At 64.4% G+C, this 227,681-nt stretch carries 208 protein-coding genes, 3 tRNA genes, 1 pseudogene and 1 other annotated feature (2 of these 213 only partly in view); of the genes and pseudogenes, 110 read left to right on the top strand and 102 right to left on the bottom strand.

Annotation, left to right across the window (positions count from 1 at the left end; translation table 11 throughout):
• From C1A13_RS13070 to C1A13_RS13055, 4 genes are all read left to right on the top strand, one after another.
• Positions 1 to 387 carry the end of an aminotransferase class I/II-fold pyridoxal phosphate-dependent enzyme gene (locus tag C1A13_RS13070; protein WP_101552709.1) on the top strand. It extends 780 nt beyond the left edge of the window, so 387 of the gene's 1,167 nt are visible here — the last part of the coding sequence; its start codon lies beyond the left edge, outside the window; it ends in the stop codon at positions 385 to 387.
• Between the two features lie 401 nt (positions 388 to 788).
• The gene (gene trkA / locus C1A13_RS13065; RefSeq protein ID WP_101552707.1) at positions 789 to 2,174 is read left to right on the top strand and encodes a Trk system potassium transporter TrkA; all 1,386 of its coding nucleotides are present in this window, start codon (positions 789 to 791) and stop codon (positions 2,172 to 2,174) included.
• A gap of 26 nt (positions 2,175 to 2,200) precedes the next feature.
• The gene (locus C1A13_RS13060; protein WP_101552705.1) at positions 2,201 to 3,649 is read left to right on the top strand and encodes a TrkH family potassium uptake protein; all 1,449 of its coding nucleotides are present in this window, start codon (positions 2,201 to 2,203) and stop codon (positions 3,647 to 3,649) included.
• Between the two features lie 202 nt (positions 3,650 to 3,851).
• Positions 3,852 to 5,033 carry an iron-containing alcohol dehydrogenase gene (locus C1A13_RS13055; protein WP_101552703.1) on the top strand — a complete coding sequence of 394 codons (1,182 nt, stop codon included), beginning with the start codon at positions 3,852 to 3,854 and terminating at the stop codon, positions 5,031 to 5,033.
• Between the two features lie 301 nt (positions 5,034 to 5,334).
• Here the strand turns inward: C1A13_RS13055 and C1A13_RS13050 are convergent, their stop codons facing one another.
• The 5 genes from C1A13_RS13050 to C1A13_RS13030 form a co-directional block, all read right to left on the bottom strand.
• Positions 5,335 to 5,985 carry a site-2 protease family protein gene (locus tag C1A13_RS13050; RefSeq protein ID WP_242970877.1) on the bottom strand — a complete coding sequence of 217 codons (651 nt, stop codon included), beginning with the start codon at positions 5,983 to 5,985 and terminating at the stop codon, positions 5,335 to 5,337.
• Between the two features lie 29 nt (positions 5,986 to 6,014).
• Positions 6,015 to 7,847 (bottom strand): ATP-dependent zinc metalloprotease FtsH, encoded by a 1,833-nt coding sequence (gene ftsH / locus C1A13_RS13045; protein WP_417007823.1) that lies wholly within the window; start codon positions 7,845 to 7,847, stop codon positions 6,015 to 6,017.
• 18 nt (positions 7,848 to 7,865) lie between these two features.
• Positions 7,866 to 8,309, bottom strand: coding sequence for a MarR family winged helix-turn-helix transcriptional regulator (locus C1A13_RS13040; RefSeq protein WP_101552699.1), 444 nt, complete (start codon positions 8,307 to 8,309; stop codon positions 7,866 to 7,868).
• 1,130 nt (positions 8,310 to 9,439) lie between these two features.
• Positions 9,440 to 10,552, bottom strand: a complete 1,113-nt coding sequence (locus C1A13_RS13035; protein ID WP_101552697.1) for a dihydroorotate dehydrogenase — start codon at positions 10,550 to 10,552, stop codon at positions 9,440 to 9,442.
• A gap of 15 nt (positions 10,553 to 10,567) precedes the next feature.
• Positions 10,568 to 11,590, bottom strand: a complete 1,023-nt coding sequence (locus C1A13_RS13030; protein WP_101552695.1) for a LacI family DNA-binding transcriptional regulator — start codon at positions 11,588 to 11,590, stop codon at positions 10,568 to 10,570.
• 298 nt (positions 11,591 to 11,888) lie between these two features.
• Here C1A13_RS13030 and codB point away from each other — a divergent pair, with 298 nt between their 5' ends.
• Positions 11,889 to 13,145 carry a cytosine permease gene (codB, locus tag C1A13_RS13025; RefSeq protein WP_101552693.1) on the top strand — a complete coding sequence of 419 codons (1,257 nt, stop codon included), beginning with the start codon at positions 11,889 to 11,891 and terminating at the stop codon, positions 13,143 to 13,145.
• Between the two features lie 42 nt (positions 13,146 to 13,187).
• On the top strand, positions 13,188 to 14,423 hold the full coding sequence (gene codA, locus C1A13_RS13020) for a cytosine deaminase (protein WP_101552691.1): 1,236 nt from the start codon (positions 13,188 to 13,190) through the stop codon (positions 14,421 to 14,423).
• Between the two features lie 168 nt (positions 14,424 to 14,591).
• Here the strand turns inward: codA and C1A13_RS13015 are convergent, their stop codons facing one another.
• Positions 14,592 to 15,506 carry a spore surface glycoprotein BclB gene (locus C1A13_RS13015; protein ID WP_101553285.1) on the bottom strand — a complete coding sequence of 305 codons (915 nt, stop codon included), beginning with the start codon at positions 15,504 to 15,506 and terminating at the stop codon, positions 14,592 to 14,594.
• 313 nt (positions 15,507 to 15,819) lie between these two features.
• On the opposite strand from C1A13_RS13015, the gene C1A13_RS13010 reads away from it, so the two are divergent.
• The 14 genes from C1A13_RS13010 (at position 15,820) to C1A13_RS12945 (ending at position 30,170) form a co-directional block, all read left to right on the top strand.
• On the top strand, positions 15,820 to 17,097 hold the full coding sequence (locus C1A13_RS13010) for an ABC transporter substrate-binding protein (RefSeq protein WP_172439286.1): 1,278 nt from the start codon (positions 15,820 to 15,822) through the stop codon (positions 17,095 to 17,097).
• A gap of 157 nt (positions 17,098 to 17,254) precedes the next feature.
• Entirely contained in the window at positions 17,255 to 18,130 is an 876-nt protein-coding gene (locus C1A13_RS13005) for a branched-chain amino acid ABC transporter permease (RefSeq protein ID WP_158595723.1), read from the top strand.
• A gap of 15 nt (positions 18,131 to 18,145) precedes the next feature.
• Positions 18,146 to 19,114, top strand: coding sequence for a branched-chain amino acid ABC transporter permease (locus C1A13_RS13000; RefSeq protein WP_101552684.1), 969 nt, complete (start codon positions 18,146 to 18,148; stop codon positions 19,112 to 19,114).
• 21 nt (positions 19,115 to 19,135) lie between these two features.
• Positions 19,136 to 19,870 carry an ABC transporter ATP-binding protein gene (locus tag C1A13_RS12995; protein ID WP_101553284.1) on the top strand — a complete coding sequence of 245 codons (735 nt, stop codon included), beginning with the start codon at positions 19,136 to 19,138 and terminating at the stop codon, positions 19,868 to 19,870.
• Positions 19,851 to 20,561 carry an ABC transporter ATP-binding protein gene (locus C1A13_RS12990; protein ID WP_306575962.1) on the top strand — a complete coding sequence of 237 codons (711 nt, stop codon included), beginning with the start codon at positions 19,851 to 19,853 and terminating at the stop codon, positions 20,559 to 20,561. The genes C1A13_RS12995 and C1A13_RS12990 overlap by 20 nt, the downstream gene beginning before the upstream one ends.
• A gap of 29 nt (positions 20,562 to 20,590) precedes the next feature.
• Complete coding sequence (locus C1A13_RS12985; RefSeq protein ID WP_101552682.1) at positions 20,591 to 21,616, top strand: DUF2804 domain-containing protein; 1,026 nt, start codon at positions 20,591 to 20,593, stop codon at positions 21,614 to 21,616.
• 13 nt (positions 21,617 to 21,629) lie between these two features.
• Positions 21,630 to 22,688, top strand: a complete 1,059-nt coding sequence (locus tag C1A13_RS12980) for a DUF2804 domain-containing protein (protein ID WP_101552680.1) — start codon at positions 21,630 to 21,632, stop codon at positions 22,686 to 22,688.
• A 37-nt stretch (positions 22,689 to 22,725) separates the two neighbouring features.
• The gene (locus tag C1A13_RS12975) at positions 22,726 to 23,298 is read left to right on the top strand and encodes a glycerol-3-phosphate responsive antiterminator (protein ID WP_101552679.1); all 573 of its coding nucleotides are present in this window, start codon (positions 22,726 to 22,728) and stop codon (positions 23,296 to 23,298) included.
• Between the two features lie 163 nt (positions 23,299 to 23,461).
• Complete coding sequence (locus tag C1A13_RS12970; protein WP_101552677.1) at positions 23,462 to 24,913, top strand: NAD(P)/FAD-dependent oxidoreductase; 1,452 nt, start codon at positions 23,462 to 23,464, stop codon at positions 24,911 to 24,913.
• Positions 24,906 to 26,165, top strand: coding sequence for an NAD(P)/FAD-dependent oxidoreductase (locus C1A13_RS12965; protein WP_101552675.1), 1,260 nt, complete (start codon positions 24,906 to 24,908; stop codon positions 26,163 to 26,165). Before C1A13_RS12970 ends, C1A13_RS12965 begins: the two co-directional genes overlap by 8 nt.
• Entirely contained in the window at positions 26,162 to 26,563 is a 402-nt protein-coding gene (locus C1A13_RS12960) for a DUF1667 domain-containing protein (RefSeq protein WP_101552673.1), read from the top strand. Before C1A13_RS12965 ends, C1A13_RS12960 begins: the two co-directional genes overlap by 4 nt.
• Complete coding sequence (gene glpK, locus C1A13_RS12955) at positions 26,560 to 28,050, top strand: glycerol kinase GlpK (protein ID WP_101552670.1); 1,491 nt, start codon at positions 26,560 to 26,562, stop codon at positions 28,048 to 28,050. Before C1A13_RS12960 ends, glpK begins: the two co-directional genes overlap by 4 nt.
• Before the next feature lie 177 nt (positions 28,051 to 28,227).
• A complete protein-coding gene (locus tag C1A13_RS12950; RefSeq protein ID WP_146021730.1) occupies positions 28,228 to 28,482 on the top strand; it encodes a DUF6870 family protein in 255 nt (84 codons plus the stop codon).
• Positions 28,483 to 28,535: 53 nt separating this feature from the next.
• On the top strand, positions 28,536 to 30,170 hold the full coding sequence (locus C1A13_RS12945; protein ID WP_101552666.1) for a recombinase family protein: 1,635 nt from the start codon (positions 28,536 to 28,538) through the stop codon (positions 30,168 to 30,170).
• 142 nt (positions 30,171 to 30,312) lie between these two features.
• Here C1A13_RS12945 and C1A13_RS15310 read toward each other — a convergent pair.
• Both C1A13_RS15310 and C1A13_RS12935 read right to left on the bottom strand, forming a co-directional pair.
• Positions 30,313 to 30,948, bottom strand: a pseudogene (locus C1A13_RS15310) (collagen-like protein); the annotation flags it as partial.
• Positions 30,949 to 31,294: 346 nt separating this feature from the next.
• The gene (locus C1A13_RS12935; protein ID WP_207654195.1) at positions 31,295 to 31,990 is read right to left on the bottom strand and encodes an isocitrate/isopropylmalate family dehydrogenase; all 696 of its coding nucleotides are present in this window, start codon (positions 31,988 to 31,990) and stop codon (positions 31,295 to 31,297) included.
• 212 nt (positions 31,991 to 32,202) lie between these two features.
• Between C1A13_RS12935 and C1A13_RS12930 the strand changes: the two genes are divergently transcribed.
• The 5 genes from C1A13_RS12930 to C1A13_RS12910 all read left to right on the top strand — a co-directional run bounded on the left by C1A13_RS12930 (position 32,203) and on the right by C1A13_RS12910 (position 35,078).
• On the top strand, positions 32,203 to 32,451 hold the full coding sequence (locus tag C1A13_RS12930; RefSeq protein WP_101552662.1) for an aconitase family protein: 249 nt from the start codon (positions 32,203 to 32,205) through the stop codon (positions 32,449 to 32,451).
• Complete coding sequence (gene leuD / locus C1A13_RS12925; protein WP_101552660.1) at positions 32,448 to 32,933, top strand: 3-isopropylmalate dehydratase small subunit; 486 nt, start codon at positions 32,448 to 32,450, stop codon at positions 32,931 to 32,933. The genes C1A13_RS12930 and leuD overlap by 4 nt, the downstream gene beginning before the upstream one ends.
• A gap of 89 nt (positions 32,934 to 33,022) precedes the next feature.
• On the top strand, positions 33,023 to 33,577 hold the full coding sequence (locus tag C1A13_RS12920; RefSeq protein WP_172439285.1) for a chromate transporter: 555 nt from the start codon (positions 33,023 to 33,025) through the stop codon (positions 33,575 to 33,577).
• Positions 33,574 to 34,101 carry a chromate transporter gene (locus C1A13_RS12915; protein ID WP_101552658.1) on the top strand — a complete coding sequence of 176 codons (528 nt, stop codon included), beginning with the start codon at positions 33,574 to 33,576 and terminating at the stop codon, positions 34,099 to 34,101. Before C1A13_RS12920 ends, C1A13_RS12915 begins: the two co-directional genes overlap by 4 nt.
• 17 nt (positions 34,102 to 34,118) lie before the next feature.
• Entirely contained in the window at positions 34,119 to 35,078 is a 960-nt protein-coding gene (locus C1A13_RS12910; RefSeq protein WP_101552656.1) for a D-2-hydroxyacid dehydrogenase, read from the top strand.
• Positions 35,079 to 35,141: 63 nt separating this feature from the next.
• Here C1A13_RS12910 and C1A13_RS15205 read toward each other — a convergent pair whose 3' ends face one another.
• Genes C1A13_RS15205 through C1A13_RS14940 form a run of 3 tightly spaced genes read right to left on the bottom strand, consistent with a single transcriptional unit; the run spans position 35,142 to position 35,634 of the window.
• The gene (locus C1A13_RS15205) at positions 35,142 to 35,264 is read right to left on the bottom strand and encodes a hypothetical protein (protein WP_278277675.1); all 123 of its coding nucleotides are present in this window, start codon (positions 35,262 to 35,264) and stop codon (positions 35,142 to 35,144) included.
• An 11-nt stretch (positions 35,265 to 35,275) separates the two neighbouring features.
• Positions 35,276 to 35,446: a hypothetical protein gene (locus tag C1A13_RS14945; RefSeq protein WP_158595612.1), complete on the bottom strand. Its 171-nt coding sequence runs from the start codon at positions 35,444 to 35,446 to the stop codon at positions 35,276 to 35,278.
• A 14-nt stretch (positions 35,447 to 35,460) separates the two neighbouring features.
• A complete protein-coding gene (locus tag C1A13_RS14940; protein ID WP_172439284.1) occupies positions 35,461 to 35,634 on the bottom strand; it encodes a hypothetical protein in 174 nt (57 codons plus the stop codon).
• Positions 35,635 to 35,883: 249 nt separating this feature from the next.
• Here C1A13_RS14940 and C1A13_RS12905 point away from each other — a divergent pair, with 249 nt between their 5' ends.
• Positions 35,884 to 36,138, top strand: a complete 255-nt coding sequence (locus C1A13_RS12905) for a hypothetical protein (RefSeq protein WP_101552654.1) — start codon at positions 35,884 to 35,886, stop codon at positions 36,136 to 36,138.
• A gap of 54 nt (positions 36,139 to 36,192) precedes the next feature.
• Here the strand turns inward: C1A13_RS12905 and C1A13_RS12900 are convergent, their stop codons facing one another.
• The 3 genes from C1A13_RS12900 to C1A13_RS12890 form a co-directional block, all read right to left on the bottom strand.
• Positions 36,193 to 37,224, bottom strand: coding sequence for a 3-deoxy-7-phosphoheptulonate synthase (locus C1A13_RS12900; RefSeq protein ID WP_101552652.1), 1,032 nt, complete (start codon positions 37,222 to 37,224; stop codon positions 36,193 to 36,195).
• A gap of 229 nt (positions 37,225 to 37,453) precedes the next feature.
• Positions 37,454 to 38,278: a DeoR/GlpR family DNA-binding transcription regulator gene (locus C1A13_RS12895; RefSeq protein WP_101552649.1), complete on the bottom strand. Its 825-nt coding sequence runs from the start codon at positions 38,276 to 38,278 to the stop codon at positions 37,454 to 37,456.
• Between the two features lie 43 nt (positions 38,279 to 38,321).
• Positions 38,322 to 39,122 carry a sugar phosphate isomerase/epimerase family protein gene (locus C1A13_RS12890; protein WP_101552647.1) on the bottom strand — a complete coding sequence of 267 codons (801 nt, stop codon included), beginning with the start codon at positions 39,120 to 39,122 and terminating at the stop codon, positions 38,322 to 38,324.
• 245 nt (positions 39,123 to 39,367) lie between these two features.
• On the opposite strand from C1A13_RS12890, the gene C1A13_RS12885 reads away from it, so the two are divergent.
• The 10 genes from C1A13_RS12885 to C1A13_RS12840 all read left to right on the top strand — a co-directional run bounded on the left by C1A13_RS12885 (position 39,368) and on the right by C1A13_RS12840 (position 48,723).
• On the top strand, positions 39,368 to 40,879 hold the full coding sequence (locus C1A13_RS12885; RefSeq protein WP_101552645.1) for a xylulokinase: 1,512 nt from the start codon (positions 39,368 to 39,370) through the stop codon (positions 40,877 to 40,879).
• A 101-nt stretch (positions 40,880 to 40,980) separates the two neighbouring features.
• Positions 40,981 to 42,039, top strand: coding sequence for a sugar ABC transporter substrate-binding protein (locus C1A13_RS12880; protein ID WP_101552643.1), 1,059 nt, complete (start codon positions 40,981 to 40,983; stop codon positions 42,037 to 42,039).
• A 103-nt stretch (positions 42,040 to 42,142) separates the two neighbouring features.
• The gene (locus C1A13_RS12875) at positions 42,143 to 43,630 is read left to right on the top strand and encodes a sugar ABC transporter ATP-binding protein (protein ID WP_101552641.1); all 1,488 of its coding nucleotides are present in this window, start codon (positions 42,143 to 42,145) and stop codon (positions 43,628 to 43,630) included.
• 1 nt (position 43,631) lies between these two features.
• Positions 43,632 to 44,600 (top strand): ABC transporter permease, encoded by a 969-nt coding sequence (locus tag C1A13_RS12870; protein WP_101552638.1) that lies wholly within the window; start codon positions 43,632 to 43,634, stop codon positions 44,598 to 44,600.
• Positions 44,601 to 44,634: 34 nt separating this feature from the next.
• Positions 44,635 to 45,132 carry a secondary thiamine-phosphate synthase enzyme YjbQ gene (locus tag C1A13_RS12865; protein ID WP_101552636.1) on the top strand — a complete coding sequence of 166 codons (498 nt, stop codon included), beginning with the start codon at positions 44,635 to 44,637 and terminating at the stop codon, positions 45,130 to 45,132.
• A 36-nt stretch (positions 45,133 to 45,168) separates the two neighbouring features.
• The gene (locus C1A13_RS12860) at positions 45,169 to 45,888 is read left to right on the top strand and encodes a triose-phosphate isomerase (protein ID WP_101552634.1); all 720 of its coding nucleotides are present in this window, start codon (positions 45,169 to 45,171) and stop codon (positions 45,886 to 45,888) included.
• Positions 45,888 to 46,385 (top strand): secondary thiamine-phosphate synthase enzyme YjbQ, encoded by a 498-nt coding sequence (locus C1A13_RS12855; protein ID WP_101552632.1) that lies wholly within the window; start codon positions 45,888 to 45,890, stop codon positions 46,383 to 46,385. Before C1A13_RS12860 ends, C1A13_RS12855 begins: the two co-directional genes overlap by 1 nt.
• A gap of 24 nt (positions 46,386 to 46,409) precedes the next feature.
• Positions 46,410 to 47,477: an alcohol dehydrogenase catalytic domain-containing protein gene (locus C1A13_RS12850; protein ID WP_101552631.1), complete on the top strand. Its 1,068-nt coding sequence runs from the start codon at positions 46,410 to 46,412 to the stop codon at positions 47,475 to 47,477.
• Between the two features lie 160 nt (positions 47,478 to 47,637).
• Positions 47,638 to 48,081, top strand: a complete 444-nt coding sequence (locus tag C1A13_RS12845; RefSeq protein ID WP_101552629.1) for a hypothetical protein — start codon at positions 47,638 to 47,640, stop codon at positions 48,079 to 48,081.
• 48 nt (positions 48,082 to 48,129) lie between these two features.
• Entirely contained in the window at positions 48,130 to 48,723 is a 594-nt protein-coding gene (locus tag C1A13_RS12840; RefSeq protein WP_101552627.1) for a DNA-3-methyladenine glycosylase I, read from the top strand.
• A gap of 126 nt (positions 48,724 to 48,849) precedes the next feature.
• On the opposite strand, the gene C1A13_RS12835 is transcribed toward C1A13_RS12840, so the two are convergent.
• The 3 genes from C1A13_RS12835 to C1A13_RS12825 all read right to left on the bottom strand — a co-directional run bounded on the left by C1A13_RS12835 (position 48,850) and on the right by C1A13_RS12825 (position 49,741).
• A tRNA-Ser gene (locus C1A13_RS12835) sits at positions 48,850 to 48,940 on the bottom strand.
• Positions 48,941 to 48,983: 43 nt separating this feature from the next.
• Positions 48,984 to 49,070: transfer RNA gene (locus C1A13_RS12830), tRNA-Ser, on the bottom strand.
• A 41-nt stretch (positions 49,071 to 49,111) separates the two neighbouring features.
• Positions 49,112 to 49,741, bottom strand: coding sequence for a flavin reductase family protein (locus C1A13_RS12825; protein ID WP_101552626.1), 630 nt, complete (start codon positions 49,739 to 49,741; stop codon positions 49,112 to 49,114).
• Between the two features lie 238 nt (positions 49,742 to 49,979).
• Between C1A13_RS12825 and C1A13_RS12820 the strand changes: the two genes are divergently transcribed.
• From C1A13_RS12820 to C1A13_RS12785, 8 genes are all read left to right on the top strand, one after another.
• Positions 49,980 to 51,896 (top strand): NAD(+) synthase, encoded by a 1,917-nt coding sequence (locus C1A13_RS12820; protein ID WP_101552624.1) that lies wholly within the window; start codon positions 49,980 to 49,982, stop codon positions 51,894 to 51,896.
• 205 nt (positions 51,897 to 52,101) lie between these two features.
• Positions 52,102 to 53,142, top strand: coding sequence for an ABC transporter substrate-binding protein (locus C1A13_RS12815; protein WP_101552622.1), 1,041 nt, complete (start codon positions 52,102 to 52,104; stop codon positions 53,140 to 53,142).
• Between the two features lie 116 nt (positions 53,143 to 53,258).
• On the top strand, positions 53,259 to 54,782 hold the full coding sequence (locus C1A13_RS12810; RefSeq protein WP_101552620.1) for a sugar ABC transporter ATP-binding protein: 1,524 nt from the start codon (positions 53,259 to 53,261) through the stop codon (positions 54,780 to 54,782).
• Positions 54,766 to 55,800: an ABC transporter permease gene (locus C1A13_RS12805; protein WP_101552618.1), complete on the top strand. Its 1,035-nt coding sequence runs from the start codon at positions 54,766 to 54,768 to the stop codon at positions 55,798 to 55,800. Before C1A13_RS12810 ends, C1A13_RS12805 begins: the two co-directional genes overlap by 17 nt.
• Positions 55,797 to 56,786 (top strand): galactofuranose ABC transporter, permease protein YjfF, encoded by a 990-nt coding sequence (yjfF, locus tag C1A13_RS12800; protein WP_306574532.1) that lies wholly within the window; start codon positions 55,797 to 55,799, stop codon positions 56,784 to 56,786. Before C1A13_RS12805 ends, yjfF begins: the two co-directional genes overlap by 4 nt.
• A gap of 137 nt (positions 56,787 to 56,923) precedes the next feature.
• Positions 56,924 to 58,714 carry a cache domain-containing sensor histidine kinase gene (locus C1A13_RS12795; RefSeq protein ID WP_101552616.1) on the top strand — a complete coding sequence of 597 codons (1,791 nt, stop codon included), beginning with the start codon at positions 56,924 to 56,926 and terminating at the stop codon, positions 58,712 to 58,714.
• Complete coding sequence (locus C1A13_RS12790; protein WP_101552614.1) at positions 58,707 to 59,912, top strand: response regulator transcription factor; 1,206 nt, start codon at positions 58,707 to 58,709, stop codon at positions 59,910 to 59,912. Before C1A13_RS12795 ends, C1A13_RS12790 begins: the two co-directional genes overlap by 8 nt.
• A gap of 22 nt (positions 59,913 to 59,934) precedes the next feature.
• The gene (locus C1A13_RS12785; RefSeq protein WP_101552612.1) at positions 59,935 to 61,791 is read left to right on the top strand and encodes a substrate-binding domain-containing protein; all 1,857 of its coding nucleotides are present in this window, start codon (positions 59,935 to 59,937) and stop codon (positions 61,789 to 61,791) included.
• A 52-nt stretch (positions 61,792 to 61,843) separates the two neighbouring features.
• Here C1A13_RS12785 and C1A13_RS12780 read toward each other — a convergent pair whose 3' ends face one another.
• Positions 61,844 to 62,851, bottom strand: a complete 1,008-nt coding sequence (locus C1A13_RS12780; protein WP_101552611.1) for a hypothetical protein — start codon at positions 62,849 to 62,851, stop codon at positions 61,844 to 61,846.
• 200 nt (positions 62,852 to 63,051) lie between these two features.
• Between C1A13_RS12780 and C1A13_RS12775 the strand changes: the two genes are divergently transcribed.
• The 6 genes from C1A13_RS12775 (at position 63,052) to C1A13_RS12750 (ending at position 70,256) form a co-directional block, all read left to right on the top strand.
• A complete protein-coding gene (locus C1A13_RS12775; protein ID WP_172439283.1) occupies positions 63,052 to 63,831 on the top strand; it encodes an HAD-IIB family hydrolase in 780 nt (259 codons plus the stop codon).
• A gap of 142 nt (positions 63,832 to 63,973) precedes the next feature.
• Positions 63,974 to 64,441, top strand: coding sequence for a hypothetical protein (locus C1A13_RS12770; RefSeq protein ID WP_101552606.1), 468 nt, complete (start codon positions 63,974 to 63,976; stop codon positions 64,439 to 64,441).
• A gap of 171 nt (positions 64,442 to 64,612) precedes the next feature.
• Entirely contained in the window at positions 64,613 to 65,773 is a 1,161-nt protein-coding gene (locus C1A13_RS12765; protein WP_242970876.1) for an MFS transporter, read from the top strand.
• A gap of 117 nt (positions 65,774 to 65,890) precedes the next feature.
• Positions 65,891 to 66,565 (top strand): response regulator transcription factor, encoded by a 675-nt coding sequence (locus C1A13_RS12760; RefSeq protein ID WP_101552604.1) that lies wholly within the window; start codon positions 65,891 to 65,893, stop codon positions 66,563 to 66,565.
• On the top strand, positions 66,549 to 68,111 hold the full coding sequence (locus C1A13_RS12755) for a sensor histidine kinase (protein ID WP_101552602.1): 1,563 nt from the start codon (positions 66,549 to 66,551) through the stop codon (positions 68,109 to 68,111). Before C1A13_RS12760 ends, C1A13_RS12755 begins: the two co-directional genes overlap by 17 nt.
• 204 nt (positions 68,112 to 68,315) lie before the next feature.
• On the top strand, positions 68,316 to 70,256 hold the full coding sequence (locus C1A13_RS12750) for a sensor domain-containing diguanylate cyclase (protein ID WP_101552599.1): 1,941 nt from the start codon (positions 68,316 to 68,318) through the stop codon (positions 70,254 to 70,256).
• A gap of 76 nt (positions 70,257 to 70,332) precedes the next feature.
• Here the strand turns inward: C1A13_RS12750 and C1A13_RS12745 are convergent, their stop codons facing one another.
• Together C1A13_RS12745 and C1A13_RS12740 are read right to left on the bottom strand one after the other, a co-directional pair.
• Complete coding sequence (locus C1A13_RS12745) at positions 70,333 to 73,416, bottom strand: efflux RND transporter permease subunit (protein ID WP_101552596.1); 3,084 nt, start codon at positions 73,414 to 73,416, stop codon at positions 70,333 to 70,335.
• 6 nt (positions 73,417 to 73,422) lie between these two features.
• Entirely contained in the window at positions 73,423 to 74,973 is a 1,551-nt protein-coding gene (locus tag C1A13_RS12740; protein ID WP_101552595.1) for an efflux RND transporter periplasmic adaptor subunit, read from the bottom strand.
• Positions 74,974 to 75,342: 369 nt separating this feature from the next.
• Between C1A13_RS12740 and C1A13_RS12735 the strand changes: the two genes are divergently transcribed.
• A complete protein-coding gene (locus C1A13_RS12735; RefSeq protein ID WP_101552593.1) occupies positions 75,343 to 76,281 on the top strand; it encodes a transporter substrate-binding domain-containing protein in 939 nt (312 codons plus the stop codon).
• Positions 76,238 to 77,881, top strand: a complete 1,644-nt coding sequence (locus tag C1A13_RS12730) for a transporter substrate-binding domain-containing diguanylate cyclase (protein WP_101552591.1) — start codon at positions 76,238 to 76,240, stop codon at positions 77,879 to 77,881. The genes C1A13_RS12735 and C1A13_RS12730 overlap by 44 nt, the downstream gene beginning before the upstream one ends.
• A 121-nt stretch (positions 77,882 to 78,002) precedes the next feature.
• Here C1A13_RS12730 and C1A13_RS12725 read toward each other — a convergent pair whose 3' ends face one another.
• The 5 genes from C1A13_RS12725 to C1A13_RS12710 all read right to left on the bottom strand — a co-directional run bounded on the left by C1A13_RS12725 (position 78,003) and on the right by C1A13_RS12710 (position 81,871).
• Positions 78,003 to 78,821: a hypothetical protein gene (locus C1A13_RS12725; protein ID WP_101552589.1), complete on the bottom strand. Its 819-nt coding sequence runs from the start codon at positions 78,819 to 78,821 to the stop codon at positions 78,003 to 78,005.
• 147 nt (positions 78,822 to 78,968) lie between these two features.
• Positions 78,969 to 80,510, bottom strand: coding sequence for a recombinase family protein (locus C1A13_RS12720; protein WP_101552587.1), 1,542 nt, complete (start codon positions 80,508 to 80,510; stop codon positions 78,969 to 78,971).
• A complete protein-coding gene (locus C1A13_RS14935; RefSeq protein ID WP_158595736.1) occupies positions 80,507 to 80,677 on the bottom strand; it encodes a hypothetical protein in 171 nt (56 codons plus the stop codon). Before C1A13_RS14935 ends, C1A13_RS12720 begins: the two co-directional genes overlap by 4 nt.
• A gap of 116 nt (positions 80,678 to 80,793) precedes the next feature.
• Positions 80,794 to 81,177 carry a metal-dependent transcriptional regulator gene (locus tag C1A13_RS12715; protein WP_101552585.1) on the bottom strand — a complete coding sequence of 128 codons (384 nt, stop codon included), beginning with the start codon at positions 81,175 to 81,177 and terminating at the stop codon, positions 80,794 to 80,796.
• A gap of 319 nt (positions 81,178 to 81,496) precedes the next feature.
• Positions 81,497 to 81,871 carry a metal-dependent transcriptional regulator gene (locus C1A13_RS12710; protein WP_101552583.1) on the bottom strand — a complete coding sequence of 125 codons (375 nt, stop codon included), beginning with the start codon at positions 81,869 to 81,871 and terminating at the stop codon, positions 81,497 to 81,499.
• Positions 81,872 to 82,121: 250 nt separating this feature from the next.
• Between C1A13_RS12710 and C1A13_RS12705 the strand changes: the two genes are divergently transcribed.
• The 4 genes from C1A13_RS12705 (at position 82,122) to C1A13_RS12690 (ending at position 85,078) form a co-directional block, all read left to right on the top strand.
• Positions 82,122 to 82,331: a FeoA family protein gene (locus tag C1A13_RS12705; RefSeq protein ID WP_101552581.1), complete on the top strand. Its 210-nt coding sequence runs from the start codon at positions 82,122 to 82,124 to the stop codon at positions 82,329 to 82,331.
• An 11-nt stretch (positions 82,332 to 82,342) separates the two neighbouring features.
• Positions 82,343 to 82,564: a FeoA family protein gene (locus tag C1A13_RS12700; protein ID WP_101552579.1), complete on the top strand. Its 222-nt coding sequence runs from the start codon at positions 82,343 to 82,345 to the stop codon at positions 82,562 to 82,564.
• Positions 82,565 to 82,670: 106 nt separating this feature from the next.
• A complete protein-coding gene (feoB, locus tag C1A13_RS12695) occupies positions 82,671 to 84,830 on the top strand; it encodes a ferrous iron transport protein B (protein WP_101552577.1) in 2,160 nt (719 codons plus the stop codon).
• An 80-nt stretch (positions 84,831 to 84,910) separates the two neighbouring features.
• Entirely contained in the window at positions 84,911 to 85,078 is a 168-nt protein-coding gene (locus C1A13_RS12690) for a FeoB-associated Cys-rich membrane protein (protein ID WP_101552575.1), read from the top strand.
• Between the two features lie 91 nt (positions 85,079 to 85,169).
• Here the strand turns inward: C1A13_RS12690 and C1A13_RS12685 are convergent, their stop codons facing one another.
• Positions 85,170 to 85,736: a DUF3795 domain-containing protein gene (locus C1A13_RS12685; protein ID WP_101552573.1), complete on the bottom strand. Its 567-nt coding sequence runs from the start codon at positions 85,734 to 85,736 to the stop codon at positions 85,170 to 85,172.
• Between the two features lie 175 nt (positions 85,737 to 85,911).
• On the opposite strand from C1A13_RS12685, the gene C1A13_RS14685 reads away from it, so the two are divergent.
• The gene (locus tag C1A13_RS14685; protein ID WP_146021728.1) at positions 85,912 to 86,097 is read left to right on the top strand and encodes a hypothetical protein; all 186 of its coding nucleotides are present in this window, start codon (positions 85,912 to 85,914) and stop codon (positions 86,095 to 86,097) included.
• Positions 86,098 to 86,256: 159 nt separating this feature from the next.
• Here the strand turns inward: C1A13_RS14685 and C1A13_RS12680 are convergent, their stop codons facing one another.
• The 10 genes from C1A13_RS12680 to C1A13_RS12635 form a co-directional block, all read right to left on the bottom strand.
• Positions 86,257 to 88,107, bottom strand: a complete 1,851-nt coding sequence (locus C1A13_RS12680) for a heavy metal translocating P-type ATPase (protein WP_101552571.1) — start codon at positions 88,105 to 88,107, stop codon at positions 86,257 to 86,259.
• Positions 88,108 to 88,151: 44 nt separating this feature from the next.
• A complete protein-coding gene (locus C1A13_RS12675; RefSeq protein WP_101552568.1) occupies positions 88,152 to 88,370 on the bottom strand; it encodes a cation transporter in 219 nt (72 codons plus the stop codon).
• Positions 88,371 to 88,394: 24 nt separating this feature from the next.
• Positions 88,395 to 88,757, bottom strand: coding sequence for an ArsR/SmtB family transcription factor (locus C1A13_RS12670; protein WP_207726213.1), 363 nt, complete (start codon positions 88,755 to 88,757; stop codon positions 88,395 to 88,397).
• A gap of 282 nt (positions 88,758 to 89,039) precedes the next feature.
• Complete coding sequence (locus tag C1A13_RS12665; RefSeq protein ID WP_101552566.1) at positions 89,040 to 90,107, bottom strand: type IV pilus twitching motility protein PilT; 1,068 nt, start codon at positions 90,105 to 90,107, stop codon at positions 89,040 to 89,042.
• A 24-nt stretch (positions 90,108 to 90,131) separates the two neighbouring features.
• Positions 90,132 to 90,575 carry a hypothetical protein gene (locus C1A13_RS12660; protein ID WP_101552564.1) on the bottom strand — a complete coding sequence of 148 codons (444 nt, stop codon included), beginning with the start codon at positions 90,573 to 90,575 and terminating at the stop codon, positions 90,132 to 90,134.
• Between the two features lie 30 nt (positions 90,576 to 90,605).
• Entirely contained in the window at positions 90,606 to 91,076 is a 471-nt protein-coding gene (locus C1A13_RS12655; RefSeq protein WP_101552562.1) for a hypothetical protein, read from the bottom strand.
• Entirely contained in the window at positions 91,073 to 91,570 is a 498-nt protein-coding gene (locus C1A13_RS12650) for a DUF4860 domain-containing protein (protein ID WP_101552559.1), read from the bottom strand. Before C1A13_RS12650 ends, C1A13_RS12655 begins: the two co-directional genes overlap by 4 nt.
• Before the next feature lie 29 nt (positions 91,571 to 91,599).
• Positions 91,600 to 91,926 (bottom strand): hypothetical protein, encoded by a 327-nt coding sequence (locus C1A13_RS12645; protein ID WP_101552557.1) that lies wholly within the window; start codon positions 91,924 to 91,926, stop codon positions 91,600 to 91,602.
• Positions 91,927 to 91,939: 13 nt separating this feature from the next.
• Positions 91,940 to 93,007 (bottom strand): type II secretion system F family protein, encoded by a 1,068-nt coding sequence (locus tag C1A13_RS12640; protein ID WP_101552556.1) that lies wholly within the window; start codon positions 93,005 to 93,007, stop codon positions 91,940 to 91,942.
• Positions 93,008 to 93,026: 19 nt separating this feature from the next.
• Positions 93,027 to 93,953, bottom strand: coding sequence for a transglutaminase-like domain-containing protein (locus tag C1A13_RS12635; protein ID WP_242970875.1), 927 nt, complete (start codon positions 93,951 to 93,953; stop codon positions 93,027 to 93,029).
• 270 nt (positions 93,954 to 94,223) lie between these two features.
• Between C1A13_RS12635 and C1A13_RS12630 the strand changes: the two genes are divergently transcribed.
• Positions 94,224 to 95,444 carry a BTAD domain-containing putative transcriptional regulator gene (locus C1A13_RS12630; protein ID WP_158595602.1) on the top strand — a complete coding sequence of 407 codons (1,221 nt, stop codon included), beginning with the start codon at positions 94,224 to 94,226 and terminating at the stop codon, positions 95,442 to 95,444.
• Between the two features lie 320 nt (positions 95,445 to 95,764).
• Here the strand turns inward: C1A13_RS12630 and C1A13_RS12625 are convergent, their stop codons facing one another.
• Positions 95,765 to 96,325 (bottom strand): uracil-DNA glycosylase, encoded by a 561-nt coding sequence (locus C1A13_RS12625; RefSeq protein WP_101552552.1) that lies wholly within the window; start codon positions 96,323 to 96,325, stop codon positions 95,765 to 95,767.
• Positions 96,326 to 96,475: 150 nt separating this feature from the next.
• On the opposite strand from C1A13_RS12625, the gene C1A13_RS12620 reads away from it, so the two are divergent.
• The 10 genes from C1A13_RS12620 to C1A13_RS12570 all read left to right on the top strand — a co-directional run bounded on the left by C1A13_RS12620 (position 96,476) and on the right by C1A13_RS12570 (position 112,760).
• The gene (locus C1A13_RS12620; RefSeq protein WP_101552550.1) at positions 96,476 to 97,048 is read left to right on the top strand and encodes a PduL/EutD family phosphate acyltransferase; all 573 of its coding nucleotides are present in this window, start codon (positions 96,476 to 96,478) and stop codon (positions 97,046 to 97,048) included.
• An 88-nt stretch (positions 97,049 to 97,136) separates the two neighbouring features.
• Positions 97,137 to 98,462 carry a sodium-dependent transporter gene (locus C1A13_RS12615; RefSeq protein ID WP_242970874.1) on the top strand — a complete coding sequence of 442 codons (1,326 nt, stop codon included), beginning with the start codon at positions 97,137 to 97,139 and terminating at the stop codon, positions 98,460 to 98,462.
• The gene (locus C1A13_RS12610) at positions 98,459 to 99,193 is read left to right on the top strand and encodes a DUF1638 domain-containing protein (protein WP_101552546.1); all 735 of its coding nucleotides are present in this window, start codon (positions 98,459 to 98,461) and stop codon (positions 99,191 to 99,193) included. The genes C1A13_RS12615 and C1A13_RS12610 overlap by 4 nt, the downstream gene beginning before the upstream one ends.
• A 168-nt stretch (positions 99,194 to 99,361) precedes the next feature.
• Entirely contained in the window at positions 99,362 to 100,426 is a 1,065-nt protein-coding gene (locus C1A13_RS12605) for a GntR family transcriptional regulator (protein WP_101552544.1), read from the top strand.
• Between the two features lie 28 nt (positions 100,427 to 100,454).
• A complete protein-coding gene (locus C1A13_RS12600; RefSeq protein ID WP_101552542.1) occupies positions 100,455 to 102,779 on the top strand; it encodes a helix-turn-helix domain-containing protein in 2,325 nt (774 codons plus the stop codon).
• Between the two features lie 242 nt (positions 102,780 to 103,021).
• Positions 103,022 to 104,593 carry an extracellular solute-binding protein gene (locus C1A13_RS12595; RefSeq protein WP_101552540.1) on the top strand — a complete coding sequence of 524 codons (1,572 nt, stop codon included), beginning with the start codon at positions 103,022 to 103,024 and terminating at the stop codon, positions 104,591 to 104,593.
• Between the two features lie 78 nt (positions 104,594 to 104,671).
• A complete protein-coding gene (locus C1A13_RS12590; RefSeq protein WP_101552537.1) occupies positions 104,672 to 105,652 on the top strand; it encodes an ABC transporter permease in 981 nt (326 codons plus the stop codon).
• Positions 105,653 to 105,664: 12 nt separating this feature from the next.
• Positions 105,665 to 106,537 (top strand): carbohydrate ABC transporter permease, encoded by an 873-nt coding sequence (locus tag C1A13_RS12585; RefSeq protein WP_101552535.1) that lies wholly within the window; start codon positions 105,665 to 105,667, stop codon positions 106,535 to 106,537.
• 51 nt (positions 106,538 to 106,588) lie between these two features.
• Positions 106,589 to 111,823, top strand: coding sequence for an exo-alpha-sialidase (locus tag C1A13_RS14930; protein ID WP_172439282.1), 5,235 nt, complete (start codon positions 106,589 to 106,591; stop codon positions 111,821 to 111,823).
• A 55-nt stretch (positions 111,824 to 111,878) separates the two neighbouring features.
• Positions 111,879 to 112,760: an N-acetylneuraminate lyase gene (locus C1A13_RS12570; RefSeq protein WP_172439281.1), complete on the top strand. Its 882-nt coding sequence runs from the start codon at positions 111,879 to 111,881 to the stop codon at positions 112,758 to 112,760.
• Positions 112,761 to 112,823: 63 nt separating this feature from the next.
• Here the strand turns inward: C1A13_RS12570 and C1A13_RS12565 are convergent, their stop codons facing one another.
• Both C1A13_RS12565 and pyk read right to left on the bottom strand, forming a co-directional pair.
• The gene (locus C1A13_RS12565) at positions 112,824 to 113,738 is read right to left on the bottom strand and encodes a class B sortase (protein ID WP_101552527.1); all 915 of its coding nucleotides are present in this window, start codon (positions 113,736 to 113,738) and stop codon (positions 112,824 to 112,826) included.
• 63 nt (positions 113,739 to 113,801) lie between these two features.
• Positions 113,802 to 115,553 (bottom strand): pyruvate kinase, encoded by a 1,752-nt coding sequence (gene pyk / locus C1A13_RS12560; protein WP_172439280.1) that lies wholly within the window; start codon positions 115,551 to 115,553, stop codon positions 113,802 to 113,804.
• A 313-nt stretch (positions 115,554 to 115,866) separates the two neighbouring features.
• Between pyk and C1A13_RS12555 the strand changes: the two genes are divergently transcribed.
• Genes C1A13_RS12555 through C1A13_RS12545 form a run of 3 tightly spaced genes read left to right on the top strand, consistent with a single transcriptional unit; the run spans position 115,867 to position 119,507 of the window.
• The gene (locus C1A13_RS12555; RefSeq protein ID WP_101552524.1) at positions 115,867 to 116,244 is read left to right on the top strand and encodes a GntR family transcriptional regulator; all 378 of its coding nucleotides are present in this window, start codon (positions 115,867 to 115,869) and stop codon (positions 116,242 to 116,244) included.
• Entirely contained in the window at positions 116,237 to 117,136 is a 900-nt protein-coding gene (locus C1A13_RS12550) for an ABC transporter ATP-binding protein (RefSeq protein WP_101552521.1), read from the top strand. Before C1A13_RS12555 ends, C1A13_RS12550 begins: the two co-directional genes overlap by 8 nt.
• Positions 117,111 to 119,507: a hypothetical protein gene (locus C1A13_RS12545; RefSeq protein ID WP_101552519.1), complete on the top strand. Its 2,397-nt coding sequence runs from the start codon at positions 117,111 to 117,113 to the stop codon at positions 119,505 to 119,507. The genes C1A13_RS12550 and C1A13_RS12545 overlap by 26 nt, the downstream gene beginning before the upstream one ends.
• Before the next feature lie 72 nt (positions 119,508 to 119,579).
• Here C1A13_RS12545 and cls read toward each other — a convergent pair whose 3' ends face one another.
• From cls to C1A13_RS12485, 12 genes are all read right to left on the bottom strand, one after another.
• Positions 119,580 to 121,130, bottom strand: a complete 1,551-nt coding sequence (cls, locus tag C1A13_RS12540) for a cardiolipin synthase (protein WP_101553277.1) — start codon at positions 121,128 to 121,130, stop codon at positions 119,580 to 119,582.
• A gap of 140 nt (positions 121,131 to 121,270) precedes the next feature.
• The gene (gene galE / locus C1A13_RS12535; protein ID WP_101552517.1) at positions 121,271 to 122,284 is read right to left on the bottom strand and encodes a UDP-glucose 4-epimerase GalE; all 1,014 of its coding nucleotides are present in this window, start codon (positions 122,282 to 122,284) and stop codon (positions 121,271 to 121,273) included.
• 1,441 nt (positions 122,285 to 123,725) lie between these two features.
• Positions 123,726 to 124,718, bottom strand: a complete 993-nt coding sequence (locus C1A13_RS12530; protein WP_101552515.1) for a ComEC/Rec2 family competence protein — start codon at positions 124,716 to 124,718, stop codon at positions 123,726 to 123,728.
• Complete coding sequence (locus C1A13_RS12525; RefSeq protein ID WP_101552513.1) at positions 124,715 to 124,936, bottom strand: helix-turn-helix domain-containing protein; 222 nt, start codon at positions 124,934 to 124,936, stop codon at positions 124,715 to 124,717. Before C1A13_RS12525 ends, C1A13_RS12530 begins: the two co-directional genes overlap by 4 nt.
• A 167-nt stretch (positions 124,937 to 125,103) precedes the next feature.
• A complete protein-coding gene (locus tag C1A13_RS12520) occupies positions 125,104 to 126,078 on the bottom strand; it encodes a carbohydrate kinase family protein (RefSeq protein ID WP_101552511.1) in 975 nt (324 codons plus the stop codon).
• Positions 126,079 to 126,142: 64 nt separating this feature from the next.
• Complete coding sequence (locus tag C1A13_RS12515) at positions 126,143 to 127,075, bottom strand: pseudouridine-5'-phosphate glycosidase (RefSeq protein ID WP_101552509.1); 933 nt, start codon at positions 127,073 to 127,075, stop codon at positions 126,143 to 126,145.
• A 31-nt stretch (positions 127,076 to 127,106) separates the two neighbouring features.
• A complete protein-coding gene (locus C1A13_RS12510; protein WP_101552507.1) occupies positions 127,107 to 128,165 on the bottom strand; it encodes an ABC transporter permease in 1,059 nt (352 codons plus the stop codon).
• On the bottom strand, positions 128,162 to 129,694 hold the full coding sequence (locus tag C1A13_RS12505; RefSeq protein ID WP_101552505.1) for an ABC transporter ATP-binding protein: 1,533 nt from the start codon (positions 129,692 to 129,694) through the stop codon (positions 128,162 to 128,164). The genes C1A13_RS12510 and C1A13_RS12505 overlap by 4 nt, the downstream gene beginning before the upstream one ends.
• A 73-nt stretch (positions 129,695 to 129,767) precedes the next feature.
• Positions 129,768 to 130,844, bottom strand: coding sequence for a BMP family lipoprotein (locus C1A13_RS12500; protein ID WP_101552503.1), 1,077 nt, complete (start codon positions 130,842 to 130,844; stop codon positions 129,768 to 129,770).
• A 22-nt stretch (positions 130,845 to 130,866) separates the two neighbouring features.
• Positions 130,867 to 131,661, bottom strand: coding sequence for an SDR family NAD(P)-dependent oxidoreductase (locus C1A13_RS12495; RefSeq protein WP_172439279.1), 795 nt, complete (start codon positions 131,659 to 131,661; stop codon positions 130,867 to 130,869).
• Between the two features lie 14 nt (positions 131,662 to 131,675).
• A complete protein-coding gene (locus tag C1A13_RS12490) occupies positions 131,676 to 132,464 on the bottom strand; it encodes an SDR family NAD(P)-dependent oxidoreductase (RefSeq protein ID WP_101552501.1) in 789 nt (262 codons plus the stop codon).
• 20 nt (positions 132,465 to 132,484) lie between these two features.
• Positions 132,485 to 133,399, bottom strand: coding sequence for an ABC transporter permease (locus C1A13_RS12485; protein ID WP_101552500.1), 915 nt, complete (start codon positions 133,397 to 133,399; stop codon positions 132,485 to 132,487).
• A gap of 373 nt (positions 133,400 to 133,772) precedes the next feature.
• Here C1A13_RS12485 and C1A13_RS12480 point away from each other — a divergent pair, with 373 nt between their 5' ends.
• Positions 133,773 to 134,522, top strand: a complete 750-nt coding sequence (locus C1A13_RS12480) for a DeoR/GlpR family DNA-binding transcription regulator (RefSeq protein WP_172439278.1) — start codon at positions 133,773 to 133,775, stop codon at positions 134,520 to 134,522.
• Positions 134,523 to 134,607: 85 nt separating this feature from the next.
• Here C1A13_RS12480 and C1A13_RS12475 read toward each other — a convergent pair whose 3' ends face one another.
• From C1A13_RS12475 to C1A13_RS12400, 16 genes are all read right to left on the bottom strand, one after another.
• A complete protein-coding gene (locus C1A13_RS12475) occupies positions 134,608 to 136,527 on the bottom strand; it encodes a YgiQ family radical SAM protein (protein WP_101552496.1) in 1,920 nt (639 codons plus the stop codon).
• Between the two features lie 77 nt (positions 136,528 to 136,604).
• The gene (locus C1A13_RS12470) at positions 136,605 to 139,148 is read right to left on the bottom strand and encodes an FtsK/SpoIIIE family DNA translocase (RefSeq protein ID WP_101552494.1); all 2,544 of its coding nucleotides are present in this window, start codon (positions 139,146 to 139,148) and stop codon (positions 136,605 to 136,607) included.
• A gap of 24 nt (positions 139,149 to 139,172) precedes the next feature.
• Positions 139,173 to 140,048, bottom strand: coding sequence for an undecaprenyl-diphosphate phosphatase (locus C1A13_RS12465; RefSeq protein ID WP_101552492.1), 876 nt, complete (start codon positions 140,046 to 140,048; stop codon positions 139,173 to 139,175).
• 39 nt (positions 140,049 to 140,087) lie between these two features.
• Complete coding sequence (locus C1A13_RS12460; RefSeq protein ID WP_101552490.1) at positions 140,088 to 140,288, bottom strand: YlzJ-like family protein; 201 nt, start codon at positions 140,286 to 140,288, stop codon at positions 140,088 to 140,090.
• A complete protein-coding gene (locus C1A13_RS12455) occupies positions 140,285 to 141,040 on the bottom strand; it encodes a ClpP family protease (RefSeq protein ID WP_101552488.1) in 756 nt (251 codons plus the stop codon). Before C1A13_RS12455 ends, C1A13_RS12460 begins: the two co-directional genes overlap by 4 nt.
• Positions 141,041 to 141,238: 198 nt before the next feature.
• Positions 141,239 to 142,066 (bottom strand): TIM barrel protein, encoded by an 828-nt coding sequence (locus C1A13_RS12450; protein WP_101552486.1) that lies wholly within the window; start codon positions 142,064 to 142,066, stop codon positions 141,239 to 141,241.
• A 33-nt stretch (positions 142,067 to 142,099) separates the two neighbouring features.
• Complete coding sequence (locus C1A13_RS12445; protein ID WP_101552484.1) at positions 142,100 to 142,759, bottom strand: hypothetical protein; 660 nt, start codon at positions 142,757 to 142,759, stop codon at positions 142,100 to 142,102.
• A 25-nt stretch (positions 142,760 to 142,784) separates the two neighbouring features.
• A complete protein-coding gene (locus C1A13_RS12440) occupies positions 142,785 to 144,302 on the bottom strand; it encodes a xylulokinase (RefSeq protein WP_101552482.1) in 1,518 nt (505 codons plus the stop codon).
• A gap of 45 nt (positions 144,303 to 144,347) precedes the next feature.
• Positions 144,348 to 145,748, bottom strand: coding sequence for a class II aldolase/adducin family protein (locus tag C1A13_RS12435; RefSeq protein WP_101552480.1), 1,401 nt, complete (start codon positions 145,746 to 145,748; stop codon positions 144,348 to 144,350).
• 18 nt (positions 145,749 to 145,766) lie between these two features.
• On the bottom strand, positions 145,767 to 146,771 hold the full coding sequence (locus C1A13_RS12430; protein ID WP_101552478.1) for a dihydroxyacetone kinase subunit DhaK: 1,005 nt from the start codon (positions 146,769 to 146,771) through the stop codon (positions 145,767 to 145,769).
• Complete coding sequence (locus tag C1A13_RS12425; RefSeq protein ID WP_101552476.1) at positions 146,755 to 147,576, bottom strand: ABC transporter permease; 822 nt, start codon at positions 147,574 to 147,576, stop codon at positions 146,755 to 146,757. Before C1A13_RS12425 ends, C1A13_RS12430 begins: the two co-directional genes overlap by 17 nt.
• Positions 147,577 to 147,586: 10 nt before the next feature.
• Positions 147,587 to 148,486: an ABC transporter permease gene (locus C1A13_RS12420; protein ID WP_172439277.1), complete on the bottom strand. Its 900-nt coding sequence runs from the start codon at positions 148,484 to 148,486 to the stop codon at positions 147,587 to 147,589.
• A gap of 84 nt (positions 148,487 to 148,570) precedes the next feature.
• On the bottom strand, positions 148,571 to 149,710 hold the full coding sequence (locus tag C1A13_RS12415; protein WP_101552472.1) for an extracellular solute-binding protein: 1,140 nt from the start codon (positions 149,708 to 149,710) through the stop codon (positions 148,571 to 148,573).
• Between the two features lie 78 nt (positions 149,711 to 149,788).
• The gene (locus C1A13_RS12410; RefSeq protein ID WP_101552469.1) at positions 149,789 to 150,874 is read right to left on the bottom strand and encodes an ABC transporter ATP-binding protein; all 1,086 of its coding nucleotides are present in this window, start codon (positions 150,872 to 150,874) and stop codon (positions 149,789 to 149,791) included.
• An 18-nt stretch (positions 150,875 to 150,892) separates the two neighbouring features.
• Positions 150,893 to 152,080 carry a hypothetical protein gene (locus tag C1A13_RS12405; protein ID WP_101552467.1) on the bottom strand — a complete coding sequence of 396 codons (1,188 nt, stop codon included), beginning with the start codon at positions 152,078 to 152,080 and terminating at the stop codon, positions 150,893 to 150,895.
• 105 nt (positions 152,081 to 152,185) lie between these two features.
• On the bottom strand, positions 152,186 to 153,577 hold the full coding sequence (locus tag C1A13_RS12400; protein WP_101552465.1) for an APC family permease: 1,392 nt from the start codon (positions 153,575 to 153,577) through the stop codon (positions 152,186 to 152,188).
• 299 nt (positions 153,578 to 153,876) lie between these two features.
• Between C1A13_RS12400 and C1A13_RS12395 the strand changes: the two genes are divergently transcribed.
• Entirely contained in the window at positions 153,877 to 155,148 is a 1,272-nt protein-coding gene (locus C1A13_RS12395) for a PucR family transcriptional regulator (protein WP_101552462.1), read from the top strand.
• Positions 155,149 to 155,194: 46 nt separating this feature from the next.
• Here C1A13_RS12395 and C1A13_RS12390 read toward each other — a convergent pair whose 3' ends face one another.
• Genes C1A13_RS12390 through C1A13_RS12380 form a run of 3 tightly spaced genes read right to left on the bottom strand, consistent with a single transcriptional unit; the run spans position 155,195 to position 156,639 of the window.
• Entirely contained in the window at positions 155,195 to 155,677 is a 483-nt protein-coding gene (locus tag C1A13_RS12390) for a gamma carbonic anhydrase family protein (RefSeq protein ID WP_101552461.1), read from the bottom strand.
• A gap of 11 nt (positions 155,678 to 155,688) precedes the next feature.
• Positions 155,689 to 156,129, bottom strand: a complete 441-nt coding sequence (locus C1A13_RS12385) for a hypothetical protein (RefSeq protein ID WP_101552460.1) — start codon at positions 156,127 to 156,129, stop codon at positions 155,689 to 155,691.
• A gap of 18 nt (positions 156,130 to 156,147) precedes the next feature.
• Positions 156,148 to 156,639 carry a deoxycytidylate deaminase gene (locus tag C1A13_RS12380; RefSeq protein ID WP_101552458.1) on the bottom strand — a complete coding sequence of 164 codons (492 nt, stop codon included), beginning with the start codon at positions 156,637 to 156,639 and terminating at the stop codon, positions 156,148 to 156,150.
• A 154-nt stretch (positions 156,640 to 156,793) separates the two neighbouring features.
• Between C1A13_RS12380 and rsmA the strand changes: the two genes are divergently transcribed.
• On the top strand, positions 156,794 to 157,654 hold the full coding sequence (rsmA, locus tag C1A13_RS12375; protein ID WP_101552456.1) for a 16S rRNA (adenine(1518)-N(6)/adenine(1519)-N(6))-dimethyltransferase RsmA: 861 nt from the start codon (positions 156,794 to 156,796) through the stop codon (positions 157,652 to 157,654).
• Positions 157,655 to 157,693: 39 nt separating this feature from the next.
• Here the strand turns inward: rsmA and C1A13_RS12370 are convergent, their stop codons facing one another.
• Both C1A13_RS12370 and C1A13_RS12365 read right to left on the bottom strand, forming a co-directional pair.
• The gene (locus C1A13_RS12370; RefSeq protein ID WP_101552453.1) at positions 157,694 to 158,131 is read right to left on the bottom strand and encodes an ImmA/IrrE family metallo-endopeptidase; all 438 of its coding nucleotides are present in this window, start codon (positions 158,129 to 158,131) and stop codon (positions 157,694 to 157,696) included.
• Between the two features lie 10 nt (positions 158,132 to 158,141).
• The gene (locus C1A13_RS12365) at positions 158,142 to 158,534 is read right to left on the bottom strand and encodes a helix-turn-helix domain-containing protein (RefSeq protein ID WP_158595686.1); all 393 of its coding nucleotides are present in this window, start codon (positions 158,532 to 158,534) and stop codon (positions 158,142 to 158,144) included.
• A 143-nt stretch (positions 158,535 to 158,677) separates the two neighbouring features.
• On the opposite strand from C1A13_RS12365, the gene C1A13_RS12360 reads away from it, so the two are divergent.
• The 5 genes from C1A13_RS12360 (at position 158,678) to C1A13_RS12340 (ending at position 161,990) form a co-directional block, all read left to right on the top strand.
• Positions 158,678 to 158,875 (top strand): hypothetical protein, encoded by a 198-nt coding sequence (locus tag C1A13_RS12360; protein ID WP_101552449.1) that lies wholly within the window; start codon positions 158,678 to 158,680, stop codon positions 158,873 to 158,875.
• A gap of 14 nt (positions 158,876 to 158,889) precedes the next feature.
• Entirely contained in the window at positions 158,890 to 159,195 is a 306-nt protein-coding gene (locus C1A13_RS12355; RefSeq protein WP_101552447.1) for a sigma factor-like helix-turn-helix DNA-binding protein, read from the top strand.
• A 136-nt stretch (positions 159,196 to 159,331) separates the two neighbouring features.
• Positions 159,332 to 160,492 carry an isocitrate/isopropylmalate family dehydrogenase gene (locus C1A13_RS12350; RefSeq protein WP_101552445.1) on the top strand — a complete coding sequence of 387 codons (1,161 nt, stop codon included), beginning with the start codon at positions 159,332 to 159,334 and terminating at the stop codon, positions 160,490 to 160,492.
• Between the two features lie 30 nt (positions 160,493 to 160,522).
• Positions 160,523 to 161,170: a redox-sensing transcriptional repressor Rex gene (locus C1A13_RS12345; protein ID WP_101552443.1), complete on the top strand. Its 648-nt coding sequence runs from the start codon at positions 160,523 to 160,525 to the stop codon at positions 161,168 to 161,170.
• Between the two features lie 304 nt (positions 161,171 to 161,474).
• The gene (locus tag C1A13_RS12340; RefSeq protein ID WP_146021727.1) at positions 161,475 to 161,990 is read left to right on the top strand and encodes an SF0329 family protein; all 516 of its coding nucleotides are present in this window, start codon (positions 161,475 to 161,477) and stop codon (positions 161,988 to 161,990) included.
• A gap of 92 nt (positions 161,991 to 162,082) precedes the next feature.
• Here the strand turns inward: C1A13_RS12340 and C1A13_RS12335 are convergent, their stop codons facing one another.
• Together C1A13_RS12335 and ychF are read right to left on the bottom strand one after the other, a co-directional pair.
• A complete protein-coding gene (locus C1A13_RS12335) occupies positions 162,083 to 162,766 on the bottom strand; it encodes a hypothetical protein (RefSeq protein WP_101552440.1) in 684 nt (227 codons plus the stop codon).
• The gene (ychF, locus tag C1A13_RS12330; RefSeq protein WP_101552438.1) at positions 162,766 to 163,863 is read right to left on the bottom strand and encodes a redox-regulated ATPase YchF; all 1,098 of its coding nucleotides are present in this window, start codon (positions 163,861 to 163,863) and stop codon (positions 162,766 to 162,768) included. The genes C1A13_RS12335 and ychF overlap by 1 nt, the downstream gene beginning before the upstream one ends.
• A 292-nt stretch (positions 163,864 to 164,155) precedes the next feature.
• Between ychF and C1A13_RS15030 the strand changes: the two genes are divergently transcribed.
• From C1A13_RS15030 to C1A13_RS12300, 6 genes are all read left to right on the top strand, one after another.
• Complete coding sequence (locus C1A13_RS15030) at positions 164,156 to 165,370, top strand: hypothetical protein (RefSeq protein WP_207654194.1); 1,215 nt, start codon at positions 164,156 to 164,158, stop codon at positions 165,368 to 165,370.
• A gap of 202 nt (positions 165,371 to 165,572) precedes the next feature.
• Positions 165,573 to 166,265, top strand: a complete 693-nt coding sequence (locus C1A13_RS12320; protein WP_101552436.1) for a response regulator transcription factor — start codon at positions 165,573 to 165,575, stop codon at positions 166,263 to 166,265.
• A 72-nt stretch (positions 166,266 to 166,337) separates the two neighbouring features.
• On the top strand, positions 166,338 to 167,777 hold the full coding sequence (locus C1A13_RS12315; RefSeq protein ID WP_101552434.1) for a sensor histidine kinase: 1,440 nt from the start codon (positions 166,338 to 166,340) through the stop codon (positions 167,775 to 167,777).
• Positions 167,778 to 168,205: 428 nt separating this feature from the next.
• Positions 168,206 to 169,858: a S1C family serine protease gene (locus C1A13_RS12310; protein WP_101552432.1), complete on the top strand. Its 1,653-nt coding sequence runs from the start codon at positions 168,206 to 168,208 to the stop codon at positions 169,856 to 169,858.
• 204 nt (positions 169,859 to 170,062) lie between these two features.
• Positions 170,063 to 170,497: a universal stress protein UspA gene (locus C1A13_RS12305; RefSeq protein ID WP_101552430.1), complete on the top strand. Its 435-nt coding sequence runs from the start codon at positions 170,063 to 170,065 to the stop codon at positions 170,495 to 170,497.
• Positions 170,498 to 170,537: 40 nt separating this feature from the next.
• Positions 170,538 to 171,512 (top strand): alpha/beta hydrolase, encoded by a 975-nt coding sequence (locus C1A13_RS12300; protein ID WP_101552428.1) that lies wholly within the window; start codon positions 170,538 to 170,540, stop codon positions 171,510 to 171,512.
• 59 nt (positions 171,513 to 171,571) lie between these two features.
• On the opposite strand, the gene C1A13_RS12295 is transcribed toward C1A13_RS12300, so the two are convergent.
• Positions 171,572 to 172,012 (bottom strand): hypothetical protein, encoded by a 441-nt coding sequence (locus tag C1A13_RS12295; RefSeq protein WP_101552426.1) that lies wholly within the window; start codon positions 172,010 to 172,012, stop codon positions 171,572 to 171,574.
• A 37-nt stretch (positions 172,013 to 172,049) separates the two neighbouring features.
• Positions 172,050 to 172,979 carry a cysteine synthase A gene (gene cysK, locus C1A13_RS12290; protein ID WP_101552424.1) on the bottom strand — a complete coding sequence of 310 codons (930 nt, stop codon included), beginning with the start codon at positions 172,977 to 172,979 and terminating at the stop codon, positions 172,050 to 172,052.
• A gap of 216 nt (positions 172,980 to 173,195) precedes the next feature.
• Here cysK and ylxM point away from each other — a divergent pair, with 216 nt between their 5' ends.
• From ylxM to C1A13_RS12230, 12 genes are all read left to right on the top strand, one after another.
• Positions 173,196 to 173,561 (top strand): YlxM family DNA-binding protein, encoded by a 366-nt coding sequence (gene ylxM / locus C1A13_RS12285; protein WP_172439274.1) that lies wholly within the window; start codon positions 173,196 to 173,198, stop codon positions 173,559 to 173,561.
• A gap of 36 nt (positions 173,562 to 173,597) precedes the next feature.
• On the top strand, positions 173,598 to 174,974 hold the full coding sequence (ffh, locus tag C1A13_RS12280) for a signal recognition particle protein (protein WP_101552422.1): 1,377 nt from the start codon (positions 173,598 to 173,600) through the stop codon (positions 174,972 to 174,974).
• Positions 174,975 to 175,044: 70 nt separating this feature from the next.
• On the top strand, positions 175,045 to 175,287 hold the full coding sequence (rpsP, locus tag C1A13_RS12275) for a 30S ribosomal protein S16 (protein WP_006873857.1): 243 nt from the start codon (positions 175,045 to 175,047) through the stop codon (positions 175,285 to 175,287).
• Between the two features lie 23 nt (positions 175,288 to 175,310).
• Positions 175,311 to 175,544 carry a KH domain-containing protein gene (locus C1A13_RS12270; protein WP_101552420.1) on the top strand — a complete coding sequence of 78 codons (234 nt, stop codon included), beginning with the start codon at positions 175,311 to 175,313 and terminating at the stop codon, positions 175,542 to 175,544.
• Between the two features lie 68 nt (positions 175,545 to 175,612).
• Positions 175,613 to 176,122 (top strand): ribosome maturation factor RimM, encoded by a 510-nt coding sequence (gene rimM, locus C1A13_RS12265; protein WP_101552418.1) that lies wholly within the window; start codon positions 175,613 to 175,615, stop codon positions 176,120 to 176,122.
• Positions 176,118 to 176,855 (top strand): tRNA (guanosine(37)-N1)-methyltransferase TrmD, encoded by a 738-nt coding sequence (gene trmD, locus C1A13_RS12260; RefSeq protein WP_172439320.1) that lies wholly within the window; start codon positions 176,118 to 176,120, stop codon positions 176,853 to 176,855. The genes rimM and trmD overlap by 5 nt, the downstream gene beginning before the upstream one ends.
• A 1,042-nt stretch (positions 176,856 to 177,897) precedes the next feature.
• A complete protein-coding gene (locus C1A13_RS12255) occupies positions 177,898 to 178,641 on the top strand; it encodes a DUF554 domain-containing protein (protein WP_101552414.1) in 744 nt (247 codons plus the stop codon).
• A gap of 223 nt (positions 178,642 to 178,864) precedes the next feature.
• Positions 178,865 to 179,128: an HPr family phosphocarrier protein gene (locus tag C1A13_RS12250; protein ID WP_101552412.1), complete on the top strand. Its 264-nt coding sequence runs from the start codon at positions 178,865 to 178,867 to the stop codon at positions 179,126 to 179,128.
• A gap of 97 nt (positions 179,129 to 179,225) precedes the next feature.
• Positions 179,226 to 181,061: an excinuclease ABC subunit UvrC gene (gene uvrC / locus C1A13_RS12245; protein ID WP_101552410.1), complete on the top strand. Its 1,836-nt coding sequence runs from the start codon at positions 179,226 to 179,228 to the stop codon at positions 181,059 to 181,061.
• A gap of 486 nt (positions 181,062 to 181,547) precedes the next feature.
• Entirely contained in the window at positions 181,548 to 182,096 is a 549-nt protein-coding gene (gene rsmD / locus C1A13_RS12240; RefSeq protein ID WP_101552408.1) for a 16S rRNA (guanine(966)-N(2))-methyltransferase RsmD, read from the top strand.
• A gap of 3 nt (positions 182,097 to 182,099) precedes the next feature.
• Positions 182,100 to 182,612 (top strand): pantetheine-phosphate adenylyltransferase, encoded by a 513-nt coding sequence (coaD, locus tag C1A13_RS12235; protein ID WP_101552405.1) that lies wholly within the window; start codon positions 182,100 to 182,102, stop codon positions 182,610 to 182,612.
• A gap of 22 nt (positions 182,613 to 182,634) precedes the next feature.
• On the top strand, positions 182,635 to 183,090 hold the full coding sequence (locus tag C1A13_RS12230; protein WP_101552404.1) for an ATPase: 456 nt from the start codon (positions 182,635 to 182,637) through the stop codon (positions 183,088 to 183,090).
• Between the two features lie 54 nt (positions 183,091 to 183,144).
• Here C1A13_RS12230 and C1A13_RS12225 read toward each other — a convergent pair whose 3' ends face one another.
• The 3 genes from C1A13_RS12225 to C1A13_RS12215 form a co-directional block, all read right to left on the bottom strand.
• Positions 183,145 to 183,624: a VOC family protein gene (locus C1A13_RS12225; protein ID WP_101552401.1), complete on the bottom strand. Its 480-nt coding sequence runs from the start codon at positions 183,622 to 183,624 to the stop codon at positions 183,145 to 183,147.
• Positions 183,621 to 183,899: a DUF3795 domain-containing protein gene (locus C1A13_RS12220; protein ID WP_101552399.1), complete on the bottom strand. Its 279-nt coding sequence runs from the start codon at positions 183,897 to 183,899 to the stop codon at positions 183,621 to 183,623. The genes C1A13_RS12225 and C1A13_RS12220 overlap by 4 nt, the downstream gene beginning before the upstream one ends.
• Positions 183,900 to 184,083: 184 nt before the next feature.
• Positions 184,084 to 184,905: a helix-turn-helix transcriptional regulator gene (locus C1A13_RS12215; protein WP_101552397.1), complete on the bottom strand. Its 822-nt coding sequence runs from the start codon at positions 184,903 to 184,905 to the stop codon at positions 184,084 to 184,086.
• Positions 184,906 to 185,090: 185 nt separating this feature from the next.
• Here C1A13_RS12215 and recA point away from each other — a divergent pair, with 185 nt between their 5' ends.
• From recA to C1A13_RS12150, 13 genes are all read left to right on the top strand, one after another.
• Positions 185,091 to 186,245, top strand: coding sequence for a recombinase RecA (gene recA / locus C1A13_RS12210; protein WP_101552395.1), 1,155 nt, complete (start codon positions 185,091 to 185,093; stop codon positions 186,243 to 186,245).
• A complete protein-coding gene (locus tag C1A13_RS12205) occupies positions 186,242 to 186,859 on the top strand; it encodes a regulatory protein RecX (protein WP_101552393.1) in 618 nt (205 codons plus the stop codon). Before recA ends, C1A13_RS12205 begins: the two co-directional genes overlap by 4 nt.
• Positions 186,860 to 187,600: 741 nt before the next feature.
• Positions 187,601 to 188,923 carry a 30S ribosomal protein S12 methylthiotransferase RimO gene (gene rimO, locus C1A13_RS12200; protein WP_101552391.1) on the top strand — a complete coding sequence of 441 codons (1,323 nt, stop codon included), beginning with the start codon at positions 187,601 to 187,603 and terminating at the stop codon, positions 188,921 to 188,923.
• A 1-nt stretch (position 188,924) separates the two neighbouring features.
• Positions 188,925 to 189,503 carry a CDP-diacylglycerol--glycerol-3-phosphate 3-phosphatidyltransferase gene (pgsA, locus tag C1A13_RS12195; RefSeq protein WP_101552389.1) on the top strand — a complete coding sequence of 193 codons (579 nt, stop codon included), beginning with the start codon at positions 188,925 to 188,927 and terminating at the stop codon, positions 189,501 to 189,503.
• Between the two features lie 49 nt (positions 189,504 to 189,552).
• Positions 189,553 to 189,777 (top strand) — a binding site (T-box leader).
• A gap of 77 nt (positions 189,778 to 189,854) precedes the next feature.
• On the top strand, positions 189,855 to 190,535 hold the full coding sequence (gene epsC, locus C1A13_RS12190; RefSeq protein WP_101552387.1) for a serine O-acetyltransferase EpsC: 681 nt from the start codon (positions 189,855 to 189,857) through the stop codon (positions 190,533 to 190,535).
• A 187-nt stretch (positions 190,536 to 190,722) separates the two neighbouring features.
• On the top strand, positions 190,723 to 192,120 hold the full coding sequence (cysS, locus tag C1A13_RS12185; RefSeq protein WP_101552385.1) for a cysteine--tRNA ligase: 1,398 nt from the start codon (positions 190,723 to 190,725) through the stop codon (positions 192,118 to 192,120).
• 1,181 nt (positions 192,121 to 193,301) lie between these two features.
• A complete protein-coding gene (locus C1A13_RS12180) occupies positions 193,302 to 193,523 on the top strand; it encodes a helix-turn-helix domain-containing protein (RefSeq protein ID WP_101552383.1) in 222 nt (73 codons plus the stop codon).
• Positions 193,520 to 195,547 carry a ComEC/Rec2 family competence protein gene (locus C1A13_RS12175; RefSeq protein ID WP_101552381.1) on the top strand — a complete coding sequence of 676 codons (2,028 nt, stop codon included), beginning with the start codon at positions 193,520 to 193,522 and terminating at the stop codon, positions 195,545 to 195,547. Before C1A13_RS12180 ends, C1A13_RS12175 begins: the two co-directional genes overlap by 4 nt.
• A gap of 18 nt (positions 195,548 to 195,565) precedes the next feature.
• Complete coding sequence (gene holA, locus C1A13_RS12170; protein ID WP_101552379.1) at positions 195,566 to 196,606, top strand: DNA polymerase III subunit delta; 1,041 nt, start codon at positions 195,566 to 195,568, stop codon at positions 196,604 to 196,606.
• The gene (locus C1A13_RS12165) at positions 196,603 to 197,199 is read left to right on the top strand and encodes a toprim domain-containing protein (protein ID WP_101552377.1); all 597 of its coding nucleotides are present in this window, start codon (positions 196,603 to 196,605) and stop codon (positions 197,197 to 197,199) included. Before holA ends, C1A13_RS12165 begins: the two co-directional genes overlap by 4 nt.
• A 34-nt stretch (positions 197,200 to 197,233) precedes the next feature.
• Complete coding sequence (locus C1A13_RS12160) at positions 197,234 to 198,568, top strand: MBOAT family O-acyltransferase (RefSeq protein WP_101552375.1); 1,335 nt, start codon at positions 197,234 to 197,236, stop codon at positions 198,566 to 198,568.
• Between the two features lie 36 nt (positions 198,569 to 198,604).
• A complete protein-coding gene (locus C1A13_RS12155; protein ID WP_101552373.1) occupies positions 198,605 to 199,732 on the top strand; it encodes a DHHW family protein in 1,128 nt (375 codons plus the stop codon).
• A gap of 40 nt (positions 199,733 to 199,772) precedes the next feature.
• Positions 199,773 to 199,859: transfer RNA gene (locus C1A13_RS12150), tRNA-Leu, on the top strand.
• Positions 199,860 to 200,038: 179 nt separating this feature from the next.
• On the opposite strand, the gene C1A13_RS15150 is transcribed toward C1A13_RS12150, so the two are convergent.
• From C1A13_RS15150 to C1A13_RS12035, 23 genes are all read right to left on the bottom strand, one after another.
• The gene (locus C1A13_RS15150) at positions 200,039 to 202,048 is read right to left on the bottom strand and encodes an ATP-binding protein (protein ID WP_101552372.1); all 2,010 of its coding nucleotides are present in this window, start codon (positions 202,046 to 202,048) and stop codon (positions 200,039 to 200,041) included.
• 42 nt (positions 202,049 to 202,090) lie between these two features.
• Positions 202,091 to 203,551: an eCIS core domain-containing protein gene (locus tag C1A13_RS12140; RefSeq protein ID WP_101552370.1), complete on the bottom strand. Its 1,461-nt coding sequence runs from the start codon at positions 203,549 to 203,551 to the stop codon at positions 202,091 to 202,093.
• 26 nt (positions 203,552 to 203,577) lie between these two features.
• The gene (locus C1A13_RS12135) at positions 203,578 to 205,032 is read right to left on the bottom strand and encodes an eCIS core domain-containing protein (protein WP_172439273.1); all 1,455 of its coding nucleotides are present in this window, start codon (positions 205,030 to 205,032) and stop codon (positions 203,578 to 203,580) included.
• A 36-nt stretch (positions 205,033 to 205,068) separates the two neighbouring features.
• Positions 205,069 to 206,172, bottom strand: a complete 1,104-nt coding sequence (locus tag C1A13_RS12130; protein WP_101552366.1) for a hypothetical protein — start codon at positions 206,170 to 206,172, stop codon at positions 205,069 to 205,071.
• A gap of 46 nt (positions 206,173 to 206,218) precedes the next feature.
• Entirely contained in the window at positions 206,219 to 208,303 is a 2,085-nt protein-coding gene (locus tag C1A13_RS12125) for a hypothetical protein (RefSeq protein ID WP_101552364.1), read from the bottom strand.
• 12 nt (positions 208,304 to 208,315) lie between these two features.
• Complete coding sequence (locus tag C1A13_RS12120; protein WP_101552362.1) at positions 208,316 to 211,177, bottom strand: hypothetical protein; 2,862 nt, start codon at positions 211,175 to 211,177, stop codon at positions 208,316 to 208,318.
• Between the two features lie 26 nt (positions 211,178 to 211,203).
• Positions 211,204 to 211,617 carry a GPW/gp25 family protein gene (locus C1A13_RS12115; RefSeq protein ID WP_101552360.1) on the bottom strand — a complete coding sequence of 138 codons (414 nt, stop codon included), beginning with the start codon at positions 211,615 to 211,617 and terminating at the stop codon, positions 211,204 to 211,206.
• Positions 211,618 to 211,641: 24 nt separating this feature from the next.
• Positions 211,642 to 212,421 (bottom strand): phage baseplate assembly protein V, encoded by a 780-nt coding sequence (locus C1A13_RS12110; RefSeq protein WP_101552358.1) that lies wholly within the window; start codon positions 212,419 to 212,421, stop codon positions 211,642 to 211,644.
• The gene (locus C1A13_RS12105) at positions 212,418 to 213,530 is read right to left on the bottom strand and encodes a phage late control D family protein (protein WP_101552356.1); all 1,113 of its coding nucleotides are present in this window, start codon (positions 213,528 to 213,530) and stop codon (positions 212,418 to 212,420) included. The genes C1A13_RS12110 and C1A13_RS12105 overlap by 4 nt, the downstream gene beginning before the upstream one ends.
• A gap of 22 nt (positions 213,531 to 213,552) precedes the next feature.
• Positions 213,553 to 214,302 carry a CIS tube protein gene (locus C1A13_RS12100; protein ID WP_101552354.1) on the bottom strand — a complete coding sequence of 250 codons (750 nt, stop codon included), beginning with the start codon at positions 214,300 to 214,302 and terminating at the stop codon, positions 213,553 to 213,555.
• A 1-nt stretch (position 214,303) separates the two neighbouring features.
• Positions 214,304 to 214,681: a hypothetical protein gene (locus tag C1A13_RS14665; protein WP_146021725.1), complete on the bottom strand. Its 378-nt coding sequence runs from the start codon at positions 214,679 to 214,681 to the stop codon at positions 214,304 to 214,306.
• Positions 214,682 to 216,267: 1,586 nt separating this feature from the next.
• Entirely contained in the window at positions 216,268 to 216,780 is a 513-nt protein-coding gene (locus C1A13_RS12090; RefSeq protein ID WP_101552350.1) for a phage tail protein, read from the bottom strand.
• 3 nt (positions 216,781 to 216,783) lie between these two features.
• Positions 216,784 to 217,008 (bottom strand): DUF6760 family protein, encoded by a 225-nt coding sequence (locus C1A13_RS15270; protein WP_288234397.1) that lies wholly within the window; start codon positions 217,006 to 217,008, stop codon positions 216,784 to 216,786.
• Entirely contained in the window at positions 216,960 to 217,334 is a 375-nt protein-coding gene (locus C1A13_RS12085) for a hypothetical protein (RefSeq protein WP_101552348.1), read from the bottom strand. Before C1A13_RS12085 ends, C1A13_RS15270 begins: the two co-directional genes overlap by 49 nt.
• Before the next feature lie 61 nt (positions 217,335 to 217,395).
• On the bottom strand, positions 217,396 to 217,845 hold the full coding sequence (locus tag C1A13_RS12080) for a phage tail protein (RefSeq protein ID WP_242970871.1): 450 nt from the start codon (positions 217,843 to 217,845) through the stop codon (positions 217,396 to 217,398).
• A gap of 47 nt (positions 217,846 to 217,892) precedes the next feature.
• Positions 217,893 to 219,611, bottom strand: coding sequence for a phage tail sheath family protein (locus C1A13_RS12075; RefSeq protein ID WP_101552346.1), 1,719 nt, complete (start codon positions 219,609 to 219,611; stop codon positions 217,893 to 217,895).
• 61 nt (positions 219,612 to 219,672) lie between these two features.
• The gene (locus tag C1A13_RS12070) at positions 219,673 to 220,047 is read right to left on the bottom strand and encodes a DUF4280 domain-containing protein (RefSeq protein WP_101552344.1); all 375 of its coding nucleotides are present in this window, start codon (positions 220,045 to 220,047) and stop codon (positions 219,673 to 219,675) included.
• A complete protein-coding gene (locus C1A13_RS12065) occupies positions 220,014 to 220,700 on the bottom strand; it encodes a hypothetical protein (protein WP_101552343.1) in 687 nt (228 codons plus the stop codon). The genes C1A13_RS12070 and C1A13_RS12065 overlap by 34 nt, the downstream gene beginning before the upstream one ends.
• Positions 220,697 to 221,302, bottom strand: coding sequence for a DUF4255 domain-containing protein (locus C1A13_RS12060; RefSeq protein ID WP_101552341.1), 606 nt, complete (start codon positions 221,300 to 221,302; stop codon positions 220,697 to 220,699). Before C1A13_RS12060 ends, C1A13_RS12065 begins: the two co-directional genes overlap by 4 nt.
• Before the next feature lie 15 nt (positions 221,303 to 221,317).
• Complete coding sequence (locus C1A13_RS12055) at positions 221,318 to 223,285, bottom strand: MORN repeat-containing protein (RefSeq protein WP_101552339.1); 1,968 nt, start codon at positions 223,283 to 223,285, stop codon at positions 221,318 to 221,320.
• Positions 223,286 to 223,522: 237 nt separating this feature from the next.
• Positions 223,523 to 226,195, bottom strand: a complete 2,673-nt coding sequence (locus C1A13_RS12045) for a HAMP domain-containing protein (RefSeq protein WP_101552335.1) — start codon at positions 226,193 to 226,195, stop codon at positions 223,523 to 223,525.
• A gap of 18 nt (positions 226,196 to 226,213) precedes the next feature.
• Positions 226,214 to 227,107: a hypothetical protein gene (locus tag C1A13_RS12040; RefSeq protein ID WP_146021724.1), complete on the bottom strand. Its 894-nt coding sequence runs from the start codon at positions 227,105 to 227,107 to the stop codon at positions 226,214 to 226,216.
• 38 nt (positions 227,108 to 227,145) lie between these two features.
• Positions 227,146 to 227,681, bottom strand: partial view of a hypothetical protein gene (locus tag C1A13_RS12035; RefSeq protein WP_101552330.1) — the 3' portion only. Its footprint extends 1,264 nt past the window's final position; 536 of the gene's 1,800 nt are visible here — the last part of the coding sequence; its start codon lies off the right edge, out of view; it ends in the stop codon at positions 227,146 to 227,148.

Below are 227,681 nucleotides of genomic sequence, written 5' to 3'. Positions count from 1 at the left end.
ACCCTCAAGTCGAACATGGATTACGGTATGTTTCTGCCCGTCCAGAAGGCCGCCATCGCCGCGGTCACCGGCGACCAGTCGTGCGTCGCCGCGACCCGCCGCGCCTACCAGGACCGGCGCGACATCCTCTGCGACGGCCTCACCGCGATCGGCTGGCCGGTCGAGCGGTCCCGCGCCACGATGTTCGTCTGGGCCAAGCTCCCCGGGGGCCGGACCGACGACCAGGCGTTCGCCCAGGAGCTGCTCGCCAAAACCGGCGTGCTCATGACCCCCGGCAGCGCCTTCGGCCCCTCCGGCCGCGGGTATCTGCGCATCGCGCTCGTCCAGGACGAGCCCGAGATGCGCCGGGCGATCGAGGCGATAAAGAGCAGCGGGTTGTTGAAGTAACGGCTTTTTTGAAAGGAAGCCTGTCGCGGCGCTTTGCTGCGGCCGTGTCTGATAAAACAAAAGTTTTCGGGGCCGGGGGGCGCTTTTTCAAAAGCGCCCCCGTCGCGTTTCGCAAAGCGCGGAACACTTTTTTCCTTCAGGCGTATTTTTCGGTTCCTTTTTACAAGAAAAAAAGGAACATCCGCAGGGGCGGTTTTCCGGAGGGAAAACCGCCCCTGCGTCCCACTTATTGGCAGGAGGCAAATTTTCACCGGAAAAAGCCGCGCAAAACTTGCCGAACGCTGTCATTTGTGTTAAGATCGCATTAAAGCGACGTTAAGAAAAGCTAAAGATACTATAAAGATGGGGTGCCCGCGGCCGTGACGGCCGCGGGAATCTCTGCGTAGGGGCGAAACGGAAAGATGAAGATTGTCATAGTAGGCGACGGAAAAGTCGGATGCACGCTGACGGAACGCCTGTCCAAGGAAGGGCATGACATCGTGGTGATCGACAACAACCGCCAGGTGCTGCGCGAGTCGGCGGAGATCTTCGACGTCATGGCGGTGCACGGCAACGGCGCGAGCCTGCGGGTGCAGAAGGCGGCGGACGTGCAGAACAGCGACCTGCTGATCGCGGCGGCGTCGGGGGACGAGCTGAACCTGCTCTGCTGCATCATCGCGCGCAAGCTCGGCTGCAAGCACACGATCGCGCGGATGCGCAACCCGGAATATGTTGAGCAGCTCTTTTTCCTGCGGGAGGAGCTGGGGCTGAGCATGATGATCAACCCCGAGCGCGCCTCCGCAAAGGAGATCTTCCGCCTGCTGCAGTTCCCGACCTTTTTGAAGCGCGATTCCTTCGCGAAGGGGCGCGCGGAGATCGTCGAGATCGTGCTGCGGGAGGGGAGCATCCTCAGCGGCAAGCGGCTGAACGAGCTGTATAAGATCGCGAAGGTCAAGGTGCTCGTCTGCGCCGTGGAGCGGGAGGACCGCGTCTATATCCCCGACGGCTCCTTCCGGCTCCAGCGGGGGGACAAGCTCTATGTCACGGCGCCCACCCAGGATTTGACGGCGCTCATCAAGCACCTTGGACTGGAGAAGATCAAGGTGCGCAACGCCATCCTCGTGGGGGGCAGCCGGATCGCCTACTACCTCGCGCGGGAACTGGAGGAGGCGGGCATCGGCGTCAAGATCATCGAGACGTCGGAGGACCGCTGCAACCAGCTCGCCGAGCTGCTGCCCCGCGCCCAGATCGTCCACGCGGACGGCTCGAGCCAGGCGGTGCTGCGCGCCGAGGGGATTGAGCAGACCGACGCGGTCGTGACGCTCACCAACATCGACGAGGAGAACCTGCTCATCTCGATGTTCGCCAACTACCTGCACGTCCCCAAGGTGGTCACCAAGATCAACCGCACCGAATATACCGAGGTCATCCGCGACAAGGGGATCGACAGCGTCATCAGCCCGAAGCTGCTCTGCGCCAACGACATCGTGCGCTATGTGCGCGCGATGCAGAACACCACCGGCTCGGTGCTGGCGCTCCACCGCATCGTGGACGAGCGGGTGGAGGCGCTGGAATTCCTCGCAAGCCCCTCGACCCGGCACCTCGGGGAGACCCTCCAGCAGATCACCCTCAAGCCGGACATCCTCATCGCCTGCATCAACCGGAAAGGCCGCATCATCATCCCCAAGGGCGACGATACGATCGAGCCGGGGGATACGCTGATCGTCGTGACGACCGCCGACCGGATGATCGTCGACCTCAACGACATCTTCGCCGACGCGCCCGAGCGGCTGGCGGCGGTGCAGTAAACGGCGGCGCGGGAGGAAATGGCGGAATGAATTACCGGATTATTGCATATTTCATCGGGCGGATTCTGCGGCTCGAGGCGGTCTTCATGGCGCCCGCGCTCGCGATCTCGCTCTACCAGGGGGAACACGCCGCGGCGGCCGGCTTTTTGATCGCGATGGGCGCCCTGCTCCTCGTGGGCGTGCCCTGGTCGTGGAAGCGCCCCGAAAACCGCTCGTTCGGCGCGCGGGAGGGGTTCGTCACGGTGGGCCTCGTGTGGGTGGTCGTCTCCCTCTTCGGGGCGCTGCCCTTCTTTTTCGGCGGGGGCATCCCAAGCTATGTCGACGCCGTCTTCGAGACGGTGTCGGGCTTCACCACCACGGGCGCGAGCATCCTGACCGAGGTGGAATCGATGGCGATGGGGCTGCTCTACTGGCGCAGCTTCACCCACTGGCTGGGCGGCATGGGCGTGCTCGTCTTCCTGCTGGCGATCGTGCCGATGACGCGCGGCTCGGGCGCGTCGCTGCATCTGCTGCGCGCCGAGAGCCCCGGCCCGCAGGTGGGCAAGCTGGTGCCCAAGATGCACCAGACGGCGAAGATCCTCTACGGCATCTATGTCGCGCTCACCCTGCTCCAGATCGTCCTGCTGCTCGCGGGGGGCATGCCCCTCTTCGACGCGGTGACCACCGCGTTCGGCACCGCCGGCACGGGCGGCTTCGCGGTCAAGAACGACAGCATGGCGGGATACAGCTTCTACCTGCAGACGGTCGTCACCGTCTTTATGGCGGTCTTCGGCATCAACTTCAACATCTTTTACCTGCTGCTCATCCGGGAGTTCGCCAAGGCGTTCTTCAATGAGGAGCTGCGGGTCTACCTCGGCATCATGCTCGGGTCGATCGCGCTTGTGACGGTCAACATCTCCCACCTCTACCCGTCCGTGCGGGAGGCGCTCCACCACGCGGCCTTCCAGGTGTCGTCGATCATGACGACCACCGGCTTTGCCACGGCGGATTTCAACCTCTGGCCGGAGTTTTCCCGCTCGCTGCTCGTGCTGCTCATGGTGCTGGGCGCCTGCGCCGGGTCGACGGGCGGCGGCATCAAGACCGCGCGTCTCATCATCCTCTTCAAGTCGGTGCGCAACGAGGTGTGGAAGATGCTGCACCCCCGCTCGGTCAAGCTCGCGCGGATGGACGGCTCGATCCTCGACGAGGGCACCCTTTACGGGGTCAACGCCTATATGGCGGTCTACTGCATCATCGTCGCGGTTTCCGCCCTGCTCGTGTCGTTCGACAACTTTTCCTTTGAAACCAACGTGACCGCCGTCTTCGCCTGCCTGAACAACATCGGGCCGGGGCTGGGACTGGTCGGCCCGATGGGCAACTATTCGGCTTTCTCCGATTTCAGCAAGCTGGTGCTCACCGCCAACATGCTGATCGGAAGGCTGGAAATTTTCCCGATCCTCGCGCTGCTGATGCCGACCACCTGGCGGCGCGGCTGATCCGGGGTGGGCGGCGGCGCCTGCGTGCCGCGCGCCCGCCTTTTTGCTTTCGGGAAACCGGCCGCGAACGGGGCGCGCCGCGCGGCCCCGCCGCCGCCCGGGCCGCTTCCGGCGCCTTTGGCGCCCCCGCGGCCCGCTTGACATCCCGTTTTCACGCGGCTACAATGACAGGGACGGCATATCTGATTGAGGAGGTTTGGCAATGCAGAGCTTTTCCTACTACTCCCCGACGCGCGTGGTGTTCGGGAAAGAGACGGAGACGCAGGTGGGCTCCCTTGTAAAGGAGCTGGGCGGCAGCCGGGTGCTGGTGCTCTACGGGGGCGGCAGCGCGGTCAAAAGCGGGCTGATCGGCCGGGTGACCGGCAGCCTCGCGGCGGCGGGGCTCGCCCATGAGGCGCTCGGCGGGGTCAAGCCCAATCCGCGGCTCGCCTTTGCGCGCGAGGCGCTGGAACGGGCGCGGGCGTTCGGGGCGGATTTCGTGCTCGCTGCGGGCGGCGGAAGCGTCATCGACACGGCCAAGGCGGTCGCGCTGGGGCTGGGCAATCCCGGCGTGGACATCTGGAAGTTCTGGACGCGGGAGGCGGTCCCCGTGGGCTGCGCGCCGGTGGGGGTCGTGCTGACGATTTCCGCGGCGGGCAGCGAAACGAGCAGCTCGTCGGTGCTGACCGACGAGGAGACGGGGGAGAAGCGCGGGCTCGGCAGCGATCTGGTGCGGCCCCGCTTTGCGGTGATGAATCCGGAGATCACCTTCACGCTGCCCGTCTACCAGGTGGCGTGCGGCGTGGTGGATATCATGATGCACACCCTCGACCGGTATTTCTGCCCGATCCTGGGCAACGAGCTGACCGACCAGATCGCCGAATCGGTGCTGCGGGTGGCGATCGAAAAGGGCCGCGCGGCGGTCCGGGACCCGCACGACTACGACGCGATGAGCGAGCTCATGTGGGCGGGGAGCCTCTCCCACAACGACCTGACGGGGCTGGGCGGCGTCAAGGATTTCGCGCCCCACCAGCTCGGGCACGAGCTGTCCGCGATGTTCGATGTGGCGCACGGCGCGAGCCTTTCAACGGTGTGGGGCTCGTGGGCGGACTACTGCTGGGAGACGAACCCGGCGCGGTTCGCGCGCTACGCGAAAAACGTCTGGGGCATTGAAAACGCCGACGAGCGGACGGCGGCGCGCGCGGGCATCGACGCGACGGTGGACTATTTCCGCTCGCTCGGGATGCCGACCTGCTTTGGCGAGCTCGGCATCGGGACGCAGCCGGACGAAGTGCTGCACCGGCTCGCGGTCAACTGCATGTACGGCGGGACCCGCAAGGTGGGCACCTTCCGGGTACTTGACGCGCCCGACGCCTACGAGATCTACCGCCGCGCCAACCACTGAAGGGCTTCGGGATTTGAAATTTTCGCCGCCACTTGCCCTGCGGGCAAATGGTGACCCCATTCGGGCTGTCGCTTCGCGACACCTTTTTTAAAAGGCGGCGGGGCCGCGGGGCAGCGCCCCGCGCCGCGCTTCCCGGGAAAAGACGCGAAGGGCTCCGCCCTCGAAAATGCCCGGCGTTCCATTCGGAACGCCGGGCATTTTCTCACCCGCGGCCTTATCTACGGCCTAAGAGCCGCCCTTTGGGCGGTTGGCCTCCGACACGCCTCGCTGCGGCTCGGTGCGAGAAGGCCGGCGAAGCTTTTCAGAGGCGGAAGACCGCCTCCGTGATCAGCCAGAAGAAATCGCTCAGGCCGTCGCTCAAAAAGGCGAGCGGCCGGTCGAGGACGCCGGTGAAGAGCAGCACCATCATGATGAGCGCGCCGTACCGCTCGTAGCGCATGTAGCCGAAGTATTTGTCCTCGGGCAGCACTGCGCCGAGCACCTTGGAGCCGTCGAGCGGCGGCACCGGGATGAGGTTGAAGAGCCCCAGGCCGGTGCTGATCGCGGAGGTGTAGAAGAGCAGGTAGTAGATGTAGCGCACGACCGCTCCCACATAGCCGCCCGTGAGCCTGAGGATGAGCCCCATGCCCAGCGTGCAGACGAGAGAGATCAAAAAATTCATGCCCGGACCGGCCAGCGCGGTGAGCACCATGCCCCTTTTGCGGTTTTTATAGTAGCGCGGGTCGACCATCACCGGCTTTGCCCAGCCGAAGTGGAAGACCAGCAGGCAGAGGGTGCCGATCGGGTCGAGGTGGCGTAGCGGGTTGAGGGAGAGCCTCCCGGTCGCCCGGGGGGTGGGGTCGCCCAGCTTCCACGACGCCCAGCCGTGCGCGAACTCGTGCAGCGAGATCGCGATGAGCACGGCGGGCACTGTGTAGACGAGGGTCGGGATCAGGTTGGAAATCCATCGCATCGGTCTGGTTCCTCACAGTCGGGCGGGGGTCACGCGTTTAGAATCCGCATGAATTCCTCGCCGGTAATCGTCTCCTTTTCGAGCAGGTATTTTGCCAGCTCGTGGAGCTTGGGCTCGTTGTCGCGGAGAATTTTGACGGCCTTGTCGTGCGCCTCCCGGATGATGCCCATGACCTCCTGGTCGACGCGGGCGGCCGTCTCGGCGGAACACTCGAGCGACGCGTCGCCGCCGAGATAGGGGTTCTGGACCGTCTCGAGCGCGACCATGCCGAAGGCGTCGCTCATGCCGTAGCGGGTGACCATTGAGCGGGCGAGCCTGGTGGCCTGCTCGATGTCGTTGGAGGCGCCGCTCGTGACCGACTGGAAGACGACCTCCTCCGCCACGCGCCCGCCCGTGAGGGTGGCGATCTTGTTTAAGGCCTCCTCCCGGGACATGAGCACCCGTTCGCTCTCGTCCACCTGCATCGTGTAGCCGAGCGCGCCCGAGGTGCGCGGCACGATGGTGATCTTGTGGACCGGCGCGGAGTCGGTCTGCCTGGCGGCGACGAGCGCGTGCCCGATCTCATGGTAGGCGACGATCTCCCGCTCGCGCGGGGAGATGACCGCGTTTTTGCGCTGGTAGCCCGCGATGACCACTTCGACCGATTCCTCAAGGTCGCTCTGGTTCACGAGGGTGCGGCCATATTTGACGGCGCGCAGCGCGGCTTCGTTGACGATGTTGGCAAGCTCCGCGCCCGAGGCGCCCGCGGTCGCGCGGGCGATCACGCCCCAGTCGATGTCCGACTCGGTCCGCACGTCCTGTGCGTGGACCCGCAGGATCGCCTCGCGGCCCGCGAGGTCGGGCAGCTCGACGGGGATGCGCCGGTCGAAGCGGCCGGGGCGCAGCAGCGCCGGGTCGAGCGATTCGGGGCGGTTGGTGGCGGCGAGGATGACGACACCCTTGCGCCCGTCGAAGCCGTCCATCTCGGTGAGCAGCTGGTTGAGGGTCTGCTCCCGCTCGTCGTTGCCGCCCATCACACCGCTTTCGCGCTTTTTGCCGATCGTGTCGATCTCGTCGATGAAGACGATGCAGGGGGCTTTTTCATTGGCCTGCTTAAAGAGGTCGCGGACCTTGGCCGCGCCCATGCCCACGAACATCTCGACGAACTCGGAACCCGAGATCGAGAAGAAGGGGACGTCCGCCTCGCCGGCGACCGCCTTGGCGAGCAGCGTCTTGCCCGTTCCGGGAGGGCCTACAAGCAGCGCGCCCTTGGGCAGGTTTGCGCCGATCTCCGCGTATTTGCGGGGGTTGTGGAGGAAGTCGACGATCTCGGTGAGGGCCTCCTTGGCCTCGTCCTCGCCCGCCACGTCCTTAAAGGTCTTGCCCGTCTGGGCCTGCACATAGATTTTGGCGTTGGACTTGCCGAAGGTCATCGCGTTGCCTCCGCCGCCCATCCGCTTCTGCATCGAGCGCATGAAGAACTGCCCGATCAGCGCGAAAATGGCCAGCGGCAGGATCCAGGTAAGCAGAAAGCTCATCAGGGGAGAGGCCTTTTCCGGCACGATGTTGGAGAATTTGACCCCCTTCTCATAGAGGCGGTCAACCAGCCCGGTGTCGTTCGGCATCTGCCCGGTCATGTAGAGATCCGCCTGCTTGGGATTTTTCTCATTGGGGATCGCATAGTAGACGTACCCGTCATCGAGATTTGCCTCGGTGACCTTACCCGCCTCCACGTCGCTCATGAAGGTGCCGTAATCAACCTCGGTGACCCGCGGCTGCAGCAGCAACGGGAAGACGAAGATGTTGAGCAACATCATGACCAGCATGACCATGACGACATAATATAACAGCGGTTTTTTCGGGATTTTCGGTTGTTCCTGCATATGAATCATCCTTTCCGGTCAGGGGTTCTCTTGAATGGAATCGCGCTTCTGGAGCAGGAGGCTGAGCCTCTGCATGCCGTCGAGGATCACCTCGGCGTCCTCCTCGTTCAGCAGCGGGAAGGCGCGGGTGACAAGCGCGTCGACCTCGTCGACCGTCCGGCGGCCCTCCCCGGTCAGCGTGATGTGCACCACCCGCTCGTCCCGCGGGTCGCGGGAGCGTTCAAGCAGGCCCTCGCGTTCGAGCCGCTTGCAGAGCGCGGAGACGTTGGTCCCCGCCGCGCACACCCTCCGGCTCAGCCCGCTGACCGTGCATCCGTCCTCCCGGCGGATTTCAAAAAGGACCCGCATCTGCATGATCGTCAGCCCGTAGCGGTCGATGATCGGATGGAACACGCCGTTCATCCGGTCGGTGATGTCCCGCATGAGCGCCCAGACCTGGTTTTTAAACTCCGCAGGTTCCATTGCGCCGTTCGCCTCCCGTCTCTTATTTAGCTATGAATTATCTATAATATAAATTGTAGTTATGTAGAATCATAGATAATTTTGTAAAGAAGCTGTGAATTTGGGTTTGCCGCGCTGCGCCCGGCGGGGCTTTTTTCGCGCCCCTTCGGGGCGCTTTAGGGGAGCCGCCTTCGGCGGCGGGGATTTCCGGGTCCCGCCCTGGCGGCGGTTTTGGATGTACCGCGCTGCGCCCGGCGGGACTTAGACGGGAATTGCCGCTTAAAAAGCGGCAAGAAATACGAGCGCGTTCCGCCGCGCACCACGGGTTCCTTTTCGGACGGACGAAAAGGAACCAAAAGTCCGCCTAAGAACCCTCCGCCGGGTTCTTAGGGATCTCCGGGAGTACCTTGCCAGAACCCGCGAACTACCGCTGCTCCCCACGGGTACACCAGCTGTGGGCACAATTCAGGTTGCGGGCGCTCCCAACAACGCACACCGGATGGCTCGCCGGGGACACCCGGCGGAAAACAACGTCCGTTCCGGGCGTTCGCGCGCCCTGCGCGCGTGCGCGGCGAAGCCGCGCAGTTTTCCGCTTCCTTGTGGGCGCTGCGCGCCACGCAAAGGCGGACGTGCCCCCCCAAACGCGCTCCCGGTACGGTTCCGGAGACTCTCCGGCAGAGGCATTGCGCCCGCGGCGCGGCGGCGGGCGGGATGCTGTCGGCTTGTCCGCTGATCCGTGGACGGGGCGCCGCCGACTTTGGCCGCAGGCCAACCGGAGGCGGCGTGGGGGTCAAGGGGATTTGGCCGCAGGCCATCCTTATAGAGAATCCGGCCCACAGGGCCGGGTCCGCGAAGCGGACTCAAGCCGGGGACGCGGGGCGGAGCGCCCGCGAGCGGCCGTCGCGCGTAGCGCGCTCCGGGCGCAGCCCGGGCAGGCCGCCCAAGCCCCCTGCGGCTTCTTTCCCCCATTTCTTGTCCGTACAAGAAATGGGGCCGCCTGCCGGGGCGGGACCCGGCAACTCCGCCGTTCCCCGAGCGGCAAATCGAAAACCGCCGCCGGTCGACCACCGGCAAACGATACCGCTCGATGAGCGGCAAGTCCTCGCCAAAAGGAAAGGCCGCCCTCGCGGGCGGCCTTTCCTTTTGTAATGCTACTTCCAGACAAGGCGGAGCTTTTTATCGGGGCAGCGCGCGACGCACAGCCCGCAGCCGGTGCAGCGGGCGGGGTCGGTAACGATGCCGTCCGCCTCGCGGCGCACGCCCCCGTAGAGGCAGCCGCCGGCGCAGAGAGAGCAGTCCTCCCGCGCGCAGGGGGAGAGCAGCTCGCTCACAAGCGGCTGCTCGGGAATCTCCTCGAAGGGGATGAGGGAGCCGAGCGCGGCGCCCCGCAGACGTTCGATGCTCCCGCCGTGCCCGTCGGCCCACGCCGCGAGCCCCTGGACGATTTCGGCGATGCGGCCGTAGCCGTGCAGCATGACCGCGGAGGCGAGCTGGACGGTGTTGGCACCGAGCATGATGAATTCCAGCACGTTTTCAAAGCTCTCGATCCCGCCGATGCCGCAGATCTGGCAGCGGGTGAGCTGGGAGAGGGTGGCGGTGACCGCCAGCGACACGGGCCGGATGTTGGGGCCGGTATAGCCGCCGTAGGTGGGCATGACGGCCTGCTGGCGTTCAATGTCGACGCCCGACAGCCCCTTGAGGCTGTCGATCGCGCTGACGGCGGAGGCGCCCGCCTCCTCGATCGCGCGGACAAAGCCCGTGTTGATGCTCGCGTCGTAGGAGAGCTTGACCATCACCGGGATCTCCACCGCCGCCACAATCGTGCGGACAAACTCGCCGATGTGTTCCGGATGGCTCGAAAGCCGCTCGTTTTTGGTGCCGATGGGGGCGCTGATGCTCAGCTCCACCGCATCGGCGCCCATCCGCTCCACCTTGGAGGCGATGTAGGCGGCCTCCGAGGGGGTCGCCCCCCAGATCGAACAGATCAGCATACAGTCCCGCTTGTCGATCCGGTCCATCTCCTGCTCCCACTGCTCGAGGTCGAGGGTGGAATAGAGCATCGTGTTGAAAAGCCGCCCGTCGTCGAGGTAGAGCCGGGGCCGGATGACCGTGCCCGCCTCCAGGGTGATCGTTTCGGTGACGACCGCGGCGGCGCCCGCGTCGATCGACCGCTGAATGGCGGCCGCGCTGCGCGACCAGGGACCGGCGGCCACGATGACCGGGTTTTTCAGCTGCCTGCCCAGAAAAGGCACTGCTAACGACATGGAACCCAACCCCTCTCATTCAAACAGCTCATAGATATATTTCTCGTTGCCGCAGGAGCGGCGGATTTTCAGCTTGGGCTGGAGCACGACCTGCTGCGGCACGCGGTCGGCAAGCTGCTCGTCCTCGATCAGGTCGAAAAGCAGGCGCGCGGCGACCATACCCAGCCGGTGGGCGGGCTGCTCGACGCTCGTGAGCTCGGGAGTGACCAGCTCGCACATGGGGGAATCGCTGAACCCCGCCACCGCGAGCCGCCCGGGGATATCGACCCCCTCGGCGCGCGCCGCCTTCATAACGCCGAAGGCGAGCTCGTCGCTCGAGGCGAAGATCGCGTCGGGCAGGCTGCCCGTCGCAAAGAGCCGCCGCGCCGCCAGATAACCGCCCCGCAGGCTGTCCTCGGCGGTGTGGACCTGCCCGGCGGGAAGCCCCGCCTGGGCGCACGCCGCGCGGTAGCCCTGGAGGATCGCGCCGCTCTTCGAGTGGGAATCCTCGTCGAGCAGCAGGTCGACCCGGCGGCGGCCCAGCTCAAAGAGGTGCTGGGTCATCCGGGCGGCGCTGCCCTCGAAGTTGATGTAGCAGGCGGTCACGTCGCCCAATCCGTCCCCGCGCCCGATGATCACGAAGGGACGCTCCCGCAGGCCGGTGGCGTCGAGCTGAGCGGCGCTCAGGCGGGCGGCCCCGAGGATGACGCCGTCCACCTTGCGGTCGAGCACCATGCGCAGCGAGTCGACCTCCCCCTCGGCGGTGCCGTGGGTGTTGCAGAGCAGGACGCCCGCGCCCTTTTTGGCGGCGACCGTCTCGACGCCGGTGATGACCCGGTGGTAGATGCCGTGCTCAAAGGTGGGGACGAGCAGGGCGACCGTGTTGGTGCGGCCGAGGTTGAGCCCGCGCGCGAACCAGTTGGGGGTGTAGTGGAACTGCTCCATGACCGCGAGCACATGCTCGCGGGTCTCCGGCTGGACCTGTTCGGGGTGGTTGAGCACCCGCGAGACGGTCGCGACCGACACCTGCGCCTGTCGCGCAATCTCCTTGATATTCAAGCCCCCGCCCCCTGTCCACTCGTCTACCTATAGCTTACCAACCCGTCCGGGAAAATGCAAGGCCCCGGGAAGGCCTCCGGCAAAAAAAGACGCGCTTTGTAATCGGTTTCATGATTTGCTTGCATTTGGACAGTTTTCACATGGCTTGTCAACAACTTGCCAAAGAAAAAGACAATAATTTGTACAAAAATCAGGTGGCAAAATGCGGATTCATATGATATAGTGTGGATAGCGGCTAATGAAACTACTTACATCAATGCGCGCCCAGCGCGTGTCACAGACAGAAAGGGAGGTAACGATGAGCGAACTGAAAGAGAAAAAAGTCCAGGCGGAGGATTCCGAGTATTCCCTCAGCGCGGTACCGAAGGACAAAAAGGTACAGGGCATGTGGGCGGCGATGGTGGTGCTGGTGGGCTTCACCTTCTTTACCCCGAGCATGACCGCGGGCGGCAACCTGGGCATCGGGCTGACGCTGAGCGGCTTTCTCATCTCCATGATCGTCGGCAACGCGTTTTTGGGCATCTATTGCGGCACCCTCGGCTACATCGGCCAGAAGACCGGTCTTTCGCTCGACCTGCTGGCGCACCGCTCGTTCGGTGAAAAGGGCTCGTTTTTGCCCTCCGCCATCATCAGCATCACCCAGATCGGCTGGTTCGGCGTGGGCGTCGCGATGTTCGCGCTCCCCGTCACCGAGCTGACCAAGGGCAAGCTGCCCGTGTGGGCGCTCGTCATCGTCACCGGCGCGGTCATGACGATTACCGCCTACCTCGGCATCAAGGCGCTGGCGGTCCTCGGCTCGATCGCCGTGCCCCTCATCGCCATCCTCGGCGTCTATTCGGTGACCTGGGGCATCCAGAAGGCGGGCGGCATCATGAACGTCTTCGGCGTGGAGAACAAGATGACGCTCGCCGCGGGCATCGCGATCGTCGTCGGCTCGTTCATTTCGGGCGGCACCGCGACGCCAAACTTCACCCGCTTCTCCAAGACCCCGAAGGTAGCCGTCACCGCGACGGTCGTCGCCTTCTTCGTGGGCAACTCGGTCATGATGATCTTCGGCGCGGTCGGCGGCGCGGTCACCGGCGTGGCGGACATCTTCAACATCCTCATCCTCCAGGGCCTCGCGATCCCGGCGGTCATCACCCTCGGGCTCAACATCTGGACGACCAACAACAACGCCCTCTATACCGCGGGCCTCGGCGTCTCGAACATCACCAAGATCCCGATGAAGCCGATGGTCCTGCTCGGCGGACTGGTGGGCACCGTCTTCTCGGTGTGGCTCAACAACAACTTCGTCAGCTACCTGAACCTGCTCTCCGGCATGATCCCGCCGGTCGGCGCGGTCATCATCCTGCACTACATCCTGCACCGCGGCGACTATTCCAGGGAGGACGTCAAGAACCCGGTGGTCAACCCCGGCGCGATCCTCGCGGTCATCGGCGGCGCGCTCATCGGCATCTTTGTGAGCTGGGGCATCAAGCCGGTCAACTCGCTCGTTGTCGCGGCCGTGATCTTCCTCATCTGGGAGATGGCCGTCCGTCCGAAGCAGAAGGCATAGGCCTGTTGGAAGAGAACACACGTGACGAAAGGAGATCATCGCATGCTGATCAAAAATATCTTTGTGGAAAACGGGACCGAGGCGGTCGACATCCGCGTCGCCGACGGGAAGTTTGAAAAGATCGCCGCGAACCTCGCCCCCAACCCGGGCGAAGAGGTCGTCGACTGCACCGGATGCCTGGCGATCCCGCCCTTTATCGAGCCACACGTCCACCTCGACACCTGCCTGACGGCGGGCGACCCGGTGTGGAACATGTCGGGCACCCTCTTCGAGGGGATCGAGTGCTGGGCCAAGCGCAAGGAGAAGCTCTCCAAGCAGGACGTCAAGGACCGCGCCCGCCGCGCGGTGCAGATGCAGGCGTCCAACGGCGTCCAGTTCGTGCGCACCCACGTCGACGTGACCGACCCGACGCTGATCGCGATGGAGGGGATGCTCGAGCTCAAGGAGGAGCTCAAGGGGATCGTCGACATCCAGATCGTCGCCTTCCCGCAGGAGGGCATCATGAGCTATCCGAACGGCGAGCAGCTCATGGAGAACGCCGTCAGGATGGGCGCGGACTGCGTCGGCGCGATCCCGCACTTTGAATTCACCCGTGAATACGCGGTCGATTCGGTCAACTTCTGCGTCAAGCTCGCGGAAAAGTACGGCAAGCTGGTCGACGTCCACTGCGACGAGATCGACGACGAGCAGTCCAAGGGCCTCGAGGTGCTCGCCTGCCGCGCGCTCGAAAGCGGCATGAAGGACATGGTCACCGCCAGCCATACCACCGCGATGCACAGCTACAACAACGCCTACTGCGGCAAGCTCTTCCGCCTGCTGCGGATGAGCGACATCAACTTCATCTGCAACCCGCTGGTCAACACCCATTTGCAGGGCCGCTTCGACACCTACCCTAAGCGCCGGGGCGTCACCCGCGTCAAGGAGCTGCTGGAGAACGGCAACAACGTCGCCTTCGGCCACGACGACATCTTCGACCCGTGGTATCCGCTCGGCGACGGCAACATGCGGGACGTCATCCACATGGGCCTGCACGTCTGCCAGCTGATGGGCTACCAGCAGATCATGGACTCCTACAGGTTCTGCACCTACAACGCCGCCCGGGCGCTGCACCTCGGGGACAGCTACGGCATCCGGGAGGGCAACCCCGCGAGCTTCATCGTGCTCAACAACGACAACTTCTACAACGCCCTCAACAAGAAGAGCGAGGTCCTCTACTCCTACAACCGCGGCAAGCTGATCGCCAAGGCGACCCCCGCGCGCAAAGAGGTCCTCTTCTGACAGCCGCCCTTCGTCCGGGAGACCGGATCCGGCGCGCCGCCCGCAGCCACGGGCGGCGCGCCTCTGTATGTCCGGAAAAGACCAAAAAGCCCGCGCCGCCCCAAAGGGCGGCGCGGGCCGCGTCTGCGCCCTGCGGGGGCGGAGACGGAAAGCGGGAGAGAGGGCCGGTCAGTCGCCGAGGCGGATGACCGTGAGGGTCAGGTCCCTGCCGGTGAAGCCGGCCCCGCTGGCGACGACGTTGAGGTTTACCGGAGTGGCCGTCACCTGGAAGGGGACGCTGAAGGTCAGCTCCGCGGTCTCCCCGGTGGCGGTAAAGGTGTGCCGGGCCGTTCCCCCGGTGACGGCCGCGCCGTTCTGGTTGAGGGTCGTCAGCAGGGTCGTGGGGATCGTGGTGCCGGCGTCGGCCGTAAAGGAGCCGCTGAAGGACGCCTGGTAGATGCCGGGCTGGCTGATCACCACGTCGGTGCTGCCCGCGGTATGGGAGATCGCGGTGCCCGAGACGAGCGGGTTGTCGGTGAAGGCGAGCGCGCCGCCCGCGGCGGTCGGCTGGGCGGTGGGGTCCACCGTGGCCAGCACCTCGGGGGTCCCGCCGCCGCCCGGCTCCCCGCGCGGGATGACAAAGTCGAAGACGGCGTCCTCGTCGGAGCCCGAGTTGGTGACCTGGGCTTCGGTGCCGGGGTCGCCGGTGGTCACGGTGCCGATCCGGATGGTCGCGGCCGCGCCCGTGGGCCCGGTCTCTCCGGTGGCTCCGGTCTCTCCGGTCTCTCCGGTGGCGCCGGTTTCACCGGTCGCGCCCGTCGCGCCGACAGCGCCCGCTTCGCCGGCGGGGCCGGTCGCTCCGGTGGGTCCGGTCGCTCCGGTGGGGCCCGTCGGTCCTGTCGGCCCGGTGGGCCCGGTCGCGCCGTTGCCGCCCGGCTGTCCCTGCGGGCCCTGCGGTCCGGCGGGGCCTTCCGGCCCCTGGTCGCCCCGGGGTCCCTGGTCGCCCCGTTCGCCGGCGGCTCCGGTTGCACCGGTTGCGCCGGTGGGTGCGGGCCGGTCTGCACAACCGGCCGTTTTCCGGGAAAGGCCGGTCATAAATTCCATTTTCGGCCCTGCGGCCGCGAAGAGCGTATTACGGAGATCGGCGTCAGCGGCGTCCAACCGGGATTTGTATAAACATGGAAATTTTCCTATCAAAATCTGACGAATTATTCTTTCGCAATTTGTGGGATTGAATAAACATCACAAAATATGATTGACGCAGGCGGAAAAACCGGATAGTATGATAAAGACAAGAGAATACTAGTAAATTTCACGTAGAGAGTTAAGAGAACGAGAAATTTGCCTTACCTTTGGTATTGCAAATTTTTCGTTTTTTTTATTGCTGAAAATGCTGCAATACAAAGGAGGAAAAGAAATGTCAAAGGCGAAAAGAATCCTGGCCGTACTGCTGAGCGCCTGCTTGGCGACAGGGCTGTTCTATGGGTGCGGCGACGAGGGAGCGACGCAGCCCGACGCTGCGAATCCCCCGGCCGCGGGCGGCTCCGCGGAGGACGGGGAGCTCCCGCCGCTCAAAATCGGCATGGTCACCCAGCTGACCGGACCGAACGCGTTCGGAGGGCACGAGTACCAGTACGGCGCGGAGATGGCGCTTGAGCACGTCGGGGGCGAGATCAACGGCCGCAAAATCGAAATGGTCTTTGCCGACGGCCCCACCCAGGACGCCACCCTCTCCGAATTTGAACGCCTTTACAACGACGGCGTGCGCGTCTTCATCAGCGGCTACGGCTGCATCGCGGACCGCACCTTCGCCACGATGGCGGACGACATGCAGGCGCTCTACCTGTCGCTTGCGTGGGACGCCGACCTGCTCCAGGGCCCCAGCACCTATTTCTTCCGCGGCGGCGCGAACGTCGACGATTTCTCCAGGGGCGCGATGATGCAGGCCATCGACATCGGCAAGACCTTCCTCGGGAAGGACGCTAAGGACCTGAAGGTCGCGCTGCTCTACACCACGAGGCTTCAGCACGTCGCGAACCCGATGCTTGAGACGGCGGAGGCCAACGGCGTCCAGGTGGTCATCAACGAGGGCTATCCGGACACCAACAAGGACTTCATGCCGATCATCACCAAGCTGCAGAACACCGATTACGACATCCTGATCCCGATCCAGGGGACCCCGGACGGGACGCTCTTCCTCAAGAAGATCCACGAGCTCAACTACCGGCCGAAGGTCATCCTCGCCGGCGGCATCTTCTACGACACCCCCAACTTCTCCGACCTCGGCAACGAGATCACCAACGGCATCCTGACCCAGTCGTACACCAACCCGTCGATCTCCGAGGACGCGGCCCCCGGCATCACCAAGTTCAAGGAGGACTTTGAGGCGGAGTACGGGCACAAGCCCCTCGCGCACGCCCTGCAGGCCTACGGCGGCATGAACGTCTATTTCGAGTGCCTCAAGAAGGTCGATCCAAAGGACTGGGACGACACCGCCAAGCTCGCCGCGGCGATGAAGAGCCTGGACTTCGAGGAGGGCAAGCTCCCCTGGTACTGGGGCATCAAATGGGATGAGTTCAACAGCAACACCCGTGCCGGACAGATGGTCATCAGCGAATGGATGGACGGGGACATGTATGCGGTGTATCCCGATTTCCTGCGGACGAAAGACCCTGTGATCCCCTGGGAGCAGTAATCCCGGGAACCCTCCGGAAAGCCCTTGTCCATACCTTCGTGCGGCAGGGGCTTTCCCTTTGGCCCTTCATAACCGGCCCCTGTCATTCCTTCGCGCGGACGGGGGCCGGCCCAAATCCCGAACATCAGCCGGCGCGCGCGGCGGAATGGAGTACCACATGGGCGTATCGGCTTATATCAATATCATTCTCAATGGAATCTGCGTCGGCGGCATGTACGGGCTGATGTCCAGCGCCTTCACATTCCAGGTTGGCTCCCTGCGCATGGTCAACTTTACCTACGGCGCATGTATCATGCTTTCGATGTACCTGACCTTCTTCTTCATCCGGATGGTCAACGCGCCGGTCATCCTGGCGGCCCTCGGGGTCATCGTCATCAACTTTGCGATCGGCTGGCTGATGCGGAAGACCCTTTTAAAACGAATCGACGAGGGCATGAACATCCTGACGACGATGGGCCTTCAGCTCGTCATCATGAATCTCGTGCTCTTTTTCTTCACCTCCTATCCGAGGGACCTGGCCGTCTTTGAAAAGCGCATCTACTTCACCCCGAAAATCAGCGTGGGCATCATCCAGCTCGCCTGCTTCGTCATGGCCGGGGTGATTCTCGTGAGCTTCCAGCTCTTCCTCAACAAGACCTGGACCGGGCGGGCGATCCGCGCCGTCGTCCAGAACCGGGACGTCGCCGGGCTGATGGGAATCAACAGCGAGCGCACCCTCGACCTGGCCTTCTCGCTGAGCTTCATCCTGATCGGTGTCGCGGGTATGATGCTGATGACCATGTTCACCGTCGAGCCGAACTTCGGCGACTACATCACGCTGATCGGCTTCGTCATCTGCATCACCGCCGGGCTGAACAACCTGACCGGCGCCTTCATCACCGGCGTGCTGGTCGGCGTCCTCTCGGCGCTCATCTCCGGCGTGCTCGGCACTGCCTACCACGATCCGATGCTCTTCGGCCTCTTTGTGGTCGTGCTGCTCGTGCGGCCCTACGGGCTTTTCAACAAACGTAAAAACGCCGTGCGCAACATTTAGAAAGGAGGAGTCACAATGAGACAGTCCAAATATAAAATCGACAAAAGAGTCATCCTGTACCTCCTCCTTTTGGCCGCGGCGCTCCTGTTCCCGATGGCGGCCAACCGGCGGGTGCTCAACATCGCTATCATCACGCTGATGTACGTCACCCTCGGGGAGTCCTGGAACCTGCTCTCCGGCATGTCCGGCCTCTTCTCGATCGCGCACGCGCTCTTTTTCGGGCTCGGCGTCTACGGCATGACGATCACCACCAACCGCCTGGGGATGGGCCTGTTCGCGGGGGTCGTCATGGGGCTGGTCGTCAACACCCTGATGGCCCTGCTGGTGGGCGTGATCGCCTCCAAGCTGTCCGGGCTCTACTTCACCATGGCCCTCATCGGGCTGCACCAGACGGTCTATTCCCTCTCGATCCAGCTCATCGACCTCACGGGCGGCAGCATGGGCATCTCGATGCCCCGGGAATACCTCTTCAGCAAGACCCAGCAGTACTACATGGTCCTCACCCTCGCGGTCGCCTCGATGCTCTTCTATGTGTTTATCCGGAGAAGCCGCATCGGCACCAACTTCGTGGCGCTCAAGGAAAACCCCGACCTGGCGCGCGCGCTCGGTTCCAACATCGGGAACTGGCGGATCCTGGCGACCGTGTTCAGCGCCCTGATGGCATCGCTCGCCGGCTCCTTCTACGCGCTCTACCTGATGTCCAACAACACCGAGGTCTTCAACGCGTCGATCTCGCTCAAGATCATCATGGTGGTCATCGTCGGCGGCATGGGATATGTGTGGGGCCCGGTTTTGGGCTCGTCGATGATCGTGCTCGACGAACTGGTCCGCGGAATGATGCCGAGCAGGTTCGCGCCTTTCTCGGTGGTGATCTACGCCGGCGTCCTGATTATCATGGCGCTCCTCAAGCCGGCGGGCATCATCAGCTTCTTCCAGAGAGATGAAAAGAAAACGCCGGCCAAAAAAGAGCGCGCGACGACCTGAGCCGGAAAGGAGCTGCTGCAAATGTTTTTCAAACTCGAAAATTCGACGATCGCTTTCGGCGGGCTGGTCGCGAACAAAAATGTCACCGCCGAGGTGGAAAAGGGCCAGATCGTCGGGCTGATCGGCCCGAACGGCGCGGGCAAATCCACCATGTTCAAGTCGATTTCCGGCTTCAACAAGATCGACAGCGGAACGATCCGCTTCAAGGACCGGGACATCACCAAACTCGGGCCGGTCGAGGTCTGCCGCGCGGGGATCGCCTGCACCTTCCAGAAGGCGCAGTCGTTTGCCGGGATGACGCTGGAGGAGTCGGTGCTGGTGGGCGCCTACCTGCGCCGCAAGCGCAAGAAGGACGCGCTGCCGTTTGCCCATGAGATGATCCGCTTCGTCGGGCTCGAGGGCAAGGAGCAGGTCAAGATCCCCCGGCTCAACATGTTCGAGCGCAAAAAGGCGGAGCTCGCGGCGGCGCTGGCCACCGAGCCCGAGATGCTGCTGCTCGACGAGCTGTTCGCGGGGCTGGTCCCCACCGAGGTCGAGATGATGCTCGAGCTGGTGAAAAAGGTCAACGGGGAGCTCGGCATCGCGCTGTTCATCGTGGAGCATGTGCTGCGGGTCATCATGAGCCTGTGCGAAAAGGTGTATGTGCTGGAATACGGCGAGATCATCGCCTCCGGCTCCCCGCAGGTGATTTCCTCGGACGAACGCGTCATAAAAGCTTATTTGGGAGAGGATTACGATGTTGCTGACGATCAATAACCTGGACGTAACGTTGGGCGGCCTGCAAATCTTGCAGGACGTCAGCCTGCATGTCGACGAGGGCGAGCTGGTCGTCGTCGTGGGGGCGAACGGGACCGGCAAATCGACCCTGCTGCGCAGCATCTCCGGCATGAACCCGATCGCGGGCGGGGAGATCCTTTTCTGCGGCGAAAAAATCACCGGGCTGCCCTCCAGCCTGATCGCGCGCAAGGGCCTCTGCATGGTCCCCGAAGGGCGGCAGCTCTTCCCCGAGCTCTCCGCGCGGGACAATCTGCTGATCGGGGCCTACCCCTACCGCAAGGACAAGGCGCGCGTGCAGAAGAATCTGGATTTCGCCTACCAGATGTTCCCCGCGATCCGGAAATACGAGGACCGGATGGCCAACACCTTTTCCGGCGGCGAGCAGCAGATGATCAGCATCGCGCGCGGGCTGATGAGCGAACCGAAGCTCATGATGATCGACGAGATGTCCCTCGGGCTCGCGCCGATGATCATCGCCGACCTCTTCAAGGTCATCAAGCGGCTCAACGCCCAGGGGATCAGCATCCTGCTCGTCGAGCAGAACGCCCGCCAGGCCCTGCGGATCGCCGACCGCGCCTACGTCATGGAAAACGGCCGGATGGTGATGGAGGGCTCCGGGAAGGAGCTGCTCGAAAACGAGCACGTCAAGGTCGCCTACCTCGGGATGTAGGGAAAGCGGCGGAATGAAGGAGGTTCTTCATGCAGCATGAGATTACGAAACCCCATCCCCTCCTGGACGGGGACGGAAACCTGATCGAAGCGGGCTGGTGCCGCGCGCCGATTCTCGCCTACAACCGGGAGGCGATCCGGTTCCCGCGGGAGGAGATCCGGGAATGGGACTACTACTTCGCCGGGAACGACCGCTACGGCCTGGGCTTCTCCACGGCCAGCGTCGGCAGCCTGCACCGCCTGTCGGTCAACTTCATGGATTTCCAAAACAACATCCAGGCGAACGACACCGCCTTCTGCACGCCGGAGGAGAGCGTCCTGCGCTCGCCGCCGACCTCGGACGGCCCGCTGCATTTCTCCTGGAACGGCGCGGAGAGCCGGTACCTCCGGAACGGCGGGGAGACCCGGCTGAAGGTCGTTTTCCCCAACCTGCTGGACGGGGAGACCCTCGACGCCGACCTGCGCCTCGAGATGCCGGGGGGGGACACCACCGTCGTCGTCATCCCCTTCGGGGACGCGCCGGGGATGTTCTACTACAACCACAAGGTCAACTGCATCCGCGTCTCGGGCGGCTTTACCCTCGGCGGGCTGCACTACGATTTCGACGGGCGGGACGCCTACTCGGTCATGGACTGGGGACGCGGGGTCTGGCCCCGCCGGAACCAGTGGTACTGGGGAAGCGCCAGCGGCCGGATCGGCGGGAGGCCGTTCGGGTTCAACATCGGCTACGGGTTCGGGGACACCTCCGCCGCCACCGAGAACATGGTCGTCTACGACGGCGTGATGCATAAGCTGGAAGAGGTGTCCTTCCTGATTCCCGACGGGGAGGCCTCTTTTATGAAGCCGTGGAAGTTCACCTCCTCCGACAGCCGGTTCGAGATGGATTTCACGCCGGTCCTGGACCGCCACTCCAACCCGCCTCCGGGCGCCCGATACGGCTCGGACCAGCACCAGGTGTTCGGGTATTTCACCGGCCGGGCGGTCCTGGACGACGGGACCGCGCTCCCGGTGGAACGGCTGTTCGGATTCGCGGAAAAAGTGGTCAACCGCTGGTAGACAGGAGGAGCAGATGCAGCACGAAATTTTAACGCGGCACGATCTCTTAAAGCCCGACGGGACGCTGGTGGAGGCGGGCTGGTCCCGCGCCCCCCGCCTGCGCTACAACCCGGAGAACATCCGGTTTCCGAAGGAGCTCTTCAAGGAATGGCACTACTATTTCGCCGGGGACGATCACTACGGGCTCGGATTTTCGATGGCCAACATGGGGGCTTTTCACCGGCTGTCGGTCAGCTTCATGGACTACCGGGAAAACCGGCAGGTCAACGAGATGGCCTTCTGCCCGGCGGAAAGCAGCGTCCTGTCCCCGCCGCGCACCTCGTGGGAGGACGTGCGGTTCCAAAACGAACGCGCAGTGGGCGAGTACCGCTATTCCGGCAGGCAAATGGCGCTGAACGTCCGCTTCGAGGATTTCAGCGGCGCGGACCCGCTCGAGGCGGAGCTGGCGCTCGAGTTCCCGGAGGGGGACATCTGCGAGCACGCCTTCCCCTTCGCGGAGGAGCCGGGGCTGTTCTTCTACTGCCACAAGGTCCCCTGCATCCGCGTGAGCGGCGGGTTTCGGCTGGGCGGGCTTTCCTACCGCTATGACCCGTCGCGCGCCTTTGCCGTCCAGGACTGGGGCCGCGGGGTCTGGCCGGAGCACAGCACCCCCTGCTGGGGGAGCGCGGGCGGGGTGGTCGGCGGCAGGCTGTTCGGCTTCAACATCGGCAGCCGGTACGGCGACACCTCCGCCGCCACCGAAAATGTTCTCTTTTACGGCGGCAGGGCGCATAAGCTGGAAGAGGTGGACTTTGTCATCCAGGACGACGAGACCGCCTTCTCCAAGCCGTGGACCTTCCGCTCCTCCGACGGGCGGTTTGAGATGGCCATGGACCCGGTGCTCGACCGCCATTCCAGCGCGCCCGCGGGGATCCGCTACGGGGCGGAGCAGCACCAGGTGTTCGGATATTATTCCGGGACGGCGGTGCTGGACGACGGCACGCCGCTGAAGATCGACCGGCTCTTCGGCTTCGCGGAAAAGGTGGTCAACGACTGGCCGTTCTCCGGCGGGAAACGGGAGGCCTGCGGGTGACCGGCGGGCCGGTACCATATGGAAGGAGGGTGCCAAGATGCTTGGAAAGAAGGAATTTTTGGAGGCGCTGCGGGACAGCCCGGTGATCGCCGCGGTCAAAAACCCCGAAGGGCTCCAAAACTGCCTGACGAGCGACTGCTCGATCGCGTTTGTACTCTATGGGGATATGCTGAATATCGCCGGAATCGTGGCGCAGCTGAAGGAGGCGGGGAAACTGGCGTTCGTCCACATCGACCTGGTGGACGGCCTCACCTCGCAGGACGTGGTGGTGGATTTCATCGCGAAGAACACCTGCGCCGACGGCATCATCTCCACCAAGCACTCCCTCGTGCGGCACGCCAAGGGCTGCGGCCTGCTGACGGTGCAGCGGTTTTTTGTCCTGGATTCCATGGCGCTTTTCAACATCGGCAGACAGCTGGCGACCGCCGAGGCCGACGCCGTGGAGATCCTCCCGGGCGTCATGCCCAAGGTGATCCGCAAGATTTCCGGAAGCACCGACAAGCCGATCATCGCCGGCGGGCTGATCAGCGACAAGGAGGACGTGATCAACGCGCTGGCCGCCGGGGCGGTCTCGGTCTCCTCCACCCAGAGGGCGATCTGGTTCCTGTAGCGGGCCGTCCCGGCCTGAAAAGAAGAAATGCTGCAAGAGTTTTAGAGTACGGCAGAAGGGCGCTGGAGACAGCGCCGGATGTCGTGCTCTCTTTTTCTGCACCGCGGCGCGGACGGGCGCCGGGGACCAATTTATGCCGGTAGAGCGGCGAAAGGAGCTTACCATGTTAGATGTTGCAATCATCGGGGGCGGAATCGTGGGCGCCGCGTGCGCGTATGAGCTGTCGCGGTACCGGCTTTCCGTGGCGGTTCTCGAGCGGGAAAACGACGTGGCCTGCGGCACCACAAAGGCGAACAGCGCCATCCTGCACGCGGGATACGACCCGCCTCCGGGCACCCTGATGGCGCGGCTCAACGTAGAGGGGGTCCGTCTCGCGGAGGAGCTCTGCCGGAAGCTGGACGTTCCCTACCGCCAATGCGGCTCGCTCGTGGCGGCTTTTTCCGGGGAGGACGCCGGATTGCTGCGGACGCTCTATTCGCGCGGCGTGGAAAACGGCGTCCCCGGCCTGTCGCTGCTCGACGCCGCACAGGTAAGGAACCTCGAACCGAACCTGTCCCCCGAGGTGGTGGGCGCGCTCTACGCGCCGACCGCGGCGATTGTAAACCCCTGGGAATACGCCCTCGCGCTGGCCGAGACCGCCGTGCGCAACGGCGTTTCGCTTCACCTGAACGCGGGCGTGACGGCGATCCGGCGCTGCGAGGGCGGCTTTGAACTGGACACGGCGGCCGGGCGCTTTTGGGCGCGGTATGTCCTGAACGCGGCGGGCCTTTACAGCGACGAGGTGCACAACATGGCCGCCGCGCCGGCCTTCCGCATCCACCCCGACCGGGGGGAATACTACCTGCTCGACAAAAGCGAGGGGGAGCGGGTCAGCCATGTCGTCTTCCAATGCCCGACCAGGGCGGGCAAGGGGACGCTGGTGGCCCCCACGGTGCACGGCAACCTGATCGTGGGTCCCAACAACGAGCCCCCCCGGGAACGGGACGATACCGCGACGACCGCCGGGGGGCTGGAAGAGGTCATGCGCCTTGCGCGCAAATCGGTGCCCTCCATCAACTTCCGGGAATCGATCCGCAATTTTGCCGGGGTGCGCGCGGCGGCGGACGGCGCCGACGACTTTATCATCGCGGAGGCGGCGGACACCCCCGGCCTGATCGACATCGCGGGGATCAAATCCCCCGGCCTTTCCGCTGCGCCGGCGATCGCGCGCATGGCGGCGGAGCTGCTGGAGGGCTGCGGCCTGCGGCTCGTCAAAAAGGATTTCTTTATCGACACCCGCCGCAGGGTGCGCTTCAAGGAGCTGACCTGCGAGGAGAAGGCGCGGCTGACGGAGGAGAACCCGGCTTACGGCAGGGTGATCTGCCGCTGCGAGACCATCACCGAGGGAGAGATTCTCGACGCGCTGCGCGGCCCGATTCCCCCCTGCTCGGTCGACGGGGTCAAGCGGCGCTGCAACGCGGGGATGGGCCGCTGCCAGGGCGGCTTCTGCGGGCCGAGGGTCTTCGAGCTGCTGGCGAGGGAGCGGGGGCTCCCTCCGGAGGAGATCCTGCAGGACCGCGCGGGGTCCTATATCATAACGGGAAAAACCAAGATGGGGGGTGCGGGCCTTGTATGATCTGGTGGTGATCGGCGGCGGCCCGGCCGGGCTGGCGGCCGCGGTGCAGGCATACCGGGAGGGACTCGAAAGGGTCCTGATCCTCGAGCGAGACCGCGAGCTCGGCGGGATTCTGAACCAGTGCATCCACAACGGGTTCGGGCTTCATTACTTCAAGGAGGAGCTGACCGGGCCGGAATACGCCCAGCGGTTTGTCGAGATGCTGCGGGACACGCGGATCGAGGTGCGCTCGGACACCATGGTGCTCGAAATCACGCCCGACCGCAGGGTGCACACCGTCAGCAGGGCGGACGGCTACCGCGTTCTCGAGGCGAAGGCAGTGATCCTGGCGATGGGATGCCGGGAGCGCACCCGCGGCGCGGTGGCGATCCCCGGCACCCGCCCGGCGGGCATATTCACGGCGGGTACGGCGCAGCGCTATTTGAACATCGAGGGCTATATGGTGGGCAGGCGGGTGCTGATCCTCGGCTCGGGGGACATCGGGCTGATCATGGCGCGCCGCATGACGCTCGAGGGCGCGAAGGTGCTGGCCTGCGTCGAGCTGATGCCCTATTCGGGCGGGCTTACCCGCAACATCGTCCAGTGCCTGCACGATTACGATATCCCGCTCTACCTCTCCCACACGATCGTCGACATCCAGGGCGGCAGGCGGGTGGAGCGCGCGGTGGTCGCGCGGGTGGACGAAGACCGCAGACCCGTCCCGGGGACGGAAATGACCTTCGACTGCGACACGATCCTGCTTTCGGTGGGCCTCATCCCCGAAAACGAGCTGACCCGGCGCGCGGGGATCGAAATCGACCGCAGGACGAACGGGGCGGTGGTCTATGAGAACATGGAGACCTCGATGCCCGGCGTGTTCGCCTGCGGCAACGTGGTGCATGTGCACGACCTGGTCGACTTTGTCACGGCGGAGGGGCAGCGCGCGGGCGCGGCGGCCGCCGCGTATGTCAGGAAGGGCGCGCGCGCCGGGGGGAGCGTCACCGAGGTCCGCGCGGGCGGCGGGGTGAGCTATACGGTGCCGCAGCGCATCCGGATGGACGCGGCGGGGGAGCGCACCGAGCTGTTTTTCCGGGTGAACCGGGTCTGCGGGGTCAGCACGGTCGAGGTCGAAGCGGACGGAAATCGAATCGCCGGGTTCCCCCGCGAACGGCTGGCCCCCGGCGAAATGGAGCGGATCACGCTTCCCAGACAGCTGCTGGAAAGGGCGGCCGGGAAGGATTTGACGGTATCGATCAAGGAGGCGCAAACATGAAAGAGCTGACCTGCATTGTCTGTCCGAAGGGCTGCCGCCTGCGCGTGGATGAGGAAAACGGCTTCACCGTGACCGGAAACGCCTGCCCGCGCGGCGCGGAATACGGGCGCGCGGAGCTGACCAACCCCACGCGCGTGCTGACCTCCACCGTCTGCGTCTCGGGCGGCGCGCATCCGCGCTGCCCGGTCAAGACCGACGGCCCGCTCCCAAAAGGGAAGCTGTTTGAAGCGATGGCGCTTCTCGACGGCATACGGCTGAAGGCCCCCGTTTCGCTGGGGCAGGTGGTCGTGCGCAACGTCTGCGGGACGGGCGTGAACATTGTGGCGACGCGCAGCCTGCCCGCCCGCCCGCTGGAATCCGCGCGGCCGTCCGCCGCCGGCAGGGAGGAGATCGCATGAGCCGCTATATTTTGTCCCTCGACCAGGGGACCACCAGCTCGCGGGCGATCCTCTTTGACGCCGAGCAGAACATCGTCGGGCTCGCCCAGAAGGAGTTCACCCAGTATTATCCCCGCCAGGGCTGGGTGGAGCATGACCCGATGGAGATCTACGCGTCGCAGTACGCGGTGATGAGCGAGGTCATCACCCAAAACGACGTCGACGTGCGGGACATCGCGGCGATCGGCGTCACCAACCAGCGGGAGACGACCATCCTGTGGGAGCGGGACACCGGCAGGCCGATCTACAACGCGATCGTCTGGCAGTGCCGCCGCACGGCGGACATGATCGGGGAGCTGCTGGACCGGGGCCTCGGGGAGACCATACGGGAAAAAACCGGGCTCATTCCCGACGCCTATTTTTCCGGGACAAAGATCAAATGGATCCTTGACCACGTGCCGGGCGCGCGCGAGCGCGCCGAGCGGGGGGAGATCCTGTTCGGGACGGTCGACAGCTGGCTGATCTGGAGGCTGACCGACAAGACGGTCCATGTGACCGACTATACCAACGCCTCCCGCACGATGCTCTATAACATCCACACGCTCGACTGGGACGACGCCCTGCTGGAGGCGCTCGACATCCCGCGCGCGATGCTGCCGCGGGTCTGCGGCTCCAGCGAGGTTTACGGGTATACCGTGCTCCAGGGGACGAAGATCCCGATCGCCGGCATCGCGGGCGACCAGCAGGCGGCGCTGTTCGGGCAGGGCTGCTTTGAAGCGGGGGACGCCAAAAACACCTACGGGACCGGCTGCTTCCTGCTGATGAACACGGGGGAGACCGCCTGCGAGAGCAAAAACGGACTGCTGACGACGATTGCGGTCGGGCTGGGCGGAAAGGTCCAGTACGCGCTGGAGGGCAGCGTGTTTGTCGGCGGCGCGGTCATCCAGTGGCTGCGGGACGAGATGCGCTTCTTCAACGAGAGCTGCGACGCGGAATACTACGCCCAAAAGGTGAAGGACACCGGAGGGGTGTACCTCGTGCCGGCCTTCACCGGTCTCGGCGCGCCCTATTGGGATATGTACGCGCGCGGCTGCATCATGGGGATCACGCGCGGGACCAAACGGGAGCATCTGATCCGCGCGGCGCAGGAGTCGATCGCCTACCAGAGCCTGGAGCTGGTCGAGGCGATGGAACGGGACACCGGCCGCCGGATCTCCGAGCTCTGCGTGGATGGCGGCGCGAGCCGTGACCGGTTCCTGATGCAGTTTCAGGCGGACATCTTGAATAAGCAGGTGCGCCGCCCGATGATCCGGGAGACCACCGCGCTCGGCGCGGCCTATCTCGCGGGCCTCGCCGTCGGGGTGTGGAGCGGGACGGAGGAACTGAAGAGCCTCTGGCGGTGCGACGTCACGTTCGAACCGGACATGGAGGAACCCCGCAGGGCCGCGCTGCTCGCCGGATGGCGCAAGGCCGTGGACAGAAGCCGCGGATGGGCCGACCGCCTGTAGCCGGGCGAAGGAAAATGCCGCGCCGTCCTATGCTCCGACGGCGGCGGATCAAATCCAAAAGGGCCGCTCAACTCGCAAGAGTTGAGCGGCCCTTTCTCTGGCGTGCCGCCAAATACGCGGGGACATGCAAGGAAAGGCCGTGCCGGGCATAGCAATTAGGCGAGAGGGGGAAGGCCATTGACTCGCGCCGAACTTGACGCCATGCGCCGCGCGGACATTCGGGACCCGGAGATCTCCGGGCTCGCAGAGCTTGCGGACGTTTGGACGGACGCTTCCCGGCCGCCCGCCGGGAGGCTGGAACGCCTGATCGAACGGACGGGCAATCCCTATTGCTTCCTGGTGGACGGCGTCCCGGTCAAAATCAGCTTCAGCGATGAAAACAGAACGCTGAAGGAGGCGCTTTTACACTACCTTGCACACGGGGACCCCTGAACGGCGGGCCGGGTATTTGGGCGTGCGGCCGCGCGGGGGAGAGGGGAGGCGTTATGTCCCGGCGATATGCGGAAAAAAAGGATTTGGAAACGGCGGCGGAATGGCCGACGGGAATCTACCTGAGGCTTTCCCGCGAAGACGGGAACGACGAGAGCTACAGCATCGCCAACCAGCGCCGGTGGCTGCTCGATTACATTGCCGGCCATGAGGACCTGAAGCTCCGTAAAATCTATGTTGACGACGGCGTCAGCGGGACGAGCGAGGACGAGCGCGCCGGCTTCCGGGAGCTGCTGGAAGACATCTATGGCGGGAAAATCAATTGCGTCCTGGTAAAGGACCTGTCCCGTCCCTTCCGCAACAGCGCCGACCAGACACGTTTTCTGGAGGAGACGCGGGTCCGGTACAACGTGCGCTTTATCTCGACCCGGCTCCCGTTCATCGATACCTACCGGCACCCGGAGACCTTAAACATGCTGTCCATCGGTTTTCAGGGCATGATGAACGAGAACCACTGCCGGGAGACGAGCCTCAAGGTCCGCGACGTCTTCGACATCAAACGAAAAAAAGGGCAGTTTATCGGGGCGTTTGCCCCATACGGTTACGGGAAGGACCCGGACGACAGAAACCACCTGGTGGTCGATCCCGAGGCGGCGGAGGTGGTGCGGGAAATTTTCAGGTGGTACTGCAAAGGCCTCAGCAAGGAGGGGATCACGAGGAGGCTCAACGGGCTCGGCTATCCGAGCCCCGCGGAATACAAACGGCGGAAGGGCCTCAAGTATCAAAACCCGCATGACAAATACCACAGTTCCCTCTGGACCCAGCGGACGGTCTATGAAATCCTGCGCAATCAAATGTACCTGGGGCACATGGTCCAGGGGAAGCAAAGGGTCCGGTCGTACAAGGTGCACGAACGTGTGAGCCTGCCGGAGGAAGATTGGTATGTCGTCAAAGACACGCACGAGCCGGTCATCGACGGGGAGACGTTTCGGACCGTTCAGCGGCTGCTGCAAAAAAACACGCGGACGCCGCCCCGGCAGGGGGAATTGCACCTGCTGTCCGGCTTTGTATTTTGCGCCGACTGCCAAAAGGCCATGCACCGGAAAACATCCAAGGAGCTCGCCTACTACTGCTGCCGGACGAACCGGCAGTCGAAGGACGGCTGTACGCCCCACTCGATCCGGGAGCAGCGCCTGTGCGGCGTCATTTTGAAGGCGGTCCAAATGCAGGTGGACCTGACGGACGGCCTGGCCGGCCTTGCGGAAGAGGCGGGCCGCGCCTCAAAACCGGATTGCCGGCAGGACCGGCTTCAGGCCCTGCTGAGCCAGGGCGCGGAGGAACTCGAAAAGCGGAAGGGCTATCTGAAATCCTTATATACCGATATGAAGGACGGTTTGCTCTCGCGGACGGAGTATCTGGACTATAAGAGCTCCTTCGAGTCGGAAGTTGACGCGCTCCAAAAGGAAATCAGCCGGCTGAAAGAGGAAGGAGCCGTATGTGAAAGAGAACCGGCGCGGGACGATTCGCGCCTTGAACGGTTTAAAAGGACCCGGCAGCTTCAAGCCCTGGATCGGGCCATTCTGGCTGAGCTTGTCAATAAGGTGTATGTCCATGCAAACGGCCGGGTGGAAATTCAGTTCCGTTTCCGTGACCCATATGAACAGATTCTGGGCCTGGAGCATGGCGGTTGAGCGGGGGGCGTGATCACCGGAGAGCACGCCGCACGGAAGACGGTTGTGCAGAAAGGAATGCACCGGTCGGTCCGGTGGGCCCGGTCGCGCCGGTAGCCCCGGTTCCCGTGGCCCCCGTCGGTCCGGCGGGTCCTGCGGGCCCCGTTGCGCCGGTGGCTCCCGCCGCTCCGGTCGCACCGGTCGCGCCGGTAGCCCCGGTTCCCGTGGCCCCGGTTGCGCCGGTCGGCCCGGTGGGACCCGTGGGTCCGGTCACGCCGGTGGGTCCGGTCGCGCCGCGGGGGATGGTGAAGTCCAGGACGTGCGTCGGCCCGCCGGTGACGTCCACGACCGAGGCCGGGGTCCCGGGCTCGGAGGTGGTGGTGTTGCGGATGACGATATTCTCGGCCGCGCCGGTTTCTCCGGTGGGGCCTGTGGGGCCGGTCGGCCCGGTGGGTCCGGTCGGTCCGGTGGGACCCGTCGCGCCGGTGACCGAAAGTCCGGTAGCGCCCGTCGCGCCGGTGGCGCCTGTCGCGCCCGTGGCCCCGGTCGGCCCTGTGGGGCCGGTCGCGCCGGTCGAACCGGTGACGGAGACGCCCGTGGGACCGGTGGGCCCGGTCGCGCCCGTCGCGCCCGTCGGTCCGACGGGGCCTATGATGCCGACGCCCGTCGCGCCGGTCGCGCCGGTGGGTCCGGCGGGCCCGGTCGAACCGGTCGCACCGGTGGGCCCGGTGACGCCGATGGGGCCCTGCGGCCCAATCGGTCCCTGCGGTCCGATCGGACCGGTGGGCCCGGTGATTCCCGTCGGGCAGGGACAGGGCGGCGGGCAGGGCGGAACCGGAGGAGGACAGGGCGGGATGGGCGGAGGACAAGGCGGAACCGGAGGACGGCAGTTACAGATCCGTTCCTCCGGGAAGATAGGGTTCAAGAATCGATTGTTAGCCATAGATGAAGCCTCCAAAACAAATCGGGCAGTTGCCCATACCAGCATATGCCGTCCGGCCGCGTCCGGTGCCGGGAGGAGGCGCCGCGGGAGGCGGGGCAGAATGAAAAACGGGTGCAAAAAAGGGCCCGGACGCAGGAGGCGTCCGGGCCTGACATTTAATTTTTCGGGAAGCCGGCAAATGGGAAAAAACAGCCCATCCGGATTAAGCAAGCAGTCGGCGGATCGCCCGCCCCATTTCCGCCGTCCCGGCAGTGCCGTCCAGGTCGGGGGTAACGGCGGACTTATCGTCCAGCACGGCCTCCGCTGCTTCCTGGATTTCCCGCGCGGCCTGGACGGCCTGCGGGTCGCGTTTCTTTTCGCCGAGCCAGGAGAGCATCATCTGCGCGGACATGATCATTGCGAAGGGGTTGGCGATCCCTTTGCCGGCGATGTCGGGCGCGGAACCGTGGGTGGCCTGCACCATGCAGTAGTCGGGTCCCACGCAGAGCCCCGCGGCCATGCCGAGGCCGCCGACGAGCCCCGCCGCCTCGTCGGAGAGGATGTCGCCGAACATGTTGGTGGTGACCACCACGTCGTAGTCCTGGGGATCCATCAGCATCTTCATGGCGAAGGTGTCGACGACGACCGTCTCGAGCGTGATGTCCGGATAGTTCCGGGCCACCTCACGGCAGGCGTCGAGGAAAAGCCCGCACCCGAGCTTGAAGACGGTGTTCTTGTGGACGGCGGTCAGCATGAGCCGTTTGCCGACGTTTTTGAGGTTTTTGACGTCGAGGGACGCCTCAAGGTTTTTGATGTACTTGCTCAACGCGGGCTGGGAGAGGTAGAGGGACTGTGCGGCCTTGGAGAGGTTCTGGTGCTCCTGGATTGCGAGAACGTAACGCAGCTCTTTCAGTGTCAAGCGACCGCCTTCTGAAATTTCATGATAAAAAGTTATGATTCATATGAGGATTAAATATTAGACAAATCAGTGGTTATAGGATACAGTAAAAACGAAAATAGTCAATTTGTCAAAAAAGGTTCGCCCGCGGCCGCCCCGGCGGCCCCTTCGCAGAAGGCCGCTCCCGCGGCCCCGGACGCACTGGAGGGCTTCCCGGCAAACAGGTCTAGGTCGTGACCCACTCGGGCGTCTACCGCGTGCTGCTCGAGGCGGGCGCGCAAATCCTGCCCCCCTGCTGCGGGCCCTGCGCCGGCATCCACGGGGGCCTCATTGCGGATGGGGAGACGGTGGTCTCCACCACCAACCGCAACGCGGCGGGCCGCATGGGCGGCGGCAGGGGAAAAATCTACATCGCATCCCCGCTGGTGGCGGCCTGTTCGGCGCTGGAGGGGTATCTTACGGCGGGAGGTGACGCGGGATGATCGAAGGAAGAGCGCGGCTGCTCGGGGACAACGTCAGCGGCGACCAGATCATCGGCGGGCAGTACCTCGGCGGCGGCGCGCCGCCGGAGGAGTTGGCGGGAAACCTCTTCGAATCGTGCAGGCCCGACCTGGCGCAGAGCCTGCAGCCGAAGGATATTCTCGTGGCGGGGGAAAATTTCGGCTGCGGCTCCTCCCGGGAGCAGATTCTGCTGGTGATGAAGTCGGCGGGCATCCGCTGTGTGGTCGCGCGCTCCTTCAGCCGCAATTTTTACCGGGGCGGCGTGAACCTGGACATCCTCCCGATTGTCTGCGCGCCGCGGGTCGAGGAGTACGACCGCTTGACGGTGGACGTCGAGGCGGGTATCATAAGTGTGGAGGGGAGGGGGGACTGCCCTTTCCCGGCCTTTCCCGTCCAGCTGGCCGGGCTTGTGCGCGCGGGAGGGCTGATTCCCTATTACAAGGCGCATGGTGGTCTGGACTGAACCGGCCGCCGCAAAAAACGGGCGGACGGGATTCTCCCGCCTCAAAAGGGCGGGGGAATCCCTGCGCGCGTCGAAAGGACGGGGGTGGGGTGTTGGATGCAAGGCGCGGGCTTCCCAGGCCGCTCTGCTGTTTCCTGCTGCTCTTTAAGATCGGGCTCTTCACCTTTGGGGGCGGCTGGAGCATCGTGGCGCAGCTCCAGAGGGAATTCGTCGACAAGCGCGGCTGGATCTCCAAGGAGGACCTGCTGGATATCGTGTCGGTGGGACGGTCGTTCCCCGGCATCATGGTCATCAACATCGCCGTAATGTTCGGCTACCACGTGGGCGGGGTGCCGCTCGGCGTCATCGCCGCCGTGGGCGTGGCCGCGCCCTCCGTCGCCGTGCTGTCGGTGGTCACGGTCTTCTACGAGCAGTTCCGCCGCAACATTTATATCGCGCGCGCCATGGTCGGCGTGCGCGCCGCCGTCGTGCCGATCATCCTCTCCGCGGCCGCCGGCCTGCGCTCCATCGCCATCCAGGAGAAGGTCCAGTACGGGATCGTGCTGGGGGGCTTTCTGATCTGCCTTTTCCTTCCGATCAACAACATCCTCGTGGTGCTGCTCGGCGCGGCCGCGGGGCTCATGCTCAGGGGGGTGCGGGGATGATCTGCTTGCAGCTCTACTGGAGCTACCTCAAGATCGGCTTTTGCAGCTTCGGCGGCCTGTCGATGATCCCCTTCATCAACCAGGAGATGCTTGCTCACCACTGGATGACGATGGAGCAGCTCTCGGACATCGTGGCGATTGCGGAGATGACGCCCGGTTCCCTCGGCATCAACTGCGCGACCTTCGTCGGCATCCAGGTGGCGGGCCTGCCGGGCGCGATCGCCACCACGCTCGGGGTGATGACCCCCTCCCTCACCGTCTGCATGCTCGCCTGCCACTTTATGGTCAAGTTCCGGCAGAACCGGTTCCTGCAGAACGCGCTCTACGGCGTCCGCCCGATATGCATCGGCATGATCCTCGCGGTCGCCGTCCCGCTCGGGCAGGCAAACTATTTTTTAAACGGCGCGCCGCTCTGGCCGGCGGTCGTCATCGGGGCGGCGGCGGGGGCGCTGCTGCTTGCAAAGAGAAGCATTCCCACCGTCATTCTGGCGGGGGCGCTGCTCGGCCTTGTGCTGGTCAGATAACGATAAGGAGGCAGGTTATGAAAATCGTGGTGCTGGACGGATATACCGAAAACCCCGGCGACCTGAGCTGGTCGGGCCTGGAGGCACTCGGCGAGCTGACGGTCTACGACCGCACGCCGCCCGAGCTGGTCCGGGAACGGATCGGGGACGCCGAGGCGGTCTACACCAACAAGGTCCCGCTCCCGGGGGAGGTCATCGAGGACTGTTCCGCGCTCCGGTTTATCGGCGTGCTGGCGACCGGCTACAACGTCGTGGACGTCGCCGCCGCGCGGGAGCGCGGCATCCCCGTCTGCAACGTCCCCACCTACGGGACCGCCGCCGTCGGGCAGTATGCGATCGCGATGCTGCTCGAAATCTGCCACCATGTGGCCCATCACAGCGAGGCGGTGCACGCCGGGCGCTGGCAGCAGGGTCCCGACTGGTGCTTTTGGGACTATCCGCTGATCGAGCTGGACGGCAAGACGATGGGGATCATCGGCTTTGGGCGGATCGGCCGGGCGACCGGGAAGATCGCTAAGGCGATGGGGATGCGGGTGCTCGCGTACGATGCGTTCCCCTGCGACGAGGGACGCGCCCTCGGGGAATACGTCCCGCTGGACGTCCTCCTGGCGGATTCGGACGTGATCGCTCTGCACTGCCCGCTCTTTCCGAAGACGCGCGGGATCATCAACCGGGAGAGCATCGCGAAGATGAAGGACGGGGTGATCCTTCTGAACAATTCGCGCGGCCCGCTCATCGTGGAGGAGGACCTCGCCGCCGCGCTGAACAGTGGGAAGGTGTACGCCGCGGGGCTGGACGTGGTGTCCGACGAGCCCATCCGCGCGGACAATCCGCTCCTCAGCGCGAAGAACTGCCTGATCACCCCGCATATCTCCTGGGCGCCCAGGGAGAGCCGCCGGCGGCTGATGGACGTGGCCGTGGAGAACCTGCGGGCGTTTCTGGCGGGCCGCCCGGTCAACGTCGTGAACAAAGAATGAAAAAAGCCGTCCCACATGCGGGGACGGCTTTTTGACAAAAAAAGAACGGGGCCGCGGCCCCGTTCAGCAGATCACGCTTCGGATGTCGTTTTCCCCGCCGCCGGCCTCTTCGCCGTTGAGGTAGCCGACGAGGTAGCTTTCCAGCTCATCATAGTGGATGGGATAGTACTCCAGGGGCTGATCCATCGAATTCCCCCTCAGTCGTAGTCGCTGAGCAGCTCCTGCGCACAGGCCTGCAGCTCGGGGAAGCTGTGAAGGCTTTTGGCCTGCCAGCTCACCGCGTCGCGCACGCCGTCGGGCAGGGCGGCGAAAAACCGGTGCGCCCTGCCGTCCTGTGCGATCAGGTCGTAAAGATCGCTTGTCTGCATGCTGCCGCCTCCGCTCATGGTGTAAAGTGCTCCGCCAGCTGGCGCATGCGTTCGTCGGTGATGCCGACGACGCTGCCCTGGTAGGAGCGCGTGGAGCCGAACCGCTGGGACAGCGCCCGGAGGTCCTGTTCCGACAGGACTGTCCGCCGGGGTTCGGGAGGGATCTTCTGGTTCAAAGGCTGTTCCATTTTAATCACCTCGGCATTATTGTCTGCAATTTCTGCGAAATGATCAGAGGGAACCGATGGGCGCGCAGGAAAATCCAAACGAAAAAAGAAACGGACGGCGTGGCGGCCGGCCGTTTTTCGCATAGGATGGCATTAAGAGGAAATCGCGAAAAAACGCGGTCCTTTCGCCGCCCGGCAAAAGCGCGGGCCGGTCCCGCCGCGCGGCGGGGATTGGCCTGATCCGGCAAAGCCGGGCGCATGGAGGTTTTTATGCAGAATCGTCAACCCGGCCAGACGCCCCAGCGCCAGGCCATGCGGCAGCCCCGCCAGCAGCAGACGGCACAGCGGCAGATGGGGCCGCGGCAGATGTCCCGGCCATCCGGGCGCCCGCAGCAGATGAACCGAGGCGCGGCGCAGAACGGGAACGGGAACCGGCCGAAGGGCATCCTGGGGAACCTGCTGAATATGCAGGATCCCATCGGGTCGCTCAACAAGATCGTTTCGATCTTCAAGCTGCTCGGCTGACCGGATGAAAACAAAGCGGAAGGCGCCCGGCAATGCCGGGCGCCTTCCGCCGTTTCAGCAGTTTTCGGCGATTTTATAGAGGAGCTTTTCAGTGTCGGCCCAGCCGAGGCAGGGATCGGTGATCGACTTGCCATAGATGTGCGTCCCGCCGATCTTCTGGCAGCCCTCCTCGAGGTAGCTTTCGATCATCACGCCCTTGACGAGCTTTTTGAGGTCGGGATTGTAATTGCGGCTGTGGAGCACCTCGCTGACGATGCGGATCTGCTCCTTATACTGCTTGTTCGAATTGGAGTGGTTGACATCCACGATCACGGCGGGATTTTGGAGGCTGCGCTCGCCGTACATCTCCATGAGGCGCACAAGGTCCTCGTAGTGGTAGTTGGGGATCGTGGTGCCGTACTTGTCCACGCCACCGCGCAGGATGACATGCGCGAGGTCGTTGCCGCCGGTGGTGACGTCGCAGCCGCGGTAGATGAAGTTGTGGGGATGCTGCGCGGCGAAAACTGAATTGAGCGTCACAACGAAATCGCCGCTCGTCGGGTTCTTCATCCCCACGGGGATGTCCATCCCGCTCGCGGTCAGGCGGTGCTGCTGGTTTTCCACCGAACGCGCGCCGACCGCCTCGTAGGAGAGCAGGTCGTCGAGGTAGCTGCGGTTTTCCGGGTAGAGCATCTCGTCGGCGGAGGTGAGTCCGCTTTCCATGATCGCCCGGGTGTGCATCCGCCGGATGGCGATGATGCCCGCCAGCAGGTCGGGCGCCTTGTCCGGCTCGGGCTGGTGGAGCATGCCCTTGTAGCCCTCGCCGGTGGTGCGGGGCTTGTTCGTGTAGATGCGGGGGATGAGCATGAGACGGTCGGAAAGCCTGTCGTTGAGGGAAGCCAGCCGCGACACATAGTCGCAGACCGCGTCCTCGTTGTCGGCCGAGCAGGGCCCGACGATGACGACGAACTTGTCCGAACGCCCGGTGAAGATATCGCGGATTTCCGCGTCGCGCCGCGCCTTGACCCCGGTGATCTCCCCGGAGAGCGGGTATTCCGCCTTGAGATCCGCGGGCAGCGGCAGCTGCTTGTTCAGTTGCATTGCCATATGGTTGCCTCCGTTTTGCCGGTTCGTTCCGTACCGTAACAGCGTAATGCCAAACGCCGCCGATGTCAAGCGGAAAGATGCGCAAAAATAGCTGGTTCCGTGCGCGTTTTTTGGTTCGGGGCGCTTTGCCGGCGGAGGACGCCTGTCGATTTACCGTGAAGCAGGGAAACAGGCCGCTCCGGGCAAAAGCCCGGGGCGGCTTGTTCGGCAGATTACACGGCGGCCGCATTCACCCAACGGAAAGATGATCTGCGCCGGATTCGTCGACGTCGACCAGCTGCAGAGAGACGCCGACCTCTTTGGCCAGATTGATGTAGTAGCTGTCCAGGAGCGAATCGGTGATAATGACATGCTTGGGGAAAAAATGCTCATAGCTTATGTAAGATTTTGACGTAAACTTACTGTGGTCCGCCAGGATATACACCTTATCGGACCGCGCCGTAACGAGCCGGTCCATATTGCCCGTTTCGTTATCCGACGCAATCAGCCCGTCGGTCAGTTCCACGCCGTCGACGCCAATATAGCTCCTGTCGAAACGCGCGCCCCTGATCGCGGACTCGGAGATGTGCCCCGCCACGTCGCGCCGCCGCTTTCGGAACTGACCGCCTGTCAGAATGACCGGCATAAAATCCTCCGCCATCTCGATGATCAGCAGGGAATTTGTCATGATGGTGACATTTTCGATTTCCCCGTCCGCAAGCCGCCGGACGAGGTTCTTCATGAATTGCTGGGTCGTGGTTCCGCCTGAAACAAAAATAATCTCGTTGGATTCCACCAGGCTGCTGGCGTATTTTCCGATCGCGGCCTTTTCGGGGACATGCTCCACCGTCTGCACCTCGTAGGAATACTCCGGGTGAGAAGGAACATGCCGCAGCGACTGCAGGCCGCCGCCTTGGACGCGGATGCCCAAACCGTCCCGTTCCGCCTCGATGCACATCCTGCGGGCGGTCGATTCGGACACACCGAACCGCGCTTGGATTTCCTGAAGCTCCAGTTTGCCGGCTTCTTCAAGCAGCGCGGCGAATTCGATATACCTTTGACTGATCTTTCCCATAGCGCACCATATTTCGGATGAATTTTTTGTCCCGTGCGGCAATTCAGACGAACGATTTGAGAAACGCGGCTTCCTCTTCCAACTGATCGAGCACGCGGTCCCCCAATATCGCACATTCCAAATTCACATAACCATTATATCCAGCTTTCCCCATAGTTGCAAACATCTTTTTCCATGGCAGGCACCCTTTTCCGGGCAAAAGGCGGTTGTTGTCGCCCAGGTGTACGTGCCGGATGAGGGGCGCAAACCTCTCGAAGGCGGCGCACAGGTCCGCCTGCTCGATGGACATGTGGAAGGTGTCGAAGAGCAGGCCGGTACCCGGAAGCCTCACCTCCTCGACGATTTCGGCGTTATCTTCTATGCAGTTGAGATAGGGCGACTCATACCGGTTGATCGGCTCGAGCAGCAGCAGGGCGCTGCCCTCCAGCTCTCCGGCAAGCTCCGCGTAGATCGCTTGAAAGCGCTTTTGCTCCTCGCGCTCCATTTTGAGATAGGGGTCCAGCAGCGGCACCGGCGTACGCGGCGCGTACTGGTATTCCATCTCGGACACCGCGCCCAACTGGTTGCACACCTCGATCGCGCGCCGGTAGATCGCCTTTGACCGCGCCGCAACGGCGGGATCGGGGCTCATGAGCTGGCCGTAGTCCGCGCCTGAAAAGCAGAATTCACAGACGCGGACGCCGGTGCGCGCCTCCAGCGTCAATAGCTCCTCCTCTTTTTTCGGCGTCCAGTCCGTAATCTCCTCAAAGACGGAGATGCCGTCAAACCCGCATCGGCGCAGGTTCTGCGCTTTCTCCGTCAGCGTCCCGCCGGGGACCATCGTATTCGTACAGGAAATTTTCATGTGATTTCCTCCTTGCGGCCGTCCGGCCTTTCTTTACCGATATCATAACTAAAATGAAAATATCCGTCAACAGATTTCAAAAAATATTGTAGATAGTGACATATATTGTAGTTATTGCTTGGAATTTTCGACAAAATATTTCAAAATATGAAAAATTCGTTCAATTATTCCTTGACAAACAATTTTTGCCCCGTTATATTCAAAACAGAATTCACCCTTTTCAACACCGCGACGGGAGGACTTCCATGAGCTGTCTGCTTGTGACGGACGTCGGCACGACGTCCATCAAATCCACGCTGTTTGATCTGCAGCTGCGCCCTCTGGCCTCGGCCACCGGAGAATACAGCATCCGGTCCTATCCGGACGGCCGCGTCGAACTGGATCCGGAGACCTATTGGACCTATTTCCGCCGCGGTCTGGCAGCCGTCTGCGAACAGGCGGGAATCCACGCGGGGGAGATCGAGCGGCTGACCTTCACCACGCAGGGCGAGACGCTGATCCCGGTGGACGCCGGGGGCCGCGCCCTTGGAAACGCGATCGTGTGGCTGGACACGCGGGCGGAGGCGGAGGCCGGAATCGTCTCTCGTGAAGCCGGCGCTGACGAGCTGTACCGGCGCACCGGGATTGCGGACTGCAATGCGACCTGTCCCATCAGCAAGCTCCTGTGGATCAAGAAGCATGCCCCCAATCTTTACACGGCGGCAAGCCGCTTCCTGCTCGTGGAAGATTACCTGATCCTGCGGCTGACCGGCCGGTTTGTCAGTGAAAAAAGCGTCATGTCGACGACCGGCTACTACGATATCTACCACGACGCGCTGTGGACCGAACTGCTCGAGGCGCTCGGCCTCGACCCCGGCAAACTCCCCGAAACGCTCGACTGTGGGGAGGAAGCGGGTACGGTCCTGCCCTCGGTGGCCGCCGAGCTGGGTCTTTCGCCCCGCGCGCTCGTTGTGACCGCGGCAATGGACCAGATTGCCTCCACGCTCGGCGCGGGCAACGTGGCGGACGGCATCATCACGGAGACGACGGGCACCGTCCTGGCGATCGCAGCCACCTGCGGGAAGGAGAGCCTGTGCGCCGACAAGCATGTCACCGTCTATAAACACGCGCTGCCCGGCAAGTACCTCTACCTGCCCATCTGCATGACGGGCGGTATGGCGCTCAAGTGGTTTAAGGATCAATTCTGCGCGGCTGAGCAGTCTTTGGCGAAGGAGCGCGGCCTGCCGGTCTACCGCCTGCTCGACGAGCTGGCGGAGCAGAGCCCGCCCCTCTCGAACGGCGTTTTGACGCTGCCCTATTTCAACGGAACTTTACAACCGCAGTTTAACCCGGCTGCACGGGGCGTTTTTTTTGGCGTCGGGCTCGAAAATACACGGGCCGACTTCGTCAGAAGCATCCTTGAATCGGTCGCCTACATGCTCCGGGAAAACATCGAGATGATCGCTGCCCTCGGAGGAGGCGCGCCCTCCCGGCTCCACTGCTGCGGGGGCGGAAGCCGCAGCGGCGTCTGGAACCAGATTAAGGCCGATGTGCTGGGGCTGAACGCCTATGAGCTCACCTGCTCCGAGACGACTTCCATCGGGGCCGCCGCCCTCAGTCTCCTGCCCAAATACGGAGAGGCCGGCGTCGTCTCCCTGCTTGAGCAGGCAAACCCGATCCGGCGGGAGTACCTGCCTGACCCGGAAACCGGCGAGGCATACCGGTCCGGCTATGTGCGTTATCTGGATTTGTACCAGTCTCTCAAGGGCTTATTCTGACGGAGCCTCAAAACAACGGCGCGGCCCGCTGCGCCCGGGAGGTGGTTGAGCGACCTTTACCATTCGAATACGGACACGAAAATCCATGGAGGAGAGATGAAATGAAAAAGTTGTTAGCAATGTTCCTGAGCGTCTGCATGATCGCCGCCTTAGCGGCTTGCGGCCAGAGCGCCGCCGCCCCGGCTCCCGCCGCGTCCTCGGGCCCGAAGGCGCCGGAGAGCGTTCCGGCGGAGAACGGAATCCCGAAGGAGGGACATCTCAAATGCGGCATCGTCCTTGACTGGATGGGCGCCTCCGCGTTTGTCGAAGCCATCAACAACATTCAACAGGCGGCCGCGGAGATGGATGTCGAGCTTATCACCTGGGACTGCAATCTCTCCGCCGAGGCGTGCGTGCAGGGAATAGAGAATTTCATCGCCGCCGATGTGGATATGATCTATGTACAGAACTGGACCGGCTATGATACGATCCGTGACGTCTGCAACAAAGCGTTGGAAAAAGGTATCACGATCGTCGCCTACGACAACTTCGTGGACGGCAGCGTCTACACGCTGATGGCCGACATGGAAGGGATCGGATACACGCTGGGCGACGCCGCGGTGCAATGCTTTGAAAAACTCGACAGCGCCCCCACCGACACCATCGTCGTCATCTGCGCGACCGGCACCGAGTACAGCGTGACCCGAACCAATCTTGCGATCGAGCGGATCAAAGAAAAACTCCCGGAGGCCAACGTCGTGGTCTTTGACGTCGTCTCCTACGGCGGCAGCGGCAACACCGCGGGCGTGGCGATCGGCGAGGCGCTCATCAGCGGGTACGACGACGTGCGCGCCGTCCTCGCCACCGACAGCGCCAACACGGCGCTGGGCGTCTATGAGGCGTACAAGGCCGCGGGCATCACCGACGGCGTGGGCGTCATCACCAACGACGGCTCGCTCGAGGAGCTGCGCGCGATCGCCGAGGGCGGCACCTTCTACGCCACCGTGGACCTGGGTCTCGTGACGCTGATGACAGACCTCTTCGAACGCGGGATCAACTACATCCGCACCGGCGAGATCGTGGAAGCGGAAAAACTCGTCTATTTCAACAGCGACATCGTGACGCTGGAAAATCTCGCGGACTACTACGACGTTGAGAAAGGCGAGCGCGTCCTTAAATAACGGAAAGCAGCCCGCGGCCGCTCTGCGGCGGCCGCGGGACTACCCCGGAGTTTGCCCGCCGCGAACTCCCAGAAAGGAGCGATGCATCCTGGCGAATCAGATTATGGAGCTGCGGGAGATCACAAAGCGATATCCCGGCGTGCTCGCGCTCGACGGCGTCTCCATCGGCTTTGAAGCCGGCGAAGTCCACGCGGTGGTGGGGGAAAACGGCGCGGGCAAATCGACCCTGATGAAGGTAATGGCCGGCGCAATCCGGCCTGACGCCGGGGAACTGTGGTTCGAGGGGACCCGCTACGAGCATATGTCTCCCCAGCTTGCCCACCGGCTTGGAATCGAGATCGTCTACCAGGAGTTTAATCTTCTCCCCTCCCTCACGGTCGCGGAAAACCTCTTCGTCGGCGAACTCAAGGGGCACGCCCTCTGGATCGACCGCAGGGGCATGGAGGAGGAAGCCGGAAGGCTGTTTGAGACGATGGGGGTCAAGATCGATCCGCGGGCGCGCGTCCGGGAGCTGTCGGTCGCGAGCATGCAGCTCGTCGAGATCGCCAAGTCGCTGCGGCGCGGAGCCAGGGTGCTGATTATGGACGAGCCCACGGCCCCGCTCACCCTGCACGAGGTGGATATCCTCTTCGGCCTCATCCGCAAGCTCAGGGCGGAAGGCATCACCGTTATCTACATCTCCCACCGGCTGGAGGAAATCTTTGAGCTGTCCGACCGCGTCACGATCATGCGCGACGGACGGGTCGTCGAACTGCGGCAGACGGCGGACACCACGAAGGAGGACCTCATCCGCGGGATGATCGGGCGGCAGATTTCCGAGCTTTTCCCCGTCCGCTCCCCTGTTTCCGGGGAAACCGTCCTGGAGGTGCGCAGCCTGTGCGGGAGCGGGGACAGGGATATCCATTTCGACCTGCGCCGCGGGGAGATCCTCGGCGTGTCCGGGCTCGTGGGAGCGGGGCGTACAGAGATGGCCCGCATGCTGTCGGGCGCCGATCCGATGGAGAGCGGGGAGGTAACGCTCGAGGGCAAAAAACTGCATATCCGGAACCCAAAGGACGCGCTGGAGCAGGGGATCACACTGCTGCCCGAGGACCGGAAGCGCCAGGGGCTCTTTCTGGGACTGCCCATCGACCAGAACATCTCCATCGCCAGCCTCGAACAGTTTTCCCGCTTTGGCGTGATGCTCCGGCACAGACAGCGCCGGAAGGTGCTTGAGCAGATCAAGGTGCTCCGGATCGCCACGCCTTCCCCGGTCCAGCTTGTCAAAAACCTCAGCGGCGGCAACCAACAGAAGGTTGTGCTCGCCAAGTGGCTCATCACCAACGCGAAAGTTATGATCTTCGACGAACCCACGCGCGGCGTGGATGTCGGAGCGAAACAGGAAATATACAATCTGATGGGGCAGCTGACCGGGCGGGGCATCTCGATCATCATGATTTCTTCCGACATGGAGGAGATCCTCGGCATGTCCGACCGGATCCTGGTGCTCTACGAGGGAAAGCAGATGGGGATCCTTGAGCGGGGGGCGTTTTCCCAGGAGGCGGTCCTGACGCTGGCCTCCGGCTATCAGGGAAGTGAAGAAGGTGCTTAATATGGAAAAAAAGACGATATCCACGACGTTCAAACGGTTCCTGCGGCACAATGCGGTGCTGCTGTGCCTCGCCCTGCTGATCGTATATTTCAGCATCCGGCGCCCGGCGTTTATCGCACCCGACAATATCATGACGATCATCCGGCAGGGCGCGTGCACCGGGATTCTCGCGGTGGGGCTGGCTCATGTCCTGATCATCGGCGGCATCGATCTGTCGATCGGCGCCATGGTCTCCCTCACCAGTGTGATCGCCGGAGTCTTTATGGTCAACCACGGGTGGCCGGTCTGGCTCTCGTCCGTGCTGTGCATCCTGCTGACCTGCCTGCTCGGGCTTATCAGCGGCACCGCCATTCACCTGACCTTTATGCCGCCGCTCATCGCCACGCTGGGCGTGATGAATATTGTGCAGGGCCTGGCTTATCTCGCCAACAACGGCATGCCGATCTACAACATTCCCGAGTCGCTGCGCCGCGTGGGGCAGGAGTCGCTTTTCGGCATCCCCAACCCGGTCATCGTCTGGGCGATCGTGCTCCTGATCGGATGGTTCACGCTCATGAAGACGAAGCTCGGGAGGCGGATCTTCGCCGTCGGCAGCAATGAGGAGGCCGCCCGCCTCTCAGGCATCAACACCTACCGGGTGCGTGCGGCCGCCTACGGGCTGTGCGGCGCCTACGCCGGGATTGCCGGAATCGTGATGACCGGCCGCCTCAATTCGGGACAGACCAACGCCGGCGGCACCCTTTATATCGACGCGCTCACCGCATGCGTCGTCGGCGGCATCAGCATGTCGGGCGGCGAGGGGCGCGTGCCCGGGATCATTGTCGGTATCATTATCATGGCGGCGCTCTCCAACGGCATGGTTGCCGTCGGGCTCAATTCCTACTGGCAGCTGGCCTGCAAGGGGCTGCTGATGATGTTCGCCGTCGGATTCGATTCCTACCAGCGCGTGAAAAAGACGGCCGCCGCATAGCGGCGCGGCACAAAAATGAACGGCAGGAGGCACCATGAGAATTTTTAACGACTCTTTTACGATCCAGTCCGAAGCCCGGCCCACCTTCCACGACGTGACCGACAGGGTCGCCGCCGCCATCAAAAAGCAGGGCGTCATAACCGGTGTGGCCATGGTCTATTCCCAGCACACGACCTGCAGCGTCCTCATCCAGGAGCAGTCGGACGACGTCAACTACTATGGGGAGCAGTTGATTCTGCAGGACCTGGTGAATGTCCTTTCGAAGATCATCCCCACCTGTGAAACGGAGGGGCAGTACCTGCACCCCGGGCCGCTGCATGTGGAGATCGCCGGACGGGAACGCGGCGAGCTGGCCAGATGGAGCCTGAACACGGATGCGCATCTGCGTTCGGTGCTGCTCGGACGGTCCGTCCTGGCCCCCGTAATCGACGGGGAGCCGGTGCTGGGAGAATTCGGGCGCATCTATTTCGCCGATTTCGACCAGGTCCGTGCGCGGCAGCGCACCGTGCGGCTCACCGTTTGGGGCGACTGACCTCACCGCCCGCATCCACAAAAAGGAGGGGGTTTTGTGAAACCCATATTGAGGACGCCGTTCTTTGAGTTCGGAGTCAAAAACTATATTTACGGCGACGACGTCCTGCGGATTGCCGAAGCGGCGGACATCGCCGCCGCCCGGTACGATATCGACGTGCTGATGATCGTGCCCTATACCGAAATCCGCCGGGTTGCGGAGAACACCGCTCGCCTGGTTATCCTCGCGCCCTATATGGACCTGCTCTCCCCCGGACGCGGTATGGCGGACGTACTGCCCGAGGCGCTCAAGGCGGCGGGCGCGCGCGGGGCGGTCGTCAACCACTGTGAACGCCCGATGACCCTCTCCGCGGTCAAACGGACGATCGATCGGGCAAGGGAGCTGGGGATGCTCTCCTTCGCCTGTTCCGACAGCATCGCCGAGGCCCGCGCCCTTGCACAGCTCGGGCCCGACATCATCAATCCCGAACCCAGCGAACTGATCGGTTCCGGCACGCCCAGCGGCCCCGCTTTTGTACGCGAGGTGACCGCGGCCGTCAAGCACATCGATGATACGATCCTTGTGGAGCAGGCCGCGGGCATCTCATCGGGAAAGCAGGTGTATGACCTTATCCTCGCCGGGGCGGAGGGATGCGGCGCGAGCTCGGGCATTTTCCTGTCCGATGACCCGCGGCGGATGGTTGAGGAAATGATCCGGTCTGTGCGTATGGCACGCGACGACCGCGCTCAGGCCATGAAAAAACAGGGGGCGTCATGATGAAAGTTTACAGGGAAACCCTTACGGTCCATTCCCCCGGGCACAGGCCCGCCTTCCACACGGTCACTGACGGGGTCAGGGCGGCGCTTGAGCGGTCGGGCGTGCAAAACGGCATCTGCGTGGTCTATTCCCATCACACCACCTGCTCGGTGCTGACACAGGAGTGCTCCTTTGATCTGGCCTACAACGGCTTGGAATATCTGCAGCAGGACCTTGTGGACGTCCTTGAGGCGATCATCCCCACCTGCCGCAGGGAGGGGCAGTACCTGCATCCCGGCCCCAAGCTGACCGAGTTTTCCGCGCGGCACGGGGAGGGCAAGCCGGAGACCCTCAACACGGACGGACATCTTCGTTCCTCCATCATCGGGCGCAGCGAGACGATCGTCGTCGCGGGAGGCAGGCTCGACCTGGGAGAGTTCGGGCATATTTATTTCGTCGATTTTGACCAGACCCGGCCGCGCGACCGGCAGGTGCAGGTGCAGATTCTCGGCGAATAACCAAAAGGAAGCGAGGAGAATGACATGACAGAGATGATGAAGGCGCTGGTGGCGTACGCACCGCACGACTACCGGTACGAGGATTTTCCCCGCCCGGTGCAACCGCGCGCCGGGGAGCTGATTCTGAAGGTCAGAGGCTGCGGCGTCTGCGCGGGGGACATCAAGGAATATAACGGCCTGCCCGACGCCTGGGGAACGGGCAACGACGACATGGAAATCGAGCCGCCCATCATCCCCGGGCACGAATTCTGCGGTGAGGTCGTCGCGATCGGGGAAGGCGTCAAGGATTACGAATGCGGTGATATGGTCGTCGCGGAGCAGATCGTCCCCTGCGGGGAGTGTCCGGACTGCCTGGCCGGGACGCGATGGATGTGCAGCAAAATGCAGTTGTTCGGCTTTAAACAGGTCGCACACGGCGGTTTTGCGGAATATGTGCGGATTCCGAGCAAAGCGATAACCTATAAGGTCCCGGAACGTTTTTCAGTCGAACAGGCCGCGCTCATCGAGCCCTACGCCTGCGGGATGCACGCGGCCGAGCAGGCGGGGGTGCGGCATACCGACGTGGTGGCGATCGCCGGCATGGGCGCGATCGGACTGGCGATCACGAACATTGTGCGGCTTTCGCTGCCGCAGAGAATTCTCGCCATCGATACGAACGGCGAGCGGCTTCGTCTGGCGAAGGAGTTCGGCGCGGACGCCGTGCTGAACCCGCTTGAACAGGATGTGCCCGCGGAGATCCACCGCCTGACCGGCGGTGCGGGATGCGACGTTTATATTGACGCGTCCGGTTTCCCGGACAGCGTTCCCCAAGGCCTGGCATCGCTGAAAAACCATGGGCGTTATGTCCAGTTCGGCCAGTTCCCCCGCGAGGTGACGGCGAACTGGAACATCATCGGGGACGGCAAGGAACTGACCGTGATCGGATCCCACCTCTCCGCAAACTGCTATCCCCCCGTGATCCGCGGCATTGAAAGCGGCCTTCTCCGTACCGACGGCCTGATTTCGCATACCTTCCGCCTGAAAGACTGGAAGGAGGCCTATGAGCTGCCCGGGAAAGACAAGACGGCCATGAAAGTGCTGATCGTCCCTTAAACGATATCGATATTGGAAAGAGGGCCCATTCCTACCGAATGGGCCCTCTTTTCCTGATTGACGCGGTTGAGTTTCCCCCGCTTCTGGGGTAAAATGAGCCTATGAAACGGAAACGCACGCGATCCGGCAGGAAACCGGAAGCACCGGAGGAGGGATTTCTATGAAAAAGCGGCCCCCGCTGGAGAAGATTTACGAGGCATACAGCGCCATCGCCGACGGCCGCGTATTGATGGGGGAACACGAGGCCGCGGTGCGCTCGTCGGACGGAGGCGGGGAGTACCGTGTGACTTGGACGGAGGACGCCTACGCCTCCACGGACAACGCCACCTACTGGCAGGGGTACGCGGGCTATCCGGTGCTTGCGGTGCTGCTGCTTCAGGGGCGCCTGCCCCTGGACCGGACGCTTGCCGGGCGGTTCGCCGGGATCCGCTGGCATGAGCTGAACGCGCGCCATAAGCGGGATTATGCCGCGGCCGCGTGGGAGGCGATGGAACAAAACGGGATCCCCGCCGAGGAAGCCGATACGGAGGCGCGGCGGGTGCTTGCGGCGCTGGAGGCGCTTCCGGTCACGCTGGGGCGCGGGAGACGCCCCGGGAAGGGATGACGGCGGCCGGCGCGCCGCGAAAAAATCAGATGGAAACGGGGAAATGGGATGGAACGCTGTGAATGGTGCCTTTGCAACGAAAAGATGACCCGGTATCACGACGAGGAATGGGGCGTCCCGCTGCACGACGACCGGGGACAGTTTGAATTCCTCATGATGGAGGTGATGCAGTGCGGGCTCAACTGGAACATGATGCTCCAAAAGCGGGAGATTTTCCGGGCGTGCTTCGACGGGTTCGACTATGACAAAATTGCGGCCTACGGGGAGGCGGACGTCGAACGGATTCTGGCGTGCGACGGGATGATCCGTTCCCGCCGCAAGGTGGAGGCGGTCATCCAAAACGCCGGGCACTTTCAGGAGATCCGCGCGGAATTCGGATCGTTCAGCCGGTTCCTCTGGGACTTCACAGACGGGAAGAGCATCCTCTACGCCGGCCATCAGAAGGGCAGGATCCCCGCGAAAAACGAGCTGTCCGACCGGATCAGCAGGGAGCTCAAGGGGCGCGGCTTCCGTTATCTCGGACCGGTCACAGTCTATTCGCACCTGCAGGCGTGCGGCGTGATCAACGACCATCTGGAGAGCTGCGCCCGCCGCCAGGAGATCGCGGAGCGGTACCCCACCGTCCGGAAACGGGACCGGTGAAGGCCGAATGGCGGAGCCTGCGGTCAGATCAATGAACCGTACGCCGTAAATACTCGGACTCAGAAAGAATATATGGAAACAAAAAACCCGCATGACAGCCATCAAACTGGCTTATCATGCGGGTTTTGGCGGAGATGGAGAGATTCGAACTCTCGCGCCCGTTTCCAGACCTACTCCCTTAGCAGGGGAGCCCCTTCACCGACTTGGGTACATCTCCAAATGGGTGGTGCGTTCAGGATATTTAGTTGTGGAGGGGATGTTGGCGGAGAGAGTGGGATTCGAACCCACGGCTCTTTCGAGTCACCGGTTTTCAAGACCGGCTCCTTAAACCGCTCGGACATCTCTCCGTACGTAACGCCAATCATAATACCATATTTATGGAGACAAGTCAAGTGGTTTCCCCGCGCGGAGCGCGGCGGGGGGCGGATTTTTTGCCCGGGGCGCGGCGCTTGGCGGCGGGCTTTTTGCGCACCGAGAAGCCGAAGGTGCCGAGGCTTTTCCCCAGCGCGAAGTATTCCCCGTGGGCGTAGGCGGCAAGCCCCACGGAGCCCAGGTGCAGCTTGCCGGCGCGGTCGACGAGGGAGGGGTCGACGCCGACGGCGACGATCTCGGCTAGAAACATGTCGTGGGAGCCGAGCGGCAGCACCTGCCGCACGACACATTCGAGCGAGAGGGGACACTCGGCGACCGAGGGGGCCGACACCTTGCCGGAGGCCTCGGGGGTGAGGCCGCAGGCGGAGAACTTGTCAAGGCCGCGGCCGGAACGCACGCCGCAGAAATCGGCGGCGCGCACGAGCGCGGCGGTCGTGAGGTTGACGACGAACTCCCCCGTCTCGGAGATCAGCCCGTGGGAATACCGTTCGGGGCGCACCGAGACATAGGTCATGGCGGGATTCGTATTTACGATGCCCGTCCACGCGACGGTCAAAAGGTTCGGCTTTTCGAGCGTTCCGCAGGAGACGAGCGCGGGCGGCACGGGCGCGAGCAGCGTCCCCGGCTTCCAAAGCAGCTTCGGCATGTATAGGTTCCGCCCTTTCCGGTCAATTTATCCTTAGTATACCATCATTCCGCCGCAAGGTGCAACGTTTTACGGATTTCTTTGGTAGACAAGCCCAATTTGGACGGGTATAATTGTAGTCAGACGGACCGCGGCCGGTGCCCGGGCACCGGAGGAACGGCCGGACCGGCGGCGTCAATTTCGCCGGGGCTTGCCCGGTTGGGGAAGCCGGAAAGAAAGCGGGAAGGGATGACCTCCAATGAAGGATGGACTGATCAAGGCGGCGGTGGGCACGCCGGAAATCCGGGTGGCGGACTGCGCCTACAACGCGGCGTCGGCCGCTGCGGCGGCCAGGCGTGCCGCGATGGAGGGCGTGCGGATTTTGGCGCTGCCCGAGCTCTGCCTGACGGGGTACACCTGCGGCGACCTCTTCCTGCAGGACACGCTGATCGAGGGGGCGTACGCCGCCCTCGAGACGGTGCGCCGGGAGACGGAGGACCTCGACATGCTCCTGGCGGTGGGGCTGCCGGTCATGTGGCACGGAAAGCTCTACAACTGCGCGGCGGTCCTCTGCCGCGGGGAGGTGCTCGGGCTGGTGCCCAAGACCCATCTGCCCAACTACGGCGAATATTATGAAAAACGGTGGTTCGCCCCCGCGCCGGAGGAGAACGGCTATCTGACGGGCGTCTTTGGGGAGGATGTGATCCCCTTCGGCGCAAAGCAGCTCTTCCACTGCGAGGAGCTGCCCGGGCTGGTGCTCGGCGTCGAGGTGTGCGAGGACCTGTGGGCGCCCTGCCCGCCGTCGATCACGCTCGCGCAGGCGGGCGCGACGGTGCTCGTGAACCTTTCGGCAGGGGACGAGACGGTCGGCAAGGCCGCCTACCGCCGGGAGCTGGTGAAGAACCAGTCGGCGAGGCTCGTCTGCGGCTACCTCTATGCCAACGCGGGCGAGGGGGAGTCGACCACCGACATGGTCTTTTCGGGGCACGGGCTCATTGCGGAGGACGGCGCGCTGCTCGCGGAGAAGCCGCCCTTTACCGGCGGGTTCGCCGTCACCGACCTGGACATCGGCCGGATCACCGCCGAGCGCAGGCGGCTGACCACCTTTCCGGCCGCCGCCCGCGAGGGCTACCTGAGCAGCACCTTCTCCCTCTCCCCACGCGAGACGCCGCTCACCCGGACGGTGCCGCGGCACCCCTTCCTGCCTTCGCTGGGGGAACGGGACGGCTGCTGCGAGCAGGTCCTGCAGATCCAGTCGCGCGGGCTTGCCCGGCGGCTCGCCCACTCAGGCGCGAAGACCGCCGTCGTGGGCATCTCGGGCGGGCTCGATTCGGCGCTCGCCCTGCTCGCGGCGGTGCGTGCGGCCGACCTGCTCGGCCGTCCGCGCGCCAGCGTGCAGGCGGTGACAATGCCCGGCTTCGGCACGACCGCGCGCACGAAGGGCAACGCGGAACTCCTCTGCGAACGGCTCGGCGTGAGCTTCTCTTGCGTGGATATTGCGGACGCGGTCGGCGTGCACTTCCGCGACATCGGGCAGGACCCCGGCCTGCGCGACGTGACCTATGAAAACGCGCAGGCGCGCGAGCGCACCCAGGTGCTGATGGACATCGCCAACCGCACGGGCGGGCTGGTGGTCGGCACGGGGGACCTCTCCGAGCTGGCGCTCGGCTGGGCCACCTACAACGGCGACCACATGTCGATGTACGGAGTCAACGCGTCGGTGCCCAAGACGCTGGCGCGGGAGCTCGTGGCATACGAGGCGGACCGCGCCGGCGACCCGGTCCTCGCAAAAGTGCTGCGCGACATCCTCGACACCCCGGTGAGCCCCGAGTTGCTCCCGCCCGCCGAGGGGGAGATCGGGCAGAAGACGGAGGATCTCGTGGGGCCCTACGAGCTGCACGACTTTTTCCTCTACTACCTCGTGCGCTGGGGATTTTCCCCCCGCAAGATCCTGCGCCTCGCCCTGCGCGCCTTCGACGGCCAATACGGGCGCGAAACGATCCTCCACTGGCTGCGGACCTTCTGCCGCAGGTTTTTCGCGCAGCAGTTCAAACGCTCCTGCCTGCCCGACGGGCCGAAGATCGGTTCGGTCTCCCTCTCGCCGCGCGGCGACTGGCGGATGCCGAGCGACGCGGCCGCCGCCCTCTGGCTCGCGGAGCTCGACGCGCTCTCCTGATCCCGCGACACAGCCTCCCGGCCCCCGCACAGCGGGGGCCGGGAGGCTTTTTTGACGCGCCCGGACGGGCTGAGGGGAAACCGGCGCCTGCTAAAAAATCGCATATTTTGGTCTTTTCATTGTAAAGACTTTCCAGCGGGCGGGTGGTAGGATAAAAACACCGAAAGGGAAAAACACCCGAATCTGCGAGAAGGAGAAAAGAAAAATGAAAAAGAGAATCCTGGCAATCGTCCTGGCAGTGTGCATGGCGTCCATGGTGTTCGCGGGGTGCGGCAGCGAGCCCGCGGCGGCTCCGGCCCCGGCCGATACGCCCGCCTCCGCCGACGCGGCCCCGGCTCCCGCCGAGCCCGCCGCCAAGCCCGCCAACGACAAGCTCGTCGTCGGGTTCGCGCAGATCGGACAGGAGTCCGGCTGGCGTGACGCCGAGACCCAGTCCATCCAGTTCTACGCGGGCCAGAACATCGACACGATCGACCTCAAGTTCGCGGACGCGCAGCAGAAACAGGAAAACCAGATCAAGGCGATCAAATCGTTCATCGACATGGGCGTCGATGTCATCGGGCTCGCCCCCGTCGTGGAAACCGGCTGGGACGCGGTCTTCACCGAGGCCAAGGAGGCCGGCATCCCGATCGTGCTCGTCGACCGCAAGGCTGACGTTCCCGAGGACCTCTACGCGACCTTCATCGGCTCCGACTTCATCAAGGAGGGCAACGACGGCGCCGACGAGATGGCGCGCCTGCTCGACAACAAGGGCAAGATCGTCGAGCTTGAGGGCACCGTGGGCGCCTCCGCGGCCAATGACCGCAAGAAGGGCTTCGACGACCAGATCGCGGCCAAATATCCCGACATCGAGATCCTCGCCTCCCAGACCGGCGACTTCACCCGTGCGAAGGGCAAAGAGGTCATGGAGTCCTTCCTGAAGACCTACGGCAGCGAGATCCAGGGCGTTTTCGCCCACAACGACGACATGATGCTCGGCGCGATCGAAGCGATCAAGGAAGCCGGACTCAAGCCGGGCGTCGACATCAAGACCGTCTCCTGCGACGGCGTCAAGGGCATCTTTGAGGCGATGGCCGCCGGCGAGGCGAACGTCACCGTCGAGTGCAACCCGCTGCTCGGACCCCAGTTCTTCGAGACCTGCGCCAAGCTCAAGGCCGGCGAGACGGTTGAGAAGTGGATCAAATCCGAAGAGGGCGTCTACCGCGCCGAAACCGCGGCCGAGGACCTGCCGAACCGCGTCTACTGATCCAAGTCTTTTCATTCTTTCTTCCCAACACGAATAGAAACGTTGAAATCCGCTCCGGCGCTGGGTCGGAGCGGATTTCGACAGTCATGCAGGAATAGCGAGAGGAGGATACGGCGATGGATGCGGAAAAGCTGCTTCTGCGCATGGAGCACATCTCCAAGCGGTTCCCGGCGGTCGTGGCGCTGGACGACGTGGAGTTTTCCCTGCGCGCGGGGGAGATTCACGCGCTGCTCGGCGAAAACGGCGCGGGCAAATCCACGCTGATCAAGGTGCTGACCGGCGTGGAACAGCGCGACAGCGGGACCGTCTGGCTGGAGGGGAAGGAGATCTTCCCCCGGACCCCGCAGGAGGCGCAGGAGACCGGCATCAGCACGGTGTATCAGGAGGTCAATCTCTGCCCCAACCTGTCGGTGGCGGAGAACATCTATATCGGCCGCGAGCCCCGCAGGGCGGGGCGCATCGACTGGAAAACCATCAACCGGAAGGCGGCGGAGCTGCTCGGCCGGTTTAATCTGAATATCGACGTCACCCAGAACCTCGACGCCTATTCGGTCGCGGTGCAGCAGATGGTCGCCATCGCGCGCGCCGTCGACATTTCGGCCCGGGTGCTCATCCTCGACGAGCCGACCTCGAGCCTCACGGCGGTCGAGGTGCAAAAGCTCTTCGAGATCATGCGGATGCTCAAAAGCCAGGGCATGGGCATCATCTTCGTCACCCACTTCCTCGACCAGGTCTACGAGGTCACCGACACGATCACCGTGCTGCGCAACGGCGAATATGTCGGCACCTACGCGACCGCCGAGCTGCCGCGGGTCCAGCTGGTCGGCAAGATGATCGGCAAGGAGTACGCCGAGCTCGAGGGCAGCGCCGCCGCGAAGGGCGGCGAGGAGCGGATGGGCGAGGTGCTCGTGGAGCTGCGCGGGGCGGGCTCCGCCTCGATCCCGGACGTGAACCTCGAGATCCGCCGGGGCGAGGTGCTCGGCCTCTCCGGGCTGCTCGGCTCGGGGCGCAGCGAGACCGCCCGGCTCATCTTCGGCGTCGACCGGATGGAGCGGGGGGAGGTCGACGTGCGGGGCAGGAAGACGGAGGTGCGCGGCACCCTCGCGGCGATCCGCAGCGGGTTCGCCTTCTGCCCCGAGAACCGCAAGACGGAGGGCATTGTGGGGGATTTGACCATCCGCGAAAACATCGTCCTCGCCCTCCAGACCAAGCGGGGGATGCTGCGGGCGATCTCCCGCGCGGAGGCGGAGAAGATCGCGGACGAGTACATCGAAAAGCTCGCGATCAAAACCCCCTCGCAGGACCAGCTCATCCGCAACCTGTCGGGCGGCAACCAGCAGAAGGTCATCCTCGCCCGCTGGCTTGCCACCAACCCCGACCTGCTGATGCTCGACGAGCCGACGCGCGGCATCGACATCGGCACCAAGGCGGAGATCCAGAAGATCGTCATCCAGCTGGCCGAGGAGGGCATGGCGCTCATCTTCATCTCGTCCGAAATCGACGAGATGCTGCGCTGCTGCAACCGCATGGCGGTGCTGCGGGACAAGGTGAAGGTCGCCGAGCTCTCCGGTGAGGAGATCTCCGAGGCGGCCATCATGAATCTGATCGCGGGAGGTGCGCAGAATGAACAGCCGGCTTAAAAAGCTCACGAAGTGCCAGTCCTTCTGGCCGCTGATGGTGCTGCTCGCCATCCTGCTCGTTAACGGCGTCGTGTCGGGCGGCGCCTTCTTCCAGATGAGGATCGTCGACGGCCACCTCTACGGCAGGCTCATCGACATCCTGCGCAACGGCTCCAAGCTCATGCTGCTCGCGACCGGCATGACGATGGTGCTCGCCACCGGCGGCACCGACATCTCGGTCGGGTCGGTCATGGCGATTTCGGGCGCGATCGCCTGCTCGGTCGTCGACGGGCGCATCCTGTCGTCGCTCGGCGGCAGCGTCACGGCCGCGGTGCTCATCGCGGTGCTCGCGGGCGTCCTCTGCGGCGCGTGGAACGGGCTGCTCGTCTCCAAGATCAAGATCCAGCCGATCGTCGCCACGATGATCCTCATGGTGGCGGGGCGCGGCATCGCGCAGCTCATCACCGACGGCAAGATCGTCACCGTCAATTCGGACGCCTACTACTTCATCAACGGCGGCTACATCCTCGGACTGCCCTTTCCCCTCTTCATCGTCGGGTTCTTCGTGCTGCTCATCATGCTCTTCACCAAGAAGACCGCGTTCGGGCTCTTCGTCGAGTCGACCGGCTGCAACCCGGTGTCGAGCCGGTTCGCGGGCATCAACGTCGACCGGGTGAAGCTGGTCATCTACACCTTCTGCGGCGCGATGGCGGCCATCGCGGGACTCATCGAGTCGGCGGGCATCAAGGGCGCCGACTGCAACAACGCCGGCCTGATGATCGAGATGGACGCGATCCTCGCGGTCGCGATCGGCGGCACCTCCCTCGCGGGCGGGCGGTTCTCGATCCCCGCCTCGATCGTCGGCGCGCTGATCATCCAGTCGATCACCACCTCGGTCTACGCGATGGGCGTCGCCCCCGAGGTCACGCAGGTGGTCAAGGCCCTCATCGTCGTCGCGATCTGCCTGGCGCAGTCGAAGAAGTTCAAGGCCGCCGTCGCGGCCAGGCTGACCTCCCGGAAGGCGGTGAGCGCGGCGTGAGCACACTGGAAAAAACAAGGCGCAGGGGCGGGATCAAAAACGTCTCCCTCTTCATCACCGTCATCCTCTTCGTGGGGCTGTTCGCGGCGGGGTCGGTCAGATACGACCGCTTCCTCTCCCTCTCCACCTTCTTGAACCTCTTCAACGACAACGCCTACCTCATCATCGTCTCGGTCGGCATCACCTTCGTGCTGCTGACCGGAGGCATCGACATCTCGGTCGCTTCGACGTTGGCGTTTACCTGCGTCTTCTCCGCCTTCCTGCTGCGGCTGGGAGTGCCCGCCTTCGTGGTCATCCCGCTGGTGCTGCTCATCGGGCTGGGCGTCGGCGCGCTGATGGGCTTCCTCATCCACAGCTACGATCTCCAGCCCTTCATCGTCACCCTCGCGGGGCAGTTCTTCATGCGCGGGCTGTGCGCGGTGATCAGCACCGAGTCGATCCCCATCTCCGACGGCTTCTACAAGAGCATGGCGCTGGGCAAGGTCGCCTTCGGCAAGGCGAAGCTCTATTACTACGTGTTCATCGCGCTGGCGGTCGTGGCGCTCGCCTACTACGTGCTCAAATACACCAAGTTCGGCCGCGGGGTCTACGCGGTGGGCGGCGGCGAGCAGTCGGCGGTGCTCATGGGGCTTCCGGTGGCGCGCACCAAGATCTCCGTCTACGCGATCAGCGGCTTCTGCGCGGCGCTGGCCGGCGTGGTGTTCAGCTTCTACACGCTGGCGGGCTATTCGCTCCAGAACATGGGCCTCGAGCTCGACGCGATCTCCTCGGCGGTCATCGGCGGCACGCTGCTCACCGGCGGCGTCGGCACCGTGATCGGCACGATGTTCGGCGTGCTCATCCAGGGCGTCATCCAGACGATCGTCACCTACCAGAACCTCAACACCTGGTGGACCAAGGTCACGATCGCGGCGCTGCTCTGCGTCTTCATCGTCATCCAGCGGATCATCGCCATCCGCGCGGAAAAGCTTAAAAACAAGGGTTAACGCGGGCTTCGCGTGACTGCCGGTCCGGCCGCTTTGACAAAAGCGGCCGGACAATCTTGGTTATATTGAACCTGCCGCGAAAGCGGTTTTTCCGCTATAATGGAAAAGTCCGGAAAAATGGGAAAGGGGGACGCGCGATGAGGCGGCTTTGGGAGCTCTTCCAGAACAACCGGTTCCGCAACAAGATGGCGATCACCTACGTCTTTATGGCGCTCATCCCCCTGGTCATCTTCGCCGCGGTGAGCGCGGGGGTCTTCCTGTCGCAGGCGCGGCAGACGACGATGGCCCACACCGCGCAGATCACCGGGCAGGTGAGCAACTCGATCGACATGTACATCAGCACGATCGACAAGATGGCCGACTACCTGACCTGCATGCTCCAGCGCAGCGGGATGCTCGAGGACGCGGCGGCGTGGGAACGGATGCAGACGCCCGTCTCGAGCACCCTCAGCGACATCGCGCGCTCCCACCCCGAGATCGCGGGCATCCTGATCGCCACCGAGCAGGACGACAGCGTAAGCACGGGGATGAGCCGCATCTCCCGCGACCCCTTCACGAGCGAGAACTGGTACCGGCTGGCGTCGACCGAGCCCGACCGGGTGGTGCTGGTGGGCAGCACGACGGGGCGGAACATCGTCACCAAGCAGGACTACAGCGCGGACAACGTCTTTTCGCTGGCCAAGGCGGTCAAGGACCGCCGGACGGGCGAGGTGCGCGGGGTCATCCTCTTCGACGTGAGCCACGAGATCATCACCGACTCGATCAAGAACGTGACAATCGGGGAGAAGGGGTTCGTCTTTGTCGTCGACTCCGACGACAACATGGTCTTCACCCCCGTCAACGAGATCGTCTACCGCGTCGACCCCGCCTGGCTCGACGGGGACGCGGGCGTCCCGGTGACCGCGCAGATCGCGGGCGGGCGCTACCAGATCCGCTACGAGCAGAGCGGCTTTACCGGCTGGAAGACGGTGGGCGTCTTTTCCCTCGACGAGGTCATGGGCGGCATCAACACGATCGTCTATGTGCTCATCCTCTGCATCGTCGGGACGGGCGCGCTGGTGCTCTTCGTATCGCTCCAGCTCGCCAACTCGGTCACCAAGCCGATCTCCAAGCTCCAGAAGCTCATGAAGCAGGCGGAGTCGGGCGACCTGTCCGTGCGGTTCAACAGCCTCTACAGCGACGAGATCGGCGACCTCGGCCACAGCTTCAACCATATGATCCACCGCATCGACCACCTGATCCACCGGGTGTACGAGGAGCAGCAGAGCAAGCGGGACGCCGAGCTCAAGAGCCTGCAGGAGCAGATCAAGCCCCACTTCCTCTACAACACCCTCGACACGATCAGCTGGATGGCGCGCGACTACGGCGCCGACGACATCGTGAGGCTGGTCGACGCGCTCACCAGCATGTTCCGCATCGGCCTCTCCCACGGCAAGGACTTCATCAGCGTGCAGGAGGAGATCACCCACGTCTCCAACTACCTCTATATCCAGAAGATCCGCTACAAGGACAAGCTCAATTACGCGGTCGACGTCCCGGCCGAGCTTTCGGGCTGCCTCGTGCCCAAGCTGATTTTGCAGCCGCTCGTCGAAAACGCCATCTACCACGGCATCAAGCAGAAGCGGGGCGGCGGCACGATCGCCGTCACGGGGCGGATGTCGGAGGAGGGGCTTCGCATCACCGTGCGGGACGACGGCGCGGGCATGCCGCCCGAACGCCTCGCCGCGCTGCGGGAACAGCTCAAAAAGCCGCTCGACGAGATGGAGAAGACGAGCTTCGGGCTCTTCTACATCGCGGAGCGCATCCGGCTGTGCTACGGGGACCGCTACGGGATATCGCTTGACAGCACGCCGGGGGAGGGCACGACGGTGACGGTCTCGCTGCCCGCCCGGGCGGAATTGATCAACCGGGAGGTTTTCCATGTATAAGGCATTGATCGCGGATGACGAGGAGATCATCCGGAGCGGCCTTTCTCGGCTGCTCGCAAGGGACCCGGACTTTGAAGTCGCCGCGCTGGCGGAGGACGGGGAGCAGGCGCTCGAGCTGGCCGCCGAGCGCCTGCCCGACCTGCTGCTCGTCGACATCAACATGCCCTTTTTGAACGGGCTGGAATTCATCGAGCGGCTCGAGGGGGTGCTGCGGGGCGCGGTCATCATCGTCATCACCGGCTACGACGATTTTTCCTACGCGCAGCAGGCGCTGCGGCTGGGGGTGTTCGACTACCTGCTCAAGCCGGTGATGGAGGACGCGTTCTACGACGCGGTCGGGCGCGCCAAGCAGCAGCTCCAGACCAACCGCAGGCAGGTCAAATACCTCGACTGGGCGCGCATGCAGCTCGAAAAGAACCGCTCGTCGCTCGTCGCCGCCTTCCTCGACGGCTGGCTTGAGGGGCGGTACAGCGAGCCGGAGGTGGCCGAGCAGCTCGGCTACCTCGGCATCTCCATCCCCGAGCCCTACGGCGTCACGGTCGCGCACCTCTCGGTGAACGAGGGGAAGACGATGGTGGGGCAGGAGTGGGACGAGAACCTGCTCTATTACGCGGCGGAGAACATCGCGCGGGAGCTCTTCGAGCCGCTCGGCCCGGTGACCTCCTGCAAGAACGCGAGCGGCGATCTCGTGGTCCTCTCCTCCTGCCTGCCCGCCGCGCGCTGGAGCGCCACCGCGCGGGAGCTGCGGGAGCTGCTGGAGGAGCACCTGCCCGCGCAGGCGGTGCTGTCGCAGGTCCCGGGCGACCGTCTGGCCGGTCTGCCCGAGGCGTACGACGACGCGATGGAGCTGCTCGAGCAGCGGGAAAAATGCCCGCAGTCGGTGCTGGAGGCGCGGCGTTACATCGAGGAGCGCTACGCCGACCCCTGCCTCTCGCTCCAGGGGGCGGCGGACCGCCTGCACCTCTCCCCCCAGCACCTGAGCCGCCTCTTCCGCCACGAGACGGGGGTCACCTTTGTCGACTACCTCTCGCGGGTGCGCATCCGGCGGGCGGTCGAGCTGCTCGCCGACGGGGAGCTCAAGATGTACGAGATCGCGGAGCGGGTGGGTTATTCAAGCCAGCACTATTTCAGCAGCGCCTTCAAAAAGGTGCTCGGCGTCTCCCCGATGGAGTATCGGAGGGGCGGCGCCGCGCGGTGACGGAAAAGGAGGGGACGGCCATATGAGAAGGGGATTCCGGCGGCTGACGGCGGCGCTGCTCTGCGCCGCCCTGCTCCTGCTGCCCGCGGGCTGCCGGTCCGGGCCGGAGGAGGGGAAGATCCGGTATGTCATCGGCGTCTCGCAGGCCAACATGCGCGAGCCGTGGCGGCTGGTGCTGATCCGCGAACTGCAGGAGGAGGCGGCCAGGCATCCGGAGATCCGGCTGGTCATAACCGACGCGACCTCCGACGGCGAAAAGCAGGTCGAGGACATCCAGCGCCTGCTCGGCTACGGCATCGATCTGCTGATCGTCTCGCCCCACGACGTCGAGCGGATCACGCCGGTGGTCAGCGAGGTCTACCAGAAGATCCCCGTCATCGTGCTCGACCGGGTGGTGGAGGGCTACGACTACTCCCTCTTCATCGGGCCGGACAACGACCTGATCGGCAAGCAGGCGGGGGAGGCCGCCGTCCGGCTCGTGCGGGGCTCGGCGGCGAAGGTGCTCGAGCTCAAGGGCGGGCCCCATTCGCAGGCGAGCGCCGAGCGCAGCGGCGGCTTTCGCTCGGTCACCTCCCTTTTCCCGCTCATCGAGATCGAGTCGGTCACGGTGGAAAACGAGTCGCGCGACGCGGCGGAGGACCTGGTGAGCGCCTACGGCGAGCGGCTCCGGGAGTTCGACGTGATCTTCGCGCACAACGACTATATGGCGCTCGGCGCCTATAAGGCCGCCCACCGGCTCGGCTGCGACGACGTGAAAATCGTCGGCATCGACGGCTTCACCGGGCAGGACGGCGGGCTGGAGCTCATCCGCGGCGGGAAAATCGACGAGACGATCACCTGCCCGACCGGCGGCAGGGAGGCGATCCAGTTTTCGCTCGACATCCTCGGGAAGGTGAGCGGCGTGCCCAAGCAGGTCATCCTGCGCAGCCACGCGATCACGCGGGAAAATGTGGACAGCTACGAGCGCCAGCTCGACCGCGCGACCCGTCCGGTCGACCGGACGATCCGCGTGGGCTACGCACAGGTGGGCACCGAGAGCGGCTGGCGGCTGGCGAACAACCAGTCGATCCGGGACGCGGCGCGGGAGTTCGGCGTCGATCTGACCGCCATTGACGCGGACAACGACCAGCAGGCCCAGCTCGAGGCGGTGCGGGAGTTTATCCGGCAGAGGATGGACGTGATCGTCATCTCCCCCATCGTCGACAGCGGCTGGGACGAGGTGCTCATGGAGGCGCGCGACGCGGGCATCCCCGTGCTGCTTTCCGACCGGAAGATCTCCGTGGCGGAGGACGACCTCTTCATGACCTTCATCGGCGCGGACTTCATCGAGGAGGGCCGCCGCGCCATGCGCTGGACGGCGGCAAACGTGCCCGCGGATAAGCACCCGGTGCGCATCCTTGAAATCCAGGGAACGGTCGGGGCCACCCCGACCATCGAGCGCAAGCGGGGCTTTGAGATGCTGTTGGCCGAGCATCCCGACTATTCGATCGTCTATTCCGCGGGCGGCGACTTCACCCGGGAGGGGGGACGTCTCGTCGTCGAGCGGTATCTGCGGGAGCACGCGTGGGACATCGACGTGATCTATTCCCACAACGACGACATGGCGCTCGGCGCGGTCGACGCGCTCGAGGCGGCGGGCATCCAGCCGGGCCGGGACGTGAAGATCATCTCGGTGGACGGTACAGAGGAGGCGGTCAAGGCGCTCGAGGAGGGCAGGCTCAACTGCGTGGTCGAGTGCAGCCCGCTGCTCGGGCCGCAGCTCATGAAGGCGGTGACCGACCTGATGAGCGGGAAGGAGCTGCCGCTGCGGATCATCACAGACGAACGGGTCTTTACCGCGCAGACCCCCAGAGAGGAGCTGCGCGGGCGCAAATACTGAGGCGCGAAAAAGGACCGGCGGCCGTTTGGCCGCCGGCCCTTTCCGGGTTTTTTCAGCTCTGGCGGAGCACGCAGATCCGGTAGCTCCCGGTGTAAAAGGGCGCGGACTCTCCGCGCGCCTCCTGCCGGTCGCAGAAGAGGTCGTAGCGGTAGCGGGCGGGCTCTTCCCCCTCCACGCAGAGGGCGCTGGCCGCGAAGGAGACGTAGAGGTAGCCCGGCTTCTCCCGGTCCTCCCCGAGCTCGTCGTCAAAGACCATGCTCAGATCGAAGCGCTGGCCGGGGAAGATAATGTTGCGGACGCTCTGCCCGTCCACGTTTTGAAAAATCTGCGTGGACTCGTAATAGCCGTTCTCATACTGCACGTCGGTCACGACGCCCACCATAAAATCGGAGAGGGTCAGTTCGGTGATCGGGACCTGTCCGGGGTTGACGAGGCTCAGGGTGAGCTTGCGGGTGTCCTCCCCCACCGACTCGGTGAAAAAGAGGGTGTCCCCGCTGAAAAGGTCGATGCCGTCGAACGCGCTGTCCCACACCTCGCAGAGCACGGGCCGGTCCTTGCAGACACAGAGCATGGGGAACCTCCTTCCGCTTTGCAGCAGCTGCTTGAGGTTGTTTTCCGTCCGGTCGATCCGGTCGATCACCAGGCGGGCGTTTTCCTTCCCGTCCTGCCGGTTCGCCAGCAGCGAAAGGCGCCCCTTCTGCCCCAGCTGGGCGGAAAGGTACCTGTCCAGCCGCGCGTAGCAGTCGGTAAAGAGGTGGTCAAGCCGTTCGCTGCGTCGGATGTCGGGGTGCTCCCGGTAGAACCGCTCGGTCAGTTCGGCGCGCCAGTCGTCGGTGAGGACCTGGGGATCGGTGTACGCGTAGGTCAGCTTGTCCGCAGCGTCCCGCACGGCCTCCGCCTCCGCCCCGCCGGAGCACTGGCGCTCGATGGCCGCGTCCAGCTCGCCGTACAGCCGCTCCAGCGCCCGCTCGTCGAGCCTGTCCTGCGCAAACCCCTTGAATGCTTCCTGCACGGCGCTCTGCACGAATGAGGCGATCACGCCCGCAGCCTGTTCGATCATCCTGCCCGCTCCCTTCCGGTTTCTTCCATTCATTATAGGGCTATTTTCAACAAAATACAACCGGGGCGGTCCAAAAAAACCGTCTGGGACGGAGAAAGCGGCGGCGGGCGCGGGGAAATGACGGAAGCCCCTTGGCAAAGGGGCTTCCGCCGTGTTACACTGGACCCGGCCGCACGGCGGCCGGAAACGGGGGAGTTATGGTGATCAAGCTGGTTGCGAGCGATCTGGACGGGACGCTCCTGCAAAACGGGGCCCAGGCCCTGACGCCCGAGGCCCTGCGGCTGATCGGGAAGCTGCTGGAGCGGGGGATCCTCTTCGCGCCCGCGAGCGGGCGGCAGTATCCCAACCTGCGGCGGATGTTTTCGCCCCACTGGCACGAGATGCTCTTTATCTGTGAAAACGGCGCGCTCACGATGCACCACGGCGCGGCGCTCTCCACCATCCCGCTCGAGCGGGAGACGGGGGAGGCGCTCATGCGGGACATCCTCGCGCGCGACGACTGCGAGGTCATGCTCTCGGGGCGGGAGACCTCCTACCTCTGCCCGCGCCGGAGGAGCTACTCCGACTTTGTCGTCTACACGATGAAAAACACCGTCACGATCGTGGACGACCTCTTCTCGGTGGACGAGGAATTTTTGAAGGTTTCCGCCTACGTCCACGGGGACGGCGCGGCGCGCGTGGCCCCGGCTTTCATCGAAAAGTGGGGGAATGTCGTGACGGCCGCCGTGTCGGGCGCGGCGTGGATCGACTTCACGGTCGCCGACAAGGGGATGGCGATCGAGGCGGTCGCCCGGCGGCTGGGCATCGGGAAGGACGAGATGATGGCCTTTGGGGACAACTTCAACGACGTGGAGATGCTCGAGGCGGTCGGCCGCCCCTGCCTGATGGAGACCGCCGACCCGGCGCTGCTCGAACGGTTCCCCAGCCGCTGCGCGTGCGTGGAGGAGGCGCTGACGGCGCTTCTGGCGGAGATTTCCTGAGGCGTGCCCCGGAAAGAAATACCAGCCGTGGGGGCGGCGCTTTGATTGACAGGAAACGGAAATTCCCTTATAATGAGGATAAAGTGTGCATCACCGCGTCAGCGGGGAAAAGCGTACGCTACATCGTGAGGAGGACAATTTTATGGCACCAAAGGGCAAAACCATGTTGAAAGTGGTCAGCATTCTGTACATCATCTTTTCCGGCATCAGCATCCTGTTCGGGCTGCTCGCGCTGGTGGGCGGCGGCATGATCGCGGCCGGCGGCGACATGATGGGCGCCGGGGTCGGCGCGGTCGCGGCGATCATGGGCGTGGTCGTCATCCTTTCCAGCGTTTTCAGCCTGATCGTCGGCATCATCGGCGTCAAAAACTGCGCGAAGCCCGAGAAGGCGCAGGTCTGCTTCGTGCTCGGCATCATCCTGATCGTGCTCGCCGCGTTCAGCCTGATCAGCTCCTTCGGAAGCGACGGCAACGTCTTCTCCGGCCTGATCGGCCTCGTGCTGCCGGTCCTGTACACGCTGGGCGCCTACTGGAACAAGCAGTCGGCCGCCGCCCCGGCGGCGCCCCAGGCTCCGTCGGACGACGCGAACCGGAACGGCCCCGAGCTGTAAGAATATCCCGGATAAAAAGAACCGCGCCTAGCGCGGTTCTTTTTTTGATTGCATTTCCAGGGACGCTGTGCGATACTGGAACAAGAACGAAACAGAACGAGGCGTCGCCATGGGCAGTCCGATTTGATCTTCGGAATTTCACCGGCAAAATGAAATTCGGAGGGAACACAATTGAATCGAAAAATCGGGATTCCCCTGTTCTGCGCGACGGCGTTTTTACAGGGCATGGTATTCTATGGCCCGATCGCGACCCTTTACCGGCAGGCGCGCGGCGTCTCGGTCTTCCAGATCACACTGATCGAGAGCATCTCCCTCGCCTGCCTGATCGCTTTGGAGATTCCGTGGGGCTACGTGGCCGACCGGATCGGCTACCGGCGCACGCTGGCCGCCTGCAACGTCCTCTACTTCCTCTCCAAGATCGTCTTCTGGCGGGCGGAGGGCTTTGGAGGATTCCTGCTCGAACGGCTGATGCTGTCGGTGGTGCTCTCGGGCTTCTCCGGCTGCGACTCCGCCTATCTCTTTTCCCTCGCGGGGGAGGGGGAGAGCCAGAAGGCCTTCGGCGCCTACGAGGCGTCGGCGACGGCCGGCCTGGTCGCCGCGTCGCTTCTCTTTTCCACCGCGGTCGGCGGCGACTTTGACGCGGCCGGCTTTCTCACCGTCCTCTCCTACGGGGCGGCGATGGTTTTGACCTTCTTTTTGCCCGAGGTGCCGCCGCCCGCGCGGCGGAGCGCGGGCTTTGGGGCCCGCGCCGGGGAGGCCGCGCGGGAGGTGTGGGACAACCGGCGGTTCCTGCTCTTCCTCGCGGCGGCCGCCCTGCTCACGGAATCGAACCAGACGATCACCGTCTTCCTCAGCCAGCTCCAGTATGTCCGCGCGGGCATTCCCGCCCGCGCGATGGGATACCTGTTCATCCCGCTGACCCTCATGGGGCTCTTCGCCGCGCGTTCCCACCGGCTGACCGCCCGGCTGGGGGAGGGGCGGGCCCTTTCGGGGCTCTTCCTGCTCGGCGCTCTCTCCTGCGGGCTGCTCGCGGTAACCGGAAGCCCCGTGCTTTCGGTGGCGGGCATCCTTGCGCTGCGGCTGTCCGCGTCGGTCTTCGCGCCCATCGGCATGGAGGTCCAGAACCGGCAGGTGCGTTCCTGCGGGCGGGCCACGATGCTGTCGGTCTACTCGAGCGTGATGAACCTGGTCGCGGTGGGCACCGGCCTGATCTTCGGCAGGCTCGCCGAGGAGGGCGTCGGGCGGGCGATGGCGGCGGGCGCGGGATTCTGCCTGACGGGCCTTTTGCTTTACACCCTGTGGCGGCGATTGACGGAAGGGACGGCCGGTTAGCCCGCCGCAATTTTCCGATTCGTCAAACTTTACACACAGGAACTTCACAATAGCGCCGCATACTGGAAGGGTGGAAAGGCGCGGGCCTTTCAAAATGAACGTTGGGACGGTGCCGGAATGGATAGTAAAATATTGATCGCGGAGGACGAAGCGAAGATCCGACAGCTCGTGGCGAGCTACCTCGTGCGGGAGGGCTTCAAGGTGGTGGAGGCCGCCGACGGCCAGCAGGCGGTGGAGAAGTTCGAGGACAACGACGACGTCGTGCTGGTCATGCTCGACGTGATGATGCCCCGCAAGGACGGGTACGACGCCTGCCGGGAGATCCGCAGCAAGTCGGACGTGCCGATTTTGATGCTGACCGCGCGCGACAGCGAGCGGGACGAGGTGACGGGGTTCCACATGGGGGCGGACGAATACATCGCCAAGCCCTTTTCGCCCACCATCCTTGTGACGCGGGTGAAGAACCTTTTAAAGCGCACGAACGCCAACGACATGAGCGACGCGGAGGTGGGCGGGCTCAAAATCCTCTACCGCGAGCGCACGGTGCTGGTGGACGGGCAAAAGATCATCACCACCCCCAAGGAGTTCGACCTACTCTACTACCTCGTGAAAAACCAGGGGATCGTGCTCACCCGCGACCAGATCATCTGCACGGTGTGGGACATGGACTACAACGGGGACGACCGCACGGTCGACACCCACATCAAATGCCTGCGCGCCAAGCTGGGGAAATACGCCTCCTACATCACCACCGTAAGGAAAGTGGGATACAAATTTGAGTGGACGGATTAAAAGCGGCATCCGCAAGGAGCTTTTCGGGGTCATCTTCTTCATCCTCGTGGTGAATGTGGTGGTCCTGCTTTTCATGGGCTCCACCCTGTTCGAGCGGTTCTACCAGAGCAACAAGGTCAGCGAGCTGGAGCAGAGCGCGCGGGCGATCCGCGCCGCCTACCAGGAGAACAGCGGGGAAATCTACGACGCGATCGGGAAACTGGAAAACGGCAACGCGATCGTGAGCCTCTTTGAGATCGGCGGGGACGGGCGCGTTCAGATGCGCTACCACTCCCGCACCGGACGGGAGGAGATGCGCCCGTGGGGCGACCGGGAAAACGCCCCCAAGCCGCGGGGGGAGGACGTCGACCGGTTCCAGGAGAAGATGCTCGCGCGGCTGCGGGACTCGGACGAGAGCTTTGACGTGCGGCTGGAGGAGTCCTTCAACCCGTGGGAAGACGACGGGATGCTCACCCTCTCCACCCGGCTGGACGACAACCTCTACCTCTATATCCAGACCCCGCGCGGGTACCTCAAATCCTTCGCCGACCTCGCGGTCAAGTACACCGCGCTGATGTCAATCGCGATCCTGCTGGTGGGCGCGGTGATCATCTATTTCGTGGTCGGGCGGATCACGCGGCCGATCCAGGGAATCCAGCGGGCGGCGGACAAGATCTCGCGGCTCGACTTCTCCGAGCGGTGCGAGGCGAAGGGCCACGACGAGATCGCGATGCTCGCCGGGAGCGTCAACCAGATGTCGGACGACCTGCAGGCGGCGGTGAGCCGGCTGGTGGAGGCCAATGAGGTGCTCCAGAACGACCTCGTGCGCCAGCAGCAGACCGACCGCCTGCGCCAGCAGTTCGTGGCGAACGTCTCGCACGATTTCAAGACGCCGCTCACCCTCATGATCAGCTACGCCGAGGCGCTCGCGGAGGAGGAGACCGACCCGCGGCGGAAGGAGTCGTGCGAGATCATCATCGCGGAGAGCAACCGGCTCTCGCTGATGGTGGGAAAGCTGCTCGAGCTTTCCCGGCTGGAGAGCGGCGTGGAAAAGGCGCAGCTCTCGATCTTCTGCCTGAGCGAGGTGCTCGACAGCGCCGTGCGCAGCCACCGCATCCTCACCGAGCGCAAACGCCTCACGGTGAAGAAGGAGCTCGAGGAGGAGTTTATCGTCTCCGCCGACTATTCGATGATCGGGCAGGCGGTGAACAACCTCTTTGAAAACGCGGTCAAATATTCCCCGGAGGAGGGCGTCATCCGGCTGTGCGTACAGGATGGCGGGGCGGGCCTCTGCCGCGTGTCGGTGGAGAACCAGAGCCCGCCCATCGCAGAGGACGACCTCGGCAGCCTCTTCGACAGCTTCTACCGCGCCGACAAGTCCCGCTCCCGCGAGGTGCAGGGCTACGGCCTCGGGCTCGCGATCGTCAAGGTCGTCATGGAGGCCCACGGGATGGACTACGGGGTCGAAAACATCGAGGGCGGGGTCCGGTTCTGGTTTTGCCTGCCGCTCGCGGAGATCGGCGAGGAGGCGGACCCGGAGGAGGACGGCGGGGACGACGGCCTCTGAGACTCTGGAAAATGATGGGCTGTGACCGCAAAAGACAGGGAAAGACAGGAAAAACGGCGCGGCGGGTATCCGCCCGCCGTTTTTTTTGCATGTTTACGGGCGCGCGGGATGCGGGAAGCATTGATTTGTGACCGCAAAGGGAATACAATGTCTATAGCGGATGCGCCTTCCGGCGCGGACGCTTGGAAAGAGAGGCGCCCGCCAATGAAAAAGAACATCCTCATGCGGACCAACCTGCTGGTCTGCCTGATCATCATCGTGGGGTTCCTGCTGACGGCGGTGCTCAGCTACCGCGCGAACTACAGCGCGTCGCTGCAGAATATCGAGGAGGTCTCCTCGCTGACCTCGGAGGGCATCTACTACCAGATGGCCACCACCTTCACCAAGCCGGTCAACGTGTCGCTGACGATGGCCAACGACAGCCTGCTCCGGGAATACCTCTCCGGCGAGGGGGAGCATCTGGACGACCCCTCCTACATCGGCACCCTGAGCAAATACCTCGGCGCCTACCAGCGGAAATACGACTACGACGCGGTCTTCCTGATCTCCACGCGCACCGGCCGCTACTACAATTTCAACGGCCTCGATCGGGTACTGGACCCCGGCGACCCGGAGAACGTCTGGTATTACGAGCTGCTGCAAAGCCCCGAGGACTACGCCATGAACGTGGACAACGACGAGGTGGAGGGCGCGGAAAACCGGATCACCGTGTTCGTCAACTGCAAGATCCACGACGAGAGCGGAGAGGTGATCGGCGTCGTGGGCGTGGGGATGCGGATCACCAGCCTGCAGGCGGTGCTGCAGGGCTACGAGGACAAATTCGGCGTCGGCGCCTTCCTGGTCGACGGGAACGGCACGATCGAGATCTCCCCCCAATACACCGGCTACGAGACGGTCAACCTCTTCGACGTCACCCACTACAGCGACCGGGTCCGGCGGGAGATCCTCACCTGGAAGGAGGAGGGCATGGCGCGCAGCTTCTGGATCACCGGCGGCTCGGGGTTCCAGAAGACCGACTACGTGGTCGCGCGCTACCTGCCCGAACTGGAGTGGCACCTGGTGGTGAACCAGGACACCGCCGCGCTGGTGGAGTCCCTCAACCGCCAGCTCGTTTTGACCATGCTGGTGATCTGCGTGATCATCGCCGTGATCCTCTGGGTCATCACCCACGTGATCCGCGCCTTCAACCGCCAGATCGTCGAGCTGACCCAGTCGGTCGAGCAGGAGCGGCGCACGGTGTTTGAAAAGGCCACCGGTCAGCTCTTTGAAGACATTTACGAGCTGGACATCACCGCCAACCGGCCCGCCAACCACGCCACCGAGCAGTATTTTGAAAGCCTCGGCGCCCCGCACGGGATCCCCTACGACAAGGCGCTGCAGATCGTCGCGGAAAAGCAGGTCAAGGAGGAGTTCCGGCAGGGGTATCTTGACACCTTCCTGCCCGAAAACGTGCTGCGGGCCTTCCGGCAGGGCCGCGAGACCCTGCGGTATGAGCTCATGATCAGCAGGGACGGCGGGGAGTACTACTGGATGCGGATCACCGCGCGGCTCGTCCCGCTGGAGGGGGACGGCAGCCTGCGCATGCTGGTATACCGGCAGAACATCGACGCGGAAAAGAAGCAGGAGGAACGGATGCGCCTGCTCGCCCAGACCGACGAGATGACCGGGCTGTTTACCAAGGCGGCGACCCAGCGGCGGATCGAGGACTGCCTGCGGGAGAACCCGGGTCGCCTGTACGCCTTCTTCATCTTCGACATCGACAACTTCAAGCAGGCCAACGACAGCTACGGCCACGCCTTCGGGGACGGGGTCATCCGGGAATTCACGCGCATCCTGCGCGGGCATTTCCGCGCGGACGACCTGCTCGGGCGCATCGGCGGCGACGAGTTCGCGGCCTTCGTGGCCGCGCCGGACGAGACGTGGGCGGCCGAAAAGGCGGCGGAGCTCTCCGCCGCGCTCGACCGGGCCTACGGCGCGGAGGAGAAGAACTGGCACCTCTCCGCCAGCATCGGCGTCTCCTTCGCCCCCCGGCAGGGGGACGGCTTCGACGGCCTCTACCGGGCCGCGGACGCCGCTCTCTACGAATCCAAGGAGCGGGGCAAGAACGGCTACACGATCTCGGACGGCGCGCGCGGGAGGGACTGATCCAAAAGCGGAGGAATACGCAAAGGGGCCGCCCGGCAGACGCCGGGCGGCCCCTTTTATAGGAGGGGATTGCCGGTCAGAGAAATTCTTCGGGGACCGGGTCGCCGGAGACCTGGGGCTGCTCCCGGAGGTTCCGGCGGAAGAGGGATTTCCTGCCCGTCCGGCGGCCCTTTTTGCGGCGGTCCTCGCCGTCCGCCAGCAGGTAGACGGTCGGGATCAGGACGAGGGTGATCAGGGTCGAGAAGGTGAGCCCGCCGATGACGACGACCGACATCGACTGCATCATCTCGACGTTGCCGCCGATGCCGACCGCGGTCGGCACGAGGCCGAGCACGGTGGTCAGGGTGGTCATCAGGATGGGGCGCAGGCGGGTGGGGGCCGCGAAGATCAGGGCGTCCCGCGCGCCCAGCCCCTGCTCGCGCCGCAGGATGTTGGTGTAGTCGATCAGCACGATCGCGTTGTTGACGACGATGCCGACGAGCATGATGAGGCCGATGAGGCTGGTCATCGAGATGGTCATGCCGGTGAGCAGCAGCGCCAGGAACGCGCCGGTCATCGAGAAGGGCACCGAGAGCATGACCACGAGGGAGAAGCGCATCGATTCAAACTGCATGGCCATGACCACGAAGACGAGGAAGACCGCGATCGCCAGCGCGTTGTAGATTTTGCCGAACTCCTCGTTCATCGTCTGCATGTTGCCGCCCGCCGCGATGCTCACGCCGTCGGGCAGGTCCATCTGCCCGACGCGGGCCATGATCTGGTTGGAGAGCTGGGTGGCGGAGACGCCCGCCGCGGTCTGCCCGGTGACGGACACCTGGTATTCGCCGTCCTGCCGCTGGATCTGCGAGGGGGCGTTGTTAAAGACCACCTCGGCCACGTCGGTGATGGGCACCTGCCCGCCGCTGCGGGTGGGGATCATGAGGCCGGAGAGGTCGCTGACGTCCTTGAACCGGCCCTCGGGGTACATGACCTTGACGGTGTATTCCTGGTCGCTGGTCTGCAGGTCGGCGGCGTCGATGCCGGAGATCATGTTTTTCGCGGTGGAGAGGATGGAGGCGGGGGTCGTGCCGATGGCGGCGGCCTGGACCGGGTCGACGATGATCTCGGCGCGCGGGCTGCCGTCGCTGAGGCTGGTGGAGGCCGAGTCGATGCCGTCGAACCCGGCGACGACCGTCTTGATCTCATCCGCGACCTCCCGCAGCGTATCCAGGTTGGAGCCGGTCAGGTTGATCTGCACGCCCCGGCTGCCGAAGGACATCGAGCTGCGCTGCTCGACCTCGACCGACGCGTTGTCGATGCCGGAGGTCTGCTCGCGCATGAGAGTGATGAAGTCGTCGGTGGAGAGGCTGCGGTCGTCCTTCAGATAGACGGTGAGGCTGGCGGATCCGCCGTTGCCCCGCATCGAATAGCTTTCCACGTCCTCCTGGGCCGCCACGATCTCCTCCACCCGGGTCATGATGGCGTCGGTGGCGTCGATGTCGAGGCCGGTCTTGGTGGTGACGGAGATGCTGATCGAGCCCTCGTCGCTCGACGGCATCAGCTCCATGTCGATCTGGGTGAACATGACGAAGGTGCCCGCCAGCAGCACGACCGCGATGATGATGACGGTGAGCTTGTGGTTCAGGGCGGTGGTCAGCAGCCGCTTGTAGGCTCTTTCCAGGCTGTGCAGCCGCCGGTTGACCCAGGAGTCCTTCTTCTCCCGCGGCCGCATCCGCGCGAAGAGGAGCGGCACCATCGTCAGCGCCGAGATCAGCGAGGCGGTCAGGGAGAAGACGATCGTGAAGCCGACCTCCTTGAAGAGCTGGCCGGACATGCCGTTCATCAGGGAGATGGGCAGGAAGACGACGATCGTCGTGACGGTGGAGGCGATGATCGCGGAGTTCACGAGGTTCGCGCCCTCGACCGCCACCTGGTCGTAGCTCTTGATGCCGTCCTGCTCCTTGAAGCAGGAGTCGAGCACGACGATCGAGTTGTCGACCATCATGCCGATGCCCACGACGAGGCCGCCGAGCGACATGATGTTGATGGTCATGCCGAAGGCCGCCATGAGCACGAGCGCCGCGAAGACGGAGAGCGGCATCGAGATCGCCACGATGAAGGCGGCGCGCCAGTCGCCGAGGAAGGCCACCAGCACGAGCATGGCCAGCGCGAGGCCGAGGACGAGGGACTGGACGACGTTCATGATGTTCTCATAGATCGTTTCGCCCGAGTTGCTGGTGATGGTGATGGCCAGCCCCAGCCCCTGCCGGTTGAGGTCGTCCACCACGCTCACGACCTGGTTGCACACGTCGATCGTGTTGGCGGACTGGTTTTTGGAGACGGAGAGGGAGATGTTGTCCATGCCGTTGTAGCGGCTGATGGAGGACATGCTCTGCTCGGCCATCGTGACGTTGGCCACGTCGGAGACGTGGATGATGTCCCCCGAGGCCAGGGAGATGGGGATCGTTTCGAGGCTCTCATAGGTGTCGTAGTTCATGCCGCCCTGGAGCGTCAGGCTGACCTCGCCGCGGTTGATCTCGCCCACGGTGGTGGTGAAATCGGCGGAAGAGATGGCGCTGGAGATGTCGGTCATCGAAAGGCCGTACTGCTCCATCTCCTCCTCCCGGAGCTCCACTTGGATGTATTCGCGGGTGCCGCCGCGCATGCTCACCTCCGAGACGCCGGAGATCCGCTCGATTTCGGGCACGACGGTGTCCTCGATGTAGGAGTAGATGTTGTCCCCGGTCGCGGGGGTGGTGATCGACAGGTCCATGACGGAGGAGGAGTCCATGCTCATCTCCATGATGGTCGGGTCGTCCGCTGAGTCGGGCAGGCGCACCCGCTGGAGCGCCTCGTTGATCTCGTCGTACTTTTCGTCCATGTCGGTGTTGTAGTCGAACTCCAGCGTGGTCATGGAGGAGCCCTCCGACGAGCGCGAGGTCATGCTCTCCACGTCGCTGACGGTGGAGAGCGCCGATTCGATCACATCGGTAATCAATTCGTCGACCTCCTCCGGCGACGCGCCCGAATAGCCGGTGCGGACCATGAAGATGGGCATCGACATCTCGGGCGTGGATTCCATCTCCATGCCGAAGATCGAGGAGACGCCGAAGACCAACAGGCAGAGCACGCACATGAGCACCGATACCGGCCGTTTGACGGCTAATTTTGGAAGTGTCATCAGCGGTTAATCCTCCTGTACGGCCGTCCCTGCGGCGGATTCCTGTTCGGCGGCGTCCGCTTCGGGGTCGGCCTGCCCCTCGGCAAGCTGCACCTTGGCGCCGTCCTTGAGGTCGGGGTGCCAGGTGGTGATGATCCGGCTGTTTTCGTCGAGGCCGGAGAGGGCGACGACCGTCTCGCTGTTGGACATGCCCGTTTCAAAGTCGGTGCGGTGGGCCTCGCCGTCCGCGTATGTAAAGACGTATGCCTGCCCATCCTCGTAGTAGACGCTGTCGATCGGGACGAGCAGGGCGTTCTCCGCCCTCTGGGTGGCGGCGGAGACCTTGACGGTCACGCCCGAGAGCAGCGCGCCGCCGTCGTCCTGGATCTGGGCTTCGACGGGGAAGAGGCCGGTGCCTTCGTCCGCCTTGGAGTCGATCGAGGTGATGATGGCGGTATAGTCGTTCCCGCTCTTCTGGACGGTAACCTCGTCGCCGATCGAAAGCGCGGTCGCCGCGTCCGCCGTGGCGTTGAAGGTGACCGACATCTGGTTCTTGTTGGAGATCGTGAAGGCCGCGGTCTGGGTCGACGCATTCTCATGCTCGTTCACCGAGCTCGCCTCGATCACCCCGTCGATGGGGGAATAGACCTTGTACTTCTCCAGCTTCTTGGCGCTCTGCTCGAGGGAGAGCTGGGCGGATTTGAGGGAGTTGTCGACGCTCGCCTTGGTGTCCTCGAGGGAGGAGCCCTTCGCGAGGTTGTATTTTTCGAGCGCGGTCTCGTAGTTGGTCTGCGCGTTCTTGTAGCTGTTGCGCAGGCTGCGCAGGGTGCTGTCGTCGTCGTTTTCCAGGTCGTTGACGGTGCTGCGCGCCACGCTGTAGGCGCTTTCCGCCTTGGAGACCGCCGACACGAGGTCCTTATAGGTTTCGCTCGACTTGTCGCCGGGGTTCGCCTCCGCGTAGGCGTCGAGCTCCGCCTCGGCCGCGCGCATCGTGGTCTCCGCCTTGTCCATCGCCTTCTGCGCGGAGATGAGGGAGTCCTCGCTGTCGTCGTTGTAGTCGCGCAGCTCGATGCGCGCGTTGTTCAGCGACTGCTGGGCGCTCTTGAGGCTGGATTCCAGCGAGAGCAGGTTGGATTCGTAGCTGCTGCCGAGGGTGGTGTCGGCGGAGATGACCTTGGAGTCGTAGCTCGCCTGCGCGATCTCATAGTCGAGCTGCGCGTCGCTGTCGTCCATCTCGAAGAGCAGGTCGCCCGCCTTGACGGTGTCGCCCGCCGTAAAGTGGACCGCCGTCACCTTGCCGGCGACCTCGGGGTAGACGTTGACGCTCTCGCCCGGCTCGATCCTGCCGATGAATTCGGTGCTGCGGGTGAGGCTCCCGATGGCGGGGGCGGCGAGCTTGACGCTGATGACGCTCTCGCTCATCTCGATTTCGCCGAGGTTGCCTCCCATGCCGCCCGGGCCGCCCCCGCCGCCGGGGCCCCCGCCCGCGGCCAGCACGACGGTGGAGACCGCGACCGCGCCCAGCGCAATGACGATGGCGGCCGACGCGACATTCTTTTTGTTCAGGAAATGTTTCATGCTTCCCACTCCTATCTCCGGCCGGGGCCGGCGCTGATTTGACAGAGTCAGCCGTTCTTTCCGGCTTTTACCGCCTCATCATATGTCGGGAATGTGTTGGACAGGGCAAAAATCTGTGAATACGGTGTGAATGATGAAAAACTTCCCGCAAAGTTCTCCGGAATTTTTCAGGCCTGCACGCTCCCGTCAAAAGAGGAAATTTTAGAGGTCTTTTTCTGGCAAAATAGGCAAAAAACCGTTTATTCTTCAGGATTCCTTGCCCCGGTGCCGGAAATCCGGTATAATAAGTCATATATAGTCTTTGCCGCCCAAAAAGCGGCTTGTTCTGCGACCGGGGAGCGACCCCGAAAAACGGAATCGAGTGATCGTATGCTGAAAAAATGGATCGGCCTCCTGCTGGCTGCGGCGCTGCTCGCCGGCGGCTGGTCGCTTCCTGCCGCGGCCGCCGGGCAGGAAGACCGCGTCGTGCGGGTCGCCTATCCCGTCCAGGCCGGGCTGACCGACTTTGACGAGTTTGGGAATTACAGCGGCTACACTTATGAATATCTGGAGGAAATCGCGCAGTATACCGGCTGGGACTATGAGTTCGTGCAGGTGCCGGGCACGATGGACGACAGCCTGTCCGCCCTGATGGGGATGCTGCAGGAGGGCGAGATCGACCTGATGGGCGCGATGCTCTACACCGAGCAGATGGGAGAGATGTTCGACTACGCCAGCCACAACTACGGCGTGGTCGAAACGGTGCTCCAGGTGCCCTATGACGACGTGCAGGAAGTCGTCATCAACTCCCAGGTGCAGCAGACCATCCGGGTAGCGGTGGCGGAGGCGTCCCAGGGCGGCCGGATGCAGCGGGAGCTTGAGGACTACTGCGCGATGAACCTGATCACGCCCGTGTACGTCTACCGCGACACCATCGAGGAGCAGCTCGAGGCAGTCCGGGAGGGCAGCGCGGACGCGCTGCTCAACACGAGCCTGAATTATGTCGAAGGGTCGCGCGCCGTCGCGCGGTTTGCCCCCAAGCCGTTCTATTTCATCACCACCAAGGGGAAAAACGCGGAGATGATGGAGGAGCTCAACTCCGCCATCATGAGCATTGAGCAGACCGACCCCACCTTCTCCAACCGGCTTTATGAGAAGTACTTTACCACCACAGGCGAGGACCTCCGGCTGACCGACGCGGAGGCGGCGTACATCGACGGGGCGGGGGCCCTGCGGGTGGACCGACGCGGAGGCGGCGTACATCGACGGGGCGGGGGCCCTGCGGGTGGGGGTGCTGACCGAGCAGCCGCCTCTGCAGTACCTGGATGAACGGACGGGGGAGCTCGACGGCATCTCGGCCGACCTGCTGAGGCTGATCTCGGATAAAACGGGCCTTGCGTTCGAACTGGTGCCCGTCGATTCCCCCGAGGAGCTCTACAGCCTTGCCGAGCAGGGCGGGATCGACCTCGCGGCTGGCATCCCCTACGACTACGACCTCGCGCGGGAGCGGCACCTTTCGATGACGCGGCCCTACATCTCCTCCCAATACCTGCTGATGATGAAGGAGGGGAGCAGCGAGGAGACGATCAAGGGCAAGCGGCTGGCCCTGACGACCACGAGCCCCTACCGCGGGGAGACGGTCGGTCAGGTCGCGCGCTACGCCAAGGTGGCCGACTGCATCCGCGCGGTGGAATCCGGAGAGGCGGACTACACCTATGTGGACGCCTATATGGCGCAGTATTTCATCAACCAGCCGCAGTTCCGCGACCTCAAGCTGATCCCCCAGACCTACGAGCCGCGCCGGCTCTGCTACGGGGTGGTCAAACCCGCGCCGCAGGAGCTGCTTTCGATCCTCAACAAGGCGATCATGACGCTGTCCACTGCGGAGATCCAGGGGGTCATCAACCAGAACACCCTCCAAAAGCAACCCTTTTCCTTCCGGGCGGTCCTGATGGCCAACCCGGTGGAATCGGTGGCGGCCATCGTCGTCGTCTCGCTGGCGGTCATCGCGGTTCTACTGCTCTCCCTGCGGCGGCGTGTCCGGGCCAGCCGGGAGGCGGCTCTGGAGCTGAAAAAGCATTTCCGCGTCTACGCGCTGGTGAACGAATACTTCTTTGAATACAGCTACCGCAACAACACGATGTTTGTCTCCGACCCCTCCAAGGGCGGCAGCGAGCCCGATCTCCTCCGTTACGATTACTCCGTGCGCCCCGAAACCGAGCGGGAGGCACAGCGGCGGGAGGCCTTCCTCAAGGTGGTCCGCTCGCGGGAGGACGGCGTCCACGAGCTCTACACCGAGTGCATCGACGGCATGTCCCACTGGCTGCGCATCGCGCTGGAGACGGTCTACGACGGCGACGAGCCCGCCTACGCCCTCGGAAGGATCAATGTGATCGACGAGGAGCGGCAGGAGAAGGACCAGTTGATGGAGCGGGCCCAGCTCGACAGCCTGACCCACGTCTTCAATTCCGAGGCGTGCCAGACCCACGTGCGTGCGAGCCTTTCCCGTATGCGGGAGGGGGAGAGGGGGGCGCTGCTGCTCATCGACATCGACTACTTCAAGCAGATCAACGATACCTACGGGCACATGCAGGGGGATGAGGCGCTCGGGCAGATAGCCGGGCTGCTGCGCTCGAGCTTCCGTGCGGACGACATCGTCGGGCGCCCGGGCGGGGACGAATTCCTCGTCTATCTGCCGCGGATTAAAAACCGCGAATTCCTCTTCAACAAATGCGCCGCGCTCTGCTCCCGGGCGCGCGACCTGCCGCTGGCGGAGGGCGGCCGGATCACGATCAGCGTGGGCGCGGCGCTTTCCCGCGCGGGGGACAACTACGCCGCGCTCTACCAGGCGGCGGACGAGGCGCTCTACGACGCGAAGAAAGCGGGGCGCGACCAGTTTGCCATCGCGGAGCGGAAGGAGCGCGCGTGATCCCGATAGAACTGCAAGAAAAACCGGACCGGCTGCCGCCGGTCCGGTTTTTTATCAGCATGATCAAAGGGCCGCCGGCAGCTTGCCGGCGGCCCTCATCCGCGACAGGAGACGACCTGCGTCAGAGTCCGTAGCTCTGGAAGATATGCTCGTATTTTTGCAGCGTGCGTTCGCCCACGGCGTCGACCGCCGCGAAATTCATGGCGCCCGTATAGTAGCCCTCGAGCTGGTCGTGCAGGGCCTTGGCCTCGGCCAGCAGGCGGGCGGCCTGCTCGAGCATCTGCGCGGAGGCCTTTCTGTTGAAGGTGATGCGTTTTCTGTGGGCGCGGATCTGTTCGGCGTCGGTGAACCGCCTGGACCGCACGATCTTATAGGGTTCGACGTCGGGCAGGTGGTTGTCGTTGGCGGTCATGAAGCCGAGCCGGAGGGCGGGGATGAAGAGGTGCTCGATCTTCTCAAACGGGGAGAGGGGGCAGTAACAGGTGATGACATCCCAGCCGGCCTCGAGCGCCTGGCTGCGCAGGGCGGAGAGGAAGAGGCGGGAGGCGGCGCCATAGACGTCGTCGACGAGGTAGATGCGGTCGCAGAGCGCCTTGGCGGTGCCGTCGAAGAGGACGGGGCCCTTGTTGGTGACGCAGGAGAGGAAGCGTACCGATTCGCGGCCCTGGCCCCCGGGTCCGCCTTTGAACTCGCTGAGCGCGATGCGCCGGGCCGCCTTGACCACCTTGCTGACCGAGGTGCCCTCGAGCGCGATGCGGTAGGTGTCGGAGAGCAGGCTTCCCGCCGCGCCGAGGAAGCGGCAGCAGTGCTCGTGGCAGCGGCTGATCTTTGCCGCCAGCGCCATGATCGCCTCGCGCGACTCGAAGAGCGCGTGCTCGTCCCAGCAGGAGGACAGGTCGACGACCTGCTCGAACGCGCCCGGATATTTGGGTTCGATCACATGGGCGGGTGTCGCGGAATCGAATACCGCGCGCCTTTCGTTTCGGGTGGGGCTGGAAGCCGCACGCGCATGGGAGAACAGCGGCCGGGAGTTGACGGAAAAAGCCGTGGAGCCAGATCCAACGCTCCAACGGGTCTGGCGGAATGCTCAGAGCAGCCAGCGGATCGAAACCTCCTGCGTGCCGTCCGGCCGCCGTTCGCCGACCGTGACGGTGTCGACCAGCAGGACGAGCAGCTCGCGCGGCATGGGATCGAGCCTCAGCAGCGCTTCCGCGCGCTTTGCCAGAAGGCCGGGCGGCTCCGGGGGAGCCTCCCGCATCCGGGCCTCCAGCGCGTCCAGCCGGGCCTGGAGCGCCTGCCGCTCCTCCCGGAAGCGCGCGCTCATCCCGGCGAACTCCTCCCGCCCGATGAGGCCGTCCGCCCGGTCGAGGCAGAGGGTTTCGAGCGCCCTCGAACGCCGGGCGATCTGGTTTTGCAATTCCAGCGCCTCCGCCCGCTCCCGGCGGAGGCGGGCTTCCGCTTCGCCGGGGGGCAGCAGCCGTTCGGGGCTGGGAAGCCGGTAGCGGGTGCGCACCAGCGCGCGGACGCGTTCCTCCACGACGCCGGTCAGCGCGTCGAGGCGGACGGAATGGCGGGTGCAGTTCGGATGCGGCCGCGAGGAGGCGTAGCGCCCGCATTGCAGGTAGGAGCGCCGCACCCCCTTGTAGAGCTGCGACACCTTGACGAGCGGCCCGCCGCAATCGGCGCACCGCGCGATGCCGGCAAGCGGGTGGGGCTCGCCCGTCCCGCCGGAACGGGTGCGGCGGTCAAGCAGCGCCTGCGCCGCGTCGAAGGACGCCCGGTCGACAATGGCCTCGTGGGTCCCCTCCACGCGGCACCACGCCTCCTTCGGGACCCCGGCGCACGCCTTGGATTTGTAGCTCACCCGGCGCTTGGTTCCCTGCACCATCGTACCGGTGTAGAGCTCGCTGCGCAGAATCCGCCCCACCGTTGTGCGGTTCCAGCCGTCGGCGCCGGCCTCGCCGCGGGTCCAGCCGCGGGCGCGCTTATAGGCGGAGGGGCTGGGAATCCCCCGTTCGTTGAGCAGGGCGGCGATCTTCTGCTTGCCGAACCCCTCCAGGCAGAGGGAGAAGATGCTCCGGACCACCTCCGCCGCCTCCGGTTCGACCAAGAGATGGTTGTGGTCGGCGGGGTCCTTCCGGTAGCCGTAGGCGGGGATGCTGCCGATGTATTTGCCCGCGCTGCGCTTTTGCGCGAACACCGCGCGGATGTTCTCCGACAGGTCCTCGAGATACCACTCGTTGATAAGGCCGTTAATCTGGCGGGCCTTTTTGTTGCCCTTGAGGTCGGTGTCGACGTGGTCCACCACCGCCACGAACCGGATGCCCCACAGCGGGAACAGCCCGTGGAGGTATTTTTCCACGAGCTCCATGTCGCGCGTGAAACGGGACTGCGTCTTGCAGAGGACGATCTGGAACTCCCGGCGCTCTGCTGCGGCGAGCATGGCGTTCCAGCCGGGGCGGTCCCGGTCGGCGCCCGAATAGTCCTCGTCGCAGTAGACCGCGCCGACCTCCCAGCCCTGGCTGGCGGCGTAGTCGGCCAGCATCGCCTTCTGGTTCTGGATGCTCTCGCTCTCCCGGATCTTTTCCGCGTCCTCCCGGCTGAGCCGGCAGTAGATCGCGCAGGTCATGTCTCCGCGCCTCCCGCGTCCTCCCGCCCGGCGGGCGGCGCGGGCGATTCCCCGCGGCGCAGGGCGCGGGCAAGATACTGGTCGACCGCTTCTTGGAGGGCGTCCGTCCGGGCCTTTTCGGACGCGGAGCGGAAGGTCTCGGTGACGAAAAACACGGCGGGTTTCATAGGCTTCACCTCATCACAGCCTATGAGGCGGACAACGCTCCCTATGCCGCCGGCGGATGCGAAAACGGGGCCGGCGCGTCCGCGCCGGCCCCGCCGTCCCGAATGATACGATGCGGCTATGACTCCTCCGCGAAGGACGGTTCGAGCACACGGCGGATCAGCTGCTCCCGGCTTTCCGCGGTGAAGGCGCAGAGCGCCGAGACGGCGTCCCGCCGCGCGCAGCCGGGCGGCACGCCCAGACGCTGCAAAAAGAACGCATAGAGCAGGGTGTACTCGGTGAAGATGCGGTTGGACTCCCGCACGCCCTCGGGAGTGAGCTGCACGGCGCCGTAGTGCTCCTTGCGGATCATCCCCTCCCCGGCCAGCCGCTTGAGGCACTTGACGACGCTGGCCCGGCTGACCTTGAGGGCGTTCGCGATATCGACCGACCGCACGGCGGCGCCGCCGTCGGAGAGCTCGTAGACCGCGAGCAGGTAACGGATAGACGCGGGGGAGAGCATGGCATACCACTCCTTTGCAGATGCTTTGGCCGGAAAGGAGGAAGCGCACAGCCGCGGTCTGCCGCGGCTGTGCGCTGTGGATGGGGAACACCGGCTTCCCGGACAAAAAAGCGGGAGGCCGCACGGGCCGGACGCGCCGCCCGGCTTCGGTTTGCAAAAGCTAACCGAAGGGGAAAAGAAAAGGCGGAAACGTCCGCGTTCCGACGATTAGCTACCGCTAACCTGCGCTTATCTTATCACGCCGCAAGACGGTTTGTCAAGGGCCTGAAATGAAAAACCTGGAGGCGGCGCCCGCCGTCCCCGGCCGGAGGAAGGCGGGTCATTTCCCCGCGTACCGCCGGATATGCTCCCGGAGCTTATCGAAGGTTTCCTCGCTGATGTCGTGCTCCATCCGGCAGGCGTCCGCCGCGGCGGTTTCGGGGGAGACGCCCAGCGCGGTCAGCCAGTCGGTCAGGCAGCTGTGGCGCTCGTAGATGCGCTCGGCGATTTCGCGGCCCGCGTCGGTCAGCTCGATCCAGCCCTCTTTATCCATCGTGATATAGCCGTTCTCGCGGAAGAGGCTCATGGCGCGGCTCACGCTCGGCTTGGTGAAGTTCATGTGGCGCGCCACGTCGATCGAACGGACCGCGCCCGCCTCCTTTTTCAGCACCAGGATCGCTTCCAGATAATTTTCCGCGGACTCTTGAATACGCATGGTAATCTCCCTCGCTGTTGTTAGCCTCAGAAAACAAATTCGTGGGAACTCCACAAATTCGTTTCCGCTCATCTGCGCTTATTCTAACACAGTTCCTTTTTTCGCGCAAGGCGGGAAAATTTTTTCGTCAAAGGATTGACAAAATAGGTTAGCAATGGTAAACTATGCCCGTAAAAGGTTAGTTACGTCTAACCATATGCCAGGCGGGCGCCGCCCGCACAGCGATACCAGAGAGGGGAGAACAGTGGAGATGCCGTTAACGATGGCGCGGACAGGCGAAAAAACGACCGTCAGGGGGATCCACGGGAAGGAAGAGACCCGGCGCTTTCTGGAGAGTCTCGGCTTTGTGGAGGGCGGGAAGGTCACGATCGTTTCGGAGATGGGCGGAAACCTGATCGTCAATGTGAAGGACACCCGGATCGCCCTGAGCAAGGCGATGGCAAGCAAAATCATGGTTTGAGGAGGATCGGTATGAAGACACTCAAAGAGGTCAAATGCGGCGAAACGGTGACCGTCGCCAAGCTGGGCGGCGAAGGCGCGCTCAAGCGGCGGATCATGGACATGGGCATCACCAAGGGCACGCCCGTCTATGTGCGCAAGGTGGCCCCGCTGGGCGACCCGGTGGAGATCACCATCCGCGGATACGAGCTCTCCATCCGCAGGAACGAGGCGGAAAACATCCTCGTCGAATAGACGGCGGGACCGGCGGCGGAGCCGCGTTTTTTCGGCGGATGGGTTAGCTTCCGCTAATATGTGCAACGTCAGTCAGCGGGGAATCCCGCAGAGGGGGTAAACGGAAATGGCAATCAAGCTTGCGCTCGCAGGCAATCCGAACTGCGGCAAGACAACGATGTTCAACGACCTGACCGGTTCGAGCCAGTACGTGGGGAACTGGCCGGGCGTCACGGTCGAAAAGAAGGAGGGAAAGCTCCGGGGGCATCAGGACGTCATCGTGACCGACCTTCCCGGCATCTACTCGCTTTCTCCCTATACGCTCGAGGAGGTCGTCACACGGGACTACATCATGAACGAGCATCCCGACGTGGTCATCAACCTCGTGGACGCCTCGAACATCGAGCGCAACCTCTACCTGACCACCCAGGTGACCGAGATGGGCATCCCGGTGATCATCGCGCTGAACATGATCGACATCGTCAAAAAGAACGGCGACCGGATCGACACCCACAAGCTGGCGGCGGCGCTCGGCTGCGAGGTGATCGAGACTTCGGCGGTCAAGGGCGCCGGCTCGAAAGAGGTGGCCGACCGCGCGGTGCAGATGGCGAGGGCGGGGATCATGACCCGCCCGCAGCACACCTTTTCGGGACCCGTGGAGGACGCGCTGGCGCGGATCCGGGAGTTGGCCGCGGACCTCGTCCCGGCGGAGAACGCCCGGTGGTACAGCATCAAGCTGTTCGAGCGGGACGCGAGGGTGCTTGAACGGCTCCGGCTCCCCGCGGACGTCAAGGCGGAGCTCGAGACGATCGTCTCCGACTGCGAGAAGCAGTTCGACGACGACAGCGAGAGCATCATCACCAACGAGCGGTACCAGTACATCTCCGGGCTGATGAAAAGCTGCGTGCAGAAAAAGAACGCCGGCATGACCACCTCGGACAGAATCGACAAGGTGGTCACCAACCGCTGGCTGGCCCTGCCGATCTTCGCGGCGGTCATGTTCGTCGTCTACTATGTGTCCGTCTCCTGGCTCGGCACGATCGTAACCGACTGGACCAACGACACCCTCTTCGCGGAGACGGTCCAGCCCCTCGCCGGCGGCTGGCTCGAGGCGGCCGGCGCCGCCGAATGGCTCACCGGCCTCGTGGTCGACGGCATCATCGGCGGCGTGGGCGCGGTGCTCGGCTTCGTCCCGCAGATGTTTATCCTCTTCTTCTTCCTCTCCATCCTCGAGGATTGCGGCTATATGGCGCGCGTGGCCTTCATCATGGACCGGATCTTCCGCAAATTCGGTCTTTCGGGCAAGTCGTTCATCCCGATGCTGATCTCCTCCGGCTGCGGCGTGCCGGGGATTATGGCGACCCGCACGATCGAAAACGAGAAGGACCGCCGCATGACGATCATGACGACCACCTTCATCCCCTGCGGCGCGAAGCTGCCGATCATCGCGCTGATTGCGGGCGCGGTCTTCCCGGAGATTACCTGGATGGCCCCGGCGACCTACTTCTTCGGCATCTTCATGGTCATCCTCTCGGGCGTCATCCTCAAGAAGACGAGGATGTTCGCGGGCGACCCCGCCCCCTTCGTCATGGAGCTTCCGCAGTACCACTTCCCGGCGCCGAAGGGCGTGCTGATCCACATGTGGGAGCGCGGCAAGGCGTTCATCATCAAGGCCGGCACCGTCATCTTCGTGGCGTGCGGCGTGATCTGGTTCCTCCAGAATTTCGGCTTTACGGCCGGCGGCTTCGGCATGGTGGAGGATGAGAACATGAGTATGCTCGCGGCGATTGGCGGCGTGATCGCTCCGATCTTCGCCCCGCTGGGCTTCGGCAACTGGCAGGCGGCCGTGGCGAGCGTCTCCGGACTGGTGGCGAAGGAGAACGTCGTCGGCACCTTCGGCGTGCTGTTCGGGCTCGGAGAGGTCGGCGAGGACGACCCGGCGCTGCTGGCGTCCCTGCCAACCCTCTTCGCGACGAGCGCGAGCGCCCTGGCCTTCATGGTCTTCAACCTGACCTGCGCCCCCTGCTTCGCGGCGATCGGCGCGATCCGCAGGGAAATGATGAGCGCGAAATGGACCTGGTTTGCGATCGGTTACATGACCGGTATGGCATACATCATGGCCTTCATCATCAACCAGCTCGGCGGAGCGTTCTTCTACGGCGTGCCGTTCGGGGCCGGGCAGGTGCTCGCGCTCTGCTGCGTGGCCGCCCTGCTCTACCTGCTCTTCCGCAGCTGCAACCCCGATAGGAAGATGCGCAAGCCCGCGACGGTCGGCGCAGGCGCCTGACGACGGCAAACGCCTCCGCCCTCTCCCGCCGCGCGGGAGGGCGGAGGACCTCCCCGGCGCGGCGGAAAGCGAGGACCTCTATGGTTACCTGGGTGATTTTGGGCGTGATCCTGCTGGCGGCCTTCTGTGCGGTGCGGTACGCGGTGCGCAAGGCCAAAAACGGCGAGTGCGTCGGCTGCTCCGGCTGCAAGGGCCGTTCCGGCTGCCGCTGCGGACACACGGCGCCGTCCGGCCCGGACGGGCGCTGAAGCGGTGAATACAAAACGCCTCTCACATCATACACATCACCTCCAAAGACAGCCGCCCGGACGCGTTCGCGTCCGGGCGGCTGTCTTTGGGCTATTTCCGCCGGGGCTTTTTGTGCAGCTTCAGTTCGATCCCGCCTTCCGACGCGGCCTGCCGGAAGAGGCCCGCGGCCAGCTCGGCCCGGGCCTTCGGGTCCCCCGGGCCGCCGGGGGACGCCTCCTCCGCCGCGAGCCGCTCCATGACGCGGCGGACCTCGGAAAGCGGCAGGAGGTTCACGGCGACGCAGAAGAGGGTCTTACGCCGTCCGTCGTTATAGCGCGCCAGCAGTTCCCGCAGGATGGCGGTCTTTTCGTCGAGCTCCGCGCGGAAGGCGGGCAGGCCCTCCGCCTTCAGCCTGTCCAGGTCCCGGCGGGCGTTCCGGGAGGGCAGGAGCTGGTCGTAGAGGGGCGGCTCGAGGTAGCGCTCGCAGGGGTAGGCGGGACAGTCGCAGCAGAATTCGGGCCCGCCGTGCTCCCGGCCGCACCGGATGACCGCGCAGGGCTGGTGGCCGTCCCCGCCGCCGCAGCCGGGACAGCCGTTCTCCATATGGTGGATGGGGCAGAGGCCGCAGAAGAGGCCGCAGAGGGAAAAAGAGGGATATTGCCGCTGATAATCCTTCATCCGGATACCTCGCGAGTTTCGGGTGTCGGGCGTACGATGTCAGTTTACCGCGCCCGCCGGCCGATGTCAAATTGATTATATTGGGAACGCCCGCGTGGGGGGAGGTACCATCAGCAATCGAAGTCTTGACGTCGTGCAGGATGACCCCGTCGAGCGAGTCCGCATCGGAGGAGCAGTGGATCAGCTCGATCTGTTCGCAGCGGCCCTCGGCGGCTGCGGCGACGCGTTTCATCAGCGTGGATTTCCCCGTCCCGGGGCCGCCCTTTATGACGAATTCACGCCACCCGCCCGCAGGGTCGGCGAGCTGGTCAAAACGCGAAACGAACCCCTGCGGCGTGTTCGCTCCGAGGAAAAAGTGTAAGGGTTCCGCGGTATGATTCATAAAAAATCCTCCTAAAACGATGATTACTTCATGGTATTCGTTTTTGGGGGATTTGGTTCATTCCCATGCGGCGCGCGAAAGGGTCCGGCGCGGTTTTTTAAAACCGCGCCGGACCCTTTTGAATCAGGAGGGGGAAGCTCAGAGGTTTTTGACGTTCAGCGCGCGGGTGGCGTTGAGGATGGCGATCACCGAAACGCCCACGTCGGCAAAGACGGCCTCCCACATATTGGCGTCGCCGAGCGCGCCGAGCAGAAGCACAAGCGCCTTGACGGCGAGCGCGAAGACGATGTTCTGCCGCACGATGGCAAGCGTCCTGCGGGAGATTTTGATCGCCGCAGCGAGCTTGGAGGGGCGGTCGTCCATGATGACCACGTCGGCGGCCTCGATGGCCGCGTCGGAGCCGAGTCCGCCCATCGCGATGCCGATGTCGGCGCGGGAGAGGACGGGCGCGTCGTTGATACCGTCGCCCACGAAGGCGAGCACCCCGCGCGGGGATTTTTCCGCGAGCAGCCGCTCCATCCGGTCGACCTTGTCGGCCGGGAGCAGGCCCGCGTGGTACTCGTCGAGTCCGAGCTCCTTCGCCACCTGGGCGGCGACCGGCTCGGCGTCCCCGGTGAGCATCACCGTTTTGCGCACGCCCGCCTCGCGCAGGGCGGAGACCGCCTCGCGGGCGTCCTCCTTGACCTCGTCGGAGATCACGATGTGCCCCGCATACTCCCCGTCCACCGCGACGTGGACGGTCGTGCCGGACAGGTGGCAGTCGTGCCACACGGCGCCCGCCTCGTCCATCAGCTTCCCGTTGCCGGCGCACACCTTTCGTCCGTCGACCGTGGCCTTCACGCCCCGGCCGGAGACCTCCTCCACGCCGGAGACGCGGGTTTCGTCGGGCTCCTTCCCGTAGGCGGCCCGCAGCGAAAGGGCGATCGGGTGGCTTGAATAGCTCTCGGCGAGCGCCGCCAGCTCGAGCAGCCGGTCCTCGGAGATCTCGTCGGGATGCACCGCCGTGACCCGGAAGGAACCCTTGGTGAGGGTGCCGGTCTTGTCGAAGACGACCGTTTCGGTCCCGGCGAGCGCCTCGAGGTAGTTGCTGCCCTTGACAAGGATGCCGCATTTGGACGCCCCGCCGATGCCGCCGAAAAAGGAGAGCGGCACCGAGATGACGAGCGCGCAGGGGCAGGAGATGACCAGGAAGATGAGCGCGCGGTGAATCCACATCGGGAAGGGACCGCCCGTGACGAGCGGCGGGACGACCGCGAGCAGCGCCGCGCCGATGACGACGGCGGGGGTATACCAGCGGGCGAAGCGGGTGATGAAGTTTTCCGCCTTCGCCTTTTTGCTGCTCGCGTTTTCGACGAGGTCGAGGATTTTGGCCACGGTCGATTCCCCGTAGACGCGGGAGACGCGGACGGTGAGCAGGCCGCTCAGGTTGATGCAGCCGCTGATGACCGCGTCGCCGGGCGCTGCGTCGCGGGGGAGGGATTCGCCGGTGAGCGCGGCGGTGTCCAGCGTGGAGCTGCCCTCGGCGATCACGCCGTCGAGCGGCACCCGTTCGCCCGGCTTCACGACGATCAGGTCGTCGACGGAGACCTCCTCGGGGTCGACCCGGACGAGCTCGCCCTCCCGGCGGACGTTGGCGTAGTCGGGGCGGATGTCCATCAGGGCGGAGATCGACTGGCGCGAACGCCCGACCGCGTAGCTCTGGAAGAGCTCGCCCACCTGGTAGAAGAGCATGACGGCGACCCCTTCGGGGTATTCGCCCACGCAGAAGGCGCCCACCGTGGCGACCGCCATCAGGAAGTTCTCGTCGAACACCTGCCCGTGCGCGATGTTGCGCAGGGCGCGCAGCAACACGTCGCCGCCGATGACGAAGTAGGGCACGAGGAAGAGGGCGAGCCGGAAGACGCCCCCGAGGGGGATGAGGAGCGCGGCGGCAAAGGCCGCCGCGCCGATGATCAGACGGACCAGGGTCCGTCTTTGTTTTTTGGACATGGCGCGGACCTCCAAAAAAAGATTTGGGAAGGCGGAGAGGGGACTCAGACGAGCACGGTGCAGTCGGGCTCGACCTTCCTGCAGACGCGCACCGCTTCCTTGAGCACCTCGTCGAAACGCGCGTCGTCCGCCTCGAGCGTGAGGCGCTGGGTCATGAAGCTTACCGTTGCGCTCTGGACGCCGTCGAGCTTGTTGATCGCGTTTTCCATTTTGGCGGCGCAGTTGGCGCAGTCGAGGTCGCGCAGGCGAAAAGTCTTTTTCATGGGTGGTTCCTCCGTTCAGTCGATTTATTCGGCGACGTGCTCCATGCCCTGCCCCAGGATGGTGCGGACATGCCCGTCTGCCAGGGAATAGAATACGGTTTTGCCGTCGCGGCGGTATTTGACCAGCTTGGACTGCTTGAGCACCCGCAGCTGGTGGGAGATCGCCGACTGGTTCATATTGAGAAGCTGTGCGATATCGCACACGCACATCTCCGACTCAAAGAGCACGTAGAGGATCTTGATGCGGGTGGAGTCGCCGAACACCTTGAAGAGCTCGGCGAGGTCGTAGAGGATCTCCTCGTCGGGCATCTGCGCGTTGACGGCGTTTACGATGTCCTCATGCGCGTGGATGTAGTCGCAGCGTTCCATGCCGTCCTTGTCTATCATTCGAATCACCTTTCATATGAGCTATTGTTCATATGTTTATTATATCCCATCGCCGCCAAATGTCAATAGGACGCGATCCTTTTTTTGCGAGGCCGCCGGCCGGCGCGCGCCGGGGGCGGAAAACCGGGCGGCGCAGCCGCCCGCGCGCGAAGGACGCGTCCTTCGCACGGGCGCCCGCAGGGCGCCGTTTTCCGCCCCGGTCCCGCGCTTTTCGCGCGCGGAAAAGCGGCCGTCCCTTTTGGGACGGCCGCCGGGAAAAAGCCTGCCGGACGGCGGGGCGCGTCAGCGCCCGGTCCCGCCGAGCTTGCGCGCGAGGGCGTCGGGGTTGGTGCTGTAGAGCAGCGCGTTCTCCCGCGAGATCACGCCGTCGCTGAAGAGCCGCAGGATGCTGCTGTCCATGTCGCACATCCCCTGCGAGGAGGAGGAGTAGATCACTCCGCCGATCTGGTGCACCTTGGATTCGCGGATCATGTTGCGCACCGCGTCGTTGGCGAGCAGGATCTCGAACGCGGGGACGAGCCCTCCGTCCACCGTGGGGATAAGCTGCTGGGAGACGACCGCGCGCAGCACCATCGAAAGCTGGACGCGCACCTGCTGCTGCTGGTTGGGCGGGAAGACGTCGATGACCCGGTCGATCGTGTTGGCCGCGCCGACCGTGTGCAGCGTCGACAGGACGAGGTGCCCCGTTTCGGCGGCGGTCATGGCGACGCTGATCGTCTCGTGATCGCGCATCTCGCCGAGCAGGATGACGTCGGGCGACTGGCGGAGCGCGGCGCGCAGCGCCGTCACATAGCTCTGGGTGTCGGTCGCGACCTCCCGCTGGCTGACGATGGAATGCTTGTGCCGGTGGAGGAACTCGATGGGGTCCTCCAGCGTGATGACGTGGGCGCTGCGGGAGTTGTTGATCGCGTCGATCACGCAGGCGAGCGTCGTCGATTTGCCGCACCCGGCCGGGCCGGTGACGAGCACGAGTCCCTTTTGCATCTCCGCGAGGGAGAGCACCCCGTCTGGAATGCCAAGGTCGTGCGGGTTGGGCAGCTCAAAGGTGATGACGCGGATGACCGCGGCGAGCGAACCGCGTTGTTTGTATGCGCTGATCCGGAAGCGCGACACCCCCTGGAGCGCGAAGGAGAAGTCGTCGTCGCCTCCGCCTTCGACGATGGCGATCTCCCGGCCCGCGAGCGCGTAGGCCCCCTGGATGAGGGCCTGGGAGTCGGCGGGGGTGAGCCGTCCGCCGTCGGCGCGCAGGAGCTGGCCGTTGACCTTGAAGGTCACCGGCAGCCCGGCAATGATGAAGATGTCGGAAGCGCGGCGGTCCACCGCGTCCTGAAGGAAATGCAGGATATCCATTTGGATTACCTCCGGTGTAATGGTTCAGAGGGTGCCGTCCCACAGCTCGATGGTCTCGTCGCCCTGCCACTCCCGGGCGGAGGCGGCCTGCCACCGCAGGATTTCGTGGCGCGCCCCCCCGGGGCCGGGGTAACGCACCTCGACGCGCAGCTCCTGCGCGTCGGAGATGGGGACGGTATAGGAGGCGACGAGCGCCCGGCCCCGGCGCTCGAAGGAGACCCCCGCGGCCTGCGGCCGCGCGGGATTCGCCTCCACGGCCGCGTCGGCCTGGACGAGCAGCTCGACCGCCCGGCTGTCGGCGGCGTAATATTCGGACACCGTCTGCGCCGCGCGGCGCGCCATCTTGAGGTCGGCGTTGGCCGACGTGAGGGAGAGGGCCGCAAAGGTCGTCAGGCAGAGCACGATGAAGATGACCAACAGGGAGGAGACGCCGATGAAGACGCTTCCCGTCTTGCGCCGTCCGCTCATTTGCCGCCCTCCTTTCATTCTATTCCGCCGTCACGCGGCGGGTTGATACCGCCGCGCGCTCAGGCGGTAAAGCTCTTCGAAAACGCCGTCCGCCGTCCTGCCGACGGTGATTTCCGCCTCCCACAGGCCGCCCGGCCTGCCGGGCAGGGACCCGCCGCCCTCCGGCCCGTGGATCAGGATGTCTAGGCGGTAGCGGGCGTCCCGCTCGGCGCAGGGGTTCCACGCCCGGTCGTACCAGGCGGTCAGGACGCCCGGCGTATCCCCGGCGCGCACGCCCATGAGCCGCACCGCCTCGTCGAGGTCGTCCGCGCCCTTGAAGGACTCGGCGGCCGATTCGGCGGCCAGCACCGCGCGGTTGAGCGCGGCGCTCTGCTCGCTCGCCGTGTGCGCCCGTGCGAAAAGCTGCACGCAGACCGCGCTTGCGACCGAGAAAAAGAGGATCGCGAGGATCAGCTCCATCAAAAAGAGGCTCGATCCAGAATGGGTGCGGGGCTGTCTCATGCCGAACCCTCCTTGCCGCTGCGCAGCGAGAGATAGAGCTGCGCGTCCCGCCCGTCCGCATCGGGGCAGGAGACGCGCAGCAGGCGCGGGTTCACCTGCTCCACCTCAAAGGCGGGCACCTTCGTGATGGGGGTCCCGTCGACGGGGGAGGGGTCGTCCATGCCGGTGAAGAGCTCGCAGAGGCTGCCCTCCCACGCGTAGAGATAGGTGCGGTAGACCTCGCCGCCGAACTCCTGTTCGATTATGAGCGCGGGCGCGCCGCCCAGCTCCCCCGCGTGCACCGCGCCCGCCGCGTCGCACTGGCGGACCTTCGCGGCGACATAGTGCAGGGAGGTCTGAAGATCGAAATTGCGGTCCATGCCGCGGGCGGAGGACTCGTAGACGTCCGCGCCGATGAGCACGACAAGCAGGGCGGAGGCGGCGAAGACACAGAAGAGCGCGAGGGTGAACAGCAGGTCGATCACATGCCTGCGCGGCTGAAAACGGATGTTCATGGCGGCCTCCCTTCCCGTGAAGTCCCGGTTTATTTCGTCAGGGGAATCACGTCGATCTCCGGCATCAGGTTGGATGCGAAGCAGTGGTAGTGGATGGAATAGCGGGCCCTGTCGACCGTGAGCCCGTAGTGCTCCTCAAGATAGTCGAGGCTGGGGGGATAGGACCCTTCGATGGCGTAGCAGTGGACCGCCGCGCGGGTCACCGAACGGCGGACGGCGCCGAGCTGTTCCTCCCGCGCCGCCTCCGAGACGGAGTCGGCCCCCCACGCGGCGAACGCGATGATTACCAGGGTGGCGGCGGCCGGGAGCAGGAGCCCGGCGAGCGGACGGCGGCGTTTGGAAACAAAGCGTCTCATCACGCGCCTCCCGTCAGCCGATCGAGGACATGACGCCCATCAGGGGCAGCATGACCGACAGCAGGATGATCCCCACCACGACGGCGAGGATGGCGACGAGGGTGGGCTCGAGCACAGAGAGCATCCGCGCGACCCGCGCGTCGACCTCCTCCTCGTAGCGGGAGGCGAGCTTGCGCAGCACCGTGTCGGCGGAGCCGGTCGAAAAGCCGACCGACACCATCCGCGCGTAGACGCCGGGGAAGATGCCCGCCTGGCTGACCGCGTCGGCAAAGGAGGCCCCGCCCGAGACGAGTTCGCGGCAGCGCTCCGCCCTGCGGCGCATCGGCCCCTCGTCGAGGAGGCGGACGGCCATGTCGAGCGACTGGTCGGAATCGAGCCCGCTCGAAAGCATCATCGCCATGGCGGAGGCGAACCGGCCCGAGGCGACGCGCGCCGAGATCCCGCGGGTGAGCGGAAAGACCGCGCTCCACCGGGAGAGGGCGGCGCGTCCCGCCGGGAAGGCGCGCATGAGAAGGTAGGCGGCGAGCAGCAGCAGCACGACGGCGGTCAGCGCGATGGCGATCCGCCCCGAGGCGGCGCCCAGGCGCATGACCTGTCCGGCAAAGCTCGACGCCCCGCCGCCCAGCTCCACGAAGACCTCGCTGAACACGGGCAGGACCTTGATGACGAGCACGCCGACGACGAGCGCCATCATGACGATCATGACGAGCGGATAGGCGACGGCGCTGCGGATGCCCTCCGACACCGACTCCTCCCGCTCATAGTAGGCGCACAGCGCGTCGAGCACCTCGTCAAGGCGGCCGGACCTCTCCCCGATCTCCACCATGCTGACGAAGTAGCGCGGGAACACCCCCGCCTCCGCCAGCGCGGTGCCAAGCGCGGCGCGGTCCTCCAGCCGCTCGCCGATCGCGGCGAGCAGCTCCCCGCCCGGGCCGCCGCCCGCGTCTCCCCGCATGATCGAAATGGCCTCCGCCGCGGGGATCCCCGAGCGGACGAGCATCGCGAGCTGCGCGCAGAAGGCGGAAAGCTCCCGCGGGGAAAGCGGCGTTTCGACGGCCCGCCTGTTTTTCTGGTTGCCCATGACGTCACCCCTTATATTGTCAATACCGGTATTTCATCTGGTAGTTGGCCCCGTTGCCGATGAACTGCATAATCTCCGGGCTGCTTCCCCCGTTGGAGGCGAAGGTGGGGTCCATCAGCTTCCAGCTCTTGCCGTCGAACTGGATGATGCCGTCCACCCAGCCCACCTCGGCGATGTAGGTGCTGATCCACGCGTGGTAGGTCCCGCCCGACACGTACCCCACCTCCAGCCGGGTGGGGATCTGCTGGGACCGGAGCATGGCGGCCATCACCGCCGCGTAGTCGAAGCAGATGCCGGTCCCGGCTGCCAGCGTGCTGTCGACCGACGGCAGATAGCCCGACTGGACGTTCGCCGCCTTGTAACTGTCATAAGTGATGTGGCTGATGACATAGTTGTAAATATTTGTGACGACCCCGAGCTGATCCGCCGCGTCGGCGGCGAGGGTGCCGGCGACGCTCACCGTCCGGCTCGACGCGGAGAAGTTCACATACTGGTTGGGATAGAGGAAGGGCAGGAAGGCGCTTTCCAGCTTGACGGAGATCTGTTTGCTGTAGGCGAGCGCGTACTGGTTGCCGGTCACGCGTTCGTAGACCGCCACGGTGTAGGACCCGTCCCCCATGGTGAGCGGGAACACCTCCTTGCGTCCCGCCGTGTTGAGGTTGTAGGTATAGGTGCTCCCGCCGCCCGTGATCTGGACCTTCACCTTGTCCGCGGACCCGCCGTACCAGGCCATAATGTAGCCCTGCGAGGCGTTGGAGGCATCGAAGCCGGCCTTGGCGTTGCCGTGGACGACGGTGCCGGGCGCGGCGGGGGTGCGCACATAGGTTCCGGCGGGCGCCGCGGCGTCCGCCGGCAGGGCGCACAGGGCGGCCAGCAGGAGGAAAACCGCCGGCAGCAGCGCGAGCCGCAGGGCGCGCCGCCGGAGCCGGCAAAAGATCGGTTGCACGACGGCCCGCCTCCTTTCTTCCCGCTTTGAAAACGGCTTTTGAGCGGGCAATGACAGGCAATCAGTCACATTTCTTCAAAATATTACAAATTTCCAGTTATTGTGATACTTATTATACATCACGGGGGAACAAAAGAAAAGTTTTAATTGTAATTTCTGAAGAAAATTGTTATAGTTAATACAGGAGAAACTTGGATATTCCCGGGAGTCCCTGGAAATTTCCTCGTGATGGGCAGATGCCTTCCATGTCGACATAAGGAGAGAGCATCCATGGCAGAAAGCGTACCGAACTACGACGGTTCCCCGATCCAGATTGAGATGCTGGGCGGCTTCAATATCACGATGGGGGAGGTCACAATCAGCGATTCTTCCGCGCGGACCCATCAGGTTTGGAGTCTTCTGGAATACCTCATCGCCTACCGGCACAAGACGATCTCCAACGAGGAGCTCATCCGGGTGCTCTGGTCGGAAAACGACAGCGAGCAGCCCGCAAACGCCTTAAAAAACCTCGTCTACCGCATCCGCACCCTCTTTGCCAACAACAACGTCCCCTTCGCGAAGAACGTCATCGTCTACGAGCACGGGTGCTATTCGTGGAACGAGGGCCTCAACTGCACGGTTGACGCGGAGGAGTTTGAACGGCTCTACGGCGAGGCGTCCAACAAGAACCTGACCGAGGAGGAACGCCTGCGGATCTACCTGGAGGCGCTCGACCTTTACAAGGGGGATTTCCTGAGCAGCTCTCACTTCGAGGAGTGGGTGGTGCCGCTGAGCACCTATTTCCACGCGCTCTATTTCAAGTGCGTGCAGGAGTCCTGCCAGCTGCTCCAGAAGCGCGGCGATTACCAGTCGATCGAGACGATCGCCCAGAAAGCGATTATCATCGACCAGTTCGAGGAGCGCGCGCACATCACCCTCATCGACGCGATGATCCATCAGGGCAAGCAGCAGCAGGCCCTTTCCCACTACAACTATGTCACCGACCTCTTCTACCGCGAGCTGGGGGTCAGCCCGAGCGAGCCGCTGCGCAACCTCTACCGCGAGATCAGCAAGACGGTCAACAGCGTGGAGACCGACCTGCAGGTCATCAAGGAGGATCTCAACGAGTCCAACCTCGTCAAGGGCGCCTATTACTGTGAATATGAGGTGTTCAAAAATATGTACCGCGTCGAGGCGCGCAGCGCGGCGCGCACCGGGCAGTCGATCTTCATCGGCCTGCTCACCGTCACCGACATGCACGACGGCGTGCCCGAGATCAAGCTGCTGGGCAAGACGATGAAGCAGCTTCTCGAGACGATCCGCAACAGCCTGCGCAAGGGGGACATCGTCTCGCGCTTCTCCGCGACCCAGTATGTGCTCATGCTGCCGACCGTCACCTTTGAGAACGGCTCGATGGTGCTCGACCGCATCGTCAAACGCTTCCGCGCCGAGCACCCCTCCAAGCTCGTCAAGATCCACAGCAAGCTTTTGCCCCTCGATCCCATCATGTGAGGCGCGCGTACTTTTGGTTCCCGACCAAAAGTACATTTCAGGAAGGGCGGGGCTGCTCGACGCTGCGCGTCGACGCCCGTCCGGCGCGCCTCATGGGGGATGGTCAGCGACCCTCCCCCATGGGCCCCCACCCGGCAACTGCATACAGACGCGGCCGCCCCTCCGGGCGGCCGCCTTTTTCTTTCCGCCACGGGGCGCGGCGGAGGGAGGGGGCGGCGGTCCGCCTGAACCAAAAGCTTTGAGGGATTTCAGGGGAACTTACCCGAAAGTTCCCTTAATCAACAAACCACCCGTCCCCCCGTTCCTCGTCCCCTCGTTCCCTAAGTGAGCTCGTCGTACTTCTCGCGCAGGCGGACGAAGTCGTCGAGAGCGCCGGGGGTGTTGGCGGGATTGCGCAGCAGCGCGGCGGGGTGGAAGGTGCCCATCATGACGGTGCCGTTCTTTTCGAAGAACTCGCCGTGCTGGCGGGTGACCTTAAAGCCCGGGTCGATGAGCGCGCAGCCGGCGACCCGCCCGAGGCAGACGATGATTTTGGGGCGGATGAGGCGCACCTGGCTGCGCAGCCAGCCCATGCAGGCGTCCAGCTCGTCGCGCTCGGGGTCGCGGTTTTTGGGCGGGCGGCATTTGACCATGTTGGCGATGTAGACGTCCCGCTCGCGCGAAAGGCCCACATGGGAAAGCATCCGGTCGAGCAGCTGCCCGCCCCGCCCGACGAACGGCTCCCCCTGGAGGTCCTCGTTTTCACCGGGGCCCTCGCCGATAAACATCAGCTTGGCGGCGGGGTTGCCGGCGCCGAAGACGACGTTGCGGCGCGTCTCGGCGAGTTTGCAGTTGCGGCAGGCGAGCGCGGCCTCGCGCAGCTCGTCGAAGTTCTCATACATTCCGGACCCTCCCATGCGGCAGAATATGCAAAGTGTATCTATTATAGCACAGATTGAAGCGGAAATCAGCAACAAAGCTACTTGAAAAAAAACGCCGCAGGGCGTAAAATGAATACGGTAAAAAAATTACACAAAATGGAGGAACCGTTAATGTCTGAAAGATTTATCGTTGAGACTTCGGCGCGCCATCTGCACGTCACCGAGGAGGACCTCGAGACGCTGTTCGGCAAAGGCGCCAAGCTGCACTATAAGAAAGAGCTCTCCCAGCCGGGACAGTACGCCTGCGAGGAGCGCGTCGACGTGGTCGGCCCCAAGAAGACGCTGAACATGTCGATCATCGGCCCCTGCCGCCCCTCCACCCAGGTGGAGATCGCGCTGACCGACGCGCGCACGCTCGGCGTCACCCCGCCCGTCCGCGAGTCGGGCGACGTGGAGAACAGCGCCCCCTGCAAGCTGGTGGGCCCGTGCGGCGAGGTGGAGCTCAAGCAGGGCGTGATCGCGGCCAAGCGCCACGTCCACCTCGATCCCGAGACCGCCGAGAAGATCGGCGTCAAGGACAAGGAGATCGTTTCGGTCAAGATCGACAACCCCGGCCGCGCGCTCGTCTTCGGCGACGTGGTCATCCGCGTCAGCCCGAGCTTCCGCCCGGCGATGCACATCGACACCGACGAGGCCAACGCGGCCGGCTGCTCCGGCGAGGTCTGGGGCGAGGTCGTCAAGTAAGATTTCGCAGCCGAAAACCGCGGCAGGACCCCTGCCGCGGTTTTTTCTGTCCCGCCCGGGGAAAAACAGAATGATCGGAGGGTATGAGATGGATGCACCAAACAAAAATCCGAACGGCACCTTTGGCACCCGTCTGGGGTTCATCCTGGCGTCGGTCGGCTCGGCGATCGGCATGGGGAACATCTGGATGTTCCCCTACCGGTTGGGGAAATACGGCGGCGCGGCGTTTCTGATCCCCTATTTCCTCTTTGTGGCGCTCTTCGGCCTTGTGGGGCTGTCGGGCGAGTTCGCGCTCGGACGGCTCACCGGGACCGGCCCGGTCGGCTCCTACGACTACGCGATGCGTTCGCGCGGCAAACGGGGCGGCAGGCTGCTCGGCGCGTTCCCGCTGCTCGGGTCGCTCGGCATCGCCATCGGCTACGCGGTCATCGTCGGCTGGGTGCTGCGCTCGATGGCGGGCGCGGCCACCGGAGAGCTCTTCTCCACCGCGTCGGACGCCTATTTTTCGCAGGCGACCGGACGGTTCGGCAGCGTGCCGTGGCATCTGGCGGTCGTGCTGCTGACCGTGCTCTTCCTCGTCAGCGGCATCATCAAGGGGATCGAAAAGGTCAACAAGGTCATGATGCCCGCCTTCTTCCTCCTCTTCATCGTGATCGCCGTGCGCGTCGGCTTTTTGGACGGCGCGTCGGAGGGCTACAAATACCTCTTCATCCCCCAGTGGGAGGCGCTTCTCAATCCCACCACCTGGGTCATGGCGATGGGACAGGCGTTCTTCTCCCTGTCGATCACCGGCTCGGGGATGATCATCTACGGGAGCTACCTCTCCAAAACGGAGGATATCCCCCATGCCTCGGCGCTCACCGCCCTGCTCGACACCGCCGCCGCGCTCGTCGCGGGCATGGCGGTCATCCCGGCGGTCTTCGCCTTCGGCCTCGACCCGCAGGCGGGCCCGCCCCTCATCTTCATCACACTGCCAAAGGTCTTCGCGCAGATGCCCGCCGGGCGGCTTTTCGCGGTGCTCTTCTTCCTGTCGGTGCTCTTTGCCGGGGTCACCTCCCTCATCAACATGCTGGAGGTCTGCTCCGAGGCGGTCCAGCGGCAGTTTGGGCTCGGACGCACCCCGGCCGTGCTGCTGACCGGCGCGGTTGTCTTCGCGGTCGGCCTCTTCATCGAGTACGAGCCCTACACCGGTAGCTGGATGGACGTGATCACGATCTATATCGTGCCGGTCGGCGCGGTGCTCGGCGCGGTGATGATCTACTGGGTGCTCGGCCTGCCCGCCATCAAAAAGGAGCTGACCACCGGCAGGAAAAAACCGCTCGTGCGCGGCTTCGACTTCCTCGCCAAATACGTCTACGTCTTCCTCGCCGCCGCCGTGGTGGTGCTCGGCGTCGCCTACGGTGGCATCGGATGATGCGGCTGGCGGCGGTCGCCTGCGAGGTGTTCCGCCGAGAGCTCACCGCCGCTTCCGAAAAGAGCCGCAGCGCCGTGGAGACGCACTGGCTTCCCCAGGGGCTGCACGACACGCCCGATGAGCTGCGCCGCCGCCTTACGGAAACCCTCGCGGAGATCGAGCGCGCCGACGCGCAGGCTCCGCCCGATGGGCGGCTCGACGCGATTGTGCTCTGCTACGGGCTGTGCGGCGGCGGGCTTGCGGGGGTGCGCGCCGGGAGGCTGCCCCTTGTGCTGCCCCGCACCGACGACTGCATCGGGGTCCTGCTCGGCTCCCAGCGGCGCTACCTCGACTACTTCCACAGCCGGGGCGGCATCTACTGGTACACGCCCGGCTGGCTCGACTTTGCGAAGACCCCCTCCCGCACCTGGTACGACGCGAAGCTGCGGGAGTATGCCGAACGCTACGGCGCCGACAACGCCGCGTGGCTGCTCGAGCAGGAGAACGCGTGGATCTCGGCCTATGACACCTGCATCTACATCGATCCGCCCGCCTGCCCGAGCCCGGCGCACGCCCGCCGCGCGCGGGAGGCGGCCGTAGAATACGGGTGGCGGTTCGAGGCGGTCCCCGGGGGAGCCGGGCTGCTCGACGCGCTGCTCGCGGGGGCGTGGGACGAAACGCGGTTCCTCCTCTGCCCGCCCGGGAGGGCGGTCGCGCCGAGCTGGCGGGAGGACATCGTAAAAGCGGAATAAAAAAGGAGGCCGCCCGGCGGCCTCCTTTTTTCGTTTCCCCACAAAAGCGGCCCCGCGGGATTGTGAGATGCCACAAACCGGTTCGCGGATGGATTGACAGGCGCGCGGGAAGGATGGTAGACTTTTCTTAAATCTAGACCGTCTAGATGTTATTGAGGGGGACAGATCATGGAGAGACGGCTGTACGACCATGTCAAGGAACTGCTCATAGAGGAGCTCGCCGGCTCTCCGCCCGGGCAGAGACTGCCCTCCCGCGCGGCGCTGGCGGAGCGCTTCGGGGTCAACCGCACCACGATCGAGCGCGCGGTCTCCGAGCTGATCGGCGAGGGCCTGCTCTACGCCCGCGACAAAAGCGGCACCTATACGACGGGACGGCTGCCCGCCGCGCACCATGCGGAGGGCGGGCGCAGGTGGGCGGTGGTCATCCCCGACATTCAGCACGACACCTATCCGGGGATCATCCGCGGGATCCAGGACGCGGCGGGCGACCGGGGGATCGACGTGATCCTCAGCAACACCGACAACAGCGTGCGGCGGCAGACCGCCTGCCTCGAGCGGTTTTTGGAGGGCGGGACGGACGGCATCATCCTGATCCCCGCGGTCTACGAGGGCACGGACCTGCGCCCGCTCATGCGGATCCTCGAACGGAGGGTGCCGCTGGTGCTCTGCAACCGGGAGGTCCCCGGCATCCAGGCGCCGGTCGTCAAGTCGGACAATTTCCTCGGAGGAAAGCTGGCGGTGCGCCACCTCGTGCGCACGGGGCGGCGGCGGATCGCCTATGTCTCCCCGCCCATCTACCAGACCTCGGCCGAGCGGTACCAGGGCTATCTGGCGGCGCTCGCGGAGAACGGGCTGGAGCAGGACCCGTCGCTGGTGAGCTTCGCCTGCGCGCCCGGCGAACCCGAGAACGCGTTAAGGGCGGTGACCCGCCTGCTGCAGCGCCGGGCGGACGGGGTTTTCTGCTTCAACGATGCGGCCGCCTGCGTCGTCTACGACGCCGCCGCCCGGCTGGGCCGGAAGGTCGGGCGGGAGCTCGCGGTGGTCGGATACGACAACACGCCCCTCTGCGAGAGCTTCCGCCCCAAGCTGACGACGGTGGACTTCCGGACATACGAGGTCGGGCGGCGGGCGGCGGAGCTCATCTGTGCCATGACGGAGGGGGACGAATCCGCCCGGCGGCGGTCGGTGGTGGTCGAGCCCTCCCTGATCGTCCGGGAGAGTACGCCCGGGTGAAACGGAAAACGGAAGGGGTGTGTGGAGTATGAAACTGCCGCGCGCGGGAGGCCGGTATTTCGTCCGGCTGACCTGCTGCCTGCTCGTGATCGCAACCATCCCGCCGCTGGTGCTCGGGGCGATCCTCTTTGGGAACGCCCGGCAGAACATGTCCCGGCAGATGGCGCTGTTCAGCCAGAACTATCTGGGCCAGACCCTCAACGCGATGGAGGTGGTCTTCAGCCAGATCGAGGACAGCGGAAGGCAGACGATCCTCGACTCCTCCTTCAAAACCTTTGAGACGTTTACCGACGGCAAGGGCATGGAGGAGCTGATCTCCTCCCTCGAGGTCGGGGAAAACCTCCGGGGGACCGCCCGCTACCTCGAGGCAAAGGCGCGGATGCTTGAACAGCTCCGGAGCTTTGAACTGACGAACGCCTTTATCGACTCGATCTACTTCTGCGATTCGGGCAAGGGGCTTGTCTACTCGTCGGCGGGCCTGCAGTACGGCATGGCGGATTTCTTCGACAAGGAGTGGTTCGGCTACGCGGACCAGGCCTTCATCTCCCCGGCGGTCATGGACACGCGGACGGTCGATTTTCCCTATAAGGGAAACCAGCAGGTGATCACGCTCGTTTTCCGCTCCTACTACAACGAGATGAACCTCATGGCGGTCAACATCGACGCGCGCAAGTTCTACGACCAGATCGTGCTGAAGATCGAGCGGAAGGGGACCGACAGCCTCTTCGCCTATTCGGGGGAGGGGGAGCTCCTGCTGAAGGACTACCGGTATCCGGAACTGCAGCAGCTGATCCAAAGGGAGCGCGTCGACGCGTTCAGGGACGGGCAGTACCACTGGGATTCGGGAAAGCTGGGCAGGAAACGCTACCTGCTGAGCTATCTCGAGTCGGACAAGCTCGGCTGGAACTTTGTCATGGTCTCGGACGTCCAGCAGCTCTACCAGGGGGTCGAGGCGCTGCAGATGGTGTTCCTGCTGAGCCTCGCGGGAGTGACGGCCTGCGTGATCCTGGCGGCGGCGGTCGCCTCCCGCAGGCTGTATTCCCCCATCGAGAGGCTGATGGAGATCGTGGGGGAAAGCCCCCGGAAATCGGGTTGGAAAAACGAATTCGACGGGCTGGCCGGCGTCTTTGAGGAACTCAAGATGAATGAGATGGACCTTGTCGAACGCCTGCAGAACAGTCTGCCGGTGCACCGGCGGCGTTTTTTGATCTCCCTGCTGCGCCGCAACGACTACTCGGAGGAGGAGGTGCGGCGGCAGTTCAAGCTGCTGAACATCGGGCTGGACGACCGCAGCCTGCGGATCGTGCTCTTTTCCTACGACGCGCTGGAGGAGGGGGACCGGTTCGGCCCGCTGAGCATCAAAAAGGACCTGCTGCTCAGCTACCTGCTGGACAATCTCCGCCCCTACCCGTTTGAACTGGCGGAGATGGAGGACGGAAAGGTGGTCGCGCTGCTCAACGCGGCGGAGGGCGATACCGCGCAGCTGATGGACAAGCTCGAGGGGATGCGCCGGGAGCTGGCGCGCGCGGCGCAGATCCCCTGCACCGTCGTGCTCAGCGGACAGATCGGCGAGGTGGGAGAGCTGCGCCGGGCCTATCTGGAGGCAGAACGCGCCCTGCTGCGCCGGGAACTCTCGGATGAGGACGGCGTGCTCTTCGCGGACGCGCCCGCCGGAGAAAAGGGGGTCCTCCGCTACAGCCAGGACCGCATCGACAAGATCCTCGACGCGCTCCAGTCGGGGGAGGGGGAGAAGGCCTGCCGGGCCTTCCGGGAGCTGCTCAAGGAGCTCATGCAGGAGAACGACCCGCTCGAATACCGGCAGGTGCAAAGCCTTTACATGGACGTGCTCACCAGCGTCGTCAAGCTCGTCAACGCGGCGGGCGTGCCGCCCGGCAGGGTGTACGGGGACACCCGGAACCTTTACGACGAGCTGCTCCGGCTCGACGGGATCGGCGCGGCGCTCAAGTGGTTCGACGGGGTGCTCACGGCCACGGCCGACTGCCTGGGCACCCTCGCCACCAAAAAAAGCGACGCGCGTGTGGAACAGGTCCTGGCGATCATCCGCGCGGACTGCAGCCAGAACACCACGCTGGAATCGGTCGCGCAGCAGCTCAACCTCAACCCCGCCTACGTCAGCCGGATTTTCAAAAAGGAGACGGGCGTCAAGTTCATGGACTATCTGACCGGGATGCGGGTGGAAAAGGCGAAGGAGCTGCTCACGGGGAGCAACCTCAAAATCAAGGAGGTCTGCGAACGGCTCGGCTACTCCAACATCAACTATTTCATCAAGGTCTTCAAGGACGCCACGGGGGTGACCCCCGGCGATTACCGCAGGATGAACCAGGGCCGGTAGGCGCCGGAAAACCGTCCCGCCGCGTAAGCGGCGGGGCGGTTTTACATATATTGGACAAAATTTTCGTGGCGAGAACGATAAATATAGCATTTTTATCTATTCATTTTTGACTTTGTAGGTTTTTTGATGGAATTAGTCAAAATGCCGCCCTTTCAAAACAGCGGCTTCCTTTTTATACTCGGGGTGTGGCCGGGACCCGGCCGCACGAAAACCGACTTCAATGAAATGGGAGGAAAAGAGAAATGAAGAGAAGGATTCTTGCAGCCGCCATCGCCGCGATGATGCTGGCGGGCAGCCTGACCGGCTGCGGCGGCGACAGCCCCGCTCCCGCGCCCGATGCGGGCAGCGCCGCTCCCGGCGCCCCGGCGGAAGAAGGCGCCCAGGCCCCCGTCAAGATCGTCGTCTACAACAACAGCGGCTCGATCGCGGGCGCGGGCTCCGAGGCGGGCGCCGACCCCGCGATCATGGAGCAGATCCACCAGTGGATGCTGGAAAACACCGGCTACGACGTTCAGGTGATCGTGCCGCCCGCGGGCAACGAGACGGAAAAGCTCAACCTCCTGCTCGCCGGCGGCGACCAGGTCGACCTCTTCTGGGGGGACTGGTCGGAATACGCGAGCAAAAAGGTCATCGTCCCGATCAACAGCTACCTTGACGGCAAGGGACAGGACATCGTGAAGGCATGGCCGGAAGAGGCGTGGAAGGCCATGACCGACAAGGAGGGGAACATCTACGGCGTGCCGCGCAGCACGCCCAACCTCGGCAACCCGACCTGGATCCGGACCGACTGGCTGGAGAAGGAAAACCTGGAGATGCCCAAGACGATCGATGAACTGGACAACGTCCTGCGCACCTTCAAGGAGAACGGCACGGGCGGCGAGGGCACCATCCCGCTGCTGGCGGACATCGCGGGCAAGCACTCCTCCAAGGGGCTGCACAACTCCTTCCTCGGAGCGTTCACCGAGTATGGCTACAGCAACTGGCTCGACCCCACCGACAACAAGATCAAACCCGCCGAGCTGCAGCCCGGCTTCAAGGATTTCCTCGCCAAGATGAACGAGTGGTACACGAAGGGCTACATGTATCCCGAATTCGCCTCTCTGAGCAAGGATAAGATCCGCGAGATCGTCAAGCAGGGCAAGGTCGGCTCCGCGGCGGTGTGGTACTCCAACATCACCCTCTCCCTCTACGACTTGCAGAAGACCTTCCCCGAGGCGAATTACGACTACCAGCACGACGGACTCGAGGGACCGTCCGGCAAGGCGGAGACCGCCATGCCCGCCTCCACCACCGGCGCGCTCATCTCCGCAAAGTGCGAGCATCCCGAGGCGGTCATCGACATGCTCAACTTCATCTACAGCGATCCCGCCAACCATATGGTCACCTGGTACGGCCCCGAGGGGATGTTCTGGAAGTGGAAGGACAAGGACGCCCACATCTACGAGACGATCGGCGAAAAGACCGGGTACTACGCGGAATACGCCTTTGCGATCGGGCTCCCGATGGAGACCGCCGTCTCGGGCGACAACCCCCAGCAGGCCCGTCACCAGGAATATCTGACCAACGAGCACACCGACCTCAAGCGCGGCAAGATCCCGTTTGATTCGGGCATCGTCTACGACCCGGCGGTCATCAAGGCCAGAGTCCCCGGCGCCTCGGACATCTCGAGGATGCTCGAGGAGGAGACGATCAACTTCATCATGGGCACCCGCCCGATCGACGAGTACGACCAGTTCGTGCAGGAGCTCTACGACGCGGGCATGCAGGACTGGATCGACGCCTACACCGAGATGTATTTTGAACAGGTAAAATAGAAGGCCGGAAAGCCGGCCCGCGGGAGACGGACGGGGGCGCGGGCCCCCGCCGCCTTCCCGGCTATAGGAGGGATCAGCGTGCGAAATCAGCCGGCGGTACTGCCGCGCCCCGCCGCGGGGAAAAAGGGCGGCGTCCCCGCAAGGCGGGGGCTGCCCGCAAAGATGTGGAAATACAAGATGTTATACCTGTTCCTGCTGCCCGGACTCCTGTACTTTCTGGTTTTCCGGTATATCCCGCTCGCGGGGTATATGATCGCCTTTAAGGACCTGGCCCCCTTCGAGGGGCTGTCGGCGATGTTCACCGGCGAATGGGTGGGGTTTCGGCACTTTCAGGAGTTTTTGAATTCCTATTACTTCTGGAACGTGTTCGGCAACACGGTGATTCTGGCGGTCCTGCGCCTGCTCGTCGAGTTCACCCTGCCCATCCTGCTGGCGCTGCTCCTCAACGAGGTGCGCAGTAAATTTTTCAAGACCTTTGTGCAGACGGTGTCCTACATGCCCTATTTCGTCTCCAACGTCGTGCTGGCAGGGCTTGTGTTCACCCTCTTTTCCACCAACGGGGGAATCGTTCCCGCCATTGTGGCGCACTTCGGCGGCGTCCCGAGCTACTATGTCACCGACGTGCACTGGTTCCGGCAGATTCTGCTGGGGGCCATCGCGTGGAAGAATATCGGCTGGAGTTCGATCGTGTATATCGCCGCGATGTCCGGCATCGACCCGCAGCTCTACGAGGCGGCCGCGCTCGACGGCGCCGGAAAGCTCAAGCAGATCACCAGGATCACCCTGCCCTGCATCAGCTTTGCGATTACGATCATGTTCATCATGCGCATCGGCGTCATCATGAACGAGGGCTGGGAGGAGACGCTGCTGCTCTATTCGCCCAGCGTCTACAAGGTGAGCGACATCCTCGACACCTACGTCTACCGGGCGGGGCTCACCGAGTTCCGGTATTCCTATGCCACCGCCGTCAACCTCTTCAAATCGGTGATCGGGTTTATGCTGGTCATGATCACCAACTTTATCGCCAACAAGATGGGCCAGCAGAATATGTATTCGTAAAGGAGTGATCATATGGCCTGCAAGAGCACGGGCGAAAAAGTCTTTACAGTGGTCAACATCACCCTGCTGGTCCTGCTCTGCGTCTGCTTTTTGCTGCCGATGTTCATCGTCCTCATGCAGTCCTTCCTGTCACAGGACGAGATTTCCCGCCGGGGGACCTTTATCCTGATCCCTGAGGTGTTCGACGCGGCGGCCTACCGGATGATCCTCTCCAAGGGATCGAGCATCTTCAACGCCTATGGCGTCACCATTATGCGCGTGGTCGCGGGCACTGCCACCCAGCTGTTTTTCACCTGCACGATGGCTTACGCGCTCTCGAAAAACGACCTGCCCGGCCGCAGGCTGGTCATCGCGCTGATCAATGTGGCGATCGTCTTCCCGGTGCCGCTCGTGCCGCTCTTTCTGCTCGTGAAGGGGGTGGGGCTCTACGACAACTTCTGGTCGATGATCCTGCCCTTCGCGATCAATTCGGTGTACATCTTCATCATGAAGGCGTTCTACCAGCAGCTCCCGCCCGGCCTGGAGGAGGCCGCCATGATTGACGGCTGCAACCAGTTCCAGCTCTTCCGGCGGATCGTGCTGCCGCTGAGCCTGCCGTCGATCGCGACGGTGGGGATGATGTACGCCGTTTGGCACTGGAACGAGTGGTTCTATTCCTCGCTGTTCATCGTGGACAACGCCAAGCTGCCGCTGCAAAACATCATGCGCGGCATCATCCTCAACGCGAGCGGTTCCGACCTCGCCCTGCCGCTGGCCAACATGCCCCCGGCAGAGACGGTCAAATGCGCGGTCATCATTGTCAGCGTCGTCCCCATCCTCTGCATCTACCCCTTCGTACAGAAATACTTTGCCAAGGGCTTCCTTGTCGGAAGCGTGAAAGAGTAAGCATGTAAACGCGTGAGGAGAGAAGGAGAACCGAGCATGAGAGAGAAAAGGATGAAAAGAGGACTGTCCCTGCTGCTTGCGGTGCTCATGGCCTGCACCATGGGCGCCGGGCCGGTGTGGGCGCAGGAGGGTCTCTCCGCGCCTCCCGCGCGGTCCGAATCCGCGGATTCCGCGGTTTCGGACGCGCCCGTCGGCCCGGACGCGCCCGTCGGCCCGGACGAGCCTGTCGACCCGGACGAGCCTGTCGACCCGGACGCGCCTGTCGACCCGGACGCGCCGACCGACCCGGACGCGCCCGTTGACCCGGACGCGCCCACCGACCCGGACGCGCCCGTCGACCCGGACGCGCCCACCGACCCGGACGCGCCCACCGACCCGGACGCGCCCGTTGACCCGGACGCGCCCGTTGACCCGGACGCGCCAACCGACCCGGACGCGCCCGTCGACCCGGACGCGCCCACCGACCCGGACGCGCCCGTCGACCCGGACGCGCCAACCGACCCGGACGCGCCCACCGACCCGGACGCGCCCGTCGATCCGGACGCGCTGCCGGAAGGGTTCGTCGCCGCCTCGGCGGTGCGCGCCCGGAACGCGGCTGTTTCCGGGGAGACACTGCTCGACGAGAACTTTTCCCCCGACGGCCTGGCCGGGGAGTGGTCGTTCGCCGGCAACGCGGCGGTGGGGCCGGAGGGAGGCCTCCTGCTGACCGGCGCGACGGGCGTAAACGTTCAGGCGCAGCTGTTCCGCACCCTGGACGCCGACCGCTACACGGTGGAATTCAGGGCCCGGGTGGAGCAATACACCTCCGGCAGCGCCAACCTTTCCTTCAAGCTGGCCCTGGGGGGAAGGCGGCTGATGTTCAAGATCAACGAGGATCAGCTCCGGTACTGCACGCCGGAGGGGACGTGGGCCGGTTCCTCCGCTTTTGCGGCGGGCACCGACTGGCATACCTACCGGTTCAAGGTGGACCGGACCGGGGAGACCCCCTCGGCGAAGCTCTATGTGGACGACCGCCAAATAACGGAGATCGCCTTCCAGGAGGACGGCAATGAACCCGTCCTCGAATTCTGGGTGAACGGGACGGCGGACAGCCCGTCGGTCGCGGGCGTGGAGTACCTGCGGGTGACGGGCGGCGGCGCGCCGCAGGAATCCGGGGAGCTCTTCAAATATGTGGACGAGCATTTCGCCGACTTCGGAAAGGAGTACGCGTGGTCTTCAAGCGGCACGGTCGAGGTCACCGACGGGCCGGCGCTCCGGCTGGCCAGCACGAACCAGCCGAACTCGATCATCGGCCTCGAGACCGCGGTCCCGCAGAAGCATGTGCTGGAATTCAAGGCGCGCGTGGGGCGGTTCGGCACGGGCGAAGTCACCTCGAACAAGAGCACCCTCGCCAGCAAAATCGCAATCGACGACACCTACCGCCTCATGTTCAGCATCGAGGAGACGGAACTGCGCTTCTGCAGCGGCGGGAGCACCTGGGGCGGCCATTATTCCTTTGAGGCGGGGAACGACTGGCATGTCTACCGCTTTGAGGTCGAGAAGAGCGACAACCCCACCGCCAAGCTCTACATTGACGACGACTACAAGTGCGACATCACACTGCAGAAGGACAAGAACGGCGACCTGATCCAGTTTTGGAGCCAGGGCACGCCCGGACAGCCGACCGAGGCGTTCCTCGAATATGTGACCCTCGCCTACGAGGTGCCGGCGGACTCGGTGCCGATCTGGAGCAAGCGGGAGAAACTGCGGGTAACCGAGGTGCTTGACGACCGGATTTCCGTCGAGTGGGACGCCCCGCGGATGGCGGTCGACGGCTACCGCCTTTACGCCGACGGGAAGCTGGCGGGGGAGGTGGACGGCGCGGCGGCCTCCTATACCTTTACCGGCCTCGAGGAGAGCACCTCCTACCTCTTCAAGGTGGAGGCGGGCAATGCGAACGGCTACAGCTCCGACGGTCCGTCGGTGACGGCCTCCACCCCCTTCGACCCGGCCTCCAACAAGCTCGGGGAGAGCGTCGTCTGGCAGGCGGGCACCGAGGGGTACGGCCACTTCCGCATCCCCGGCATCGTGACCACCGCCGCCGGGACGCTGCTCGCCTACACCGAGGCGCGTAAAAATGCGGGCGACTGGGCGCCGATGGACGTGCTGATGAAGCGCAGCACCGACGGCGGCAACACCTGGAGCGAATCGCAGATGCTCGCCGCGGGTTCCCAGGCGGGCAAGACGGTGAATAACCCCGTCATGATCGCGTCGCGGGACGGCACGGTGCATCTGCTCTACTGCGTCATGTACGGCGTGGAGTCGTCCAACGGAGGCGTCTTCTACCGCCGCAGTGACGACGACGGGGTGAGCTGGAGCGAGCCGGAGGAGATCTCCGACATGACGAGCCCGGAGATCCGCAACGTCATCGCCACCGGCCCCGGCCACGGCATCGAGCTGCGCGACGGCACGCTGCTCGTGCCCGTCTGGCTGGTGCTCAAGGAGTCGGGCGAGGCGGACATGTCCCACCATCCGGCGGTGGTGACCACCCTTTACAGCACCGACGCCGGCGGAAGCTGGCAGCTCGGCGAGCTGGTCCATCCCACCGGGGAGATGTCCGACCCCAACGAGACGACGGCGGTCGAGCTGAGCGACGGCAGCGTCATGCTCAACATGCGCAACGTCTCTCCCGCCAAACGGCGGTCGATCACTGTAAGCCCCAACGGCTACGACGGCTGGAGCGAGCCCCGCTTCGACGACGCGCTGCCCGACCCCACCTGCTTTGGCAGCCTCGTGCGCTACGACAGCGGCACCATCCTCTTTGTCAACGCCGAGAGCACGAGCTCCCGCTCCAACATCGCCGTCAAGGCGAGCTATGACGACGGCAGGACCTGGTCTGCCAAGCGGACCATCCTCGCAAAGGACGGCGGGTATTCCGACATCACGGTGGACGAGGACGGCACGGTCTGCGTGCTGGCGGAGAACTCCCCGGGCGGAAATTTCACCCTGAAGCTGCTGCGCTTTTCCCTCGACTGGCTCGAGGCGGACAACAAGGCCAGCCTCAAGGCGGTCTCCTTTGAGCCGCAGGCGGAGATCGAGCCGGCGTTCAGTCCGCTTGTCAACGACTATCAGGTGCGTGTGGCGGAGGGGACGGCGGCGCTCGACATCCGGTTCGTCCCCTTTGACGGGACGGCGGAAATCGCCGTCAACGGGGAGGTCCTTTCGGGGGACAGCTTCCGCGCGGAGCTTACCGGCCTGCGCACGCCGGTCTCCGTTGAAGTCCGCGCGGGTGGCAGGACCGTCGGGTACACCTTCACCGTTCTCCGGGACGGGAAGGTCCCGGAGGACGCCCTGATCCTCCACTACGACATGGAGCGGCTTTCGGGCGGCATGGTCCCCGACCTCTCGGGCCTGGGCAACAGCGCCGCCGCGCGCAACGTCTCCATCACCGCGGACGGGCGGTACGGCAGCGGGCTCGCCTGCGGCGGCAGCGGGAGCTTCCTCGACGTCAACGAGCCGCTGGGCGGGGACTTCGGGGAGGGCGAATTCACCGCCTCCCTCTGGGTCAAGCCGAGCGACCTCACCGACCAGAAGCTGCTCTTCTGGTACGGCGGATATACGGCGGGTGCGAAACAGTGGTGGGTGCGCCTCAATAGCGGCACCCTCCAGTTCAACATCGGGAACGGCGCCGAGGAGTCCACGCTGAACGCGGCGGAAAAGATCAGGGCCGGCCGCTGGACCCATCTCGCGATCGTCAACCGCGCGCAGGCGCAGGAGATCTACATCGATGGGAAGCTCTCCGCCTCCAAGCCGAAGGACCGGCAGTACGACGTCAACGGGGAGAACATCCTGCGCATCGGCATGAGCAAAAATAACGGCAGCGCAACGCGGGAGTTTAAGGGCGCGATGGACGAGGTGCGCCTCTATAACTACGCCCTGTCCGCCGGGGAGATTCTGGCGCTTAAGGGCGCGCGCAGCGCCGATGAGGCCGCCTCGCGCGGGAGCTTTACCGACTCGGCGGGGACGACGCTGCCCTACCGGCTCATCCTGCCCGAGGATTACAGCGCGGACAGGACCTACCCGCTCGTCCTCTTCCTGCACGGGGCGGGCGCGCGCGGAACCGACAACGAAAAGCAGCTTGCCGAGGCGGGCGTCTTCCAGAAGATCCTCGACAGGCAGGATGCGGACTACGACTGCATCATGGTCGCCCCGCAGATCGGCACGGACAGCCAGTGGGTGAACACCCCGTGGGCGGACGGCTCCTACGACCTGTCGGAGACCCCGGAGAGCGCCTCGATGCAGGCGGTTGAGGAGCTGCTCGAAAAACTCTGCGGCGACTACCGCGTCGACAGGGACCGGCTCTACCTGGTCGGGATTTCGATGGGCGGCTACGGCGTGTGGGACATGGCGATGCGCAGCCCGGACCTCTTCGCCGCGGCGGTCCCCATCTGCGGCGCGGGCGACCCGGAGGAGGCGGCGCTCCTGAAAAACCTGCCCGTCTGGGCGTTCCACGGCGACGCGGACCCGACCGTGCCGGTTGCCGGTTCCCGCGAAATGACGGAGGCCCTGCGGGCGGCGGGCGGAGAGGCGCGCTACACCGAATATCCCGGCGTGGGCCACAGCTGCTGGTTCAACGCCTATAACGAGCCGGAGCTGCCGGGCTGGCTCTTCGCACAGAAGAGGTCCGCCGATACGCCGCCGGCTCCCGGCGGAAAGCCGGGACGCGGCGGGTCGGGCGGCGGCGGTTCCCCCCGCGGCGAGGCGGACGCCTACTGGAGCAGGCTTGCGGACGCCATCCGCCGTGCGAAGGACGGCGACGTCGTCAAAGCGAACCCGGGCAAATTCGACGAAATGCCCCGCTCGGTGCTGGACGCGCTGCGCGGACGCGACGTGACGCTGGTCGTCAGCGGAAACTTCGCCGGCGGCCCCATCGTGATCTACGGCGGCGACGTTCTGCCCCGCGAGAAGGGGAGGGTCTTCTACCCGCTAAGCGATCTCGCGGAGCTCTATGCGGAAACGGGCGGCGAAAGCCTGCCGGAAGCGTCCGCGCAAGGCCGTGTGAATCCCGTCACGGGCGGTACGGTCCACGTGGTCGACGCGCCCGCCGCGGCGCGGGGCACGCCTCCCGCGGAGCCCGAAACGGCGGCGCCCGACGCGGCGGTCAAGGCGGCGGTTCCGCAGGCGCGGCCCGCGACGGATGCCGCCGCCCCTGCGGCGGCCCCTGCGGCGCCCGCGCTGGCGCTCCTGCTGGCGGCCTGCGCGGCCGCCGCGGTCGCCGGACTGGCATGGAAACGGAAACAGCCCTGAAAAAACACACCCCCGGGGCGGCGACAGCCGCCCCGGGCAAAAAGGATGCGACATGATGAAAAAGGAATACGCGGGCCTGCACGCGGCGCTGGTGACCCCCTACACGGAGACCGGGGAGGTGAATTACCGGGAACTCAAAAAGCTGGTGCGCCGCCTGATCGCGGAAGGAATCGACGGATTTTACGTGGGCGGCAGCACGGCGGAGACCTTCCTGCTGACCGAATCGGAGCGCAAGGGGATCCTCGAGGCGGTGCTCGAGGAGAACAACGGCGAAAAACTGGTCATTTCCCACGTGGGCGCGATCTCCACCCGGCAGGCGGTCGACTTTGCGCAGCACGCCGAGGCCGCGGGCACCGACGCCGTCTCCGCGATCAGCCCCTTCTACTATAAGTTCACCCAGCGGGAGATCGAGGACTACTACCTCGAGATCATGGCGGGGAGCGGACTGCCGATGTTCGTCTACAACTTCCCGAACCTCTCGGGGTTCGCGCTGACCGACCCCTTCCTCGAACGGCTCAAATCCAGCTCCCGGCTGGCCGGGATCAAATTCACCAGCTCGGACATGTTCCAGCTCGAACGGATCAAGGCCCGCAATCCCGGCCTCACCGTGTGGAACGGCTTTGACGAGATGCTCCTGTCCGGGCTTGCCGCGGGAGCGGACGGGGGCGTGGGCAGCACCTACAATTGCCTGCTCCCGCTTGTGCGCGGGGTATACGACCGGTTCCGCGCGGGCGACCCCGCGCGGGCGCTCGCCTTCCAGCGCAGGGCGAACGAGGCGATCGAAGTCATCTGCCGCCACGGGGTGTTCGCATCGGTCAAAAAGCTGCTCGAATATTCCGGCATCGAATCCCACGGATGCAGGCGCCCGTTTTCCCCGCTCTCCCCCGAAGGGGAGGCGGAGCTGCGCCGCGTCTACGAGACCCACCTCGCCCGCTGAGGCGGACGGGGACGCAAAAAGGGCCCGCAGGCTTTGCCTGCGGGCCCTTTTTCATTATGCTGTTCAGCTGTACTGCGGCTTCTTGGGATCGGGGTTGACGGTCATCTCGAGGGTATCGGGAGTGGCCTCGCCCGGACGGACCAGGCGGGCGCAGATGAGGAACTTGGTGGCCTCGTCGATCGCCTTGTTGGTGTAGCCGGTCGGATATGTACAGGTGGAGAGGATCAGGATCTTGTCGGAGGGGGTCACGTCGACGTCGATGTCGAACTGGGAGCGGTCCTTGAGCTCCGCGATCAGCTCGTTGAAGTTCTGGTCCTTATACTCGGGCAGGTTGTAGGAGAGCTTGGTGTCCACATAGGAGACCGCGAAGACCTTCCAGGTCATGTCGTCCTCGGCGGTGGAGAAGTAGATGTAGGGGTGCTTTTTCGCCCACTCGATGTCGAGGTATTTTTTCAGCTGGGTGAACTTATCCTGCTCCGGGTCGTCCCTGATCGTGTCGGACATGCTGTGCCCGTAGATGATCGTGTTCTGGGAGAGCTCGTTGCGGTTGCCGATCTTGTTCTCATAGTCCGCCCAGTAGCAGCCGTAGAAGCTGTAGTTCTTGTTGATGTCCTTACGCTCGTAATAGAGGTTGTCGGACGCCTGGGGCGGGGTGGAGACGTACTGAAGCACCTCGTTGTCGATCAGGGTGTCGGGGACGCGGATCCAGCCGACGACGTCGTTGTTGACGTTGTAGGCCTTGTTGAGTTTTTCAAGCAGTTCGCCCTCGGGAGCCACGGGTTCCGCGACGGGGGTGAGGTCGACATCCTCCAAGGGGTTGATGAACGCCGGGACTTTCGGCTGAGAGGAGACGTCGGAGGAGGAGGGACCCTCGTCCTCGCCCGGCTTTGCGCGCTCGCCGCAGGCCGCCATCGTGAGCAGCATGGCAATCGCCAGGAACAGCGCGATCAAACGGTTGGAAAGGTGTAAGCGTTTCATATACAGACTCCTTTATCGTAGACTCATTTATCGTGACGCCCCGCGGGGGGCATTGCCAGCGTTTTATTCTGTCCTGGTGCGGTTGCTGACCGTACCGGCCGAGGCGTCGACCTCCACGACGGAGGAGGATTTGAGGATCGCGGTCGCGTTCTCCGCGAAGACGATGACGGGGATATCGAGCGCCATGCCGACGATCGCGGCGTGGGAATTGAGGCCCCCCCGCTCGGTCACGATGCCGGACGCCTTCTTGAGGATGGGCAGCAGCGCGTTGGAGGTCTGGGGGATGACGAGGATGTCGCCGTCGTTAAAGTTCTTGAGCGCCTCCTCCTCGGTCCTGGCGACGCACAGCCTGCCGAAGGCCGACCGTTTGTTGACTCCCTGCCCGGTGACGAGGATGTCGCCGACCACATGGACCTTGAGCAGGTTGGTGGTGCCGTTGACCCCCAGCGGGACCCCCGCGGTGATGACCACGATGTCGCCGTCGTGCACATACCCGGCGGCCTTCGACTTCGCGACGGCGTGGGTAAAGAGGTCGTCGGTGTTCTCCTTCACGTCGCAGAGCAGGGGCGTGACCCCCCACGAGAGGGCGAGCTGCCAGTAGGTGGCCTTCTCATGGGTGCAGGCGATGACCGGGATGTCGGGGCGGTACTTGGAGAGCATCCGCGCCGTCGTGCCCGACCAGGTGACGGTGATGATCGCGGCCGCGCCCAAATCGTAGGCGGTGGTGCAGGTGGCGTGGGAGATCGCGTTGGTGATATCGGGGAGCCGCTCGTTCGAGCGGGAGTAGAAGCGTTTGCGGTAGTCGATGTCCCGTTCGGCGCGCTCGGCGATCTGCGCCATCGTGCGCACCGCCTCGACGGGGTAGTCGCCCGCGGCCGTCTCGCCCGAAAGCATCACCGCGCTCGTCCCGTCGTAGATCGCGTTGGCCACGTCGGCGGCCTCGGCGCGGGTGGGGCGGGGGCTGTGGATCATGCTTTCGAGCATCTGGGTGGCGGTGATGACCATCTTGCCGGTGTTGTAGCATTTTTTGATCAGCAGCTTCTGGAAGACGGGCACGTCCTCAAGGGGGACCTCCACGCCCATATCGCCGCGCGCGACCATGATGCCGTCCGAGACGCGCAGGATCTCGTCGATGTTTTTGACCCCTTCCGCGTTCTCGATCTTCGCGATGATGCGGATGGTCTGGTTGCCCTGCCGCTCGAGCAGCTGGCGGATCTCCAGAATGTCGTCCGCCCGGCTGACGAAGGAGGCGGCGATGAAGTCGAAGCCGGTCTCCGCGCCGAAGAGGATGTCCGAACGGTCGCGCTCGCTGATGTAGGGCATCGAGAGGCGCACGCCGGGGACGTTGACCCCCTTGTGGTCGGAGATGACGCCGCCGTTGACGATTTCGGTGTCGATGGCGCCGTCGTGGGTTCCGGTGACGCGCAATTCGATGGCGCCGTCGTTGAGCAGGATGGTGTCCCCCCTGCCCACGTCCTCGGCGAGGCCGGGGAAGGTGATCGAGGCGCGCGTCTCGTCCCCCTCGCACTCGTCGGCGGTCAGCGTGAAATGGCTGCCCGCGTGCAGTTCGGCCTTCCCGCCCTTGAAGACGCCGAGACGGATCTCCGGGCCCTTGGTGTCGAGCAGGGTGGCGACGGGCAGGCGCAGCTCTTCGCGCAGGCGGCTGACCCGCTCGAAGGTGGCCTTGTGGCTCTCGTGGGAGCCGTGGGAAAAGTTGAAGCGCGCGACGTCCATGCCGGCGCAGATCAGGCTGTGAATCCGTTCTTCACTGTCGGACGCGGGGCCGAGGGTGCAGACGATCTTGGTTTTCCTCAAAAGCAATCCACCTCGTGATTTAGTGTGAAAAGACAGGGGCCCGAAAAAGCGCTCACGCGGGCTTCCGGCCGGGAAAACCGGCGCGGCGGACCCGCCGTCAGGAAGCAATTTCAGATCATATCTCCCTAAAGTATACCATCATTTTTACGGGTGTCAAATGGATTGGGAAAAATTCATAAAACCTTTAAAAACGCCCTCTTTCGGAAAAAGCCGCAATTTCCTCTTGCATTTTCCTGGCGGGTGTGGTAAGCTGTAACTGTACTAATCGTTTTAATACAGACGATACGATTAATCGACCGAAAGGGGTGGAACCGTGCTGTCGCTTGATTTGCAGAGCCGCCAGCCGATCTATGAACAGCTGGTCCGGGGGCTCTCCGAACTGGTATCTCTGGGGGCGCTCGCGCCCGACGAGCAGCTGCCGAGCGTGCGCAGCCTCGCGAGGGACCTGGGCGTCAACCCGAACACCGTGCAGAAGGCCTATCAGGAGCTTGAACGCAGCGGCGTCATCTACTCCGTCGCGGGCAAGGGCAGCTTCGTTTCGCCCGGACCGGCCGCGGCGCGGATGCTGCGCGGGCAGCGGCTGGAAAAGCTCCGGGAGGCCGCCGCGGAGGGCCGGCGTGCGGGAATCCCGCGCGAAGAGGCGCTCGGGGCGGTCGAAGCGGTATATGAGGAGGGAACGAACCATGATTAAAGCGCAGTCGCTCGTGAAGTGCTTCGGGGATTTCACGGCGCTTTCCTCGCTCGACACCGAGATCCACGCAGGCTCGATCTACGGGCTTGTGGGGTCCAACGGGTCGGGCAAATCGACCTTCCTGCGGCTGGCGTCGGGGGTCTACATGCCCGACGGCGGGCAGGTCACGGTCGCCGGGGAGCCGGTTTACGAGAACATCGCGGTCAAGGAACGGATCTTTTTCGTCGCGGACGACCTGTACTTCCTGCCGCAGAGCACCCTCGAAGAGATGGCCACATTCTATAAACAAATTTATAGACGGTTTTCGGACACAAAATACAAAAAACTTTGCACAATTTTCCCCCTGGATCCCCGCCAGAAACTCGGCACCTTTTCCAAGGGGATGAAACGGCAGGCGGCGCTGCTGCTCGCCCTCTCCTGCGAACCCGACCTGCTGCTGCTCGACGAGGCGTTCGACGGGCTCGATCCGGTGATGCGCGGCGCGGTGAAGAAGCTCCTGTCGGACGACATCGCGTCGCGGGAGATGACCGTCGTGATCACAAGCCACAACCTGCGGGAGCTTGAGGACCTGTGCGACCACGTGGGGCTTCTGCACCAGGGGAAAATCCTCTTCGAGCGGGAGCTCGACGAGCTCAAGCTCGGCTTCTGCAAGGTGCACGCGGCCTTCCCGCAGGGGATGGACGACGCGGCGCTTGCGGGGCTCAACATCATGCAGGCGGTCCGCACGGGCAGCCTCGTGACCCTCGTCGTGCGGGGAAATTCCGCCGAGGCGTCGGACTATCTGCTGCGGCAGGGCGCCGTCTTTGCGGAAGGGGTCCCGCTCACCCTCGAGGAGGTATTCATTCATGAAATGGAGGCGGTCGGATATGACTACAACAACATCCTCTTCTAAGCCCGGCCGGTTCCGCGAGCTCTACCGGGACATCCTGCACCGCAACCGGGGCTACCTCTGGCTCTATTCCGCGCTTGTGGCGGTCTGCTACCCGCTGCTCTTCGCGCTCGAGGCGTTCAAGCGGGTGGACCCGGCCGAGGCCGCCCGCATCCAGGCGTACGCGCCCGAAACGCTCGCCCAAAACCCGATGTATTTCTACAGCTTCGAGGGCCTCGGCTGCAACTTCGCGGGCGTGTCGATCGTCTTTTTCCTGATGATCGCGCTGCTCGCGCCCATGATTCTCGCCCTCGTGCTCAACAGCTACATGCACTCCAAAAAGGCGTCCGACGTCTACCACGCGATTCCCGTCTCCCGCGGGACGCTCCTGACGGCAAACGCCGCCGTGGGCATGACGATCGTCGGGCTTCCGCTGGCCGCCTCCAACCTCTTCATCATGGCGGTGCAGATCGCAAAATTCGGCTTTCTGCCCGACGTGACCGCCTACCTCTGGCTCGACGCGCTCGGCTGGATGATCTGCGGCTTTGCGATCTACGCGGTCACCACCTTTGTCTCGGTCTGCGTCGGCACCGTCTTCGACACCTTCGTGCTGTCGGGGACCCTGCTGCTCGCCGCCCCCGTCCTTTCGGCGCTGGGGCTCACCGTCACAGAGCTCTTTCTCTTTGGCTGGAGCGCGGGGGTGGACGCGCTCACCTTCGTAACCAGGCTCTCCCCCGTGACGCTGATGATCGAACGGTTCGCCATCGCGGACGGGACGCTCGGCGCTTCCTCCCCGATCAGGCTGTTCGGGCCGGACCGCCTGCCGGGCGCGAACCTCGCGCTGCTCGTCTGGCTGGCGCTCGGACTGCTCATCTTCCTGGCCGCCGTGCGCGTCTACCGCCGCCGCAGGACCGAGGTCGCGGAGACCACCTCCTCGCGCGGCGTCCTGCAGGCGCTGGTCAAGCTGGCGGGCACCGCCGTCTGCGGCGTGACCGCCGGGCTGATCGCCTGCTCCGGCAGCCACGGGCGGACCGATTTCCTGCTCTGGACGGCGCTCATCGGCGCGCTCGCCTACGCGGTGGCCGAGGTCGTCCTCAACCGCGGCTTCAAGACGCTCGTGCGCAGCCTGCCGCTGGGCGCGGCGACGGTCGCCGGCGTCGTGCTCGTCTCCCTCATCCCGATGACCGGCGCGTTCGGCTATGAAAGCCGCGTGCCCGTGCCGGAGGAGGTCGCTGCGGTGGAGATCGGCTACACCGGCCGCTACGCCGCGGACATCAGCATCTGCCGTGTGGAGCCCGGCCTCCCCGATAACGGGGGCAAAGCCGGCCGGGCCGTCGGCTACACGAACGAGGTGCTGCTTTCGTCGCCGGAGGATCTGTCGGCGGTGGAGGCGTTCCACCGGGACGTGATCGCCAAGCGGTACCGCCCCTACGAGGGGATCACCCTCGAGCCGGGCGAGGAATACATGCACCTGGGCAGCACGATCACCTACACCCTCAAGAACGGCCGCACCCTCACCCGCCGGTACGAGGGCGCGGGCACCAGCTCGATCCGTCTGCTCGCGCCGCTGGAGACGAGCCCCGACCTGCTCGCGCAGACCCACCCGGCGTTCTTCGACCGGGGTCAGGACGTCAAAAAATGGCGGATCTCCGACCCCTTCGGGGCCTGGACGGTGGAAAAGGCGTGGCCGGCCGCCGATTCGCAGGCGCTTCTGGACGCGATGCGGACCGACCTGCTCGCGCAGACCGCCGAGGACCTGCTGCACCCGTCGGACGCGCCCGTCGCGTGGGTGACGTTCGAGGCGGACCTCCCGCCCGAGGGTGCGCCGCGCGCCTCCACGAGCGGCAGCTTCCTCGTGACGGAGAGCTCCTTGCATACCCGCGCCTTCCTCGCGGAGAAGGGAGTGCTCGACGAGATCGCACCTGACTTGGACGCCTGCTACGCGGTGGGGGTCTCCGGCTCGGGCGTACGGTATCTCACCACGTCGGACAGCGCGGTGCTCCAGGTGATCCCGGGGCGTGGGGAGTTCACCGCCAACGACTACGACTACCTGAAGGAGAACGTCGAAGCCTCCCGGCGGTATTACGCCGAGAACCCAGACGTGCTGGCGGCGGACTTCTCGCCGGGGGAGGACGTGGAGCTCGACGAGTGGGGGAACGCCGTCGTGCAGGCCCAGATGGCGGGCGCGAGCGAAGTCCTCTTCGAGGACCCGGCGGATATCGCCGTGCTGGCCGCGGCCGCCGTGCCGAGCTGGGACACGACCGAGCCGGTCGTCTGCGCGAACTTCTGGTTCAGGGGCGCGACGGGCGGAACGCCGGTCCTCCTGCCCCTCTCCCGCCTGCCGGAGGACCTCCGCCAGCGGATCGCATATCCCTATGGGGTCCCCGGAGAATAAACCGTCTCCTCCTGCAAATAGAAGCGGGCCGCCTGGTAAAGGCGGCCCGCTTCTGCATAAGCCGGAAAAGGCCTACATGATGGGCGAGAAGAGGCGCAGGAAGGCGCGCACGATCCGCTTCCACAGCTTGACGTGCTTGATGTAGTCGCGGGGGATTTCAAAGCATTTGCCGAAGGTCTTTACGATGTCGTCCCGGACGTCGGCCACGACGCCCGACTGGTAGAAGCAGACCCCGCACTCGAAGTGCAGGTAGAAGCTGCGGTAGTCCATGTTGGCGGTCCCGACGATCGCGACCTTGTCGTCCGAGACATACATCTTCGCGTGGACGAAGCCGGGGGTGTATTCATAGATGCGCACCCCCGCGTTGAGCAGCGGCTGATAGAAGGACTGGGTGGTCTGGTGCACGACCCATTTGTCGGGGATGTGGGGGGTGATGATGCGCACGTCGACTCCGCTGCGCGCCGCAATCTGCAGCGCGGTGATCATCTCGCTGTCGAGGATGAGATAGGGGGTGGTGATGTAGACGTAGCGGGTGGCGCGGTTGATGATCTGCATGTACGTCTCCTCCGAGACGTTGATCTGGTCGAGCGGAGAATCGCCGAACGGCTGCACGAAGCCGTCGCACGGCTGGGGCTGGGTGGGGCGGTACCGGGCGAAGTCATGGTCGGTGGGGACGGTGAAATTCCACAGAGAGAGGAACATCGCCGTCAGCCCCCACACGCCGTCGCCGCGCAGCAGCACGCCGGTGTCCTTCCAGTGGCCGTGCTTTTCGTAGTCGTTGATGTATTCGTCGGCGATATTGATGCCGCCGCAGAACCCCACGTTGCCGTCGATCACGGTGATCTTGCGGTGGTCGCGGTAGTTCATCATCGAGTTGAGGTGGGGCTGGAAGGGGTTGAAGAGCGCGCACTTGATGCCCGCCTTGCGCAGCTTGGCGGCGTAGTTGGCGGGCAGCGTCATGATCGAGCCGAGGTCATCGTACATGAAGCGCACGTCCACCCCCTCCGCGGCCTTTTCGCGGAGGATCTGAAAGATCGGCTCCCACATGACCCCCTCCTCGAGGATAAAGTACTCCATGAAGATGAACCGTTTGGCCTTGGGCAGCTCCTCGAGCATCCGCGCCCACATCGTTTCGCCGATGGGCAGGTATTCCGACTGGGTGTTTTTCCAGAGGGGGGATCCGGTGGTGCGCAGGATATAGTCGGAGAGGGTGGCCATGCCGGGGTCCGCCTCCCGCAGCTCCTCGACGCAGGAGGCGTCCTGCGCCAGCACGCGGGGGGCGCTCTTCTCAGCCAGCGTGATCCGCCGGGCGAGCTTTTTCGGCATGCTCTTGTTGCCGAACATGAGGTAGAAAAGCCCGCCGAAGATGGGGAAGATCAAAATGGGAATGATCCACGCCAGCTTGTAGGCGGGGTTTTCATCCTTGCTGACCAGCCAGACCGCGATCGTGACGCTCAGCGCGGTGAGGAATCCGTAGACGGCCACAAAGTGGTCGCCCAGCAGGATGATCGCCACCAGCAGGATCGCCAGCTGGACCAGCATCAGCAGGATGACGATGGACAGCTTGCCGAAAAGCAGGCTGAATACGGATTTTGCATGCATCTGTTGTTTTTTCTTTGCCATAAACATCCCTCGATCTTTTTTCGGCAGGGCCAACACATTCCAAACAAGTCACATCATAGCAGTTTTCCCCATAAAGTTCAAGAAGATGACGGAAGGGGCAAAAAAACGGGAGGCGGCCTTCGCCGCCTCCCGGAAAGGACTCAAAGCCCGTTGGGATTCTTTTTGCTGAAATTCCAGTTGTCCTCGCACATGTCGTCGAGCGTCCGTTCGGCCGTCCATCCGAGCAGCTCCTTCGCCTTGGAAGCGTCCGCGTAGGAGTTGGCGATGTCGCCGGGGCGGCGGGGCGCGATGTGGTGCTTGATCGGCTTGCCGCAGGCCTTCTCGAAGGCGTGGAGCACGTCGAGCACCGAGTAGCCGTGGCCGGTGCCGAGGTTGATCGCCTCCACGCCGGTGCGGTCGAGGACGTAGTCGAGCGCCTTCAGATGTCCCACCGCGAGGTCGACCACGTGGATGTAGTCGCGCACGCCGGTGCCGTCGTGCGTCTCGTAGTCGTCGCCGTAGATGGCCAGGTCCTCGAGCTTGCCGGTCGCCACCTGCGCGATGTAGGGCAGGAGGTTGTTGGGGATGCCGTTGGGGTCCTCACCGAGCAGGCCGCTTTTGTGCGCGCCGATGGGGTTGAAGTAGCGCAGCAGCGCGACGCTCCACGCGGGATCGGCCATCCACAGATCGGTGAGGATCTGCTCGATATAGAGCTTGGTGGTGCCGTAGGGGTTGGTGGCCGCGTGGGGCAGCGGCATATCCTCGCGGAAGGGGACGGGATTCTCCATGCCGTAGACGGTGGCGGAGGAGGAGAAGACGATCTTTTTGCAGCCGTGCGCCGCCATCACTTCGCAGAGGACGAGGGTGCCGGTGAGGTTGTTGTGATAGTAGCGCAGCGGAATGCGGCAGGATTCGCCGACCGCCTTGAGCCCCGCGAAATGGATGACCGCGTCAATCTGGTTCTGCTCGAACACCCGCTCCACCCCGGCTTTGTCGAGCAGGTCGGCCTCGTAGAATTTGAAGTCCTTGCCGGTAATCTGGCGGATGCGTTTGAGGGCCTCGGGCTTGGAGTTGACGAAATTGTCCAGCACAACGATTTCCTTGCCCGCGTTCAGCAGCTCCACGCAGGTGTGGGAACCGATGTAGCCGGCGCCTCCGGTGACTAAAATTGACATGTGCGATCACTCCTTATCATAACTGTATGGATGTCATTTTCCGTAATTTCAGTATAGTCGGAGCGGGTATCGCTGTCAATGCGCTGGATAAAACACGCAACAATCCTCCATAAAGTCGCAACAAAACTGACGCTCCGCCGGGGGATTTGCCGCGCTGCGCCCGGCGGGGCTTCTTTTTAGATTTTCCGCCCGGCGGACGGAAGGCCTTTTTTGCGCCCCTCCGGGGCGCTTTAGGGGAGCCGCCTTCGGCGGCATAGATTGCCGGGTCCCGCCCCGGCGGGCGGGCCGACTTCTTGCGCGCCCAAGAAGTCGGCGGAAGAAGGGCGCTCAAGGGGACTTCCGCCAGTCCCCTTGAGAAACCCCCGGGAGTACCTTGCTATAACCCGCAGACTACCGCCGCTCCCCATGGGTACACCAGCTGAAGGCTCAATTCAGGTTGCGGGCGCTCCCAACACAGGAACAGAAGGCTCAGCCACAAAGGAGCGCCGCCCGGTGGGCGGCGCTCCTTTGCGTTTTTGCCGTCGTATCTCCCCGAAAGCATTTCGGGTACGGTTCCGGAGACTCTCGGGCAGAGGCATTGCGCCCGTGGCGCGGCGGCTGGTGGGATGCTATAGGCTCGTTCGCTCATCCGTGGTGGGGCGCCGCCGACTTTGGCCGCAGGCCAACCGGAGGCGGCGCTGGGGTCGCAGGGGATTTGGCCGCAGGCCATCCTTATAGAGAATCCGGCCCACAGGGCCGGGTCCGCGAAGCGGACTCAAGCCGGGGTCGCGGGGCGGAGCGCCCGCGAGCGGCCGTCGCGCGTAGCGCGCTCCGGGCGCAGCCCGGGCAGGCCGCCTAAGCCCCCTGCGGCTTCTTTCCCCCATTTCTTGTCCGTACAAGAAATGGGGCCGCCCGCCGGGGCGGGACCCGACAATCCTCGCCGCCGAAGGCGGCACCTGTAAAGCACCCCGAAGGGACGCGAACAAAAGCCCTCCGCCCGCTGGGAGGAAAAGCCTGAGGGATTGCCGTCGGTCGACCACCGACAAACTGTGCCGCTCGATGAGCGGCAAATCTAAAACCGCCCCGGGGGGGACCCGGCAATCCCCGCCGCCGAAGGCGGCACCTGTAAAGCACCCCGAAGGAGCGCGAACAAAAGCCCTCCGCCCGCTGGGCGGAAAAGCCTGAGGGATTGCCGTCGGTCGACCACCGACAAACTGTGCCGCTCGATGAGCGGCAAATCTAAAACCGCCCCGGGGGGGACCCGGCAATCCCCGCCGCCGAAGGCGGCACCTATCTAAAACCGCCCCGGGGGGGACCCGGCAATCCCCGCCGCCGAAGGCGGCACCTATAAAGCGCCCCGAAGGGGCGCGAACAAAAGCTCTCCCGCCCGCTGGGCGGAAAAGCCTAAGGGGTCGCCGTCGGCCGGCCACCGACAAACTGCGCCGCTCGCCGAGCGGCAAATCTAAGACTTTTCAGTTTGCACGGCAAGCTGTTCCCCGTCCGAAGTGACGACGACGGTGCCGTTGCGGTCGGTGCGGTAAAGGGTGACGCCGCGCTTTTCGAGCCGTTCGAGCACCTCCGGATTCGGATGCCCATAGGTGTTGTCCCAGCCGACGCAGCAGACCGCGACCTCCGGGTCGACGGCGTTCAGCCACTTCTCCTGCGAGGAGGTGTCGCTCCCATGATGCCCGAGCTTAAGCACATCGGCGGAAAGGCCGTCGCCATAGGCCTTGACGAGATCGTTTTCACTCTGCCTGCTGGCGTCGCCGGTGAAGAGGAAGGAGGTCTCGCCGAAGTCGAGACGGCAGACGACGGAATTTTCATTGAGGTCGTCGCGGTATTCGTCCATCGGCCCGAGGACGGTGAGCATCGCACCGCCGCCAAGGTCATATTTGATGCCCGGCTGCGCCTTGGCGACCTTCAAATCCTTGTCGGCGATCGCGTCGAGCAGGCGTTCGTAGGTTTTGGAGGTCGGGGTCAGCGATCTCGGCACCTCCGCGAAAAGGACCTTGCCGATCTCGAACTGGTTTACCACGTCCGCCATGCCGCCGATGTGGTCGGCGTGAGGATGGGTGGCAATCAGCAGGTCGATGCGCTCAACGCCCTGCGCCTTGAGGTAGGCGGTGACCGCATCCCCGCCGCCCACGTCGCCCGCGTCGATCAGCACATTTTGTTCGGGCGTCTGGATGAGCTCGCAGTCGGCCTGCCCCACGTCGACATAGTGGACGGCGAGCTCCCCCTCCGCCCGCGTGACCGCCGCGGGGGAAAGCCCGGCCTTTTCATAGAGGCCGCCAAGCCCGTTCATCACGTCGTCCGTGCCGGGCAGCGGCAGGCCGCTTCCGAGCGCCTCGTTGAGGAGAATCAGGACGAAGAGCGCAGCCAGCACCGCAAGGGCGCTGAACAGGACCTGTTTCAAGGGCAGCGGCCTGCGCTTTTTCCGGCGGGTCCGGCTCATTGGTTCCCCTCCGGCTGATCCTCGTCAAAGACGAGAAGGTCGTTGGGCGTACAGCCGAAAATGACGCACAGGCTCTCAAGAACTTCGTAACGGATGGATTTCGTCTCGTTGTTGAGCATCCGATTCAGGTTTTGTCCGCTCATTCCCAACTGCTTATTGAGCCAATATTTTGTTTTGCCGATCTCCTGGAGCTTTTCCAACGCGGCTAAGCGTAACATACTGAAGCCTCCATGCCATATGTTTTAATATGATGCTAAAACATATGGTATGTATGCATAAAGACTATTGCATTGCACAATGGATACATGCTATCATATGCATAGAAAGACTTCTTCCCACACATGGCAACGGAACGGGGGCCCCGCTATGCGGGACCCCCGTTCCGTTATCCATTGTCCAGTCGGACGATTCGGTTTGCCATCTGTTTGCGGACCCGCTGGTAGAGCGCTTCGGCGCGGCCGAAGGGAACGCCGAGATATTCGGGCACGCCGCGCAGGCCCATGGAGACGGCGGAACCCACCATGCCGCAGACGGCGGCTTCCAGAAGCGGCCTCCCGCGCAGCAGGTTGATGCAGAAGCTCCCGCAGAAGCTGTCGCCCGCGCCGGTGACGTCGATAATTTCATCGTCCCGCGCGCAGGGCGGCACCAGATAGAAGGCGTCCTCCTCCCTGACATGGAGGACGGCGCCCTTCCCGCCCATCTTCAGGACGACGACTTCCGGCCCCATGGCGGCGAGCCTGCGGAGATAGGGCATGTAGTTTTCGACCGGCTGCCCGTAGGGGATCTCCCAGAACTTGGTGAACTCGTCCTCACTCGGGGTGACGACCGTCACCTTTTTGAGGATCTGCTCCCACAGGCCGATATGCCGCTGGAAAAACCACTCGTAATGCGGGTCGAGCTGGACGACGCGCCCCTCCGGCAGGGCGTTCAGCAGGGCGAGGACCTCCCCGGGGGGAAGCGGGGCGATATGAAAGCCCCCGGCGTCGAGGTAGCGGGGCGGGATGTCCCCGGGGGCGGGCGCCGCCTCCATGCGGTTGGCGGAATCGTGGTGCTTGACCCAGTGGCGGTAGCCGTCGAGGTCGTAGAGCAGCCACAGCTTGATGCCCTCCCCCTCCATCACCCGCACCCCCTCGATGTCGAGGCCGGGATGCCGGGCCAGCGGTTCGAGCAGGACGGGGGGCATGGCGGAGGCCCGCCGCGTGACGAGCCCGACTTCCCCGTCCTTCGCCCAGTAGGACGCCCCGGCGGCGGCGTTCATGCCGCCGCCGCCCAGATATCCGAGCTGGAGCCTGCCGTCATAGGTGACGATAAAATCGCGGGTGGTGTGTCCGAACACCGCCAGTTCGATCCTTCCTGCCATGATGACTCCTCATCCGCAGGCGGGGGAGCCGCGTCCGCCCGCCCGCGTTCTTCCACACGTATTTTCAGAGTTCTCCCGCCGAAAGCGCGGCGAGCGCCTTGGCGATTTCGCTTGCAAGGCGGACGTTGTTGTAAACCAGCTGGATGTTGGTGTCGAGGCTGCGCCCCCCGGTGATCTGCTTGACCCGGTCGAGCAGGAAGGGGGTGGAATCCTTGCCGTGGATGCCCTTCTCCTCGGCCTCCCGGACGGCCTGTTCGATGACCGGGTTGATCTCCTCCTGCGGGATTTCATACTGCCTGGGCACGGGATTGCAGACCAGCATGCCGTTGGAGAGCCCCATCTCCTGCTGGAGGTGGAAGATCCGGGCGATGTCGGCGGGGTCGTCCAGCCGGTAATCCGGGCTGTAGGGGCTTTGGGAGGAATAGAAGGCGGGCAGGCGGTCGGAGCGGTAGCTGACGACCGGGACGCCCTTCGTCTCGAGGTATTCGAGGGTGAGCGGGATGTCGAGGATGGCCTTGGGCCCCGCGCAGACGGTCAGCACGGGCGTGCGCGCGATTTCATCGAGGTCGGCGGAGATATCGAAGGATTCCGGCGCGCCGCGGTGGACGCCGCCGAGCCCGCCGGTCGCAAAGATCCGGATGCCCGCCAGATGCGCGATGATCGAGGTCGCCGCGCTGGTGGTCGCGCCGTCCAGCCCGAGGGCGACGGCCGCGCCCATGTCCCGCCGGGAGAGCTTGCGGACCGCGAGGCCGGCCTTGCCCATATAGGTGATCTCATCGCGGTCCATGCCGACGATGATCTCCCCGTGGATGACGCCGATGGTCGCGGGGACGACGCCCTTCTCCCGGATGATCCGGTCCACCTCGAGGGCGGTCTCGACGTTTTGCGGGTAGGGCATGCCGTGGGAGATGATGGTGCTTTCCAGCGCCACCACCGGCCTGTTTTCGGCAAGTGCCGCCTCGACCTCCGGGGAAATCCGCAGATAGGTTTTTTTCATGTGCTTATGGTCCTTTCCTGGTTTGATGATTTCACTGGCCGGAAGCCGCCGCCCGGAATCTTGCGCGGAGCTGCGGCAGCTTCTGTACGGTGATGATGACAATGACGATCCCCATGAGGATTTTGGCCATGGCCTTGGGGACGCCGCCGAACATCTCGATCGCGATGGACCCGCTCGTCATGGCCCCCATAAAGAAGGCGGAGAGGGGCACGAGCGCGGGATTCCCGCCCGCGAGCAGGGAGACGACGATGCCGTCGAAGCCCACGTCGGGGGAGAAGTCGATCATAAACCGCCCGTAATTCCCGAGGATCTCGACCGCGCCGCCCAGTCCCGCGATGGCGCCGCTGACGGCGTAGACGAGCATCTGCCGGCCGCCGACCCGCAGGCCGGAAAACTCGGCGAACCGTTCGTTCGCGCCGATGACCCGGCACTCGTAGCCGATGACGCTCTTCGCGTCGAAAAAGGCGATGACCGCCACCGCGATGAGCGCGATCAGGATCCCGGTGGTGACGTTGGTGCCGCCGATCAGCACGGTCAGGCGGGAGCCCTCCGGGATGTAGGCGGTCGAGCCGCTCTCCCCGAGGGTGCCCGGCTCGTAATAGGGATATCGCACGAGATATTCGGTGAAGAGGGTGGCCACGTAGTTGAGCATGAGCGTGACCACCACGATGCTCGCCCCGAAGCGGATGCTGATGGAGCCGGCGAGCACCGACCAGAGCATCCCGGCGGCCATTCCGGCCAGCATGGCGAGAGGAAGGACCACAAGGCGGGGCGCGCCGGGCAGGGCGAGGCCCACCGCCGTGGCGGCGAAGGCGCCCAGGTAGAGCTGGCCGGCTGCGCCGATGTTGAAGATGCCGCACCGGGAGGAGACCGCGAAGGCGAGCCCGGTGAAGACGAGCGGGGTGGCCCAGCGCAGCGAGCGCGCCAGGTTGTAGACGCCGCCGAACGCGCCCTTGAAGAGGGCGGAATAGATGGTGGCGGGGCTTTTGCCGCTGGCGAGCAGCACCAGCGTATTGAGCGCGAAGGCGCACAGCAGGATGAGCAGGATGCGCGCGAGCCCCCGGAAAAACCGTACCGCTTTTTGATTCATCCCTCCGCCTCCTCGCTTTCCGTGATGCCGAACATCATCCGCCCGAGCTTGTGCTCGTCCGCCTCGGCGCGCAGCAGCTCGCCGGTCTTTCTGCCGCCGTACATGACCATGATCCGGTCGCTGAGCTCCATGACCTCGTCGAGGTCGGCGGAGATGAGCAGCACGGCGTTGCCCGCGTCGCGCATCTCCATGAGCATCCTGCGGATGTACTCCGACGCGCCGATGTCCACCCCGCGGGTCGGCTGGCAGGCGATGATGACGCGGGGCTTCTTGGAGAGCTCGCGCGCCACGACCACCTTCTGCATGTTGCCGCCCGAAAGGTTTTTGCAGGCCTCCTCGGGGGAGGACGCCTTGATCTGATAGTCCGCGATGAGTTTTCGGCTGACCGTCTGCGCCGCCCTCCAGTCTATGACCCCGTGCTTCGAGACGGGCGGACCGTTCCGGATGCTGAGGACGAGGTTGTCGGTGAGGGAGAAGTCAAGGATGAGCCCCTCCTTGACGCGGTCCTGCGGGATGTGCGCGAGCCCCCGTTCAAACCGTTTGCCGACCGGCATGCGGGTGATCTCCTCCCCCTGCATTTCGATGCGGCCCGCAGCGGGGCGGCGGACCCCGATGACCGCCTCGGCCAGCTCGGTCTGCCCGTTGCCCTCCACGCCCGCCACGCCGAGGATCTCCCCCATGCGCAGCTCGAAGGAGAGCCCCCGCACCTCCAGCGTGCCGCGGTCCCCGGGGACCGCGAGGTCCTCGACCGAGAGCGCGACCGGCCCCCGGTCGGTATCCTTGGGCTCGAGCCCCCGGATCTCCCGCCCGATCATCATCTGGGCGAGAAGGCGGGGGGTCACGTCGGATTTGTTCACCGTGTCGACCGACCTCCCCGCCCGCAGGACGGTGATCCGGTCGGAGATCTCCATCACCTCCCGCAGCTTGTGGGAGATGAAGATGACGGTGTGCCCGGCCTGCGAGAGCTTGCGGACGGTGTGGAAGAGCTCCTCGCTCTCCTGCGGGGTGAGCACCGCGGTGGGCTCGTCGAGGATGAGGATTTTCGCCCCGCGGTAGAGCGTCTTGACGATCTCGATCCGCTGCATCAGCCCGACGGTGAGGCTGCTCACCGGCGCGTCCAGCGGGAGGTCGACGTCGAAGTCCCGCCTGATCGCCTCGAGGTGGCGTTCCATCTCGCGGGGCTTCCACAGCACCCGCTGCCCGGGCGGCCGGTGCCCGAGCACGATGTTTTCCGCGACGGTCAGGGAGGGGGAGAGCATAAAATGCTGGTGCACCATCCCGATGCCGTTGGCGATGGCATCCTTGGGGCTGCGCAGCACGAGCGGCTTCCCGCCGAGGCGGATCTCCCCCTCGTCGGGGCGCAGAAGCCCGTAGAGGATATTCATGAGGGTGCTCTTTCCCGCGCCGTTTTCACCGATCAGCGAATGGACCTCGCCCTTTTTCACGCCGAAATGGATGTGGTCGTTGGCGAGCGTCGCGCCGAACCGCTTGGTGATGCCGGAGAGCTCCAGATCGTATTCAGGATTCATCAAAGTCACCTGCCGCATCCCGGTCGCGTGGAACCGGCCGCGCCCAGAGGGCGCGGGCCGGTCCACTGGTGTGTCACTTCTGAATGTTGCGCTCGACCGTCAGCTCGCCGGCCTTGATCTTTTCGGAGACGGCTTCCACGTCGGCCACGCCCTCGTCAAAGGCGGCCTTGTCCTCCGCGCTGAGGTGCTCGGAGATGAGCGGGCTCACGGTGATGCCGATGCCGCCCTCCGCCAGCGTGGAGAAGTGGGTGCCGGGGGAGAAGCTGCCGTTGGCGAATTCACTGACCACCGAGTACATGGCGGGGCCGAACTGGGTCATCGTGTCGGCCAGCACGACCGCGGGGGAAATCTCGTTGTGGGGGGAGGAGTCGCCGATGATGAAGACGCCCTTCTCCTCGCCCGCCTCGATGACGCCCATCGCGGTGGCGGCGCAGTCGGTGATGATCAGGTCGCAGCCCTGGTCGATCAGGCTGATGGCGGCCTCCTTGCCCTTGGCGGGGTCGTCGAACGAGTTCGCGTTGGAGAGGAGCACGTCAAAGTCGGGGTTGACCGATTTTCCGCCCGCCTTGAAGGCGTTGTAGTTGGCGATCAGCGCGCTCTGCTCGGCGCCGATGACGTGCCCGGCCTTGTTCACCTTGGTCATGTGGCCGGCGAGGACGCCGCACAGGTAGTAGCCCTCCCAGGTGGCGAAGTCGACGCAGACCACGTTGTCCATCTCGATCTCCTCGAGCGGGAAGACCATGCAGAATTTGGTGTCGGGAAACTCGGGGGCCACGGCCTTGAGCGCCTCCACCATGGTGGGCATGGCGCAGATGATCATGTCGACCCCCTCGCGCGCGAAGGTGCGGACGACCTCCTCGTGCTGGGAGGGCTCGAGCGCCTCGTAGATGGAGGTGTCGAGGTCGAACTCCCCGGCGGCCTTCTCAAGATTCTGCTTGAGGCTGTCCATCGGCCCGGAGTCGCCGAGACTCTGGGGGATCACCATGACGACGCGGCGTCCGCCGGAAGCGGGGGCGGGTTCCTGGGAGGCGGCCGGGGCGGCCTGCGCGCCGCTGTCGGGAGCGGGGGAGGCGGCCGGACTGCCGCCGCAGCCTGCCAGCAGGGAAAGGGACAGGGTCAAAACGAGCATGAGAGCGAGAGCCTTTTTCATGAGATTCCCTCCTTATTCATCGTCAGAATTTGGTGTTCCCGGCGTCCACGTTGATCGACTGGCCGCGGATCATCGCGGCGGCGGGCGTGCAGAGGAAGGCGACGACCCGGCCGACCTCGACCGGCTGGATCAGCCTGCCGAGCTGGGGCGGGCCCCAGGTCCTTTCGCAGTCGGCGACGGTCACCTTGCCGCCCGTCTGCTGCTCGGTGGCGGCCATGCAGGCCCGGAGCATGGCGGTGTCCACCGCGCCCGGGCAGACCGCGTTGACGTTGATGCCCAGCGGGGCGAAGTTGGAGGCCATGCACTGGGTCATGTTGCTGACCGCCGCCTTGGAGGCGCAGTAGTGCACCTGGTCGTCGTAGGTGACCTTGGCGCCGTTGGAGGAGAGGTTGACGACGTTGCCGCCCTTTCCCGCCCGGCGCAGCCCGTCCGCGAAGAGCTGGGTCATCCGGAAGAGCCCCTTGACGTTGACGCCCAGAATGAAATCCCAGTCCTTGTCCCCGATCTCGAAGATATCCTGCATCAGCGTGACGCCCGCGTTGTTCACGAGGATGTCTGGCACGCCGAGGACCTGGCGCGCGCGTTCCAGCGAGTCCCGCACGGTGTCGGGCTTGGTCACGTCGCAGTAGCTGGCGGCGGCGTCGATCCCCTCCAGCCGGAGCTCCTCGGCCGCCCTGCGCAGGCTCGATTCGTTGATGTCGCAGAGCATGACGGACGCGCCGAGCTGGCCGAGCGCCCGGGCGATGCCGAGGCCGAGCCCGCTGCCGCCGCCCGTGACGATGGCGACGCGGTTTTTGAGGGAGTAATAGTCGTTCATGGAAGCCTCCTTCTCTAGTAGGCCTCGGCGAGCATGACGCCGCCGTCGGCCAGGATGGTCTCTCCCGTCACCCATGCGGAGAGCTCGCTGCAGCAGAAGATGCAGACGTCGGCGATGTCGACGTGCTGCGCGATCCGCCCGAGAGGGGCCCGGCCGCTGTAGCGTTCCCGCCAGCCGGGGACGTTCTGGTCGAGGCCGGGCGCGTCGATAAGCCCGGGCGCGACCGCGTTGACGCGGATGCCGTACTTTCCAAGCTCGAAGGCCATGCAGCGCGTGACCATCTCGAGCCCCGCCTTGGAGGAGCCGTAGACGAGCCCGTCGGCCATCGGCCGGAAGGCGTTGATCGAGAGGATGTTGACGATGGCGCCGCCCGTCCCCTGTCGGATCATCTGGTTGGCGGCGGCCTGCGCGCAGAAGAAGGCGCCCCGCAGGTTGGACTGGTGCATGTCGTCCCATTCGGCCTCGCCCACGGTGAGCAGGTCGTGGTGCGGATAGATGCCCGCGTTGTTGACCAGCATGTCCACCCGGCCGAAGACCTCCGCCGCCTTGGCGATCATCTCCCGGCTCCTGGCGGCGTCCCGCACGTCGGTGCGGATGGCAAGCCCTTTGGCGCCGCGTTTTTCGATCTCCGCCACCACCTCGGCGGCGGGGTGCGCCGGGTCCTCGGTGCGGTAGGTGATCACGACGTTGGCCCCCGTCTCGGCGAACCGCTTTGCGATCCCCGAGCCGAGCCCGGCGCGGCCGCCGGTGACGATCACGGTTTTCCCCGAGAAGTCGAGCATCTTTTGAATTGGTACTGCCATGGAAATCCCCCTTTTTCGGTTTAGTTGTTGGTCGCGGCTGGGTTTGGCTTATGGACGGCGGGCTTTTTCAGGCGCAGGTTGCGCAGAATCAGCACCGCAAGCGTGACGAGATAGGGAATGGTGAGCACGAGCGGCCCGGGGAGGTTCAGGTTCTGGACGCGGAAGGTGACGACCTCCGCGAGCCCGAACACAAAGCTCGCGAGCGCCGCGGCGAAGGGGTTGGCGTGCCCGAAGACGACCGCCGTGTAGGCGAAGAACCCGCGCCCCGCCGTGATGTTCTCGGTGAACATCTTGACGTACCCGAGGGAGAGGTGCACCCCCGCCAGCCCACAGAGCATCCCCGCGAAGACGGAGGCGGCCAGCCGGTAGCGGTAGACGGGGATCCCGGCGGCGGCCGCGGCCTCCGGCTTTTCCCCCACGGCGCGCAGGGAGATGCCGAGGTGGGTGTGGAAGAGCAGGAAGTGGAGGGCCGCGACGAGGAGCAGGGAGACGTAGACCAGCGCGGTGTGGTTGTTGAGCACCTTGTCCAGGAAGGGGACCCGGTCGAACAGGGGGATCGAAATCCGCGGGAGGCCGATGATGCGCGGATTCCCGACCGTCCCGGCGTCCCCGAAGATCATCTTCATCATGTAGGTGGTGGCGCCGATCGCCAGCGTGTTGATGCCGATCGATACGATCGTGGCGTTCGCGCCCATCCGCTCGGTCAGCCAGATGTAGATGAGCCCGCAGACCGCGCCCGCCGTCAGCGCGAAGGCGACCCCCATGAGGGGGGAGGCGGTCAGGTAGACGCCCAGCACGCCGAAAAACGCGCCGAAGAGCATGATGCCCTCGTGTGCGATCGTGAACACCCCGGATTTTTCAAAGACGACGCCGCCCATGGCGGCGAGCAGAATGGGGGCGGCGGTGCGCAGCATGCCAGCCAGAATTTCGAGCATGGTCTTCCCCTCCTTGAAAGGTTTCGCGTGTAACGGCTTTGTGCCCGCAGGCGGAATGTGAAAAAATCTGTTACCGGAATTACCGGCTGCAAGCCCATCTTAACACGGCGTTTTTACGCATTGCAATACGGATGTGGGGGCGGACGGAAAGATTCGGAGAATTGGCCACATGGGGGTCCGGGAGCTTGGGAGAAAACCACATAAAAAATCACAAAATAAATCATTTTGTGATTTTTGTGGGAGAAAACAGGCGCTATATTGACAAAATATTCACATATGCTTGAATTTTCCAACACAATTTGTTATGATTTGGCAAGATCATAACAGGAAGGGATTGCTTCGATTGGACAAAAAACTGTTGCGGATCAACCGGATGACAGAGCTTCTGCAGCAAAGGCGCTCCTCCACGGTCCGGGAGCTGGCCGGAGAACTGAAGGTGTCGGAAATGACCGTCCGCCGGGACCTGGAGGTGCTGATGGACGGCGATATTGTGACCGTCGCGCACGGCCACGTCCTGCTCAAGAACCCCCAAGCCCGGCCGGTCATCGGACCGGACTATGAGTGGGCCTATGAAAACAGCTCCCACTTCGAGGAAAAGGAGCGGATCGCCCGTTTCGCCGCGTCGATGATCGAGCCGGGCGACATGGTCATCCTCGACGTGGGCAGCACGCTCGAGCGCCTGCCCCGTCACATCCCGGCGGACATGGACTTTTCCGCCATGTGCTTCAGCGTCAGCGTCTTCAACCAGCTCCGGCAGAGGCCGAACCGGCGGCTCATCCTGGGGGGCGGGAGCTACCACCACGCCACCGACATGTGCGAATCTCCCGAGAACGTCACGATGGTCAACAACCTCCGCGCCAACAAGGTTTTCCTCTCGGCGGGCGGGGTGCACCGGGAGCTGGGGGTCACCTGCACCTACCAGTACGAGGTGGACCTCAAGCTGGCGGCCATCAGTTCCTCCAAGACGCGCATCCTCGTGACCGATTCCAGCAAGTTCGGCAACGTCCGGGTGGCGTTTTACGCCCACCTGTCCCAGTTCGACGCGATCGTGACGGACACCGGCCTGCCCGAGGACTGGCGGGAGTGGATCGGGGAGGCGGGCATCAAGCTGCACCTGCTCTAGTCGCTCTTTCGCGCAGCAAAAAAAGCGGACATTTTCCGAAGAAAATGTCCGCTTTCCTTATGGAGAAAACGCTCCCGCGTGCCCGCTATCCGGGGCCGCGCCCGCCCGCGGGACGGGCGGGGCGCTTCCCGCGCGGGGACGGCGCGCCGCGCCGCTCCCCCCGGCCCTTCGCGCGGCCGGGCGCCTGGCGGCCCGCCGGTTTTTCCGCCGCCCGGTCGGGCGCGCGCCGGTCGGGCGGGATCAGGCAGTTCGGCCCGTTTCCGACGAGGTCCATCCGGCCGGTGCGCTGGAGCGCGGTGAGCACGGCGCGGCGGTTCTCGGGCTTATAGTACTGGAGCAGCGACCGCTGGAGCCATTTGTCCTCCTGCGAGCGGGGGACGAACACCTCCTTGAGGGTATAGGGGTCGAGCCCGGTATAGAACATGCAGGTGGAGACGGAGCCGGGCGTGGGGTAGAAGTCCTGCACCTGCTCGGGGCGGATGCGGTGCTTTTTGAGGAAGACCGCGAGGTTGACCGCGTCCTTCAGCGTGGAGCCGGGGTGGGAGGAGATGAGGTAGGGGACGAGGTACTGCTCCTTGCCCACCTGTTTGGTGAGGCGGTAGAACCGCTCGGCGAACTTCTCGTAGACCTCGATGTGGGGCTTTCCCATGCAGTCGAGGACGTGGGCGCTCGAATGCTCGGGCGCGACCTTGAGCTGGCCGCTCACATGGTACTGGAGCAGCTCGCGCATGAAGCGGTCGTCCTGTTCGAGCATCATATAGTCGTAGCGCAGGCCGGAGCGGACGAACACCCGTTTGACCCCGGGCAGCCCGCGCAGGCGGCGCAGCAGATGGAGGTATTCGCTGTGATCCACCTCCAGCGCGGGGCAGGGGGTGGGCGCGAGGCATTTGCGCCCGGCGCAGAGGCCCTTGGAGAGCTGCTTTTTGCAGGAGGGACGGCGGAAGTTGGCGGAGGGGCCGCCCACGTCGCTGATGATCCCCTTGAAGCGGGGGTTTTTGAGAAAGCCCTCCGCCTCGGCGACGACCGACTCCTCGCTGCGGCAGGTGACGGCGCGGCCCTGGTGGAAGGCGATCGAGCAGAAGTTGCAGTTGCCGAAGCAGCCGCGGTTGTGCATGATCGAGAACTCGACCTCCTTGATCGCGTCCACGCCCCCCTGCGCCTCGTAGGAGGGGTGGTACATCCGCTCGAAGGGCAGGGCGAACACCGCGTCGAGCTCCTCCGTCGTGAGCGGAGGCATCGGCTCGGTCTGCACGAGGAAGCAGTCGTCCCCCTGCTTCTGGATGATCTTGCGCCCGCGCACCGCGTCCTGTTCCTCAATCTCGGTGCGGGTGGCCTTGGCGTAGGAGAGCTTGTTCTCCTTCACCTTGGCGTAGGAGGCCACCGACACGGCGTCGGCGGGCAGCCCCGGCTGATTGGTGAGGTAGCAGACCCCCTTGCAGCGGATCTCTTGGGCGGGCACACCCTTTTCCAGCTCCCGCGCGATATGCTCCGTCTGCTTTTCCCCCATGCCGAAGATGAGCAGGTCGGCGCGGCTGTCGACCAGAATGGAGGGCATCACCGTGTCCGCCCAGTAGTCGTAGTGGGCGAAGCGGCGCATCGACGCCTCCAGCCCGCCGATGACGATCTGCGCGTCGGGGAAGAGGGCGCGGATCCTGTTGCAGTAGACGGTTGTGGCGCGGTCGGGGCGGCGGCCCGCCTTCCCGCCAGGGGTATAGGCGTCGTCCGAGCGTTTCCGCTTGGCGGCGGTATAGTGCGCGACCATCGAATCGATGTTGCCGCCCGTCACCCACCAGCCGTATTTCGGCGCGCCGAAGCGCAGGTAGTCCGCGTCGGACACCGGCTGGGCGATCATCGCCACCCGGTAGCCGAGCGATTCCAGCAGGCGGGAGACGATCGCGATCCCGAAGCTCGGGTGGTCGACGTAGGCGTCGCCCGTCACGCAGATGAAATCCGGCCGGTCCCATCCGCGTTCGCGCAGTTCCTGTTTGGTCAGCGGTAAAAACATCGTAACGCTCCTCGGCCGCGCGGGGCGGCGGAAATGAGAGATGCCGCCGGGGGCGGCATCTCTGGGACAAATTTTATTTAATCGGCGCGGTTCAGCTTCATTTCGGCCCACCGCTCGGGGGAGATGAGCACCTGGCGCGGCTTGCTGCCCTCGAAGGGGCCGACGATGCCGCGCTGCTCCATCTCGTCGACGATGCGCGCGGCGCGCGCGTAGCCGAGCTTGAGGCGGCGCTGGAGCAGGGAGGTGGAGGCCATCCCCGCCTCGACGACGCATTCGATCGCGGGCAGGAGCATCTCGTCCTCCGCGTCCTCGCCCGCCGCCGCGGAATCGCCGCCGCCGTTTTTGCTCCCCTTGCCGGCGACGACGTGGTTGTCGATCTCGCTGACGATCTCCTCGTCGTACTCGGCGGAGGCGTCGCTCTTGATGAAGGCGATCACGTCCTCGATCTCCTCGTCGGTGACGAAGCACCCCTGCACGCGCACCGGCTTGGCCGCGCCCACGGGGTTGAAGAGCATGTCCCCGCGACCGAGCAGCTTTTCCGCGCCGCCCATGTCGAGGATCGTGCGGCTGTCCACCTGCGACGACACCGCGAAGGCGATGCGGGAGGGGATGTTCGCCTTGATGACGCCGGTGATGACGTCGACCGACGGCCGCTGGGTGGCGATGATGAGGTGCATGCCCGCGGCGCGGGCCATCTGCGCCAGGCGGCAGATGTAGTCCTCCACCTCGGTGGGGGCGGCCATCATGAGGTCGGCGAGCTCGTCGATGATGATGACGATCTGCGGCAGGGTGGTCATCCCCTCGGTGCGGGCGGCGAGGTGGTTGTAGGAACCGAGGTCGCGCACCGAGTTGTCCGCGAAGAGCTTATAGCGCTTGAGCATCTCGGTGACCGCCCACGAGAGGGCGCCCGCCGCCTTTTTCGGATCGGTGACGACCGGCACGAGCAGTTGCGGGATGCCGTTATAGACCCCCAGCTCGACCACCTTGGGGTCGATCATGAGGAAGCGGACCTCCTCGGGGGTGGATTTATAGAGCAGGGACATGATGATCGAGTTGATGCAGACCGACTTGCCCGAGCCGGTGGAGCCGGCGATGAGCAGGTGGGGCATCTTGGAGATGTCCGCCAGCGTCACATTGCCCGCGATGTCGCGGCCGAGCGCGGCGGTGAGCTTGCTCTTGGCGCCCTGGAACTCCTTCGAGTCGATGATCTCGCGGATGGACACCGCGCTGATCACCTTGTTGGGCACCTCGATGCCGACGGCGGCCTTGTTGGGGATGGGGGCCTCGATGCGCACCCCCGCCGAGGCGAGATTGAGCGCGATGTCGTCCGCCAGTCCCGTGATGCGGCTGATCTTGACCCCCGCCGACGGCTGAAGCTCATACCGCGTGACCGCCGGGCCCCGGGAGATGTCCACGATGCGCGTCTGCACGCCGAAGGAGGCGAGCGTGTCCACCAGCCGCTGGGCGTTGGCGCGCATCTCGTCGGTGATGTCCGTCTCGCTCTTGCGGCGGGGTTCCTTGAGCAGCCCGACGTGCGGCTTCACATAGGCGGGGTGCACCGGGATGGTGGATTCCGCCTCCAGCTCCATCTGGATGCCCTCGTCCGGCTTGCCGCGGTCGAGCGGCGGCGCGGGGACGGGGTCCGGCTCAAAGGGCGGCGCGGACTCCGGTTCGGGCGCGGGCTCCGCCTTGAAGGAGAAGCGGCCGGTGTCGGTGGCCGCCTTGCTCACGAGATCGTCGATCGACGGCTGGGGCGCGGGCACGAACTCCATCGCCTCGTCGGCGGGCAGCAGCGAAAAGCCCCCCGCCAGCGCGGGGTCGAAGTCGTCGTCGAGCGGGATGTCAATCGCGGCGGCCTTCGGCCTGGGCGCGGGCGGCGCGCCCGCCTGCGGCACGTCGGAGGTGAGGTCGGGGGCGGCCTTCGCGGTTTTGCGGCCCCGGCGCGGGGTGTCGAGCGGGATGTCGATGGGCGTCTTCGGGGCGGCCTGGGCGCGGGCGGCGCGGCGCTCCTCCTGCTTCTGCATCTGGTCGGCGTAGGTCTCCTCGATCTTTTTGACGGGCTGGTGCGCCGCGCGCGCGAGCCCGATGAGGGTGCCGCCGGTGAGCAGCATCAGGAAGACGAAGATGAGCAGGACGATGACGACCCCCGCGCCCACCTTGCCGAAGAAGTGCAGGAGCGGAAGCCCGGCGATCGCGCCGAAGAGGCCGCCGCTCTTGACCTCGGTGCCGCGCAGGATGCATTCGACGAGCATGTCCAGCAGGTGGTCGCTCTCGGGCAGGCCCATCTGGAAGATCTGCAGCGCGCCGCAGAAGAGGACGACCAGCACGCCGCATTCAAACGCGCGGGCTTTGAAGGGCTTGTCCATCGTGAGCAGCGCGGCTATGTACAGGAGGGTGACGGCGACGAAGATCGCGCCCCACCCGAAGAGGCCGAACATGGCGTTGTGCAGCCAGTTCCAGCCGCTCGAGCCCTTGACCAGGGTGAGCGCGGCGACGAAGATGCCGACCGCAAAGAGGATGATCGCGTGGATCTGCCGCCGCGCGCGCTGCTGGGCGGCGTTTCGTTTGCGGGTGGCTGCGGCGGATTTGCCGCGGGAATTGGATGAGGTTTTGGTGGCCATGATACCCTCCTGAGCAACTGCGGTTTATTTGCCGATGAAGAACTGCTGGATGGGATGCCCTGCGAAGTTGTCGATCACGCCCACGGTGAGCATGACGGCGCCGAGCGCGAGGGTGTACCAGCCGAAATATTTGAGCTTGTTGCCCTTGACGACCCACTGCACCAGCTTGATGGCGAGCACGCCGAAGACGGCCGAGGTGAGAAAGCCGGTGAGGATGACGGGCAGGGGCAGCCCGGACCCCTCGCGGAAGGCGTCGGGCACCTCGAAGATGATCGCGCCGAGCACGGCGGGGATGCCGAGGATGAACGAATAGGTGACGGCGTATTCCCGCTCGAAGCCCCACAGCATCCCGGCCGAGATGGTGGACCCGGAACGGGAGATGCCGGGCATCGTGGCGACCACCTGCGCCACGCCGACCGCGACGGCGTCCTTCGCCTTCATGCTGGAGGCGTTCTTGCGGCCGTGGTCGTGCTTGCAGGCGGTCAGGAGCATGACGCCGGTGAGGAGGAAGCAGAAGCCCTCAACCGTCACGTCGTTGTCGGTGGAAAAGCCCTCGACCCAGTCCTTGATGAGGAACATCACGGTCAGCGGGAGGAGCGAGAGCAGCAGGAAAAGCAGCATCCGCCGGCTGGGGGACATGTTTTTGGCGGAGAAACGCCCGGTGAAGAGGTCCCGCAGCAGGGAAAACGCCTCGAGAATCAGGTCGGCGATGGTGCGGCGGAAGACGATGAACACGGCGATCAGCGTACCCGCGTGGAGCAGGATGGAGAAGAGGAACCCGGTGTCGCCGCTGTTCCCGGTGAAATACTGGAAAAGGGAGAGGTGTCCCGAGCTGGACACGGGGAGAAATTCGGTCAGGCCCTGCAGGACGCCCTGCAGAAACGCCTCCAACACGCTCATGGCAGACTCCTTTATGTAGGGCGCGGCGCGCCCTCCGGCTTATTTTGACAGTTGGCCCCCCGGCGCGTACCGGGGGTCGAGGTAGAGCCTGGGATCGGTGGAAATCAGCCGGGAAACGGTAAATTTTCCGTCGATATTTACTCCTTGTATATAACTGTTATGCAGCTCCTGGTATTCGTATGCGGCGTTTTCACCGCCCGGGAAGATCTGCTCGGGCGGGATGATCGTGTGCAGGATCATGACGCTTCCTCCCGCCCCTCGATCATCGCGTAGAGCGACTCGATCACGTCGGACACGCCGCCGAGCGCGTCGATGAGCCCCTCGTCGACCGCCGACTGCCCGTCGAGCACGGTGCCCACGTCCATGACGAGCTCGTCCTTGTTCATCATGAGCTGGCGGAACCGCTCGGGGGTGATGTTCGAGTTGTCGGTGACGAATTTGACGATCCGCTCCTGCATCTTGTCGAAGTAGGAGAGGGTCTGCGGCACACCGAGCACCAGCCCGTTCATCCGCACCGGATGGACCGTCATCGTGGCGGACGGCACGATGAAGCTCTTGCGCGCGCTCACCGCGAGCGGCACGCCGATCGAGTGGCCGCCGCCGAGCACGAGGGAGACGGTGGGCTTCTTCATCCCCGACAGCAGCTCGGCGATCGCGAGGCCCGCCTCCACGTCGCCGCCCACCGTGTTGAGGATGATAACCAGCCCCTCGATGTCGGGGTCCTGCTCCACCGCCAGCAGCTGGGGGATGACATGCTCGTATTTGGTCGTCTTGTTGGTCGCGGGCAGGATGTAGTGCCCCTCGATCTGCCCGATGATCGTCAGGCAGTGGATCGTGTGCTTGCCCTTGCCCGTCGTGATGCCGCCGGTACGCTCGATCTGTTCGGTCTGCGCCTGCGAGCCGGTCTCCTGTTCGTCGGATTCGGCCTCGTCCTGCTTTTCGTTGTTTTGGGGGGCGTTCTGCCGGGTTTCCTCATCGTCAAACGCTTTCACAATCGGTACCTCCTTCAGAATGGTAACGACTGTAGCATTGACCGTTCTTCATCGGAAAATGCGGCAAAACATACAACTTTATTATAACATTACAGGGCAGAATGTCAAACGAACAAGCGCGAAAAAAAGAAGCCGCCGCGCGTTTGCGCGGCGGCCGGGGATGTGGTTATGCATATCTGCAAACGAAGGCCCGGGATACTACTCCAATTCTGACAGAAGCCGGCGGAGGGCGCGGATTTCGCGGCCCGCATAAATTTCGGGCTCCCGCGCCCCACAGGACAGAAGCTCAATGCTCAGCCAGCCATCATAGTGGTAGCGACGGATCAGATCCAAAAGCTCCCGCATGTCCAATACGCCGGTGCCGATCCCCATGTGGGTCTGGTCGATGCCGTTGCTGTCCACAAAGTGGATATAGTCGAGCTTGTCGCCCAGCTTTTCAAAGTGTTCATAATAGGGCTCGTAGTTGATGAGGGGGGTGACGGTGTCAAGCATGGATTTCACGCGGTCGCTGTTCAGATCCTCGATCAGCTCCACCAGGTCGTCCAGCAAAAAGATGGTGTTGCTCTCCATGGGGGTCAACGCCTCGATGATGATATCGACGCCGACCTTCTCCGCGTGCGCGACGACCGGAAGAAAGACGCTGCGGATGTTCTTCATGTTTTCCCGCCGGGTCGTGCCAAAGCCGGCGTGTCCGCTGTTGATCAAAACACGTGGAATGCCAAGCGCCCGGGCGACCTCCAGACCTCTTTTGAGGTAGACGACGGTTTCCTCCCGTTCCACGGGATCGGGAGAGGAGACGTTGTAGGGGTAGCTGGTGACTTCAGGCAGATAGATGGGGATATCGACCCGGTAACGCTCCTTGAGGCGCAGGATCTGATCGATCCGTTCGGGCGTCATGTCGTACGCATATGCATGCGGGCGCCCGCCCCACAGCTCGATTCCGTCATACCCCAGCGAGGAGGCGATTTGAAAGGCCTTTTCCAGAGGATGCCTGGCAAAGAGCGGGGATGTCGTTGCGATCTTCATGGTGATTTCCTCCGCAGCCGGACGGGCCGGCTCTTATTTTTTCAGATAGGAGACGACGGCTTCGATCTGTTCGGAAAAGGTCCCGCCGAACTTCCCCTCGAAAAACGCGCCGCCGACGGTGAACGTCCACGGGCCGGCTTTTTTGATCAGGTCCAGCCGCTCATAGCTGTCGATGCTCCCGACGATGCTGACGGGCTTGTCCATCGCGTGCACCAGCCCGGTGATCAGTGCGGGCGCGTCGCCGACATAGCGGAAGCCGGACAGGTTGATGCCGTATACGCCCTGCGCACTGACTTCCCGTGCGTGGGCAATGATCTCGTCGATTTCCCCATAGAGCCGGTGATCCCTCCGTTTGCCCACGAAGGGGAGGTAACGCAGACCGTTCTCAGAGGCGAGCTGCTGGATTTTCGGGAAAAAGTTCGTCCCCGTAAAATAGTCGAAACCGCAGCTGATTGCGAGCCGGGCGCTTTGCAGCCCCTCTTCCTCGGTATAGGCGAGGGATTCCAAAAAGACGGTTTTCCCTTCACGCTTCATACACTGGACAAGCTCGCGCATTTCCCGCTCAGGCAGACCGATGTCCTTGAATCCCCAAAAGTCTGCGGGGGCGTCTTTTGCCTCGAGAAAAATGTCCATGGCGTTGGGCACGGTGATGTCGTGGTGTGTGAGCATGACGGTTAAATGCGGACCTTCCATTGCGTCGTCTTCCTTCCTTCTTTCCTTACAGCTGGGAGGTGATCCCCCGGAGCTGCGCGGTAAGCAGCTTGTATCGCCTGAGCAGGTCGTCGTAGGGGGCGCGGTTTTCCGGGGCGGGCAGATACCGTTCCCGTTCCCGGGCGATCCGCAGGGAAATCTCCTGCACGGAGGGCCACAGCTTCGCGCCGGCGCCCGCCAGAAGCGCGGCCCCCAGGCAGGCGGCGTCCTCGGTGTTCTGCATGGTCAACAGGGGCCTGCCGAGCATGTCCGCCTTGATTTGGCACCAAAGGGGGCTTTGCGCACCGCCGCTGAGCGACCGGATTTCCGTCACGGGAATCCCCATCTCCTCCACAGCTTCCACGATGCGGCAGAGAGAGGCCGCGACCGCCTCAAGGTAGGCGCGGATGATGTGCGCCTTGGTGTGATTGAGACCGAGACCGTAGATCAGGCATTTTGCGGCGATATCGGTGTCGGGCGGACCGGCCCCCTGGAAATGAGGCAGCACCGTCAACCCCTCGCTTCCTGGCGGGATGGCCGCGGCCTCCATGTCCATGAGCGCATAGGCGCTCCGGCCGAGCAGCCGCCCCACGGCGGACTCCTCCGCGCACAGGACGTCGCGCAGCCATTTCAGAGCGATTCCGCCGCTTGAGAAGCCATGGATCATGTACATGCCGGGAATCGCCGTGTAAAAGCAGGAGAGCCTGCGGTGCGGATCGATGGCGGGGCGCTCGGTCAGGGTGCAGACGACCATGGCAGCCCCAGTGCTTTCCGACAGGATGCCCGGCCGGGCGTTTCCCACGCCCAGCGCGCCGCACGACTGATCCAGACCGCCCATGACGAGAAGGATCTCTTCCGAAAGCCCGAGCTCGGCGGCGACCTCCGGCAGGATTGCCGGGAGCGGCGTGCCCGACTCTACGATTTTTGGAAGCTGCTCCCGCCGCACGCCCAGCTCCCGCAGCATGGGCTCCCAATAGTCCCTGGTGCGGATGTCCCACATATGGGTGGAGCACCAGAGGGAACCCTCGCCGAAGGTCTCTCCGCATAGACGGAAAAAGAACCAGTCCTCCAGCAGCAGGATTTTGCCGAGGCGTTCAAAGAGCGCGGGACGGTTGCGTTTGAACCACAGCACCTTGCAGCCGGGAGAAAGCGGGATCACGTCGGTCTGCCCGGTGGCGCGGTGGATTTCATCCGGGTCGAAGCGGCCCGCGAGGAACCGGGCCTCCTCCTGCGCGCGGTTGTCCATCCAGACGATGGCGCGGGAGAGCGGCCTCCCGGCTTCATCGAGGAACACCATGGTTTCCCCCTGCGCGGAGACGCTCAGGGCGAGAATTTCCCGGCCGGACAGGCGCGACTCCACCAAAACCTCCCGCAGGCCGGCCTTGAAGGCATCCCAATAGACGGACACCTCCTGCTCCACCACGAAATGAGATTCGGTGATGAGCCGGTACTCCTGCGTGGAGGAGCAGATCTTCCGGGCCTGGGAATCGAACAGGCCGACCTTGACCGCGGTGGTCCCGAGGTCCACGCCGAGCAGGTATTTCATTTCAGGAATCCCCCGATCACAGACAAATTTTCTGAAAAGGGCGGCTTACTTCGCCCACTCCTCCGCGACATCCTCGGGGTTGACGGTCTGGAGGCCGCCGAGCAGGGTGGCGAACAGCGCCTTCTGGGCGATGCATTCGAGGAAACGGGCGTTGGTAAACGCTTCGTCGAGGGTGCGCCCGACCGTTACCGCGCCGTGGTTGCGCATGAGGACGGCGTTGTTTTTGCCGAGCGCGCTGACGATTTCCTCCCCCAGCTCGTCGGAACCCGCTTTGCCGTATCCGGCGCAGACGACCTCGCCGGCGCCGAGGTGCGCGTATTGCTCGGCAAGCACGAAGGGGATGTTTTTGCCGCAGATGGCGAAGACGGAGGACCAGGCGGCGTGGGTATGCACCACCGCGTTGACGTCGGGACGGGCCCGAAGGATCGCAAGATGCATCGGCATCTCGATGGTGGGGCGGGACCAGGTGGTCATGCGATTGCCTTCCATGTCCACGACGGCCATGTCGCAGGCGTGGTATTCGCCGAGATTTTTGTAGCCGATTTCGATCGGCGAGGCGGAGATATACACCAGTCCCGTTTCCGGATCGCGAACGCTGATGTCCCCGTTGTCGCCGGAGGGGGAGAACCCAAGCTCGTAAAGCATCCGGGTCCCACGCGCGGCCTCCTCCCGGTACAGATCCTTAATTCCGAGCCTGCGGTCGTTTTCCGACTGTTCCTCCCGATACGCCGTTTCACGCGCGGCCAGTTCCCGATACATCTGATAAACTTTTTCCCGATCCAATTTTTGACCCTCCTGTCTTTGTAGGCCGACTCCGGCCGGTTTGCATGCCGTGACGATCCCCTCGATGAGCAGGCAGGCGGCCGCCGCGCCCGGATCGACCAGGCCGATTGTTTTTTCCCGGAATACGGCGGCTTTTCCGTGCTGGCTCATCAGCGCGCGTGTGTTTTCCAGGCTGATTTTTGCCTGCGTCAGCCCGGCCTGCGCGCGCTTCCAGATGTCCGGGCTGTCGCACCCCTCCACGGCGCGGGCGGCCGGGAAAAGCACGTCCAGCAGCGTCTTTTCTCCCTCTCCGGCGTTTCCCCGTTCGGCCGCGGCTTCCGCCATACTGCGGAAAAGCAGGGCGAAGCCTGTCCCGTCGAGCTGTTCGCGGCCGGATAGGGCTTTCCCCGCGCCGAGCAGGGCGGAACCGAGCAGCGTCCCCATCGTGGAGGGAGCCGCCCGGATGATGGAGAGGCCGACCTTCGTAAAAAACATGCCGAGATCGGAATCGGCGATGCTCTCGGCAGTGTCGGCGGCCGCGGAAAATCCGCGGACCATCGTCAGTCCGAGATCTCCGTCCCCGATTTTACTGTCCAGTTCGATCAGGGAATCCCGGTTTTCCTTCATAAGCGCATAGACGCGTTTCATTGCATCGACCGCGTGCTTCTTTGTGAATTCGATCATAGTTCCTCCAATGGGCAGCTAGCCGGCGTTCTGGGTAAAAAAGGGCGTATGCGCCTCCCGGCGCAGCAATTCTTTCAGCTCCCCGTCCAGTTTCAAAAGGGAGAGGGAAAACCCGGACATTTCCATGGAAGTGGCGAATTCCCCCACATAGGAGGAAAAGATCGAAATCCCCTTGTCCTCCAGGATCGCGGCGACGCTGCGGAACGCGATGTAGAGTTCCTCCAGTGAGGTGGCCCCCAGCCCGTTCACCAGAACGGAGACCTCGTCTCCGGGAGCGGCGTCCATTTCGCCCAGAATGAGGGCGAGCATGTCGGAGACGATTTCCTCCACCGGGCGCAGCGGTTGGCGCAGAATTCCCGGTTCGCCGTGGATGCCCATGCCGAACTCCATCTCGCCCTCCCCGATTTCGAAGGAGGGACGGCCGACTTCGGGGATCACGCAGGGGGAGGCGGCCACGCCGACGGTGTGGACGTTCCGGTTGGCCTTTTCGGCGACGCGGCACACCTCGTCGAGGGAACCGCCCGCGTCCGCCATCGCGCCCGCGGCCTTGTAGACGAAAAAGATTCCCGCGACGCCGCGGCGTTTGTGGGCCTCGTCCAGCGGGGCGGATGCGGCGTCGTCGGTGCCTGCCAGCGTCCTTACCTTGATACCGTCCATTTCCGCGAGCTCCGCGGCGATCCCAAAATTCATGAGATCGCCGGTATAATTCCCGATCAGGTAGAGCACGCCCATCCCACGGTCGACGGCTTTGGTGACCGCATAGATGTCGTCCGCGCCGGGGGATTGGAAGACGCCGCCGACCGCACAGCCGTCGAGCATCCCGTCCCCGACATACCCGAGGAAGAGCGGGAGATGCCCGGTCCCGCCGCCGGTGACGATGCCGACCTTCTGTTTTTCGCGGTTCCTTTTGACATAGCACCGCAGGTTCCCATTGAGGCATTCGACCGTATCGTGGTGGGCTGCGACGATGCCCTCCATCATCTCGTCGACGTAGGCCTCGGGGGCGTTAATGAACTTTTTCATGCGCAGCCTCCTTTTTGGCGTTGATGACGAACCGCAGGCAGAACACGGCGAGCGTTGCAAAGATCAGCAGGGACGAGATGGCCGAAATCGCCGGGCTGACTTCGTACTTCAAGCTGTCGAACATCAGTTTGGGCAGCGTGGCGGTGTTCCTGCGGGCGATGAAAACCGATACCACGGATTCGTCGAACGAGGTGACGAAGGCGAACAGCATGCTGGTGAGGATCGCGGGCCTGATGAGCGGAAGCACGATTTTGCGCACCGCCGTGAAATGGGTCGCGCCCAGGCTCCTTGCCGCGTCGTACAGGTTTGAATCCACACCGTACAGGGAGGCCGCCGTCAAGGTCACCACCATTGGGATCGCAAGACAGGTATGTGCCAGGACCATGCCCGTGTAAGTGCCGATGAGCTTCCACTGCCCGTAGACCATGTACATGGAAATCGCCACGATGATCGAGGGCAGGATCATGGGGAGCAGCAGGATGACATTGAAGACCTTGCCGCCCTTTTTCATGGTCTTGCTGGTGATCCCCAACGCCGCGGAGATTCCAAGCGTGCAGGCCAGCACCATGGTACAGACCGCGATCCGCAGGCTGTTCCACGCCGCGTTCAGCCATTTGGGGTTGGAGAAGAAATCCCGGTACCAGCGCAGGGAAAAGCTGCTGGGCGGGAACTCCAGGAAATCCGAACCGCCGAAGGACATGGGGATGATGATGAGCACCGGCATGATCAAAAAAAACAGGACCAGTCCGCAGACGATATACAGCCAGACCGGCCGCCGGTCGAACCTTGAAATTCGCGTCCGCATGAGGCACCTCCTAGACAAGCCGTTTTTGCAGGGAATCCATTCCGAAAAAGCGGTCGAAAACCCCGAGGAACAGGACCGTGATCAACAGGAGGATCACGCCGAGGGCGGAGCCGAACGACCAATCCAGGAACGTAAAGATCTGCCGGTCGATGAGCCCTGAGGCGACCAGCGTCTGCGCGCCGCCGAGAAGCATGGGGGTGACGTAGAAACCGAGCGACTGGATGAATACCAGTAAAATCCCGGAGGCGATCCCGGGGACACTCAGCGGCAGGGTGACGCGCAGGAAGGCTTTCGTCCTGGAAGCGCCCAGCGACATGGCCGCCAGGCTCAGGTTTTTGTCGATGCTGCGCAGCACGCTGTAGATCGGAAGAATCATGTAGGGCAGCAGGATATGCACCATGCCGATCAGGACGGCTGCCGGCGTGTACATGATCTGGACCGGCTCGCTGACGATGCCCAGCGCGAGCAGGAAGCTGTTGACGACCCCCGTGCGCTGCAGGATCACCATCCAGGAGTAGGTCCGAACCAACAGGCTGGTCCAGAGCGAAAGCAGGATGATCGTCATGATTGCGCCGGCGGTCTTGGACTTTACGATGGAGAGAAGATACGCCACCGGGTACCCGAGGATAAAATTGATCGCCGTGGTGGCCAAACACAGCCAGATGGTGCGAAGCAGCGTTTTGATGTAAACCGGCTCGGAAAAGATATGCTGGAAATACTGCAGGGTAAAGGCGTGATCCTCATAAATACTTTGGGGCAGCAGCTTCATCATGGGATAAAAATAGAAGATCATCAAAAGGATCAGCGAGGGCAGGATCATCGCAAAAGAGGAGATCCAGGGGCTCCTCCTCCGGGGGAGGGAAGCACCCTCCCGCTGCCTTCCGGACCCTGCGTTCTGCGAAAATATCATGGTCATCCCTCCCAAGGGACATCCGCCGCCGGCGTCCGCGCAGGGGAGCCGGCGGGGCGGATGCTTGATTAAAGGACCGATGCGTCAGCCCGCGAGCCATTCGAGATAACGCCGCTCCGCTTCCTTGAAGTTCTGTTCCCACCATTCCACATTGACCCAGATCGCGCCGTCGATATTTTGCGGGGAAGTCGCCATTCGGTTGGCCTGTTCCTCTGTCATATAGTCGAACGCGGTCGTGATAACGGGGCCGTAACCCGACTGGATGGAGAATTTGGCGGCCAGCTCAGGGTCGCAGCAGTAATCGAGGAAGGCGTAGACCACGTCGACGTTGCGCGCGTTTGTGGGGATTGACCACGCGTCGACGTTCATCAGCACGTCGTCGAAGCCGACCTCGACGTTGACGCCCGAATCCTTGACCTTATAGGCGTAGCCCGGCCAGAAATATCCGGCGTCGACCTCCCCGTCGTTGAGCGCCTGCATGATGTCCGCCCCCGAGCCCCACCATTTGGTGATGGAGCCCTTGATCCGGTCGAGGCTCTTCAGAGCGCGGTCGATGTCCAGCGGATACAGGTCTTCCCGCGCGACCCCGTCGCCCAGCAGGGCGAGTTCGAAGGTCTGGGTGGGGACATAGCTGATCATCGAGCGGTTGCCGGGGAATTTCTCCAGATCGAAGTATTCCACCGCATTTGTCGGGCCGCCGTTGGGGAATTTGTCGGCGAGGTAGACGGGATGGATCGAGCTGGCGTAAGCGCCGATGCCGTACTCGTACTTCACGTCTTCCATAATGTTATCGGCGGATTTCAGCCTGCTGTAGTCGATCGGCTGCAGCGCGCCCGCCTCGGCGCACACCCACAGGGTGTCGGTTGTGCCAAGGCCGGAGACGAGGTCGTAACCGGGGATATCCTGCTCGTACTGGGCGCGGATCTTTGCGCTCAAGTCGTTGCCGTATTCTTCGAGGATCACAGTGGCTCCGGTGTCCTCTACGAAAGGATCGACAAAACAGGTCTGGATGTTATTGGCAAAATTCCCGCCCCAGACGCCGACGGTAATCTCTTTTCCCTCGAAGATCTTACCGCCGCTTTCCGGCTGCGCACCGGACTCGGCGGGGGCCGGAGCCGCATCCGGGATCACCGCGTCGGCGGCGGGCGCGGCAGGCTCCGCCCCGCACGCCATCAGAGAGACGCCCAATACCACGCACAGAAGTAACGCTGTCAATCGTTTCATTTTTTTCGCCTCTTTCTCTCAGCATTCTGGTTTGTATCGAATATGCAGCGGCCGTCCGGCCGATGGATCCAACGTCCGTCAGGAGAGGAGCTGGCTGTTTTCACTGTTCCATGTCAGGTCGATGAGATCCCCCACCGAAAAATGGGAACGGATATCCATAGTCTGTTCCTTTGCGGAGAAGTGGTAGCTGCCGTCGATTGAAATGATGTATTTTACCGTTTCGCCAAGGTAGATGACCTGCGCCACCTGCCCGCGAAGCTTCGCCTCCGGCCCGAGGTCCCTGCCGATCGCGACCTTCTCCGGCCTGATGACGAATTTCAGATCGTCCGTCGGTTTGGGCTGGGCGCCGCGCCTGGGGCAGCGGATGAGGGAACCCTGCTCGGACTTGATCCGCAGGATCAGTTCCTCCCCCTCCTGACCGGCTATTTCGACCGGTACAAAGTTTGACTCCCCGATAAAGTCGGCGATAAAGGAACTGTTGGGATGCTCGTAGATGTTCTTCGCCGTGTCCAGCTGGGCGATTTCCCCATCCCGCATGATTGCGATGCGGTCGGAAAGGGTGAGGGCCTCCTCCTGGTCGTGCGTGACATAGATCGTCGTAATATTCAGCTTTTGCTGGATCCGCTTGATTTCAAGCTGCATGGCCGAACGCAGCTTTTTGTCCAGGGCGCCGAGCGGTTCGTCCATCAGGACGATCGGCGGATGGAACACGAGCGCGCGGGCGAGGGCGACGCGCTGCTGCTGGCCGCCGGAGAGTTGGGAGGGATACCGGTCCTGATATCCGTCAAGCTGGACAAGCTGGAGGATTTCCGCGACCATCCGCCCGATCTCCGCCTCCGGAAGCCGTGGCTTCTTCATATGGAGGGGGAAAGCGACGTTGTCTTTGATCCTCATATGTGGGAACAGCGCGTAATTCTGAAACACCATGCCCAACCCCCGTTCATTGGGCGGCAGAAACGTTATGTCGCGCTCGTTTACCGAAATCATGCCGCTGGTGGGGGTCTCCAGCCCTGCGACCATTTTCAGCGTGGTGGTTTTGCCCGACCCGCTGGGGCCGAGAATCGTCAGGAACTCCCCCTCGTGCAACTCAAGAGAAAGGTCCTTTACCGCCACAACCTCCTGATACTTTTTGGTGAGCCCGTCCAATACGAGCATCGCATCCATTCAAATCCCTCCCGCGAATCAAATCTGCAAGTTTTTTCGAACGATGTGGTTCCCCAAAATTGCGATGACTGCCGCCGAAAGCAGCGCTGCCGACAGGATTACGGGCAGAAAAGGATTCCCGTACCGTTCTGTCCCATAAAAGCCGCTGAACAGCGAACCGAGAAAGGTTCCCAGCCCAAGCAGGCATTCGGCGGCGCCGCCGTAATTCCTTCCTCCCGGCCGGGAGGCGAAGACCCCGATCCGCAGCGCGGTGAAATGCAGGAACCCCGCCACGGTTCCCACGAGGGCCATTCCGATCCCCATGGTCCAGGCCCGTCCCGCATTCCCGAGCAATAGAAAACAGAGGCAGAGCGCCCCTTCCGACAGGGCGATGATCAAAGCGGTCCAAAGCTTGGCCAACTGCTCGGGACCGGATCGCTTTAACGCGGTGGCGACCGCCATTTGCGCAAAGAGCCGGATGCCCAGCAGCACGCCCCAGAAACTGGCGCCGAACCCGGCCCGGCGTACAAAAAAGGCGCCTGTCGCGCGGAAGGCCCCTTCGGCCAGCCCGGCCGCGCAGATTCCACCCAAACCGGAAAAAAGCAAAATCCGTTGTTCGGACCGGCAGAGGTCCGCCCATGGGGAACCGCGGTCCTCTCCGCTTCCGTCGCCGCCGGCCGATACGGCGGCCCTGCCGGCCGCTTTCGGAGAAATGGGAGGCGGACAGACGACCGACGGCAGCAGCATGGCCGCCGCAAGCAGGAGCAGACAGCGCCCCAGCAGGGGATACAGGAAGCCCGCCAGCACGGGCGCGGCGACCGACGTCATGGTGATCCAGATAAAGCTGTTGCACAGAAGCCCCGTGTCTTCGCCGTTCCCGCCGCGGGCGGCATGAAAGGCCCAGAATTCCGGCCAGAACGTCCCTTGGCAAAGACCGTGCAAAAGCACCAGCGGATAGAGGAGCGGACGGGTGGGACAAAGAGCGCTTATCAGGTATACGGCCGCGGCCAAAAGAATCGACCAACGCGCCGCGAAGGCTCCGCAGAGATGGTTCCGGCGCATCCCGCTCAGGCAGGTGACGGCGATGTAGCAGACCGAGTGGACCGCCGTCAGCAATCCAATTTCGGATTGGGACATCCCCAGCCCGGAGGAAAGGTAGGGCAGGACGAAAAAATAAATGCCCATATCGGTGTTGAGCAGAAGCGCGGCGGTCATCATCCGAATCATGAAACGCTCCCCAATCCCATTTAAACACAATCCATATTGGGTTACTATGTGGCCCGCTGACAAAAGATTTTGTCTCGCCCCCACAAGCCGGAAAGCTTTCAGGAGTCACCGGGGACGGGAGGACTTCCGCCGGGGGGAGGAAAGGTAAAACAGGAGCCCTAAAACCGCCCACCCGCCGACAATCACCCATTCATAGGGCCAGCTGAGCGATGCGGGGGAGCCCGGGAGATAGGCCGCAAGCATGACGGCGCTGAGCAGGAGGGAACCGCCCCCTGCGAGCCGCCACCGCGCCGCCGAATAGGGACGGGGCATATCGGGCTCCCGCAGGCGCAGCCTCAAATAGGAAACCGAGACCAAAAGATAGGTGACGACGGTGGCGAAGCTGCCCGCGTTGGCCGCCCATTTCAGTACGGTCGCGCCGAAAAACGGAGCGGCGGTGGTGAGCACCATGATCAAAAGGATGGCGCGTGAAGGGGTTCGGTACTTTGGATGGATTTTTCCAAACCAGGCGGGGAGCAGACCCTCCCGGGACATGGCATAGACCGTACGGCTGGCGCCGATATAAAAGGCGTTCCAGCAGGTTACGATTCCGGCCACTCCGCCGGCGACTAGGAGTCTGGACGCAGCGGTGTTGCCGCCGAAAGCAGCCGCCATCGCGTCGGCGGTGGGAAGCGCGCTCGACGCGATCTGCTGCCTGCTGAGCGTGCAACTGACGCAGAGGATGATGGAGACATACCATATGACGGCAAGCCCGACGGATAAAACCAGCAGCTGGCCGATTTTGCGCGGCGGGATATTCATCTCCTCCGCGGCATGGGGAATGACGTCAAAGCCGCTGTAGATGAAAGGCGTCATGACGACGACGGTCAGAACCCCGTGCGGGCCGTTTGAAAAGAGGGGAAAAAGATTTTCCGGTTTCCCGTTGACGACCGTGCCGCCCGCCAGCAGAATCCCCGCAAGAAGGATGACGGCCATCAGGACCGTCTGTAAGAGGGCCGCTGTTCGGACCCCCCGGTAGTTGACGGCGCAAATCAACAGAGAGCTTCCGACGCCGATCAGCAGCCAGGGAGCATGGATCTCAAAACCGGCGGCGCTGTAAAGGTAGCCCGAAAGGATATCGGGAAAGAGGTAGGCGAAAACGTTGGGGAAGGCGACGGTTTCGAAAGAGATGACGGAGAGAAAGGTGAGGATGACCGCCCATCCGCAGAGGAAGGAGATCCGTGTGCCGAAAGCGCGCCTGCAAAAGCCGATGACCCCAAGGCTGTTCGGCATGGCGGAGGAAAGCTCCGCATAGACAAGGCTGACGAAGGAGACAAAGATACCTCCCAGGACGAAAGCAGCCGCCGCGCCGAAGGCGCCCGCGGACAGAATCCATTCCCCGGTTAGGATCACCCAGCCCCAGCCGAGCATGGCCCCAAAGGTGAGGAGGATGACATCCAGCTTGTTCAATGCGGCGTGCAGCCCGTTCCCGGAATCAGTCCATACCTTAGGCTTCATTTTCCCACCCCTTGCACGGCCGGATGACAGGACCCTACTCACCGAGCCACTTTTTGCCAGAAAAGAAACACTTGATTTAAACTGCTCACACATATAAACTGTAAAATAAGAAGAATAACTTAAAAAATGAAAATAAGTTTATAAAAGTCATGCAAAACAGACAAACATTTTTCTTTGGGATTATTAAATCATAAATATCCGGTGATTGGTATGGCTCGAGTCGACGAATAAAACTATCTCGTTCGGACATGCGGTGAGTGTGTGGCGCCGCTTATAATGGAACTGTGTCACGAAAGGGGATGTTGTCAGTGAGTTTTCAATGCCGAGAGATTCTAACGATTCCTACCATTCGGAACCTCAGGCTCCTCAGCGGGGCCGAGGGTTTGGACAGGGTGGTCCGTTGGGTCTATGTCGCCGAGGCAATGGAAAATATCAGCATGACGCTTGACTGGCTCATCGGCGATGAGCTCGTCATCATAACCGGCAGTAACCTCAAGGAGAACGTCACGCAGGAGCTGCTGAGGTTTATCCAGCGCTGCAACGACAAATTTGTGGCGGGCATCGTGGTGAACACGGGAAGGTATATCCCGAAACTGCCTCCGGAGGCGGTGGCGCTTGCGGATGACCTCCACCTGCCGCTCTTTGAAGTCCCGTGGGAGACCAAGCTGGTGGAATTTACCAAGGATATCGGGGCGGCGATCATCGACTCCTCCCTGGAGGAGGAATCCATCAACGCGTTTATGAACGACCTTCTTTTTGGGGACATCGGCGGGGAGGAAAATCTGCTTCCGCGGCTTGCGCGGTATGGGATGGAGCCGAACGACAAATACAGCATTGGGATCATCAACGCCGATTTTTCGGAAGCGGCGCGTGATTACAACAGCTATAACGTCAAAAACTACCTTTGGGATCTGGTCGGGACGTCCTTCGAGGAGTACGGGGTCACCAAACTGCTGACCAACAAAAAAGACCGGATCATATTTCTGGCAAAGTGCGATCAGCGGTACCGCTACCTGGATCAGATTCTGTCCTATGTGATCACCGTTATGTCGGGAAGGTACCCGAAGCTGACACTGGAAATCGGCGTGGGAAGGGCGTTCGAGGGAATGGAGAATCTTCTCAAGAGTTACCAGACTGCGCAGCAGGCGTTGAAGGTGCTGCGGATCGAAAAGCCGGATTTCCCGGTGATGTATTACGAGAACATCGGATTGTATTCTCTTCTCCTTTCCGTGCGGGAGTCCTCCGTACTGCAAAATTATTACAACAACCTTTTCCATGCGCTGCTTGAATACGACAGCAGCAACCACACCGAATTGATGAGGACGTTGGAATGTTATTTGAACAACAATGCGAAGCTGGCGCCGACGGCGCATGTCCTTTACATCCATGAGAACACGTTGAAGTACCGCTTGGACAAAATCAAGACCCTTTTGGGCGTCAACATCAACGATTTGCATGAACAGTTCCGAATCAAGATGGGCTTTATGATCGGCAGGGTGCTGGCGCCGCCGCCTGACATTCCGGAGATTGAAATAAAGCATAAAATAAAAAACGAGCGGTTCGCAATTTAGCGAACCGCTCGTTTTTTTGCGGAAGCCCCGCCGGAAAACGGGGCGGTTATTCTGCTTCTGCGGCAAGCGCCGCGTATTGCGCGGCGGAGGCGGCGTTATGTTCGATTTCGGAGGGCATGAGCGGGCGCATCACCCGCGCGGGCTGGCCGAGCGCGAGGGAGCCGTCGGGGATTTCCATCCCCTGCGGGACGAGCGCGCCGGCGGCGATCAGGCAGTTTTTCCCGATCCTCGCGCCGTTTAAGACGATCGCGCCCATGCCGATCAGCGTGTTGTCCCCGACCGTGCAGCCGTGGAGGATCGCGCCGTGCCCGACGGTGACGCCGTCGCCCACCGCGACGGGGAACCCCGCGTCCGCGTGAACGACGCAGCAGTCCTGGATGTTGGTGCGCGCGCCGATTGAGATCCGCTCGATGTCGCCGCGGACGACCGCGTTGTACCAGATGCTGCTTTCCGCCCCGGCGGTGACTTCCCCGCGCACGACCGCGCCCGGGAAGACGCGGGCGGAGGGGTTCAGTTCAGGCTGTTTCATCCGCGCGCCCCCTATCGGTAGCGCAGCCAGCGCGCGAGCAGGTAAACGGCCAGGATGATCTGCCCGAGGAAGGCGATGCCGACCGGCTGCCGCTCGAACAGCATGACGAGCCGCAGGGTAAGGCCGCCGCCCGGATAGGCGCCGACCGTGAGCCCGAGGGCCGGCAGGAGCGCAAGCCCGGCCGCGGCGGCCCCGGCGCAGGCGCCGGAGGAACGCGCGCGGGCGCAGAGGACGGCCGTCGCCGTGAGGTAGGCGGCGACGGCGAGCATGGTGAAGAACTGCCAGCAGAGGGCGGGCCACACGAGGAAGGCGCGCTTCATCTGCTGCTCGAGCGGGTAGGAGACGGCGGGGAAGCACCCGATCAGTGCGGGCGCGAGCGCGAGCAGCAGGCAGAGCGGGAGGCTGTTGCCCCCGCGCCGTCCCGAGAGGTCGATGCGGTTATGTCTGTTCACGGCGGAGTCCCCCTTAGTTCAGTAGTTGCTTTCTCCGCGCAGCGTCTCGTCGTTGACGATCCATTCGTCGGCAACGTTGATGACGCGGAAATTTTCCTTGTCGTCCCGCACGATGACGGTCGAGATGCCCGCGTTGATGATCAGGCGGGTGCACATCGAGCAGGGGAAGGCGTTCTGGACATATTCGCCCGAGGCCACCTCCCGGCCGACGAGGTAGAGGGTGGAGCCGAGCATGTCCACGCGGGCGGCGTGGATGATCGCGTTCATTTCGGCGTGGACCGAACGGCAGAGCTCATAGCGCTGCCCGCGCGGGACACCCATGCGGTCGCGGGTGCAGTAGCCCAGGTCGGAGCAGTTCTGGCGGCCGCGCGGCGCGCCGACATAGCCGGTGGAGACGATCTGGTCGTTTTTGACGATGATCGCGCCGAAGTTGCGCCGCAGGCAGGTGCCGCGCTCGGCGACGGTCTCGGCGATGTCGAGGTAGTAGTTGATCTTATCGCGTCTTGTCATATCGGTTCACATCCTTTATAATGATACCATTCGGCGGAAGGGCGTTCGTCCTTTCAGACCATTTTACTATAGTTTGCCGGACTGTGCAACAATCGGTAAAAATTTCACGTGCCGTGCGGAAATCCGCCGCGTCGGCGGAAAGGAGGGAAACGCCGTGGAAAACCTCTCGAATATCGGTGTCATCCGGGACCTGCTCGCGCGGCACGGCTTCCGCTTCTCCAAGGCGCTGGGGCAGAATTTCCTGGTCAACCCCACCGTCTGCCCGCGCATGGCGGAGCAGGGCGGCGCGGGGCCGGGCGTGGGCGTGATCGAGATCGGCGCGGGGGCCGGGGTGCTGACCGCCGAGCTGGCCCGCCGCGCGGACAGGGTCGTCTGCGTCGAGATCGACGGACGGCTGCTCCCCGTGCTCGCGGAAACGCTTGCCGGGTTCCAAAATGTCGAGATCGTCAACGCGGACGTCATGAAGGTCGACCTGCGCGCGCTCATCGCGGAAAAGCTCGGCGGCCTGCGGGTGGTCGTCTGCGCGAACCTGCCCTACTACATCACCTCCCCGATCGTAATGGGCCTGCTCGAACAGCGCCTGCCCATCGAATCGGTGACCGTCATGGTGCAGAAGGAGGCGGCCCAGCGGCTGTGCGCCCTCCCCGGCACGCGGGAGGCGGGCGCGGTGTCCTGCGCCGTGCGTTACTACAGCGAGCCGAAGGTGCTCTTTCCCGTTTCGCGCGGGTCATTTTTGCCCTCGCCCGACGTGGATTCCGCCGTCATCCGGCTGGATATCCGCCGGGAGCCGCCCGTCGACCCGGGGGACGAAAAAACCTTCTTCCGGGTGGTGCGCGCCGCCTTTTCGATGCGGCGCAAGACGCTGCTCAACTGCCTTTCGGCGGGCCTGCCGCTTCCCAAGGAGCGCGCCGCGGCCCTGCTCGAGCGGGCGGGGGTGCCCGCGGGGGCACGCGCCGAGCAGCTCACGCTGGAACAGTTCGCCGCCGTCAGCCGCGCGCTGGCGGAGGAGCCGTAATCAAAAACGGGGCGCCGGAGGCGCCCCGTTTTTGATTGCCTAGTGGGTCATGCAGTATTCGACGATATGGGCGGGCAGCCCGGTGAACGCCGCCGCCTGCTCGGAGGTCCAGCCGTTGCGCAGGCACTCCTCCACCGTCTCGCCGTCGAGCAGCAGGTACCCCGCGAAGAGGTCGGCCTCCCGCTCGTAGCGCTCCATGACGAAGTCGGTGCGCTCCCGCAGGAAGAGGGCGTTGTGCCCCTCGTGCAGCAGGGCGTGCCCCAGCTCGTGGGCGCACACCGTCCGGCGCTCGTTTTCCTCGAGCGCGCCGTTGAGGTAGAGGATGCGCGCCCCGTGCGCGCACCCGTAAAAGCCCCTGACGCCGGGAGGCAGCCCGACGGGCAGGACCGTGATGTCGAGCGCGGCGCAGAGCGCGAACGGGTCGGCGGTGCCGAACCGCTCGGCGAGCTGGCGCGCCAGTTCCTTGATGCGTTCCATGCTGTCCTGCTCAGACGTCCTTTCCGCCGCTTTTGCGGCCCAGCTTGTTGACGGCGACCGACGCGCCCACCTCGATCGCGCTGACGACCTGGGTGATCTCCTCCTCGGTGAGGGGCACGCCGTTGAACATCAGGCCCTCCTGGGCGAGCAGCCTGCGCCGGAAATCCTCGAGGAACTCCCCGAGCTCGGGCGGCCCGGCGGGGCTTTCCGCCCCGTCGAGCAGCAGGTAGTCGCTCGGCACGCCGAAGAACCGGCAGAATTTGGTCAGCGTCTCGTTGTCCGGCTCCCGCCGTCCCTGCTCGTACATGCCCACCGCGCTCGCGGAAATTTCCAGCGCGCCCGCCAGTTCCTGTTGGGTCAGCCCCTTGGCCCTGCGCAGGGCCCGCAGCCTGTTAGCCAGCATTCCGGTCACCTCACTGTCCTGATAATAACACATTTCGTGTATTTCGTCAACAAAATATTGCAAATTGTGCGAATTTTTCTTGTGAATACACATTTCGTGTGGTACTCTTAAGATAGGAAGCAAAAATCACAAGGAGGAATTGAATGGATTTAACCGCTTTGTCGGAGGAGTACCGGACGGCGGCCGACCGCCTGCAGGAGCGCCTGCGGGAGCTGAGGGTGTTCGCGCAGACGGCGCGCGGCGAGGAGGCGTTCGCCGCGCAGCGGCGGATCGACGCGCTCTACGCCGAACTGTACGACCTGCGCGTGGTCATGGATTACCTGCGCCACTATTATGACTGAGGGGGGCGGGGCGCATGTTTGACGTACGTGAAAGCACCTTTTCCCTCCAGGATTTCGAGCGGATCGCCGCGCCGCAGTGCGCCGACAACGCGCCCGCGCGCGCACGGTACGCGCGGTTCCTGCGCAGCGCCGTGCGCCACCTGCCGCCCAAGCAGCGGCAGGTCGTCGCGCTCTATTTTTTCGGGGGGCGCAACATCCCGGCGATCGCCCTGGAGCTCGGGGTGCATCCCTCCACCGTGAGCCGCAGGCTCGCGGCCGCCAAGCGCACGCTGCGCGCCCAGGCCGAGATGTGCAGCGAGGCGGGGCTGTTCCCCTCGTAAAAGCGGGGGCGGCGGCCGGATTTCTTTCCATCGTTCATTGACAATGGGGTAAGTCTGTTATAAAATTATCATATATAGACAGACCGTCCGGCGTGAGAGCGCGCGGGGGAAATGAAACATATGGGAGGAAACGCGATTGGACCAGAAAGTCAAAGCCGCCGCTGAAAAGTTCGCGGCGCTCGTGGAAGCGCAGCTCGCGCGCAGCGAGCGCATCAAGGCGCAGAAGGAGTTTACCGACTACGGGAAGCTCGACACCATCGTCATCGGCGTGTGCGGGGGCGACGGCATCGGCCCCATCATCACGAACGAGGCCGCGCGGGTGCTCCGGCACCTGCTGGCGGACGAGGTCGGGGCGGGCAAGGTGGAGTTCCGCACGATCGACGGGCTGACGATCGAGAACCGCGCGGCGCAGGGCAAGGCGATCCCCGACGACGTGCTCGCCGAGCTCAAAAAATGCCACGTCATCCTCAAGGGCCCCACGACGACCCCGCGCGCGGGCGACCCGTGGCCCAACGTCGAGAGCGCCAACGTCGCGATGCGCAAGGAGCTCGACCTGTTCGCCAACGTGCGCCCCGTCAAGGTGCCGAGCGAGGGGATCGACTGGACATTCTTCCGGGAGAACACCGAGGGTGCCTATGCGATCGGCTCCTGCGGCCTCAACGTGGACGAGGACGTGGCGTTCGACTTCGTCGTGACCACCACCGAGGGCACCGAGCGGATCGCGCGGCTCGCCTATGACTACGCGAAAAAGAACCACAAGAGCCGCGTGTCGATCATCACCAAGGCGAACGTCGTCAAGACGACCGACGGCAAGTTCCTGAAGCTCTGCCAGAAGATCGGCGAGGAGTACCCCGGCATCACGACCGACGACTGGTACATCGACATCACCACCGCCAAGCTGATCGACCCCAAGCGCCGCCGCGACTTCCAGGTGTTCGTGCTGCCCAATCTCTACGGCGACATCATCACCGACGAGGCCGCCGAATTCCAGGGCGGCGTCGGCACCGCGGGCAGCGCGAACCTCGGCAAGCGCTACGCGATGTTCGAGGCGATCCACGGCTCCGCCCCGCGCATGATCGCCGAGGGCCGCGGCAAATACGCCGATCCCTGCTCGATGCTGCGTGCGGCGGTGCTGCTCCTGAGCCACATCGGCTATCAGGCCGAGGCGGATAAGCTCGAACGGGCGCTGGATATCTGTATGTACGAGGAAAAGAAGCTCGCGGTCACCGGCCGCGACACCGGCTGCACCTGCGAGGAATTCGGCAACTATGTGATGGACACCATCGCACGGCTGTAACCGGGAATTCTGGATCGAGAGGTTTTGCATATGCCGAAACACGAGGGTGTTTCCCTATCCGTTATCAAGCGGCTGCCCAGGTACTACCGGTTCCTCGGCGACCTGCTCAGCCGCGACGTCACCCGCATCTCCTCGCGCGAGCTGGCCTCCCTGATGCAGCTGACCGCGTCCCAGATCCGCCAGGACCTCAACTGCTTCGGCGGCTTCGGGCAGCAGGGCTACGGCTACAACGTGGCCGCGCTCCACAAGGAGATCGGCAACATCATGGGGCTCAACAAGCATACCCCCATGGTTCTCATCGGCGCGGGCAACCTCGGCCGCACGATCGCGCGCCACATGGATTTCGAGAGCAGCGGCTTCAAGCTCGTCGGGATCTTTGACGACAGCCCCCGCGTGATCGGCCAGAAGGTGAGCAGCCTGACCGTGCAGGACATGGCGGGGCTTGAGGCGTTCTGCAAGGAGCAGTCCCCGCGGGCCGCCATCCTCTGCATCCCCAAGGAGGTCGCCTTCGAGACCGCCCAGCGGCTCATGAAGCTCGGCGTCAACTGCTTCTGGAACTTCTCCCATTACGACCTCTCCCTCGACTTTGAGGGCGCGGTCGTCGAGAACGTCCACCTGGGCGACAGCCTCATGACCCTCTGCTACCAAATCAACGCCGCCTACCCCGAGGATGAATGACGGGGAGGCGAAAATAAGAAGGCCCCCGCCGCAAGGCGGGGGCCTTCTTTTGTCCGGCTTCCACCGGAAGCCGTCAGCCCCCTTTCTTGAAAAAAGGGGCAAAGAACGTTTGACGCGGGCCGGCCGCGTCCCCCGCAAAGGGGGCGCGCGCCGTGGGGGAAAGCCCAGCACATTTCAAAGCCACACCTCAGGGGCGGGTCGCGAATTGACAAGGAATACGTTTAGAAGTAAACTAATGGATTAATAGGATATCCGCTATTTGCGCTTAAGGCATGTATTCACAAATTTTTTGCGAGGTGAGAACGTGAAGAAAGCGTTGGGCTCTTGGAGTGGTATGCGTAAGTACCTCGAACAGGAAATGCTTGCGGACTGTCTGCATGGAAGGGTTCGATACAGCTGCACCTCATATGTGGGTATGGACGGATGCCGTGTTTTTGAAATCTATGTGGATGGCGAGCTGCTGAAACGATTTTCCTGGGAGACGGTGAACACCTATTTTATTGAGAACGGTTACAAAAAGAAGGATACTTCTGTCGGAATCGAAGCATATTGGAATGATTTTTGGATACTGATGGATACGGTCCCGATACAAGCCCGCTCAGAATACACCGACAATGAATTTTGTGAAGCGCTTGAGAAATACCGAAATCAAAGCATTCAAGACAGCATAAATTCTGAAAATCCATTGGAAAGGATGTTTGGAGTACTGGACAGGCGGGTTGGCAAAATGACACTTGCAAACGCTAATAAAATGTTAGACAACCAGCCGAAATGGCTTGTGCCACTCTATCGTTTGAGATTGGATTCGGAGAAGATGTAAAGCGGAGACAAGCCTTGTCTTAGAGAAATCCTTCTTGTACATTTTCTAACGTAAAAGCTGAGGGGGACAGAGGGCTTTGCCCTCTGTCCCCCTCAGCTTTCCGCGATAACGAAGTCCGCGGTGATCTCCGAGCAGGCGAGCGCCTGCCCGCCGGTATCCGCGAAGCAGCTCAACTGCGCCGCGCGGTAGGTGCCCGGCGGCAACGGCTCGTCGAAGAGGTCGATGGGCAGCGTAATCGTGACGGTCTCACCCCCGTGCAGCACCCGTTCGGCGTTCACGTCGTCGGGGTTTGCCATCAGCCCCGCGCGCGGGGTGAGCGGCACGACGGCGTCCCCCTCCACCCGCCGGAAGTCGAACCAGTGGGTGTAGATGAGGTCGTTTTCCGTCCGGTTGGTGACGACGAGCGCGATCTCGCCGGTCCCAACAGGGTAGCTCTCCCGCTCGGGACGGGCGTCCACGCTGCGTTCCCCGGCGGGGAGCGCGGCGGCTTCGGGAAGCGGGGCGGTATTTTCCGGTTCGCCGGATTCGGACTCGGCGGACCCGGCCTCGGAAGCCGCGGAGGATTCCGCGGGGACCGCTTCCGCCCGGGAGGGGACCCCGTCGGCGGGGGATGCGCTTTCCGGGGCGGGCGCGCCGCCGGGCAGGCCGACCACGCCCAGGACGAAGTCGTTCTGCGCCTCGGGCAGGAAGGCGGCGCGCTCCGGGTGCGGCCGCAGGAACAAAAAGAGCAGCGCGGCGAGCGCGAGCGCGCCGCACAGGACCAGCGCCCGCTTCATCAGACGTTGAAGCGGAAGAGGACGACGTCGCCGTCCTGCATGACGTATTCCTTGCCCTCCGAGCGGACAAGGCCCTTCTCCTTGGCGGCGGCCATCGAGCCGCAGGCGATGAGGTCGTCGTACGCGACGACCTCGGCGCGGATGAAGCCCTTTTCAAAATCGGAATGGATCTTCCCGGCGGCCTGCGGGGCCTTAGTGCCGCGCGTGATCGTCCACGCGCGCACCTCCTGCTTGCCGGCGGTGAGGTAGGAGATCAGCCCGAGCAGGGCGTAGCTCTTTTTGATGAGGCGGTCGAGGCCCGACTCATGCAGCCCCATCTCCTCGAGGAAGAGCAGCTTGTCCTCGGCGGACATGTCGGCGATCTCCTCCTCGATCCGGGCGCAGATGGGCAGCACCTCGGCGTGCTCCGCCGCCGCGATCTCCTCCACCTCATGGTAAAAACGGTTCTGTTCGATGCCGCCGGTAAAATCCGCCTCGCTCATGTTGGCGGCGTAGATGACCGGCTTGTCGGAGAGCAGCGGCATGTCCTCGAGCGCGGCGCGCTCCTCTGCGTCGCACACGAAGCTGCGGGCGGATTTCCCCTCCTCGAGGTGGGCCTTGAGCCGTCCCAGCACGTCTGCCTGCGCGGCGAGCGTTTTGTCGCCGCCCTTGGCGGCCTTGAGGGCGCGGTCGATCTTGCGGTCGACGATGTCGATGTCAGAAAAGATGAGCTCGAGATTGATCGTCTCGATATCCCGCCGGGGGCCGATCTCCCCGTCGACATGGATGATCTCGTTGTCCTCGAAGCAGCGCACCACATGCACGATCGCGTCCACCTCGCGGATGTGGGAAAGGAACTTGTTGCCCAGCCCCTCCCCCTTGGACGCGCCGCGCACCAGCCCGGCGATATCGACGAATTCGATGACGGCGGGGGTGTATTTGTCCGGGTCGTACATTTTGGCGAGCACGTCGAGGCGCTCGTCCGGCACGGTGACCATGCCGACGTTCGGCTCGATGGTGCAGAAGGGATAGTTCGCGGACTGCGCGCCCGCGTTGGTGATCGCGTTGAACAGGGTGGACTTGCCGACGTTCGGCAGCCCGACGATTCCTAATTTCATGGCTGATTCCTCCGATCTTACAACTGCTCATTATACAGGAAAAACGCGCGGCGCGCAAGCGGTTTCGCCCGGCTGTGGGCGACGGATATTCATGCAAAAAACGTATATGAAAAAACCGGAGCCAAAAAGATGCACAAAGAAAACCGCAAAAACACCCCCAAAAAGCCGGGTTGACAGGACGAACGGACGGCGGCTATACTATTGTTTGGATAGCCGCTCACATTTTTGTGTAAAATGACGGTTGGATTATCCGGTGTGTATAATGATGAATAAGTATGAGGAGGCAACCAGAATGAAAAAACTGTTGGCGCTGGTCCTCGCGCTCGCGCTGGCCCTGCCGCTCGGCGTGACCGCCTTTGCGGCGGACGCGGAGAAGGTCGATCTTTCGATCCCCGACCTTGACGCAGGCGTCCTTTACGACGGCGACGGAAATCGTTATGACCCGGAGGACCTGATTCCGCCGGACAGCACCGTCTATCTGCCCTTCCGCATCTTCGCCGGGGAGAACCCGGACGACCCCGACGAGGTCGGGGCGTGGTACGGTGACAGGGACAACTACAAGGTGAAGTTCGACAAGGGCGACAACAACGCCAAAATGATCAAAAAAATCAGCTTTGTGGAGAAGAAATTCGAGGTCCGCGGCTGGCGCTGCCACGCGCTCAAAATCGAGCTCGCGCAGGATTTCAGCGGCGACGAGTTCAAGCTGACGCCGTCGGTCACCTTTACGGCCAAGCGCTATCTGGTCGACTCCATATCGGCTGAAGACGGGGAGCCCGGAAACGGCGTAAAGGGCCACTACGGTTTTGACACGCTGGAGGAGCTCAACGGGGCTTCCGAAGGGGACGTGGCTTTTAAGGACCTCGCGCAGGGGGTCTACGCGCCGGGCTCCAAAATGACGATGGGCCTGAAATTTTTCATGGGCAACGGCGAACGCAGCGCGGACGCGGATTTCAAGGCGGGCGACGGCGGCGTGGTTGTGAAGCCGCAGAAGAATGAGGACAACGAGATCACCTGGGAGGACGAAAAGGACACGCTGGCGTGGCTCAACTTCACGAGCGACGACGACGCGAAGAAGTTCTTCCCAAAGATGACCACCAAATGGGACGACCAGGAGTACGCGGAATATTTTGCGGACCAGGACGCCTACCTCTTTGATTTTATCGGCAATCCGAAGATCGCTGCGACGAGCCGCGCCTCCCTCAGGCTGCGCATCCCCTTCCTCAATGAGGATGGGGAGCTGTCGGTCGACGAGGATTCGATTGTGGTTTACCAGGTAGTGGACGGCGCGCTTGTGGACATCACCGGCAAGGGGAGGATCCACGAGACGGACGACGGCGACTGGGTCTTTGAGCTGAAGACCCGCGAGCTCGGCACCTACATCATCGCGGAGAAGCCGGCGGCCGCTGAGGAAGCGGTCGAGGCCCCCGCGGAGACGGCGGAGGAAGCCCCCGCGGAGGAGGCGCCCGCGGCTCCCGCCAAGGCGTTCCTCCCCTCCTTTGCGAAATAAGCGGAACCGGGCCGCCGGAAGGGCGGGCGCGTGAGCGCCCGCCCTTCTTTTTTACGGATGCGCGCGCGGCGGGCGTTTCTTTGCAGTTTGGACAATCCCCATTCAAAAAATATTCACCAAAACGGGTGATTTTCCGCTATAATTGTGATATGATAAAGCAAATAATCTGCCTGTTGCGGCGGGCAGAATGGGGGTACCAGACATGTCAATCGGGAAAATCCTGGTCTGCGACGATGATCGCAATATCTGCGAGCTGCTCCGGCTCTATCTCGAGAAGGAGGGCTACGCGGTCGTGATCGCCAACGACGGGGAAGAGGCGCTCGCAAAATTCTCTTCTGAAAATCCCGATCTCATGCTGCTGGACATCATGATGCCCAAGCTGGACGGCTGGCAGGTCTGCCGGGAGGTCCGCAAAAAATCCAACATGCCGATCATCATGATCACCGCCAAGGGGGAGACGTTCGACAAGGTGCTCGGGCTCGAGCTCGGGTCGGACGACTATGTGGTCAAGCCCTTCGACCCCAAGGAGATCGTCGCGCGCATCAAGGCGATCATGCGGCGCACCGGCAAAACGGCCGCGGAGGCGGACGTCAAGGAGGTCAGCTACGACAAGCTGGTCGTGAATATGACCAAATACGAGCTCAAGGTGGACGGCAAGGTGATCGACACGCCGCCCAAGGAGCTCGAGCTGCTCTACCACCTGGCGAGCAATCCCAACCGCGTCTACACCCGCGACCAGCTGCTGGACGAGGTGTGGGGCTTCGAGTACTACGGCGACAGCCGCACGGTCGACGTGCACATCAAGCGCCTGCGTGAAAAGCTCGAGGGCGTCTCAGACCAGTGGACCCTCAAAACCGTGTGGGGAGTCGGCTACAAATTCGAGGTCAAGGAATAACCTGTTGATCACGCGGGGCGGGCGGCAAGCCCGCCCTTTTTCGCATCAAACAATCAGAAAAGTGGGTCGGGTATGCAAAAAACGCTCTTCAGTAAACACTTCATCACCATCGCCGCGATCATCCTTTTGAGCATCACGATTCTGGGCGCGGTGCTGCTGGCGTTCGCCAGCCAGTACTTCAAGCAGGACCGTTACCGTCTGCTTGAGCACAACGCCCAGCAGGCGGCCGAGCTCACCTACGCGGACTTCCGCTCCAACCTCTACCAGGGGGTGACCCCGGCGGTCGTGCTGCCGCGCTACACCATCCTCGCGGACGCGATCGAGGCCGATATCTACCTTGCCAACACCGACGGCAAGCTGCTGCTCTTCGTGAGCGGCTCCCATTCGGATTACAACGAGGTGGACATCCCGAAGAACATCATCTCCGAGGCGTGCGCCGCGGGCGAATACCAGGAGGTCGGCAAGGTCGGGGGGCTCTACTCCCAGAACCACTATACGGTGGGCATCCCCGTCAAGACCGAGAGCGGCGTCCCGGCGGCGGTCATCTTCGCGTCCGCCTCCGCGGGCACGCTGACCGTCTTCCTCAAGGAAATCCTCAAGATGTTCATCATCAGCTCGCTCGCCGTGCTGATCCTCGCGTTCGCGGCGGTCTATTTCATCACCGCCGACCTCGTGCGCCCGCTGCGCAAGATGGTCGCCGCGACCCAGAGCTTCTCCAAGGGGGATTTCACCGTGCGGGTGCCGGTGGAGAGCTACGACGAGATCGGGCAGCTCGCGATCTCCTTCAACAATATGGCCACCTCGCTGGCCACCACCGAGGTGGCGCGCCGCTCCTTCACCGCCAACGTCTCCCATGAGCTGCGCACGCCGATGACGACCATCGCGGGCTTTATCGACGGCATCCTCGACGGCACCATCCCGCCCGAAAAGCGGGACGACTACCTCAAAATCGTCTCGGAAGAGATCAAGCGGCTCTCGCGGCTCGTGCGCTCGATGCTCAACATCGCCCGCATCGAGGCGGGCGAACTGGAGCTGAGGCCCGACCTCTTCGACGTGAACGACACGGTCATCCGCACCGTCTTTACCTTTGAGCAGCCGCTCGAGGCGAAGAACATCGAGGTGCGCGGCCTCGACGGCGGCAAGGTCATGGTCGAGGCCGACCCCGACCTCATCCATCAGGTGGTCTACAACCTCATCGAAAACGCCGTCAAATTCTGCAACGAGGGCGGCTTTATCGACGTGAACTACTCGGAGGACGACAGCTATACCTCCGTCGGCATCCGCAACACCGGCGACGGCATCCCCAAGGACGAGATTCCCCACATCTTCGACCGCTTCTACAAGGCCGACAAGTCCCGCAGCCGCGACAAGGGCGGCGCCGGACTCGGGCTTCACATCGTCCGCTCGATCGTCAACCTGCACGGCGGCGACATCATCGTCCGCTCGGTCGAGGGCGAATACTGCGAGTTCGTCTTCACCATCCCCAAGCCCCATAAGAGCAAAAAGAACTGACCGGGGGGCTTTGAAAAGCCCCCCGGACCCCGAAACTTTTGATTCAATCAAGCCGTCGCGCCCCACGGTTTCGCGCCGCCCGTGCGGCGGAGTTCCCCTGGCCCGGCGGCACGGGCAGAGGCGGCAGTGAGGAGGGGTGGCCGGCCTGATAAAAGTTTTCGGGTCCCGGGGACTTTATCCGCCCGTGCGGCAGAGTTCCCCTGGCCCGGCGGCACGGGCAGAGGCGGCGGTGGGGAAGGGTGGCCGGCCTGATAAAAGTTTTCGGGTCCCGGGGACTTTTTCAAAAGTCCCCGGGTTCACAAATTCTTCAACAGATATGAATAATTCTTTTAAATCTCATCTATTTTATTGCAACAAATCTGCGGTATACTAACGCCAGAAGAACAAAAAAAGGACGCCTCCACAGGCGGAATCCAACCGTGAAAGGTATGAGATATATGAGCGATTATTACAATCCGAACGAAAATCCGCACGAGAAGGAAAACGGTTCGGCGGAGAGCGGTCCGGCTGGCGGGCAGCATGTGTGGAACGTGCCTCCGCAGAACGAGGGGCAGGGCTACCGCCCTCCCTATGAGCGCGGCGCCGCGGGGACGGAGGAGAGCGGGCGGCAGGAGCCGCCGCAGGACCTGACCCCCAACCAGTATTCGGCGAGCGGCGGCTGGCAGCGTCCCGACGGGCGCAGCGCGCAGCGCCGGGACGCCTACCAGTGGAACATCTCCGACTACGAGCAGGCGGCCAAGGCCAAGCCGCGCCGCCGCAACAAGGGCCTGATGGTCTTCGGGATCATTCTGGCGTCGGTGCTGGTGGTGTCGCTGGTGTCGCTGACGAGCATCGGGATCTACAGCAGCATGAGGAAGGACGCGGGCGCTCCGCCCGCGTCGGACAACGGCCCGACGCTGAACGTTCCGGCCGACGACCTGCCGGGCATCACGCTGCAGGATAAGCCGCAGTCGGCCGGGGAATCGCTGCCGGGCGGCAAGCTGTCGAGCGAGGAGATCATCGAAAAGGTCTCCCCCTCCGTCGTGGCGATCACCACCTACGTGAACTACCAGAACTACCAGGCCGAGGGCATGGGCAGCGGGATCATCATCCGCGAGGACGGCTACATCGTGACCAACGCGCATGTGGTCGAGGGCGCGAAGGGGATCACCGTGCAGTTGGGCGACGGCACCTCCTATGAGGGGCGGCTGGTCGGCTCGGACAGCAAGACCGACCTCGCGGTCGTCAAGGTCGACGCCGAGAACCTGCCCGCGGCGACCTTCGGCAACTCCGACCAGGTCAAGATGGGCGAAAAGGTGCTTGCGATCGGCAACCCGCAGTCGATGGACTTCGCGGGCAGCGTGACGCAGGGCATCGTCTCGGGGCTCAACCGCCAGATCACGGCGGGCGGCCAGAACGGCACCACCGTGACCCACTACACCAACCTCATCCAGACCGACGCGGCGATCAACCCGGGCAACTCGGGCGGCGCGCTGGTCAATGAATACGGCCAGGTCATCGGCATCAACTCCGCAAAGGTCATCGCGACCGGCGCCGAGGGCATGGGCTTTGCGATTCCCTCCAACGAGGTCAAGCCGATTGTCGACGACCTGATCGCCTACGGACGCGTCACCGGACGGGTCCGTCTGGGCATCTACGCGACCGAGGTCGACGAGGTGCTCGCGCGCCTCAACCACGTGCCCACCGGCCTCTTCGTGCAGTCGACCGAGGAGGGCTCCGACATCTCCAAAAAGGGCGTCGTCCCGGGCGACATCATCACCAAGGTGAACGGCAAGGACATCACCGGCACGCAGGACCTTTCGGCGGAGATCGAGGGCAAAAAGCCGGGCGACACCGTCGAGCTTGAGGTCTACCGCCCGAGCCAGCGCCCCAACGCGGAGGGGAAATTCTTCACCGTCACCGTCGCGCTGATGGAGGACCTGGGGGACAGCGTTTCAACGCAGGGCGGCGTCCAGGACCCGTCGGACGCCTACGGGCAGAACCCCTACGGCAACGGCCAGAACCCCTATGGGAACGGCTATGACGATTACGGCGACAGCTACGACGAATTCGAGGACTTCTTCAACCAGTTCTTCGGCTGACGGTCCGCGCGGACCGGCCGGCCGCGGCCTCCTTTCCTGTACCGCGCCCCGCCTTGCGGGGCGCGGTTTTTGTCGGTATCGGACGGGCGGCGGTTTTTTATAAAAATCGGGTTCTTTATCATAATTTGTTTACAATTTTGTTGTATACTGATTGGGAAGAAAACATTCCGCCGTCCCCGGCGGATCCGGATAGAGGAGGGCGTCATGAATCAGACGCAGCCGAATGTCTATAATACCCTTGTGCTGGTCACCGACCAGTTCACCTGCGAGCGGATCATCAAGGCCGCGCGCGTGATCGCGGACCTGAGCAAGACCGATCTCACGGTGCTCAGCGTCATGAAGACGGGCGCGCAGATCAACCCCGCGGCGCTCGAACACCTCTTCGGCGTCGCCAAGGAATACGGCGCCAAAATGACGGTGGAATTTTCCAACAACCCGCAGAGCGCGATCGTCCATTCGATCCGGGAGAACCGGGTGATCAACGCGGTCACCGGCATGCCGCGGGACGAGAGCTCGATCCTCGTGCGGATGTGGAAGACGCTTCAGAACGTCACCTTCTTCACCGTCAACGAGAAGGGGGAGCTGCACGAGGTGGTCGACCGCGAATTCGCGGCGGCCATTGAGATCGGCGCGCGATGAATCGGACGGCAGGACGCCTGCCGCGGGAGGAACGAACAAGATGAACATCACTGTCAGGCAGATCGAATTCAGGAGCACCAACGGCACCGACACCATCTTTGGATGGATTTATATCCCGGCGGGCCCGGTGCGCGCCGCCGTGCAGATTTCCCACGGCATGGTCGAGCACATGGGCCGCTACCACGAGTTCATGCGCTGGCTCGCGCAGCAGGGGTACGCGGCGTGCGGCGTCGACCACCTCGGCCACGGCCGCTCGGCGCGGGACGACGGGCACCTCGGCTATTTCGCCGAGCAGGACGGCTGGAAGCGGCTGGTCGACGACCAGCACAAGTTCAACAAGATCATCCGCAGCGAGGTCCCCGGCGCGCCCGTCGTGCTGCTCGGGCACAGCATGGGCTCCTTCGTCGCCCGCCTCTACGCCGCGAAATACCCCCGGACGATCGTCGGGCTCGTGCTCTGCGGCACCGCGCGCGCGGGCGTGCGGGTCGACTTCGGGCGCAGGCTCGCCGCCCGTTCGATCAAAAAGAACGGCGAGCTCTACCGCGACCACGACCTCCAGCACCTCGTCTTCGGGCACTATAACGACCGCTGCATCCCCGCCGTCACCGGCTACGAGTGGCTCAGCCGCAACACCGCGCTCGTCGAGCGGTACGCCGACGATCCGCGCTGCGGGTACCTGCTCACCGTCTCGGGCATGGCCGACATGTTCACGCTGCTCAAAAAGTGCAACGAGAACGCCTGCTTTGCCGGCGTCGACAGGCAGACCCCCATCTATATCGTCGCCGGCACGATGGACCCGGTGGGCGAGTACGGCAGGGGCCCCACGCAGGTGTACGACCGCTATGTGAAGGCGGGGGTCGCCGACGTGGAGCTGGTGCTCTACGAGGGGGCGCGCCACGAGGTGCTCGGGGAGCAGGGCCGCGAGCAGATCTGGCAGGAGCTGCTCGGCTGGCTGGACGACCACTTCGTCCCCGCCCCGGAGGAAGAGGAGGAGCCGGACGACACGGAGACCTGATGAAAACCAAAAGCCCCCGGCGCTTTCGCGCCGGGGGCTTTTTCCGTCCCGACGAAGGGTCAGGACTTCTGGTTGCGGATGGACATCTGCTCGACGACCTCGGCAAAGAAGAGGAAGAGGAAGCAGACGGCAACGAGGCAGACGAGCGGCAGGACCATGCCGATCAGCGAATAGAAGAGGGAGAGGTTGAGGGAGGACATGCTCTGGTTGGTCTGCCCGAGCGCAATCATCAGGTCGAGCTGGGACTTCTGGGTGAAATAGCTCGAGAGGGTGAGGATGAGCTGGCTGAGCAGGTAGACCGCGGTCACGACCAGCCCGCCGATGTGCAGGCGGTAGAGGGTGTTCGCCGTCCGGTGGGTATAGCGGGCGGCCTTTTTCGGTTTGTCCGCGGGGATGGGGCCGGCGGATTCCGGCGCGGCCTCCTCCGGAGCGGCGGGCTGCGCCTGCTCCACCGGCGCCTCGGTCTCTTCCTGTGGGAGTTTGTTTTCCTGTTCGTTCATCATGCTTCCTCCGTTTATCAGAAAATTTTATGGTTCCTTACGCTTCGTACAGCCCCGACGAGAGGTAGCGTTCCCCCGTGTCGGGGCAGACGGCGACGATCAGCCTGCCCGCGTTTTCCTCCCGGGCGGCGATCTTCGCGGCGGCGGCGATCGCCGCGCCCGACGAGACGCCCACGAGCAGGCCGTCCTGCCTGGCGACGGCGCGGCAGGCCTCGAACGCCTCCCCGGTCGTGACGGTCGCGATTTCGTCGAGCACCGAACGGTCGAGGTTTGCGGGGACGAGGTTGGCGCCGATGCCCTGGATGCCGTGGGGGCCGGCCCGGCCCTCCGAAACGAGGGGGGATTCGGCCGGTTCCACGCCGACCACTCGGATGTCGGGGTTGTGGCGCTTGAGGGCCCGGCCGACGCCCGAAACGGTGCCGCCGGTGCCGAAGGTCGCGACGAGGATGTCGATCCGGCCGTCGGTGTCCCGCAGGATCTCCTTGGCGGTCGTCGCCTCGTGGATGGCGGGGTTGGCGGGGTTCTCGAACTGCTGGGGGATGAAGGCGGAGGGGAGCTGCGAAGCCAGCTCGGCCGCCTTTTCGATCGCGCCGGTCATCCCCTTCGCGCCCTCGGTGAGCACGAGCTCGGCGCCCAGCGCGGCCAGCAGCGCGCGCCGTTCGCGGCTCATCGTCTCGGGCATCGTGAGGATGAGGCGGTAGCCCCGCGCCGCGCAGACGAACGCCAGCCCGATGCCGGTGTTGCCGCTCGTCGGCTCGATGATCACGGTGCCCTCCTTGACGAGGCCGCGCTTTTCCGCGTCGACGACCATCGCGTAGGCGGCGCGGTCCTTGATCGAGCCGAGGGGGTTAAAATATTCCAGCTTGACGGCGAGCTTCGCGGTCAGTCCCCGCGAGGCGCTGTAGTTGGCCAGGTACATGAGGGGGGTGTTGCCGATCAGCTGGGTGAGATCGTTCTTGATGTTCATGGATCGCTCCCTTCTCCGCGGCGCGCGGCGCCGGGCGGCAGGGCCGCGTGGCGCGGCCCGACAGCTCTATTATACACGATCGCGTGCTCGAATGTTGAACAAAAAGAAAATATTTTGTCGTGTAAAGAAAATCGCCTTGACAGACGGGGGACTGTCCGTTATAATACACAAAGAGGGAACGTGTAAAGCAGATCACTTTACATGATGGGAGGCAGGATGGTGGCTAAAAATCTGGAAATTTCGCTGCTGCTCGATTTTTACGGAGACATGCTCACCGAGAAACAGCGCAATGTCGTGGAGCTCTACTACAACGAGGACCTTTCGCTCTCCGAGATCGCCGCGCACAGCCGGATCACACGCCAGGGCGTGCGGGATTCCATCAAGCGCGCGGAGGGCATCCTGCTCGACCTTGAGGACCGGCTGGGCCTGGCCAAAAAGTTCCGGACCATCCAGGACGGGCTCGACCGGATCGTGCAGAACGCGCAGGAGATCCGCGCCTACAACAGCCGCTTCGGCACCTCCAAGGAGATCACCGACAAGTGCGGCGAGATCATCGAGATCGCCGGCTCAATCAACGAATAACACGCTTTTTACATAGGACTGTCAGGAGGGAACCCCATGCCATTTGAAGGCCTGTCCGACAAGCTTTCCGCCGTCTTCAAAAAGATGCGCAACAAGGGGAGGCTCAAGGAGAGCGACATCAAGGAGGCGATGCGCGAGGTGCGTCTCGCGCTGCTCGAGGCGGACGTCAACTACAAGGTCGCCAAGGAGTTCGTCGCCAACGTCACCGCCAAGGCGGTGGGGGACGAGGTCCTCGAGAGCCTCACGCCCGCGCAGATGGTCGTCAAGATCGTCAACGACGAGCTGACCGCGCTGATGGGCGCGGAAAACGCCCGCCTGAACTTTTCCAGCAAGCCCCCGACGGTCGTCATGATGTGCGGCCTGCAGGGCTCCGGAAAGACCACCCATTCCGCCAAGCTGGCGCTGCACTTTAAAAACCAGGGCAAGCGCCCGCTGCTCGTCGCCTGCGACGTCTACCGCCCGGCTGCGATCGACCAGCTCAAGGTCGTGGGGGAAAAGGCGAACGTCCCCGTCTTTGAGATGGGGCAGGGCGACCCGGTGGAGATCGCCAAAAAGGCGGTCGCCCACGCGAAGGACTACGGCAACGACCTGGTCATCCTCGACACCGCCGGCCGCCTGCACATCGACGAGGAGCTGATGGGGGAGCTCTCCCGCATCAAGGAGACCGTGTCGCCGCAGGAGATCCTGCTCGTCATCGACGCGATGGTCGGCCAGGACGCGGTCAACGTGGCCTCCAAATTCGACGAGACGCTCGGCATCGACGGGGTCATCCTCACCAAGCTCGACGGCGACACCCGCGGCGGCGCGGCGCTTTCGGTGCGCGCGGTGACCGGCAAGCCGATCAAGTTCGCGGGCACGGGAGAAAAGCTCGAGGACCTCGAGCCCTTCTATCCCGACCGCATGGCCTCCCGCATCCTCGGGATGGGGGACGTGCTCACCCTCATCGAGAAGGCGCAGACCGATTTCGACGCCAAGAAGGCGGCCGAGATGGCCGAGCGGCTCAAGCAGAACACCTTTGATTTCAACGACATGCTCGAACAGATGCAGCAGCTCAAAAAGATGGGCCCGCTCTCGAGCGTGATGAATATGCTCCCCGGCGCCGCAGGAAAGATCGGCGACGACGAGGCCGAGCAGGGGGAGAAGGAGCTTCGGAAGGTCGAGGCGATCATCCACTCGATGACCCCCGCCGAGCGGGAAAAGCCCGCGCTCATCAACCCCTCCCGCAAGCGCCGCATCGCGGCGGGCAGCGGCACCGACGTGTCGGACGTCAACCGGGTGCTCCGCCAGAACGAGCAGATGCAGAAGCTCTTCCGGCAGATGTCCGGCGGCGGCAAAAAGAAGGGCAAGCGCCGCAGGAACCCCTTCGCCGGGATGCCCGGCATGGGCGGCGGCATGCCCGGGATGCCGTTTTAAGGCTGTCTCTCCGGGGATTCCCGGCGGACGATAGAAGACAGAAGGTCAATAACCATAGGAGGTGACATACATGGCTGTTAAAATCAGACTGAGAAGGATGGGTGCGAAGAAGGCTCCTTTCTACCGGATCGTGGTTGCGGATTCCCGTTATCCCCGCGACGGCAGGTTCATCGAGGAGATCGGCACCTATGACCCCACCAAGGACCCCTCCGTGATCAAGGTCGACGCGGAAAAGGCGAAGAAATGGCTCTCCAACGGCGCCCAGCCCACGGACACCGTCAAGGCGCTGCTGAAAATCGAAGGCGTGCTCTAATATGGGCGTGGAGGTAAGTCGTTTTGGATAAGCTGATTGTTACCATCGCGCGGGGCCTTGTCGAGGACAAGGACGCCGTCAGCGTCACGGTCGACGAGCCCAACGAGGAGGGTCTGGTCGTGTACCACCTCCACGTTGCCCCCGACGACATGGGGCGCGTCATCGGCAAACAGGGGCGTATCGCCAAGGCGATCCGCACCGTCGTCAGGGCGGCGGCCAACAAGGCTGAAACCAAAGTCGCCGTCGAGATCGACTGATTGAGAACCGGAAAATGGGGGAGCGTGCGCTCCCCCATTTTTACCCTCTTGCAAGCAGGGAGGACGTCATGAAAAAACAATTTCTGGAATGTGGAAAGATCGTCACCACCCACGGGATCAAGGGCGAGGTGAAGGTCCAGCCGTGGTGCGACAGCCCCGATTTCCTGCTGGACTTTGAAACTCTTTTTCTCAGGCGCGGCGAGACCCCGCTCACCGTCGAGCGGGCGCGCGTGCAGAAGAATATGGTGGTGCTGAAAATAGCGGGCGTGGACACGCCGGAGGCCGCGGCGGCGCTGCGAAACCAGGTGCTCTACATCGACCGCGCGGACGCGCCGGTCGGGGAAGGGGAGTACTTTGTACAGGACCTGATCGATTGCGAGGTGTTCGACGCGGATACCGGGCGCAGCTACGGGAAGGTTTACGACGTGCGCCCGACCGGCGCGAACGACGTCTATTACCTGCGGGACGAGGTGGGGAAGGAGCGGCTGGTGCCCGCCATCCCCGACGTGGTGCTCGAGCGGGACGTCGACGCCGGGCGGATCGTCATCCGGCCGCTGGAGGGGCTTTTCGATGATTAAGATCGATCTGGCGACCCTCTTCCCGGACATGTGCGAGACGGTGCTCTCCGAGAGCATCGTCGGCCGCGCCAGAAAAGCGGGCCATCTCGACATCAAGTGCTGGCAGATCCGCGACTACACGGTCGACAAGCACCGCAATGTCGACGACACCCCCTACGGCCCCGGCAAGGGGATGCTGCTCCAGGCAGACCCGATCTACCGCACCTGGGAGGCGGTCTGCGCCGAGCGCGCCTCCCGGCCGCATGTGATCTACCTGTCGCCGCAGGGAAAGACCCTCACCCAGCAGCGGGCGAAGGAGCTCTCCCAGGCGGAGCACCTCTTTGTGCTCTGCGGCCACTACGAGGGGGTCGACCAGCGGGTGCTCGACGAGATCGTCGACGAGGAGATCTCCATCGGGGACTATGTGCTCACCGGCGGGGAGCTCGGCGCGCTCGTACTGATCGACTGCGTGGCGCGGCTCTGCCCCGGCGTGCTCGCCGATGAGAGCTGCTTCACCGAGGAGAGCCACTGGAACGGCCTGCTCGAATACCCGCAATACACCAAGCCCGCCGTCTGGCACGGCGTCGCCGTGCCAGAGATCGTCACGAACGGCAACCACGCCGCCATCGCCCGGTGGCGGCGTGAAATGTCCCTCAAGAACACCTATGAAAAGCGCCCCGAGCTTTTGAAAAACGCACAGCTGAACGAAAAGGACAAGTGGTTCCTGCGTACGCTCGGCTGGGAGGAGCTTTGATTTTTTTGCCGCGCTGCGCCCGGCGGCAGTTTTGGATTTGCCGCGCTGCGCCCGGTGAGCCTTTTACGCGCCCCTCTGGGGCGCTTCAGATGTGCCGCGCTGCGCCCGGCGGGGCGTAGACGGGAATTGCCGCTTTCCAAGCGGCAAGAATGACTTGCGCGTTCCGCCGCGCGGCACGGGTTCCTTTTCGGGCGGACGAAAAGGAACCAAAAGTCCGCCTAAGAACCCTCCGCCGGGTTCTTAGGAATCTCCGGGAGTACCTTGCCATGACCCGCGAACTACCGTCACTCCCCACGGGTACACCAGCTGAGGGCTCAATTCAGGTTGCGGGCGCACCCAACGACCGAGGCCGGATGGCTCGCCAAAACCCGCGGCGGAAAACAACGCCCGTTCCGGGCGTTCGCGCGCCTTGCGTGCGTGCGCGGCGAAGCCGCACAGTTTTCCGCCTCCCTGTGGGCGCTGCGCGCCACGCAAAAGCGGCCGTGCCTCCCCGGGAGCACCCCCGGTACGGTTCCGGATACTCGCTGACAGAGGCATTGCGCCCGCGGCGCGGCGGCTGGCTGGTTGCTATAGGCTCGTTCGCTGATCCGTGACCAGGGCGCCGCCGACTTTGGCCGCAGGCCAACCAGAGGCGGCGTTGGGGTCGCAGGGGCGAAGCCCCTCGTGCCCTTCTTTGGTTCCTTTCTTAGGCAAGCAAGAAAGGAACTCGCTGTCGGTCGACCACCGACAAACTGCGCCGCTCGATGAGCGGAAAATCTAAGCCCACCCCGGGGCGGGACCCGGCAATCCCCGCCGCCGAAGGCGGCACCTATAAAGCGCCCCGAAGGGGCGCGAACAAAAGCCCTCCGCCCGCTGGGCGGAAAAGTCTGAAAGATCGCCGTCGGTCGACCACCGACAAACTCCGCCGCTCGGTGAGCGGCAAATCCAAAGCGGCCGCCGGTGGAAACCGACGAACCGCGCCGCATTCTGAGCGTCAAAACCGAATTCGCGGGGAACCCCGCGCAAACACGGCACATACAATGACAGAAACGAGGCAGAATAGATGGGAACGATAGTCAACGCAATTTCAGTGATCGTGGGCGGCATGATCGGCCTGCTGATCCGCCGCGGCCTCCCCAAAAAGGTGGAGGAGACGGCGATGAAGCTGCTGGGGCTGGCGGTCTTTCTCGTGGGGATCGAAGGGGTCATCACCTCGATGGTCACGGTGGGCGCCGACGGCAAGCTGTCCGCCGACGGGTCGCTCCTGCTGATCGCCAGCATGGTGATCGGCGGGGTGCTCGGGGAACTGTGCGACATCGACGCGGCGCTCGTGCGCGGCGGGAAGGCGATCGAGGCAAAGTTCGGCAGAGAGGGCTTCGCAAAGGGATTCATCAACGCGTCGCTCATCTTCTGTATCGGCGCGATGGCGATCATCGGCGCGCTCAACGACGGCCTCACCGGCGACCCGAGCGTCCTGTTCATCAAATCCGCGCTCGACTTCATCTGTTCGATCATCCTCGGTTCCACATTGGGCTTCGGCGTGGTGTTTGCGTTCATCCCGGTGCTTGCCTACCAGGGCGCGATCACGCTGCTTGCCGGGGTGCTCGCGCCGATCGTCTCCGGCCCGATGCTCAACGCCATCTGCATGGTGGGTTATACAATCGTCATGTGCATCGGCATCAATTTTCTGGAGTTCACAAACATCCGCACCGCCAACCTGCTGCCCGCCCTGCTCGTGCCGGTGGTCTACACGCTGGCCCAGCCGCATGTTGCGCGCTTTTTCGACCAGGTTCGGCAGATGTTTTGAAACCCGGCCGATCTTTCCGGGTATCTTGCTATAATTGTTGAAAACTTTATAGCAAAGTTGCACAATTCCGTGGGAGCGGTAAAGCGGCCGAACTGGGAAAGAAACAGAAAATCCCTGCGATTGGCAAAAGTGGGACAAAAAGCGTTGACGCTTTGGCGCAATGCGCTTATAATAGTAACAACTAATTCAACGCCACATACTTGAGAAATAGGAGAGTATTGAAATGTTTGTGAAAGAAGTCGCCGTTCAGAATCAGGTCGGTTTGCACGCCCGCCCCGCAACATTCTTTATTCAGAAGGCCAACGAGTATAAATCCTCCATCTGGGTTGAGAAGGAGGAGCGCCGCGTCAACGCCAAGAGCCTGCTCGGCGTTCTTTCCCTCGGCATCGTCGGCGGCACCACCATCCGCATCATCGCGGACGGTTCCGACGAGCAGGCCGCCGTTGAGGGGCTTGTCAAGCTGGTCGAGTCCGGCTTCACCGAGTAATCGCACCCACCTGCTGAAAATGCACCGCTCAGAAGCCTGACGGTGCATTTTTTCATTTTATCGGCAAACAATTCCTATTGCGGGAAGGAGGGCTCCCTTGGATAACCCGCGTCTGCCATACCTCGCCGAAAAGGCGCACAAGCTGCCGCTGCGGCCGGGCGTGTACATCATGAAGAACCGCGCGGGCGACATCATCTATATCGGCAAGGCCAAGGCGCTCAAAAACCGCGTGAGCAGCTATTTCCGCGCGGTGGAAAAGCATCTGCCCAAGGTCTATCAGATGGTGAGCCACGTCCACGACTTCGACTATATCGTCACCGACAGCGAATTCGAGGCGCTCGTGCTCGAGTGCAGCATGATCAAGCTGCATTCCCCCAAATATAACATCCTGCTCAAGGACGACAAGGGCTACAGCTACATCAAGGTCTCGAAGGAGTCCTACCCGCGCATCCGGCACGTCTTCCAGCGGGAGGACGACGGCGCGACCTATATCGGGCCGTACATCTCCTCCTTCGTCGTCAACGAGACGGTCGACGAGGTGAACCGCGCCTTCCTGCTGCCCACCTGCACCCGCAGGTTCCCGCAGGAGTTCGGCAAGGGACGCCCCTGCCTCAACTTCCATATCAAGCAGTGCATGGGAGTCTGCCGGGGGCGGGTTTCGCAGGAGGAGTACGCGGAGGTCCTCGAGCAGGCGCTCGAATACATCCGGGGCGGCGGCGCCCAGTCGGTGGAGCTGCTGACCCGGCGGATGAACGAGTGCGCCGAAAAGATGCAGTTCGAGAAGGCCGCGCAGCTGCGCGACCGCATCAAGGCGATCAGCCGGATCAGCGAGTCGCAGAAGGTGGTCTTTTCCAAGGTTGCCAACCAGGACATCATCGCGCTCGCGCGCAGCGAGCAGGACACCTGCGCCGTGGTGCTCAAATTCCGCGGGGAGCGGCTGGTGGACAAGCAGGATTTCCTGCTCGGCGCGGTGGACGACCTCGACGGCGCGCGGCTGGAATTCCTGCTGCGCTACTACACCACCCGCGAGGACATCCCCAAGCGGGTCCAGCTCGACGGGGAGATCGAGGACGTCGACATCGCCGCGCAGCTGCTCTCCGAGCAGGCGGGCCACCGGGTGGAGATCCGGGTGCCCCAGCGGGGCGAGCAGCAGAAGCTCGTGGAAATGGCGCGGGCGAACGCCGCCGAACGGCTGTCGCAGAAGGCGGAGCGCACCGGCCGGGAGGTCGCGGCGCTCGACGAGCTGGCGCGGCTGCTGGGGCTTTCAAAGCCGCCCGCCTACATCGAGGCCTACGACATCTCCAACATCGGCTCGGACACGGTGGTGGGCGGCATGGTCGTCTTTGAGAACGGGCGGCCCAAACGTGCCTGTTACCGCAAGTTTACGATCAAGACGGTGCAGGGCACCGACGACTACGCGAGCATGTCGGAGGTGCTTTCCCGGCGGTTCGGCCGCTATTTCGACGAAACACAGAAGGACGAGGCGTTCGACCGGATGCCCGACCTCATCCTGCTCGACGGCGGAAAGGGGCACGTCTCCACGATCGTGCCGCTGCTCGCCTCGATGGGGGTTTCGGCGCCCGTCTTCGGCATGGTCAAGGACGACCGGCACCGCACCCGCGCGATCGCCGAGTCGGGCGGCGAGATTGCGATCAATTCCCACCGCAGCGCCTTTACCCTCGTGTCGACGATCCAGGACGAGGTGCACCGTTTTTCCATCACCTTTTCCCGTGCGCGGCACCAGAAGTCGGCGTTTGAATCGACCCTCACCCAGTGCGAGGGGATCGGCGAAAAACGCGCGGCGGAGATCTTCCGGCACTTCAAGACGATCAAGGCCATCCGCGCCGCGACCCCGGACCAGCTCGCGGAGGTCAAGGGGGTCTCCAAACCCGCCGCGCGGAAGCTCTACGACTTCCTGCACGCCGAAGATTGACAAACCGCGCAAAACCCCGTATCATGACCAAAGGGAACTTTCGAGAAAGTTCCCTTTGGAAACCCTCAAAGCGTTTGGTTCAGGGTTCACACCCCGCGCCGGGATGATCCGCCGCCCGTGCCTGAAGCGCGGGGTAAGGCGAAGGAAGGTTCCTTTGGAAACCTCAAAGCGTTTGGTTCAGGGTTCACACCCCGCGCCGGGATGATCCGCCGCCCGTGCCTGAAGCGCGGGGTAAGGCGAAGGAAGGTTCCTTTGGAAACCTCAAAGCGTTTGGTTCAGGCTTCACATTCCGCGCCGGGATGATCCGCCGCCCGTGCCTGAAGCGCGGGGTACGGTGAAGGAAGATCCCTTTGGGAACCCTCAAAGCGTTTGGTTCAGGGCTCACACCCCGCGCTTTAGGCACGGGCGGCGGAGGGCTAATTGATAAAAGTTTTCGGGGTCCAGGGGGACTTTTTCAAAAGTCCCCCTGGCAGGAAGGGAATCGATATGAGAGTAATTACCGGAACGGCACGCGGCACGCGGCTGGAAGCCCCGGAGGGGCTTGCGACGCGGCCGACGTCCGATATGGCCAAGGAGGCCATATTCAGCATCCTGCATTTCGAGCTTGCGGAGGCGGTCGTGCTCGACCTCTTCGCGGGGAGCGGGCAGCTCGGCATCGAGGCGCTGTCGCGCGGGGCGAAGCAGTGCGTCTTTGTCGACCGGGAGCGCGCGGCGCAGGAGGTCATCCGCCGCAACCTTGCGGCGGCCAAGCTTGCCGACCGCGCGCGGGTGGCCGCGATGGAGGCGCAGAGCTTCCTGCTCGGCGCCAGGGAACGGTTCGATATCGCCCTGCTCGACCCGCCCTACGGTGAAAACCTCATCCCCGCGGTGCTGCCGAAGCTCGCGGGACTCATGAAGGACACGGGCGTCATCGTCTGCGAGACGGAAAAGAACGAGGAGCTGCCGGAGGCGGCGGGAGAGTTCCTGCTGCACCGGACCTACCGATACGGCAAGACGAAGATCACGACCTACAGAAAACGACAGGAAGAGGAATGACGAATGGAAAGACTGGCGATCTGCCCCGGGAGCTTTGACCCGATCACCAAGGGACATGAGGAGATCATCCGGCGGGCGGCGAGCCTCTTCGACCGGGTGATCGTGGTGGTGAGCGCCAACCCCGACAAGAACCCGATCTTTTCCCTCGACGAGCGGGTGCGTCTCATCCACGCGGTCTGCGTGGACATGCCCAACGTGGAAGTTGACAAGTTCAGCGGTTTACTGATAGACTATGTTCGTAGGAAGTCCGCGGTCGCCATCGTCAAGGGCCTGCGGGCGGTATCCGACTTTGATTATGAGTTCCAGATGGCGCTGACCAACCGCAAGCTGATGCCCCAGGCGGAGACGGTGTTTCTCACGCCGAGCAGCGACAACATGTACCTGAGCTCGAGCATGGTGCGGCAGATCGCCCGCTTCGGCGGCGACGTGAGCAGCTTTGTCCCCTCCATCATCCTGGATACGGTGGTCGAGCGGCTCAAAATCAAATTTCCCGAAACCGAAACAGCTGACGAATAACCGATAAAGGAGTGGATTCCGAATGAATATCGATGAAATTCTGGACGTGATCGACGAACTGCTCGACCGTTCCTGGAGCCTGCCGCTTTCGGGCGGCCGGTGCGTGGTGGACGCCGACAAGGTGCGCGACCTGATCGACGATATCCGCCTGAATATCCCGGCGGAGATCAAGCAGGCCAAGGCGATCGTCTCCGACCGCACCGACATCATCGAAAACGCCAAGAAAGAGGCGGAGCAGATCGTACGCAAGGCGGAGGACCGCGCCCGCACCCTCATCGCGCAGGAGGAGGTCAGCAAGGCGGCGCAGGCCAAGGCGTCGGAAATCCTCTCCCAGGCGCAGCTCAAATCCCGCGAGATCCGTCAGGCGGCGCAGGAGTTTTCCGACAACTGCCTGCTCAAGACCGAGGAGGTCCTCGTCAAATCCCTCACCGAGATCAAGGCGACCCGGCAGGCGTTCCGCAACGCCACCAGCCGGTGATTTCAGATGCAAAAGAGGCCCGGACGCAGCGCGTCCGGGCCTCTTTTTTCGCCGTTATTCCCCGATCGCCTTCTGAATTTTCAGGACGATCTCGAGCGGGAACATGGTGCGTTCCGCCACCTGCTCGGGGCGCATCCCCTGCTTCAAAAAGCGCGCGGCGACGTGGTCCATCGGCTCGCCGACCTCGATGATGTGCCGGTCGGGGTCGTAAAAACATACGCACCGCTGCCCCCAGTTGTGCTCGTGGCAGGGCAGGATGTATTCGATGCCGGGCCATGCCGCGAGCTTTTCGAGGAACCGGTCAAATTCCGGCTCCTCAAAATAGAGCTCCGCGTCGTTGCCGCCGTAGCGGGTCGGAAACCGCTCGGGGTCCAGCCCGCAGATCTCCTGATACTTCACCTGGATGGAGAACCCGCCGTCGAAGGTCACGTTCTCCCCGTAGTCGAGCACGAGCTTCTGCCCGAGCAGGCCGGTGTAAAACCGTTTGGATGCCTCCATGTCCCGGACACAGAGCATCGGTCCGCAAAATTTCATGATACCGCCTCCTTTTCAGCGTCGCGCCAGCAGCGGCACTGTTCGATCCGTTTTCCGTCGTCCCCCTGGCCGGGGTCGTAGGCAAAGCCGGTGAGCAGCGCGCAGGGGAATTCTCCGCAGGTCCCGCAATGCTCCAGCTCCTTTGCCTCACAGCAGGATTTCACCGGGCACGCGTCGCCCCAGAAGGGCTTTTCGATCGCCGGGCAGCCCTTGCAGCCCATCGGCTCCCGGTAATTGCAGGCGCTGCACAGCAGCCCGCATCTCGACTCAATCATGGTTTCAGCCTCCCTCGTATGGTACCGCCCGACCGCGCCGTGACCAAAACGGCAGAGCCGTTTTGTTGGGCCGCAAAGCGGCCCCGCCCGCCCTGCGGCGGGCGGTCACGGCGCGGGGCCGGCGGGCCCGTGCGCCCCGGGAGGGGCGCCGCGGCACGCCGGCGGGGTTTGCTAAAAGCATACTTCAAAATTTGAAAATTTCATTGTAAAAAGCGGACAGGTTCTGCAGGTAGGCGCCCGGGGCGACCCCGCAGATATGCGAAAAATCGTGGATAAAATGGGACTGGTCGTAAAAGCCGGCCTCCTGCGCCAGCGCGGCGAGAGAACCGGAGCCCTGCCGCAGCAGCCGGATGGCGCCGTTGACCCGCACCAGCCGCGCAAAGGTCTTGACATTCATGCCGACCGTCTCCCCGAAGAGGCGGTTGAGGTGTCGCTGACTGTAGCCGCTCTCGGCGGCCAGCTCTCCGACGGGCAGCATCCCCGACGACTCCCGCAGGCGCTGCATCGCGCCCCGCACCGCGCCGGGCAGGGCACGTCCGGAAAACCGGGCGAGCAGCAGACGGTCGGTTTCCTCCGCGAGAGCATCCGCGTCCGCCGCGCGGCCGGCGGCGGCTTCGAGGGCGGCGGCCAGCGCCGCGTCCGCCTCGCCCAGCGTGAACCGGCGGTCGCGCAGCTCCTCCTGCGGGATGCCGGTCAGGGCGCCCAGCGCGCCGGGCAGGAACTCGATGAAGAAGCGCACGGGCGACTCGTTGAAATCCCGCCGCACGACGGCGACTCCGGTGGTCGCGCCCCACGCAAGGGCGCGGGCCTCTCCGTCGAGCGATAGGAGGATACAGCCGCTCGCGTCGGGGATGAGGGCGAGGGTCCCGTCCTCCGGCGGGCCGGACGGGAAGGTGAAGGTGTAGTGCGCCACCCAGGGGCGGAGCAGGGGGTGGGGCGCGAGGTAGAGGTGGTTTTGCGCGCGTGCGATCGCCCGCGCGCTGCAAAGTGAAAATACCCGTTCCATCGCCCGTCCCCCTCTCAAAAGCAGTATCTCCATCATACCCGGAACGGGCGGAAAAGTCCACAGGAAAATAAGAACAAATGTTCTAATTGTACTTGCTTTTTGGCCTGCGGTCGTGTATAATGCGAATAGTGAATATCCGCGCGGCCGTCCGCCGCGCGACGATTTTTGATGGCGGAGGCAGGGCTATGGCGGATAAAAAAATGGGGCCTGTGAGCGAGCGCAGGCAGAACATCTCTGCGGAGGACCGGCAGAAGGCGCTTGAGACCGCGCTTGGGCAGATTGAAAAGCAGTTTGGCCGCGGCGCGGTCATGAAGCTCGGGCAGGACAGCACCCTCAACGTGGAGGCGATCCCGACCGGGTCGCTCTCGCTGGACATCGCGCTCGGCATCGGCGGCGTTCCCCGCGGGCGTATCATTGAAATTTACGGGCCGGAGAGCTCCGGCAAGACGACCGTCGCGCTGCACGTCGTCGCGCAGGCGCAGAAGATGGGCGGCGAAGCGGTCTTCATCGACGTTGAGCACGCGCTCGACCCCGTTTACGCGCAGGCGCTCGGGGTGGACATCGATTCGCTGCTCGTCTCCCAGCCGGATACTGGCGAGCAGGCGCTCGAGATCGCGGAGGCGCTCGTGCGTTCGGGTGCGATCGACGTGGTCGTCGTCGACTCGGTGGCCGCGATGGTCACCAAGGCGGAGATCGAAGGGGAGATGGGCGACAGCCACGTCGGCCTGCAGGCCCGCCTCATGAGCCAGGCGCTGCGCAAGCTGACCGGCGCGATCGGCAAGTCCAACTGCGTGGTCATCTTTATCAACCAGCTGCGCGAGAAGATCGGCGTCATGTACGGCAACCCCGAGACGACGCCGGGCGGCCGCGCGCTCAAATTCTACGCGTCGGTGCGCCTCGACGTGCGCCGCATCGAGGCGCTCAAAAGCGGCACCGAGGTCATCGGCAACCGCACCCGCGTCAAGGTGGTCAAGAATAAGGTCGCGCCTCCCTTCCGCGAGGCGGAGTTCGATATCATGTACGGCACCGGCATTTCCCAGGAGGGCGAGGTGCTCGACCTGGCGAACAAGCTGGACATCGTGGTCCGCGGCGGCTCGTGGTTCAACTACGGCGACATCCGCCTCGGACAGGGCCGCGACAACGCGAAGGAATATCTCAAGGCCAATCCCGAGCTCATGGCGGAGATCGAGGCAAAGGTGCGCGAGAACGCGGATAAGCTGTTGAAATCCCCGCGCGCGGCCGGCGGCAAAAAGCCGGTGAAGGTCGGGGCCGCCCCTGTGGAAGCGCCCGCCGCGCCCGCCGCACGCGTCAACATCGACGTGGAGACGGATGACGAATGAAGCTGACCGCCGTCAGAATGACAAAATGGGGACGCGTCGCCCTCTATGGGGACGATGAGTTCCTGCTCAGTATGCACCCCGACGTCTTTGCGGCGTCGGGGCTTTCGGTCGGTTCGGAGATCGACGGGGAGCGCCTTGCCGGGCTCGCCGCCGAGGCGGAGCTCAAAAAAGCCAAGGAACGCGCCTTTTCGATGCTGTCCGGCCGGGAATACACCTCCAGTCAGCTTCGGGACCGCCTCGCCCGCCATGTGGACCCCGAGGCCGCGGGACAGGCGGTCGAGCGGATGGAGGAGCTGGGCCTTGTGGACGACGACGGCTATGCCGAACGGTACGCGCGGGAACTCAGCGAACGCAAACACTACGGCCTGCTGCGCATCCGCCAGGAGCTGCGGCAGAAGGGCCTTTCCGCCGAGCAGATCGAGTGGGCGGTTTCACTGCTCGACGCCGATCCGCAGGAGCAGATGTTAGAGGTGCTTGAAAAGAAATATTCCGCCGCACCGGAAGACGAGGCGGTCAAGCGCCGCGCCTACAACGCCCTTTTGCGGCTGGGCCACCGTCCCTCCGACGTGCGCCGGGCGCTCGCCCGCTTCTGTGGGGCCACTGAGGAGTTTTAGATTTGCCGCTCAGTGAGCGGTGGAGCTTGTCGGTGGCCGACCGACGGCAGGCTTAGATTTGTCGCTCAGTGAGCGGTGTAGCTTGCCGGGTCCCGCCCCGGCAGGCGGCCCTATTTCTTGGCCGCCCAAGAAATAGGGGAAAGAAACCGCAGGGGGCTTGGGCGGCCTGCCCGGGCTGCGCCCGGAGCGCGCTACGCGCGACGGCCGCTCGCGGGCGCTCCGCCCCGCGACCCCGGCTTGAGTCCGCTTCGCGGACCCGGCCCTGCGGGCCGGATTTCTTAAACAGAGTCCCTTTCGGGGACAAAATCCTCCCTCGTGTGCCCCTACCCGGTAAGCTCGTCGCACCGTTGTTTCCATCGTTGGGTGCGTCCGCAACCTGAATTGAGCCTTCAGCTAGTGTACCCGTGGGGAGTGACGGTAGTCTGCGGGTACTGGCAAGGTACTCCCGGGGGTTTCTCAAGGGGACTGGCGGAAGTCCCCTTGAGCGCCCTTCTTCCGCCGACTTCTTGGGCGCGCAAGAAGTCGGCGCGCCCGCCGGGGCGGGTCCCGGCAATCTATGCCGCCGCAGGCAGCTCCCCTAAAGCGCCCCGGAGGGGCGCGAAAAAGGCCGTCCGTCCGCAGGGCGGAAAATCGAAAACCGCCGCCGGGGCGGGCCCCGGCAATCCCCGCAAAATCCGCGCCGCTTTATGAGCGGCAGCTCAAAAAGCCTCCGCCGCGCAGGCGGCGGAAAAGGAGAAGATCATGGCAGTCAAAGTTGGAATGGTATCCCTCGGATGTTCAAAGAACCAGGTGGACGCGGAACTGATGCTCGCGCTGATCGTGCAGGGCGGGTACGAGCTTTGCGCCGACGCGCAGGCGTGCGACGTGGTGATCATCAACACCTGCGGGTTCATCGAGGACGCGAAGCGGGAGAGCATCGAGACGATCCTCGAGTTTGCGCAGATGAAGGAAGCGGGGAAGATTAAGGCGGTCGTCGTGACCGGATGCCTGGCCGAGCGGTACCGCGAGCAGGTGGCGATGGAGATCCCCGAGGCGGACGTGGTGCTCGGCATCGGGCGCAACGCGGAGATTATCCGGGCGATCGAGGACGCGCTCGCGGGCAAAAGGACGGTCGCCTTCGGGGAGAAGGACGCCCTGCCGCTCGAAGGGGAGCGTATCCTTGCCAACGAACCCTTTTACGCCTATCTCAAGGTGGCGGACGGGTGCGACAACCGCTGTTCCTACTGCGCCATCCCGCTTATCCGCGGGGATTTCCGCAGCCGCCCGATGGAAAAGATCGTGGAGGAAGCAAAACGTCTTGCCGCGCGAGGCGTGACTGAACTGAACGTTGTGGCGCAGGACACCACGCGGTACGGCGAGGACCTCTACGGCCGGCTGGCACTGCCCGAGCTGCTCGAGGAGCTCTGCAAAATCGACGGGGTCCGGTGGGTGCGCATCCTCTACTGCTATCCCGACCGGATCACCGACCGCCTGCTCGACGTGATGGCGCGGGAGGAGAAGATTGTCAAATACATGGACGTGCCCATCCAGCATGTGAGCGGCCGGATTTTAAAGCTCATGAACCGGCGCGGCGGCGCGGAGAGCCTTGCGGCGCTGATGGAAAAGATCCGCTTGAAGGTGCCGGGCGTGGTGCTGCGCACGACGCTGATCACCGGATTCCCGACCGAGACGGAGGAGGAGTTTACCGAGCTGTGCGAATTTATCCGTGCGGTACGCTTCGAGCGGCTCGGTTGTTTTGCCTATTCCGCCGAGGAGGACACGCCCGCGGGGGAGATGGACGGGCAGATCGACGAAGAGGTCAAAAGACGGCGCGCGCAGGTTGTCATGGAGCAGCAATATGATATAATGGAGGAAGTGAACCGCGCGCAGCTGGGCAAGACGCTGACGGTGGCGGTCGAGGGACGCGAGGGAAAGCTGTGGTACGGCCGCAGCTATATGGACGCGCCCGACATCGACACAAAGGTCTTTTTCACGAGCGGGCGCAAACACCTGCCGGGCGACTACGTCGAGGTCATGATCGACGGGGTCGAGCAGTATGATTTAAAGGGAAGGGCTCTGGACTGATATGAACCTGCCAAATAAACTCACCGTCCTGCGCATGGCACTGATTCCGGTGTTTCTGGTCTTCCTGCTGGCGGACGGGATTCCGCACGCCTATCTGTTCGCGGCGGCCGTTTTTGCCGCCGCCTCCTTCACCGACTATCTCGACGGGCACATCGCCCGCCGGGACGGGCTCGTCACCAATTTCGGCAAGCTCATGGACCCGCTCGCGGATAAGCTGCTCGTCTTTTCGGCGCTCATCTGCTTCATCCCCAAGGGCCGCGCGTCCGCGCTCGCGGTGTTCATCATCCTCGCGCGGGAACTGCTCGTCACCTCGGTGCGCCTCATCGCCGCCGAACAGGGACGCGTCATCGCCGCCGATATCTGGGGCAAGCTGAAGACCGTCTTCCAAATCATCTGGGTGCTCTATACCCTGCTGGCCATGTGGGTCACGTGGAGCCTGCTGCCTCCGTCGCCCGAGTCCTATTCGGTGTGGTTTTTCATCGGGGACGTGGCGCTTCAGGCGGTCGTCGTGCTGCTGACCGTCCTTTCGGGGGTCAACTACGTGTGGAAAAACCGCGACCTGCTCTCCGACGTGAAATAACCCCTTGCAAGTTTCACACAAATATGGTATGGTTTGCATATAGTAGATCAATACTGCGTTGACCGGGAGAAGTACCCGCAACACCCCGCGACAGAGAGAACGCGCCGTCGGCTGCAAGCGCGTTTCGCGGCAGGCTGCGTGGGAAATGCGCCCGCGAGCACGCGGCCTGAACGGGGCTTTCCCAATTAGGGCTGCGCGTATCCCGCGTTAAGGGAAAAGGGTGTCAGCCCTGAGCGAGAAATCGAAGTGGAACCGCGGAATATCCGCCTTCGTTTGGCCAAGTGCCGGACGGGGCGGTTTTTATTTTGCATCTACGGATTCATAACAGCCTTTCTGGGAGGTATGATAAGGATGTTTGACGCGATTAAAAAGGATGTCCAGGCCGTCAGGGAACGCGATCCGGCGGCGCGCAACAGCTTTGAGGTGCTGCTGCTTTCGAGCGGTTTGCACGCCATCATGATGCACCGCCCCGCGCACTGGCTCTATGAGCACAAGGCCTATCTGCCGGCGCGCTTTCTCAGCCAGTTTTCCCGGTTTTTGACCGGTATTGAGATACACCCCGGCGCGAAGATCGGCCAGGGGGTCCTGATCGACCACGGCATGGGGGTCGTTATCGGCGAGACCGCCGAGGTCGGCGACGGCTGCACGATCTACCAGGGGGTCACCTTGGGCGGCACGGGCAAGGACAAGGGCAAACGCCATCCGACGCTCGGCAAAAATGTGACGGTCGGCTGCGGCGCCAAGATTCTGGGGCCGTTCAAGGTCGGCGACGGCGCGAAGGTCGCGGCCAACGCCGTGCTGCTCGAATCGATCCCGCCCGCCTCCACGGCGGTGGGCGTTCCGGCGCGCATCGCGCGGGTGGGCGGCCGCAAGCCCAACACCCTCGACCATGTCCACCTGCCCGACCCGGTCGCGCAGGAGATCTGCAAGCTGCAATTCGAGCTTGACCGGCTCGAAAAGCGCATCCGCGAACTCGAAAAGGAACAGGCGGCGGCCCCGGCGGACGACCGGGTGCGCGTCCCGCAGGAATAGACGGGTTCTTCCGCCGGCGACGGCCGCGGAGGCGCCGCACGGCCGGGCGGCGGGCCCGCCGCGCGGTGCGCGGCGTTCGGCTCCCCGAAGGGGAGCCGCCGGCGCCGTCCGAAGGACGGCGCGGCCCGCCGCCTCATGCGCGCCCCGCGTCCCCACCTCAACAACACGGAAAAGGAGAGCAGAAAAGATGAAGATTTACAATACGTTGACGCGCCGCAAGGAGGAGTTCGTGCCCCTCGAGCCGGGGAAGGTGAAGATGTATGCCTGCGGGCCGACCGTCTATAACTTCATCCACATCGGCAACGCGCGGCCGATCTGCGTGTTTGACACGCTGCGCCGCTATCTCGAATACCGGGGCTATGACGTGACCTTCGTGCAGAACTTCACCGACATCGACGACAAGCTCATCAACAAGGCCAACGAGGAGGGCGTGACCGTCCGGGAGGTGGCCGAGCGGTATATCGGCGAATACCTGACCGACACCGAGGGGCTGGGCATCCGTCCCGCGGACATCCACCCGCGCGCGACCGAGAACATCGATACGATCATCGGCATGGTCAAGACGCTTGTGGACCGCGGGTATGCCTATGAACGGGACGGCAGCGTCTATTTCCGTTCGCGTAAATTTGGCGAGTACGGCAAGCTCTCCCACCAGCCGCTGGAGGATCTGGAGGCGGGCGCGCGCATCGACGTGAGCGACGTCAAGGAGGACCCGCTCGACTTTGTGCTGTGGAAGGCGGCCAAGCCGGGCGAGCCGAGCTGGACTTCGCCGTGGGGCGAGGGCCGTCCCGGCTGGCATATCGAGTGCAGCGCGATGATCCGCAGACACCTGGGGGACACGATCGACATCCACTGCGGCGGCCAGGACCTCATCTTTCCGCATCACGAAAACGAGATTGCCCAGAGCGAGTGCTGCACAGGGACCACCTACGTCCGCTACTGGATGCACAACGGCTATATCAACGTCGACAACCGCAAGATGAGCAAGTCGCTCGGCAACTTCTTCACCGTGCGGGAGGTCGCGGATAAATTTGGCTATGAGCCGATCAAATTTATGATGCTCCAGGCGCACTACCGCAGCCCGATCAACTATTCGCTCGAGGTGATCGAGCAGTGCCAGGCGGCGCTTTCCCGCCTGCACAACTGCCGGGACGGACTGGACTTCGCGCTGAAAAACGCCTGCGACGCCCCGACCGAGGGGGAGGACGCCTTCCGCGCGCAGGCGGACGCGCGTGTGGCGCAGTTCGTCGAGGCGATGGACGACGACCTCAACACCGCCGACGGCATCGCGGCCCTCTTCGAGCTTGCGCGCGACTGCAACACCTTCTTTGGGAACAACACCCGCTCGAAGGGGATCGTCGAATACGCGATCCAAAAGTTTGACGAGCTGTGCGGCGTGCTCGGCCTGCTCTACGGCCGCGGGGCGGACGACCTCGACGCCGAGGTCGAAGCCCTGATCACCGAACGCCAGGCGGCCCGCAAGGCGAAGGATTTCGCCCGGGCGGACGCCATCCGCGACCAGCTCACCGCCATGGGCATCCTGCTCAAGGACACGCCGCAGGGTGTTCAGTGGAGCAGGAAGTAGTTGCCGCTCGGGGAGCGGCGGAGGTTGTCGGTGGTCGACCGGCAGCGACTCCTTAGGCATACCGCTCATCGAGCGGCGTAGTTGCCGGGTCCCGCCCCGGCGGGCGGCCCTATTTCTTGGCCGCCCAAGAAATAGGGGAAAGAAACCGCAGGGGGCTATGCCCCCTTGACCCCCGCGCCGCCTCCGGTTGGCCTTCGGCCAAAGTCGGCGGCGCCCTGTTACGGATCAGCGGACGAGCCTACAGCATCCCGCCAGCCGCCGCGCCGCGGGCGCAATGCCTCTGCCGGCGAGTCTCCGGTACCGTACCGAAAGTGCGCCCGGGGAGGCACGGCCGCTTTTGCGTGGCGCGCAGCGCCCACGGGGAGGCGGAAAACTGCGCGGCTACGCCGCGCACGCGCGCGGAGCGCGCGAACGCCCGGAACGGGCGTTGTTTTCCGCCGGGTGTTCCCGGCGAGCCCTCCGGCTTCGGTCGTTGGGAGCGCAAGGCGCACGTCAGTTGCGGCCCCTGCCCGCAACTGACCCCGCGATCGGTCAAGCCGATGCGCGTGCGCCTCACGGGGGGAGGGCTTAGGCGGCCTGCCCGGGCTGCGCCCGGAGCGCGCTATGCGCGACGGCCGATCTCCGGCCTAAGAGCCGCCTTCGGCGGTTGGCCTCCGAAACGCGGTCTGCGGATCGCAGTCGCGGGCGCTCCGCCCCGCGACCTCGGCTTGAGTCCGCTACGCGGACCCGGCCATGCGGGCCGGATTTCTTAAGCAGAGTCCCTTTCGGGGACAAAATCTTCCCCCGTGTGCCTCCACCCGGCAAGCTCGCCGCGCCTTCTGTTCCCGCCTGTTGGGAGCGCCCGCAACCTGAATTGAGCCTTCAGCTTGTGTACCCGTGGGGAGCGGCGGTAGTCTGCGGGTTATGGCAAGGTACTTCCGGAGATTCCAAAGGACCCGGCGGAGGGTCCTTTGGCGCCCTTCTTTCGTCCATTTCTTGGGCGAACAAGAAATGGACCCGCCCGCCGGGGCGGGACCCGGCAATTTCTGCCGCCGAAGGCGGCTCCCCTTAGCCCTCCAAAGGAGGGCGATAAAAGCCCCTCCGCCCCCCGGGCGGAAGGCGATTACGATTCGTTATGAGTAAAACGCATAAAATCGCGCCTTTGGCTAGCATCGTGCTATCATACTAGCGAGGTGATCGCCATGTGCTATCCAAGGCTGCGCGCGTTGCGGGAGGAATCCGGTTTGGGACAGGCAGAGACTGCAAGGATACTGGGCATTGACCGGCGGACCTATGTGCGCTACGAGGAAAAAACGCGGCGCATCCCTCTGCGGATTGCGGTGAAGCTCGCCGCCTTTTACGGCGTGACGATCGACTATCTGGTGGGACGCAGCGACAGGCGCGCATCCGCCCCGCAGGGATGAACCGGGCGTTTCATATCGGCGGGCTCGTGTGGTTTGCCGCCGTTCTTGCGGCCGGGACGTTCGGCTGGGACCCGCTTATCTGCGCGGGGATCGGGGCCGCTGTCTTTGCCGCGCTGCTCCTGAAAGGCAGGCTGCCGCTGTGGACCTATTCCGCGGCGGCGGCCTTTTGCGCCTGTATGCTCTCGCTGGCGGTTTATCACGCGCTGGCCGTGGAGCCCGCCGCGCGTTGGGAAGGGACGCGGCGGGTGCGTGCGGTGGTGACCGACCGCGCGGATTACGGCAGCTACGCCCGGCTGTCCCTCACGGCGGACCGCGAGGGGATGCCCGCGGGCCTTTCGGGCGCGCGGATTCAGGTGAGCGCGCCCGCCGCGCTTGCGGTTGCCCCCGGCGATGTGGTAGAATGGGAGTTAAAGCTGGAGGTCCCCGAAGCGGAACGGGAACGCCTTTGGGCGGACGGCTTCCGCTTCCGGGGGACGGTCTCCGGCGCGCCCGCCGTCGTGGGGGAGCGGCCCGGCGGCCTGCGGGTGGCGCTCGCGGAATACCGCTCGGGCATCCGCCAAAATATCCTGCACGAGCTTCCCAACGAATACGGCGAGCTGCTCGCCGCGCTCGTGACGGGCCGTACCGAGGGGCTTTCCCCCGAACTGCGTTACGACTATTCCCGCGCGGGGATTTCCCACCTGCTGGCGGTGTCCGGCCTGCACCTTTCCGTTTTCGTCGCGCTCATCGACGCGCTGCTTGCCGCCTGCTTCCTCTCGCGGCGGCAGCGGGGCATCGCGGAGATCGCGGCCGTCCTCTTCCTCATGGGCCTCACCGGCTTTTCCCATTCGGTCGTGCGCGCGGGCGTCATGCTGATCGTCTGCCGCGCCGCGCTGCTTTGCGGCCGCGATTCCGACACGCTCAATTCCCTCGGGTTTGCCGTCGTCCTGATGCTGCTCTGCAACCCCTACGCCGCGTTCAGCACGGGGCTTCAGCTCTCCTACCTCGCCACAATGGGCATCGCCGCCGCATCCGGCCCGATGACCGGGTGGTTTTCCAAACGCCTGTGCGGGGTCGGCGGCTTCACGCTCGAGGAGACCCGCCCGAAGGCTTACGCGCTCCTCTCGATGCTGTCCGCGACCCTCTGCGCCCAGCTGTTTACCGCGCCGGTGCTCTGCTGGCGGTTCGGCCAGATATCCCTTGTGTCGCCGCTCGTCAACCTGATCGTCGCGCCCGCGGTCCCCTTCGCCCTCGCGGGCGGGCTGCTCTGCGGGTTCGCGGGGTTCCTCCCCGTGCTCGCGGTCCCGGCGCGGTTCTTCGGGCTTGTGGGCGGCGTGTCCGTCCGCGCGATCACCGAGACGGCCCAGTGGTGGTCACGGTTCCAGTTTGCAGCCCTGCCGCTTCGCAGCGACTGGCTCGTGCTGTGGATGGGCGCCTGCCTGCTGGGCGGCGCGGTCCTGGCCGCGCTGCGGGTGAAGCCGGCCGTCAGGCGGCAGGCCGCCGCGCTGTCGGCGCTGGCGCTCACGGCGGGCGCGTTTTCCCAGTCGCTCGCGTGGGGGAACACGATGGAGATCGCCCTGCCGGAGAACGGCTCCGCGGTCGCCGTGGCCTATCATGGGCAGGGCGCGCTGATCGGCGTTCCCGATTCCCTCTACGAGGCGCGGAACCTGCGCGCCTTCTTCCGCGACCACGGGGTGGAGCGGATCGACCTGCTGGCCGCGCGCCGGGAGGCGGACCTGCGTTCCAACCCCGCGCTGCTCCTTTTGGGGGAGGTGCCCGCCGACGCCGCCTTTGGGCTGGACGGGACCTACGGGTTTTCGGCGGAGCTGTTCGGGTGCGCGGGGCTTGCCGCCGAGGGGCGGGACGCGGAGACCCTGCGGCTCGAGGCGGGAAATCTGCGCATCGTCAAGGAGTTTACCCAGTCCCCGCAGGAGGCGGATCTGCTCGTCAACGCGAAAAACGAGCTGGTCGCCGCGCCCGGCGTGGCGGTCAAAACGAACGACCGGTATTTCGGCAGCGTGGTGGTCACGCTGCGGATTCCATAGAAGAAAGGGGGGCGCGCCGTGCGCTTCCAGATGGAGAGCGATTTTGCCAAGCACGTCAAGGGCCCCGAGCTCGAGCGGGTCTACCTGCTCCACGGCACCCAGCCCTACCTGATTGCGAACTATGAAAAGCTGCTCGTCAAAAAGGCGCTGGGCGGGGAGTTCAACGACTTCAACCTCCACCGCTTCGAGGGGGACAGCCTCGATTTGCAGGCGTTTTACGACGCGGTGGAGTCGCTGCCCTTCTTTTCGGAGGGGCGGTGCGTGACCCTCGACATCGACCCGGACAAGCTGGACGCCGGGCAGCTCGACGAGCTGTGCGGAGTGCTGGCGGACCCGCCGCGCACGACGACGGTGGTCATCACCGTCAAGAACCCGCCCGCCAAAAGGGAGAAGCTCGCCAAGCTCGTGAAGGCGTGCGACGGCGCGGGCTGCGTCGTCGAGCTGGGCAGCCGCAGGAGCAGCGACACGCTGCGCTTTTTGCGTGACCGCGCGCAGAAAAACGGCTGCGAGCTGGAAAGCGCGGTGGCCTCCTACATGGTCGAGCGGTGCACCGACGACTTGCAGCTGCTCGCCACCGAGCTCGACAAGCTGTGCGCCTACGTGGGCGGGGGCAGGATCGAGCGCGCGGACGTCGACGCGGTCGTGACGACGGTGCTGCAGGCGAAGGTGTTCGACCTCTCCAAAGCGATCCTGCGGGGGCGGTTCGACGCGGCGATGGAGCTGGTCGACCAGCTCATCTACCTGCGGGAGCCCGCGGGTAAGGTGCTGGCGGTGCTGTCGGGGGCGTTCTGCGACCTCTACCGCGGCTTTGCGGCGCGGCAGGCGAACGTCCCGGCGGAGCGCGCGGCGGCGGAGCTCGGCTATGCCAAAAACCGCACCTTCGCGATCAAGAACGCGATGAGCGACAGCGGCGGCTATACGGCCGGGCAGCTCGGGAAGATGCTGACGCTGCTCGCCGACGCGGACATGCGCCTCAAGAGCACGGGCGGGGACGACCGGGTCGTGCTTGAGGAAACGATCACCAAACTATTTTTACTGACGGGGAAGCGAGCGGGATGATCAAATTAAAGCAGGCGGTGATCGTCGAGGGAAAATACGATAAGGCGAAGCTCTCGTCGCTCGTCGACGCGACGATCGTGACGACCGACGGGTTCGACGTCTTCCGCGACAGGGAAAAGCTCGCCTACATCCGCGCGCTCGCGGAGAAAAACGGCGTGATCATCCTGACCGACTCCGACGCGGCGGGCTTCCGCATCCGCGCGCACATCGCCGGCGCGGTCGACCCCGAAAAGATCATCCATGTCTATATCCCGGACATCTTCGGCAAGGAGCGGCGCAAGACGCAGCCCTCCGCCGAGGGCAAGCTCGGGGTGGAGGGGATGCCCGCCGGGGTGCTGCTCGACGCGCTGCGGCGCGCGGGCGTGGCCGTGGAGGGGCAGGACGCCCCCGCCCCGGCAAAGCGCGCCGCGCCCGTCACCAAGGCGGATCTCGTCGAGTGGGGGCTGTCCGGCGGGCCGGACAGCGCCGGCAGGCGCCGCCGCGTGCTCGCCGCGCTCGGTCTGCCCGCGCGCATGAACGCCAACGCGATGCTTTCGGCAATCAACGCCCTCTACACCCGCGGGGAGTTCCTCGCCTTCCTGGAAACCCACTGATCCCGCCCAAACCAACGAAAGGGGGTGCGCGGACGTGCATCTCGACAGCCTCTCCTTCGTCTACCTGTTCCTGCCGCTGACGATCGCCGTCTGCCTCATCAGCCCCATGCGCTGGCGCCCGGCGGTCCTGCTCGCCTTTTCCGCCCTCTTTTACTGGTGGCTCGAGGGGGAGAACCTCCTGCTGCTCGCGGGCATCGTCCTCTTCGACTACCTGATGGGCCGCCTGCTTGAACGCGCCTCCAAGATGCCCCGCCTGCGCCGGGGAATCATGATCTGCTCGGCGGTCAAAAGCGTGGCGATCTTCCTGCTCTACGGGGCGCTCGGCCCGGTCTGGGGCGCGCATTTCCCGCTCGGGCTCGGAGTGGTGGCGCTCACCTCCTGCGGCTATGTGATCGACTGCTATTTCGGCTACACCTACGCCGAGCGCAACCTGCCCGCGCTCGCGCTGATGAACCTCTTCTTCCCCCGGCTCTACGCCGGGCCGCTCGTCTACCACAACAAGCTCATGCCCCAGGTGAAGGGGATGCGCATGACGCTGGAGCGGGCGGGGGAGGGCGGCAGGCTCTTCCTCGTCGGCCTCGGCAAAAAGGTGATCATCGGGGACGCGGTCTACGAGCTCTACGGCTCGCTGCGCGGGATGCCCACCCTCAATATGACGGCGCTTTCGGTGTGGACGATGGTGGTGACGCTCGCCTTCTCGGTCTATTTCATCTTTTCCGGCTACTGCGACATGGCCAAGGGGATCGGGCTGGTCTTCGGCGTGGAGCTGCCCGACAACTTCCACTACCCCTACCAGGCGACGAGCGTCAACGACTTTTTCGCCCGCTTCAACATCACCGTCAACCGCTACATCCGCCGCTATGTCTACATCAACCTCGGCGGCGCGCAGGGCAGCGTGATTTCCGGCGTGTTCAACATTCTGCTCGTCACCATCCTGATGGGGCTGTGGTTCGGCATCAGTTTAAACCTTTTACTTTGGGGCGTCTATTTCGCGGCGTTCGTCATCTTTGAGCGCTATTTCCTCAGCCGCTATATGGACGGGATCCCCACCCTCTTCCGGTGGCTCTATACCACCCTCGTCGTGCTCGTCTCCTTCGCGTTCTTTTCGGGCGGCACGCCGGGGCAGTCGCTCGGGTTCCTTAAAATGATGTTCGGCGTGGGGGGCTTCGCCACCCTCGAGAGCAGCAAGAGCGTGCTCTACCTGCTCGCCTCCCACTACCTCGTGCTCATCCTGGCGGCGGTGTCCTCGACGGGGCTGGTCGGCTGGTTCGCGGGCCTGTGGAAGAAGCACCTGCCGCGCACCTACGGCGTCGCCTCGGCGGTCTTTACCGCCGCGCTGCTGGTCGTGACGACCGCCTACCTGCTGTAGCGGGAGGCAAAAATTCTCTGAAAGGGGGAACCGCGCATGAGCAAAAAACTTTCGGGCGTCGTCTTTCTGGCGGCGGTCTTCGCGGTGCCGCTCTTTTTGCTGCTGCGCGGCGGCGGGCGGCCGCTGTGGGACGCGGTGGCCGGAGAGTCGGGGACGTTTGCGAAGCTCGAGCAGGCGTTCGCGGAGCGGTTCCCCTCCTCCGACGCGCTGCGCCGCCTGCAGGTCTCCCTCAACTATATGGGGGGCGGCAAGGAGCAGAACGGCGTCTTCATCTCGGGCGATTCGCTGACCCTCGACGTGCAGCCCAAGAGCCTGTCGGTCATCAACGACAACACGCTCGCGATGATCGACTTCGCGGACGACTACCAGATCCCCAGCTACGTGATGCTCATCCCGACGGCCTGCGCCGTTCAGCAGGGCAAGGTGCCCTACGACAGCATCGCGCCCCTCTATAACCAGCCGCAGCTCATCGACGACGTCTACCGCCGCGTCTCGGGGCATGTGACGGCGATCAACGTCTACCCGACCCTCTTCAACCACCAGGACGAATACATCTACTACAACACCGACAACACCACGACGGGGCTGGGCGGCTTCTATATCTATACGGCGGTGGCCAAAAAGCTCGGCCTGCGCCCCCGCGCGCTCGAGGATTTCTCCATCGAGCACATCGACTACGACTATTACGGCGATCTCTACGCGCTCTCCCCCTACCGGGAGGTGTCGCCCGACCGGGTGTCGGTCTACAACTACAACTCCCAGTACCAGCGCAGCTACACCGTCACCCACTACAGCGCCGACGGGACCTCCCGCCGCTACTACACCCTCTACCCGAAATTCAAAAAGGAGCTCGGCGGCACGATGGACATCCCGCTCGGCGGGATTTCCCCGGTGATCGACATCGACATCGGCAATCCCTCCTACATCAACCGGCTGCTGATTTTCGGCGACCGCTCGGTGCAGAGCTACCTGCCCTTCCTGCTGATCTACTACGAGCAGGTGACCTTTGTGGACACCGCCACCGCCACGCCCGAGCTGCTCCAAAGCCTCAGGCTCGGCCGCTACAACCAGGTGCTCTTCGCCTTTTCGGTGGACAGCTACGTCTCCGCCGACCAGCTCTCCCTGCTCTCCGAGCTGCCCGCGCCGCCGGGCCGCCAGTCTTGACGAATCGGTCCGCTTGGGGTATGATAGGAGGGCGGAATCTGCCGCAGTGGCGGAATCGGCAGACGCAAGGGACTTAAAATCCCTCGGGGGCAACCCCGTGACAGTTCAAGTCTGTTCTGCGGCACCATTTCCTGTGGGTTGGCTCTCAGACCGCATCTTAAGGATGTGGACTGGGAGCCTTCCTTTTTTATATTTGAAAGGGGCCAGGGCTGGTTCCGTTTTTTGTCCCGATTGGGGGCCTGAAAAATATGGGACCCCGGCCTTTTCCTTGAAAAGGCCGGGGTCCCTGTGCTTTTGCGGCGGGGGCTAGGCTTTCGGCCGCTCATAGAGGAAGCCGTATTCCGCGAAATCCTGGTTCAGCATGGTCTTGCCGCGCTTGAGGTTCTCGTTGCGCAGGCTGTCCAGGATGTGGCGCATGGTGACGGGGCCGTCCTCCTCCGCGGCGAGGAAGGCGGCGTTCAGGGCGATATTCTTGATTGCGCCGCCCGCCAGCTCGAACCGCCGGGCAAGGTAGCCGAAGTCCACTCCGCTTGACGGCACCGTTTCGGGCAGGCAGGCCCGCCAGAGCTCCTCCCGCTGGGCCTCGCCGGGAAGCTGGAACTCCACCACATAGCGCATCCGGCGCATGAACGCCTCGTCGATGTTTTTTTTCAGGTTGGTGGCCAGAAGGACCACGCCGTCGTAGTCCTCGATCCGCTGGAGGATGTAGGACACCTGGATGTTGGCGAAGCGGTCGTTGGCCTCCTTGACCTCGCTGCGCTTGCCGAAGATGGAGTCCGCCTCGTCGAAGAAGAGCAGCACGTTCGACTTTTCGGCGGTGGCGAAGACCTGTTCCAGCCGTTTTTCGCTCTCGCCGATGTACTTGTCCACCACCTGCGAAAGGTCGACCCGGTAGAGCGCCAGCCCGAGGATGGAGGCGAGAATGTTGGCGGCCATCGTCTTGCCGGTGCCGGGAGGCCCTGCGAACAGCACCGACACCGCCTTGCCGTAGGGGTATTTGCTCTCCAGCCCCCACTCGTCGTAGACCTGGTGCCGGCGGAGCACATGGGTGCAGACATGGCGCAGCATCCGCTTCTGGTCCTCGGGGAGCTTGAGGTCGTCGAGGGTCCAGCCCTGCGGCACCTGTACGATCTTGCCCGAGACCGCGCGCGGCAGCGCCATGTAGCAGGCGCCGGAAACGGCCGCCGCGTCGACCGGTTCCCCGGCGCGTTCGAGCCGCGCAAGCTGCCGAACCGCCTTGCCGATGTCCCGGGGACTGGTCTTGTAGGTGGCGGCGTAGCGGGCGAAATCCCCCTCGGCCTTTAGGCCGTAGTATTTCCAGAAGCCCTGCCAGAGCGCGATCCGGTCCGCGCGGGTACAGGGCGGCAGATCGAACCTGACGGTGTGGCGGTCGGTGTAGGGAAGCAGCGCGAAGCCGGGATCGGTGCAGAGGAAGACGGGTGCTTCCAGGTCTCCCAGCGGCTCCAGGCAGCATTGCAGGAACCGCCGGGGCGCCCGCTCGTCGTCTGCTGACACGAGACCGTGGAAGCAGAGCGCGTCCCCGTAGAGGACGGCCTCCCGCCGGATGAGGCGCAGCAGGGAGGCGCGCGGCCCCTCCTCCGGTTCCATCAGGCGTTCGGCGTCCGCGAAGAGGACGCCGAAGCCGAGCCGGGCCGCCGCCGTCTGAAGCAAAAACCGCTTGCCCGCGCCGGGTCCCCCGGTGATCTGGATGCAGGCGCCGCCGGCCAGCTCCCCCGCTTCCTCGGCCGCGGCCAGCCGTTCCAGCTCGCCGGTCAGGCGGTCCGGCAGCTCGGGGCGTGCAAAGAACGGGTGAAGCGGCTCCGCCGGGGAAAAGCGGCGGCAGATTCCCGCAAGCGCCTCCGGCAGGCGGTCCCCGCCGCCGAGCCAGTCGACCAGCCGCCCGTCCGCCTCGAGCGGCGCGCGGTAATCGGGCGACGGCGATCCCTCCGTCCACAGCAGTTCCCCCAGCGCGCGGGAGGACTCCTCCAGCCGGTCCGGGGCGAAGGCATACCCCTCGCCGCCGAGGAGCTGCGCGGCGCTTTCCACCGTGACCGCGCCGATGTGGGCGTGCTCCCGCAGGTAGACCGCCGTCTCGGGGTAGACATGGACGGCCACGCAGAGGCCGAAGGCCAAAAGCGCCGCGTCCGCCCCCTCCAGCAGCTCGTGAACGCGGTTGAAGCGGGCTTCGGAGATTTCCCACAGGGCGTCCCGCTCCGGCTCCCGGACGGGCAGGGCGAGCCGCCCCCCGCCCTGCGGACGGAGGAGCGGCTCCAATTCGGCGATTACCCGCCGGGCGTATAATTCGCAGTAGGACATGCGGTTCCCTCACAGTCTTGGCGGGGATTTCCGGCGGGGCGGCTACGTCCCGCGGATTTTGCTCCAGAGCTTCTTGAAGGGGTTGCGCGACTTCTTTTTCGGGGCGGGGGCGGCCTCCCCGGACGAGCCGAGCCAGCGGCTCATAACCTCCTGCTGGCGCTCGGTCATGGGCTCGGCGGCCCCGGTTTTCCAGTGCTTCGCGGATAGGTAGCCCGGGGAGACGTAGCGGGATTCCTCAGCAGGGGCGGCCTCCGTGGGTGCGGCTGCCGCCGGCTGGGCCAGCGCCCGTTCCTCATCGGACAGTTTCCCCATCACCTCCGGCCGCACGGCCGGCATGCCGGTCTGCAAAACCCTTTGACGGATGCTCTCATATCTTCCAATAAAAGGACGGAGTTCCTCCGGGATCTGCTCGATGTCAATCCGGCGGAGGTCCTCGCCTTTTGAAAGGATCGCAGCGGCTTTTGTCATCATCGAACTCTGGCTCTCAATATTATCATTGGCCTTATTATAGATTCTTTGCGCCTCTTTTGGATCCTTGTGCTTGGAAAAGATATCATTTCTGCGCTTCATCCCGGCGGGCGCGGTCGGATCCAAACCTTTTACAGCCAGCGTACCCATCATATACTGGCTGAAATGGGAGTCCCCCGGCTGCGCCTGATCTGTTTCCCTGACTCTGTCGTAATTGGCGCCGCCCTCGTTCGCGAACAGGTCCCGGACATAATTCTGAAACTCTGGCTCATCCACCAGGTCGGAGACGATGTCAAAAATCTTGTCGGCGCTTTTTATTGTGGAATCGTCATAAAGAAGGCCCTTTGTGGCCAGCGCGCCGGTCCCGCCGCTGAACCGCCTCATAACATCCGCATTGGGGTCGTGCTTTTTTCCCAGCTTTTTTGCCTCGCCGCTATTGAGAAACGCATTGTAGCGGTCGAGCGCGTTTCCCATGACCGGCATATACCTTCTGTGCAGGTTATTCCCAGAACTCATGCGGGCTCCGCCTTCGAAGATGCTTTGACCCTCCTCCGGCGACATCGGCTCATACGCCGGGACTGGGGCGGCGGCTTTTTTCTTCCTGCCCAGCATCTGCGCTGGGGCGCTCTGCCCGGCGAGCGCGCCGGCGTCGACCGGCCCGGCGGATGTGAGGCTTCCGGACGCGAAGGCCGCGCCCGCGCGGTCGGCCGCCGCCTCGAAGGACGGCTCCTCCAGCACCCCGCCGGTCATCGGGACCTCGCCCTCGGCCTGGCTGCGCACATGCTCGAGCTCGTGCCCGAGCACCATGCGTCCCTCCGCCGTTCCGGGCGTGAACTCGCCCGGCGCGAAGGAGATCACGTTTCCCCGCGCGACGGCGCGCGCGCCCATCGCCTCCACCTCGGGCGACTCCGCAAACGAAATCCGTGCCGGGTCAAGGCCGAAGGACCGGCGCACCTCCTTTTCCGTGCGCCCGTCGAGGCGCAGCGGCTTCGGGGCCGGGGCCTTCTTTTCCTGCATTGCTGTGGTCATCGGCATACCGTTCTCTCCTTTCGGGGCGCGGATTAATTCCCGCGGATTTTGCTCCAAAGCCGCTTGAAGGGGTTGCGCGACTTTTTCGGGGCGGCGGGGGCGGGAAGAGGGTTGCTCTCCTTTTGCAGGCCGCCCATGATGTCGGCCCACGCCCGGGTCATCTCCTTGTTGCCCTTGTGCTTTTCCATCATGAGGCGGGCCTGCTTCATCCGCTGGTCAAGGCTCATCTCATTTGCGTCGCTCTGCCCGGGCAGCTCGGCGGACATGTAGTTCGGCGCGGTCTTCTCGCCCCCGGGCGAGAAATGATAGGGCGCCGCCTCAGGGGCCGGGGCAGGAAGCTCGAGCCCCGTCTTTTCGAGGATTTCCGGGCGGATATTGGGCGCGCCGATACTCCACACCTTGTCATAATACGGAATAAACGCCTGAAAAGCGGGCCACAGTTCCGGGGCCATCATGGATTGAAAATCGGCGTCTCTGTCGTTCTCAGAAAGCCATTCCGAAAAGAAATTGCCCACCTGTCCCGCGTCGCCCGCAATATTGGCGGGATGGTTGCGGGAATCAAAGGAATCCGCAGGCACGGCGGATCTCATGGCCTGCCCGTTCACCACGCCCGTCATACGCGCAAGCACGTCGGTCATGAAATACCCTTTCGGGGACTGGTCGGTGGCGCCAAAATTTCCGCCCATATTTGCAAACGTGTCCTTGATAAAGCCCTGTACCTCCGGGTCGTCCAGATGGGGCATGATCATCTGAAACATTTTTTCGCTGACAGCCGCGCTCTCAGCGGAATACTTGGAAGCACCGCCTTCAAAGGTGTGCCGCTCACCGCCCATTTTTTTGAGCGCGGCGACCTTTTTGATGAGATCTTTTGACTGATCCCGGAAGGGGGCCATGGCTTCCGGCAGTCCGGCTTCCTTCATAATTGGGTTTGCGCTCGCTCTGGTTCCGCCTTCAAAAATTCCCTTTGCATTCTCTGGAGAGTAGCCTCTCCATTTTTCGCCCGCTTTTCTTGCACGCGCTTGGGGAATTTGTATGTCGCGGATTTGATCCACATAGCTCTTTTTTTTCATCTGCGCGGGGGCGCTGTGCCCGGCGAGCGCGCCGGCGTCCACCGGCCCGGCGGCCGTGAGGCTCCCGGACGCGAAGGCCGCGCCCGCGCGGTCGGCCGCGGCCTCGAAGGACGGCTCCTCCAGCACCCCGCCGGTCATCGGGACCTCGCCCGCCGCCTGGCCGCGCACATGTTCGAGCTCGTGCCCGAGTACCGCGCGCCCCTCCGCCGTCCCGGGCGCGAACTCGCCCGGCGCGAAGGAGATCACGTTTCCCCGCGCGACGGCGCGCGCGCCCATCGCCTCCACCTCGGGCGATTCCCCGATCTGAAGCTGCGCCGGGTCGAGGCCGAAGGACCGGCGCACCTCCTTCCCGGTGCGCCCGTCGAGGCGCAGCGGCTTTACGGGCGCCGTCCGGGTTTTCTGTTTGCTGTTCGTCATCATTTCGGACATCCTAGACCACCTGCCTTCCATTCATCAGCCCAGCGCGATAAATCCATCCAGCGTCCCGGCGTTCGCGGCCGCCTCACCGGGCGTGGCCAGCACGCCGGTCCCGTCCAGATAACAGTGGTCGTCCGCGCGGCTGCACGGGTTCAGGAACACCAGCCGGTGCGGGGTGCCGATCGGGCTGTAGAGCCGGATCAGCCGTTCGAGCCGCCCGGGTTCCGGAAAGCCGGGCAGGGGAGGCAGCAGCACGCAGAAACTGCCGGAGTCGCCGCCGTAGAGCCGCCCGTAGAGCGCCCGCCGCGCGGGCGGGAGGGGAATGCGCTCCCATTGGAACCGCTCCACGATGCGCGGCGGCACGCCGCATACGAGCTCCAGCACCGCCTCGAGGGCGGCGCGGGTGCCCTTCATCCCCTGGTAGAGGTCGAGGCCGGAGATGATCGTCCGCAGCTGCGCCGGGGTAAAGAGCCCGTCGCAGCAGAGCCCCAGCCAGTCCGCGAGCTCCAGAAGGCCCTCATCCGGGACCGTCTCGTAGTCGAGGCGATGCGGCAGTTCGTCCGCGCGGCGCTCGAGGTCGAGGTAGAGGGACTGGAACACCGCGATGTAGCGGTCGAAAAAGTCGTCCTGCCGGTAGATCTCGGGGAAGTATCCGGTGAAGCTCACCCGCGGGAATTCGAGCCGCAGCCCCCGCAGCGTCCAGTCGCATTCTCCGGCCGGGTAGGCGCCCGCGTAGATCCAGACATACCGCCCGGTGAGCGAATGCAGCAGCAGATCGGTACAGTCGACGGCGCGGACGTGCCGCAGGGCGCAGAGCAGCTCCCGCTTCCGCGCGGGGTCGACGCCGGGGTCGGCCAGAAGCTCCGACAGGTCCGCGTCCCGGTCGTCCACGACCGCGTCCGGCGTGTCGGCGGCGGCCACGACCACCTCGAGGCGCACCCCCTCGAATTCCCCGTCCACCGTCAGGCGGTTGAAGGTGCAGTCCGGGTCGCGGGTGTCGAACATCCGCGTCACGTATGCCGCGGGGTTCGCCGTCTCCGCGGGATGGAGAAAGAGCTCCCCGTCCGCCTTCAGGTTGTGCGGGCACCCGCGCAGGAGGTCCCGTTTATAAAAATTGACAGCTTTCAGCGGTTCCGTCATCTGCCGTCCGCCCCTTTCCTATTCGACTTGGCGGGCGCCGGGCGCCCTATACAAATTCGATCCCCGTCTCCCAGAGGTAGGCCAGGCAGTCGGGAAGCAGCAGGATGTCCCCATGCTCGTTTTTGCGCCCGCCCTCCCCGAGGTACTCGAGCGAGAGCTGGCTCACCGCGCGCACCGCGGGCAGCAGCTCCAGCCGGGAGAAGAGCCCGCCGTAGTCCACCCGGCGTCCGAAGACGGGGTTTTCGCTTTCGATCCAGACGCGCAGAGCCTCCAGCACCCCGTCTTCCGCGGCCCTGCCCGGATCGGCCAGGCGGATGCGCCCGTAGACGCCGACGCCCACATAGCGGGCCGGACGGACCTGCAGGTCGTTGGCCAGCATCCGGTGGCGGCCGAGGTGCGCGCGGATGATCCGCGCATAGTCCTCGCTGAGGATGGGGAGCCGCCGTTCCGATTTGGGGCGCACCGCGATCAGGATGGTGTTGACGGGCGGGGGAGCTTCGCCCGCGGCGGCGCAGTAGTCCGCCATGGGGATGACCGCCGCGTCCTCGATGAGCAGCCCCGGCGTCCCGAGCGTCAGCGCGCGGATATCCTCCGCCGTGACCGCCCGGAGCACCGCGCGCAGCTTCTCCTCCACCAGCGGCTCCAGCTCCTCCGAGGTGCAGCGGTATTCGCCGCCGCCGGCATCCTCCAGGTTTTCCGCCGTGACGCCCTCCACCGGGGTCTCCAGCCGGTTCACCTGGCCCCGGAGCACGTTGCCCCCGCCGAAGGAGGAGCGTGCCAGCTCCAGCGCCTCCACCAGGAGCCCCGCCTCGGGCTGCACGCCGTGGACGCCGTCCCCAAAGACGACCGATCCCTCGCGGCGGTCGAGCTGGAACACCCGGTCGTCGCAGCCCGCGCCGGAAAGGTCCGGGCATTCGTCGTAAATTTCAAAGGCCCGCCGCCCGTCCGGGCCGGTGCGGGAGAGCGCCAGACGCAGGCGGCAGAGGCCGTCCGGGTCCAGCGCGACCCGGCGGGAGGCGCAGCCGTCCGTCTCCCCGAGCAGCAGCGGCGCGCCGGGGCGCGCGATGGTCACGAGGACCCGGCTTCCCTTGGCCGGGACCCGGCCGAACCGCTTTTTGTGGAAGCGCACCGCGCCGTCCTCCACCGCGCAGAGGTCGTCCCCGGAGGGGCGGAAGTCCCGCCACACGACCCACTCGTCCTGCTCCCGGACCGCGACCGAGACCCGGTCCTCCGATTCCAACGCATAGCCGACCGGGAGGGAGGGCTCGCCGCGGTAGAGGAGCTCCACCGTGTGCGCGGCCGTGTCCGTCTGGACCGCAGTCCCGCAGCAGACCGCCGCCCGGCCGACGCGGGGGCGCCGATCGTAGCAGCCCTGCCGGAGGGCGCAGCGCAGGTAATGGGCCGGCGCAAGCCGCCCGTTTTCATAAAGCGCCGTTTCACCGGACAGCCGCAGGGTGAGGAAGCCGCTCCGCAGCAGTCCGCGGGTCTCGTCCGAAAGGACCTCCGCCCGCTGCCAGCCGCCGCCGTCCCGGCAGGACCACTCGAGCTGTACGAGTGAGAAATCGTCCCCGAAGGGGTTGCGACCCGTCCCGGCCACCGGGATAAACAGCCGCACCGTGCCGCTGAGCGGTTCGGCGAAGCCGAAAAACGCCTCGGCGGGGCGCGACGGCTCGTCGGTTAGGATGGGGGCGAACCCGCCGTCCGCCTCCACAAAGGGGCCGAGGTCGTAGCACCTGCCGGACTCCTCGCTGTAGAGGCGGATCAGCCGGTTGGCGCGGCCCTCGACCGCCCGCTCCAGCTCAAAGACCGTGTCTCCCGCCAGAAGCCGGGTCCCGGCGGGCAGGGAGAGCGCGGCCCCGGACGGCGCGCGGAATTCCACGCGGCAGCGCGCGGGGGAGCGGCGGGGGCGGATGCCCAGGAGCTTGAGGTAGGCAAGCCGGTGGGCCTCGCCGGTGGCGTTGATGTAATAGTTCAGGCTGTCGCAGAGCCACGCGAACGCCTGGAGCGTCGTGACGCCGGGATCGTGGTCGTTGAGGTCGGTCCACTCGGGCGCCAGCACCGGCGCCATGGCGCGGGCGCGGTCCCAGAGCTTCTGATAGTCCAGATCGTCCAGCCGGGGCAGATTCAGCATCCCGGACACCTCCTATTCCCTGCGGTCCCGCAGATTGACATAGACGATGTGCTCGCCGTTCACCGCCATGGCGAAGGGGCTTTGCACGGCGGCGGCCAGCTTTTCGTCCACCGGGTATTCCCGCCCGCGGCTGCGGGCGGAAAGCGCCATCCGCGCGATGAGGATGCCGGGCCGCCGCAGCCCCAGCCAGGCGAGCAGCTGCGGCCGGGTGGGCAGCGTGCCGATCTCCCAGCCGTCTCCGTCGTAGCCGCCGGTCAGCGGGTCGAGGAAGGCGCGGATGTCGGCGAGGGTCTGCTGCTGGAGCTCGTAGGGATCGCCGTCCGGCCCGCACTCGAGCCACACCCGCACCGAAAACCGCACGAACCGCGGCTGGCAGAGCATCAGCGCCCGCCCCTGGGGCAGGATGCCGCTCGAGGCGAGCAGCTTTTCGCGGATGGTGTCCCGCACCGCCGAAAAGATATGGCCGCCCTTTTCGTATTCCTCGATGAGCAGCGCCACGGTGATGGCGCGTTCGTCCCGCTGGCCGAGCGGCGTGACGCCCGGCAGCACCCTGATCCGCCGCACGCCGTAGCTGACGCTCGAGATGAGGTCGAAAAAGTCCTGCTCGGTGACCGCCCGCCCCCGGGTGCGCAGCAGGTTGCGGACCGAGGCGGCGTAGGCCTCCTCGGTATGCCCGTCGCAGCCGCCGTAGGCCGCCATCGGGTTTGTGGCGGAGGAGATGTAGCGGACCGATTCCTCCAGGACGGTGATCGTGTCCGGCCCCACGTTGGCCGCCGCGCCCTGGTAGCTCCGGTAATCCACCCGTACCGCGGGACCGCCCTCCTTGAGGGGGTAGGGCGCGAAGGCGTTCTTTTCGAACTCCACCGTGCCCGCGGCCAGGTCGACGCCGCAGTACCGGCCCTGCTGGCCCCGGCCGATCCGCCGGTTCCAGCGCACCCAGTTTTCCGCGTTTTCCGGATTGCCGTCCTCCTCGTTGACCCACACCTCGAGCGAGACGAGGTTCTGCTCCGCCAGCGCGATCCCCAGCGGCGCGTCCGGGTCGGCAAGGTAGAAGACCTCCGAGCTGCTGCGCCGGTTTTCCACCCGCGCCATATTGGTGAGGACCTCCCTGACCAGCGGGAGCTGTCCGGAGGGCTGCCGCCGCAGCACCAGGCGCAGCCACCAGCACTCCCGGCCGAAGAGCTCCTTCTTTACGATGTCGTCCGGCACCGGTAAAAGCAGCGTGCCCGCGTAGAGGAGGCCCCCCGTGTTGTCCACCGCCTGGAGCTGTGCAAAGCCGTCGGGCGAGAGGTACTCAGCCGTGTAGTCGAGCGCCGCGTCCTCGTCGTTCTCCACCTCGAAGTAGAGGGAGAGCGGCATTCCGCGCGGTGGCAGGTCGAAGCCGAGATACATGGCCGTGCGGCCGCACTCGTTGTTGTAGAAGACGGGGAACGCCCGGCGGGAAGCGATGGCCCCGGTGACCTCCGCCGTCTCAAAGTTGTTGCGGGTGCAGGCGTAATCGGGCGGCAGGCTGTCCTCCTCGTACCGGTAGGAGAAGGAGAGCCCCGTGATCACCGGGCAGAGCTGCACGCAGGGCATGCTGTAGAGATTGTCCGCCCGCAGGAGGCGCAGGCGCAGGCGCGGTTCCCCGTCCTCCTCGGCGATGTCGCGGGGGAGCAGGAAGGAGCACTCCACCGCGCCCTCGGTCGAGCCGTTGAAGAGCAGCGCCGCGTGTTCCTCCTCCAGAAGCCTGCGCCAGCCGCGGACGCTGCGGTATTCGAACAGCGCGTAGTCGGCGCGCACCTGCATGGGCTCCAGCCTGGGGGCCTCGCGCGGCCCCTTCATGAGGAGCTTGTAGTCGATGTCGCTGACCGCCTCGGGGAGCTTGCGCTCCACCGTCTCGAATCCCAGCGAGAAGCGCATCGCCACCCGCGCGCCCCGGCGGGCGAACGCCTGGCGGCATTCGATGCCGCACTCGGCGTAGATTTCCATCGGCCCGCCGAAGGGCAGAAAGCGCCCGGCGTTCTGCGTCACGCCCGCGCAGCGCACCTCGTCGGGCGGGAGCGCCTCCCCCGCGAAGGAGAGCTGCGCCCCGCAGAGCTCGAGGTCCAGCGGGCCGGGCGCGCGCACGCAGAGCACGTACCGTTCCCGGCCGCCCAGCTCCACCTTCTGCGGCGTGCAGCCGGGCAGGGAAAGCCGGATGGCGTCGCCCTGGCGCTCCACCGTCCGGAAGACGCGCTCCCCCTCCGGTTCGAGCAGGGAATAGCGCAGCTCCTTCCGGCAGAGCGTTTCGATCGCCCCGTCCAGCTTTTCGGGATCGGGGGTGCGCACCCGCAGTAGGAGCTCCAGATCCTCCAGCGCGTCGAACGCGCCGTCAAAGCCGAGCAGCAGCCGGTGCTCCGCCTCGCTTTCGCCCGAGAGGTCAAACGCCGTGAAGCTTCCCTCCGAGGCGCCCGGCGCGCCCTTGTCCAGAAGGCGCACGATCCGGTCGGTGGCGCCGTCGGTGACCGCGACGCTCACAAGCTCGGCCTGTATGGCGGTGATGGCGTGGGTCGTTTCGAAGACGAGCCGCCGGCCCTTTTCCTCGGCGTAGAGGCGGGTGCCCCTGGGGACGTGGACCGGGTCGTCCATCCCCGCCGCCTGGGTGAAGCGCACGAAGCTCTTGGCCGATTCGGAGGGCTCCTCGCGGAGGCGGTCGAAGAGGTTCAGGTACTGGACGCGGTATTTGCCGATCGCCCGGCCGAGGCGCTTTTCGCTCTCCAGAAGCATGTCGTCCACCAGCAGCGCGACCGCCGAACCGCTGTCGGGGTTCTTTTCATCGAAGCGCCATTCGGGGACGTAGGAACGGGCCAGCGCGGCCAGCGCCGGCCGCCCGGAAGTTTTCGGTTCTGCCATGATCTGTCGCCTCCTTCATTGGGCGCTTAGTCCTGCCCGACACCCTCGTAGAGATAGTAGGGAAACACCAGGTTGTTGGGGTTGTTGGTGTCCCGCACCGTGTAACGGATGTTGAAGAGGAGCTTGCCCTCGCGGACGCCGCTCTCGTCGACCTCCACCTCGGTGTCCACGATGCGCGGCTCCCAGCGTGCGAGCGCGTCCACGATCTCGGTGGCGATCAGGTTTTCCGCCGTCTGGTCGGGCAGCTCGAACACGTAGTCGTGGATGCGGCTGCCGAAATCGGGCAGCATCGCGCGTTCCCCCATACGGGTCATAAGGATGATATAGATCGACTGGCGGATGTCCTCCTCCGCGTCGACCATGCAAAAGCGCCCGGTGGCCGGGTCCACGCGCGGCGGAAAACAAAGCCCCCGCCCCAGGAACCCTCTTGTGTCGGCCATATCAGCACTCCCTTTCTTTCCGCGTTATCCCAGCTTCACCATGCCGCCGGATACCTGGGTCATGGCGCTGCCCGAAACGGACACCTGCGTGCCCTCGGCCTTGAGCATGGTGCCCTTGAGTCCGAGGCTCTGGCCGCCGTCCAGTTCGGCCTGCATATCGGCCTTGATGGAGAGCTGTCCGCCCTTCAGTTCCAGCTTGCCCGCCATTCCGTCCATCGTGATCTCGCAGCTTCCGGCCTTGATCGTGAGCTTCGACTTGCCCTCAAGGCTTACCTCGCCCTTCTGGCAGTCGATGGAAAGCTGGTTCTGGCCGTTCTTGTCCGCGAGGGTCATGAGCTGCTTCCCATCGTCGAGGGCGAGACGCAGTCCGCCCGGCGTCACCGCCTCCACCGACGCCTTGCCCTGCGCGTCCGAGAGGGTGAGGTCGACGCCGCCCTTGGTCTTGAACCTGCGGGTGGTGTTCTTCTTCTCGAAGCTGTCGCTTTTCATCTGCGCCGTGGCGGGGAAGAGACTCCCGAGCACCACCGGGCGCCTGAAGTCGGTCCCGATGAACCCCACCAGCACAATGTCCCCGACCTCGGGAACCAGATAGCTGCCGTAGTCCTTGCCCGCGTAGGGGCGCAGCAGCGGGATCCATTCGCAGACGTTCTTGCCGCTTTTCCAGGCGGTGAATTCCACCTTGACCATGCCGGGCTCCCCGCTCTCCGCGTTGTCGGTCACCGTCCCCTGGACCATGCCGCCGGGGCTGAGGAAGGCCCGGTCGTTGCCGTATTCGCCGCCGAGCAGTTCCGCAATCGAATTCATAGGCTGTTGATCCTCGCTTCAAACGTCGTTGTGTACCCGTCCGTCTCGTCGAAGGCGTGCCGGACAGCGGTCACGTAAAAGCTCCCGTCCATTCGCCCGGAGAGTCCCTTCACACGGACCGCCCGGCCCGGCACAAGTTCCGGCAGGCCGATGCACCGGCATTCGAGCGTCCCGAAGCCCTGCTCGATGCTGCCGAGCAGGGCCTTGGCGCGGGCCTGCGCCTGGGAGGCCGACTCGGCCTGCGCGTCCAGGTAGACGCGCTCGGTGCCCGAGAGCATCCGGGAGGGGGCCGCGCCCTTTCCAAACTTCCCGCGGGACTGGGCGCTGCCGGAAAATTCCCTGTCGGTCTGGGGATCGATCCCCACCACCGTCACCTTTTTGACCAGCGGCGCGCCCCGCAGGCTGAGGCCCGCCGAAAGGAGCGCCTCCCCGGGGCTCACCGTCATGACCGGCTGGCCGGCGGCGGGGCGTTTGCGGAAATACGCCTTGCCCGCCAGCAGGAAGAACTCGCAGCCCGCGTAGCGCGCCTGGCGCACGAGGAAGTCGTAGCTCGTCTCCATGCCGGCCGCCAGCATTTTGATCTCCCCGGGGACCGGATCGACCTGCCTGCCCTTGAGGTAGCCGCCCACCGGCTGTTCGCCCAGCAGCGCCTGCACCGCCCGGTCGATTCGCTTCTCCCGGAAGATTTCCAGCCGCTGGGTCTTCATGAGCAGGCATTTGGCGTCCATGCATTCCACATGCACGACGGGTGCCTCCTCGGGGTCGAAGCGGTAGTCCAGTCCGGTGATGAGGCCGTAGAAGACCGTCTCCGTGGCGATGTAGCCGAGCTTCACCTCCACCTTGGCGCCCAATTCCAGCAGGCGCAGCGCGCCCTTGGAGTCGAAGTCGCTGTCGGGGGGCCGGTACTCCCCGAGCAGGTCGAAGCTGCACCCGGAGGCCGGGTATTCGCTCGTGAGCTCGACCGAAACATTGCTGAGCGCCGCGTGGTACCGCTCGCCCAAATCGCTCCCCTCCACCAGGACCCGGACGGTGGGAGCCGCAAATTCCCGGTATTTCTTTTTCAGCAGCGCGTAGGCCGTGCTCTGCTTCATCAGGTCCATCTGCTTCACCGCCCTTTCCTGAAAAGAGGACTCACTTGATGGAAGGCACCTTGAGGCGCATCGCCCCGGAAACCTTCCGGGGATTGAGGATTCCGTTGGCCTCGGCGATCGTCCGCCACATGGCCGGGTCGTCGTACTCCTGCTGCGCCATCAGCCAGAGGGGGTCCCCCTCGGTGAGCGTTCGCTCCTTGGTGCGGTTGGGGGAGCTGAAGGTGCGGATCATCCGGCGCTGCAAAAGCTCGGTCTCCTCGCCGACGATGGTGAGCTGCAGCTTGGCGCGCAGCGGGGTGCCGTCCCGCGAGAACATGGTGTAGCTGATGGAGGAGCTGGCCACGTAGCCCATGAAGTCGAGCCGCCCCCACACGAAGCGCACCTTGAGGGGGGCGTGCTGTTCGTCGTTGTACTTCAGCATGTTGGCGATCGACTGGCAGACCTCGGTCGGTTTCTTGCCGAGATTGGGCAGCAGGACCGATTTGAGCGCGGAGGAGAGGCTCCCCGTGTCGAAGCCGCTCAGGTCGGTGTCGGTGTCGAAATAGAGGGTCGCGGAAAAGGTGGCGAAGTTGCCGGCCGCCGCCTGCATCTTGTCGATATCCTGGTCCTTCCCGATCGAGAGCTTCCTGCTCAGGTTGACCGATCGGGAGATCTGGTACTCGGAAGGGTTGAACTGGACGGGCAGCATATCGCCCATCTGCATCCCCCTGACGACGCGGAAAAGCTTCGCCTTCTCCAGCTTGCCCTCATAGAGGGCGTCCGCCGCTCTGGAAGCCGCCTTCTTCAACATGTTACCACTGCCCCCTTCTTGCTTTTTCCGACCGCAGCCGGGATTCCAGGTCCCGGTAGACCCGGTCGGAGAGTTTTCTCAAATCCAGATGCGCCAGCGCCTCTTCCACCGCCTTCGTCAGCGCCCGCCCGTCCGGTCCCGGGAGCTCCCCCCGGGGCGCGTTGACCGCGCGGTTGAGGGTGGTCCGGACCTCGGTTTCCGTCTCGACGCGACGGGTGCGGACCGTCGGGATGTCCGGGGAGTCCGTTTCCGCGGCAGCCTGCCGGATGGCGGGCGGTTCGGCGCGCAGGATGATCGGCGCGGGCCCGAAGGCGGGCTGTGCGGGCTGCGAGAGCTCCGTGACGCTCCGGGCCCGGGCCTTGGGGGCGGGCTCCGCCATCGGGGCCGGCGCCGGCAGATGCGGCGCCGCCGGGAGAACGGGCGCCGCGGACGGTTCCATCGGATACGCGGGCCGCCGCGTCAAAAGCCACTGCGGCGCGGCCGGTCCCGGAGAACCGGGCGTGTCCGCCGGACGTGTCGGCCGGGCGGAGGCGCGCATCGGCTGCGCCGGGAAAAACGGGGAAACCGCCGACGGTTCCCGCGCCCGCTGAATTGGATGGAGCGCGGGGGCCGGCGCGGGCTGGTCCGCCCGCCGCACCGGCGCGAAGGCCGGGGCTTCCGGAGCGTCCGCCCGCCCAATTTGCCGCGGAAGCGTCGGCGCGGGGAGGATCCGATTCGGCGTCCGCTGCGCGGCGGGCTGTGCGGAAGCGCGCTCCGCGGCCCGCGGCAGCGGAGCGGGAACCTCGGCGGGTTCCCTTTGCGCCGCGCGCGGCTGCTGCGGGCGCTCCGCCGGGACCGGCCGTGCCGGGACCGGGGCCTCCGTCTGCTCCCGGCGCGCCGTGCGTTCTGCCTGCGGGGGTTCCGACGCGGCCCGCGGCCATAGCAGGCGGACGGGCGCCGGCATGGGGAGATCTGTCGGGCGCGCGGTCCGCGCCTCCCGCCGCTCCGCAGCCGGCGGCAGCGCCGCCGGGAGAGGGGACGCGGGGGGCGTCCCGGGCAGTCCGCGCCCGGTCGGGGGTTCCGCCCGCGGGGGCGGCACGGCGGCGGGAGCCGCAGGCGTCTGCCGGAATGGCTGGAGAGGAGATCCCGGGACCGCCGGCGGCGCCGGCAGGTCCGGTCCGCCTTGCCGCCTCCCCGGCGCATCGGCGTCGAAAACGCGCGCCGGTTGGACCGGTGCCGCCGGGGGAAAGCTATGTTGACGAACCGGCGGGGAATCCGCCGGCCCGCGCTTTTCCTGATTGAAGACCTGAAAGCTGTGCCGGATGGCGGAGGCCTGGCGCTCCACGAGCGACCGGCGCTCCAGGAACCGGAGGGTTTCACGCTCCCGGCCGTCCGGCGCCGCTTCCCCGCCCGGCTTTCCGTCCGTTTTGGCCGGGAGAGGCGCGGACGCGCGTCCGGGGGACGCCGGGAGAAGCGCCGTATGTCCGCGCAGGGCCAAAATCCGCGCGACCGCTTGGCCGGGCGTGGGGAGAGCCGGCGGCAGAATGCCCGCGTGGATCTTTTCCACCGGCAGGGGGCGCGCGCCGCGCGCTTCCCCCGCCTCCGCGGCCTCCAGCGGCCGCGGGGCGGCCGTCTGCAGGACCCGGATCTCCCCGTCCGAAGGCGCGCGCGTCCAGAGCGCCCGTTCGGTGAGCATCCGGGACCGGACCGCGAGCATCGCGGCGGGCGCCGCGGCGGCCGCGACGAGCCGCTGCAAAAAGGAGAGGTTCAGATTCAGGGTGAAGAGGTTGTTCTGCTCGAGGCAGTTCTGGATATTCCAGACGGTCCGGGGGAGGGGAGGGGGCGTCCGGATGCTGCAGGAGCAGCATCTGCGCCCCGTCGGAAATGCTGTAGACAAATCCGCCGTAACGGGCGAGGATCGCGTCGCCGAGGCTGGTATCGACCGTCAGGAGCATCCCGTTTCACCGCCTTTCTCACGCGCCTGGCTCAGACGAAGGTATTCACTCCCGCGAGGCCCTGGAGGTTCCCGAGCACGTCCTCCGTCTTGTCAAGGCACTTGAGCGTCTCGTAGGCCAGCTCGAAAGTCTCGATCATCACCTCGTTGCTCATCGAGTCGAGCGGGGAGAAGGCCAGCTTTTTGACCACCGCGCCGTGGACCTCGAACATCTTTGCGATCGTCCCGTCGCGGTCGTAGGCGATGATCAGGATGTCGGTGTGAATGCGGTTGCCCACCTCCAGCTGGCTGGAGAGCGCCGCCGTCAGGAACCCCCGGTTGGCCACGCCGCGCTCCATCACAAGCGTCTTTTCGGTGCTGACCGGCCGGGTGAGGCTGTAGACGCGGTCGTTCACCCCGCCCTCCTGCAGCGGCTCGGTCTCCACCGACTCCTCGATGTTGGTGATCTTGGAGAACCCCAGGCAGGTCAGCTGGAGGTAGACCTTGAATTTGTAGACCGGAATCGGCTCCGGGTGCAGGTTGATCATGAGATCGGCTGCTGGCATGGCTCACACCTCGAAAATGTTCTTGGGAGCGTTGTTCAGCTCCTTGTGGATGGCGGAAATCTCGGCGCAGAAGCGCCGGCGGGTCCGGTGATCCAGCGTCATAACGGTCCGGTAGTCCCAGTGGTAGTAGTAGGCCAGAAAGGAGGCCTCCTTGTAGAGCTCCGTTTCCGGGTAGACCGCTATTCCGCCTCCGTAAAATTTACCGGCTGCTCGAATTTGTGCCCGCACTCGGGGCAGACGCAGCTGTTCATCATCGGCTCGATGGCGTTCACCTGCTGGTACATGTTCTGCAAAAACGCGAGGTCGGGCGAATAGAGCTTCTCGATGACCCGGGGGTCCACCTTGGGGACGGTCCCGAGCGAGGTGACCACCCGCGAAAGCAGGATGATGGTGAGGTAGCCGGGGTTCTGCACGACGCGCGGGTCCCGGAGCGGCAGGATCTCGTCCGCCGCGGTGGCCAGGCGCATGGTCCCGTGCCGGTGGAGCGCCCCCTGCGCGTCCAGGTAGCCCTTGGGCAGGTCGAATTCGAACTCGGTCTGGAATTCCTGGTCCATAGCGGTCTCCTTTCCTCGCCGGGCGGCGCGCAGGGCGCCGCCCGGCCGTTACACACGCGGATTACTGGTTCCTGCGCATCTCCTCGAACGCGAGCTCGACGCTCTCAAACGCGATCTCGCTGGAGGAGGCGTTGAAATCGGGGGCGGTGTACTTGCAGGGCCACGCGTTCACCAGCGTCCAGCTGGCGATGTCGTTATGCTGGTCGTCCTGCAGATAGATGGTCACGTCCTGCACCCGGTCCTCGGCCGCGGACTTGGTGCCGTTGGAGATTCCGCTCACCCACTCGTAGAAGCTCATGCTCTCGCTCATGCCCCATTTGAGGGTAACGTTGCCGTACTTGGTGAGGCCCGGCATCTTGCGCGGGGAGTTGATGGGCTCGGTGCCCTCCCGGTACTCGATGACGTCCACGCTGGCGTCGAAGCCGCTGACCTCCGAAAAAGCCGCCACGTCGATGCTGTCGATCTCCAGCCGGTAGTTATATTTTTTGAAGGGGTACATATTGATCGCCACTGTCTATCCATCCTTTCGTTTCAAATGTGGGACCTGCCGGAGAAGGGTCATTCACGCATGTTCTGGGTGATGCGGAAGATGACGAACTCAGCCGGGCGGCTGGGCGCGACGCCGATGACGCAGATGAGGCGGCCGTTGAGGATGTCCGACTGGGTCATGGTGTCGTGGCCGATGTTGACGAAGAAGGCCTCGTCCTCGGTGGCGCCCACCAGCGCGCCCGAACGGTACATGTCGCGCAGGAAGGAGGCGATCGTCCGCTGCACACGCAGCCAGAGCACTTCGTCGTTGGGCTCGAAGACCGCCCAGTTGGTCTGGGCCTTGATCGTCTCCTCGAGGAAGATGAAGAGCCGCCGGACGTTGACGTATTTCCACAGACTGTTGGAGGAGCAGGTGCGGCCGCCCCAGACGCGGATGCCCTGGCCGGGCAGCGCGCGGATGAGGTTGACGCCCGCCGGATTTAAGAGGTCCTGCTCGCCCTTGTTGTAGAGGCAGCTCAGACCCATGGCGTTGTTGACGACCTCGTTGGCCGGAGCCTTGTGGACGCCGCGGGTGTTGTCGCTGCGGGCGTAGATGCCGCAGACCGCGCCGGAGGGCGGGATGTAGGCGGCCTTTTTGGCGGCCATGTCGTAGACCTGGAGCCAGGGATGGTACATGGCGGCGTAGTCGCTGTCGATGATCGCCCGGTGCTTGAGGAGCTCCTGGGGCTTCACCATGTCACAGGGCATGTCGAGCACCGCGAACCGGCTGGCGAGGTTCTGGCAGTGGGCGACGAGCGCGAGCTGCACCGCCGCCGAGGTGATGCCGGGGATCGCCATGATGCTCACGTTGGAGATCTCCTCGAAGGCCGCGAGCCCCGTGCGGGTGCCCGGTGCGTCGCCGCCGCCGATGAAGGCCGCGTCCGGTACGTTGAGGACGTCCCCGTCGCTGCCGCCCGCGAGGGCGAAGACCGCCTTCTGCGCGGAGGCGTTGCCGGCGAGCGCCAGCATGGGCGGGCAGATCTCCTCGATCGGATTGATCTTCACGTCCACCAGCGTACTCTTGGAAAGCTTGTTTTCGATCGAGTCTGGACTCTGGGGATTGAGGGAGACGTTTTCAAACAGCTCCACCGCGTCCCCGCAGAGGACCTCGATGTCCGCCTCGCAGGTGGCCAGCAGCTTCTGCGGGATCAGGTTCTTGTCGACGACCTCCTGCTCGAAGTCGTTCTCGAAGTAGAGGGAATTCCCGTCGATCTTGGTCACGCGGTTGTAACCGGCGGTTTCCCCCCTGTCCTGGAAGGCCACCACGTCGCCGGGGACGAAGCCGGCCGCGTTCTTGACCCGGTAGGCCTTGCTGGCGGTGACCACGTCCTCGGTGATCTCCAGCACCTGGGTCTTCGCCTTGGAGGCGGCCGACACGGTCACCCGGATGCCGTTGCCCCACTTGCCGGGGCTCTTCGCGGTCATGACCACCGAGCTCATGGCGGCGGCGGCCGCCTTGGCGTCCTCCGGGGCCACCCGCATCACATAGCAACGGGAGCCGCCGTTTGCAAAAAACTGTTCCACCGCGTAGGGCAGGAAGCGGTTTTTCCCATAGGCGTTCTCAGGCAGATAGCCGCCGAACTTGCGGACATACTCGGCGAAGCTCGTGAGGTACTCGGGCGTTCCCTTCACCAGGCCGCGCTCGGCCAGTCCGAGGAAGCCCGCCGTGCTGGTGCTCACGCCCTCCATCGCCCGCATGCCGGATTCGAATTCTTCCACGTAGACGCCGGGAGATAAATACTCAGCCATTGTTCTTTCTGGCCCGAAGCGCGTTCAGGCCAATCCTCCTTTTCTGTAAAATGTTGTAGCGCTAATCCATGACGGTCGTCTGACCGGGATTTACCACTGTGATGACGCCGCCCCAGGCGCAGTTGAGCATACAGGTGTTGTCCACGGCGGGCATTCCGCCGATGAGCACCTTGGGACAGCCGGGTTTCCAAGGGCCCGCCGGGACCGGCACGCAGGGCGCCGGGGTGAAGAGCACCGGCGGCGGACGCTTGGTGGCCGGATTCGCCACGCTGTTGCACATGGCGAAGGGCGGGACGTTTGCATTGGGTTTGAAATCCATGATGTTGGCGGCCGGCGCGCCTGCGAGCACCTTGTTGACGGGCGGCACCACCAGCGCGGAGGGCGCCGTCCCGAAGGAGCAGGTCATCTGGGCGCCGGCACAGACAAGCACACCCATTTCTTCGCCTCCTCGTCGTAATATTGGGCTTCCCGGACCGTTTGGCCGCGCTCGGTGCAGACCGCGAACCTGCCGTCCGCCGCGCTCAGGCAGGCGCTTGCGCGCTCCACCGGTTCGCCCGGCCGATGCCGGCGGCGGAGTCCCGGCCGGATGCGGTAGCCGCCGTCCGGAAGCTTCTCCTCCATGACGAACACCTCGCGCGCGTTTCCCTGCCCCACCGAGAAACGCAGGCCCCACAGGGGTTTCGCGGTGTAGCTGCCGAGCGTGAGCACCCCGTCCTTTTCGCTTTGGAAGGTGAGGGCGGGGTCCTCCGGGGCGAAGGCGTACACCGTGACGCCGGGCGGCGCGGTCCCCTCGAACCGGCCGCAGTCGGGGAACCGGAGGTCCCCCCGGCGCAGCAGGCGCACCGGGAGCACCGGGTCTTCCGCGTCCAGCGACTCGGGGTCCACCCGCAGCGTCCGGGGGCTGTAGCGGGCGCTTTCGATCACGACCTCGCAGGGGGCGCGGGGCTCGAGGAAGACGTAGTATCCTCCGGGCTTGCGCTGCGGTCGCGCCGCGCGGCCGTCCACCCAAAACAGGTGGCCGCCGTCGGAGGCGGAGCCGGTGAAGTCGTCGAGCAGCCGGAGAACGAATGATACGGTCAGGCGGATCATGGGGTTCCCCCCCTTCCGGCCGAAGCTTCACGCTGCGAGAGCGTGACCTCCGACTCCCGCACGCGGACAAAGCTCTCGCTGCGGGTGGAGGAGAGCAGCACCGGGGACACCGAGAAGTAGACCCCGAGCTGGTAGGGGACCGAGAGCGACGACCAGATCTTGCTCTTGTCGTCGAAGCTGAGGTTCAAAAAGGTGATCGCCGCGTCCTCGTCCGCCTCGCCTTCGAAGGAATGAAGCCTTGCGAGCCCCACGGCCGGATCGTCCGCCAGCGCCTGGAGCGCGCGCCCCAGGATGCGCTGCTCGGCCTCTGCACCCGCCGCGATCTGCGCCTTTCCGTTGAGGAAGAGCAGGTAGCAGAGGGTCAGCGGTCTGGGGGGGAACTCCCGCCGGTTGCCCGGCCGGACCATCTGGGCGCTGGAGCGGTATTCGCCCATCTCCCTGAGGTCGTAGAGGAAAAGCCCGAGCTGGAAATCCGCGTTTTTGTCCGCCGGGCTCGCCAGCTGGATCGATTCGGGCGACTGCACCGGCTCGGGGCAGAGGCCTTTGCGCAGGGCCTTCAGCAGCCCGGCGCTCACGTCGGAGATAATAGAGAATCCTGCCACGTTTCATCCCTCCTTTCAGCGCTCCACCGAGAAGTAGAGCGGCGTTTCGTCGTCGGGGTCCTGGTAGGCGTAGCGGTAGGTCAGATCGCCGCTGAGATAGGCCCTGCGGTCGATCCTGCTTGCGAAATCGAGGTTCCACAGCCGCACGAACAGTCGGTTCTGCCGGTCCGCCTCGAAGCGGATCTGCGGGAAGGAGGTGGGCAGCTTCTGCCGCAGCAGGTCGATGGCCACGCAGTCCTCCAGTCCCACCGGGGAGTCGTCCTCATATTCGACCGCGCCCTCCGGCGGCGCGGGGATGTCGCCGGTATAGACGGTGACTTTGCGCACCCGCACCTTTTCGGCGTCCAGCGTGTCCTCGGCCTGCCACACGTTGGTGTCGATCTCGAAGTAGAGCGTCTGGGCCTTCTCCACGAAATCGGGATAGGGGCTGGCCTGGGGCTCCGGAGCGGAGGAGGCGGCGGTACCCGCGTCCTCATGGAGTTCCGGCCCGGAGGAACCGCTCCCCGGCGCGCTTTCGGAAGACGCGCCGCCGGAGGAGGCGCCGTCAGAGGAGGCGGAGGAACCGTCCGTGGATGGGGGCGCGTAGGTCCCCTCGTTATCCTCCGCCACATACCAGCTCATCTGCCGCGCGAGCGGGGAGCCGACGGGGGAGAGGAGGACCTGCGTCGCCGGCGGGCCGGCGGGGAACACCCGAAGGGCCGTCAGCCGCGCCGCCTCCGGCGCCGCGGGCAAAGCGGCGAGCTGCTCGCCCCCCTCCGGGGGAAGCAGGCTTTCGAGGGCGGGAGGCTCCTCCTCTGCCTGGGAGGACGCGTCCGGGGCGGCCCACCATCCGGAGGAGTCGTCCGGCGGGGAGGTGCCGTCGGATTCATAAAGCTCGCCGGAGGAGGCCTCCCCATACTGGCCGGGCATGTAGTAGTAGGCGCCGCCGTCCCGCTGTTCGGCGGGGCGCACCCAGGTGTCCACCCGCACCCGGCAGTCGGTGGTAACGACCACGCCCGCCTGCTCGAAGAGGAAGGCGCTGTCGGTGTCGGTGTAAAAGACGCGCGGCGTTTCGGCAAAGGCCGCCTTGATCTCCGCAAAATTGTAATCGGTGAGCGCGCGGTAATTGATCTTTCCCTGGTAGACGTCGCCGGTGTAGAGCCGCTTGCCGGTCTCGCTGTAGAGCTCGCCCTTGCCCTGCGGGAGCCCCTTTAAAAATTCGCCCTTGTATTTGGCGGTGCCGTCCGGGTAATAGCTGACCCCCTGCCCGTGGTACCGCCCTCCCGAGAAGCCGCCCTCGTAGAGCAGCACCCCGGAGGCGGACCAGGCCTTGCCCTCGCCCTCGTACAGGCCGTTTGCGAACTGGCCCGCGTAGAGCTGGGTGACGCCGTCCTCGGCGTAGAGGACGCCCTCGCCCTGGTAGAGGTTCTTGGCCCACTGGCCCTCATATTTCTTTTTGCCGTCCGGGTAGTAGTAGATCCCCTGGCCGGAGAACTGATTCTGCTCGAACCCGCCCCGGTACTCCAGACGGCCCTTGCGGTCCCGGAGGGTGCCGTTCCCGGTGCAGACGCCCTTGTCGACGTCGCCCGTATAGACGACGGAGCCGTCGGCCGCCCGGATGTTCGCAACGCCCGTGAACTCCCGCAGCTTCATGTCGTCGTAGTTGAAATAGACGTCCGTTTCCACCGAGGCGGCGGTCGCCATCGCGGCGGGGAGCTTGGGCGCGAACATGGTGAAATAGATGAATACCCCCGCGCAGAGCGCCAGCAGAAGGGTCAGAAAGAGTTTTTTGTAGATCCACCAGCGCCCGATGACGAAGTAGTCCTCACGCGTCTGGGGACGCAGGGTGATGAGCGCCTTGACCTTCTTGGTCAGCGGGCGGACGAGCTTGGCGGTGATGACGTTGATGTTGAACATCCGCTGGATGCGGACGATCAGCATCCGGAACGGATTGGTGACCGCCGTCACGATCCGGCGGAACGCGCTCAGCAGCAGCTTCAGCATCAACGACTCCTCCTTTTATCGGCTTTTCGGGCCATCAGCGCCGCTTTTTGAGGCTGTCCCGCAGCCCGCGGCGGATGCTTTCGTTCAGGGGGCGGATGAGGCGATGGGCGGCCCTGCGGGGATCCGCCCCCGCCCGGGCGCGTGAAAGGGCGTTCCGGGACGGGCCCGTCACAGCGGACGGGAGCCGGCCGAGCATGGAATCCAAAAATCCGGGCATGGCTTTCCTCCCGTGGGGAGCTAGAGCTCCTGTTCACAGCGGAACACATAGTAGCGCGCCGCGTCGTCGTATTGGTTTTCCCGCAGCACCAGCGCGAAAAGGTTTTTCGCCTCCGGGAAGCGCCCTTCGAGGTAGAGGGCCATCGCCTTGTCGAAGGTGGGGCGGGTCTCGGTGAGCAGGCGGGTGACCTCCGGGGCCGCCGCGTCGTAAAAGTCGTAGAGCCCGTAGTTCTGCCGCCGCTTCCCCTCCGGGTAGCCGATGAACCGGCTGACGTAACGGTGGTCCGCTGGAAGCTCCTCAAAGGCCGCGCGGGTCACCAGCAGCCGGCAGCCGAACTGCCGCAGCTTTGCCGCCCCGCCGGATAGGTCGTCCAGATCGCCGGAGAGCAGCGCGGGCACCAGCCGGTTCTCGTCGCCGCAGATTCCATAGTAGACGCGGGTGCTGTGGATGAAGAGCAGCGGGCGCAGCCGGTTTTTGATCGGCAGCCCGGCGTTGAGGTTTTCCACCTCGGTGAGCACCGCCAGCGCGATCTCCACCGCGTCGGCGGCCCCACCCGGGCAAATCACCCGCAGCCGGTGCAGGTTGACGCTGTCGGTCATGAGCGTCGCGCCGCAGCGGTCGGCGGCCCGGTTGAGGAGGTTGAAGAAGCGGTTGGTGAGCTCCTGCTCCCGCTCGGGCGAAAGGCCGTCGGCGGAAAACTCCAGGTCGGCGCAGAGCACGGGGCACTCCCGGCCGCTGCCGCTTCCAAGCTCCACCTCGCCGAGATTGTCCTTGCCGAGCAGCTGGAGCATCCGCTGGGGGATGAACCGGAAGTAGGTCTCGCTCTGCCGCCGCAGGCTGTAGAGCTGGGCGTCGATGTCGCCCGCCATCTTGTTGAACACCCGCACGATGCCGGAGAACTCGTCGGTGACGGCTGTTTCCAGCCGGACCGTCCGGTCCCCCTGGGCGAACGCCTCGAGCCCCGCGCGGATCTGCCGGATGGGGGTGAGCACCCGCCGGAACAGGAAGGTGAGCAGCGCGCCGATCGCCGCCAGGAAGAGGAGCGAAACCACCACGTAGGTGCGCAGATAGCTCGCGGTGTATGCGTCCAGGTTCGACGTCAGAATGCCCGCCTCGAGCAGGTAGACCGCGGTCCCGGAGGTGCCGCCCACCGGCGTGACACTGACGAGACGCCGCCCGTTTTCGTCGTCCAGGACGCCGGACTGCGCCCGGCCGGTATAGGCCGCCTGCAGGTAGAGCTCCCGCGCGCCGGCGTCCAGCCGGACGTCGAAGGGGTAGAAGCAGGGGTTTTCAAAGTCCACGCCGATATAGAGCTGCTGGTGCTCATAGTAGGCGGTGGCGGTATGGACCGGCCGGGTGGACATCTGCTGGTGCAGGTATCCGTAGGCCTCGCCCGTGTAGTCGTAGGGATATTCGATCTCGTCGAAGCTCTCGGTGCCGAAGAGGGCGGTCAGCAGGTTGCCCTCGTCCTCCACCTGCTTCTGAAAGCTCTGCGTGATGGCGGCCGAATAGGCGCGGTAGGAAAAGACGCCGAATACCACCAGCGCCACCGCCAGCAGCGGGATGGAGGAGAGGATCAGCTTGGCGAGGATCGTGCGTCCCCGGCCCAGCAGGTGAATGAAGCCGTAGACCAGCAGCATCGCGGCCAGCAGGAGCGCCAGATACCGCAGGAAGGTCCAGAGAACCTTCAGCGCCAGGCCTCCCAGGGAGGGACGCAGGCTCTCGGCCGCCGTGACCTCCCCGTCTTGGGAGGTGATCAGCGCGAAGCCGTCGGCATTGGGGGCGAGCGCGGAAAAGTTCTGCGGGTCGGTCATCGACACCGCGCGCAGGCTTCCCGGCGTATAGCCGCTGACCCCCGAGAAGGGCTCGGTGCCGCTCTTGAGGAGGGTCGTTCCGCCGTCGCGCAGGCCGAGCGAGAGAAGGTCGCCGCTCTCCTGCTCCCCGATGTAGATTTCATCCGCGCCCTGGGGCGCCAGAAAGAGCGGATACATCAGCTCGGTGAGCACCCGGTTCGGGTAGACCTCGACCGGGTCTCCGCCGCCCTCGGCGGTCAGGAAGACCTTGCCCGACTTGGTGGCGTAGGCCACGTCGCTCCCGGCGATCACCGCCTCCCAGATGCCCTCCTCCGCGTCGAGCGGATAGTTCCGGGTTCCCATCGGGGCGGGCGGCTGCCGGCCGTAGAGGGAGGCCGGGTCGTAGGCCTCCCGGATGAGCGCGTTTCCCGACTGGTCGACCGCCATCAGGACCAGCGAGCTCTGGACGTTCAGCCAGCGGTAGCGGATGGGGAGCTGCGGATCGAACTGGTGGCGGGCCAGCCGCTTGCGGAAGAGGGCGGACGGGTCGTAGAGGGAGAGCTCCTGCCCCTGGTATTCGCCGCTCTCCGGGTCGGAGAGGTCGCAGAGCAGGTAGAGGACGCCCTCCGCGTCGACGTCCATATCGGCCACCGCATAGAGGTGCCCGTCCCGCACGCGGGGCAGCGACGCGCTCGCGCGCATGACGCCTTCCGCGTCCACCAGCCGGATTTTGATGGCATCCCCCTCGTACAGGGCGAGGCAGGTGCGCCCCTCGGGCGCGGCCGCGAGCCCGGCGACCCGGTCGATCGGGACGGCGTAGTCCGCGGCGGTGGCCACGGCCGTCAGGACGGCCGCCGCGGCCGCCGCCAGAACCACAATTGCCCGCAAGATCCTGGTCATTGGCCAGCCTCCCCTCGTTTAAATTGTCTCATCGCCGAGCGCGACGTCCCCGATGTTGGAAAGTCCCGCGTAGGCGGTGTTTTTTTCCGCTGCGCTCCGGTAGGAGAGCCGCAGGGTGATCTGGTAGCCCGCATAGATGACGGTCGCGAGGACCAGGGCCGCCACGAAAATGGCCATGCTGCGACTTTTGACCCATTCCAGCAGGTCCCCCGCGCGCCCCGCCAGCCTGCGCACGCCCACCCGAAGCTCGATGGGCCGGTCGGGCATGGCCTTGAGCGCCGCGAGAATCGCGCTGTGGGAGAGGAAGCCCTTGGTCTCGGCCTTCTTGTAGAAGGCCTGCAGCTCGCTGGGGTAGCTGTCGAACTGTCCCTCCGACCGCAGCTCATATTCCTGGGAGAGGATCTGGAAGACCGCCTGCGCGGCATACCGGTAGAACTGGCTGTCCTCCGTGTCCGGGTCCCACTTCTGGAAGTCGAGGAAGTAGTTGAGGTAAACCGTCAGATCGGGGGCGATGTTGAGGTTGCGCTGCGAGAGCAGCAGCAGCCCGACGGACCCGGTCACCTGCGACTCCGCCAGCGCGACCACGAGGTTTTGCGCGATCCGTTTGCGGTGGGCGAAGCTCGTGGCGTAGAACGGCCCCTGCCGCTCGAGCAGGTTCTCGTCCCGGTAGAGGAACACGAGGTTCAGCCGGTCCCCCTGGGAATAGGAGCCGAGGTAGTCGCTCGTCTGGGAGAAGAGGCCCTGCGCCAGCAGCGCGGCCACCCCCAGCCGGACGCGCGGCTCGGTGATCGAGATCATGGTGTAGAACACGCCCGTCCGCCGTCCCAAATCGACGCAGACGGCGATCTCGTTCACCTCGTTTTTGAGGACGGTGCGCACCGGCTCCAGCCGCATGCTGAGTAATTCCGACACGGTCCGCCTGGCCCCCTTTCAACACGGCGGCAAAGCCGCTATTCTTCCTTTTTCTTCTGTGTGACGATCATGAACGCGTGGGTATAGATGGTCGGATCGCTGACCGCCTCCACCCGGACCTCATAGGCGCCCTCCCTGGCGGGAGCGGTGTAGAGGCCGTTCTGGTCCACCGTGCCGCCCTCGGGATCTATCACCCGGAAGGTGCAGGCCTCGCTGGGCATGTTCACGAAGACGGGGGAGAGGTGGGCGGCGGCCTTCGGCGCCAGCACGATCGTATCGGGATTGAGCATCAGCATCCGTTCGCCCCTGTCCTGCGGCTTGAGCTGCTTGGAGAGCTCCCCGAGCCGGAAGGCGAACCAGCGGATCCGCAGGCTGATGAGCCCGGTCGGCTTCTCGAGGTTGACCGCCACGACGAAGGTGCCGCGTTCCGGAAGCACCTTGACGGCGGTGGAGAGGTTGTAGATCCGTTCCTCGCCGCCCGCGGGCGCGTCCGATTTGAAGAGGGAAACGTTCCCCAGCAGGATCTCGCCGCTGCCGCCCGGCTCGGAAGCCGCGTCGATGTACTCGACCCCGA

Origin of the sequence: Anaerotruncus massiliensis (ex Togo et al. 2026) (assembly GCF_900199635.1) — a bacterium.
In the GTDB taxonomy this organism is placed as follows: domain Bacteria; phylum Bacillota; class Clostridia; order Oscillospirales; family Ruminococcaceae; genus Anaerotruncus; species Anaerotruncus massiliensis.
Note: the sequence above shows the minus strand (reverse complement) of the source record. Positions and strands in the feature narration are given on the sequence as shown.

Bases quoted from the DNA above. Each gene is read 5' to 3' on its own strand.
- trkA (WP_101552707.1), top strand. From the start codon at position 789: ATGAAGATTGTCATAGTAGGCGACGGAAAAGTCGGATGCACGCTGACG.
- C1A13_RS13060 (WP_101552705.1), top strand. From the start codon at position 2,201: ATGAATTACCGGATTATTGCATATTTCATCGGGCGGATTCTGCGGCTC.
- C1A13_RS13055 (WP_101552703.1), top strand. From the start codon at position 3,852: ATGCAGAGCTTTTCCTACTACTCCCCGACGCGCGTGGTGTTCGGGAAA.
- C1A13_RS13050 (WP_242970877.1), bottom strand. From the start codon at position 5,985: ATGCGATGGATTTCCAACCTGATCCCGACCCTCGTCTACACAGTGCCC.
- ftsH (WP_417007823.1), bottom strand. From the start codon at position 7,847: ATGCAGGAACAACCGAAAATCCCGAAAAAACCGCTGTTATATTATGTC.
- C1A13_RS13040 (WP_101552699.1), bottom strand. From the start codon at position 8,309: ATGGAACCTGCGGAGTTTAAAAACCAGGTCTGGGCGCTCATGCGGGAC.
- C1A13_RS13035 (WP_101552697.1), bottom strand. From the start codon at position 10,552: ATGTCGTTAGCAGTGCCTTTTCTGGGCAGGCAGCTGAAAAACCCGGTC.
- codB (WP_101552693.1), top strand. From the start codon at position 11,889: ATGAGCGAACTGAAAGAGAAAAAAGTCCAGGCGGAGGATTCCGAGTAT.
- codA (WP_101552691.1), top strand. From the start codon at position 13,188: ATGCTGATCAAAAATATCTTTGTGGAAAACGGGACCGAGGCGGTCGAC.
- C1A13_RS13015 (WP_101553285.1), bottom strand. From the start codon at position 15,506: ATGGAATTTATGACCGGCCTTTCCCGGAAAACGGCCGGTTGTGCAGAC.
- C1A13_RS13010 (WP_172439286.1), top strand. From the start codon at position 15,820: ATGTCAAAGGCGAAAAGAATCCTGGCCGTACTGCTGAGCGCCTGCTTG.
- C1A13_RS13005 (WP_158595723.1), top strand. From the start codon at position 17,255: ATGGGCGTATCGGCTTATATCAATATCATTCTCAATGGAATCTGCGTC.
- C1A13_RS13000 (WP_101552684.1), top strand. From the start codon at position 18,146: ATGAGACAGTCCAAATATAAAATCGACAAAAGAGTCATCCTGTACCTC.
- C1A13_RS12995 (WP_101553284.1), top strand. From the start codon at position 19,136: ATGTTTTTCAAACTCGAAAATTCGACGATCGCTTTCGGCGGGCTGGTC.
- C1A13_RS12990 (WP_306575962.1), top strand. From the start codon at position 19,851: ATGTTGCTGACGATCAATAACCTGGACGTAACGTTGGGCGGCCTGCAA.
- C1A13_RS12985 (WP_101552682.1), top strand. From the start codon at position 20,591: ATGCAGCATGAGATTACGAAACCCCATCCCCTCCTGGACGGGGACGGA.
- C1A13_RS12980 (WP_101552680.1), top strand. From the start codon at position 21,630: ATGCAGCACGAAATTTTAACGCGGCACGATCTCTTAAAGCCCGACGGG.
- C1A13_RS12975 (WP_101552679.1), top strand. From the start codon at position 22,726: ATGCTTGGAAAGAAGGAATTTTTGGAGGCGCTGCGGGACAGCCCGGTG.
- C1A13_RS12970 (WP_101552677.1), top strand. From the start codon at position 23,462: ATGTTAGATGTTGCAATCATCGGGGGCGGAATCGTGGGCGCCGCGTGC.
- C1A13_RS12960 (WP_101552673.1), top strand. From the start codon at position 26,162: ATGAAAGAGCTGACCTGCATTGTCTGTCCGAAGGGCTGCCGCCTGCGC.
- glpK (WP_101552670.1), top strand. From the start codon at position 26,560: ATGAGCCGCTATATTTTGTCCCTCGACCAGGGGACCACCAGCTCGCGG.
- C1A13_RS12945 (WP_101552666.1), top strand. From the start codon at position 28,536: ATGTCCCGGCGATATGCGGAAAAAAAGGATTTGGAAACGGCGGCGGAA.
- leuD (WP_101552660.1), top strand. From the start codon at position 32,448: ATGATCGAAGGAAGAGCGCGGCTGCTCGGGGACAACGTCAGCGGCGAC.
- C1A13_RS12915 (WP_101552658.1), top strand. From the start codon at position 33,574: ATGATCTGCTTGCAGCTCTACTGGAGCTACCTCAAGATCGGCTTTTGC.
- C1A13_RS12910 (WP_101552656.1), top strand. From the start codon at position 34,119: ATGAAAATCGTGGTGCTGGACGGATATACCGAAAACCCCGGCGACCTG.
- C1A13_RS15205 (WP_278277675.1), bottom strand. From the start codon at position 35,264: ATGGATCAGCCCCTGGAGTACTATCCCATCCACTATGATGAGCTGGAA.
- C1A13_RS14945 (WP_158595612.1), bottom strand. From the start codon at position 35,446: ATGCAGACAAGCGATCTTTACGACCTGATCGCACAGGACGGCAGGGCG.
- C1A13_RS14940 (WP_172439284.1), bottom strand. From the start codon at position 35,634: ATGGAACAGCCTTTGAACCAGAAGATCCCTCCCGAACCCCGGCGGACA.
- C1A13_RS12905 (WP_101552654.1), top strand. From the start codon at position 35,884: ATGCAGAATCGTCAACCCGGCCAGACGCCCCAGCGCCAGGCCATGCGG.
- C1A13_RS12900 (WP_101552652.1), bottom strand. From the start codon at position 37,224: ATGGCAATGCAACTGAACAAGCAGCTGCCGCTGCCCGCGGATCTCAAG.
- C1A13_RS12895 (WP_101552649.1), bottom strand. From the start codon at position 38,278: ATGGGAAAGATCAGTCAAAGGTATATCGAATTCGCCGCGCTGCTTGAA.
- C1A13_RS12890 (WP_101552647.1), bottom strand. From the start codon at position 39,122: ATGAAAATTTCCTGTACGAATACGATGGTCCCCGGCGGGACGCTGACG.
- C1A13_RS12885 (WP_101552645.1), top strand. From the start codon at position 39,368: ATGAGCTGTCTGCTTGTGACGGACGTCGGCACGACGTCCATCAAATCC.
- C1A13_RS12880 (WP_101552643.1), top strand. From the start codon at position 40,981: ATGAAAAAGTTGTTAGCAATGTTCCTGAGCGTCTGCATGATCGCCGCC.
- C1A13_RS12875 (WP_101552641.1), top strand. From the start codon at position 42,143: ATGGAGCTGCGGGAGATCACAAAGCGATATCCCGGCGTGCTCGCGCTC.
- C1A13_RS12870 (WP_101552638.1), top strand. From the start codon at position 43,632: ATGGAAAAAAAGACGATATCCACGACGTTCAAACGGTTCCTGCGGCAC.
- C1A13_RS12865 (WP_101552636.1), top strand. From the start codon at position 44,635: ATGAGAATTTTTAACGACTCTTTTACGATCCAGTCCGAAGCCCGGCCC.
- C1A13_RS12855 (WP_101552632.1), top strand. From the start codon at position 45,888: ATGAAAGTTTACAGGGAAACCCTTACGGTCCATTCCCCCGGGCACAGG.
- C1A13_RS12850 (WP_101552631.1), top strand. From the start codon at position 46,410: ATGACAGAGATGATGAAGGCGCTGGTGGCGTACGCACCGCACGACTAC.
- C1A13_RS12845 (WP_101552629.1), top strand. From the start codon at position 47,638: ATGAAAAAGCGGCCCCCGCTGGAGAAGATTTACGAGGCATACAGCGCC.
- C1A13_RS12840 (WP_101552627.1), top strand. From the start codon at position 48,130: ATGGAACGCTGTGAATGGTGCCTTTGCAACGAAAAGATGACCCGGTAT.
- C1A13_RS12825 (WP_101552626.1), bottom strand. From the start codon at position 49,741: ATGCCGAAGCTGCTTTGGAAGCCGGGGACGCTGCTCGCGCCCGTGCCG.
- C1A13_RS12820 (WP_101552624.1), top strand. From the start codon at position 49,980: ATGAAGGATGGACTGATCAAGGCGGCGGTGGGCACGCCGGAAATCCGG.
- C1A13_RS12815 (WP_101552622.1), top strand. From the start codon at position 52,102: ATGAAAAAGAGAATCCTGGCAATCGTCCTGGCAGTGTGCATGGCGTCC.
- C1A13_RS12810 (WP_101552620.1), top strand. From the start codon at position 53,259: ATGGATGCGGAAAAGCTGCTTCTGCGCATGGAGCACATCTCCAAGCGG.
- C1A13_RS12805 (WP_101552618.1), top strand. From the start codon at position 54,766: ATGAACAGCCGGCTTAAAAAGCTCACGAAGTGCCAGTCCTTCTGGCCG.
- C1A13_RS12795 (WP_101552616.1), top strand. From the start codon at position 56,924: ATGAGGCGGCTTTGGGAGCTCTTCCAGAACAACCGGTTCCGCAACAAG.
- C1A13_RS12790 (WP_101552614.1), top strand. From the start codon at position 58,707: ATGTATAAGGCATTGATCGCGGATGACGAGGAGATCATCCGGAGCGGC.
- C1A13_RS12785 (WP_101552612.1), top strand. From the start codon at position 59,935: ATGAGAAGGGGATTCCGGCGGCTGACGGCGGCGCTGCTCTGCGCCGCC.
- C1A13_RS12780 (WP_101552611.1), bottom strand. From the start codon at position 62,851: ATGATCGAACAGGCTGCGGGCGTGATCGCCTCATTCGTGCAGAGCGCC.
- C1A13_RS12770 (WP_101552606.1), top strand. From the start codon at position 63,974: ATGGCACCAAAGGGCAAAACCATGTTGAAAGTGGTCAGCATTCTGTAC.
- C1A13_RS12760 (WP_101552604.1), top strand. From the start codon at position 65,891: ATGGATAGTAAAATATTGATCGCGGAGGACGAAGCGAAGATCCGACAG.
- C1A13_RS12750 (WP_101552599.1), top strand. From the start codon at position 68,316: ATGAAAAAGAACATCCTCATGCGGACCAACCTGCTGGTCTGCCTGATC.
- C1A13_RS12745 (WP_101552596.1), bottom strand. From the start codon at position 73,416: ATGACACTTCCAAAATTAGCCGTCAAACGGCCGGTATCGGTGCTCATG.
- C1A13_RS12740 (WP_101552595.1), bottom strand. From the start codon at position 74,973: ATGAAACATTTCCTGAACAAAAAGAATGTCGCGTCGGCCGCCATCGTC.
- C1A13_RS12735 (WP_101552593.1), top strand. From the start codon at position 75,343: ATGCTGAAAAAATGGATCGGCCTCCTGCTGGCTGCGGCGCTGCTCGCC.
- C1A13_RS12720 (WP_101552587.1), bottom strand. From the start codon at position 80,510: ATGACCTGCGCGATCTACTGCCGGCTCAGCCGGGAGGACGCGGAAAAG.
- C1A13_RS14935 (WP_158595736.1), bottom strand. From the start codon at position 80,677: ATGAAACCCGCCGTGTTTTTCGTCACCGAGACCTTCCGCTCCGCGTCC.
- C1A13_RS12715 (WP_101552585.1), bottom strand. From the start codon at position 81,177: ATGCTCTCCCCCGCGTCTATCCGTTACCTGCTCGCGGTCTACGAGCTC.
- C1A13_RS12710 (WP_101552583.1), bottom strand. From the start codon at position 81,871: ATGCGTATTCAAGAGTCCGCGGAAAATTATCTGGAAGCGATCCTGGTG.
- C1A13_RS12705 (WP_101552581.1), top strand. From the start codon at position 82,122: ATGCCGTTAACGATGGCGCGGACAGGCGAAAAAACGACCGTCAGGGGG.
- C1A13_RS12700 (WP_101552579.1), top strand. From the start codon at position 82,343: ATGAAGACACTCAAAGAGGTCAAATGCGGCGAAACGGTGACCGTCGCC.
- feoB (WP_101552577.1), top strand. From the start codon at position 82,671: ATGGCAATCAAGCTTGCGCTCGCAGGCAATCCGAACTGCGGCAAGACA.
- C1A13_RS12690 (WP_101552575.1), top strand. From the start codon at position 84,911: ATGGTTACCTGGGTGATTTTGGGCGTGATCCTGCTGGCGGCCTTCTGT.
- C1A13_RS12685 (WP_101552573.1), bottom strand. From the start codon at position 85,736: ATGAAGGATTATCAGCGGCAATATCCCTCTTTTTCCCTCTGCGGCCTC.
- C1A13_RS12680 (WP_101552571.1), bottom strand. From the start codon at position 88,107: ATGTCCAAAAAACAAAGACGGACCCTGGTCCGTCTGATCATCGGCGCG.
- C1A13_RS12675 (WP_101552568.1), bottom strand. From the start codon at position 88,370: ATGAAAAAGACTTTTCGCCTGCGCGACCTCGACTGCGCCAACTGCGCC.
- C1A13_RS12670 (WP_207726213.1), bottom strand. From the start codon at position 88,757: ATGATAGACAAGGACGGCATGGAACGCTGCGACTACATCCACGCGCAT.
- C1A13_RS12665 (WP_101552566.1), bottom strand. From the start codon at position 90,107: ATGGATATCCTGCATTTCCTTCAGGACGCGGTGGACCGCCGCGCTTCC.
- C1A13_RS12660 (WP_101552564.1), bottom strand. From the start codon at position 90,575: ATGAGCGGACGGCGCAAGACGGGAAGCGTCTTCATCGGCGTCTCCTCC.
- C1A13_RS12655 (WP_101552562.1), bottom strand. From the start codon at position 91,076: ATGAGACAGCCCCGCACCCATTCTGGATCGAGCCTCTTTTTGATGGAG.
- C1A13_RS12650 (WP_101552559.1), bottom strand. From the start codon at position 91,570: ATGAACATCCGTTTTCAGCCGCGCAGGCATGTGATCGACCTGCTGTTC.
- C1A13_RS12645 (WP_101552557.1), bottom strand. From the start codon at position 91,926: ATGAGACGCTTTGTTTCCAAACGCCGCCGTCCGCTCGCCGGGCTCCTG.
- C1A13_RS12640 (WP_101552556.1), bottom strand. From the start codon at position 93,007: ATGGGCAACCAGAAAAACAGGCGGGCCGTCGAAACGCCGCTTTCCCCG.
- C1A13_RS12630 (WP_158595602.1), top strand. From the start codon at position 94,224: ATGGCAGAAAGCGTACCGAACTACGACGGTTCCCCGATCCAGATTGAG.
- C1A13_RS12625 (WP_101552552.1), bottom strand. From the start codon at position 96,325: ATGTATGAGAACTTCGACGAGCTGCGCGAGGCCGCGCTCGCCTGCCGC.
- C1A13_RS12620 (WP_101552550.1), top strand. From the start codon at position 96,476: ATGTCTGAAAGATTTATCGTTGAGACTTCGGCGCGCCATCTGCACGTC.
- C1A13_RS12615 (WP_242970874.1), top strand. From the start codon at position 97,137: ATGGATGCACCAAACAAAAATCCGAACGGCACCTTTGGCACCCGTCTG.
- C1A13_RS12610 (WP_101552546.1), top strand. From the start codon at position 98,459: ATGATGCGGCTGGCGGCGGTCGCCTGCGAGGTGTTCCGCCGAGAGCTC.
- C1A13_RS12605 (WP_101552544.1), top strand. From the start codon at position 99,362: ATGGAGAGACGGCTGTACGACCATGTCAAGGAACTGCTCATAGAGGAG.
- C1A13_RS12600 (WP_101552542.1), top strand. From the start codon at position 100,455: ATGAAACTGCCGCGCGCGGGAGGCCGGTATTTCGTCCGGCTGACCTGC.
- C1A13_RS12595 (WP_101552540.1), top strand. From the start codon at position 103,022: ATGAAGAGAAGGATTCTTGCAGCCGCCATCGCCGCGATGATGCTGGCG.
- C1A13_RS12585 (WP_101552535.1), top strand. From the start codon at position 105,665: ATGGCCTGCAAGAGCACGGGCGAAAAAGTCTTTACAGTGGTCAACATC.
- C1A13_RS14930 (WP_172439282.1), top strand. From the start codon at position 106,589: ATGAAAAGAGGACTGTCCCTGCTGCTTGCGGTGCTCATGGCCTGCACC.
- C1A13_RS12570 (WP_172439281.1), top strand. From the start codon at position 111,879: ATGAAAAAGGAATACGCGGGCCTGCACGCGGCGCTGGTGACCCCCTAC.
- C1A13_RS12565 (WP_101552527.1), bottom strand. From the start codon at position 113,738: ATGAAACGCTTACACCTTTCCAACCGTTTGATCGCGCTGTTCCTGGCG.
- C1A13_RS12550 (WP_101552521.1), top strand. From the start codon at position 116,237: ATGATTAAAGCGCAGTCGCTCGTGAAGTGCTTCGGGGATTTCACGGCG.
- C1A13_RS12545 (WP_101552519.1), top strand. From the start codon at position 117,111: ATGACTACAACAACATCCTCTTCTAAGCCCGGCCGGTTCCGCGAGCTC.
- cls (WP_101553277.1), bottom strand. From the start codon at position 121,130: ATGGCAAAGAAAAAACAACAGATGCATGCAAAATCCGTATTCAGCCTG.
- galE (WP_101552517.1), bottom strand. From the start codon at position 122,284: ATGTCAATTTTAGTCACCGGAGGCGCCGGCTACATCGGTTCCCACACC.
- C1A13_RS12530 (WP_101552515.1), bottom strand. From the start codon at position 124,718: ATGAGCCGGACCCGCCGGAAAAAGCGCAGGCCGCTGCCCTTGAAACAG.
- C1A13_RS12525 (WP_101552513.1), bottom strand. From the start codon at position 124,936: ATGTTACGCTTAGCCGCGTTGGAAAAGCTCCAGGAGATCGGCAAAACA.
- C1A13_RS12520 (WP_101552511.1), bottom strand. From the start codon at position 126,078: ATGGCAGGAAGGATCGAACTGGCGGTGTTCGGACACACCACCCGCGAT.
- C1A13_RS12515 (WP_101552509.1), bottom strand. From the start codon at position 127,075: ATGAAAAAAACCTATCTGCGGATTTCCCCGGAGGTCGAGGCGGCACTT.
- C1A13_RS12510 (WP_101552507.1), bottom strand. From the start codon at position 128,165: ATGAATCAAAAAGCGGTACGGTTTTTCCGGGGGCTCGCGCGCATCCTG.
- C1A13_RS12505 (WP_101552505.1), bottom strand. From the start codon at position 129,694: ATGAATCCTGAATACGATCTGGAGCTCTCCGGCATCACCAAGCGGTTC.
- C1A13_RS12500 (WP_101552503.1), bottom strand. From the start codon at position 130,844: ATGAAAAAGGCTCTCGCTCTCATGCTCGTTTTGACCCTGTCCCTTTCC.
- C1A13_RS12495 (WP_172439279.1), bottom strand. From the start codon at position 131,661: ATGAACGACTATTACTCCCTCAAAAACCGCGTCGCCATCGTCACGGGC.
- C1A13_RS12490 (WP_101552501.1), bottom strand. From the start codon at position 132,464: ATGGCAGTACCAATTCAAAAGATGCTCGACTTCTCGGGGAAAACCGTG.
- C1A13_RS12485 (WP_101552500.1), bottom strand. From the start codon at position 133,399: ATGCTCGAAATTCTGGCTGGCATGCTGCGCACCGCCGCCCCCATTCTG.
- C1A13_RS12480 (WP_172439278.1), top strand. From the start codon at position 133,773: ATGACAGAGCTTCTGCAGCAAAGGCGCTCCTCCACGGTCCGGGAGCTG.
- C1A13_RS12475 (WP_101552496.1), bottom strand. From the start codon at position 136,527: ATGTTTTTACCGCTGACCAAACAGGAACTGCGCGAACGCGGATGGGAC.
- C1A13_RS12470 (WP_101552494.1), bottom strand. From the start codon at position 139,148: ATGGCCACCAAAACCTCATCCAATTCCCGCGGCAAATCCGCCGCAGCC.
- C1A13_RS12465 (WP_101552492.1), bottom strand. From the start codon at position 140,048: ATGAGCGTGTTGGAGGCGTTTCTGCAGGGCGTCCTGCAGGGCCTGACC.
- C1A13_RS12460 (WP_101552490.1), bottom strand. From the start codon at position 140,288: ATGATCCTGCACACGATCATCCCGCCCGAGCAGATCTTCCCGGGCGGT.
- C1A13_RS12450 (WP_101552486.1), bottom strand. From the start codon at position 142,066: ATGAAGATCGCAACGACATCCCCGCTCTTTGCCAGGCATCCTCTGGAA.
- C1A13_RS12445 (WP_101552484.1), bottom strand. From the start codon at position 142,759: ATGGAAGGTCCGCATTTAACCGTCATGCTCACACACCACGACATCACC.
- C1A13_RS12440 (WP_101552482.1), bottom strand. From the start codon at position 144,302: ATGAAATACCTGCTCGGCGTGGACCTCGGGACCACCGCGGTCAAGGTC.
- C1A13_RS12435 (WP_101552480.1), bottom strand. From the start codon at position 145,748: ATGATCGAATTCACAAAGAAGCACGCGGTCGATGCAATGAAACGCGTC.
- C1A13_RS12430 (WP_101552478.1), bottom strand. From the start codon at position 146,771: ATGAAAAAGTTCATTAACGCCCCCGAGGCCTACGTCGACGAGATGATG.
- C1A13_RS12425 (WP_101552476.1), bottom strand. From the start codon at position 147,576: ATGCGGACGCGAATTTCAAGGTTCGACCGGCGGCCGGTCTGGCTGTAT.
- C1A13_RS12420 (WP_172439277.1), bottom strand. From the start codon at position 148,486: ATGATATTTTCGCAGAACGCAGGGTCCGGAAGGCAGCGGGAGGGTGCT.
- C1A13_RS12415 (WP_101552472.1), bottom strand. From the start codon at position 149,710: ATGAAACGATTGACAGCGTTACTTCTGTGCGTGGTATTGGGCGTCTCT.
- C1A13_RS12410 (WP_101552469.1), bottom strand. From the start codon at position 150,874: ATGGATGCGATGCTCGTATTGGACGGGCTCACCAAAAAGTATCAGGAG.
- C1A13_RS12405 (WP_101552467.1), bottom strand. From the start codon at position 152,080: ATGATTCGGATGATGACCGCCGCGCTTCTGCTCAACACCGATATGGGC.
- C1A13_RS12400 (WP_101552465.1), bottom strand. From the start codon at position 153,577: ATGAAGCCTAAGGTATGGACTGATTCCGGGAACGGGCTGCACGCCGCA.
- C1A13_RS12395 (WP_101552462.1), top strand. From the start codon at position 153,877: ATGTTGTCAGTGAGTTTTCAATGCCGAGAGATTCTAACGATTCCTACC.
- C1A13_RS12390 (WP_101552461.1), bottom strand. From the start codon at position 155,677: ATGAAACAGCCTGAACTGAACCCCTCCGCCCGCGTCTTCCCGGGCGCG.
- C1A13_RS12380 (WP_101552458.1), bottom strand. From the start codon at position 156,639: ATGACAAGACGCGATAAGATCAACTACTACCTCGACATCGCCGAGACC.
- C1A13_RS12370 (WP_101552453.1), bottom strand. From the start codon at position 158,131: ATGGAACGCATCAAGGAACTGGCGCGCCAGCTCGCCGAGCGGTTCGGC.
- C1A13_RS12365 (WP_158595686.1), bottom strand. From the start codon at position 158,534: ATGCTGGCTAACAGGCTGCGGGCCCTGCGCAGGGCCAAGGGGCTGACC.
- C1A13_RS12360 (WP_101552449.1), top strand. From the start codon at position 158,678: ATGGATTTAACCGCTTTGTCGGAGGAGTACCGGACGGCGGCCGACCGC.
- C1A13_RS12355 (WP_101552447.1), top strand. From the start codon at position 158,890: ATGTTTGACGTACGTGAAAGCACCTTTTCCCTCCAGGATTTCGAGCGG.
- C1A13_RS12345 (WP_101552443.1), top strand. From the start codon at position 160,523: ATGCCGAAACACGAGGGTGTTTCCCTATCCGTTATCAAGCGGCTGCCC.
- C1A13_RS12335 (WP_101552440.1), bottom strand. From the start codon at position 162,766: ATGAAGCGGGCGCTGGTCCTGTGCGGCGCGCTCGCGCTCGCCGCGCTG.
- ychF (WP_101552438.1), bottom strand. From the start codon at position 163,863: ATGAAATTAGGAATCGTCGGGCTGCCGAACGTCGGCAAGTCCACCCTG.
- C1A13_RS15030 (WP_207654194.1), top strand. From the start codon at position 164,156: ATGAAAAAACTGTTGGCGCTGGTCCTCGCGCTCGCGCTGGCCCTGCCG.
- C1A13_RS12320 (WP_101552436.1), top strand. From the start codon at position 165,573: ATGTCAATCGGGAAAATCCTGGTCTGCGACGATGATCGCAATATCTGC.
- C1A13_RS12315 (WP_101552434.1), top strand. From the start codon at position 166,338: ATGCAAAAAACGCTCTTCAGTAAACACTTCATCACCATCGCCGCGATC.
- C1A13_RS12310 (WP_101552432.1), top strand. From the start codon at position 168,206: ATGAGATATATGAGCGATTATTACAATCCGAACGAAAATCCGCACGAG.
- C1A13_RS12305 (WP_101552430.1), top strand. From the start codon at position 170,063: ATGAATCAGACGCAGCCGAATGTCTATAATACCCTTGTGCTGGTCACC.
- C1A13_RS12300 (WP_101552428.1), top strand. From the start codon at position 170,538: ATGAACATCACTGTCAGGCAGATCGAATTCAGGAGCACCAACGGCACC.
- C1A13_RS12295 (WP_101552426.1), bottom strand. From the start codon at position 172,012: ATGAACGAACAGGAAAACAAACTCCCACAGGAAGAGACCGAGGCGCCG.
- cysK (WP_101552424.1), bottom strand. From the start codon at position 172,979: ATGAACATCAAGAACGATCTCACCCAGCTGATCGGCAACACCCCCCTC.
- ylxM (WP_172439274.1), top strand. From the start codon at position 173,196: ATGGTGGCTAAAAATCTGGAAATTTCGCTGCTGCTCGATTTTTACGGA.
- ffh (WP_101552422.1), top strand. From the start codon at position 173,598: ATGCCATTTGAAGGCCTGTCCGACAAGCTTTCCGCCGTCTTCAAAAAG.
- rpsP (WP_006873857.1), top strand. From the start codon at position 175,045: ATGGCTGTTAAAATCAGACTGAGAAGGATGGGTGCGAAGAAGGCTCCT.
- rimM (WP_101552418.1), top strand. From the start codon at position 175,613: ATGAAAAAACAATTTCTGGAATGTGGAAAGATCGTCACCACCCACGGG.
- C1A13_RS12255 (WP_101552414.1), top strand. From the start codon at position 177,898: ATGGGAACGATAGTCAACGCAATTTCAGTGATCGTGGGCGGCATGATC.
- C1A13_RS12250 (WP_101552412.1), top strand. From the start codon at position 178,865: ATGTTTGTGAAAGAAGTCGCCGTTCAGAATCAGGTCGGTTTGCACGCC.
- rsmD (WP_101552408.1), top strand. From the start codon at position 181,548: ATGAGAGTAATTACCGGAACGGCACGCGGCACGCGGCTGGAAGCCCCG.
- coaD (WP_101552405.1), top strand. From the start codon at position 182,100: ATGGAAAGACTGGCGATCTGCCCCGGGAGCTTTGACCCGATCACCAAG.
- C1A13_RS12230 (WP_101552404.1), top strand. From the start codon at position 182,635: ATGAATATCGATGAAATTCTGGACGTGATCGACGAACTGCTCGACCGT.
- C1A13_RS12225 (WP_101552401.1), bottom strand. From the start codon at position 183,624: ATGAAATTTTGCGGACCGATGCTCTGTGTCCGGGACATGGAGGCATCC.
- C1A13_RS12220 (WP_101552399.1), bottom strand. From the start codon at position 183,899: ATGATTGAGTCGAGATGCGGGCTGCTGTGCAGCGCCTGCAATTACCGG.
- C1A13_RS12215 (WP_101552397.1), bottom strand. From the start codon at position 184,905: ATGGAACGGGTATTTTCACTTTGCAGCGCGCGGGCGATCGCACGCGCG.
- recA (WP_101552395.1), top strand. From the start codon at position 185,091: ATGGCGGATAAAAAAATGGGGCCTGTGAGCGAGCGCAGGCAGAACATC.
- C1A13_RS12205 (WP_101552393.1), top strand. From the start codon at position 186,242: ATGAAGCTGACCGCCGTCAGAATGACAAAATGGGGACGCGTCGCCCTC.
- rimO (WP_101552391.1), top strand. From the start codon at position 187,601: ATGGCAGTCAAAGTTGGAATGGTATCCCTCGGATGTTCAAAGAACCAG.
- pgsA (WP_101552389.1), top strand. From the start codon at position 188,925: ATGAACCTGCCAAATAAACTCACCGTCCTGCGCATGGCACTGATTCCG.
- epsC (WP_101552387.1), top strand. From the start codon at position 189,855: ATGTTTGACGCGATTAAAAAGGATGTCCAGGCCGTCAGGGAACGCGAT.
- cysS (WP_101552385.1), top strand. From the start codon at position 190,723: ATGAAGATTTACAATACGTTGACGCGCCGCAAGGAGGAGTTCGTGCCC.
- C1A13_RS12180 (WP_101552383.1), top strand. From the start codon at position 193,302: ATGTGCTATCCAAGGCTGCGCGCGTTGCGGGAGGAATCCGGTTTGGGA.
- C1A13_RS12175 (WP_101552381.1), top strand. From the start codon at position 193,520: ATGAACCGGGCGTTTCATATCGGCGGGCTCGTGTGGTTTGCCGCCGTT.
- C1A13_RS12165 (WP_101552377.1), top strand. From the start codon at position 196,603: ATGATCAAATTAAAGCAGGCGGTGATCGTCGAGGGAAAATACGATAAG.
- C1A13_RS12155 (WP_101552373.1), top strand. From the start codon at position 198,605: ATGAGCAAAAAACTTTCGGGCGTCGTCTTTCTGGCGGCGGTCTTCGCG.
- C1A13_RS15150 (WP_101552372.1), bottom strand. From the start codon at position 202,048: ATGTCCTACTGCGAATTATACGCCCGGCGGGTAATCGCCGAATTGGAG.
- C1A13_RS12140 (WP_101552370.1), bottom strand. From the start codon at position 203,551: ATGCCGATGACCACAGCAATGCAGGAAAAGAAGGCCCCGGCCCCGAAG.
- C1A13_RS12135 (WP_172439273.1), bottom strand. From the start codon at position 205,032: ATGACGAACAGCAAACAGAAAACCCGGACGGCGCCCGTAAAGCCGCTG.
- C1A13_RS12130 (WP_101552366.1), bottom strand. From the start codon at position 206,172: ATGACGGAACCGCTGAAAGCTGTCAATTTTTATAAACGGGACCTCCTG.
- C1A13_RS12125 (WP_101552364.1), bottom strand. From the start codon at position 208,303: ATGCTGAATCTGCCCCGGCTGGACGATCTGGACTATCAGAAGCTCTGG.
- C1A13_RS12120 (WP_101552362.1), bottom strand. From the start codon at position 211,177: ATGGCAGAACCGAAAACTTCCGGGCGGCCGGCGCTGGCCGCGCTGGCC.
- C1A13_RS12115 (WP_101552360.1), bottom strand. From the start codon at position 211,617: ATGGCCGACACAAGAGGGTTCCTGGGGCGGGGGCTTTGTTTTCCGCCG.
- C1A13_RS12110 (WP_101552358.1), bottom strand. From the start codon at position 212,421: ATGAATTCGATTGCGGAACTGCTCGGCGGCGAATACGGCAACGACCGG.
- C1A13_RS12100 (WP_101552354.1), bottom strand. From the start codon at position 214,302: ATGTTGAAGAAGGCGGCTTCCAGAGCGGCGGACGCCCTCTATGAGGGC.
- C1A13_RS14665 (WP_146021725.1), bottom strand. From the start codon at position 214,681: ATGGCGGAGCCCGCCCCCAAGGCCCGGGCCCGGAGCGTCACGGAGCTC.
- C1A13_RS12090 (WP_101552350.1), bottom strand. From the start codon at position 216,780: ATGCCAGCAGCCGATCTCATGATCAACCTGCACCCGGAGCCGATTCCG.
- C1A13_RS12085 (WP_101552348.1), bottom strand. From the start codon at position 217,334: ATGGACCAGGAATTCCAGACCGAGTTCGAATTCGACCTGCCCAAGGGC.
- C1A13_RS12075 (WP_101552346.1), bottom strand. From the start codon at position 219,611: ATGGCTGAGTATTTATCTCCCGGCGTCTACGTGGAAGAATTCGAATCC.
- C1A13_RS12070 (WP_101552344.1), bottom strand. From the start codon at position 220,047: ATGGGTGTGCTTGTCTGTGCCGGCGCCCAGATGACCTGCTCCTTCGGG.
- C1A13_RS12065 (WP_101552343.1), bottom strand. From the start codon at position 220,700: ATGATCCGCCTGACCGTATCATTCGTTCTCCGGCTGCTCGACGACTTC.
- C1A13_RS12055 (WP_101552339.1), bottom strand. From the start codon at position 223,285: ATGCTGAAGCTGCTGCTGAGCGCGTTCCGCCGGATCGTGACGGCGGTC.
- C1A13_RS12045 (WP_101552335.1), bottom strand. From the start codon at position 226,195: ATGACCAGGATCTTGCGGGCAATTGTGGTTCTGGCGGCGGCCGCGGCG.